The following is a 230,686-nucleotide window of genomic DNA, read 5'->3' as shown; positions in this document are numbered from 1 at the left end:
GCGGCGCTGTTTCGAGCGTTCCGGATTGCGGCGCGGATTGTAATAAGACGCACCTTTGACCAGCCCGACCAGCGTGGCAATTTCGGCAGTGCTCAGTTCCTGCACCTGCTTGCCGAAATAAAAGCGCGAGGCCAGACCAAAGCCATGAATCGCCCGGCGTCCGGCCTGCCCTAAATACACTTCATTTAAATAGGCCTGCAGAATCTGCTCTTTGCTGTAATGCAGCTCCAGCAGCAATGCCATTAAGGCTTCCTGAACTTTACGCGCCAGCGTGCGCTCGCTGGTTAAAAAGAAGTTCTTCACCAGCTGCTGAGTAAGAGTCGAGCCTCCCTGCACAAAACCACCGGCTTTGACGTTGGCCAGCATGGCGCGGGCAATACCGCGCAGCGATACACCCCAATGATCAAAGAAGGCTTTGTCTTCGGTAACGATCAGTGCAGCGACCAGAGCCGGCGGAATCTGCTCCAGCTTAACCAGTTCACGGTCTTCGTTATGGGCCGGGAAAATACCGCCGATATATTGTGGTTCCAGCCGCACCAGCGCCTGATCATCGCCGTCTTCAACAATATTGCTGACCCGTCCCTGAGCGAACTCCAGCCGCAGCTTGCGCGCCGGTTCCTGACCATCCCAGAACGGGAAAGCGCGGCGGTAAACCACCCAGTCATCGCCATCGCGGTAATAGCTGCCCGGACGTACCGCCCCGGCCTGCTCACGGTAATCGGCCCATTCCAGTTCGGCTTTTAATTGCTCCGGACTGAGCAGCAGCCCCGGATATACGGATAATGGCCGGGCGAATACCTTGGCAGGCAATGTCCATTTATTACCATCGAATTTGGCCCGCACCTGAGCATCCAGATACACCAGCCCGGCCAGCGTCAGCACCAGTCCCACCAGCATCAGGCGCAGCAGCCACACCAGCCAGCGCGGCCAGCCTTTCTTCTGTGCGGATGATTGTCGGGAAGCGGAACGCTTGGCAGAGGGGGAACGGGACGTCTTTTTACCGTTACGGGACACCATCAAAACCTTCACTTTTTATCGTTGGCGGCATGATAACAGGCCACTGTTTACACGCCTAACGACAACCTAAACTACAGGATTAACCACATAGGTAACCCCATCATTAACGACAAGAAGAGCGCTTGTTAACGCGCCATGATCTGCAGGCCGCTGGCCTGCGAAGCTGTCATTCTGAACAGCTAAGATGACGACAACGCGACATCTCACATCCTCCGACACATCCCACAACACGACAGCCCGATCAGACTGACTTCATCATAAATAACAATGAGGACAGTTAAGCGCCAGATCGCGGCGCCCGGGCCGGCATTTATGGTGCCTCAGCTGCAACCGCTGCAGGGCCTGCGGTTGCAGCTGCGGTGCGGGTTTTCGCCGCTGTTGGCAGGCATAAAGCAGCCATCCTTTAAACAAGAGATATTAATCGTGACAATCCAATCTATTGTCTGTATTTTTTGCGGAATATTGCCATTATGGCGCGCAGCAGCAGGGCGACGAATATGGCGATCTGTCTATGCAAACTGGCACTAAGAAATGGCGTACTCTTACCTCAGGCCCGGGCCTGCAGGTGGCATTAAGATACCCCTGAATTTCTTATGAGACCGGATAAACCGCCGAAGGTTTATCTGTTTTATTGGCTTCCCTCACGGGGAACGGAGCTGGAGAACTGGCTTAATGAAAATGCGTTTATTGGGTATTGGTTCCATGACAGCCGCACTGATGGCAACTGCTGTTACTGCATCTGCTCAGGAAGAACTGCATATTTATAACTGGTCTGATTATATCGCCGAAGACACCATCGCCAATTTTGAAAAGGCGTCCGGTATCAAGGTGACCTATGACGTATACGACTCCAACGAAGTTCTGGAAGCCAAACTGCTGGCTGGCCGCAGCGGCTATGATCTGGCCTTCCCGACCGCGCGCCCGTTTGCCGACCGTCTGATCCGCGCCAAGCTGTATCAGCCTTATGACAAGAGCAAGCTGAGCAACTACGACAATCTGGATAAAGTCATCCTGAAATCCCTGAGCGATATCGACCCGGGCAACCAGTATCTGGTGCCTTATATGTGGGGTACTACCGGTCTGGCTTATAACGTCGACAAAGTAAAAGCGATCCTCGGCGACGATATGCCACTGGACAGCTGGAAGCTGGTCTTCGACCCGGAAATCAGCAAGAAGCTGTCAGCCTGTGGCGTTGCCCTGATGGACGACCCGACTGAAGTATTCGTTGCGGCCCGCGCTTACCTGGGCAAACCAACCGACGACTTCAGCAAGAAAGCCATTCAGGAAGCGGCCGATGTAATCGCCGGAGTGCGCGCCAACATCCGTTACTTCCACAGCTCACAGACCATTAACGATATGGCCAACGGCGATATCTGTGTGGCCCACGGTTACTCCGGCGATATGCTGCAGGCTCAGGCCCGCGCTGCCGAAGCAGCCAACGGCGTCAACGTTGAATACATCGTACCAAGCGAAGGCGCTGTGGTATGGACCGACGTTGCTGTCATTCCGGTGGATGCACCAAACCCGGCTGCCGCACATAAGTTCATCAACTACCTGCTGCAGCCGGAAGTGATTGCACCGATTTCCAACTACGTGGCTTATGCCAACGCCAACGCTAAAGCCACTCCGCTGGTTGATGCCGAAGTGCGTAACAACCCGGGCATTTATCCGCCGGCTGCTACCCAGGAAAAACTGGTCGTGCTGAAAACGCCGACCGATAAAGAAGCACGTAATATGTCCCGTATGTGGACGCGGGCGAAAACCGGTAAATAATTCGCTGTTCACCGGATTACGCCGACCAGAACCTCGCAACGTTGGTTGCGGGGTTTTTTCATTTATCGGCAAACCTATTAACCGTTTCACTGGAGCGTCCGGAACGAGATGACACAGATTCGTCCAGCATCCTCTGAGCAGCCCTGGGCTGCGCCTGAAGAAGAGCCTATTGTCCGCATCGACAAGGTAACCAAGACCTTTGGTTCTACCTACGCCGTTGATGAAATCAGTCTGAATATTCACCGTGGCGAATTTTTCTCGCTGCTGGGTGCCTCTGGCTGCGGTAAAACCACCCTGCTGCGTATGCTCGGTGGTTTTGAAACCCCGACCTCCGGCCGCATTTATATCGACGGTCAGGACGTGACCGATGTGCCGCCGTATCTGCGTCCGATCAATATGATGTTTCAGAGTTATGCGCTGTTCCCGCATATGAATGTGGCGCAGAACATCGCCTTTGGCCTGAAACAGGAACGTATGCCGTCGGCCCTGATCCGCGAACGCGTGGCCGAGGTGATGTCGCTGGTACAGATCGAAAAACTGGCAACACGCAAACCGCATCAGTTATCCGGTGGTCAGCGTCAGCGTGTGGCACTGGCACGTGCTCTGGCCAAACAGCCAAAGATTCTGCTGCTCGACGAACCGCTGGGCGCACTGGATAAAAAACTGCGCGAACACACCCAGTTCGAGCTGGTGAATATTCAGGAACGTCTGGGCATCACCTTTATTATCGTGACCCACGATCAGGAAGAAGCCATGACCATGTCATCGCGTATCGCCCTGATGCACGATGGCCGTATCGAACAGGTCGACGCGCCGCGACGTATGTACGAATTTCCGGCCACCCGTTATGCCGCCAGCTTTATCGGCTCGGTTAACCTGTTTAACGGCCATGTGGTGTCCCATGAAAATGACATGGTGCTGATTCATTCGGAAGAAGCCGGCAGCGATCTGCTGGTGCATCACAGCCAGCCGCTGAATCCGGGCATGGAAGTGACCGTGGCTATCCGTCCGGAAAAAATCGCCGTGCGCGATCATCACGGCGACGACCCGAACAGCATTCACGGCATTATTCAGGAAATTGCTTACCTCGGTGACGTGTCCATTTACCACGTTGAACTGCCAAGCGGTAAGCGTGTGCAGTTCACCCAGTCAAACGTTCTGGCTCTGGCCGAACAACCACTGACCTGGGGACAGGAAGTCGCGCTCAACTGGAACGCTTACAGCTGTGGGGTGCTGACTCAATGAACGGCTGGCTGCTGCAATTAAACAACCGTATCCGTGCGCTGGTGCCGGGTAAGGGTCTGATTGTTGGCGCGCCCTGGTTCTGGCTGGCGCTGTTTTTTGTACTGCCTTTTCTGTTTGTACTGAAAATCAGCCTGGCCGAACCACAACTGGCACAACCGCCCTATCAGGACTGGATCCGCGAAATTGAAGACGGCCTGATCACCATTAAGCTGAATTTCGGCAACTACGCCATGCTGTGGGAAGACGAGCTCTACCGCGATGCATTGTGGGGTTCGTTTGAAATTGCTGCGATCTCGACCTTTTTCTGTCTGCTGATCGGTTATCCGATGGCCTATGCCATTGCCCTGGCACCGACGCACTGGCGCATGCCACTGCTGATGCTGGTGATTCTGCCGTTCTGGACGTCGTTCCTGATCCGCGTCTACGCCTGGATTGGTATTTTAAAAAATAACGGTCTGCTCAATCATTTTTTAATGAGTATCGGCCTGATCGATCAGCCACTGGAAATTCTGCATACGCCCACCGCGGTTTATATCGGCGTGGTGTACAGCTATTTACCGTTTTTAGTGTTGCCGTTGTACGCCACCTTAGTGCGGCTGGATAACACGCTGCTGGAAGCAGCGGCGGATCTCGGTGCGCGACCATGGAAACAGTTTTTAACCATTACCCTGCCACAGTCGGTGCCCGGCATTCTGGCCGGTTCGATGCTGGTATTTATTCCGGTGATGGGCGAGTTCGTGATTCCTGACCTGCTTGGTGGTCCCGACACCCTGATGATCGGTAAGCTGATGTGGACCGAGTTCTTCAGTAATAAAGACTGGCCATTAGCCTCGGCGCTGGCATCGGTATTACTGGTGGTACTGATTATTCCGTTCGTACTGATGCGTCATTACGAACAGAAAGCCGCCGAAGAACTGAAGTAGGGGAAGAGTCATATGTTAAAACGCTATCCACTGCTGTTTGGTCTGCTGTTTCTCGGCTACGCCTTTCTGTATCTGCCGATTTTCAGCCTGATTATTTATTCGTTTAACGAAAGCCGCCTGGTGACTGTGTGGGGCGGTTTCAGTACCAAATGGTACGGCGAATTAATCAACAACGGACCGCTGCTCGATGCCGCCTGGCTGAGTATTAAAATTGCGGCGTTAAACGCATCGCTTGCTGTGGTGCTGGGTACGCTGGCGGCGCTGACGCTGGTGCGTCTGCGCGGTATCCGCGGTCATAAAAGCCTTGGCGTCATGGTGACGGCACCGCTGGTGATGCCGGAGATTATTATCGGTTTATCGCTGCTGCTGTTGTTTGTGGCGATGGAAGATTTAATCGGCTGGCCCGCTGGCCGTGGTCAGACCACCATTCTGCTGGCGCACGTTACCTTCTCCATGGCTTATGTCACGGTGATTGTGCAGAGCCGTCTCGCGCATATGGATACTTCCATTGAAGAAGCGGCTCTCGATCTGGGCGCACGGCCGGTAAAAGTCTTTTTTGCCATTACCCTGCCGATGATCGCTCCGGCGCTGGCCGCCGGCTGGCTGCTGGCCTTTACCCTGTCGATGGATGATCTGGTGATCGCCAGCTTTGTCTCCGGTCCGGGTTCAACGACCCTGCCAATGGTGGTGTATTCCAGCGTGCGTCTGGGCGTCAGCCCGCAGATTAACGCGCTGGCGACCATTATTATCGCTGTGGTGTCCACCGCGGTATTAATTGCCGGTGTCACCATGTACCGCAAAGAGCTGAAGGCGCAACGTAAGAGCTGATAGCTCTGTGGGAGTGACTTTGTAGGAGTGACTTTCAGTCACGATTCTCATCGCGGCAAAAATGCCGCTCCCACAAAAATCATCGCGGCAGCAATGCCGCTCCCACTCCTCATCCCCTTATCCTTTATTAATTGCCCTGCCTCTGTTTTTTATCCCCGAAAACCCGCTAGAGTATTGGCTTCCTGTTCTGATCAATAACGGAGCCCGCCCTTTTATGCTGTCCGCCGCACTGCACGACCACTGGCAACAGGTTACCACCCGCCTGACCGATCACGGAGAACGCACCGGTTTCGACTGGCCCACGCTGTGGCAAAGCCTGAGTACCGAACAACAGGCACGGGCACAAAAGGTGCTGAGCATCAGCGATTATGTGGCCGACGCCCTGCCGCGCGAACCGCAGTGGTTTACCGCCGCTTTAGCAGAAGACCGGCTGTCGCAGCCGCTGCCGCGCGCCACCATCAGCCAGTGGCTGGATGAACTCAGCAGCGGTGCAGAAAGTGACGAAGACTGGCACAAGGCGGTGCGCGTATTACGCCGCCGGGCGATGGTGCAGATTATCTGGCGTGACCTGCTGCGTCTGGCGCCAACACTGGAAACCACCCGCGCACTGTCCGACCTGGCCGATGAGTGTGTGGTGCGTTCACTGGAATTTTTAAGCCGTTCATTATTTGAGCGCCATGGCCGGCCCATCGGTAAAGCCAGTGGTAACGAACAGCAGATGCTGGTGCTGGGCATGGGCAAGCTTGGCGCTTATGAGCTGAATTTAAGCTCCGATATCGACCTGATTTTTACCTACCCGGAAAGCGGCGAAACCAGCGGGCCGAAGGTGATTACCAATCAGGAATTTTTTGTAAAACTCGGGCAGAAGCTGATTCAGGCGCTGGATAAACACACCGCCGATGGCTTCGTTTTCCGCACCGATATGCGCCTGCGCCCTTACGGCCAGAGCGGTCCGCTGGTGATGAACTTTGCCTCGGTAGAAGAGTATTACCAGGATCAGGGCCGCGACTGGGAACGCTACGCCATGGTTAAGGCGCGCATTATGAACGGCGAGCAAAGTGCAGAAGCGAAAGAGCTGCTGAGCATTCTGCGTCCCTTTACCTACCGTGTGTATGTCGACTACAGCGCCTTTGCCTCGCTGCGTTCGATGAAGGCGATGATCAACGCCGAAGTGCGCCGCCGTGGTCTGGAAATGAACGTGAAACTCGGCGCCGGTGGCATCCGCGAAGTGGAATTTATCGTACAGGCCTTCCAGCTGATCCGTGGTGGTCAGGACAAAAGCCTGCAGACCCGCGAGCTGGTAAAAGTGCTGGGCATTCTGCAGGCCGAAGGCTATCTGCCCGCCGCCGCCTGCGACGAGCTGAAACAGGCGTATTTATTTCTGCGCGACAGCGAACACGCGCTGCAGGCATTAAACGACGAACAGACCCAGCTGCTGCCGGAAGATGACAGCCAGCGCGCACGGGTGGCTTTAGCGCTGGGCTTCAGCGACTGGGACAGCTACCTGAACGAGCTGGAACAGCACCGCAGCAAAGTGCGCCATCATTTCGCCCAGATCGTCGCCAGCGATGATGACAACGAAGAAACCGACGAGCTGCAGCAGGTGTGGACCGATCTCTGGCTCGGCGAGCTGGACGAGCAACAGGCAGCGACCTTTCTTGAGCAGCATCCCTGCGCTAACTCAACGGAAGTGCAACAGCAGCTGAGCAATTTCCGCGACTCCCGTACCGTGCTGAAAATGCAGCAGATTGGCCGCGAGCGTCTCGATGCCTTAATGCCGCTGCTGCTGCAACAATTGTGGCAACAGCCTGAGCCGGTGACCACGCTGGAGCGCATCGTACCGCTGCTCGAAGCCGTGGTACGGCGTACCGCCTATCTGGTGCTGCTGAAAGAAAACCCGCAGGCCTTAACCCAGCTGGTTAAGCTCTGCGGTGCTTCCAGCTGGGTGGCGGAATACATCACCCAGACGCCGCTGTTGCTGGACGAATTATTAAGCCCGGCCAGCCTCTACCGTTTGCCGGAGCGCAAAGAACTGGCGGAAGAATTACACCTGCGCCTGCTGCGCGTTGATCCGGAAGATCTGGAACAGCAGATGGAACAGCTGCGTCAGTTTGTGCGCGCACACAAACTGCGCGCCGCCGCCTGCGAAGTAATGGATGCCCTGCCGCTGATGAAAATCAGCGACTACCTGACCTGGCTGGCGGAAGTGACGCTGCAGACAGTGATGGAGCTGTCGTGGAGTCAGATGGTGGCCAAATACGGTTACCCGACCAATACCGCCGGCGAAGCGGTAAGCCAGCCGGAATTTGCCGTTATCGGCTATGGCAAAGTCGGCGGACTGGAGCTGAGCTACAGCTCCGACCTCGATCTGGTGTTACTGCACAACAGCGCCAGCGGCCGCTATACCGACGGCGAGCGCAGTCAGGACAACGGTGTGTTCTATACCCGCATGGGTCAGCGCATGATTCATATTCTGACCACCCAGACCCGCTCCGGCGATCTGTACGAAGTCGATATGCGCCTGCGTCCGTCCGGTAACTCCGGCATGATCGTCGCCTCGATGAAAGCCTTTGAGGAATATCAGCAGAAACACGCCTGGACCTGGGAACATCAGGCGCTGGTACGCGCCCGCGTATTGTGTGGCAGCCAGCAGGCGGCGGATGAATTTCAGGCCATCCGCAACGCCACCCTCAGCCAGCCACGCGACCTTGGTCGTCTGCGCGAAGAAGTGCGAGCCATGCGCCAGAAAATGGTGGATAATCTCGGCTCCAAAGATACAAGCGGCCAACAATTTCACCTGAAGCAGGACGCCGGGGGTATTGTTGACATCGAGTTTCTGGTTCAATACGGGGTTCTGGCCTGGTCACACCAATACCCAGAGCTGTTAGACGTTACCGACAACATGCGGTTGCTGGACGCGTTCGACACAGCCGGTCTGATGGATCCACAAGATTGTCAGACCCTGCAGGAAACCTACCTGTCCTACCGAGCCGAAACTCACCGGCGTGCATTGCAGAAACAAAAGCTGTTACTGGATTCAGACACCCTGTCCAAACTTGGCTTCAATGCGCGGCGCAACGATGTGACCCGACTGTGGAAACTCTGGTTGGAGACTGATACGGCCTCGTGATTACGCGTATCATCCCCGGAACACATATTTTTTACTGAATTTAGAGTGAGGTCCTTATGCTACCTTCCATGTCCGACCGCGATGGTCTGATCTGGCTAGACGGAGAGTTGGTTGACTGGCGCGAAGCGAAAGTCCACGTACTGACTCACACCCTGCACTACGGCATGGGCGTTTTTGAAGGGGTGCGGGCTTACGAAACAGCACAGGGCGCGGCGATTTTCCGCCTGCAGGAACACACCGACCGCCTGTTCAACTCGGCCCACATCCTGAACATGAAACTGCCTTTCAGCAAAGCCGAGATTAACGAAGCTCAGCGTGCTGCTGTGCGTGAGAACAACCTGAAAAGCGCCTATATCCGCCCGATGGCATTCTACGGTTCTGAAGGTATGGGCCTGCGCGCCGAAAACCTGAAAGTACACGTGATGGTTGCGGCCTGGGAATGGCCAGCCTACATGGGCGAAGAAGCCAAAACCCAGGGTATTAAAATCCGTACTTCAAGCTTTACCCGCCACCATGTGAACATCACCATGTGTAAGGCCAAAGCCAACGGTAACTACATGAACTCCATGCTCGCCCTGCGCGAAGCACTGGACAGTGGCTGTGAAGAAGCCCTGCTGCTGGATAACGAAGGCTACGTGGCCGAAGGTTCCGGCGAGAACTTCTTTATGGTGACCAACGGCGTGATGTACACCCCGGAACTGACTTCCTGCCTGGACGGTATTACCCGCCGCACCATTATGGAAATGGCCCGCGCCCGTGGTATCGAAGTGCGTGAAAAACGCATCACCCGCGACGAAGTATATATCGCTGATGAAGCCTTCTTTACCGGTACTGCCGCTGAAGTACTGCCAATCCGCTCACTGGATGGCCGTATCATTGGTGAAGGCCGTCGTGGCCCGGTAACCGAAATGCTGCAAACCATGTATTTCGATACCGTAACCGCTAAAGATCCGTTTAACGCTGAGTGGGTTACTCCGGTTAAATAAGCCGGCGTTTTAAGCGTTACCAATAAAAAACCCCGGCATGCCGGGGTTTTTTATATCTGACAAACGTCGTTACAACATTGTCGTCCTGTCAGGGTCATCTGATCACTATCAGCGCTTACAAAAGAACCTGTCCATTAAAGGTCAGATTCCAGGTACAGGTTATCGTCTCACCATCAACCTCGGTAGAGCTACCTGAACCTGTTCCGCTGATCACAGCAGTTTCAGGATTGACTGTCAGTGTAAAACTTTCCTGTGAGGTATAACTGTAGCCGTCTTCCGTTTCCTGGTCTGAGGTTTTAATAGTAAAACTGCTTCCCTCTGCAGCAGAAAAAGATTCTTTAAAATCGGAATTCAATGTACGGATATAGCCCTTTTTCCAGTTGATAACAGAATACGTATCATCATTTATAGAATAAGAACCATCACTGCAGTTGCCATTACCGGTTATCGAAAATTTAACCAGATTTTCACCACCGGACAGCTTCAGCGTTTCACGGTTAAGAGTTGTCAGTATCAGCTCAAAATTACCTGAACCCTCATAGCTTTCAACGCTGACGCTATAACTCATGTTATCTGCTGCATCAAAAATAATATATTCTTCGGAGGAAGATGTATCGGCATATTCACTCACCGAGTAGTCGCTCGCGCGTACAGTAAGATCCAGATCTTCCGCTCCGGAGGTAAGACGCACGAGAACATTATCAACATCTGCCTGAGCCAGATAATTGAAATCCAGAATTGCCCTATCACCGATGGTGCCTGTATTGCGACTGTGTAAAATGATACTGTCTGCATCATTCACCGTTGCAGAGGTCAGTGATGGCTGGCTCGGGGCGCTCAGCAAAGCACTCTCATTAATGCTGATATTCAGACCATTATTGCTGCTACTATCGTCACCACCACAAGCAGTTAGCAGCGCCGCTGACAATAAAATTCCACTTACTTTAACGTTCATAAGAATATGTCCTTAATATGTATATATCCCAGAGGCCAGATTCTAGCGTTATCCAACAATTGCTGCAGCTGTTAATATACGACAACCTGAACAGACAGATGGCCATTAGCCCACCGCTGGCTACAATGCTCTGATTGTTATTCTGATTATCCGAGGTTCAGCCAGATGTGCGAACTCCTTGGCATGAGTGCCAACACCCCGACCGATTTATGCTTCAGTTTTACCGGCCTGACCCAGCGCGGTGGTAATACCGGGCCGCATAAAGATGGCTGGGGCGTAGCCTTTTATGAAGGTAAGGGCGTGCGCCAGTTTCATGATCCGCAGCCCAGCTGCGAATCACCCATTGCCGGCTTGCTGCAGAACTATCCGATTAAAAGCAAAAACGCGATCTGCCATATCCGCCAGGCCAATGTCGGCGATATCTGCCTCGCCAACACCCACCCTTTTGTGCGTGAGTTGTGGGGACGTCATTGGGTGTTTGCCCATAATGGACAGGTGCCGGATTTTGTCCGTCATGTCGGTATGTATGAACCGGTGGGCGATACCGACAGCGAAAATATTTTCTGCGATTTAATGAACCGTGTGCGTCAGACATTACCGCGCGATGCCATGCCACAGCAGCTGGCCGAATGCCTGGTCAGCTTTGCCCATGAATATGCCCAGCAGGGTGTGTTTAATTGTCTGCTCAGCAATGGCGACTGGTTGTTTACCTACTGCAGCACCAAGCTGGCCTGCATCACCCGTCGTGCACCTTTTGGCCCGGCACAATTAAAAGATGCCGACGTTACCGTCGACTTTGCCGCCGAGACCACCCCCAACGATGTGGTCAGCATTATCGCCACCGAGCCATTAACCGCCGAGCAAGACTGGCATATTTATCAGCGCGGCGAGTGGAAATTATGGCAACTGGGCGAAGTGGTTGCTGAAGGTTTAACCTCGCTGCCGCCACGGGAAAGCAACTGATGCGCCTGCGTTTTTCAACACCGTTTTCTGCCTTATTTTTTGCTCTGTTGTTTGCCCTGCTGCTTGCTCTGTTTTCTGTTCTGAACCGCAGCGCGGATATACCGGCCGGGGAAAATAAACCTGCGGGCGTTCGCAATATTATTTTGTTAATCGGTGATGGCATGGGCCCGGCGCAGTTTGGTCTGCTGGAAAGTTATGCCCGCCGTGCACCCAACAGTATTTATCAGGGCCGGCCAACAGCAGTCAGCCAGTTAATGCAACAGGGGAAAGTGCTGCTGTCCGATACCGGGCCGCACGATGTACTGGTCACCGACTCGGCCTGCTCCGCCACACAGCTCGCCATTGGCGAAGCCAGTGGCAGTGAAATGATTGGCTTAAATGCCCGTGGCGATCGCGTTGAAACCATACTGCAAAAAGCCAAACGTGCCGGCATGCGTACCGGCCTGGTTTCCGATACCCGTATTACCCACGCCACCCCGGCTGCTTTTGCCGCACACCAGCCGCACCGCCGCTTTGAAAATGAGATCGCTGCCGATCTGTTAACCACCGCACCGGATTTAATGCTGTCCGGCGGACTGCGTTATTTTCTGCCGCAAGACGCAGAAAACATCAGTGCAGAGTTACAAAAGAATATCAGCGCAGCGCAATTAACCTTAAAGTCAAAACGCACGGATCAGCGTAATTTACTCAGCGAAGCGCAACAGCAGGGTTATGCATTGGCCTTCAGCCGCGAGCAATTAGCGCGACAACAGCATTTACCGCTGCTCGGTTTGTTTGCCAGCTCGGCCATGAATGATGCGATTTATGCCCGCCAGAATCCAGATTCTGCACAACCGGATTTAAACGAATTAACGCGCAAAGCGCTGCAGTTACTGGGCACTTCTGAGCACGGCTTTTTTCTGATGGTGGAAGGTGGCCAGATCGACTGGGCAGCACACAATAACGATGCCGGCGCCCTGCTGCATGAACTGTTGCGTTTTGACGCTGCGATTCAGGAAGTAGTGAACTGGGCAGCAGACCGCGATGATACTCTGGTGGTATTAACCGCCGACCATGAAACCGGCGGCTTTGGTTTTTCCTACAGCGCGCACGATGTTCCGGTGCCCAGAATGCTACCCGGTAATGGTATGCGCGGTCAGGCTTTTGCCCCCAACTATAATTTTGCGCCGCACAGCCTGCTTGATCGTTTATTCGCACAGAAAAAGGGCTATTACCGCCTCTGGGGCGATGCCAGCTCAGACGGCAAAAACGGTTTGCCCACAGCGGACTCGTTAATGGCCGAAGTGAATGCGGCCCTGGATTTTCCGTTTTCCCGCACACAGGCCGAACGGGTATTGCGCCGCGATCCCAATCCGCATTTTGATCCGCAGACCGATGACCCGGCAGGCGCAACTCAGCCGCATATCGAAGACTTCAGTGATTTTTACGTCTACCGCGAAGAGCGCTATCTGAATGCACTGGCGCGCGAGCTGGCCTCCGCACAAAGCGTGGTGTGGAGTACCGGCACTCATACCGCGGCGCCGGTGCCGGTGGTGATCAGCGGACCAGAGCCGATACTGCAGAATTTTCAGGGCTTTACCCGCCATGCCGAACTGGGACATCAGCTGAAAGCGCTGATTAAAACCGACTGAACCGGGCCAACGGAACTGGCCGACTGAAAAAATTGGCCGGAACCAGATAACCGGCACTAAAGCATCTTCTGCATCAGCCGGATTCCCCGGCGCTGATGCACAATAACCGCAGCAATATGGCCAAGCACCAACAGGGCCAGCAGCGCACAAGAGTAGTGATGCGCGACCGAGAAAGCTCTGGTCACCTCACCCGCCTTAAACAATGGGTCCAGCTGCGCTAAAGCAAACACCGATACCGGCCTTTCCATCATACAGACACCACTGACCAGCACCGTCAGCACAGTGGCATAAATCAGCCAGTGACCACAGGCGGCCAACCACAACTGTCGCCGGCTCAGCTCCAGGGTCTCAGGCTTTTTCTGTATGCATGCCAGCGTCAGCCTTAACAGAAAAAAGGGAATAAAAAGCAACGTCAGGGTTACATTAAAGTGCCCTAACCACCGTTCGACAGCTGGCGATAAAGAAAAAAATGCCAGACTGAATCCCGTGACGATGGCCCAGATAATAACCAGGGCGGACAACCAGTGCAGACTGCGGCGCACCCGGCAATAACGATATTTGTGTAATTGATCCATCCCTCCTTTATAACCAAAAAACATGTCTGGAAGATGAAATTATTACCCGTTATGGCAACTCTGGCGGGTTACTTCAGCCAGATAAGTGCTCTGCCACCTTAATCGATGAAAAACGCTGCAGCACGATAAGATGCAGCCTGCGCACTGTCTTTTGACGACAAGGCCAGCGCGGTATGGCTGCCAGTCCGGGCTGGCGCCCCGCTGTCCGTTCTGAGCGGAAGAAGATGACGGCAGATACACGGAAGCCGAAGATGAAGATGCCGTCTTCTGCCATTGACCGGATTCGAATAGCAGCTAAGTTTAATACGTTGGGAAACGTCGAAGGATCCGATGCCCGGAAGTGCTGTTCCTGTCACGGTTACCCGTAATCATGCAGTGTTGCAGCAGGTACCCGCCAGAAATTATGCCTGACAGTACCGCGCAGCGGACCAGCATCAATTCCAGGAGGATTGCTCCACTCTTCAGGGGCTAACACCACGTGCAGACTTCAGGTCTGCAGCAAGGATCCAACATGAGCAGCAGCACTAACCTGCCCACAATGCGCAGGTTTTTCCTTATCACTGGTCTGATTGCTTTATTGCTGTGCAGCATACTGATGGCATTGCTCGAAAGCCAAAGCCGTGATGATGCCTACAAGCAGGCTTTCTCTGAACTGAGTGAGCAGGCTGCATTACGCGCTAATTTTTTCCTGAAGACGCTGAATACCGACAAAGACAAAGTCCGTTTTATTCATAGTACTCCTCCTATCAGCGGTATTGTCCGTGCACTGGAAAACGGTGGTAAAGATCACCTCGACAACACCACAACGCAGCAGTGGAAACAGCGCCTGCAAACGATATTCACCGGCTTTATTGCTGCTAATGAAGAGATCCGTCAGATCCGCTTTGTTGGTAAGGCCAACAACGGGCGGGAACTTGTCCGGGTGGACCGTAAAAACGGTATGGTCCGGGTCACTGCTGAAGCAGATTTGCAGGAAAAGGGCAAAAGTGATTATTTTCTCGCGGCGGAAAAACTGAATAAAGACGAAATATATATTTCCGCTATCAACCTTAATCGTGAGCACAACAAGATAGAGCATCCAGCCTGGCCAACCTACCGGATTGTCGAATCTGTTTTCGATTCAGACAATAACTTCTTTGGTTTCATCATCATTAACTTTGATGCCGAAACATTACTCAAAAACCTGAAAAGCGATACTCCGGAGCACATGCAGATATTTCTTCTGAATGCCGCCGGCGGTTATCTTATCCATCCGGATCCTAAAGAGGAATTCCGTTACGAATATGATCCGGACAGTAACTGGAACCTCGATCAAGAAGCCACTTCCGTCGAAAATCATAAAAGCATTTTTAAGCAGAAGAATACGCTGAATGAAATTATGTATTTTTATTCCCGGCGCATTTTTCTGGATGGACCGGGAGGCAGCCATTACGTTGATCTGCACACCGCATTCACAAAAGACGACATCGAGATTCCACTGCAAAGTATGCGTCTTAAAATCCTGTCACTTATTGCCGTTCTGCTTATATTCGCTGCAGCTATTGCTTTACTTTATCAACGCCGGGTTGAGGCACGCGTCGCTCTGCTTACCGCCCGCTCAACAGCTCGGGCTATTATTAACTATTCAACCGATGCCATCATAGGAATCAACCCGGATGGAAAAATTGACAGCTGGAACAGTGGCGCAACCGTCATGTTCGGTCATCATGAGGAAACGGTTATAGGAAAAACATTATTTAATACAATCCTCGACAGCAATAACCAACAGATAACACCCGATATGATTTCTCAGGTTTTATCCGGCAAGGTATTTTCACAGTGTGAAACCCGGGCAAGAACTCAGAAAGGTGAAAAACTGCATATTTCGGCCAGTATTTACCCCATTATTATTGAACAAAAAACCATTGGCTGCGCCATCAGCATCCGCGATATTACCGAGCAGTATTTACTGAACGAAAAAATTTCCCAGATGAACATTAACCTGGAGGATCAGGTAAAAGAACGCACCCAGGAGCTGGAACAAGCGATTCAGGAAGCACAACAGGCCAGTCAGGCAAAAAGCCTGTTTATAGCAAATGTCAGCCATGAAATCCGCACGCCTATCAATGGCATTATGGGGATGCTGTCATTATTAAAGCGGGAATGCAGTAACGAGAAACAACTGCACTATATCCACATAGCAGAGAGCAGCGCCTCGGCTCTTACCGCACAGATTAACGATATTCTCGACTTTTCAAAAATGGGTGCCGGTAAACTGCAGCTGGAACAAACGGATTTCAGTCTGACGGCGTTGCTGAGTTCCATTGCTGCCAGTGCGTCAATTCCGGCGTTTGATTCCAGTATTGAGTTCATTCTGGATATTGCCGCGATAGAACACGACAGTGTGCAGGGTGACCCGGCCAGACTGCAGCAGATTATTTCCAACCTGACTTCTAATGCAGTGAAGTTCACTCCCGCCGGGGAAATTATTCTCAGGGCTTCCACTGCAGAAGAAGACAATGGCGATATCCGCCTGTTCTGCTCGCTGACGGATACCGGCATTGGTATTCCCGAAGATCATCAGCAGGCTCTTTTTGAGGCTTTTCATCAGGTTGATAACAGCACCACCCGGAAATTCGGCGGTACCGGTCTGGGCCTGTCTATCTGCAGACAGCTTTGCACCTTAATGCAGGGTCAGATCAGTGTGCAAAACAGCAGCGAAGAAGGCACAACCATCGCTTTTGATATTTTGCTCCGTGCAGGCTCCGAAAGCAGTCAGGATACTCCGGGCATATCACTGCATGGCCAGCACTGGCTGATTGCCTGTGATAATAAGGCACTGCAACAGGCTCTCGGCAATATTGTTCACAAGCGCGGCGGAGAGTTTCTTGCCGTATACAGTGCGGAGCAAACCGAGCTGGTTGTCGGTAATAATCCACCGGCGGATTATTTATTACTCGATATCAACTGGCTGCGTGGCTCCTTACTGACCACGCTGCAGCAAGGTAATTTTCATGGGCGGCTGATTCTTCTGTCACCTCCGGGCTACGACAATGAGCTGCCACAGTTACCTCCGGAGCTGCAGACCAAAACACTGACCCGCCCGGTTGCTCCACCCGATCTGGATGCGGCCTGTTACGGAATAACTCCGCAACACCAACCACAGGAGCCAATGACTGACAGCAACAGCCATTTTCCTTTATGCACACAAAGCGGACGCCCCTGTCATGTTCTGGTCGTGGATGACAATGCCATTAATCAGGAGGTTGCCTGCGGCCTGCTGGAAAGTATGGGGCTTACTGCCGACTGTGCTGACAACGGCATGGCGGCTCTGGAAAAACTGCAACAAAGCAGCGACGACGATCCTTTTGATCTGATTCTGATGGACTGCCAGATGCCGGTTCTTGATGGCTTTGCTGCAACGAAAAAAATCCGCGCAGGTAATGCCGGTGAACGCTACCGGTCAATCACCATTATCGCCATGACTGCAGGGGCAATGGCCGGTGACAAAGAGAGCTGTCTGCTGTCCGGAATGAATGATTATCTGAGCAAACCCATCGATATAAACAGTTTTCAGCATATTCTCAGAGCCTGGCTGACGCCCGGCGATAAAGCACAACCAACCACCAGGAAGGATGATATGGGACAGGCAGACAGTCTTATGCAAAATAACGACGGGCTTCCGTCTGAGGTTAGTAATCAGACCGTATGGGATCGGGCAGGTGCCTTACAGCGTCTGATGAACAGGGAGAGTATTCTGACGCGGGTCGTGGAGTTATTTATCTCGACATCCGGCGAAACGCTGCAGGCATTGCAGGATGCGCTGGCGGCACAGGACATCAGCAGTATTCAGGCACAGGCGCACACGCTGAAAGGCGTGGCCGGAAATATTGGTGGTATGCAGTTAATGGCACTCAGTGCCTTGCTGGAACAGGCTGCCCGCGAACAGGATAACAGCCGCCTGCAAAGCCTCAGCCAGCATCTGACACCTTGCTACAACACACTGATGGAATGCCTGCAGGAAAATCAGCCGGCATAAATGCTGCCAACTCAGAGACACGCGGTTAAAACACCTTAAGCCCCAGTAGTCTGTGTTTTTTTCCTGCTCCGGCCCGCTGTGCTTTTACTTTTCCCCGCAGTACCTGCCCTACTGGCGCTCTTTTTTCCCGTGCTGTATTTGCGCCTGCCTGCAGTGTTCGCGGCACTTCCCGCTAACCCCGAAAACTGCACACTATCGGCTGTCAGCGCCAGGCTAATGAGGTGCTGAAGCTGCTCAGTAAGCGGCTGCATAAAGGCCGTATAATTCAGACTTTTATGGGCAATATCCTGTAATTGCTTTTCCCACTGCGCCGTCATATCCGGCCTTGTGGCTGCTTCCGGCAGCGCATTAATCAGCGCTTTTCCCAGAGCCGTCGCGCGGATACTTTTACCCTCACGCTGCAGAAACCGGCGTTTAAATAACAACTCAATAATACCGGCGCGGGTTGCTTCTGTTCCCAATCCATCGGTTTCTTTCAGAATGCTTTTCAGCGCCTTGTCCTGCACAAAGCGGCCGATACCGGTCATCGCTGCCAGCAAAGAGGCATCGGTAAAATGTGCCGGTGGCTGGGTGTGTTTTTCCTGCAGCAAAGGTTCTCCGCTCCACAGCAGCTGCCCTGCTGTTAACGGCGGCAATGGTGCTTTAGCGTTTGCCTGATTCTCTTTTTGTGGCAGTAAGACTTTCCAGCCCGGCTTCAGGGTTTCACGCTCACTGGCGGTAAAATTTCCACCACTGATGGTCAGGCTGATTCTGGTATCGGCGTATTCATAGTGCGGAAAAAACTGCAGCAAATATTGGCGGGCGATCAGTGCATAAAGTTTTTGTTCTGTGTTGCTCAGCCGCGCGGCAGGCAGTGCTTTGGCTGTGGGAATAATCGCATGGTGTGCACCTACCTTGGCATCATTCCAGGCCTGACTGCGGATTGAACTGTCGGCCTGAGCGCAGGCCGACGCCAGTGCTTCGCTGTGCGCACTGATAGCGGTCAGAACCTGCTGGCGCTGGGCAAAATGTTCCTGTGGTAAGTAACGGCAGTCGGAGCGCGGGTAGGTAATTAACTGATGCTTTTCATACAGGCTCTGTGCTCCGTCCAGAACCTGCTGCGCACTCATGCCCAGCGCTTTGGCGGCATCAATCTGCAACGCCGATAAATTAAACGGCAGCGGCGGCGCCTGCTTTTTTTCTTTACGCTCAACCTGTTCAACCTGCGCCGGTTGCTGACGGATACGGGCAGCCACATTGGCGGCCAGCTTCGGATTCAGCACCCGGCCTTCCTCATCCTGATGCGCGGCACAGGCATCGCTCGGCTGCCAGCTGGCATAAAAACTCAGAGCGGACTCTGCCGTTAAATGAATGGCTGCCTGCACCTCGTAAAATGGTTTGCTGATGAAGTCAGCGATCTCCTCATCACGGCGCACCACCAGCCCCAGCACCGGCGTCTGTACCCGACCAACGGATAACACGCTGTTCACTCCTCCCTGGCGGCCTTTAATGGTGTACGCGCGGGTCAGGTTAATACCGTACAGCCAGTCGGCACGGGAGCGTGCCAGCGCCGAAACCGACAGCGGAATAAACTCCTGATTAGAGCGCAGTTGCTGCAATGCCCGGCTCACCGCCTGCGGGTTTAAATCACTGATTAACAGTCGCTGCATTGCCTGACGCTTGGCCGCGGGCACTTTCAGAAATTCAATAACCTCGTCCACCAGCAACTGGCCTTCACGGTCGGGATCGCCGGCATGTACCAGACTGCCGGCTTCTTTCACCAGCTTGCGCAGCACGGTTAACTGCTTACGGGTTTGCGCTTTGGCCTGCAGTTGCCACTGCGCAGGCACAATCGGCAGATGATCGAGCCGCCACTGTTTAAAGGCCGGATCGTAAGCATCCGGTTCTGCCTGCTCTAGCAGATGACCGATACACCAGCTCACTACGTCGCCGTTAGCGGCGCGGATAAAGCCCTCACCTTTGCTGTGCGGCTTGGGAAGTACAGCGGCAATGGCACGGCCCAGGCTGGGTTTTTCGGCAATAATCAGACGCATAACAAATAACTGTATTTTTATACAGCACTCATCATAGCCGAGCCCCTGTTTGCGTGCCAGCGCCGGCTTGCAATACAGGCGCTCTTTTAATAAATCGCTCAGTACAATATTTGATCTATGCTGAAAACAGCCCGCCTTTCAGGATAAATCCTATGCGCAACAGTATCCGTAAACAGATGATGCTCGCGGTCGGTGGCACCATTCTGGTGCTTCTGGCTCTTAGTGGCATTTTTACTTACGAACAGGCCCGCAACAGCCTTGAGCAAGCCATCAGTGATCGTATTCAGGTTACTGGTGAAAGCACCAGCCGTTATGTCAGCAGCTGGATCAGCAATAAAGGTCAGGTATTAAGCGGCACTGCAAAAGCTTTAGTTAATGGCGACCGCCTGGCGGTGATCGAACAGGGGCTGGCATCCGGTGACTATATGTTCCTCTACCTGGGCACCGATACCGGGGAAATGCTTATGCGCCCGGACGATGAATTACCAGCCGATTATGATCCGCGCACCCGCCCCTGGTATCAGCAGGCCATGGCGGAAAAACGTCAGCTTCTGACAGCGCCTTATGTTGACGTTACCACCAACGAATTAATCGTCACCTTTGCCGAGCCTCTGCGTGGCGGAGTAATAGGTGGCGATATTTCTCTCGAAGCCATCGTAAAAGAAGTGCTGGGAATCGAACTGGGGGACAGTGGCTATGCTGCCCTGCTCGACAGCAAAGGTGACTTCATGGTCCATCCGGATCAGAAACTGCTGGGTAAAAACATTTCATCGCTGCTCGATAACGGCACACAACTGCAACTGAATAAAATCCAGCAAACTCTTTTTAATCAGCGCAGCAGTCTGGCAGGGCTGTACTCTATCGCCGGTACGGACTGGCGTCTGCTACTGGTGATGGATAAGGCTGAAGCCTTTGCCAGCCTGGCGACCCTGCGCTGGTCAAGCATGCTGATCGGCATTCTGACGATCGTGGTGGTAACCCTGATTGCCGGCATGATTATCTCTTACCTGTTGCGACCCCTGGTGGTACTTAACAGTGCGATGTCAGACATTGCTCAGGGCGAAGCCGATTTAACCCGCCGCCTGCAGGTAGACCGCAACGATGAAGTCGGCGCACTGAGCAACTCATTTAACGTATTTGTTTCATCCATTCATGAGCTGGTTTCCCAGAGCCGCGACTCTTCCCGCGAACTGGATGGCATTGCCAAATCGGCGCGCGAAAATGCCGAAAACAATAATCAGGCGGTGCAGTTGCAGCAGAACGAAATCAGTCAGGTTGCAGTCGCCGTTAACGAGCTGTCTTCCACCTCATCCGAAGTTGCGACCAATGCTTCTGATACGGCCAATGCTGCGCAAAGTGCGACCACTGAAGGCAATAAAGGCATTCAGAATGCGCAGGAAAATAAGCGCCGCATGGATGGCTTATCGCAACAGATGGACAGCGCTACCGAGGTGATTAATCAGCTCGACAGTCAGGCACAGCAAATTACCGGTATTCTCGCGACGATTCAGGGCATTGCCGAACAAACCAACCTGCTCGCTCTGAATGCCGCCATTGAAGCGGCCCGTGCCGGTGAGCAGGGGCGTGGCTTTGCCGTGGTTGCCGATGAAGTTCGCACCCTGTCCCAGCGAACCCACGAAGCCACCGGCGAAATTCAGGAAATGATCGATAGCCTGAAGCATCACAGCCAGAATGCCGTGGGCATTATGGAAACCAGCAAACAACTGACCGCCGAAACCGCCAGCAGTGCTATTCAGGTGACCGACAGTCTGACCGCCATTGCCGATGCGCTGAACGATATTTCCAGCCGTTCTCAGAGCATCGCCAATGCCTCACGTGAGCAGCATGCCGCCACCGAAGAAATCAGTCGTATTGCCACCGCTATTCAATCGGCGTCGGATGATCTGGCGGCTAACGTTGAGCAGGCAACCGAGCAATCGCACCAGCTGCACACGCTCAGTCACGATATCAGCTCAAACCTGTCGCGTTTTCGCGTCTGAGGTTTTATAACAGGCCATTATCAATGGCCTTCAGCACCGCCCGGGTGCGGTCGCGCACATTCAGCTTGGCCAGAATAAAGGACACCTGATTGCGCACCGTACCCGTCGATTTATGCAGAGCACCGGCAATCTCCTGATTGGTGTACCCTGCCGCCACCAGCCGCAGCACCTGCAGCTCTATCGCTGTCAGTGGCTCGTCGGCCAGATTGCTACTGCTGTCAAACTCCAGCTCAAGGCGGTGTTCACTGATCTTACTCGTCACCGCCGGCTGTACCCATTGCCCGCCCTGATGCAGGGTTTCGATGGCGGCCAGCAACTCATCCAGCGCCACGTCTTTACGCAGATAACCACGTGCCCCCCGGCGCATACATTCCAGCACCAGTTCATGGTCATCAAAGGTGGTCAGCACCAGTACCGGTATTTTGCAGCGCCGCTGGTGCAGTTCTGCCAGTAATTCTGTGCCGCTCATATTCGGCATACGGATATCCAGCAGGATGACGTCCGGCTGATGCTCTTCAATTGCCACCAGTCCCTGCACACCGTCACTGGCTTCGGCCACCACCCGGCACAGCGGGCGCAGATGCAACAGCGTGCGGATGCCTTCACGCACCAGTTGCTGATCCTCAATCAACACCACATTGATCATACGAGCAGTCCATTATCCCAGGGCAGGGTCAGTGTGAGTTTTAAACCATGCAGGCCACATTCCCAGTCGCAGCGGCCACCGATATCCTGCGCCCTCTCCTGCATACCGCGCATGCCATTACCGGGCAGCGGCAGCTGCCGCAGCCCGCCGTTATCTTCTACCGTAAGCTGCAGGCTGGCGCCCTGTTGCCGCAACACGATAGCCGCACGACTGGCCTGACTGTGGCGCAGAATATTGGTCAGCGCTTCCTGCGCACAGCGCAGTATCACTTCGGCGCAGTGCACATCATCGATAATCAGCCCCGGCTGAATCTGCAGCCAGACCCGCGGACGCGGCACCGCCTCCAGCAGGGAGGCCAGCGCCTGGCGCAGGTCCAGACCGCGCCGTTCACGGAATTCAGACACCGCCTCGCGCATATCACTGAGCAACAGATGAGCAATAGTTCCGGCGCGGTCAATGGCGTGATCACGCGGTTGCGCTTCGGTATGGCGGGCAATCTCCAGCTGAATACTGAGTGCTGCCAGATGATGTCCCAGCAGGTCGTGCAATTCGCGCGCGATACGCAAACGCTCATCGCGCTTGCTGGCCGACGACAGCAGGCTTTGCGTGGCTTTCAGCTCACGCACCAGCTGCGAGGCATATTCCCGCGCCTGCTGTTCCGCCTGCAGGGTAAAACAGATATACAGAGCAAAAAGATTAAACAGCGCATAGAGCACGGTATTAATCAGCACAAAGTCCTGATCAAACAACAGCCCCTGATACAGGCCCACCAGCATTGGCACCAGTAACGCTGCCAGCAAACAACTGCGCCAGCTGAAATAACGCGGTAACTGCGCGATCACCAGAATCCACAGCACCGCACAGATGCCGCTGCCAAACAGCAACATCAGCAACAGAGCGCTGACCATTGCCAGCCACAACCAGACTGGCGGGCGCCGGGCCTCACGCCAGGGCTGCAGACGTGCCAGCACATTGGCAACCAGATTCAGCAGAAACAGCGTACTTGCCAGCGCGATCCAGGCCGGCGTCGCCGGCACCCGGGTAACGGCCTCCACCTGGCCCAGCCAGAGGAAGATCAGCGCCGTAGCCAGAAAGCCGATGGTCAGTGCCGCCAGAATAATATCGGCGGCAATAATGAGGTTGGGTTTGATTCTGTTCACGGCCGCAGTGTGCCAGAGGCGCTGCCGTTGCTGAATAGGGCAAATGTCATCTTCTGCCTGTCGGCCCGCTGCCGCCGCACGTCTGTCGTGACATTTGCCACAAGTCAGTAGCACCCCGCCGCTCTAGCATCAGTTACCACTGACCGGCGGAGCGACGTATGAATCAGGTTATTCATCTTTTATTTACTTCTGTCAGCTGCAGCCTGTGTATGGCGCCACTGACCCCGGCGCTGTACGCCAATGAAACAGCTCCGGCTGAATACTGGCAGCTGGAATATGGCGCCGGCACGCTGCAGCGCTCAATGCCCTGGCAGCAGGCGGAGAACCAACATTTTAATTTTCCGCTGCTGTCAGCGCGGCGCGGCAACTGGCGCTTAGGGGTAGACGGTGCCCTGCTGCAGTATCAGTGGCAGCAGAACAGCCTCAGCCTGAGTGGCGGTATCGGTTTGCGGGATGAGGTGTACGACAGCCGTTTATGGGGCAAAGCCGACAGCAATGACCCGGTATTTGATGGCTATCGCAGTGACGGTGGCGATACCACCTTGCAGCTGCGCGGCGGCTGGGGCTGGCTGAATGCCGGTGTTGAGCAGGATTTGTCTTCGCATTCCGGCGCACTGACCGCCGATGCCAGCATCACCCTGCCCCTGTTTTATCTGCAGGGCGGCGCTCGTGCCCAGCTGCTTGCCGGTACGCGCTGGCTGAGTGAATCCTACAGTCGCTATGTGTATGGCATCAGTCCGGAGCAAAGTAACGCGCTGCGACCCGAATACCAGCCGCAGCAGGCGTTTAATCCGCAACTGACGCTGCAGGCGCTGTGGCCAATCAGTCCGCAGTGGCTACTGCGCCTGCGCTGGCAGCAGGAGTGGCTGGACGACAGCCTGCAGGACAGCCCGCTGGTCGGCCAGCCGGTCAGCCGTCAGGCAATGCTGCTGCTGAGCTGGACCACGCCATAAACCTGCCTATTGTTCAGCCATACGGTGTACACATACCCGGTCACCGTAGTAGTTGTCGGCGTAGTTACAGATCTGAATCTTTGCGGTCTGTGCCACTGATGCCGGGGCCGCTTTCTGCCCATCCTGATGACTGCCAAAAACCTTACTGACCATATTTTTTACCTGTTTCATTGCGGTGGACCCTCCAGAGCCTGTTGTAATAGCCCCGAGAGTACGCACTCATAATAAATAGCTGAAATCGTATTTTAATAAGATTCTTATTATATTTTCCTATCAAACCCACCACCACGGCACAGATGCCTGAGATGAGCGGAAAATCTATATCAAAAAAAATTGATATAGATTTCCTGTGCGTCTACACTGCGCAGCATGAACACAGCGCCCTACTTACCTGAATTACCCGCAGCGACAGAAATGAGCCTGCAGCAACTGGCACAGGCAGCGAAAGCCGCCGGTGACCCGCTGCGGATGAGCATTCTGCAATTACTGGGTCAGGGCGCCTTTGGTGTGCTGGAGCTGTGTCAGGTGTTTGGCATCAAACAGTCCGCGATGAGTCACCACTTAAAGGTGCTGGCCCAGGCCGGACTGGTGAGCAGCCAGCGTGAAGGCAACAGTATTTTTTACCGCCGCCCGCTGCTGACCGCCGATGATCACTGGAGTCTGTGGTTAAAGTCGCTGTTCAGCGCTATCGATGCGGCAACGTCCGAGCTGGACAGCGACGCGGTTGACCAGGTGCTGAGCGAGCGCGCCGAAGCCTGCGCCGAGTTCTTTGCCCGCCATGCCGGTGATTTTAAAGAGCAGCAGGATCTGATCGCTTCATGGGATCAGTATGGTGATGCCCTGACGACCATTCTTGCCTCCCTGACCGGACAAGCAGGAAAAGCGGTGAGCACTGGCTACGCTCTGGAAATCGGCCCCGGTGAGGGTGCCTTTTTACCGCAGCTGGCACGCCGCTTCAGTGCCGTAACGGCGCTGGATATTTCGCCGGACATGCTCAGCAAGGCGCAGCAAACCGTCAGCCGCGAAGCACTGCAGAATGTGCACTGTGTACTGGGCGATACCAGCACATTGCGCGCACAGCAGGACGGCCAGTTTGATTTTGCCGTCGCTAATATGGTGCTGCACCACGTACCGGCACCGAAAACGATTTTCACCGATGTCGCACAACTGTTGCGCGATGGCGGTACTTTGCTGGTCACCGATCTGTGTCGTCACGATCAGGTCTGGGCCAGAGAATCCTGCGGCGATCTGTGGCTGGGATTCGAACCGGCGGATTTATCCGCATGGGCGCAGGAAGCTGGCCTGAGTGAAGGCCAGAGTCAGTTTTTAGGTTTAAGGAACGGGTTTCAGATCCAGTTCCGTTTGTTTTACCGCGCAGCAATTAATGGCCATAAGTAACGGCTGAAACCTGCGCGCTAACCATTATGAAGAGGGCTTACCATGAGCGAATATTCCATTTTCACCTCCGAGTCGGTGTCTGAAGGCCACCCGGATAAAGTTGCCGATCAGATTTCTGATGCCGTACTGGATGCGATTATTGCCCGCGACCCATACGCCCGTGTTGCGGTTGAGACTCTGGTAAAAACCGGTATGGCAGTGGTTGCCGGCGAAGTGACCACCTCCTGCTACGTTGACCTCGAAGACATCGTACGTGATGTAATTACCGGCATCGGTTACAACAGCTCCGACGTTGGCTTCGATGGCGCAACCTGCGCGGTACTGAACGGCATTGGTAAGCAGTCGGTGGACATCAATCAGGGCGTTGACCGTGCCAAGCCTGAAGATCAGGGCGCCGGTGACCAGGGCCTGATGTTCGGCTACGCCACCAACGAAACACCTAACCTGATGCCAGCACCTGTGTACTACGCGCACCTGCTGTGTCAGCGTCAGTCGGAACTGCGCCGTAACGGCACCCTGCCGTGGCTGCGTCCGGATGCAAAATCTCAGGTAACCATTAACTGGGAAGGTGATTCACCAAAAATTGATGCCGTGGTTCTGTCTACCCAGCACGACCCGAGCATCAGCCTCGACGACCTGCGTGCCGCGGTGATGGAAAACATCATTAAGCACGTTCTGCCTGCCGAATGGCTGCATGAAGGTACCCTGTACCACATCAACCCAACCGGTAACTTCGTTATCGGTGGCCCTGTGGGTGACGCCGGTCTGACCGGCCGTAAGATCATTGTTGATACCTACGGCGGTATGGCGCGTCACGGTGGTGGTGCATTCTCCGGTAAAGATCCATCCAAGGTAGACCGCTCTGCGGCTTACATGGGCCGCTATGTTGCCAAAAACATCGTTGCTACAGGTCTGGCCGACCGTTGTGAAATTCAGGTGTCTTACGCCATTGGTGTGGCTGAACCAACCTCTGTTTCAGTGAACAGCTTCGGCACCGGCAAGATCAGCGACATCGAGCTGGCACGCGTCATCCGCGAAGTGTTCGATCTGCGTCCGTACGCTATTCAGAACCAGCTGGAACTGCTGAACCCTATGTATCAGCTGACCGCTGCGTACGGCCACTTCGGTCGCGAGCCGTTCGAAGCCAGCTACACCTACAAAGACAATGGCGAAGAAAAAACCAAAACCTTTACCGCTTTCACCTGGGAACGTACTGACAAAGTCGACGCCCTGAAAGCAGCGGCTGGTTTGTAAGCAAGTCGGACGTCTGAAGGCTGATGTCTGACGTCATGCACAGGGAGGTCGCATGATGCCACGTAAATACAGACAACTAGTGGTATGGCAAAAAGCTATGCTGTTAGTCACTGATATTTATAACGTCAGCTCGGACTTTCCGGGCAATGAACAATTTGGATTAAGCAGCCAGATCAGGAGAGCAGCAGTAAGTGTTCCTTCCAATATTGCGGAAGGCAGCGCACGCGGAAGCGACAAAGAATTTACTCGCTTTCTATACATATCAAGGGGGTCTTTAATGGAAGTAGAGACACAATTGATGATTGCCGAGAATCTTGGCTACTGCCCTAACGGCTGTGATGAATTATATGAGTCTGTTGAGCAGATTTTTGCCATGCTCAACAAGCTCATCACTGTACTTAAAACTCAGCAGTAATACTGCATCAGACTTCCGACGTCTGACATCCGACAAGAGGATAAACATGAGCACATTCACCGATTATAAAGTTGCCGATATGGCGCTGGCCGACTGGGGCCGTAAAGAAATCAAAATCGCCGAAAGCGAAATGCCGGCGCTGATGGCGCTGCGCCGTAAATACAGCGAGTCAAAACCATTAGCCGGTGCGAAGATCATGGGGTGTATCCACATGACCATTCAAACCGCGGTGCTGATTGAAACTCTGGTCGACCTGGGTGCCGATGTGCGCTGGTCTTCGTGCAATATTTTCTCGACTCAGGATCACGCAGCCGCCGCGATTGCCGCAGCCGGTATTCCGGTTTTCGCCTGGAAAGGTGAAACCGAAGAAGAATTCCTGTGGTGTATCAAGCAGACCATTCTGGCGGAAAAAGACGGCGATAAAGTCTGGGATGCCAACATGATTCTGGACGACGGTGGTGACCTGACCGAAATGGTACACAACGATTTCCCGGAAATGCTGAACAGCATCCACGGTATTTCTGAAGAAACCACCACCGGTGTGCACCGTCTGCTGGAAATGATGAAAGCCGGTACCCTGAAAGTGCCTGCGATCAACGTTAACGACGCGGTAACCAAGTCGAAAAACGACAACAAATACGGCTGCCGTCACTCCCTGAACGACGCCATCAAGCGTGGTACTGACCACCTGCTGAGCGGTAAAAAAGCTCTGGTTATCGGTTACGGCGATGTGGGTAAAGGCTCTGCTGCTTCCCTGCGTCAGGAAGGCATGATCGTTAAAGTAACTGAGATCGATCCGATCTGCGCTATGCAGGCCTGCATGGACGGTTACGAAGTGGTTTCTCCGTACATCAACGGTGAAAATCTGGGCACGCTGGAATGTGTAGACGGTGACCTGTTGGGCAAAATCGATCTGCTGGTGACCACCACCGGTAACGTTAATGTGTGCGATAAGTTCATGCTGCAGAAACTGAAGAGCGGTGCCGTGGTATGTAACATCGGCCACTTCGATAACGAAATCGATACCGCCTTTATGCGCCAGAACTGGGAATGGGAAGAAGTGAAGCCACAGGTACATAAAGTGTACCGTGACAAAGCATCCGAAGATCATCTGCTGCTGCTGTCCGAAGGCCGCCTGGTGAATCTGGGCAACGCGACCGGCCACCCATCACGCATTATGGACGGCTCTTTCGCCAACCAGGTACTGGCACAGATTTATCTGTACGAGCGTAAGTTCGCCAACCTGATGGAAGCTGAAAAGAAAGAAAGCATCTACGTTAAGGTTCTGCCGAAGAAACTGGACGAAGAAGTGGCCAAAGACATGGTGGAAGGTTTTGGTGGCGTCATCACCAAGCTGACTCCCGCTCAGGCCAAATACATCGATGTCGATGTCGATGGTCCGTATAAGCCAGAAGCCTACAAGTATTAAGAGCTACTTGCGTCGGACGTCTGATGCCGGACGTCTGACTTTTATTTATAAACAGGAGCGTCTGACATCCGTCGTCAGGCGTCTGACTAAAGATGACTACCTTAAGTTTTGAATTTTTCCCGACCAAAACCGAGGAAGGGACAGAAAAACTGCTGACGGTACGCGACGAACTGGCCGCGTTTAATCCGGAGTTTTTCTCGGTGACTTACGGTGCCGGCGGTTCAACCCGCGACCGCACCTATGCCATCGTTAAAGCCATTCAGGAACGTGGTATCGCCGCAGCGCCACACCTGGCCTGTATCGGCGGCAGCAAAGAAGAAATCCGCGGTATCCTGAAGCAATATCAGGATCTGGGCATCGACCGTATTGTTGCCCTGCGTGGCGACCTGCCTTCAGGCTCCGGTCTGGCTGGCAGCGAACTGCGTTACGCCAACGATCTGGTGGAGTTTATCCGGGAAGAAACCGGCGACCATTTCACCCTGGAAGTGGCGGCGTATCCGGAAATGCATCCGCAGGCCAGCAACTTTGAAAAAGATCTGGAAAACTTTGTCCGCAAAGTAAAAGCCGGTGCCGACAGCGCCATTACCCAGTACTTTTTCAACGCCGACAGCTATTTCCATTTTGTTGATCGCGTACGCGCGATGGGTGTCGATACTCCGGTTATTCCGGGCATTATGCCGATCACCAACTACAGCAAACTGGCGCGCTTCTCGGACGGTTGTGGGGCAGAAATTCCGCGCTGGATCCGCAAGCAGCTGGAAGCCTACGGCGATGATTCAGAAAGCATCGTGAAATTCGGTGAAGAAGTGGTGACCGATATGTGCCGCCGTCTGCTTGATGGCGGCGCACCGGGCCTGCATTTCTATACCATGAACCAGTCTGAAGCCAGTCTGGCGGTATGGAAAAACCTGATCTGATGCTTAGCGCTCAGCCGTTTTACGGCTGAGCTTTTCCATTATTCGGTCAGTTATCACTAAACCTGCCCATCAGGAGTACTTTTCTCTGCGGGTATGGAGAAAAACTCCCCCACAACAGACTGGATTCCTTTAGTGTAAGCAGTCCCTGAGATACACTCTGCGGCTGATCTGAGGAGTCAGCATGAAAATCGCCTTCTTCGCCGCCCGGCGTATTCACCAGCAATATTTCGATCGCCTCTGCCACAGCCTGCAGGAACAGGATACCGATGCCTGCGTTATCTGGCATAAATCCCTTTGGCTTGATCTGCGCTGGCTTACCCAGATTCCCGCTTCCCACGCAGGTCTTGCTCAGGTCGTGGATGACCATCTGCGTGAGAAGAAGAACAGCCGTAAAGGACGCAGCCGCAGCGCCGGCTACTGGCGTAACTTCCGCCGGGTAAAGCTGGCCGAAGCACATCTGCTGTTTGCCATTTACCGCCAGGCACTGAAAAACAGTAAAGCCAGCCATATGGTGTTATGGAACGGTCTGAAATTCCGCCAGGGGGTTGTGATCGCCGCGGCAGAATCGCTTGGCATTAAAGTACTGGTCATGGAAAACGGTCTGCTGCCGGGCATGACCACCCTCGACCGTCAGGGCGTTAACTTCCTCAATTCGGTACCGCGCGATCCGGCGTTTTTTATTGCCCAGTCCGGCAACAGCAACCTGCCACATGAACCTGTTCCCGAGCGTCCGGATGACCTGCCTCAGCATTACATCTTTGTTCCCTTCCAGGTGAATACCGACAGTCAGGTTGTGCTGTTCTCCCCCTGGCTGAAAGACATGTTCGCGCTGACCGATGCCTTGCTTACTGCCGAAAACAAACTGGGTGAAAAAATGCCCTGTGTAGTGCTGAAAACCCATCCGGCCTGCGATCAGGATTACAGCGAACTGGCACAGCAATTAACTGCACAATCGCGCAAAATTCAGCTGCGCACCAGTGGCGATACCCGCGCGCTGATTGCCCATGCCGATGCCGTTGCCACGATTAATTCCACCGTGGGCGTCGAAGCCATTATTGCCAACATCAATACCCTGGTACTGGGTCAGGCATTTTATAATCTGCCCGGCCTGACACTCAGCGCACAAAGTCAGGACGAACTGGAACTGCAACTGCTGCAGCTGGAGCACTTCAGTCCTAACCCAACCATCCGCCAGGGCTTTCTGAGCTACCTGAAGAACCACTATCAGGTTCCGGGACGCTGGCAGGAAGCCGACGACGCGCATCTTCAGGCCGCCTGTGCGCACCTGTTGCGCGAGGTAAAAGCCCTTGGCTAAACACCTGTTTCTGGCCTCCACGCCCTTTAATGTATTGACCGCAGCCATGGTTGCCTTTGAGCTGCCTCAAGGCGATGTGGCCGAACTCGGCCTGATTGATCAGACCAGCACTACCGCCACCTTCCGTGAAGCATTACTCCGCTGGCAGAGCAGTCCGTTCGCGAATATCCGCCTGCTATCAGAAAAGGCTTCCGGTAAAGGCAAGCGCCGCCAGCGGCTGCAGGGCTTCCGGCGCATCCGTCAGTGCCTGCAGGAACTGCAGCCCGAGTGGATCTATACCGGCAACGACCGCCGCATTGAATTTCAGTTTTCTATGGCCCACAGCAACGCCCGTGGCGTGTATCTGGATGATGGCACTTACAGCTATCTGGGACGCAAGACGCACTGGCTGAAAGACCAGGTGCTCGATAATATGGCCAAGAAAGTGGCCTACGGACGCTGGTGGAAACAGCCTCCGGCCATCGGCGCCTCGGCCTGGATTGATCACTCGATACTGGCATTCCCGGATTCTGCCCTGCCGATTCTTAAGAACAAAACCTGCAAGCCTCTGCCAAATAATCTGCAACGCCCGGAGTTCGCACAACTGGCGCGGATCTGCCTCGGCGAACAGCCTCTGACTCTGGGCACGCTCGATGGCTTGCTGTTATTGCCGCACAGCTCGGTGATGTCAGATCAGCAGCAAGCACTTGGGCAATGGCTCGACCATTGTGGAGCGGAGATCGCTTACAAACACCATCCGCGTACCAGCAGCGAACTGCAAAGTGCGGAGATGGCCACCAGCCACTGGCAATTGCCCGCGCGGGCATGGGCGGTGCCTGCCGCCATTCCGATGGAAATGCTGTTACCTCTGCTGCCACAACACTGTAAAATCAGCGGCGACGTTTCCACCGCGCTGCTGACCGCCAAATGGCTCAGGCCCGAGCTGGATGTCAGCGCAGCGGGGCGGGAAGATACCGATGCCAGCTGGCAGCAACTGCTGACCACGCTGGGTATCCGGCTGATAACCTCCCCAACCTGAGTGACCGCGTTGCCAGCGCAGCGCCATTAACGGCTAACACGAAGACCATTATGTTGCATAAAACACTGCAGTACTGGACACACCGCCTGACCCGCAAAGGCCCGATCCGTTTGGCGATGACGCTGCTGGTGCGTAACGAAATCGATATTATTGAAGACAATATCCGTTTCCATGCGGCGCAGGGTGTCGATTGTTTTGCGGTAATGGATAACGGTTCGACCGATGGTACCCGCGAGCGGTTGGAAACACTGAAAAGCGAGTTTGACCTGCACGTTATCGACCAGCCGGCACAGAATTACCAGCAGGCTTTATGGATGACACAGCTGGCAGAGTACGCACGCACAGCGCTAAAAGCCGATCTGGTGATTTCCAACGATGCCGATGAGTTCTGGCTGGCCGCCGAAGGCACCACTTTAAAAGATCATCTGCGTGCCGATGATTCTGTGGTAACGCTCAAGCGCCGTAATATGGTGCTGACCGAAGAATGCCGGCAACCCGGTTACCATTACAGTCAGGCGCAGTACGCGGTAAAAAATCCGATTTTGTACAGCTCTGACACCCAGATCAACGACACGGCGGTTTCTATGTTGCTGGTGAAAATCAGCCCTAAAACCATCGTGAATCCGCACGGCCTGATTAAACTCAAGGGCGGCAATCACCGCGCCAAGCATGGCTGGCGCTGGGTGAATGCGCGCGAAGAAAGCGGCATTACGGTATACCACTACCCGATCCGCAATTATGCTCAGTTCGAAGCCAATATTATCAATCGCCAGCGTCTGTTGCGTGATACCAATGCGCGTATGGGCGACCATTACCGGCGCTGGGTAAAACTGTATGAGCAGGGCTTACTGGAACAGGAGTTCGGTAAATTTATTCTGTCGGCCAGTGATATTGAGACCACCAGCCGTATCGGTCTGACAGAAAAATGTCCTGCCATTGTTAACGCATTTGAACGCAGCCTGAACCGTCCTGCCTGAGGGTGGGACGCTTTGTCCTATATAAAATACTGATGTAACTCCCACGCTTGCGGCGAACCGCGTTAAAATAGCGTTTTATCCGGATTCGTCCATGGAGTGGAAACGATTATGACGCAGGGAGTGTCTGTGACCAACATCAGAGAAACCATGCTTAACCTGAAAATGCCCCGGGCACCATTGTTCTGGATTGCCCTGCTGCTGCTGCTGCCTCTTGCCCTTGAACTGACTTATTCAGACTTTGTCCGCGAAGGTGAATATAACTCGCGCATTGGCTGGTCGTTTATTCTGGCAACCCTGGCCTACCTGCTGCAGAAACGCCGTTTCATTGCCCTGATCCTTCTGCCCTTCGCCATTGGCGGAAGTCTGGATATTGGTTACGCAGTATCATTCGGCGGGGTCTTTACTACTGCTACTCTGGAGGCTGTTGCTTACACCGACAGCAGCGAAGTTTCTGAATTTGTTGCTGCCTATTCCTCCATGACCCTGACCTCCTGGCTGCTGCTGCACTGGAGTATTTTTTTCCTGGGCCTGCGCTTTATGCGCCCGGCGGAAGGGACTGGCAGCAGAACCCGGCGTATAACCATGGTGCTTGGTTGTATTCTGATTGCCGTTGTTGCTTATCGCACGACCGTAATGGGACGCTTTCACGATACGATTCCCGGCGTACTCGGCACTGTGCCTTCTTACCTGAGAGGCAGTGTATCCCTGCAGGAAGAATTCGAGCGGCGCCAGACCATGCTGCGTGAAAACGACATCAAAGCTGCGCTGAAAGACACCCAGCCACAGACCCATATCTTTATTGTTGGTGAATCCGCAAGCCGCAACCATATGGGTATTTATGGTTACCACCGCAATACAACGCCATTCTTAAGCAGCATTAAAGATGAACTGGTGGTGTTCGATAACGTCATCAGCAGTCATGCCCAGACTCAGGCTTCACTGCGCGCAGCCCTCACTGCAGCAAGTGCCGATCAGGGTGACCAGTACCGCGATGCCCTGAGTGTTATCGATATTGCCAATCTTGCCGGTTATGAAACCTGGTGGATTTCCAACCAGCAGCCGCTGCGCGCAACCATTGCTTCTATCGCCCATCAGGCCGATCACCCTTATTACATCAGCAACGACTTTAATGGCGTGGAAGTGAACCGCTATGACATCTTTATGCTGAACCGGATAACTGAAGCTCTGGCGAACCCGGCGCCATACAAAGCCATTTTTATTCATATGATGGGCAGCCATGCCCAGTATAAAAACCGTTATCCGGATGACTTTATGGTCTTTAAAGATGCCGAGGTCAACGCCTACACAGAAAACCCCAGCCAGAGTGTCATTGACGTGATTAACGAGTACGACAATTCCATTCTGTTTTCTGATTTCTTCCTGCAGCAGTTATTCTCGCTGGTTAAAGAAAAACAGAATAGCGCGCTGGCAACCATTACCTACTTCTCTGATCACGGTGAAGAGGTTTATCGGCAGGCCAATCTGAAAGGACACAGCCCGGATAACCTGACTGCGAATATGTTCGAAATTCCTTTTGTGTTCTGGTCGTCAGATTCGCTGCGAACAGCCAGCTACAGAGCGCATCAACACAGTCCTTTTATGCTGGACAGTTTCTATCATTATGCTTCTGAAGTGATGGCTATAGACTCCGCCAGCACCAATCCGGAAGCCGCACTGATTTCAGACCAGTATCAGCCGCCCGCTGTACGAATGGTCTATAAAACGCGCTATGATACGCAGCTCAGAAACAGCCAATAATCTGACCGAAATCACTGACTGCGGGGCACTATGACTACAGAGAATAAAACTTACCGGATTGGTGCCCTGCTTGGTTCGCTGAATGGCGCAGGGGCTGAAAAAACCATTCTGACTCTCTGTACCCGTTTTGCTGAACTGGGGCATAAAGTTGATCTTGTTACTCTGACAGCACATGCGGACTACCCGCTGCCCGACAACCTGAATCAGATTGTCCTCAGCACATCAGATAAAAAGAAAGCCAGGCCCGAACTTAAGCGCGTTACCCTGGAAGGTAATTATGATTTCTTCGTAACTTCTAAGCCTGAGTTTTATGATGCTATTCAGGCAAAAAAGAAAGTCTGCTCGGTACACATAACCCCGACCGCCTGGATCACCGATCCGAAATGGAAGTTTCTGAAACGCGCATCAAAAATCCTGCGCCTGCGCCGGCGCTTCCGCAACAAGCAACTGATTGCCCTTTCGCAGGGCATCAAAGACGATCTGGTGAATAATCTGGGTTGCAAGGCGGAAAACATTACCGTTATTCCAAATCCTTACCAGATCGAAGAAATCCGCTCACTCGCAAGTCAGGATGGTCCGTTACCGGATGGCGATTATATCGTCTATGTTGCATCACTGAACAAACGAAAACGCCAGCAGGATCTTATCCGTGCATTCCAGATGATGAAAAGACAGGATCTGAAACTGGTATTAGTTGGCAAAGGCAATGACGAACAGAGGTTACGTTCTTTCTGCGAGCAAAATGGCCTGCAGGATCAGGTACTGTTCTGGGGCTGGGATGCCAATCCATACCGCCTGATTCGTAACGCCAGCCTGTCTATGCTCACTTCCGAGGCTGAAGGGCTGCCGCGTGTGCTGGTAGAATCGTTGATTATTGGCACCCCGGTTGTTTCCACCGACTGTCCTTCCGGACCTAAAGAGGTTCTGACCGGCGATCTGCAACCCTATCTGGTGCCAGTGGGTGATGTCGCCGGACTGTGTCAGGCGATGTCCCGGGCATTGAACCAGTATCCCGAACTGTCCAGTCTGGATGTCAGCCGTTATGCGGTAGAGTCCGTTGCCAATCAATATTTAAAGCTGGTTTTCAGCAGCAGTACTGCCTGAACCATATACTGACGGAACCACTGCTGTTAGCTTATGCCAATATAAAGCCAGCATATAAACCGCGATCTGATATCGCAGGCATCAAGAATGGCCCAATAAAAAGTACAAAAGTGACGATCAGACTGCCATTTTTTTGTTCAGTACACTAACAGAGTCGGATACATACTTTCTCTATGCTGAAATGAAAATACCCTGACTCCGTACGTATAGTTCGGGTAAGAGTCCGAATATCTGCCGATAAATATTTGCCGCTCGACAGCCCTGACAGGTAGACTGCAGCGCTAACTGTACATGGACCCCGTATGGCTAACTCAGTCTACTTCGCATCAACAACTCTCCACCTCTATACCGCCGCAGCCATCGCTGCCGGGCGTCCCGATGAGAGCGCCCACCTGATATTTATTGATCAGCCTGAGAATAAGCCATATTCCTTGTACGATCTTGTCCGGAACTGGCCGGAATCTCCCTTTGCCTCAGTCAGCCTGTTCTATGGCCGCTTCCCCGGTCTCATGAACAAACTCAGGAAGCGCCGCCTGTTGTTTGCCGCTCTGCAGAACAAGCTGGCTGAGCTGCGCCCCCGGCATATATTCACCGGCAACGACCGCCGTATTGAGTTTCAGTTCTCCATGCACGCAGCGACGGTACTTGGCTGCCAGCCTGTTGGTCATTATATGGACGAGGGTGTATTCACCTACGTTGGCAGAAAGGCCTCGGCCTCATTCAGCGATATGGTGATTGATAATGGCATGAAGAAGATCAGCTATGGCCTGTGGTGGAAAAACCCTCCTACCGTCGGAGGTTCAGGCTGGATAAATTGCGTCCATCCCGCATTTCCTGAGCTGATACATCCCCTGCTGCGCAGCAAACAGATTGTTCCTCTTGAGGCGTCATCTTTCAGCAGTCAGGCCATGCTGAAGCTGTCTGAGATGATTATGCAGGAAAATGGTGTTCAGCCCGTCACGCTGGAAGGGGTAGATACATTTGTAACCCTGCCCCATGAGTCACTGTTTGAGCGGGACCCTACATATAAAGAGCGCATCCTGTCGATAGTCAGACAGCATAGTGCGCAGGGTAAGCGGGTTGCCGTGAAATATCATCCCCGCAACAAGCATCCGGATCCGCTCAGCCTTAATGCTGAAGGCGTTGATTTGCTCCCATCGAAGGTCAGTTTTGAAGCCTTACTGCCATACCTCTCGGATAACTGCGAGGTATGGGGGGATTTGTCTTCAACCATGATTATGGCACGCTGGCTCCGCCCCTCTCTGAAAGTAACAGCATTTACCTCCGGCAATGCAGATTTCAGCAAATTACTCAGTAAGATTGGTATCATCAGCGTTAAGCCCGGTACCTGAGCATAACCAGATTGACCCCGCACTCAGATAAAATTTAACCTGCGGCAGCCCCTTACCCTGTAAAGTTTCCGCAGTGATAGCAGGATTCAGATGACACACGCCATTACGCACATCAACACTCAGGCCAGAAAACTCTGGCGTGATATTTACTCTCAGCCGCTCTCTTATGCTGTCACTTTGTTGATTGCTGTATTCTTTATCGCACAGCCGATCAAGAAGTCCGTTGCTACTGACGTCAGCATCATGTTGTGGTTGCTGGGTTCAGTGCTGTTAATATCCGGCAAAGTGAAATTGTCTGCATTGCAGTCTTACCGTAAAACGATTATTGCCGGCTTTGCATTTTTCTTCGTGGCATTAATTTCATTACTGCTGTCGGACTATCCGGCGGATCTGCAGAAGCTGGAACCCGAATTCCGTTTAGTCCTGTTACCTCTTCTTATTGTCGGCGTTTACTATTCTGGCTTCAGCACCCGGCAACTGGTATTCGCCCTGCTTTTGGGCAGCATCAGCTATGCCTGGATAACATATGGCCAATCAGGCAGATTTGAATTCATGCGCCGTGCTTTTGGTGATGAAAATCCCGTCGGCTTCGGTAATGGCGCTTTCCTTCTGAGCGCAGTGTCAGCCTATTTTTGCTTGTCGTTCTGGAAAACAAGCAAGTCGATTTCTGCTGTGGCTTTGCTGGCCTCAACTCTCTATTTATATGCAGCGATAGCTTCCGGAACCCGCGGAAGTTTTCTGGCAATTCCACTGATTGCTGTTTTCTTCATCTTTCATGTCAGAAGTCTGAAAGTTGTTATAGCGAGCCTGACACTCAGCGCCATTTTGGCGGCCGCTATCTATCAGTCACCATTGCAGCATGGGATTGATCGCGCAATAAAAAACGTTACAAGCTATGTTAAAGGTGAAAGCAACAACCTGAACTCTTCAGTTGCCAGATTAATGCTCTGGGAGACTGCGATCTGCATGGCCAAAGAGAAACCGGTATTTGGTGTTGGAACACATCAATTCCGTCCCGCCAGTCAGGATCAAAGCCTTAACTGCAAATCCAATCTGCGTCCTTTTGTTCAGGCTCACAGCCTGTATTTTAATACCCTGGCTACCATGGGATTGACTGGCCTTGCCTGTTTGCTGCTGTTTGGCTTTTTCCTTTGCCGGGAAAGTCTGAATGTCCGGCCAGACTCTCCGCATAAATACGCAGTAGTGATAGCTACACTGACAATCGCCGGCTACTCCTTAACCGTCGATGCGTTCTTTATACGCTTTATTGCGGAAAAACACCTGACATTGCTTGGACTGATGCTCGCTATTATCTTGCATCAGCAGCAGAGGTCAGCGTCACAACAGTAATCCCGGACTCCCGCATAGCGCTCAGAAGGCTCTCCCGCTGGTGTTCATTCTGCGTGGGAGAATCTTCGGCGCCAACAGCATAACAGCGGATAGATGGATCAATAAGACGGGCAGTAAAAAGAGCGGTGCTGTTGCAGGAAATAACATAACGGCAGCCAAGCACAGCAATCATTTCTTCAATACAAAGGTATGAGCCGGAAACCGGTTCCATATCATCTGTTCTGAATTCTGCTGTTAAGGCACGTGGATGAGGAGCATAAAAAACACGCTCAGGCTTCAGCACACCAAGCAGGCTCTTTATCTCTGTAGTAACCGTGGCAACAAAGCGATGGTTAGCCTGCTGATAGGCAAGAAAATTCTGGCCGATAATAATTGCATTATCAGATTTCCCGGTCTCTGAGAATTGTACAGGGAACTGTATGTAACGCTCTTTATCCGCACAATAACCGGTATCCAGACCATTAAACGAATAAATAATATCAATCCACTCAGAATCTGCCCCAAGTTCGTCGCCGTCATACTGCAAAACGCTGTAGCCCGGCGCCAGAAGTCTCAGTTTCAGACTCCACTTCTTTAGCCCCTTACGGCAGGCAGCAGTGATATTGCTGCTGAAAATATTTAATGCACCATCCGGCAGAAGTGCAACCTTACCCAGCTTCTTTTTCCTGAACTGACCGACCAGAATATTGTTATAAATATCGTCTATCCGGGGAATGTATAAAACGCAGGAATCACTACCAACTGAAAGAGATTCAGCAACATTCAACACTGTGCGGGTATTTTCCTTAATAAAACGGATCTTACCCAGCAGGCCGCCGTGGTGATTACGGTCCAGCAATGTCAGATTTTCTCTTCCCCGTTCAGCCGCCGCATTCAGCAGCTTATCTGATGTCACGAAGTAGTGGGCACCATCACGGTCCACCGATAAATACTGATCTTCTATCGCCATAGCTGCCAAAAGTTGCAGTTCGGTTTCAACGATAAAAAGATGCCCTGTCATATCCTGACCATGTTCGGCATTCGTCCGTGAATCAGAGTTCATAATCTGTGAATATTTTTCCAGGTTTTCAGCACGCCATCATTAAATGACACCGCTTTGCGCGGTAAGCTGAGGAGATTCTGATCCGGCAATGCCAGGCCCTTCACCGTAGTGGTGCCGACGTGATATCCGGCTTTGGCTGCCTGCTGCCCAACCTCTTCGCTGAAACTGCCATAGGGGTAACAGATATGATCAACCGTATCACCAAGAAGCTCTTCAAGATCCTTTTTGCTCTGTTGTAATTCCTGCAGGCAGGCATCGCCACTCAGCTGCGCCAGTCTTGGATGGGTGACACTGTGGCTGCCGATTTCAATACCATTGGCATGCACCTCACGAATCTGTTCGCGACTCATTAATGGCTGCGGCTGATGACCATCTTCTTTCAGCCATTCTGAGCGTCCGGACAGCTCACCGGATACGATATAAACCATGGCAGGAAGCTGGTATTTTTTCAGTACCGGGTAGGCATACTGGTAAAAATTCTCGTAGCCGTCATCAAAGGTAATGGCGACACAACGCTCAGGGTATTCCCCTTCACCATTCAGAAAACGTGCCGCTTCACTCATCGGAATAACATGCTGGCCAGTCAGTTTCAGCATCAGCATCTGTCGGGTAAAACGTTTATAGTGGCAATAATTTGCCTTCAGCGTTTTTATGTTTCTGAAATCCCCCACCTGGTGATACATCAGGATGGCCAGCCTTCTTTTTCCTGTCATCTCTACAGCCCTCCCAGATAATAAAACAGACCATAAAGCGCAAAGTTCACCAACAGCAGAATCAGATTGCGGACTTTTTTCTGGCGCTTGCGGCTGACCGCTTTGTTGTCTTCATTGCGGCGACTGGCCTGAAAATGCTCGATATAGGATTTCACATTATCTTTGTCGAAAATTTTGACGTATTCGACCGGCAGGTTAAAGAATGTTGCGGAATGGGGCTCGTCGTAAGCCAGCTGAAAGCTATCCTGGTCACAGTAATGATCATTCAGCGCCTGCTTGGCAATCCACTTATCAAGAAAATCCAGCGTAGCCGGTGTATTGCGCAGAAAAATGGTTCCGGTGCGGATGCTGTGTGACGCGCGTTTACCGCCCTGCTCATTAAAGTGAATACCAATATCACCTTCAAAATCATCAAAGCCGGTAATTTCCCGCCGCACAAATGCATCGGCATCAATGTACAGAACATCACGCTCAGGGTTATCCAGTAAACACTGGCGCAGCACCTGTGGCTTAAGACCTGTGGTTGCTTCCCAGCAACTTTGTGGCTCAACCGGAGTGAACTGATAGTCCATCGAAAAACGTTTCAGAGATATTTCCAGACGTTCAATGTCGTCACGATAGCTCTCGGTGTAAAAACCACATACAAGCAGTTTACTCACAATGTTTACCTGCTAATTTCCTGACAGTATCCCTGACGCTGGTCGCATTTAACTCCGCATAACAGGGCGGTGATTCCTCATTCAAAGGACATGTTTTTTTCAGACAGGGAGAGCATGAATACGAAGAAGCCAGATTAATTACCCGCTTACCATGGGCAGCGGTTAAAGCCACGCTGGTGCTGCCAAATACAGAAACGGTAGGCACGCCACAGGCAGCGGCAATGTGCATTAAACCGGTATCAACGCCGACTGCTGCTGCACAACGACTGATAATTCCGGATAATTGCCACAGCGACAGTTTTGGCAGTACAACGCCCCACTGAGCTGCGGCGGTCAGGCGCTCTGCCCGCTGTCTTTCCTGCTCACTTCCCCAGGGGAGCAACACCATCTGCTGTTCCTGTTTTGCCAGGTTCAGAAGATCCATCCAGTTCGCTTCAGGCCAGTGTTTGGACGCCCAGGTTGTGCCGTGGAAACAGATCCAGGCACCGGTATATTCAGGAAAGGCATTATCCAGTGTGTGACTCTGAATACCAAAGTCGGGTTCCCCCTGATACTGGTATCCCAGCGCCTGAGCGAACAATTTACGCACCCGCTCCACGGCATTCATATCGCGCGGTACGTTATAGCCCTCGCGGTAAAATAAGCGTGTTTCAGAGTCTGTAGCTGAATTTTTGTCGAGTCCAACGACCGGACTGCCGCTGAGCCAGCCTACCCGTGCCGATTTAATCCGGCCCTGAGCATCAATCACCAGATCATACTTTTCGCGCCGCAGCGCTTTATAAAAAGCAAACTGTTCGCGCAGAGTCTGTATCGACCAGCGATTTTTTTTCCAGCGTAAGCGCGGATGTCCGATAACCTGTCTGACAGACGGATGCAAACGGGCAACATCCATAAAAGGCTGTTCACACAGCCAGTCAAAACAGATATCGGGATCGGCCTGCAGTGCGTCACTCACCGCCGGCAAGGTGTGCAAGATGTCGCCTAAAGCAGACATCTTAATGATAAGAATTCGTTTCATAGAACCGCGCGTTCGTAAGCTGCCGTTACGAATATAAAGAAATGGCGTAGGTCAGATATGACGCAACAAAGACTGCTCAACCAGCTCAAGATTAGGAATCATCGCAGCATCTTGGCCAATACTGACAGCCATCTGATCGAAGTCACCCATATGCATGGCTTCTACTTCCTGAATTTCGCTTTCGCGGATATGTACGAGACTCGGAATACCCTGCACCAGTACCGCATAAAACGGCATCTGCGGATGCGCACCAACACCATTTACAATAGCAAAACGGGCATTGGGATTTGGCGCAGGAGCCGACTGACGGTTGAGCATTTCATAGCACAGTACGGGGACCGGTGTGCCGCGCCAGTCGATTCGGCCGAGAATCCAGTCAACACTGGAGGCGGTGGTCAGCAAATGAGAAAAAGGCACAATTTCTGCCACTGATACGTTCGGCAACAGCAGGTTTTTATCTTTCAGTGGAATCAGCAGACAATCGACCTGATCCGGTGTATTGGTTTTAGTGATGGATTGGCTCATGAATATTTATCCAGCTGTGTTTAACGCAATTCACCAGCTGTAATGCCAGCTGATATGGGTCACCGATATAATTGACGCGACTGGTTTCAATCGCACTTTCCGGCATCGAAGCATTGGCACAGCTCTGCGGTGCCTGTGCCCAGACCGGCACTTTGCTGTCTTTCAGGCTCATCACGGCTTCTGAACCATCATTACCCATGCCACTGAACAGAATATACCCGGCCCGCTGGCCGAAGTATTCGTTCACATTCAGAATCACCTGATCAATAGACGGGCCATAAGGTCCGGGCCAGGAACGTTCCAGACTGCGCGGCAGGCCATCACCGTCAAAACGGAATTCATCACTGATCGGTGCCACCAGTACTTCTCCGCAGTTCAGTACTTCGCCGGCAACAAAGTTCTTAAGCTGATACTGGGCATGACGACCGATGGTTTTGCACAGGGTTTCTTCAAAACGCGGATCTATATGCTGGGCATAAATAAATGCCACAGGCAGCCCACCGGGCAAGGCATCGAGAAAATCTTTGACCGCCCCCGGACCGCCCAGAGAGGCACCCAGCACCCAGACCTGAACAGCGGCTTTACCGCTGAAATCCTGATTGGCAAATACACCAGGCAAAGGTATCCGGGGAGTTGTTGTTGGTGTATTCAGACGGTCCAGTACGGAGACATCTTCGGCCACCACCGGAGTGACTTTAATGATCTCCCGCATCTTGCCGTACAGACGTTTTTCCCACTTGGGATACGTAGCGCAGGTTTTTTGCGGCGCTTTTTCCAGCCCCAGCAAAACCGGCACATCGCCATCCAGCAGCTGTTCGAGCCACTGCATATTTTCTTCATCGTCTTCCTGACGCAGATCCACCAGCCAGGCATCCAGCTGCATTTCAGTATGATCCAGCAGCACGAAACGCTGCGGATCAGTATTGATCACCACATCAAACCCGAAATGAATCAAAGCGGATTTGAGCAGGTGTTGCTGCAGCCGGTCGTCGGCCAGGATGCCTACCCTGGGCAAGGCCATGTCAGTCTTCCTCGCGCCCCAGCAGACGGTTCATCGTGCCGAGCAGCAAATCTTCCTGGAACGGTTTACCCAGATATTCATTCACGCCAATCGACATCGCCCGCTCACGGTGTTTATCACCGGTACGCGAGGTGATCATAATGATCGGGATATCTTTCAGACGGGAATCGTGGCGCACCAGCGATGCAACCTCGAAACCGTCCATACGTGGCATTTCGATATCGAGCAGCATCAGATCCGGTTTGTGATCCTGCAGCGTCGCCATCGCATCCACACCGTCTTTGGCGGTGAATACTTCCATGCCGTTACGCTCCAGCAGACGGCTGGTTACCTTACGTACCGTCACCGAGTCATCCACCACCAGAATTCGCGGTAAACGGTTTTCCAGTTCGTGACGACGTTCGGCTGCCTGACTGTCGAGCAGTTTCGCCTGCTGATATTCCAGACTCGCCTGGGTACGGATCATCGCCGGCAGATCGAGAATGATAACCACGCTACCATCACCCAGAATGGTACCGCCGGACACACCCATCACGCTGGCAAACTGCGGGCCGAGGGTTTTTACCACGATCTCACGTGAGCCGAGCAGCGAGTCTACCTGCAGAGCAAAAGGTATCGCGCCGCGGATCAGCAGTACCGGCAACGGTATGTGCTGAGCACTGAATTTCGGCTGCGCTTCGTTTTCCAGCATCACGCCCAGGTATTCGATGCGGTAATCGGTGCCGGCGTAATGGTATTTGCGTTCGGCCTGCGGCTGTTCATAAAGCGACTGCAGCTGCGCCACCGGCGCCCGCACAATACCCTGAATGTTATTCAGCGGCACGGCGTACAGGTCGTCACCCACGCGCACCATCAGTGCACGGTTAACCGATACGGTGAACGGCAGACGGATAATAAAGCGGGTACCGGCACCGGCTTCCGACTGAATCTCAACGCTGCCGCCCATCTGTTTGATTTCGCTGGATACAACGTCCATACCCACACCACGACCGGAAATCTGGGTCACGGCTTCGGCGGTCGAGAAACCAGCCTGCAGAATAAACTGCATAATTTCCTGATCGGACAGCTGGGCATCCGGGTCCATCAGTCCGCGTTCGATCGCTTTGCGCTTAACCGCCTCGAGATTCACCCCGCGGCCGTCATCGCTCATGGTCAGAACCACGTCGCCGCCATCACGGCTGATATCCAGCTCGATATTACCGACATCCGGTTTACCGGCCGCCGCACGCTGGGCCGGATTCTCGATACCATGGTCAACCGCGTTACGCACCATGTGCTCCAGCGGTGAAATCATACGTTCGAGAATGGTACGATCCATCTCACCGTCGGCGTTGTGAACGCGCAGCTCAACCTGTTTATCCAGCTCCAGACTGACCTGACGCACAATACGGCGCAGACGCGGAACCAGACGCTGGAACGGCACCATGCGGGTCTTCATCAGACCTTCCTGCAGTTCCGTGTTAACCCGGCTCTGCTGCAGCAACAGGGTTTCTGCATCGCGGGTCTTGTGACTCAGCGTCTCTTTCAGGTCGAGCAAATCCGAAGCTGATTCAACCAGCGCACGCGACAGCTGCTGCATGGCCGAATAACGGTCCATTTCCAGCGGGTCGAAATCTTCGTAATCCGGGCCCTGACGTTCCTGACGGAAAATCACCTGAGCCTCGGTCTCCATATCCAGACGACGCAGCTGATCGCGCAGACGATCGAGTGTCATATCCATTTCGTCGAGGGTATGGGAGAAGTCGGTAACCTGCTGTTCCAGACGACCACGACCAATGGAAGTTTCACCGGCGAGGTTCACCAGGTTGTCGAGCAGATCGGCAGAGACTTTCACCAGCTCCTGCGGCGCCTTACGCGCAGCCTGCTGAGCGGCGGCCTTATCCTGTTTTGGTGCTTCCGGCGCACTACGGCGCAGCGGCACAACATTCGACGCCGGATCGGCTGCCGGCGCCGGATCAGCTTCCGCAACCGGAGTTACGTCTGCAGAGCTTACTTGAGCGGCTGTTTCATCCGGCAGGATTTCAGTGTCAGCGCTGTTTTCAGACTCGGCATCAATGGTCAGCGGTTCAACAACCAGGGATTTTTCACCCAGCACCACCAGACCGTCAGAAGCCAGCATGGCTTCGACTGCATCAATCTTATTGATCAGTTCATCCTGACGCTGGTAAGCAGACTGGAAGAACGCCGCTGAGCGCTCAATCTGCCCTTGTTGGGCTTTCAGGATATTGGCTTCAAAGTTGTGCGCCAGATCGCCGATCTCAGTCAGACCGGCAAGACGTGCACCACCTTTCAGAGTGTGCAGCACCCGCTGGGCTTCTTCAGCACCTTCGGTATTAGCCGGCTCCTGCTCCCAGCTGTGCAGCGCACGATCGAGAGATTCCTGCAGCTCGTGGGCTTCTTCGAGGAAGATCTCCAGAATTTCACGGTCTGACTCATCCAGCGTTTCTGACTGCACCACCGGCACAGGAGGCTGTTCGCTGAATTCCTCAGCATCGCTTTCTGCGCTGACCGAATCATCCAACTCTTCCGGCAATTCGCCAAAGGCTTCACCTTTCAGATACTGGCGAATAGCCACAATCATTTCATCTGCAGGCTGCGGGCGTACGCCTTCGCGCACAGCATCCAGCTGGCTTCCCAGCTCATCATGGGCACGGTCGAGCAGATCAAAAACCTGTAGCTGCACCGCCAGACGGCCATCGTTGATATTTTCGTACAGGGTTTCCAGCTCATGGCAAAGGTCGGCGACTTCCGACAACTCAGCCATACGTGCACCACCTTTCAGGGTGTGCAGCTCACGCTGCAGCTGGGCTACGTGCAGTAAATTATCCGGATGCTGACGCCAGCGCTGGAGAGCCGTTTCAACGGATTCGGTAATTTCCTGCGCTTCTTCGAGGAAAATTTCCAGAATCTCATCTTCGTCGCCATCTTCTACCGCCGGCAGCGGCAGCATTTCCATTTCGTTGCGCGTTTCGGTCTGCGCTATGGGCTGAACAGCAGGCTGTACTTCAGATTCCGCACGTGGCAAATCTTCTTCCTGCTGGTCTTGCTCTTGCTCTTGCGGCAGAGCAGACAGCAACTCGTCGTCGATTTCATCACTCAGGTCGAAGACATCACCGGCAGCTTCTTCAATACCGGTATCCGTGTCATCGCCGGCAGCGAAAACGTTATCGGTCAGAGTGATGTCGTCTGCGTCGATATCAATCGTCAGATCATCGGCATCAGTATCATCGTTAGCAATGTCATCGCTAACGATATCATCCAGCTGCAGTACCGGCAGATCATCATCAGCAACGTCCGGCAGCGGGAACTGCCAGTTACGGATGCGCATCAGCAACTCATCCGGGCTCTGGGTTTCCTGGCCCGCGGCCAGGCAATCCATCATTGCCAGTACCGCTTCATGAGCTTCAGCCGCCAGTGCCAGTAAATCTTCGGCTGGCTCTGCCTGCTCGTTCTGGATACGCAGATACAGATTATTCAGCGCATCGGCTAAGGCCTGAATATGCGGCACTTCGGCTTCGGCTGCACCTGCTGCAACTTCCTGCAGGTCCTGACCCAGTGCGCTGAGCACGCTGTCATCCTGATCTTTATGCCAGCGGTTCAGTAACCGGTCAGCGTCCAGCAGTGAATCCATGCCCTGCGCCAGGAACTGGGAAATCGCCTGTGGATTCGGTCCGCGGCGGGAAGAATCATCAACACGCAGAGGCTCCAGCAATTGTTTTTCCAACAACTGCAGGCGCTCAACATAAGCGTCAGCACCGTCGATGTATTCAGCCAGCAACAGCTCGCGGCTTTCCAGAGCCGAGGCAATCAGTGCCGAACCTGTGGCAATGAGTTCAACCACTTCGGCACTGTTGTTAATCTGATACGCGCGTAATTCTTTGATCAGGCGCTCCAGCGGCGAAGCCACATTGGCAATGGCGGTAATGCCGGCCATATGCGCGCTGCCTTTTAACGTATGCAGAGCACGCTGCAGCTGATCGCTGAGGGAGTTGATAAAGTCTTCTTCACGCGATTCCTGCACAAACTCATCCAGCGTTATCAGATGAGAACGGGCTTCGCCTTCGAACACTTCCAGCAGTGCATCGTCTTCATCATCGTCACTGCTGTCGTCTGCGCCGGCCTGTTGTACTTCCGGCTCAGGTGCTAAGTCTGGCGCCTGAGTATCAGCGGCATTTTCCGTTGGGGAAAAAGCGGCGACAGCATCACCATTAGCCAGTGCAGTGGCGTAATCCATCAGCGGTTGCGTGGCGATCGATGCCGCACGCTTATGGCGGAAATCATCAATCAGCAATGGCAGCTGACTGATCACATGATCAACCAGTGCAATCAGGTTGGCATCAATTTCGATGGTGTTGTCGAGTACACGGTTAAACATGTTCTCAACAGACCAGGCCAGCTCACCGATAAACTCGGCTTTAACCATGCGGCCGCTACCCTTAAGGGTATGGAACGCACGACGCACGGTGGTCAGCGCTTCTTTATCGCTCAGATCGGCGATCAGCTGTGGCCAGAATTCATTCAGGGTTTCTGTTACTTCCTCGGCTTCTTCGAGGAAGATTTCAATGATCTCATCATCAATCAGATCATCATCGTCTTCTTCAGCAACAGCCGGAGCTGGCGTAACCGCTTCCGCAGCAATTACTTCAGGCCCGGCAACGGTGGCTGACGTCTGTTCTTCTGCCTGTTCGTCTTCAGCCTGCTGCTCGCGCAGATGGTCAACCAGTTCATGCAGATCTGCAGAATCATCTGCCGTTGGTTGCTCATCAAAATCGAAACGGATGTCATCGCCGGCAATGCTGTCCAGGCTGATCACATTGTCATCGCTGACGTCTACCGGTGACTCGTCTGCCTCAGGCAGATCAATTTCAACCTCGTCCGGCTGCTCAGGCTCGGCATGCACGATTTCAGCATCATCATCTTCGTCGATGCTGAGCGCATCGCCGAAAGACGTAATGTCTGCTTCCGGCAGATTTTCGCTGCCATCAAACGAGATATCATCCAGCGCGTCGCCGAGTCCTTCTGTCGCCGGTAAATCCTGCAACGAGACTTCAGCTTTATCCAGCAACTCAGCACCGGCACTGCGCGGATTCTCGGAGTAACGTTCGATAAAGTATTCAACACCACTCAGGACGTCGGCCAGAATATCCAGCACCGACCATTGTGGCTTCAGACGTTCATCAATCAGCTGCGTTTGCACGAAAGCAGCGGCACGCGACAGGATACCTGCCACCCGTGGCAGCGGGATCATGTTCAGCGAACCTTCAATGGTGTGCAGCAGGCCCGGAACATCCTGCAGCTCGTCAACTGACCATTGTTTGGCGATGTATTCAACGATGGCGTCTTTTACCTGCTCCAGCACATTACGCGCTTCACGCAGCACGGCTTTCTGAGCATCAGACAGGGTACTTTCGCCCGCATGGGCGTTGAGGTCACCTTCACGCTGCATACCACTCAGCGTGGCTTCGACATACAACAAAGCTCCGGCCATATCGAGCAGGTGGCTGTCATCGATTGTGTCACTGTCGAGCAGACGGGCAACCAGACTCTGCTGTTCCTGCATCACCTTACGCGGCATGCCCAGACCGAGCATACCCATGGTATCGGCAACCTGTTTCAGGTTTGGCGCAATCGCTGCGAGAGAATCTTTACGGTCGTCATCGCTACGCACCAGCAGATCGAGACGATCTTTAATAGCCGCAATTTCTTCCACCAGTGCGCCCAGCACATGGCCTACGGTATCGCGGTCGGGGCCGGATAAGGCATCACGTTCCTGCTGGATTTCTGCTTCTGTCGGCAGCGCCTGACGCAGACCAAACTGTTCCTGCGCCTGACGGATAGCTTCACCGCTGACATCAGTACGGGCGACATAAAACAGCAGGTTCTTCAGCAGCTCATCCGATGGCGGCTGATTAATAGCCGCAGCACCTTCTTCAATGGCGGTTTTCAGCAAATGATCCAGCTGACGCAGCAGTTGTTTGGCACTGTTTGGCAAATGTTGCTGCTTGAGCAGCCATTCGCTGAATGCCAGCGCCGGCAACCACACCAGACCCTGCGGCGTTTTACCCAGCGCTTTGTGCAGGCGGGCAAAAGCTTTGTTCAGATATTGTTTGGCGACATCCGGCTGCTTGTTCTGCAGCAGCTGCAGGGTCGCAGTCTGCAGCATCTGACGGATTTTACGTGCCCAGTTACGGAAATCATCGCTGGCAAAAGCCTCTGCCTGAGCATCGCTCAGTGCAGCATTCTGCTGAATGTTCGGTGCAAACAGAGCCGTTTCAGACAAGAAGCTTTCGCCCCGTGCTGAACGCAGCTCGTTAAGAATTGGCAGCAGCACCACCGGCAGATCGCGGCGGCCAACTTTGACGTGTTCGAGATAATGCGGCAGCTGAATAATGGCCTGCATCAGCACTTCGAGACCGTCGCGCTCATTGCCCAGCGCAGATTCGGCCAGCGCTGACGCGATAGCCTCCATCTCTTCAGCCAGCAGAGCGGCACCATAGAATTCGACCATCTGCAGAGTACCGTGAATCTGATGCAGGTAACTCAGGCAGAATTTCAGCCGGCTTTTGTCCTGGGGATTCTCCACATAAGCTTCCAGCGCCTGCTGGGCCTGCTGCAGAGTCTCTTCGATTTCCCCTTTTACCCATTCCAGGGCGATGTAGTCCTGGCTCATCGCCTTGTGGTCTCCCCTGTCGAATTCGATTGCTTACGCACAAACGCGGATACCCGGCTGCTATGAACCTGTTCCAGTAACGGATGCTGCCAGTCCACCATTTCCCCAAGACCAATCACTAATATGCCACCGGGAGCGAGACGCTCGGCGAGGACATTAAGAATTTCACGGCGACGCCAGCGACGGAAATAAATCAGTACATTCTGGCAATAAATAACATGCTGCGACTGCAGCGGGCAGTTGGCCAGATTCAGGATATTAACCTGACTGAAACAACAGCGCTGACGCAGCGTGTCGGATACCTGCACCGGACTGCCCGGCTGCAGATCTTTGAACCCCAGCTGACGATATTCATCCGCGACCCAATCGAGGGCGCGTGGCTGATAACGTCCGGCACGGGCTTTACGTAATACGATGGTGGATATATCAGTACCGGTAACGGCATAGCGTTTACCCTGTGGAGTCAGGTAACGCTCTGCCACCATGGCCAGACTGTAGGCTTCTTCACCGGAAGAACAGCCGACACTCCAGAATTCCAGTGTGTCTTCATGACCGGCTTCTGCTGCTTTCTGCTGAACGTACTGTTCAACAAAAGCAAAAGCATCCGGGTCGCGGAAGAAACGGGTTTCCTGAACGGTCAGGCGATCGACCAGAGTGCTCCATTCAATTGCACCCGAGGCACCATTGACGATGCGCTCGTAATACTCCTGATAGCTGTCACAGCCGACCTCGCGCATCCGCAGACCAAGGCTGGTCTGCAGAAACGAGCGGCGTTGTGGCGCCAGACACATCCCGGTGCGTTCTTCCAGCAGAGCCTGCCAGCGAACGAACTGAGCATCGTCCATCTCCGGGACTGTGCTCAACCCTGTACGTAACTGATGGTTCATTAAAAGTCATCCAACCATCTGTCAGGTTACAGTACCTGTCGTTGATGAAGGTCCAGCTCTGCTTCCGGCAGTTTGAAGCCCGCTACCGATTCACGCAGTTTGTTGGCCATTTCTGCCAGGTTACCAATCGACTTCGCGGTCGCGGTTGTACCGGCAGAAGTCTGCGAAGTAATTTCCTGAATAACGTTCATCGTGTTGGAAATATGACCAGCAGACGACGCCTGCTGGCGGGCTGCGTTGGAAATGTTCTGAATCAGTTCCGCCAGGTTTTTCGATACGTTCTCAATTTCTTCCAGTGCCACACCCGCATCCTGTGCAAGTCGGGCACCACGCACCACCTCGGAAGTGGTGGTTTCCATCGAGATTACCGCCTCGTTGGTATCGTTCTGAATCGTTTTAACCAGTGCTTCAATCTGCTTGGTCGCAGCGGCTGAACGTTCTGCCAGACGCTGTACCTCGTCCGCAACCACCGCGAAGCCCCGGCCAGCGTCACCGGCCATGGATGCCTGAATCGCAGCGTTCAGGGAAAGAATGTTGGTCTGGTCAGCAATGTCGGTAATCAGGGAGATGATGTCACCAATCTCCTGTGAGGATTCACCCAGACGTTTAATACGCTTGGAGGTTTCCTGAATCTGCTCACGGATGTTATCCATGCCGTTAATGGTCGCCTGTACCACTTCCGCACCTTTGTTGGCGATCGCTACCGACCGCTCCGCAACCGCGGATGATTCCGAGGCGTTGGCCGATACCTGGTCAATGGACACCGCCATCTCGTTGATCGCCGCAGAAGCACCGGCAATTTCCTGCGCCTGGTGTTCAGATGCTTCCGCCAGGTGCATCGCCGTGGCCTGGGTTTCCTGGGCCGCCGAAGATACCTGTACCGCTGTTTCGTTAATCGCCGATACCAGAGAGCGCATCTGGTCGATCGCGTAGTTGATGGAGTCAGCAATCGCACCGGTAAAGTCTTCGGTTACCGTCGCAGAGGCTGTTAAGTCACCGTCCGCAAGGTCAGCAATTTCGTCCAGCAGACGCAGAATCGCCATCTGGTTCTGTTCGTTAGCGTTCGCTGTTTTCTCGAAGTCACGACGGGTATCACGGTAAGACCCGACACCAAAACCAATCATCATGATCAGCGCCAGTACCGCAGAAATATAACCAACCGCCTGCAGCACACCACGCTCCTGCGCACCGTTCTGAATGGTCGAGGTCAGATTGGAGGTCTGCTCCAGCAGCGTACGGGAGTCGTTAAAGATGGAGTCAGATGCTTCACGCACCTGGAACAGTTCAGGAGAGGTTTCCAGAATCTCGTCCACAGAACCGGATACGAATTCGAACAGTTCGGCAACTTCCGCCAGAGCGTAAATCGCTTCTTCGTCTTTTACCTGGGAGATGTTCATGGCAACGTTGCCCTGAATCATACCGTTCAGTACGCGACCGAACAGCGAGGCGTCACGACCGAAGGCATCCGCCGCCATTACCGCGTCTTCGCCACCGGCCAGTACTTTGTTAACGGAACGTACGATACGTTCTGCCAGCCACGACTGACGCTGTGCTACCGCGACCTGATCGGCCGGTGCACCATTATCCAGCAGGATTTCAACGATCTCATCGTATTCCACCTGCAGCTGCGGAATGGTTTCTGCCAGCGTCGCGGCAACTTCGTGGAGGGAGAGAATAATATCCTGAGCGCGGATAATCTGGTCAGCGTTACCCTGAACCTTGTTCCAGACGCCTTCTACGTTGGTCATGGTGGCAATTTCTGCTGCCGGCAGGCCGTTGGCCGCATCACCTTTGGTCAGATAGCCCCAACGGGTCGCAAAGTTGTCACGGGCAATTCTTAACTGACCGAATGCTTCCTGTTTACCACCCGCGGCTTCTACCGCGTTCTTTGCCAGTTCCTGCGACAGTACGCGCAGCTCACCGGCGTGATCAATGTATTGTTCGTCCTGGTTTGCCAAGCGGTTCACGTACACCGTAATACCGATAAACACCGCCAGAAACACGAACAACAGTCCCGCCAGAATACCGTTGGTACGGTTCCTGAAGACCGTCGACAAGACGTTTCCTGAATTTCCGCTCATGCCGTTCTCTCCACACTCACTGCATGTATTTTAATTATTATCTGCCTGACGGCAGATTCGATCAGATCACCAACCATACCCGCTGAGCAGGCATTGTTATACTGCAATCTGCAGGAACTCCGGCGCCTGGATCAGCTCACGTAACTGAAATACCGGCCATTGACGCCCATCCCGCTCGAAACCATGTTCTACAAATTTACGGAACGCCGGATCAAGCTGAAATGTTTCAGTCCGGCGATCAACTGCAAATTGCTGCATACCCAGCACTGCATCTACCAACAGGCCTGTCAGGTGATCGTCCTGTTCGACGACCAGAACCCGGCGACTGCGCCAGTTGGCTTTGGATGGCAGACCCAGAAGGCCCGCCAGATCCATGACCGGCACCATGCGCCCACGCACATTGGCCACACCCAGAACCCAACTGCGCACACCCGGCACCTTGGTCAGGCGCGGAGGCTGCAGAATTTCCGCAACGTCAATCATATCGGCGGCGAAGGTCTGACCGGCAAGCATAAAGCCTACGCCACGCCAGTAAGAAACTGCTTCCACCTGTTGCGGCAAAGCCGACGCGTTGCGTCGGCTACGTTCGGCTATGTCCAGCAGCTGTGCGTACGGATGCATATCAGCCAGCCATTACGGAAGCGATCTCGGACAGCAGAGTTGCTTCTGCAACCGGCTTCACCAGATAACCACTGGCGCCCTGACGCTTGCCCCATACCCGATCAGTTTCCTGATCTTTGGTGGTCACAATAATCACCGGAATATTCTGGGTTTCCGGGTCTTTGGTCAGCTGACGGGTTGCCTGAAAACCATTAAGGCCCGGCATCACAATATCCATCAACACTACATCCGGCTTTTCCTTGCGCGCCAGTGCCACGCCATCGGCACCGTTCTCTGCGGTCAGTACTTCGTGACCATTTTTCTCCAGCATGGAGCGGAATGCTTCAGTTTCTGTTGGAGAATCATCTACTACCAAAATGCGGGCCATGCCTGTTACCTCTTAAAACTCTTTCAGCTGTCGCTGGCTCAGGATTTTACATACTGACGGATTGAACCCAGCAGCTCTTCCTTACTGAAAGGCTTGGTCAAATATTCGTCAGATCCAACAATGCGCCCTTTAGCTTTATCGAACAAACCGTCTTTACTGGACAACATGATTACCGGAGTCGATTTGAATTTGGAGTTATTTTTGATCAGGGCGCAGGTCTGGTAACCATCCAGACGCGGCATCATGATATCGACAAAGATGATATCCGGGTGAGTATCGGCAATCTTGGCCAGCGCATCAAAACCGTCTGTCGCGGTAATGACTTCGCAGCCGACCTTTTTAAGCAAAGTCTCAGCCGTACGACGAATGGTTTTACTGTCGTCGATGACCATGACTTTAATATTCTGAAAGTTATCGTCCATAGGGAGGCCTTTAACCATCCGTTTCTTATGTTTTAGTGAGCGGTTGTGTTCAACAATCGCAGGAGACGCCATTGCGCAGTTTGTATCACAGATTGTGCAACAAAGGCTAGGGCGGCGCACTGCGCTGCGTCACACAATTAAGTTACGCCGCCGGGACAATGCATAGGTTACACTGGCGCCATCGTCGAACATCTGTATTCACGGAGCCTTTATATGAGCATTAAACTGGGTGTGGTGATGGACCCCATCGCCGACATCGCCTTTAAAAAGGACACATCACTGGCGCTGCTGCATGCCGCTCAGGAACGTGGCTGCGAACTCTTTTATATGGAGCAGAGCGACCTGTCGATTCAGAACGGCAAAGCCATGGGGCGTATGGCACCGTTAAAAGTCGCCATGAATCCGGAGCACTGGTTCGATCTCGGCGACTACCGCGAACAGCCACTGGCTGAGCTGAACATCATTCTGATGCGCAAAGACCCACCGTTCGACAGCGAGTTTATCTACAGCACCTATATCCTTGAGCGTGCCGAACAGGAAGGCGTTCTGGTTGCCAACAAACCGCAGAGCCTGCGCGACTGCAATGAGAAGGTATTCGCCACGGCATTCCCGGAGCTGATGAGCCCGACCATCGTTACCCGCCGCGCTGATCTGCTGAAGGCTTTCCATAAAGAACATGGCGATGTCATCTTCAAACCACTGGATGGCATGGGCGGCTCCTCTATATTCCGTCTGCGCGCCGACGACCCGAACGTCAGCGTCATCATTGAGACCCTGACCAACCACGGCAGCCAGCAAATCATGGCGCAGCGTTTTATCCCGGAGATCACCGCCGGCGACAAACGCATCCTGATGATTGATGGCGAGCCGGTACCCTTCTGCCTGGCACGCATTCCGGCGCAGGGCGAAACCCGCGGCAACCTGGCCGCCGGTGGCCAGGGCGTGACCCAGCCTCTGAGCGATGAAAACCGTGCTATCGCCGAAAAAATCGGACCAATCCTGAAAGAAAAAGGCCTGTACTTTGTTGGCCTAGACATTATCGGCAACAACCTGACCGAAATTAACGTCACCAGCCCAACCTGTGTGCGTGAAATCAGCCGCGACTCCGGCATTGACGTAGCCGGTCTGCTGATCGACTGCCTGCTGGCTAAGTTGAGTGCATCTGAAATCTGAGGTCTGAGGCCTGACGTCCAACATCCGGCGTCAGGCCTCCGTCATACAGCCGCAGATTATGGACAAATCCGCCCCGAAAGCGCAGACTTGCACCCGTTTTCCGGACTTTAAACAGGTACTTCCGCACGCATGTCAGCCACCGCCGTGACCAGCTCCGATCGCTTGTCCTTCGCCCTGTTTCTGGCTCTGCTGATTCATGCCGTTCTTATTCTCGGCATCAGCTTCACCGCCAGCGACCGCGATAACCTGTCCAAAACGCTGGAAGTCACCCTCGCGACCTACAAAAGCGACAAAGCGCCTGAACAGGCCGATTTTCTCGCTCAGGAGAATCAGGAAGGCAGCGGCACCTTAGATGAAGCGCGCATGCTGACCACCGATGTCGAAGCCACCTTCCACGCCAACGAAATCAACGAAACCTCGCCGCAGGAACAGCAGGCCAGTGCTCCGCGCCAGATACAGGGCAACCGCCAGTTAGTAACCACCAGCGGCAGCAGCCGTAATAAAGCGCCCAGTGAACAGGAACGCCGCGCCATGCAGGTTGACCTGCCCGACGGCCCGGAAAAAACCTTACTGGAACGCAGTCTGGAAATGGCCAGCCTTGAGGCCAAACTCGATTCCCTGCGTCAGACTTATGCCAAACAACCCCGCATTCAGCGCCTGACCGCCGCGTCCACCATGAAGGCCAACGATGCCTATTATGTGAACAGCTGGCGGCGCAAGATTGAACAGATGGGAGCGCTGAATTATCCCCGCGAAGCAGAAAGCTGCTTCGACAACTGCCGCCTGCGCCTGCTGGTTGCCATCAACCCGGATGGCACCATCAACGAGCTGCGTATTCTTGAGTCGTCCGGAAAAAAAGTGCTGGATGATGCCGCGCTGCGCATCGTGCGTCTGTCTGCCCCTTTCGCTCCGTTTACCGAAGAAATGCGCAAGCAGACCGATATTCTGGAAATTATCCGCACCTGGCAGTTCAAGGGTAACCGCTACATTTCGGACGCCAATTAATGCAACAGCTTAACAGCCTGAAAAACCATCTGCTGATTGCCATGCCGCAACTGGAAGACTCCTGGTTTGCCGGCACTGTCACCTATCTGTGTGAATACAACGCCGACGGCGCCATGGGCATCGTGCTGAACAAACCGCTGCCGGTTACCTTTCACGAGATCTGTGAACAGCTGGAAATCACCCGCCTGGCCGGTATCGATCCGGAGATTTACGCCGGCGGCCCGGTCAGCCAGGAACATGGCTTTATATTGCACCGTCAGCAGGGCAACTGGGGGGCGACGCTGAACGTCACCGAACAGGCGCATCTGACCTCGTCAAAAGATATTCTTAAAGCCATTGCCGCCGGCTCCGGCCCGCAGGATTACCGCCTGACGCTGGGTTACGCCGGTTGGGATGCGCAGCAGCTGGACGAAGAAATACTGGCCAACTCCTGGCTCACCATTGAAGCCACCGAACATCTGTTGTTTGAAGTGCCCCACGACGAGCTGTATCAGGCCGCGCTCAGCCAGCTTGGCGTCAGTGCCGAATTTCTGAGTTCCGATGCGGGGCATGCCTGATGAGCAGCCCGGCACCGTCAGCGCGGGTTAAAACCCTGCTGGCTTTTGATTTCGGCACCCAGCGTATCGGCATCGCCACCGGCCAGCGCATTACCGCCACCGCCCGCCCACTGAATCCGGTTAAAGCGCGCGACGGCGTACCCGACTGGGATGTACTGCAGCGCATTATTGATGAATGGCAGCCCGATGCCTTTGTCGTTGGCCTGCCGCTGAATATGGATGGCACAGCCAGCGATATGAGCCGCCGCGCGAAGAAGTTTGCCGGTCGTCTCGAAGGCCGTTTTCACCGCCCGTCGTTTACCCACGACGAGCGCCTGAGCAGTTACGAAGCCAAAGGCATGGTGATCGCCCAGGGTGGCAGCCGCGATTTTGGCGCCAACTCGGTGGACGGTATTGCCGCACAATTAATTCTCGAAAGCTGGATGGCGGCCTGGCCATTAACCGACACGCCGCCTGAATAAAGGACACCTATGCATCTGCCTGATATCGAACAAACCTGCACCGAGCTGGGCCAGCGTCTGGCGGCTTATCTGCAACAGAACAATATTGAACAACCGCTGCTGGTCGGTATCCGTACCGGTGGCGTATGGATTGCCGAACGCCTGCAACAACAACTGCAGACCGAAGACGGCGTCAGCACTCTCGACATCAGCTTCTACCGTGACGACTTCACCCGTCACGGTCTGCACCCGCAGGTCATGGGCTCCGAGCTGCCGGACAGCATCGAAGACCGCCATATTATTCTGATCGACGACGTCGTGATGAGCGGCCGCACCATCCGCGCCGCCATGAACGAGCTGTTCGATTATGGCCGCCCGGCCAGCATCAGTCTGGTCTGTTTGCTGGATATCGGCCGCCGCGAACTCCCTATCCAGCCAGACCTGTGCGGTGTCCGGCTGGAACTGGAAGAAGGCCAGCTGGTTAAGTTAAGTGGCCCGCAGCCACTGCAGCTGACCCTGTCCTGATCACCACCTGACTGACCAACATATTGTGAGTAGCAACAATGACCACTGACCCAAGCCAGGTGCAGCTGACCGCCGACGGGCGTCTGAAGCACTTCCTCACCACCGAGGGCCTGAGCCGTGAACTCCTGACCGAGATTCTCGACACCGCCGATTCTTTTATCAGCACTCAGGAGCGGGACGTGAAAAAAGTCCCGCTGCTGCGCGGCAAGACCGTGGTCAACCTGTTCTTCGAGAACAGTACCCGTACCCGTTCCACCTTCGAGCTGGCAGCCAAGCGCCTGTCGGCCGATATTCTTAACCTCGATATCGCCAAATCCGCGACCGCCAAGGGCGAAACCCTGATGGATACGCTGTGGAACCTCGAGGCCATGTATTCCGATATGTTCGTCGTGCGCCATGCCGATTCCGGTGCCGCCCACTTTATTGCCGAACACGTCACCCCCAACGTTGCCATCATCAACGCCGGCGACGGCCGCCACGCGCATCCGACCCAGGCGATGCTGGACATGCTCACCATCCGCCGCCATCAGGGTTCTATCGAAGGGAAAATCGTCGCCATCGTCGGCGATATCCTGCATTCCCGTGTGGCCCGTTCACAGATTCATGCGCTGCGTACACTGGGTGCGGCGGAAGTTCGTGTAATCGGCCCCGGTACTCTGCTGCCGCGCGATATCGAAGCGCTGGGCTGTAAGGCTTACTACCGCATGGAAGACGGCCTGAAAGACTGCGATGTGATCATCATGCTGCGCCTGCAGAAAGAACGTATGCAAAACGCCCTGCTGCCGAGCGAAGGCGAATTCTTCAAGCTCTACGGCCTGACCGAAGAGAAACTGACCTACGCCAAGCCCGATGCCATCGTTATGCATCCGGGGCCGATTAACCGCGGCGTCGAGATTGAATCCAACGTCGCCGACGGCCCGCAATCGGTGATCCTGAATCAGGTCAGCTACGGTATCGCCGTGCGTATGGCCGTCATGGCCATGGCCATGAGTGGTCAGCAGCAGGAGCGTAACGAACTCGCCGAACAACATAACGAACAACACATCGAGCAGAACAACGAGCACAATAACGAGCCGGATCAGGAGGAGGCATAAGCATGAGATACCTGCATATTGAAAACGCCCGCCTGATCGATCCGTCACAGAATCTCGATCAGGTCACCGATGTTTACGTCGCTGAAGGACGTATCCACGCCATTGGCCACAAACCTGCGACCGGCGGTATCGAACACAGCATCGACGCCAGCGGCCTGTTGCTGGTGCCTGGTCTGATCGATCTTGGTGCTCATCTGGCCGAGCCAGGCTTTACCCATAAAGGCTCCATCGCCAGCGAAACCCGCGCCGCCTGCGCCAGTGGTTTTACCCATGTGTGTGCGCTGCCGGACACCAAACCGGTGGCCGACAGCCCGGCGGTGATTCAGTTAATTCAGGAAAAAGCCGCCAAAGCCGGCTTTGCCAAAGTACTGCCGCTGGGCGCACTGACTCAGGGGCTGGCCGGTGAGCAGCTGGCCTCCATGTTCAGCCTGCGCGAAGCCGGTTGTGTGGCACTGAGCAACGCCCGCGCGCCGTTCAAAGACAGCTATGTACTGCGCCGGGTGATGGAGTACGCCGCGACTTACGATATTCCGGTATTCCTTAATCCCGATGACGCCGCGCTGTCGGATGGCGGCTGCATGCACGAAGGCCCGACCGCTACCCGTCTGGGCCTGACCGGTATTCCGCAAACTGCTGAAACCATCGCCCTGGCGCAGATGCTGTTACTGGTTGAGCAGACCGGCGTACGCGCCCATATCAGCCAGATCAGCTGTGCACGCAGTGTGCGTATGCTGGCACAGGCACGTGAGCAGGGTATCCGCGTCAGTGCCGACACCCCGCTGGCCAACCTGATTTATACCGACGAAGCCGTTACCGGCTACAACAGCCAGTTCAATGTGCAGCCACCGCTGCGCAGTGAAAGCGACCGTCAGGCCCTGCTTGCCGCCGTTAACGCCGGCGAACTGGCCATCAGCTCCAACCACCGTCCGCATGAAGTGGCCGCCAAGAAAGCACCTTTTGCCGATGCCGAACCGGGCATGAGTATTTTTGATGGTTTTCTGCCGCTGGCACTGCAACTGGTGGAGCGCGGTGAGCTGGAATTATCGGCCTTTATCCGCGCCACCAGCGCCTTGCCGGCACAGGTACTGGGCCAGAATCAGTCGCTGAGTGAAGGTAACTGGTTTAATGCGGTGCTGATTAATCCGGATGCTGAGCAAAGCTTCCGCCGTTCGACGCTGCTGTCCAAAGGACGTAACAGCCCGGTGGCCGGCAAGACCTTAAAAGGCGCGGTTAACGCCGTGTTTATTGATGGTCGTAAAGTGTTTGGCTGATCGTTAACAAACCCAAACGCTGAATAATAAAAAAGCCGCAGAATCTGCGGCTTTTTTATGTGTGGAAATCATTGCTCGCTCCCAAGCTCCGCGTGGGAGCCAGAGTGAGTGGGAACGGCTTTCAGCCGTGATCAAGGTGCGCTCATTAAACCGCTTCCGCTTCGCTATAAATCCCCTGCACCGAATTCAGCGTATGCCAGTACAACACCGGGCCGCTTGCCGTTGCCAGTTCATCGCGCAAGGCCGCCAGCGCTTTAGCGGTGTAAGTGCATTCTGACTGCACGGTTAAACCATCGGCCCAGCGCTGCTTACGGAACCATTGCTCAGCCTGATTACCGGCCGCCGAGGCAACGCCATAACCTTCACCATAATACTGGTCGAGCAGTACCGGTTGCGGAATATTGAATGGCGGAATGCCGCCCTGCAAACGCAGTAAATATTGCTGCGTCTGCTGCATTAATTGTTTCACCGTCGCCACGGTACAGGCGGGAAAAGGGCCAAGATACGTAGGCGCCACGCGCACACCTATAACCCGCGATGGCAGACCGGCAAGCGCCACGCCCAACGTCAGACCGGCTAAGGTCGCACTGGAGCCCACCGGGCAAATAATGGTTTCAGGCAGCGGGCATTCACCCCGTTCAATCTGCTCACGTAATTCAAACACAGCATCAATAAAAGCAATCACGCCCTGCAGCGACGAGCCTCCGGCAAATAAATATTCGGTCTGTTTGCGGCGTAATAGCCGGTCACGGATCTGCAGAGTATAAAAACGCAGCACGGTATTCAGCAGGCTGCCGCTATAACGCAGCGTCGCGCCATAGCGCTGCATCACCTGCCGGTTTTTCCTGACCGATTCACTCTCCGGCTGATCAAAAAGAAGGATTTCGCAATCAATGCCCAGCGCTTTACTGTGCACCGCACAGGCCACGCCGTGATTGGTACCGGTGCCGCCAAAGGTCAGCAGGCGGTTTTTTCCTTCTGCCTGCATTTTGCCGAAAATCAACGCCAGCTTGCGGCTTTTATTACCGCCATAAACCGCATTGGTTAAGTCATCGTGTTTCAGCCAGAGTTGCGGCGTATCGAGGCTATGGGTAACAGGTGTCGGAATCTGCTGGCCGGGAATATCCGCCAGCGGAATGCGCTTCTGCAGCGCAGGATAAGCATTGAATAAAGGAGATAAAGACACCAGCAGACTCCGGCCAAAAGTGCATTGTAAGACGATGGTGCAATCTTCCGCAGGTCTTACAATGCCAATGGTGCTGCTGCTCTGAAATTAAGCTCAGAAAATTAAGGCCAGGGATAATCCGCGACCGGCAGTCCCATCGCCTGCAGTTCCGCGACAACGATGCGGCGGTATTTCACCACATCGCCGACGTTCGTTTGTCTCAGTCTGGCCACTTCCTCTGCGCTGAACGGCTGGAAATTTGCCCGCAGGGAAGTCCCGCCCCAGCGCTGCATGATGTAATTCATCACCTCGGCAATTTCATTATCACTCAGACTGGCGCCCACCACGCCGGGTACGTGCATCAGATATTCACGACCGCGTTCGGTTTCGGCAAACGAGGCAACGTAATTATTAAAATCGGGAATACCGCCCACCGGAGAACCTGCGCCATCCGGACGATGACAGCCCAGACAACGCAGCACATAATTGGCCTGCGGGCTGAGTTCACCCTGCGGTGCCGGAGCTGGCTTTACCTGCGCAACATCATCGGCGGCCTGCGCATAAACGCAGGAACCGGCTGACAGTGCCAGCAGCAGGCTGCTGCGCAATAACCAGCCCGCTGCCATTTTTTTGCGCATTTTCCCGTCTTGTTTATTGTGCATTTTTCCGTACTCCGCGCAGCTGGCTGTGAGACTGAGGCGTGCTGCGGGCGTACTCCAACACCTCATCAGCCAGCACTGCATTCAGACCGTTAAGATCGCCCAGCACATAGGCCGCCAGTGCTTTCATTTGCGCGGCCGTTAAATCCGCCTGCGTCGGCATCACCAGGCCGTAATAACCGATGCCATCCACTTCGATAGTGCCGGACAAACCGTTATTTAATACGCCCCAGAAATACGCCGGAGCCTGTTCGGCCAGCGCCGGCCACAGCATGCTGTTCACCAGTGGCGGTGCCAGCCCCGGCGTACCAATACCACCCGGCTGGTGACAGGCCGCACAACGCTGATTAAACAGCGCTTCGCCATCATTCTCAGTTGCTCCGGCAGCAGACACCGGAGCCGCCAGCGCGGCTCCCAGTGCTGCCAGCGAGAGCAGAGATAAGGTGAATTTTTTCAGAACCATCATCTCAGCTCCCGCTTCAGGCGTCTGCCATACCAACCAGCACAGCAACGGTGCAGTGATAACCCTGCGACGCATTGGCCATACACCAGTTAATGTCGTTATGCAGACCCATGCGGTAACCCGGACGCTCCCGTTCGCTGGTAAAGCAGAAGGTGCCGTTGCACTCCACTTTGCCGCAGCAGTCGTTGTACGACACCAGATAGTCTTTATCGTCATTCGGGTTACGGCAGGTGCCGACCCAGGAGACTTTGGACGCTTCGGAACCCGGCGGACAGGTGGTTAATGTGCCGCCACAGTCGTTGCACAGGTTGCCGTCGAGCGCGCAGTAGCGCCAGTATTCACAGGCCGTCGGATCATTCGGATCGGCCGGGGCTTCGTCTTCCGCTTCTCCTGCCCAGGCTTTGCCGGCATTACGGTCAAAGGGCAGGACCGGCAGCATGGCACTGCCCAGCATCAGCATCCCGGCGCGGCTTAAAAAACTGCGGCGGCTGCTGCGCTGTGCGACTTTGCGGGTTAAATTTTCGGTGCCTTTATCCAGGCCGGTTAATACGCTGTCGAAAAATCGTTTCATAGTGATATCTCTTGTTGCCTAAAAATCGTTGCCTACTGAGTGATGCTCAGGAATTGCTTGTTCAGGAGTGGCTTGTTCAGGAATGCTGCTCAAGAAAACTCTGTACCGAGCCAACACCCATTTCCATGGCATTGAACAGGCTCTCAAGCTGCTCGCGGCTGTTGATCAGACCTTTCGAGCGGATCACGCCCTGCTTATCCATCAGCACCGCAAACGGCAGACGCGATACGCGGTAACCCAGCCCCAGTTCGGTCGACAGTACGTATGGAAAATCCTGCAGGCCGACGTGCTGAATAAAGCGCTGGTGTTTTTCTTCTTCACCATCGGAAGCCAGCACCACATCCAGCCAGTCTTTTTCACTGGCTTTTACCGAGCGCAGAATCGGCAGCAGTTTTTTACATACCGGACAGGTCGGCGACAGGAAAAACACCAGCATGGCTTTTTCTTTATCGCGGCCAATATGCACAGCACCACCGGTCAGGCTGTTAAGGGTAAAGGCCGGGGTTAAATCACCGACTTTCGGCCCGGAGTCATTCATCAATGCTCCCATCGGCGCGATACGTTCAAACAACACGCCGATCTGGCGGGCCAGCACAAAAAATGCGAGGGCCAGTGCCATTACGGCAACAAATAAAAGTGCGACAGCAAAATACAAAGCAGTCATAACGACCTCTTAAATTCGTTTCAGTGAGTTGGCCATTTCACGGATGGCCAGCAGGTTGGCGTTCACCTGCTCAAATAACAGGAAGGCGAGCCACATAAAGACAGCAGCAGCGATGGCCACCACGATTTCGGCGCTCTGCAGTGCTTCCGGCAAACCGAGCAATGGCAGCAGAGCGAAGACCATCAGCAGCGCATTGCGCAGCAGCAGGGTTTTGCTCAGCAGTTGCGGAGTACCGCCACAGCCACATTCGATGCGGGTATGACCGCGACGGATATTGATGCCCATAGCGATGGCATATCCCCCGAGCAACAGCGCCGCCAGCACCAGTCCGGCAGCACGGCTGGCACTGAATAACAGCATCAGCACCAGCGCGCCTTCGAGGGCCAGCAAGGCAGCAGCAGCGGGCTTAACCAAAGCTTCCGGCAGCAATTCGTAATCGGCGACAAAGCCCTGAAACTCGAGGAAATCCAGTGCTTTGTGCAGCGCCGCGCGCAGGAATACCAGCAGGGTAAACACCAGCAGCGTGAGGCTCGCCAGTGGCAGTAACTCAGTCATGAGACACCGCCAGCGAGGTGGTCCAACCGGCTTTTTCGTCGGCCGCCGCCTTCTCAAACATAAAGTCGCCATCGCCGCTCAGTACGTACTTGTCGATGGTTTCGTCTTCTTCATTGGAACCGAACAGCACCGGGGTTTTGCCCTCAGTCACACTCAGCGCCACCATATGCGGTGCCGGAGAACGACTGATAAGTTTTTTCTTCTTCAGGCTGTAAGCCCAGATTTCTTCAGAGCCGTTTTTATGGCTGCCGTCATAAGCGCCTGAATGCATCAGCATAAACACCATATCCAGCGTGCTGCTGTAAGCCGTGATGGCATAACCACCCGGAGCCCAGTCACCTTCGATGCCGGCATTCACCTGCAGTTTTTCTTTGATTTTTACGGTTTTGCCACTGTCATCGGCGAGGTACAGGGCACCGCCGAAGGTGGTCAGGATCAGCTCACCGTTTTTACGGCGTTCGCTGTGGATATAAATCGGGTCGGCATCCACATCGAATAATTTGCCCGATGCTTCAACACTGTATTCATTTCCCTTCAGGGTGAAGGTTTTCAGCTGGCCAGTACCGCAGGGCGTGCTGAAACTGGTGCCTTTCAGTGCCGGATAAACGCCGTAACATCCCGGGGTCGGCACTTCAGCAATCACTTCGCGGGCAGCAATATCAATGACCGAAACCGAGGTGGCCGGTGTGGCATTCTGCACATACAGCAGTTTTTCATCGGCGCTTAATTCCAGCAGCTGGGTCATACCAATGGCTTTTACGGCTTTATTAGGCACGATGATTTCTTTCTTGCGGCTCAGGGTTTCTACGTCGTACACCTGCACCACACTTTCTACCGGACCATAGGTAATGCGCTTGGCAAAGTCGGACAGCACGTAGACGGTTTTGCCGTCTTTCGAGACTTTCATCTGCGAAGTAATACCCGCCGGCATCGAGCCTTTATAGTGCAGGTCATCCTGAGCGAAGACGTGAATCTGACTGGCGCCCCCCCAGGCGGCTTCGTTCATAAACACATTCGGTCCGGGCTGAATGGTTTTCTCGACCGTGAAAACTTCCGGCTTAAAGGGTTCTGCCTGTGCCACAGGCATAACCGCCGACAACAGCAGGGTTGCGATGCAGGCCGCCAGCGGTGCCGGAGTGAATACGCGGCGGGAAAGGTTTCTGGTTTTACTTTCTTGCTTGGTTAACGTCATGGTTTACAGCTCTCGTTGTGAGTCTGCAATGCCAGAGCAGCGCTCATGCCAATGCCTGAGCTCAACGCTGAAACATAACCCCAGATGCATACTTCAAGAGGCGAATGCTGACAATTCAGTCAGAATTGTTACCGGCTGTTACCAGATCCGATTAACAATAAAACTATCAGCACCAGAAGGAGGCTGGCCATTTTGCAGGCGGCATCATTGTGGTGCGCTTATCTCTCTGCGCTTATTTCTGCCCGGATCGATAGCTGCCAGAGCCTTTGTCGCCGCCCTTCAGCTGATGGCGAAGCCCTACCCGAAACCCCGGGCATGGGGTATCCTGCGACCTCTGAACGCGGGGGATGTTATGAGTAACTGGCTTGATGCCGTAAAGTGGGACGCCGATGGTCTGGTACCGGCCATTGCGCAGGATTACAAGACCGGCCGTATCCTGATGATGGCCTGGATGAACCGGGAAGCACTGGCGCTGACGGTGCAGGAAAACCGCGCCATCTATTATTCCCGCTCGCGCCAGCAGCTGTGGCGTAAAGGCGAATCTTCCGGCCATGTGCAGCAGCTGCATGAAGTGCGCCTCGACTGTGATGCCGACGTTATCACCCTGCAGGTGGAACAGATTGGCGGTATCGCCTGTCATACCGGCCGCGAAAGCTGCTTCTACCGGGTCTATCAGGACGGCGAATGGGTCAGCGTTGATCCGGTGCTGAAAGATCCGAAAGACATTTATTGATTGCTACTTAACGAAACTGAAACAGCTATGAGCGATATACTTTCCGCCCTCGGCGATATCCTTGAAGAACGTAAGAGCGCGGCCGCCGATTCATCCTATGTGGCCAGCCTGTATCACAAGGGCCTGAACAAGATTCTGGAGAAGGTCGGCGAAGAAGCCACCGAAACCATTCTGGCCGCCAAAGACGCCGAAACCAGTGGCGATAACAGCGATGTTATCTACGAGACCGCCGACCTGTGGTTCCACACCCTGGTGGCACTGGCCAAACTGGGCGAGCGCCCGGAAGCCGTGGTTAACGAACTGGCACGGCGTTTTAATATGTCCGGCCTGGAAGAAAAGGCGTCACGTACGCCCAAGTAAACCGGTACAGACCAGAGAACTGAGAGATTGAGTATGCCGGACTGTCTGTTTTGCCAGATTGTCGCCGGAAAGATTCCGGCCAATGTCGTTTATGAAGATGAGTACCTGCTGGCGTTTCACGATATTGCGCCTAAAGCGGACACCCACCTGCTGGTCATTCCCAAGCGCCATATCGTTAACCTGAATGATCTGAGCGACGCTGATGCCAGCCTGATGAGCCATTTAATGCTCAGCCTGCCGGCCATTGCCCGCACACAAAACCTGACTGGCTTCCGCACCATTACCAATACCGGTAAAGAAGGTGGGCAGGAAGTTTTCCATATGCACTTTCATATACTGGGCGGCGATCAGCTGCCCGGTTTCTGATGTAATTTTTAAATTAAGAATAAGAGGATTTTCCTATGCTCGGCGGAATCAGTATCTGGCAATTATTAATCGTTCTGGCCATCGTCATTATGATTTTCGGTACCAAAAAACTGCGTAACCTGGGTGGCGACCTGGGCGGAGCAATCAAGAGCTTTAAAAAAGCTGTGAATGACGACAGCAGTGCAAAAGCCGATGAAGACGACAGCAAAGAGCCGGCAAAAACACTGGAGCATAAAGAAGGCGCAGCCAAAGACGCCGAATTCAAAAGCACCAACAAAGACCAAGATAAAATCTGATGTTCGATATCGGTTTTCTGGAATTAATGGTAGTAGCCATTCTGGGCCTGCTGGTGCTCGGCCCGGAACGACTGCCAAAAGCAGCCCGCACAGTAGGTCTGTTTCTTGGCCGTATGCGCCGCACCATGAGCAATATCCAGGATGATCTTGAGCGCCAGGTCCGCACCGAAGAATTACGCGAAAAGCTGAAAGACCCTTATGCCACGTTTCTCGATGACGATTCGCCATCGGCTAACAGCATTCAGCCCAAGCCGGACGCAGAGCAAACAGCAGAAAATAAAGCCGCGGAAAACAAAGCCTCTTTGGCACAGGCTCCGCAGCAGCAAGGTCCGCAGCAGCCTGCTGCCAATCCAAAACCTGATAATACCGATGCGTCATCATGACCGATCATGAACAACCCCTGATTGCCCACCTGATCGAACTGCGAAACCGTTTGCTGAAATCGGTACTGGTGGTATTGGTGCTGTTTCTTGGCATGTTTTACTTTGCCAACGACCTGTACCTGATTCTGGTAAAGCCACTGTCAGTATTGCTGCCCGACAGCGGCAATATGATCGCCACCGGTGTAGCCTCGCCTTTTCTGGTGCCGTTTAAACTGACATTGGTTCTGGCGGTGCTGCTGGCCGTGCCTTTTCTGCTGCATCAGGTATGGAGTTTTATTTCTCCGGGTCTGTATCAGCACGAAAAGAAATTCGGTATTCCGTTACTGGTATCCAGCGTTGTCCTGTTTTATACCGGCATCGCCTTTGCCTACTTTGTAGTGCTGCCGCTGGCATTCGGCTTCTTTACCGCCGCCGGGCCGGAAGGCATTTCCTTTATGCCGGACATCAGCAATATTCTCGATTTTATTCTTAAAATCTTTTTTGCTTTTGGCATCGCCTTTGAAATTCCGATCGCGACCTTCCTGATGGTACTCAGCGGTATAACCACCGTGGCTGCCCTGACTGAAAAACGTCCTTATATCTTCGTTGGCTGTTTTGTTGTCGGTATGCTGGTTACGCCACCGGACGTTATCTCCCAGACCATTCTGGCCGTACCTATGTGGCTGCTGTTTGAAGCCGGTGTGCTGGCCTCAAGGTTGATTAAAAAGCCGCAGGAAGATGGCGAAGAAGAGATTCAGGAAAGCTGATTATCCTGACTTTATCGAGCATAAAAAGCCCGGCAACTGCCGGGCTTTTTATTTATTCAGAATGAGGAATATCCTCAGGCCTTCTCCACCAGATAATCAATATACTCATCACGCAGCGTACGCTTCTGCAGCTTGCCCGTAGCCGTATGCGGCAGCTCCTCAACAAACAGGATGTCATCCGGCAGCCACCACTTGGCAACACGGCTTTCCAGATAGTGATAGATATCCTGTTTATCGATATCGCTTTCTTCACTTTTTACAATAAACAGCAACGGCCGCTCATCCCACTTCTGATGACGCACACCAATGACACAGGCTTCTTTTACGTCCGGGTGCCCTACTGCCGCGTTTTCCAGATCGATACTGGAAATCCACTCGCCGCCGGACTTCACAACATCTTTAGCGCGGTCAACAATCTGCAGATAACTGTTTTCATCAATCACGGCGATATCACCGGTATCGAACCATTGTTGACCATTGGCATCGATAAAAAATGAATCGGGTTTTTCATCTTTATAATACGCCGTTAACACCCAGGGGCCGCGTACACGTAAATAACCACGCGATGTTCCATCGTGTGGCAGCGGCTGATCATCTTCTCCAAAAATTTCCAGCTCGATACCAAACATTGGCCGGCCGGCGGTGGTCTGCAGGCGATAGCGTTCATCGTCGCTCATTTTCTGCATCGCTTTGGTTGGTGCACCGAGCGTCGCCAGTGGTGAGGTTTCGGTCATGCCCCAGATTGGTAATAAATACACGCCGTATTCTTTATCCAGTGTTTCCACCAACGATTTTGGTGAGGCTGAGCCACCAACGCCGACGGTTTTAACCGAGTCCATGCGTTTATTGTTACGTTTTAAATAATCGATCAGACCCAGCCAAACCGTTGGTACACCCAGCATTAAATCCACTTCGGCCAGCTCGATTAATTCATGCAGACTCTGGCCATCCATACCGTCACCAGGCAATACCAGCGTTGCACCGCTCATCGGCGCGATATAAGGCATACCCCAAGCGCAGACGTGGTACATAGGCACCACCGGCATCACTACCGAATCGGCAGAAACATTCAGTGCATCCGGATTACGGCTGGCATAGGCATGCAGCACCGTGGAGGCATGGGAATACAACACACCTTTAGGGTTGCCGGTAGTGCCCGAGGTGTAACACAGGCCGGAGGCGGTATCCTGCGGAAAACGCGGCCACACCAACTCATCACTCTGTGCTGTCATTAAATCTTCATAATTAATGGCATTTGGCAGGCTGGTTTGCGGCATCTGGTCGGCGTCGATCATAAAGATAAAGCCTTTGACCGAGGTTAATTTATCCGCCACCGGTTCCAGTAATTTTGCGAAGCAGGCATCCAGAAAGACATAACAGTCTTCGGCATGATTAATGATGTATTCCACCTGCTCAGTATAAAGCCGTGGATTAACGGTATGACAGATGGCACCGATACCGGAGATCGCGTAATAACATTCAAAATGGCGATAGCCGTTCCAGGCCAGTGTCGCCACCCGGTCACCGGGCTGAACGCCTAGAGCCAGCAATGCATTGGCCAGTTGCTTGCTGCGTTTTAACGCATCGCGGTAGGTATAGCGGTGGATATCACCTTCCAGCCGGCGACTGATAATTTCACGCGCACCATGATGCGCAGCAGCGTATTCCAGCAGGTCGGAAATAATCAGTGGCTGAGTCATCATCTGACCGCTTTGGGCAAGGGCGAAAGAAGAAGCAGTGAGTGTCATAATGCGTTCCATGGCAAGTTGTTTGTTCCAGCTTAAAAGCCTTAGCGCCCGTTAGCCAGAGGCAACGGCCGCTTTGTTAGCGTGTCTCCTCCCATAGAATGAGATGCCAGGTATTTTTCACAACGGCTAAGCCACCCACCATGATGCATTCATCATTTTGCAACAAAACGGGCAGCCGCGGCTGATCATTTTTTGTATGATGCTTTTTTGCTCCGGCATGCGCCCGGCAGACAACATGACCACTCTTACGGAAAGGATATTCCGATGCTTTTAATCTTTCAGATCATAACCACCATGATGCTGCTGTTCTGGCCAATGGTCATGATGATGTCGCCGATGGCATTTGATGCACCGGGTTCAGAAAATAACCGCGAACATATCATCGGGATGATGATTTTCCTGTGTTATCCCATTCCGTTATGCGCGCTGTACTGGATATTCGGTGCCGAGCTGTTCGGTATTTCCGGCCGTACCCTGACCCTGGGCGCCACCGTTATTATCGTGCTGGCAATGAGTGTATTCGGCTACGGCTCGCTGCTGAAAAACGCTTTAAACGGCATCGCCAGCAGTGGTTATTCCAACGTCAATAATCAGGTGTATTACAACGCCCGCCCGGTTGCCGGGGCCGACAGCGAAACCTTTGAGGTGCTGGGTAACAATTATTATTCCCAAGGTTATGCGCGCGACAATAAACAGGTGTATTTCCGCGGAGAGCTGCTGGCAGATGCCGACGTGGCCTCGTTCCGGCCGCTGGACAGTGACGAGGAATACTGGGTCGATAACCAAAAGATTTACCTCGGTGGCAAGGCCATTCCCGGTGCTGACCCGGCACAGTTCAAACGGGTGCCGGATGCCTGGGGCAGCCCGTCCGCCTATGCCCTGTCCGGCACCACGCTGTATTATGATGCCAGGCGCATTGGCGAAGTGAATCCGGATGAAATCAGTATTGTTACGCCGTTTCTGGCCAAAGACAGTCAGCGCATTTATTATCAGGAAACAACCATCCTGCCGATGGCCGATGCGCCGAGCTTTGCGCTGTTACCCGATACCGATCGTCATGCCCGCGACCGCTCAGTCGTGTACGACCTGATTGGCGACCGTTCAGCACCGATTGCCGGGGCTGATCCGGCAACGATAGAAGTACTGAACCGCGGCTATCTGAAAGACGCCAATCATATCTACCACTACAAGAGCTATGACCCGACGCAGATACTGCACGATGTCGATTACGACAGCTTTGTGGTCACCGACTGGGATGACGAAACCGAGTCCGAAGCCCGTGACCGCTATGCGTTATATATGAACGGCAAGGTTGTAAAACAACTCGCCGAAAAAGCTGCGCAATAATGCGCTGAATAAAAAAGGGCAGCTAAAGCTGCCCTTTTTTATGCGGTGATTGCCGGAAGCTTAAGCACGCTCTACCGCCAGAGCCACACCCATACCGCCACCGATACACAGGGTTGCCAGACCTTTTTTCGCATCACGACGCATCATTTCATGCAGCAGCGATACAAAAATACGGCAACCTGATGCACCAATCGGGTGACCCAGAGCGATAGCACCGCCATTAACGTTGATTTTGTCTGCATCCCAGCCCAGACCTTTATTAACCGACAGCGCCTGCACGGCAAATGCTTCGTTTGCTTCGACCAGATCCAGATCGGCCAGAGTCCAGCCGGCTTTTTCCAGACACTTTTTAGTTGCCGGAATCGGGCCGGTACCCATGATTTTCGGATCAACACCGGCATTGGCATAGGCTTTGATGGTGGCCAGAATCGGCAGGCCCAGCGCTTCGGCCTTCTCACGGCTGGCCAGCATCACAGCGGCGGCACCATCATTCAGCGAAGAGGCATTACCCGCAGTAACGCTGCCGTCTTTCTTAAAGGCCGGACGCATTTCAGCCAGCTTGGCAGCCGTGGTGCCAGCACGTGGGTTTTCGTCGGTATCGAATACCTTAGGGTCGCCTTTACGCTGTGGAATGACCACCGGAGTGATTTCATCTTTGAATTTACCAGCAGCAATTGCGGCCAGTGCTTTTTCCTGTGAAGCGGCGGCAAATGCGTCCTGCTCTTCACGGGAAATCTGATACTCATCAGCGATATTTTCGGCGGTGATACCCATGTGGTAATCGTTAAACGCATCCCACAGGCCATCCACAATCATGGTGTCGACCATGTTCCACGGCCCCATACGCTGACCGTTACGTGAATTTGGCAGAGCGTGGGGCGCATTGGACATAGATTCCTGACCACCGGCAATAATCAGATCTGCATCACCGGCTTTAATCGCCTGAGCCGCCAGATGCAGTGCCTTCAGACCGGAGCCACACACTTTGTTAATGGTCATTGCCGGCGTGGTATCGGCCAGACCACCTTTGATCGCCGCCTGACGTGCCGGGTTCTGGCCCGCTGCGGCGGTTAATACCTGGCCCATCAGCACTTCATCGACTTCGGCCGGATTGATGCCGGTTTTTTCCAGCAATGAACGGATTACCGTCGCACCCAGATCCACCGCCTGAACACTGGCCAGTGAGCCGGCAAATGAGCCGATAGCGGTACGGGTAGCGGCAACGATTACTACGTCAGTCATAGAAATTCTCCAGAATATGAGGGCCTGCATTGAGTAGCACAGCGAGGATGACGAATTCATGAACCTCAGCCGCTAATTCAGTCCAACGGCTGGCGCTTGTCCTCTTTGTCGGGTGCAGTAAAACCGGACGCCGGGCAGGTGCAGGCGCGCCATTATACCCGAAAGATGGCTTAACGCCGTCCGCCATTGGTGCAGGTCAGGAACAGGCCTTGTGCGCACGGGCCATAAATGACACGACTGGCACTGACGGCGTTTAAGAGTTATGGCGTTAAGAAAGACGGCGGATCAGGCGTCGCGGTCTACGCGGTCAAGGGCGCCCACATCCAGTACCGGCGAAGCGTCGATATGCTGGGCGTCCATCATATAGGCCACCCGCTCGAGCGAGCTGAGAATCATCGTCTGTTCCCAGTCGTGCAGATCCTGATACTGCTGCACAAAGCTTTCCTGCAGTGGTTTCGGGGCATTCAGCAACACCGCATCCGCCTCCGGCGTCAGATACACATAAACCTTGCGCTTGTCGGCGCTGCCGCGCTCGCGCTTAACAAAACCGCGTTTTTCCAAACGGTCGATAATGGTGGTTACCGTCGCCTGCGACAGGCTCACACGCTGGGCAACCTCACCCACCGTTAATTCGGTGTGCTGACGCAGCAACTGCAGAATCAATAACTGCGGCGCGGTCAGACCAGCAATCTTGCTCAGCTGGCGAGAGTGCAGATCGGTGGCGCGGATAATACGGCGCAGGGCAACCAGCACCTCATCGTAACGGTTCATGTCGTTGTCCGGATCATTCTGATAAGAGCCGATTCTAACATCGTTAGGGTTCAAAACATTCATTATCCATCGGCCTCCGGCAGTTTTCCCAGCTGATCGGCATTAAGAGCAACAAGCAACTCATCACCCTGCTGATAAGTCCCCAGAATCAGTGCCTGCGCCTGCGCTGGCGGCTCAATATCCGATTCATTGAGTTCTATGATTTCCTGCACCTGATCAATCACCATGCCGACCACTTCATGCTCCAGTTCCAGCGTCATGATACGGCTGTCATCCGTGGCTTCCTGAGCAGCCAGCCCCAGCAGCGCCCGGCCATCCAGTACTGTGACCACATCGCCGCGCTGATTAATGATGCCCGACACCACCGCCGGGGCACCGGGAACAGGCTCCGGCGGCTGAAAGTGTGCGACTTCACGCACCTGGCGCACCGGCAGGCAGTAACAGGTTTCATCCAGGCGGAATGTGAGCCATTTCTGAGCGTTCATCAGCTCACCTCATTTTATTTAGAGTTGTAAATAAATTACCACGATGCTAAATTGTTTAGGGTTCTAAGTAAATGGCAGTTGCCGTAATGATTAATTCTTAGCCAAACTGAATAAAATTCAGGCTGATTGATCGGTACGTGGCAACTGAAAGCAAGAAATGGATACTTTTTCGACAGAAACGTCAGAAAAAAACATTACAGATCAAAACAATATTACCTTCCGGAAGCCTGCAGCAACCGACGGCCATGCCGTTTTCTCCCTGGTTGAGCGCTGCAAGCCTTTAGATGTCAATTCAATGTACTGCAACCTGCTGCAGTGTTCGCACTTTGCCGACACGGCCATCGTGGCAGAACAGAACGGCGACATGGTCGGTTTTATCTCCGGCTATCGCCTGCCGCACCAGCCCGACACGCTGTTCGTCTGGCAGGTTGCGGTCGACAGCAAAGCCCGCGGTCAGGGTCTTGCCAGTCGCATGCTGCACGCGCTGCTTAAGCGCCATCAACACGTTGTGCATCACCTGCACACCAGTATCACACCGGGCAATGATGCCTCGTGGAATACCTTCCGTCGTCTGGCTCACAGCCTTGGCGCCCCTCTCCAGACCAGCGAACTGTTTGACCGCGAACAACACTTTGGCGGTGCTCACGACAGCGAAACGCTGGTTCATATTGGTCCCTTCATGCTTTTTGCACAGGAGTAAAAAACACCATGGATATCTATCACGAACTCGAATCCAACGTGCGTGGCTACTGCCGCTCTTTTCCGGTGACTTTCACCAAGGCACAGAACGCCATCCTCACTGACAACGAAGGCAATGAATACATCGACTTCCTCGGTGGCGCCGGCACGCTGAACTACGGGCACAACAACCCTGTATTTAAGAAAGCACTGCTGGAATACATCGAGTCGGACAGCATCACCCATGGTCTGGACATGCATACCGAGGCGAAAACAGCGTTCCTGCAGAGCTTCAACGAGCGCATCCTCAAGCCGCGTAAAATGAAGTACAAAGTGCAGTTTACCGGCCCGACCGGTACCAATGCGGTGGAAGCGGCACTGAAGATTGCGCGCAAAAATACCGGCCGTCAGACCATTGTGTCGTTCACCAATGGTTTCCACGGCGTGACTCAGGGCGCCGCCGCTGTGACTGCCAACAACTACTACAAAAACGCCATCGGCATGCCGCTGCCGGGTGTGCAGTTTATGCCGTACGACGGCTATCTCGGCGATTTCAATACGCTGCACTATTTTGAAAAAGCGCTGCAGGACGGCTCTTCAGGTCTGGGACACCCGGCCGCCGTGATCGTTGAATGTATTCAGGGCGAAGGTGGTCTGAACAGCGCTTCTGCCGCCTGGATGCTGGGCCTGCAGGCACTGTGTAAGCGTTACAACATGCTGCTGATTGTCGACGATATTCAGGCAGGTTGTGGCCGCAGCGGTACCTTCTTCAGCTTTGAAGAATTCGGTATCGAGCCGGACGTTATCACCCTGTCCAAATCCCTCAGCGGTTATGGCCTGCCAATGGCCATTGTGTTACTGAAAGAAAAACTCGATACCTGGAAGCCGGGCGAGCACAACGGTACCTTCCGCGGTAATAACCATGCCTTTATTACCGCGCGCATGGCGCTGGAAACCTACTGGGCAGATGATAGCTTCAGCCAGAGCGTGAAGAAAAAAGCGCAGCTGATCCGCAGCCGCCTGAAAGAAATTCAGGCCGAGCATGGTGGCCAGATGAAGCACAAAGGCCGCGGCATTATGCAGGGTCTGGAGTGTGTGAATGGCCAGGTTGCCAGCCGCATTACCGAACTGGCGTTCAAACGCGGTCTGGTTATTGAAACCAGCGGTTCCGACGGTCAGGTGGTAAAAATCCTGACACCACTGACCATCGAAGAAGACACCCTGAAAGCCGGTCTTGGCATTCTTGCCGAGTGCATCGGCGATGTGATGGCGGAGCAGATTTCCAAAGCCTCCTGAGCATCCCCTCCCGGGGCCGGTTAACACTGATTAAACAGGCCCTGACTGATACTGCCCATCAGAAAACCGCCAGCCGCCGGGAAACCCGGCTGGCGGTTTATCCAACCGATAACGAGTAATCACTATGATCGTAAGAACTCTGGAAGAATGCGAAAACTCCCCACGTAATATCAACGGCGGCAACTGGAAAAGTGTGCGTATGCTGCTGAAAGAAGACAACATGGGCTTCTCCTTCCACATCACCACCATTTTTGCCGGAACCGAAACCCCTATCTGGTATCAGAACCACCTTGAATCGGTGTACTGCATCAGCGGCGAAGGCGAAATCGAAACCACTGCCGACGGCAAGGTTTATCCGATCAAGCCCGGCACCCTGTACGTGCTCGACAAACACGATCAGCACCTGCTGCGCGGTTTCAGCGATATGCAGATGGCCTGTGTCTTTAATCCGCCATTAATCGGCAACGAAGTACACGACAAAGACGGCGTTTATGCACTGGATGCCGACCCTCTGAAAGCCTGGAAGGAGACCCCATGACTCTGCATACGGTAGAAAAAATCGGCGGCACGTCGATGAGTCAGTACCAGGATGTTCTGCACAATATCTGGCTGCGCCCGTACCAGCACCAGACGCAGGGCGAAACCCTGTATCAGCGCGTATTTGTCGTTTCTGCTTACGCTGGCATGACCAATGGTCTGCTCGAGCATAAAAAAAGCGGCGAGCCGGGCGTGTATGCCCTGTTTGCCGAAATGGATGAGAAGCGCCCGTGGCAGGACAAACTGCATGAAGTGCTGAACAACATGCTGGACGTTAATGCCGAAATGTTTGCCCCGGGCAGCATGATGCATAAACGCGCGGACCAGTTTATTCAGGAACGCATGCGTGATGTGCAGGAGTGTCTCGAACATCTCGAAGTGGTGTGCAGCTTCGGCCATTTCCAGCTGGATGATCACCTGCACCGTGTACGCGAAATGCTCAGTGCACTGGGTGAAGCGCACAGTGCGTTTAACTCCGTACAACTGCTGCGCAGCCACGATGTGAACGCGCGCTTTATCGACCTTACCAACTGGCGCTCCGACGAACAGCTGAGTCTGGATGACCATATTGCCCAGGCCTTCAGCGATGTCGATATGAGCACAGAAATGCCCATCGTCACCGGCTACACCCAGTGCCGCGAAGGGCTGATGCGCACCTTTGACCGTGGCTACAGCGAAATGACCTTCAGCAAAATCGCCACCATTACCGGCGCGCGCGAAGCCGTTATTCACAAGGAATACCACTTAAGCACCGCCGACCCTGTGCTGGTTGGTGATGGCAAAGTGCACCCGATCGGCCAGACCAACTACGACGTGGCCGACCAGCTGGCCAACCTCGGGATGGAAGCCATTCACCCGCGTGCCGCCGCCGGGCTGCGCAAACAGAATATTCTGCTGCGCATTAAAAACACCTTTGAGCCGGAACACAGTGGCACTGTGATTCACAGCGACTACTGTAGTAGTACCCCTAAAGTGGAAATTATTGCCGGAACACGTAATGTCTGGGCACTGGAGATTTTCGATCAGGATATGGTCGGCGATCCGTCCTACAGCCAGCGCATGAATGATCTGGTACTGGAATCCGGGGTGCGGGTACTGACCAAAGACTTTAACGCCAACACCGTTACCTTTTATTTAAAAGGTAATAAACGCCGGATTAACTGGCTGATGGAACGCGTACAGCAAGCCTATCAGCAGGCCGATATCCGTGTCGAAAAACTGGCCATGGTCAGCGCCATCGGCAGCGACATGAAAATTACCGGTCTGTTGCAAAAGGCCGCCGGAGCACTGTCCGATGCCGGGGTGAATATTCACTCGGTACACCAGGCCATGCGTCAGGTGGACATCATGTTCCTGGTCAGCGACAGCGACTACGCCAGTGCTGTAAAAGCACTTCATTCAAAACTGATTGAGCAATCCGATACATGGCCAGACCAAAAAACCGCCTGACCCTGACTTTATTGCTGAGCATCAGCACCTTCTGTGCAGCCCTGGCCATGCCAGCGGCTGCACAGTCCGTTGACAGCGACGATAAAAAACAGCAACAGAACGACCAGCAGGCAGAGCAGACGATCGAAGAATTACAGGCGCCGCTGTACAGCGCTTTTACCGAACGCTATCTGCTCGATGAGGTTAAAAATCTGCGTCAGCAGATTGCTGATGCGCGGGTTGAACTGACCGAAAAAATTGTCGATAAAGAAATTGATGTATCCAGTAAGGCGCTGACCTACGCCACCGATACCGTCACCTATTTTTTCTATCTGATTGCCGGCGCTTCCACACTGTTGGTATTAATTGGCTGGAATTCATTACGTGATATCAAAGAACGGGTTGGCGCTTTTGCCAACGACGAAATCCGCCGTATCACCGCCAGCTATGAAAAACGTCTGGATAAACTCGAAGACGAACTGCACCGAAAATCACGGCACATTGCCCAGGCGCAGGAAGAAATTGAGCTGACCAACGAAATTCATTCGCTGTGGCTGAAAGCCTCACAGGAAAATACACCGCAGAGCAAAATCGCCATTTACGATCAGATTCTGCAACTGCGCCCGGACGACGTAGAAGCCCTGACTTACAAAGCCGATGCCGCGTTATTACTGGGTCAGGCACAATGGGCAACCAGCCTTGCCAACCGCGCCCTGGAAGTCGACCCGGAAAACAGCCACGCGCTCTATCAGCGTGCCTGTGCCCATGCCGAAAGCGGTGCAACCGAAGAAGCCCTGCGCGACCTGCAGAACGCCATCGATAAAGCCGACTCACTGCGCTTACAGGCTGGCCGCGATATCAGCTTTGAAAGCCTGCTGCAGAATGAGCGTTTTCTGGAAATGGTGGTACTGCCGCCAGATGAAGACGATGAAGAGAACAGCTGAGTAAGCAGAGAAAAAGACTGCAGCAAAAACCGGAAAAATTCAGACCGGGCGGTCTGAACTTTACTCCGTCAAAAAAAGCGCCAGCAGTTCATTCAGATATTGCTGGCCTTTTTCGGTTGGATAAATACGTTTATCCACATTTAATAAACCCAGCTGCTGAGCTTTTGCCACAGGCTCTGCCACAGCATCCAGTGTCAGGCCGGTGCGGTATTCAAAATCCTCGACCAGCATACCTTCACGCAGGCGCAGGCCATTCATTAAACATTCCAGACCAATATCTTCCGGCTCAATGGTTTGCTTACCGGTCAGGAAGGTTTTATCCGGATTGAGATAATCCCGTGGCAGGCGGGTTTTCTGCGTGCGGTAAATTACGTTGGCATCGGCCAGAGTGATTTTGCCGTGCGCTCCGGCGCCAATGCCAAGGTAATCGCCAAACTGCCAGTAATTCAGATTATGTTTCGAGGCTTTGCCCGGCTGGCAATGCGCCGATATTTCGTAGTGGTCAAAACCGTGCTCCGCCAGTAATACCAGCCCCGCTTCCTGAATATCCCATAAGGCATCGTCTTCCGGTAACTGCGGCGGACGTTTATAAAATTCGGTATTGGGTTCGATGGTCAGCTGGTACCAGGATAAATGCGTCGGCTTAAACGCCAGTGCCTGTTGCAAATCGTCCAGCGCCTGTTCGACCGTTTGCCCCGGCAGACCATGCATTAAATCGAGGTTAAAATTATCAAAACCGGCTTTTTTCGCCAGTTTAATCGCCCGCAGTGCCTGCTCGCGGTCATGTACCCGACCAAGCTTCTGCAGATGTTCCGGCTGAAAGCTCTGAATGCCGATGGATAAACGGTTAATTCCCAGCTTGCGGTAAGCAGCGAATTTTTCAGCTTCAAAGGTACCCGGATTGGCTTCGAGGGTAATTTCAATATCTTTGGCAAAGGTCAGGCGCTGCTTCAGTCCTTTAAACAGCGCTTCGTAAGCCCTGGCCGACAACAGGCTGGGCGTGCCGCCGCCAAAGAAAATGCTGTGAATCTCACGCCCCTGCACCCAGCGCAGGTCTTCATCCAGATCGGCCAGTAAGGCACGGATATATTCCCGCTCCGGCAGGTCGCCGTCGGCCTGATGCGAATTGAAATCGCAGTACGGGCACTTACGGATACACCAGGGAACGTGGATATACAGACTCAGCGGCGGCAGATGCAGCATAGCGTGATTACTTCCTTAAATTCCGGCTCAGACTTCAGCCAGATCCAGAGCCTGCAGCAAGGTTTCTGCCTTGGCGGCCCATTCATTACTTTCGTGTGACAGACGGGTATTGTCTTTTTTCAGGCGCTCGTTGTCTTGCTGCATTTGTAGTATTTGCGCATTCAGTTGCTCAATCTGCTGTTGCTGAGCCAGAGCTGCAGCATCGCGTTCAACCAGTTGCGCAGCAGCTTCAGCCAGTTGCTGCCGGGTCTGTTGCTGTTCGTTGTTCAGTTTCTGCACATCTTCCTGCAGCTGCATATTATCCAGCTGCAGGGTTTCGATGCTGCTGATGGTACGTAACACTTTCTGTTCAAGCTGGTCGAAAATATCCACACATTACTCTTTGTAAAAAATAATAAAAAAGCCCGCACCATAAGCGCGGGCCAGACTTGCCATCCCTGAAGGGGAAATATCAGACGTGCCAGCGCGCCAGAAGCTGCTGAATCGCCTGACCACGGTGAGAAAGCTGATTTTTACGTTCTTTATTCAGACTGGCTGCAGCACAGCCTTCGCCCGGCACAAAGAACAGCGGATCATAGCCAAAGCCATCACTGCCTTCCGGTGCGGTTAAAATACGCCCTTCCCAGCACCCCTGAAACACCTGTGGCGTCGGGTCGGCGGCATGACGCATATACACCAGTACGCACTGGAAACGGGCAGTACGCTGCGCCTCAGGAACATCTTTAAGTGCCGCCAGCAGCTTGGCATTATTGGCACTGTCGCCCTGGCCGAAACCATCGCCGGCTGCGGCATAACGGGCACTGTAGATACCCGGTGCGCCCTGCAGGGCATCGACTTCCAGACCGGAGTCATCGGCCAGTGCCGGCAGACCGGTAGCGGCGCAGGCATTGCGTGCCTTAAGAATGGCATTTTCAACAAAACTGAGGCCGGTTTCTTCGGCCTCAATCACATTAAGCTGAGTTTGCGGAATCAGCTCAATATTCAGTCCGGCAAAATGGGTGTCGAACAGTGCGGAAAATTCCCGCAGTTTTCCGGCATTACCGCTGGCGAGTACTATTTTGTTCATTCTTCGTAAAACCGCTGGCTGAATTTCACATCAAAGGTGCGGCTCTGGCCTTCCGGCGTCGCTTTCAGGTTAACGTTATACATGTCTTCATCATCGAAACGGAAAGTGGTGATGTAATACACCGCGTTGGTTTCTTTGATTTCCTGAAATTCCAGCTCGCGGCTCTGGCCAATCAGATTACGGATAGTACCGGTCACTGTACCGCTGACCGCCACCGGCACATCGCTGCCATCTTCATTATGCAGAATCGATACACTGATATAGCCCAGCGCCCGTGAACGGGTGATGCCATAGGCTTCAGCCGCTTCCGGCGGCAGGAAGCTGGAGTTAAGGCCGATATAGTGAATTTCGTAGTCACCGAATACCTTTTTCTGTTCACCACGGTCGGCGGCCAGCAGCAACGGGCTGAAGGCGGCACACAGGGTGAATAAACATGCTGTAAAAACCTGAGTCAGTGCTTTCATGATCATTTCCTTGTGATGTGATAAACGGCAATTTCACCCAGCATGGACGGCCACAGGCGAATCGTCCAGTGTTCTTTATGCTGGTCATCGACCACGGTTTTATTAAGGATGCGGATGCCTTTTTCACGGCACAGCATCTCAAAATCGCGGAAGGTACACATATGAATGTTGGGCGTGTCGTACCAGTTATACGGCAGCGTTTCCGACATTGGCATACGGCCTTTCAGCAGCAGATAAAAACGCGTACGCCAGTAACCAAAGTTCGGGAAGGTAACAATGGCTTCCTCACCGATGCGCAGCATTTCATCGAGCAATAAATCCGGGCGCTGCACCGCTTGCAGCGCCTGGGTCATGATGACGGTATCAATGCTGTTATCTTCAAAATTACTCAGACCTTTATCCAGATCCTGTTCGATAACATTGACGCCATTGGCAATACAGGCAGTGATTTTTTCCGGATTAATTTCCAGACCATATCCGCGCACATTTTTATGACGCTTCAGGTAGCTCAGCAACGAGCCTTCGCCGCAACCAAGATCGAGTACCTGACTGTCGGGCTTAACCCATTGCTGGATAATGGCCAGATCATCGCGTAATACCGTCATGCTTTCCCCTCCACGCCAAGACCACTTGCCACACGTTGCATATAGGCTTTGAAAATATCCATATAACGCGGAATCGGCAGCAGGAAAGCATCATGGCCGTTTTCCGATTCGATGCAGGCATAACTGACGTTTTTATCGGCGTGCATCAGGGCATTCACAATTTCTTCCGAACGCGCCGGAGAGAAACGCCAGTCGGTAGTAAAAGAAACCACCAGATAGTCGCACTGCGAGCGGCTCAGACATTTCACCAGATCGTTATCAAAATCGGCGGCCGGATCAAAATAATCCAGTGCTTTGGTCATCAGCATGTAGGTATTGGCATCAAAGCGCGTACTGAATTTTTCGCCCTGATAATGCAGGTAGCTTTCCACCTCAAATTCCGGCGCAAAGCTGTAATTCAGTTTGCCTTCTTTCAGCTCACGGCCGAATTTCTGCCGCATCGCATCATCTGACAGATAGGTTAAGTGCCCCAGCATGCGCGCCTGCATCAGACCGGATTTCGGGATGGTGCCGAATTTGTGATACCAGCCGTCATGGAAATCCGGATCTTTGGCAATGGCCTGACGTGCGACTTCGTTAAAGGCAATATTCTGCGCCGATAATTTCGGTGCCGAAGCAATCACCACCGCATGGCGTACGCGCTCAGGAAACTGAATCGACCAGCGCAATACCTGCATGCCACCCAGCGAACCACCAACCACGGCGGCCCATTGCTGAATACCCAGCACATCGGCCAGCCGCGCCTGACTGTTTACCCAGTCACGCACCGCCATAATCGGAAAATCCGGGCCGTACACTTCACCGCTTTCCGGATTGATGCTGGTCGGGCCGGTCGAACCTGAGCAGCCGCCTAAATTATTCAGCGCCACCACAAAAAAGTGGTTGGTATCGATGGCTTTGCCGGGACCGATGGCGGTATCCCACCAGCCGGGCTTTTTATCGTCCATGCTGTGGTAACCGGCGGCGTGATGATCGCCACTCAGGGCGTGACAGATCAGCACCGCGTTGGATTTATCGGCGTTCAGGCTGCCATAGGTTTCGTACATCAGATCGTACTGCGGCAGAACCCGGCCACTGCGCAAAGTCAGTGGCTGATCAAAATGCTGTAACTGGGGAGTGACCAGACCGACGGAGTCGTCGGGAATAACATCCGGCATGAGCGTTCGTTTCCCGCGTTGGTGAAAGCTGACAATTAAGGCGCGGAGTTTATCAGGCTTGCCGCCAGAAGACAGCAGCGGCAGCAAGCCTGAACACGCCGTTGCTGTTACAGCACCAGCGTCTGGCTGATCCCGCAGCCCGCAGCAAAGTGCCCGTCATGGCTGACCAGAATCAGCGCCCCCGGATAAGCCCGTAAGGCCTGCGCCAGCTGTTCACGGCTGTGCCTGTCCAGATGATTATCCGGCTCGTCGAGCAGCAGCAACGCTCCGGGAGTTTGCTGGGTGACCAGTAACAACGCCAGCTTCATACGCTCACCACCGCTCAGGATGCCGGCCGGGCGCAGACAGGCCTCTGCATTTAACCCAACCCCGGCGAGCAAGGTGCGCGCACTGGTCGTATCCAGTGATGTTGCCCGCAGCAGGTTATCCAGTGCACTGAGATGGTTATGCAGCAGACTGCAGTGCTGATCGAGCAGACGTATTTCGGTGCGGCGCAGAATTGTTGGCCGCTGATCCGCTGTCGCAAGCAACTGCAGCAGGCTGCTTTTGCCGGAGCCGTTATCACCGCGCAACCACAGATGCTCGCCCTGCTGTACGGCAAAGGTCAGGCGCTGCTCAGGGCGGTACGGCAATGGCTGATCCGTTATCTGCAGAATCAGCCCACTGCGCAGTTTTCCGGTCGTGGGCAGATACCACTGGGCGAGCGGACTGTCTTCCTGCAACCACTGCTGCTGACGCTCTTTCAGCTGACCGGCAGCCTGCTCATGCTGACGGCTGCGTGCCCGGCTCTGCCGCCCCTGCTGCTGCTCCGCACTTTGCTGTTTGTTATCCAGCAGCAGTTTGCTCTGGCTGCCATCGCGGCGCTCACGCTTACCGCTTTGCGCCCGGCGGGCTGCTTTTTCCTGGCTGCGCTGGGTGGCGCGCTCTACCTGTTGCAGACGCTGGCGGCTGCCTTCCAGCTGCTGCAGCAATGCCTGCTGCTCCTGCTGACGCTGCAGCAAAAACTGCTCATAGTTGCCACCGTACTGATACAGATGGCCGCTGCGCAGCTCCAGAATATGCTCCATTGCCTGCAGCAGCTGCACATCATGACTGACCAGAATCAGCACGCCGCGAAAAGCCGCCATCTGCCCGATCAGCCACTGCCGGCCACTGCCATCCAGATGATTGCCCGGTTCGTCGAGTAACAGGACATCGGGCTTTGATGCAAACAGCAGCGCCAGTTGCAGGCGCATACGCTGACCACCACTCAGCACCTGCGCCGGACGTTGTAAACGCTGCATTAACTGCGCAGCCTTATGGTCTGATTCATACGCCAGACCATAAGGCAGCAGAATCTGCTGCAAACGCTGCGGCAGACTCCAGTCATCACCGATCAGCTCAAAATCGGCGGCGCTGGCCATGCCTTCTTCCACCCGCTGCAAAGCCTGTAACCGCTGACTGAGATTTAAGTAGTCCGCCAGGCTCTGAGCGTTACGGGGGCCATCAGCCTGCTGTTGCGGTAACCAGGCGCAACGCCCGCCGCAGCGGATATGGCCCTGCTGCGGCTGGCGCTGCCCGGCCAGTAATTCCAGCAACCATGATTTTCCACTGCCATTACGGCCGCACAAACCGTAACGGCCGGCCGTCAGCGACAGCTGAATATCCTGCAGAATATGCTCACCTGCAGCACTTTGCGCACACAGATGTGCGCACTCAAGAAGAACGGATTGGGACATAAGCGACTCCTGCGGCAGCAGGCGCATAGCGGGTACACAGAGGTAGTGTAAGAAGAGAGAGGTACTGCCAGACCCGACATACGCAGTCCTGCCCGCCGATTAAAACCAAAAGAAAAGGGTTAATGACGGAAGCAGGGCGTTTAAATCATGTCGGCGCGGACTCCGCAGAAGAATTCAGAAGTGGCAGGTTAAGAAAAAGCGGCATTGCTGACAAGATTATGACTGCGTTTTCCTGCGGTGTTTTCGCTTTGTTGACGCTTGCTGTGTCGTTACTCTCAGAATGAGCGGGGCATTTCGCGCTATACAGTGGTTTCACCTTTGGTCTAAAGTTGAAAGATCTCAGGAAAAGGAAGTCCGCTATGCAGCCCATTGCCACACCTGCCACGCTCAATACCGATGATCTGAAAGCCATGGTGTATGGAGCCTGTTTTCTTGCCTCAGGCGGCGGTGGCCCGATCAGCATGGCGCTCGATTTCCTGCAGCGCATGAGTGGTACCGTCAGCCTGCTGCCGGTCACGCAACTGCAACGGGATAAAACAGCGCTGATGGTGGTTGATCTGGGCTCTCCTGACGCCGCAGCCGAAGGCCATGGTTTCACTGCTCCGGTTAATGCTTTCAAAAGCCTCAGCGCTTACCTGAAAGAAAAAGAACAGAAAACCATCGCGTACCTGCTGCCCGGCGAAATCGGTGCGGTGAATACCCTGATCCCGTTTTATATCGCCTCCATGATGGATGGCAAAATCGCCGTGATCGACGCCGACCCCTCCGGCCGTGCCGACCCGCGCCTGACCGAAACCCTGCTGGCCGCAACCGACGCACCGAGCTGCCCGGCTATGATTGCTTCCGATACCCAAACCAACACTGACCTGCGCTGTAACTGGACCGCCGAGCCTTTTGCATCAAACCTGTTTCTCGATCTGAGCGCCGCCGAACTGGAAGAAATGGCCCGCGAAACCGTCAGTCAGCCGGAGTATCATCAGGTCGGTGGTATGGCCTGCTATCCACTCGACACCAATTTTTTGCAGAGTCCGGCCGCGAAAAATTCGCTGGTGTATAACTCCGTCGGCCGTGCGCTGATTATCGGCCGGCAAATCCTCAGCTCCCCATCTGTGCCGGCGTTATCAATGCTGCTTGATCTGCTGCATATCCATAACTACATATTTACCGAAGGTAAAATCAGCAAAATTATTAACCGTACCCACGGTGGTTTTGATGTCGGCAAGATTATTATCAGCGCACCGACAGGTGATTACTGGGTGTATTACAAAAACGAAAGCCTGCTGGCCTGGGATGTAAAACAAGGACGGCCACATGCTATTGCCCCGGACTGCATTAACATCATGCTGGCGACAGCCGACGGTACAACACCGGCCGGTACGCCACTGTCGACCGCTGATATCCGCGAAGGTCAGAGTTGTACCCTGTGGGGAACCGCCTGTCCGGAAGCTATACGCATCACGCCGGTGATCAGCCAGTTTATGGATGATCTGAACGATATTCTCAGCGCCTTCCCGGAAGACCACGTAGCGGTGTCCGCCTATATTCCGATTGAAGACCTGAATCCCACAATCTGCACCACGGAACAGGCGAAAAAATGAGCGCGGAGAACCGTTCTGACAGCGGCCTCGATCTTGAGACCCATCTGTTCTACGAAATCTGGCGAAACTCTCCCGATAACATGTTTATCCTGCGGGTGGGCGAAGATGATTTTTACTTTGTAAAAACCAATCTGTCACAGCAGCTGAGCCTGGAGCTGGTATCCGCCGCCCCCAAAGATATGGGCATCAAAGAACTGATGCCCCCTGATTTGTACGAACAGGTCAGCGCCAACTACAAGCGCTGTATGGAACGCAAAGAACCCATTCAGTACGAAGAAACCGAAGAACTGACCAGTCACGATGGCAGTACGCAATATTGGAGCACAACACTTTCTCCGATTTTTGGCTCCGCCGGTGAGGTGCAGTATATCTTTGGCATTTCGCGCAATATCACCCGCCTAAAACAGGCGCAGAAAGCGGCCGAAGCCGCCAACGAAGTAAAGACCTCATTTCTGGCTAATATGAGCCACGAAATGCGTACCCCATTAAATGGCATCCGTGGCGCTGCCGAGTTATTACTCAAGTGTGATGATCCGCAGGAAAAAGAAGAGCTGTGCCGGCTGGTTCTTAATGCTACCGAAGCCCTGACTCGTCAGACCTCCGATATTCTCGAATATGCCCGCATCGACAGCGGCAATATCCGGCTGGAAAATGCACCATTTTCTCTGCGCGAAGCCGTTAAAGATGTGCAGAGTCTGGTACAGCATGGAATACAGGAAAAGAACATCCGCTTCAGTGTGAATATCGACAGCCGCATCCCCGACCAGCTGCATGGCGATGGCGGCAGACTGAAACAGATTCTGCTGAATCTGGTCAGTAATGCGGTTAAGTTTACCCACGAGGGCAGCGTCTCCCTGACCATTGATCTGAGTAAACGTCTTGGCCAGGAACACCAGCTGCGTTTCCGCGTTGTTGATACCGGCATTGGCATCCACGCTGATGATATGGATAAATTATTCCGCCCGTTCAGTCAGGTCGATCAGTCCACCACCCGCCGTTATGAGGGCAGCGGTCTGGGTCTGACCATCTGTAAAGATCTGGTGAATGCCAAAGGCGGGAGCATTGAAGCCAGCAGCGTTCCCGGCAAAGGTTCTGTGTTCGAGTTTAACCTGAGTTATCCGGCACTCATGCAGGACAATCTGCTTACAGGAAAAATAGATCCGCTGCCCAGAATTCCTGATCTCAGCGTTCTTCTGGTTGAGGATAACCGAACCAATCAATTAGTGACCGGAAAAATTCTCTCCCATGCCGGTATTAAGGTGACCATTGCAGAGCATGGTATGGAAGCACTGGAATACTGCCAGAAGCAGCGCTTTGACCTTATTTTAATGGACTGGCATATGCCGGTTATGGATGGTTTAAGAGCAACCAGATTATTACGGGAAATGGATAATTATTATCGCTCCGTTCCCATTATTGGTCTGACAGCCAATGCTATGGAACAGGATCGCCAAACCTGCCTGAGCGCCGGCATGGATGACGTGGTGTTAAAGCCTCTCAGCGGAGAAAAACTGCTGCGCTGTATTGCCCGTTTGCATACCGGCCGGGAAGCACCGGCAGTACAAAACGCGCCCTGATATTCTGCGCATAAAAAAAGCGGCCGTTGTTTGTAGCAACGGCCGCTTTTTTTATTATCGGAAAACCTTCAGGCGTGTTTCTGCATAAAGGCTTTTACTTTAGGGGCGATGCTTTCGCGGAATTTACGGCCATTAAAGATACCGTAATGGCCAACCCCTTCTTCTTCCAGATGCTGTTTTTTACTCTTGGCAATACCGGCACATAAATCCAGCGCACATGAGGTTTGGCCGCGCCCGGTAATATCGTCAAGCTCACCTTCGATGGTCATCAGGGCCATCGTTTTTATCGCCTTAAGATCAATCTTTTCGCCACGGAATTCCAGCTCACCTTTCGGCAACTGATATTCAAGAAATACCCGGCGGATGGTGTCGAGATAATATTGCGCCGGCATATCCATAACGGCCAGATACTCGTTATAAAACTGACGATGTGCCTCTGCGCTGTCACCGTCCCCCTTCACCAGATCACTGAAAAATTTGAAGTGCTTACTGATGTGCGAGTCCATATTCATCGACATAAAACCGGTCAGCTGAATAAAACCCGGATACACCAGCTGCCCGCGACCTTTAAAACCCGGCGGCACACGGCAGATAACATTATCTTCAAACCATTCCAGATCACGACCGGAGGCATAATCATTCACATCGGTCGGATTAATACGTACATCCACCGGCCCGCCCATCAGACTCATGCTTTTCGGCAGATTCGGGTTGTTATGCATCGCCATATAACCGGCCGCTACCAGTGCCGGTACGCAGGGCTGACACACCGCCAGTACGTGGGTATCCGGGCCCAGCTTTTCCATAAACTCGATTAAGTACTCAACATAATCATCGAAACGGAAACCACCATCACTCATGGGCACATCACGGGCGTTACGCCAGTCGGTAATATACACCTCATGGTCCGGTAAAAATTCACGTACAGTGCCGCGCAGCAAGGTAGCGAAATGACCGGATAACGGTGCCAGCAGCAGCACCTTCGGCTGATCCAGACCGCGGGTACGACGACGGAAATGCAGCAGATTGCAGTAGGGTTTTTCAATCACGGTTTTATATTCAATACCGACAGTGCGGCCGTCAATTTCCGTAGTGTCCAGATCCCATTCCGGTTGTTCGTAATAATCAGTAAGACGTTCGGTCAGCTCCATTGTGGCGCGAACGGTACGAAAAAAGATGCCGTAATTCAGCGGATTCCACGGCTGGTAAAACATATTGCGCGTATGACGTGCGAGTACATGCACCGGGCGCATGGCATCCATAATCTGGGCATTCATTCTGTAGAGCATGATTCGTCCCTCCGTGACCACCACCGGCTGGCAGCAGTGAGAATTATCCGCTTGTGACTGCGCAGCGTAACCTGCGCCACAGGCCTTTTGTTATAACGCTAGCCTATCAGAAAACTTCCGCTGCCATGCAGCAACACAGATCAGCTTTTGTCCGCTTGGGAAGATGTATCGCGGCTGTATATCGCTATAGCAGCGGGCTGTTAAAGATGTGTGGCAACAGTGGCTTCGCGCTGAAAACCATACTTCTGCCTGAGCCGCCGGACAACATCACCGACTGATCATTTACTGACGCGCCTGCCCCGGCGTTTTACCAAACCAGCGTTTAAACGCGCGCTGAAAGTTGCTTTGCTCCTGATACCCCAGCCGCAGGGCGATTTCCGGCAGCGCCACGCCCTGCTGCAATAAGCGCTGCGCCTGCTCACGCCGGACCTCTTCCAGCAATTGCCTGAAGGTTACACCACGGGCACGCAGGCGCCGCTGCAGGGTACTGATGCTTAACCCAAGACAACCAGCCACCCAGGCGCGGTCAGGCTCACCCAGTACCAGCGACTGTTCAATCCAGTAGCGCACATGGGCCAGCGCCTGTTGCTCGTTCAGCTGTTGCAGCGCATGTCGCGCGGCCAGATCCTGCGCCGCCGCCTGCTGCGGATTAGCCCCGGCAACGGCAGTGGCCAGCAATTCATGGCTGAATTCGATACTGTTCTGTGGCGCCGCGAACTGCACCGGGCAGCCAAAGTAGTGCTGCCAGCGTTCGGGATGCTGCGGTGGATGACTGCGCAGGCTGACGTTCAGCGGCCTGACCGGCTGATGGGTAAGCCAGCGTGCCATGGCCACCAGCGCCACCATGGCGGTATGCAATGACAACAGCGGCACCGGCTGGCGGGCATGAAAGCTGATGCGTACGCCCTGTGCGGTTTCCTGCAGTGGTAAATCGATGGCTTCACCGATCAGACGGTGAAAACGCAGCAGCCGTTCCAGCGCTTCGCGCAGGTTACGGCTGGACTGCATGGCGAAGCTGATCACCGGCGCATGTTCGAGGCGGATATCGCGGCCAATGGCCAGAGCCAGATCATCATCCGGATAAGCCGCGACGATCGCACTCCACAACGCGGTTACCCGGGTCTGGGGAATCCGCCCCTGCGGCTCCTGCAGCAGCTCAGCGTCGATTCCGGACTGTTCACACAGCAGCGCACCGTTCAGACCAAAACCTTCGGCGCCCTGTAGCAGCAGACGCACCCAGGCGCTGGAGGTGGTCGCCAGAGGTGGCTGACCGGTCTGTAGCGGCGGTGACATAACGATCTTCCGGGTATAAATGACTCATTATGATAACAATATGACCCGAAAAGCCAATCTGCATTTACTCCCCTGACGTATGTTGAACACAGATCAGACAACTGATAACAACAACCACTAATAACAAGCCATCAGGCAAGGCAGGTAACCATGAGCAAGCAATCCACACAGCCCCAGACAGCCAAAGAATTCAGCAGCTTCGCGGAGTTTTATCCGTTTTACCTCGGTGAACATTCCAACCGCACCTGCCGGGTCCTGCACTACACCGGCACCCTGAGTGCCATCTGTATTATCAGTTATGCCATCTGGAGCAGTCAGTACTCACTGATCCCGCTGGCCTTTGTTGCCGCCTACGGTCAGGCCTGGATTGGTCACTTCTTTTTTGAGCACAACAAGCCGGCAACCTTCAAGTATCCGCTGTGGAGCTTTATGGGTGACTGGGTGATGATCAAAGACTTCCTCACCGGCCGCATCAAGCAGAAAATGCCACAGAAGTAAGCCACTGCCTCTCCTGTCGCGCCCTGAATCCGGGGCGCGCTGGCACCTCCCGCCACCAGCCCCCGATCCGTAGAACTACCTAGCCATTTATACCTATGTCGCATTCACACCCAGAAGGTGCGGGCTTTTAATGCCTGCCTTTCTCCGGCGCCGCATGCATCGCGTGCGCAACGCACAAGGGTGTGTCAGGCGCCGGTATTCATTGCTTATCCGGGGGCTGTATGCAGCACTACAACATTTATGAAATGGGTCTGGATGCCAATCAGGCCAACTACACCGCCTTATCGCCGATCAGCTATCTGCAGCGCGCGGCCTTTGTTTACCCGCACCGTACCGCCCAGATTCATCAGGACACCACCTATACCTGGGGTGAAACCTACGAGCGTTGTGTACGCCTGGCCTCCGGCCTGAAGTCGCTGGGTATCCAGCACGGTGAAACCGTTTCTTTCCTGTGTGCCAATATTCCCCCGATGTTTGAAGCACACTTTGGTGTGCCGATGTGTGGCGCGGTACTGAATGCCATCAACACCCGTCTGGATGCAGAAGCCGTAGCCTTTATTCTGCAGCACGCCGAAACCCGCATTCTGTTTGTCGACCGCGAATTCAGCGACGTGGCCAGCAAAGCTCTGAAACTGCTGGCGGTTAAGCCAATGGTGATTGCCGTTGATGACCCGTACTTTGACGGTGGCGAACTGCTGGGCGAACAGACCTACGAGCAGCTGCTGGAAAAATCTGATCCGGATTTCGTCTGGGAACTGCCGCAGGACGAATGGCAGGCCGTTACCCTGAACTACACCTCAGGCACCACCGGTAACCCGAAAGGCGTGGTCTATCACCACCGCGGCGCGTACCTGAACGCCGCTAACAATATTATTTCCTGGGACATGGGCAAGCACCCGGTGTACCTGTGGATTCTGCCGCTGTTCCACTGCAATGGCTGGTGTTTCCCGTGGACTATCGCCGCTGCAGCCGGTGTCAGTGTTTCCCTGCGCCATGTACGCGCCGACGCCATTTATGGCGCCATTAAAGATCACAAAGTCTCGCACTTCTGCGGCGCGCCGATTGTGCTGAACATGCTGAACAATGCACCAGCCGAGATGAAAGCCGGCATCGAGCATCAGGTTAACGCCATGGTGGCCGGTGCAGCGCCTCCGGCTGCCGTGATCGAAGGAATGGAAGCCATGGGCTTTAAAGTAACCCACGTTTACGGCCTGACCGAAACCTACGGCCCGTGTGTGGTGTGTGAATGGGATGAAGCCTGGAATGAGCGCACGCCGGGTGAACGCGCCGCGCTGAAAGCCCGCCAGGGTGTGAAGAGCCCGATGCAGCAGGATCTGATGGTTGCCGATCCGGATAACCTGCAGCCGGTTGCCCGTGATGGCGAAACCATTGGTGAGATTTTCATCCGCGGCAATATCGTGATGAAAGGCTACCTGAAAAACCCGCGCGCCAGCGAAGAGGCTTTTGCCGGTGACTGGTTCCACACCGGCGATCTGGCGGTATGGCACGAAGATGGTTATATCGAGATCAAAGACCGCTCGAAAGACATCATCATCTCCGGTGGCGAGAATATTTCCTCCATCGAAGTGGAAGATATTCTTTACCGTCACCCGGATGTGGAAGAAGCCGCCGTGGTCGCCAAGCCAGACGACAAATGGGGCGAAACACCTTGTGCTTTCGTTAAGCTGAAGCCGGGCGCTGAAGAAGACGCTGCTGCGATTATGGATTTCTGCCGTGCCAATATGGCGCACTTTAAAATCCCGCGTCACGTGGTGTTTGGCGAGCTGCCGAAAACCTCTACCGGTAAGATCCAGAAGTTTATTCTGCGCGCTCAGGCTAAAGAATCCTGATACCCGGGATTTAACCGCAAGCGTATAAAAACGGGCCTCAGCTGAGGCCCGTTTTTTTATTGCGGCAATATCACCTTACTGCGCACAAGTTACCGGCGACCAGACATCAAAGCTGTCTTCATCCAGCGCATCTTTTTCGCTGTAAAGAAAACAATGGTCACCTACACGCCGTTGCTGTGGCGCAAGACTGCCAGCCTCACCGGTTTCAATAAAATCACGTTGCGGCTCTGGCTGCTCACTGCGCACCGCATCCAGCTGACGACGCAAACGCGGATCGAAAGGCACAGCCTTTAATGACTGCGCGCCGGACGGTTCACTATGGGCATCCCATTCCGCATCCCATCTCACACCCCAGTCCTCCCCCATATTGCCAGCCGGCAGACGCAGTAACGGCGGCGAGGTCAATTGAGGTTCAGTTTTCGCTGAGGTTTCCCGCGCTTTATCCGGTACGGCAGGTGCTGCAGGGGTTTCTGTTGTCGGGTTTTCTGCTGCAGGAGTAGCGGGTTGTTCAGGCACGCGTTGAGGAGGCTGATTGTCGGATACAGTCTGCACAGGCAACGCAGGCTGCAATTGCAGACTCAGCACTGGCATAAGCTTTGTTGGCTGTACTGCCCGCTGCAGCGGCGCAGCCAACAGCAACAGGTGCAGCAGTAGCGATACACCTAAAGCCAGAACCAGAGGATTGTGCAGCAGATAAAACAAATGAGTGGCGTCCCGTCCTTCGCCGGAACAGACTCCGGCGGCGGGGATTAGACGCAACTATTGATATCAGGTTCAGCGCAGCAAATCAGCGCAATTGTTCAGAAGCCGCTCTGAGCCCATTGCAAACCCGCTCAGGCGCGTTCGTACACCACAAAACTGTAGTTGTACGGATTCGGGCCTTCGGCGGCGAAGTCTTCGCGTGCGACTTCCTGCCAGGCACTGCGTTCAAACTCAGGGAAGAAAGCATCGCCTTCTACCTCTGCATGTACTTCAGTCAGATACATACGATCCACCAGCGTCAGCGCCTGAGTATAAATTTCGGCACCGCCAATAATCATGGCTTCATCCTGACCGTTAATCAGCGCAATACTCTCTGCCAGTTCACGGGCCGCTTCGAGGGAGGCAACCACCTTCACGCTGTCGTTAGCGTTAGGCGCCTGATAACCGGCCTGACGGGTAATGACGATGTTGGTGCGGCCCGGCAGTGGCTTGCCAATGCTCTCATAGGTTTTACGCCCCATGATGATGGTTTTCCCCATCGTTACCTGTTTGAAATATTTCAGGTCGTTGGGCAGATACCAGGGCAGTTTGTTGTCGATGCCGATCACACGATTCTGTGCCAGGGCAACGATCAGAGATAACACCATGTGAGATCCTTCAGACGAAATAGCTAACGGGAACCAATTACGCCGGATACACCTGCTTTGGCCATCCGGGCCCGCGAGTATATAACCCTTAAGACTGACAGACTCCAATTCTTTACAATTTAACAGGTTGAGACCCCCTCCTGCTGCCAATACACTCAGGCCGCCTAATAACAAAACAGTCATGTGGCTCTCACCGCCAGAATGACCAGGATAATAATAATGACTCATACTCCCGCTCGTCTGGTGCTGGCCTGCGCCGGAATTCTATTGCTGCAGGGCTGCTTCGAAAGCGGCGCCGACGCCACGCATTCTTCTTATTCCGGTAATGGCTCAGGTTCTGCTACCGGCGATCAGAAACACCCGCCCGGGATTGAAGATCAGGTCCGTTCTGCCGTACGTGTAGCCTTTGATCCCGAAAATCAGGTCATCCCGTTTCCCAACAACCTGCTGTTTGAAGCCGGTGCCAGCACCACAGAAGAACTCGACGGCACACTCAATGTACCCATCGACGACCCTGAAGCCAGCTCAGCCGGCGTTGCGCTGGCGCTGAATGAACTGGACGGTTTCTCCACCACCGAAAGCTGGCGTGTCGCCTTTACCGGCGCCATTGATCCGGCCACGCTGGAAGTCGGCCGCACCGTGCGGGTCTTTGCCCTGAGCACCGACAGCGAACGCTACCCGGCGCGCATCCGCCCGCAGCAGGTCAGCCACGAACTGAGCGCCGACGATATCCAGCTGGATTACCAGAGTGACAGCCATGTGCTGATGCTGCGCCCACGCCGTCCGCTGGCGTACAACACCACTTACAGCATCATCATTACCCACGGCGTGACCGACCCGCAGGGCTTGTGGGTCGATGGCCCGCTGACCTCGGTGGTGGCCAAAGGCCAGACCGCGCTGGAACTCGATGAAAATAACCAGCCAACCGTGTGCGACGACCTCGATAAAAGCGATGTCGCGCTGTTGCAGTGCACCACGCACTTTGCCATTGATCCGGTGCTGCGCGACGAGCGCTTCGGCCTGAACCGCGAGCAGATCATGCTGGCCTGGGCCGTGACCACCCAGCGCGCCGACAGTACCTTTACCCGTCTGGCCGATGCCATCAGCAACCGTGAGCTGAACCCGTCGGTACCGGGTGGTACCAAATGCGACCAGCCGGTGTGCCTGCTGGATGTTGGCTCCCTGTCAGGGAAAACAGCGCCGGAATCACCGGGTGGCAAGACCCTGATCTGGCCGGGCAGCATTCGTCTGCCGGTGCTGAATCATGCGCCATCTGCGGCCACCAGCCTGAGTAATAACAACTACGGCTTCGGCCGCAGCACCAGCACGGACAGCGGCGTACTCTCCGCCCAATGGCAATGCAGCGGCACGTCCTGCAACAGCGATAACGCGATGCTGGGCACTGCCGACCTGAGCAGTCAGCCGCTGTTACCGGCGATCCGGAACTGGGTAACGCACCCGCTGGTGCTGGCCGCGCCGAATCCGTCCCGTGCCGGCGTGCCGGCCAAACCGGCCGGCGGTTATCCGCTGGTGATTTTCCAGCACGCCATTCAGCAGGACCGCACCAACGCCCTGGCTCTGGCCGATGCACTGGCGCAGAAAGGCTTTGCCGTGATTGCCATCGATATGCCACTGCACGGTCTGGTGAAAGGCGATTTACCGGCCGGGGATTCACGTCTGGCACTGTACGCCGGCGATCTCAACGATCAGCTGTACAACTCCACCCTGGCCGCCGCACGCAACATCATCCCGCTGATGGTGGAACGTACTTTTTATCTCGATCTGGTCGATACCGAAGGTAACGTCGCCAGTGACGGCGTGATCGACAGCTCTGGTGCGCATTTCCTTAATCCGTCAGCGCCACTGACCCAGCGCGATACCCTGCGTCAGGCTGGTATCGATCTGGTCACGCTGGTGCGTTATCTGCGTAACGGCGAGTTCCGTCAGTGCGGCATGGACGGCCTGCTGAAATCCTGCAATGCCAGCAAGTTCGACTTCAACCTGAGCAACCACATCAACTTCAGTCAGCTGCATTTTGTTGGCCACTCGGTGGGGAACCTTGTCGCCGCACCGTTCCTCGCCTATGACCAGAACATCCGCACCGTCAGCATGCTGGCACCGACCGGCGGCATTATGCGCTCGCTGGAAGGCTCAGCGGTCATTGGTCCGCGTCTGGCGGAAGGACTGGCAGCTAAAGACGTACTGCCAGGCAGTGAAAATTACTACCGTTTCTTTGCCTCCGTACAGGCCGCTATCGACAGCGTCGAGCCGCTGAACCATGCCGCCGCCATCGCCACCCGCCAGAATGGTGAGGAAAGCGAGCCGCGTCCGGTGTATATGGCGCAGCTGCTGGGGGATAACGACAATCCGGCCGATCAGGTGTTACCGGTGGCCCTGACCCGCTATCCGCTCGCCGGCAGCTCACCACTGGCACAGGCCATGGGGCTTCAGCGCAGCGCCGAGCTGGCGCAACAGGGTGACAATGCCGGTCTGGACATCATCACGCTCGAAGGTCCGCTGCAGGACAATGGCGACCCCGGCGCCTTACAGGTGGCGATGGGCTTCCGCCGGGGCGACCATGCATCTTTCCTGCTGTCCGCGACGGACATTGAGGATCTGAGCCTGAATGGTGATGACCCGCATGCCGAAATGCAGCGTCAGGTTGCCAACTTCCTCAGCCATCAGGGTGTACGGGTGGACTCCATAAACCGTACCAACTGGTTGCGCTGACCGACAGGCGCTGAGCTCAGCGCCTTCTCTCTTATACTAATAAAAACAGGATTAGGGATATGCTCCTTCACTCCCGCTGGCTGCCGCTTGCGCTGGCCATCACCACAATTAATACCGTTCAGGCCGCCGGTCTGGAACTGACCCAGCACGGTGCTAAAGAAATGGCCCATGGTTACGCCGGTACTGCCACGCTGCTGGAAGATGCTTCGGTTATCGCCCATAACCCTGCAGGCCTGATGCGCCTCCAGGGCCGCCAGTTCAGCGGCGGCTTGTCTTTTGTGCACGCCGAAATTGATTACGAAGCACGTTTTATCAGCGAACGTGTGGAGTCGCTGTATGGCCTGCCGGCGCGTGAAGTCAACGGCCCGGGCGCTGGCAACAGCAAGCAACTGACCGTAGTACCACACATCTATTACAGCCAGCGCCTGAATGAAGATGCTGCCATTGGTATTGGTCTGTATGCCCCTTTTGGCTCCGGCACCGAATTCCCGACAGGCTGGGCCGGCCGCTATCACTCAGAAGAAACCCAGCAGACTGCGGTCAATATCAACCCGACCTTTGCGTTCCGCGCCAGCGACACGTTATCGCTTGGCCTCGGCGTGGTGATTCAGTCGTACAGCGCCCGCCTCACCAACCAGATTGATCTTGGCTATCTGGTGGCCGAGGCCGTGCTCGAGCGTGTTGAAGAGCAAAGTGGTGCCTCTGCCGCGCAGGCGGTAGCGCCAACGCTGCTGAATAACTACGGCTCAAAACCGGAATATCAGGTGCTTAATGAAATTGAGATTGCCAGTGTGGCCTATGGCTTCAGTGCCGGTATGTTGTGGCAACCACTGGATGCTCTGCGCCTGGGCCTGAACTACCGCAGCCAGATTTCGCATATTGCCGAGGGCGAAGCGAAACGGACGACGCTGGAGCAGGCTGGGTTCAAGGATAATTTTATTACCCAGATTTCGGCCGATTCTGGCCTGACCCAGCAGGAAGCGGCCGAGACACTGGAAAAAGCCTTCGATGAGCGTGGCTCACTCGGTGGCGATATTGTCTCGCGCATTCATCTGCCGCAATTACTGACACTGAGCGCCCATTACGATCTCAGCGATCGCATCGCTCTGATGGGCAGCGTTACCTACACCAACTGGTCGGTATTTAAGGAAATCCGCCTGGAATATGAAGACACCAGCAGCCGTGGAGGCTCGGACATCACCGGCTCAGGTGATGATGTACGCCGCCGTGATCTGGTACAGCCACTGAATTTTTCCGACACCTGGCGCGCGGGTATTGCCCTGCGTTATCAGGCAACGCCTGAACTGGTGCTGCGCACCGGCTACAGCCAGGATGAATCACCGGTAAAAGACGCCGATTACCGCACACCGCGCGGCCCTGATGCAGACCGCCATATTTTCGGTTTCGGACTGAGCTATAAGCCAGCAGCAGAGTGGGATGTCGATCTGGCCTACAGCCTGATCACTATCGCCCGTGCCGATATCAATGCCCGCGAAAACCCGGCCGGTACCCAGCACCGCGCCGAAGGTCATTCAGAAGGCATACTCAATAATCTGGGGGTGCAGGTAAATTACCGTTTCTGACAGGAGCAACCCTGACCGCTACTGGCGGTCAGGGCGCTTTTCACACCGCAACCGGTGCTTTGATATGAGGGTGGGATTCGTAACCTTCGATCACGAAATCTTCAAACTTATAATCGAACAGGCTGTCGGGCTTACGCTGAATCACCAGCTTTGGCAGCGCCATAGGCTCACGGCTGAGCTGTAAGTCGGTCTGCTCCAGGTGGTTGGCGTACAGATGCACATCACCGCCGGTCCAGACAAAATCACCCACCTGCAGATCACACTGCTGCGCCACCATATACACCAGCAGTGCATAGCTGGCGATGTTGAACGGTACGCCAAGGAAAATATCGGCGCTGCGCTGATACAGCTGGCACGACAGCTTGCCGTCAGCCACATAAAACTGGAAAAACGCATGGCAAGGCGGCAGGGCCATGTTTTCAATTTCGCCGACGTTCCAGGCCGACACAATCAGACGGCGCGAGTCAGGATTGTTTTTGATCTGATTCACCACCTGCGTGATCTGATCAATATGGCGGCCATCTGCGGTCGGCCAGCTGCGCCACTGCGAGCCATACACCGGCCCCAGATTACCGTCTTCATCCGCCCACTCATCCCAGATCGAAACGCCGTTTTCTTTCAGATAGCGGATATTGGTATCACCACTTAAAAACCACAACAGCTCATGAATAATCGAGCGCAGGTGCAGCTTTTTAGTGGTCACCAGCGGAAAACCTTCACTGAGATCGAAGCGCATCTGATAGCCAAAACAGCTGTACGTGCCGGTACCGGTACGATCCTCTTTAAAGGTGCCGTTTTCGCGCACATGACGCATCAGATCCAGATATTGTTTCATGATTCACTCTCTGTCGATTAAGCAGTTTTATGCGGAGCTTTGGCACCCCGGTAAGCCCAGATCATAAAGGCGATACCGATAAGAATCATCGGCAGACTGAGCAATTGTCCGCGACTCATCCAGCCAAACAGATCAAAGCCGATGTGCGCATCCGGCTCACGGAAGAACTCAGCGATGCTGCGGAACAGGCCGTATCCTATCAGAAAAGCGGCGCCAACGGCCTTTTGTGGCCGTGGCCGGCTGGAGAACCACCACAGAATCACAAACAGCAGAAAGCCTTCAAGTGCGGCCTGATACAGCTGCGATGGGTGACGCGGCAGATCACCGGCACGAGGAAATACCATCGCCCAGGGCACATGCGCAGGATCAGCGACCCGGCCCCAGAGCTCACCACCAATAAAGTTACCGATACGGCCGAACATCAGACCCAGCGGTACGAAGGGCGCGACAAAGTCACCGACATCAAAGAAATTCTTTTTGTACTTATGGCCAAACCAGGCCAGCGCCAGCAAAACACCCAGCAGGCCACCATGGAATGACATTCCACCTTCCCAGACACGCAGCAACCACAACGGGTCTTCCAGAAACTGCGGGAAGTTGTAAAACAGCACGTAACCACAACGGCCACCAAGGATAACGCCCATAGCGCCATAAAAAATCAGATCGGACACCTGCTGTGGTGTCCAGCCTGAACCCGGACGCTTGGCGCGCATGTTGGCCAGCCACCAGCTGGTACCGAAAGCCAGCAGATACATCAGGCCGTACCAGTGAATTTTCAGCGGGCCAATGGCCACCGCAACAGGATCAATATCAGGGTAGGTCAGCATACGGACTTCCTTGCAACAACAGTCAGACTCAAGCAAAACATCCTATTTTTAACTCCTTATGAAATGCGCTTAAAACAACAGAAACTTAATACCGACGGCACAGAGTAACAGAGCAAAACCTTTTTTCAGCAGAGCCTGATCCAGACGGTGAGCCAGCTTCGCACCGACTTTGGCAAAAGGTACGCTGGTCAGCACAATACCGATAATGGCCGGCCAGTACAGAAATCCGGTACTCCATTCAGGCAGGTCGGCATGATTCCAGCCCGCCGCCACATTACTGATGGCACCGGTCAGGGCAATCGGCAAACCACAGGCCGCTGAAGTCGCTACCGCCTGACGCATAGGGATTTTCATCCAGCTCAGATAAGGCACAGTAAAGGTGCCGCCGCCGATACCAAACCAGGACGAACCAAAGCCCACCACCGAGCCGGCCATAATCAGCCCGCGGTTACCTGGACGCTTACCAGCACCTTTTGGTTCCAGCCCGAAGAACATTTTTGCCGCCAGCAGCAGGGCAAAGACACCGATAATTTTCTGCAACAGCGGGCCCGGCACTGCGGTAATTAAAGACACGCCCAGCATAGTGCCCAGCACAATGCCGATACTCATCACCCCCACCAGCGTCCAGTCCACAGCCCCCTGACGATGGTGTTCACGTACCGAACTGAGGGAAGTAAACACGATAGTTGCCAGCGAAGTCGCTACGGCCATGTGAGTGAGTACAGCTTCGCTCACTCCCTGTGCAGCAAAGGTGATGACCAGCACAGGTACAATCACCATACCGCCGCCAATGCCAAACAAACCTGCTAACAGACCAGCAACGGAGCCAACCGCCAGGAACAGCAGAAAAGTCATCATAGCTATGAAAATTCCGGTTTAAGGGGGCGGCATTATGACCTAAAGTGCGGGCAAAGTCGGCAGCGCCTGTGCAACAGAGCATGCCTGCGGTAACCATTATCAGGAAATACCTATGTGTCTGATCGTACTGAACTGGCAACCACAGGACAGTCAGTGGCTGACTCTGAGTGCCAACCGTGATGAATTCTATGCCCGCCCGGCCAGTGCTCTGGAAGAATGGCGCGAATACCCGGGGCTGTTTGCCGGACGAGATCTGCAACAGGGCGGCACCTGGCTTGGTATCACCAAAGAAGGACGTTTTGCCGCACTGACCAATATCCGCGCTCCCGGCGCCGGACCTGCCGAGCCGCAGTCACGCGGCCATCTGGTACTGGATTACCTGCGCGAGCCACGCAACCCGGAAAAATACCTGCGCGCGGTGCTGGAAAAAGGCGATACCTACGCGCCGTTTAATCTGCTGTGCGGTAACCGCAACCAGCTCTGGTACGCCAGCAACTACCCCGAGCCGCGGCTGGAACGGCTGGAACCCGGTATTCACACGCTGAGTAATGCCTGGCTGAATACTCCCTGGCCGAAAACCGAACGGGCACGGACGCAGCTACAGCAATGGCTGCAACAGCCCGGAGGCAGCGCTAGCCTGGCGGCACTGCTTGATCATTACTCCCCTTTCCCCGACGATCAGTTGCCACAAACCGGGGTTCCTCTGGAATGGGAGCGCTTACTCTCGGCTCAGTTTATCCATGCTCCGGGTTATGGCACCCGCTGCTCCAGTGGCATTCTGGCGCAGCAGGAACGGGTTGAAATAACCGAACTCAGCTGGGACAGTAACGGCAGAATTGCCGGCCGGGTGACCTGGCCGGTCGATCTTGAATAAGTGGGCAATTGCCCACTTTAAGAACAAAGAATTAGCCGCCAGAAATCCGTTAAACAGCCCTCCTGTTACAAAAGAAAAACCTAAGTTGTTGTTTCTTTTGACACATAGCAAACCAATCGAACGACCGTTTGCAGTCGCTTACAAAATTCTGCGAACGGTAGCGCGATTCCCGTCACATTTTGCTTATCTGGCGTCCATACTTCGTGCATGAACAGCATGAACACACCCCGGAAACCGCAACGCGTCGTCGCACTGACAGGCCTTATCGCCCTGCTGTGTATCGGTCTGTTGTTTGCGGCTCTGGCAGCCAGCATCAATACCAAGCCCTATATGCCACCGAAAGTGGCGCAGAAGTATATGGAGCACTGGTTAATCGAATCCGCGCGCAACGTGGCGGGAGAGGTGCGGCTGAAACATGTGCAGAGCATTGAGCCTTTTTACCTGCGCCGCGATTACCAGCCGGTGTGGATGAACAGCTTTGAGCTGACCGAAGCCGGTCGCGAACTGCTGCAGGTACTGCGTGAAACCGCTGCCGACGACTGGCGCAACTATGGCTACGAACTGGCCACCCTCGAACGCGAAACCAGCCGTCTGTCGAATATTCCCAAGCAGGCTACTGCCGTTGAAGTGCTGCTCACCGATGCCTTTATCACCTATGCCCAGCAGGCACTGAATGCTGAACTGCTGCCCGATACCGGTGAAGGCGATCATCCGTCGATCCGCAAAGTATCCGCCGCAGGCAGCTCCATACAGTTCAGTGAAGAGCAGATTATCGATCTGCTGAATGACTCCATCCGCCGCAACGAACTGGATGCACTGGTTGAAACCCTGACGCCATCCCACCCCGGCTACCTCCGTCTGCGCAAAGAGCTGAACCGCTATTTAGCCATTGCCAACTCCGGTAGCTGGTATCCGCTGCCCGACAACCTGCAGCTGAAAAACGATGAGCGTCACCGTCTGGTGCCACATTTGCGCTGGATGCTTGGACAATATGGTGACCTGCAGAAAGGTGCCCTGTCCTGGCTGTTTAAAGATGCCGAAGAACGCACCCGCGCACCCGCCGAAGATGAGCCACATGATCTGAGCCGCCCCGAATTCGTATTCGACAGCGCCCTGGCCGACGCACTGCGCCATTTTCAGAAGCGCCATCACTTACCGGAGAGCGGCGAACTGGATGCGAGCACGCTGAAATGGCTTAACACCCCGCCCTATCAGGTCGCCCAGAAAATTGCCCTGAATATGAAGCGCTGGCGCCACCTGCCACGGGATCTTGGCCAGCGTCATGTGATGGTTAACATGGCTGACTACAGCCTGCAGTTGATGAACGGCGGCTCGGTTGAGCTGGATATGAAAGTCATTATCGGTAACCTGCAGCGCCGCACTCCGGTTATGGCTCAGAAAATCAGTACGCTGGAGCTGGCACCAACCTGGTCGGTGCCCAAACGTATTGCAGTCAGCAGCCTGCTGCCGAAAATCCGCCGTAATCCGGGCTATCTGGAAGAGAAAGGCTACCAGGTGATCGGCCGGGTCGATGGTGTTGACCAGTTTATTTCGCCGTATGCCATTAACTGGAATAAGGTCAGCGCCAGTCATTTCCCTTACCGCCTGGTACAGAAAGCCGGGGATGATAATGCGCTGGGCTCTATCAAATTCCTGTTCCCCAACGATAAAGACATCTACCTGCACGATACGTCACAGCCACAGCTGTTTAACCTCGACAACCGTGCCTTAAGCTCCGGTTGTGTGCGGGTAGAAAAACCGCGCCTGCTGGCCGAAAAACTGCTGCGCGGTCAGCAGGGCTGGAACCGCCACAATATCGATTCCGCTATCGATCAGAACCGTACCACACGCATCCGCCTGCAGGATGATGTTCCGGTCTATCTGATGTACTGGACTACCTGGGTTGATCAGGACGGTACTCTGCAGGTACGTGATGATGTTTATAATCGCGACCTGATCGCCGGTCTGCCACCGACAAATCCAGCCGTCAGTCTGTAACAGATAAGACACAGAGTCAGCCGGTTACATTATTCAGTATGACAAATGTAGCGTTATGTATTTTTGTCTAAGGATGCCCGTTTATTTTGGCAGGTGTTTGGCATACTCCGTTCAATAAACGCTGAAACCAGATGTAGCGGAGATTATTCACTATGCAACGACGTCACTTTCTGAAACAGGCAGCTTGCCTTGGCGCGGCAGGTATTACCGGCCTGAGCAGTACCCGCGTATTCGCCGGGCAACAGGAAGAACGTACTCTGCGTCTCTACAATATCCACACCGGTGAATTTACCAACAGTACGTTCTGGGCGAACGGTCGTTATATCGATGATGGCGTGGCAGAACTGGATCTTCTTGTACGCGATCACCGCCGCGATCAGGTCATGGCCATGCAGCGTGAGCTGTACCAAAACATGTATCAGCTGCAGCAACTGTTCGCCAGCCATGAACCGCTGTACATCATCTCCGGTTATCGTGCACCGGAATCAAACGCCAGTCTGCGCTATGCCAACGCGGGTGTCGCCGAGCACAGCCTGCACATGCAGGGCCGGGCGATCGACATCCGTATTCCCGGAGTTTCACACCGTCATCTGCACCGCGCCGCACTGGCCATGGGCAATGGTGGTGTTGGTTATTATCCGAAGAGTGGCTTTATTCATATCGACACCGGTCGTACCCGGCACTGGACAGCCTGATCAGGCTTGAGAAATGGGCGTATCAGTTACGCCCTGGCCCGATAATACGGCCGAAACCGGCCTTCTCCAGCGATAACTGCAGCGTCGCGGTAATCACCGGCGCACTCTCTATCTGCAGTACTTCCGCCAGTAACTGATCGGCCCATTCGCGGCTGATACCGCGGATGACTGACTTTACCTTCGGCAAATTCGTCGCGTTCATCGACATCATGTCGTAACCCATCGCCATCAGCAGCACGGCTCCCAGCGGATTACCGGCTAACTCGCCACAGACACTCACCGGCTTGCCAATTTCGTGCGCCATATCGGCAATCATCTTCAGCGCCGTCAGTACCGCAGGGTGAAAGGCCTGATAAAGATCAGCAACCCGTGGATTATTGCGGTCCACAGCCAGCAGATACTGGGTCAGATCGTTACTGCCAACGGAGAGAAAATCAACACGCTGGCCAAGTTCACGAATCTGATAAACCGCAGCCGGAACTTCAATCATCACCCCGACCTGAGGCATCTCAACATCAAAGCCTTCCTCCAGAACTTCCGCATGAGCACGGTAGATCAGGTGTAATGCTTCATCGACTTCGCTGACGCTGGTAATCATCGGCAGCATAATGCGCAGATTGTTCAGCCCTTCGCTGGCTTTCAGCATGGCACGGATCTGTACCAGAAAAATTTCCGGATGATCCAGCGTTACACGAATACCACGCCAGCCAAGAAACGGGTTGGCTTCATTAATCGGAAAGTAAGTCAGCGCTTTGTCGCCACCGATATCCAGAGTACGCATGGTTACCGGGTTCGGTGCAAAGGTCTCCAACTGCTGACGGTAGATCTTTTGTTGCTCGCTTTCGCTGGGAAAGCGGTCCTTCATCATAAACGGCACTTCGGTGCGGTACAGGCCAACACCTTCAGCGCCACGCTCCAGGCTGCGCACAGCATCGGTAATCAGGCCGGTATTTACCCACAGCGGAATACGGTGACCATCCAGCGTCTCAGCCGGCTCATCGCGCAGCACCTGCAGATCTTTCTGCAGTGCCTGCTCTTCATCAAAAATCGCCTGATACTGCTCACGCAGTTCATCGTTGGGGCTGGAGAAAATCTGCCCGCGGTACCCATCCACGATCAGCTCGAGTCCATGCAGCTGGGCATAAGGCACATCAACCACGCCCATAACCGTCGGAATGCCCATTGCCCGGGCCAAAATCGCCACATGCGAGTTGGATGAGCCTTTAACCGAGACCAGACCGCGCAACTTACCCGGCGGAACTTCACCCAGCATTGCCGGTGTCAGCTCTTCGCTGACCAGAATGGTGTCATCCGGGAATTCGTATTCCTGCGCATGAGCATCACTGCCCTGCAGGTGGGCCAGAATACGGGTTCCCAGATCGATAATATCGGTAGCGCGCTCGCGCAGGTAAACATCTTCCATCAGCTGGAAATGACCGACGTATTGCATGACCACCTGACGCAAAGCTCCCTGAGCCCAGCTGCCTTCACGGATGCGGGCCTTTACTTCGGCACCCAGCGCGTGATCATCCAGCATGTTCAGGTAGACATCGAACAGTGCCATTTCTTCGGGGCGCAGTTCGCTGCTGAGCTTCTCGCCTAATATACGGATTTCTTCACGGGCCGCTTCCAGTGCAAGATCAAAACGCCCAATCTCGTCATCAACCGACTCTGCTTCTTTATCCACAACCCCGCTGAGGTCGGCCGCGGGAGACAATACAAAGGCCTGGCCGAGCCCAACTCCGGGGGCGCCGGGCGCGCCGTTAAAGCGGGTGCTTTTCTTGCGCTCATTGGTCGCAGAGGGAATATCCAGAATATTGCCGGTCGCTTCGGCATGGGCAATAACGCCAGCCAGCTGCGCCGACATAGTGACCAGAAAAGCTTCTTCGCTTTCGTCAAACTGGCGGCTGTCACGCTGCTGCACCACCATCACGCCCATCAGGCGTTTATGATGAATAATCGGCACCCCGAGAAAAGACAGGAAAGGATCTTCACCAGTCTCGGATAAAAAGTGAAAGCGCGGGTGAGTCGGTGCATTATCGACGTTGATGGGCTCCTCTCGCGAACCAACCAGGCCGACAAGACCCTGCGAAGAGCTGAGGCTGACCCGGCCAACCGCTTCCTGCTTCAGACCTTCAGTGGCCATCAGCACATAGCGTTTACTTTCCGGGTCAAACAGATATACGGAGCATACTTCGGTATTCATAGCCGCACGGATGCGTGCCACAACCACCTTCAGAGCGTCGCTCAGATCGGTTGCGGAACTGACTTCCTGAACAATGCGTCTCAGAATATCAAGCATAAACCCTCAGCCGGTTTTCCGTTGCAGCTTGGCAATGCGTGGTGCCAGTTCCGTCATGGCACGACGATACACATCACGTTTGAATGCAACCACGCCCCCCAGCGGGAACCAGTAACTGACCCAGCTCCAGCCATCAAATTCCGGCTTGTCGGTGGCGCTGACATTGATCCGCGAATCGTCGCCCACCAGTTTAAGCAGAAACCATTTCTGTTTTTGTCCGACACAGACAGGCCGGCTGTCATGGCGCACCATGCGCCGCGGCAAACGGTAGCGTAACCAGCCGCGGGTACAGCCAAGTATCTGTACATCCTGTGCACTCAGGCCGACTTCTTCCATTAATTCACGATAGAGTGCCTTTTCAGGCGATTCCCCTTCCTTGATTCCCCCCTGGGGAAACTGCCAGGCATCCTGGCCAATACGTCTTGCCCAGAGGACCTGTCCTTTGTCATTACAAAGGATAATACCGACATTCGGGCGGTAACCATGTTCGTCAATCACAATGCCGTCCAATAAAGTCTGATGGTTCAAAACTTGCCGATTTCAACACAAAGGTCAAGCAGTTGAAGATAAGGCGGATGACAACAGGCGTAATGACAGGCAGGAACAGACGGATAAGACCAGCTGATTCAAACCGGACCGACAGGCCGAATTACCCGGAAGTTGCCACTATCCACGTACTGGCAGCCGGCATTATTTAGAACCAATATGTTCGATTATTTCTTCGTTTGAAACTCAGAATTATAAGGAAAGTATGCGCTGTTGCCCTTAGAATAGCGACTAATTTTCTAACCGGCACCGGAAAAAGGCTGACTCTCGTGGCACTGGCTATTTTCGATCTCGACCACACCCTGCTGGATGGCGACAGCGACCATGCCTGGGGACAATACTTGGTCGATCAGGGGCTTGCAGACCCTGAACAACACAAGCTCCGTAACGATTACTTTTACGAACAGTACAAAGCCGGCACACTGGATATCAACGAGTATCTGGCATTTGCCCTGAAGCCGCTGACCCAGTATCCGTTGCAGCATATGCTGGATACCCGCGCCGCATTCCTCAAGGCGCGCATAATGCCGCTTATCTCGCAAAAAAGCCGTGATCTGATCGCCCACCACAAACGTCTCGGTGATACCCTGCTGATTATTACGGCAACCAATGGTTTTGTGACCTATCCGATAGCCGAACTGCTGGGCATTGAGCATATTATCGCCCCGCATCCGGAGATGCAGGATGAACGCTATACCGGCAATATTGTCGGCATACCAAGCTTCCAGCAGGGTAAAGTGGTTCGTTTGCAGGAGTGGCTGCAGCAACAGGGGTTTGAACTGGCCGGCAGCTACTTTTACAGTGACTCTCATAATGATCTGCCACTGCTGGAAATTGTGGATAATCCGGTAGCGGTTGACCCGGATGACCGACTGGCCGCCATCGCCACACAGAAAGGCTGGCCTATTATCAGCCTCAGGGATCAGGAGTAAGCCTGTGAAGTACGCAAAGCCGGTGCTGGTCAGCGCCCTGTTATTAAGTGGTTTACTGACCGGCTGCGATCAACCTGCACTGCAGCAGGATACCCCTGCAGAACAGGCCGCAGGTACGGCTAACGAACAGGACAGCACCTTAGACAGCAGCGCTTTTGCTGCTCATCTGGGGCTTAGCGCCTACACCGATATGTCGATGGCGGCACAGACCGCGCAGGAACTCGACAGCCGACTGGCCTCCTTTCTTTATCACCCAAATCCTATGACTCTGGCCGAGGTTCGTCAGGCCTGGCGTAATGCGTACAGCGCCTACCTGCAGACGCTGATCTACGCCAAGCTGCCAATCAACGATCCGCCAGACTGGCACAAAAAAGGCATCGACTATCAGCATACCCTGAGCCTGCTCGACAGCTGGCCAATCGAAGGTGGCTATATCGACCATGTGCCCGGCTATCCGTTCAGCGGCATTGTTAACGACCTGACCCTTGAACTGAATGAAGACAGCCTGCTGGCACAGCACGGTTTCTCCGATCCGAGTTATGCCAGTCTGGGCTATCACGCGTTTGAATTTATGCTGTGGGGCGCCGATGGCCAGCGCTCACCACGCGACTTCTTCCCGCAGGAAAATACTGCACCCGTTGTTGTAGCCAGCGAAGGTGGCAGCAACAGCGAAGCGGAAACCGGTGATGTGGTTCATCACGAAGATGCAGCCAGCAGTGCTGATGAAGAGCCGCTGGATATCGATGTACAGAACCACAACCGCCGTCGCCAGTATGTGCAATTGCTGAGTGAGCAGCTGCAGAAACATCTGCACCGGCTGCAACGCCGCTGGGAGCCGAGCAACGGCTACTATGCAAACCTGCTGCAGCGTTCTGAGCCGGACCTGGTATTAAAAGCGGCCTTCAGTGCGACGCAGAAATTACTGTCGGATGAATTACTGGGCAAACGCCTGAGTGGTACCAGCAGTGAATTCAGCCAGACCACCTGGGCAGATACCGGCGCTGTCGTAGCGGGTATCCGCAACCTGTACTTCCCGCTGAGTGAAACCGAAGCCGGCACCGGCTTACCGGCTTTACTTGGTCAGCGTAATGAAGCGCTGAGTCTGGAGTGGCAGCAGCAGTTACAGCTGCTCGATGACAGTGTTGAAAACTGGAAACAGCAGGGTGTGGCTGATGCCGAAGCCCGTCAGCAATGCCGCCAGCGTATTATTGAGCTGATGTCACTGCTGCAACGCACTGCCAGCGCGCTGAATGTCCCGCTCGCCAGCGCCAACTGACGCGAACAATCACACAAAAAAAGGGAGCTCAGGCTCCCTTTTTTATTGCGTGTCTGTGCAGCACTGCCTCAGCGGGTCGGCAGCACGCGGGCAAACACCGCTTTCAGATAACGGGTTTCGGCGATGGCCGGTAATACCGGATGGTCGGCCCCCTGACTGCCGACATGCTGAATCATCACTTCACGATCCAGCTCACGCCCCATAACACGCAACATATCCGGCAGACGCTCTTCCGCCAGATGCATGGAACAGGATGCCGCCACCAGCAAACCGTCTTTACTCAGCAAGCGCATCGCCAGCTGGTTCAGGCGGTGATAAGCCTGCTCACCGGCTTTAATGTCTTTGCGGCGCGGGATCAGTGCCGGCGGGTCCATTACCACCACATCAAAGCGCTCACCGTTATCCTTCAGCTGGCGCAGCGCGGCAAAGGCATCGCCTTCCCAGCAATGTACTTTTTCTGCCACGCCATTCAGCGCTGCGTTCTGCTCTACCCAGTCGAGCGCCTGAGCCGAAGCGTCAACGCAATGTACTTCCGCCGCACCATGATTGGCCGCCTGCACACCCCAGCCGCCAACGTAGCTGAATACATCCAGCACGCGCTTGCCTTTAACCAGACGGTTCAGCTGTGCGCGGTTTTCACGGTGATCATAGAACCAACCGGTTTTCTGACCGTGAATCACCGGCGCCATAAAGCGGGTATCGTTTTCTACCAGCGGCGCACAATCGTCTTCCAGCGCGCCCTGAATCACTTCCACGTACTCTGGCAAACCTTCGACCGCGCGCAGCTTGCCATCGTTTTTCAGCACGATGCACTGTGGTTTGGCGACTTTATTGACGGCATCAATAATGGCCTGACGACGCAGCTCCATTGCCACACTGGAAATCTGGATCACCACCACATCGCCAAAACGGTCAATCACCAGCCCCGGCAGACCATCGCTGTCACCAAACACCCAGCGGTAACAGGACTGCGGATACCACAGTTCACGGCCACTCTGTGCGACCTGCAGGCGGTGCACGATCAGAGAGGTATCCAGCGTCTGCTTGCTGTCGCGGCTGAACAGCCGTGCACAGATCAGTTGTTCCGGACTGACCACAGCAACTCCCAGCGCTTTGCCGTTGGCGGCTTCGACCACAACCTCAGTACCGGCGGTCATGTTTTTCAGTGGCGTAACAGCGATATCCACTTCATTGCTGTATACCCACAGGTGACCGCCTTTCAGACGGCGTTCAGCCTTGGCTTTGAGTCGCAGTGTCGGGAGCATGGTTCACCTCTGAGGCCGGTTACAAAAAGGAGCGCATTATACGCATGCTCTGACAAACTTCCCCAGAAAGCGGTGCTATTCTTGATGACATTCTTCTCCCCCCGTGGACTGGCTATGCCTCAGGAACTTTCAGAAGAGCAGATACTGCACATCATGCAGGGCATTAAAATCCCGCCGCAGCCACAGATTCTGGTTGATCTGCAGATGGAACAGTTTATGCCCGACCCCGATCTTGGCCGTATTTCCAAACTGATCAGCCAGGATGTCGGTCTGTCCGGTACGGTTCTTAAAGTAGTGAATTCGCCTTTTTACGGCCTGAAAAACCGTATTACTTCCGTTGCTCAGGCGGTCAGCCTGATTGGTCTCAACAGTGTGGTGAATATCATCAATGGCTTATCCATCAAGAGTCAGATGAGCGACGAAACCATCGTTAATATGAACCGCTTCTGGGACACCGCCAACGATATTGCTCAGGTATCGACTTCCATTGCCAAGCAGGTGGGTTACCCAAATCCGGATATGGCCTATCTGCTCGGCCTGTTTCATAACTGTGGTATTCCGCTGCTGATGGCCCGCTTCGATAATTATCTGCAGGTGATGGAAGAGTCTTACGCCCACCCGGAACTGCGGGTAGTGGATGTCGAAAATCAGCATCTGAACACTAACCACGCGGTGATCGGTTATTACACCGCCAAGTCGTGGAATCTGCCTAAACTACTCTGTGATGTTATTGCCGAACACCACAGCGCTTCGCGTTTTTTTGCCGCCAACAACTACAAAGATTCGGAAGGAAAAACATTGCTCGCCATTCTCAAACTGGCTGAACATATCTGCGGAAATTACCGCATACTTGGCCGGCAGTCAGAAGACCTGGAGTGGCAGAATATCGGTAGCGAGGTGTTAACCTATCTCGGTTTGGGTGAATACGATATCGAGCAGATGGAAGCGAATTTTGAAGAGCTGGGAATTGGCTATAAGAATTATCGATACTAGTCGGAAGCTGAGCGTCTGACGCCAGACCTCCGGCGTCAGACTTGCACTATCAATCCCGCGCGTTGATATAGGCCTGCTCGCTCACCGCATGGTAAGCCTTCACCTGATCACGGTAGTTTTTGTACGAGTTATAAACCTTCTGCGCCAGCGGATCAGCCGCCGACACTTCAGCCACTACCTGCTCCGATAACACCTGCAGCTTACTCAGCACATCATCCGGAAATGCGCGCACATCCACGCCGTGCTTTTCTTTCAGCTCGGTCAGCGCGGCCTGATTACGCGTGGTGTATTCGGCCAGCATATCTTCGTTAATGGCTTTGGTTGCCACACGCACAATGGCCTGCAGATCTTTCGGCAGTTTTTCAAAGGCGGTCTTATTAATCACAAATTCCATCATCGAACCCGGCTCGTGCCAGCCCGGATAGTAATAATGTTTAGCGACTTTATATAAGCCAAATGCCAGATCGTTATATGGGCCAACCCACTCGGTGGCGTCGATGGCACCGGTCTGCAGTGAGGTGAAAATTTCACCACCCGGCAAGGTCACCGGCGTACCACCGGCACGGGCCAGCACTTCACCGCCCAGACCCGGAATACGCATTTTCAGACCTTCAAGATCGGAGACGCTGTTAATTTCTTTATTAAACCAGCCGCCCATCTGCACACCGGTATTACCACCCGGCAGCGGTAATAAATTAAACGGCGCGTAAACCTCTTCCCATAATTGCTGACCACCACCGTACTGAATCCAGCCATTCATTTCCTGCGCTGTCAGACCGAAAGGTACCGAGGTAAAAAACTGTGCCGCAGCGGCTTTGCCCTTCCAGTAATACGCACCACTGTGACCCATTTCGGCCGTGCCCTGAGATACCGCATCGAACACCTGCAGTGCGGGAACCAGCTCGCCGGCACCGTAGACTTTAATCTGCAGACGGCCGGCCGACATATCGTTCACCATTGTCGCGAAACGCTCTGGCGCCGTGCCAAGACCGGGGAAATTTTTCGGCCAGGACGTTACCAGCTTCCATTTAAAGGTTTGCTGCGGTGCAGCCACAGCGGCTTGTTCTGCATCTTTCTGGCAGCCACTGAGTCCGGCGATAGCCACTACGGACAGCAGCAGGGTCGTCAGGCGTTTCATATTCCGTTTGCTCCTTGTTATTGTTTCAACCGTATTGTGTTCTGAATTAAAGTGCATCCAGTTTGGCAAAGCTGGCCACCAGCCATTTGCTGCCGGCGTCATCAAAATTAACCTGTACCCGCAGACCGCTGCCCTGCCCTTCAAATTGCAGCACGGTGCCTTCTCCGAACATTTCATGATAAACACGCTGACCCAAAGAATAAGGCAGATTACCGTGGACAAAAGACGGCTGCTTCATTCTTGTTGAAGGATCACGGGCCGTCAGCGGCCGGCTGACACTGTTTTTCAGCCGTACTTCGGCAATCAGTTCGGATGGAATTTCGCGGATAAAACGCGATGGCGTGCTGTAATTTTCCTGGCCGTGTAAACGCCGGCTTTCAGCATGGGTAATAATCAGTTTTTCCATTGCCCGGGTAATGCCGACATAGGCCAGACGGCGTTCTTCTTCGAGGCCTTCGGCTTCGTCCATCGACATTTTATGCGGGAATAAACCTTCTTCCAGACCGGCCAGAACCACCTGCGGAAATTCCAGACCTTTAGCCGAATGCAGCGTCATTAACTGCACAGCATCTTCGTATTCATCGGCCTGACCATCACCGGCATCCAGCGCGGCACGATCAAGGAATAATGCCAGCTCATTCGCTTCGGCATCATCGTTGTCGTCGGCATTAAAACCATCGTCGCTTTCAAACTGGCGTGCGGCATTAATTAATTCTTCAAGGTTATCGAGGCGCGCCTGGCCCTTTTCACCTTTTTCTTTTTTATGGTGTTCAATCAGACCACTCTGATTAATGACCTGATCGACAATTTCATGCAGCTCCAGCTCGTCGATACCGACGCTCATTTCCTCGACCAGATCGAGAAAACTCTGCACCGCCGCACTGGCACGTTTCGGCAGCATGCCATGCTGTACCGCCGCTTCTGCCGCCGCCCATAACGAGCTGCCCTGGTCGCGGGCATAGCTGCGCAGAATATCCACGGTTTTTTCGCCAATCGCACGCGCCGGAACATTAATAACACGCTCAACCGATGCGTCATCCTGACGGTTCAGTAATAAACGCAGATAAGCGAGGGCATTTTTAATTTCCAGACGTTCATAGAAACGCTGACCGCCATAAATACGGTAAGGAATACCGGCACGCAGCAAGGCTTCTTCCAGCGTACGCGACTGTGCATTGGAACGGTACAGCACCGCCATTTCGGCACGCTGACGGCCACTGCGCGCCCACTCATCAACCTGATCGGCGATATAACGCGCTTCATCCTGCTCGTTAAAAGCGCTGTACAGCTGGATGGTTTCGCCTTCTTCACCTTCGGTGTGCAGGCTCTTGCCCAGACGCCCGGTATTGTTGGCGATTACCGCGTTAGCCGCTTCCAGAATGGTTTTGGTCGAGCGGTAATTCTGTTCCAGCTTAATGAGTTCGGCGCCGGGAAAATCGTGCTGGAAATTACGGATATTATCGATGTTGGCGCCGCGCCAGCCGTAAATAGACTGATCGTCATCGCCCACTGCCATCACCGATACACGGTCACCGGCCAGCATGCGGATCCAGGCGTACTGGATATTGTTGGTATCCTGAAACTCGTCGACCAGAATATTGCGGAAGCGCTGCTGATAATGCTCCAGTAAATCCGGGTGATGTAACCACAGCTCATGCGCACGCAGCAGAATCTCACCGAAATCCACCAGTCCGTTCTGCTGGCAGTTATCTTCATACAGCTGATAGACCTGCTGCATGGTGCGCGAAAACGGATCGGCCGATGGCATCACATGCGCCGCACGGCGACCTTCATCTTTCTGTTCGTTGATAAACCACTGAATCTGCTTCGGCGGATAGCGGCTGTCATCGATATTGTTGGCTTTCATCAGGCGCTTGATCAGCCGCTGCTGATCGTCGCTGTCGAGAATCTGAAAGTGCTGCGGCAGCCGTGCTTCGCGCCAGTGCAGCTTCAGCAGGCGGTGCGCCAGACCGTGGAAGGTTCCGACCCACAGACCATTCGCCGGTATCTGCAGCAACTGCTCCAGACGGCCTTTCATCTCTTTGGCGGCCTTGTTGGTAAAGGTCACCGCCATCACTGAAAACGGCGAGACATTTTCCACCTGCAGCAGCCAGGCAATGCGATGCACCAGCACGCGGGTTTTACCCGAGCCGGCGCCGGCCAGTACCAGCTGATGGCGTGAACTTGCAGCCACCGCGTTGCGCTGGCCGTCGTTTAACTGATCGAGAAGTAATGAAATATCCATGGCGTGCGAGTCTATCAGATGCCGGGGTAAAAATGCTGCTGTTTTATACAGTATCCTGCCGTATTCGCCGCCGTGATAACGCCACCACTGCGGCCAGATTCTGTCTGCGGCCAGTATTCCATAGGCTTCACTGCAAAAAGCCCTTTATAATTCCCCACTTACCAGCCGACACCAGGAAATCCTGTTGTGAGAAACAGCCCGATTCTGGCCGAAATCGCCGCCGCCATCCCCAGCCTGCGCAAGTCTGAGGTAAAGGTTGCCGAGTACGTGCTGCGTGCCCCGCAACAGGTGATGCATATGCGCATCGTCGATCTGGCGCAGGAAGCACAGGTCAGCGAGCCGACCATTGTGCGTTTCTGCCGTGGTATTGGCTGCAATGGCTTTCAGGAGTTTAAGGTGCGTATCGCGCAGGAAATGGCGATCACCAACAATATCGGCCAGTTCGCCATCATCGAAGACGACAGTATCGAAGATATCTGCGACAAGATCGCCGACACCACCATTCAGCGTCTGCATCAGGTTAAGACCCAGCTGCAAAGCACTCAGGTGGCTGCCGCGGCCAATGCTATCAGTAATGCCCGACGGGTAGAGTTTTACGGTTTTGGCGCTTCCGGCGCGGTGGCTATTGATGCCCAGCACAAGTTCTTCCGCCTGCAGGTGGCCACGGCGGCCTACAGTGATCCGCATATGCAGTCGATGTCGGCAGTTACGCTGAGCGAGCAGGATGTGGTGGTGGCAATTTCCCAGAGTGGCCGCACCAAAGATCTGCTGCACTCGGTACAGCTGGCCCAGCAACACGGCGCGATGGTAGTCAGTCTGGCACCTGCCAACACCGCTCTGAGTGCGGCCGCCGATCTGCCAATCAATATCAATATTGAAGAAGACACCGAACAATTCACACCGATGACCTCGCGCATCGCCCACCTGATGGTGATCGATATGCTGGCCGTTGCGGTAACCCAGCGCCGCGGACCTGAGTTTGCCGCCCACCTGAATGCCATCAAACGCAGCATCAAATCTTTACGGCTGGAATCTGACTAGTCAGTCAGGTTCCAGATTTTACGATCAGACGTTTTACGCCACTTCTTATAAATGCCGCTGACTTTTTGCTCAGTACATTTCCCTGTAAATCCCTCTCAAGAAACAGCTGCGGATGCTATGCCACGATTTCTGCGGGCTGAGCGCTATACAGGGTACTTTCGTACCGCCTGAGTGCCGCTGAACAGAATTTGGCCTGACCAGCGATTACTGTCATTCTTTTGCAACCAATAAAAAGAAAAATCACAGCAGGATTTACTGTGATCAACCAGAGGGAAAGATAATGGAAGCAGCAATGAAATTCGAAGCCCACGAAGAAGTTGTCTCCTTTGATCAGGAAGGCAAAGTCGTTGTTAATAAAGACTCCCAGATGTCGAAAAAACTGATGGCACGCCGTGCCATTGAAGCCCACCTGGAACGTAAGCGTCTGGAACGCGACCTTGAAGATTTCTACGCCGAAGAAATCTGACTAAACAAAATCCAATAAAAAAAGCCGGTCAGTTTCCTGACCGGCTTTTTTTATTTCAGCTGTCGCTGAGCAACCAATTATTTATTGGTGAACTCAGGGTAAGCTTCCATACCGCACTCAGACAGATCAACGCCTTCGTACTCTTCTTCTTCAGTCACACGCAGACCCATGATGACTTTCAGCAGCATCCAGGTGATGAAAGAAGCCGCGAATACCCATACAAAGATCGTTGCCGCACCCATCAGCTGACCGCCGAAGGTAGTGCCGTCTGCAGTAGCCGGTACAACCAGCAGACCGTACAGACCAACCACACCGTGTACAGAGATAGCACCAACCGGATCGTCGATTTTCATTTTATCCAGAGTCAGGATAGACAGAACCACGATCACACCACCGATCAGACCAATAACAGTCGCAATGAAAGGAGTTGGAGTATCAGGGCTTGCAGTGATAGCAACCAGACCAGCCAGAGCACCGTTCAGAGCCATAGTCAGATCCGCTTTGCGGAACAGAACGTAAGCCAGAACCAGAGCACCGATCAGACCACCAGCAGCCGCTGCGTTGGTGTTCATAAACACTACCGCTACTGCGTGAGCGTTACCGATATCACCCAGTTTCAGTACAGAACCACCGTTGAAGCCGAACCAGCCCATCCACAGGATGAAAGTACCCAGAGTAGCCAGTGGCAGGTTAGCGCCAGGGATCGCACGGATTTCACCATTAGGACCGTACTTACCTTTACGGGCACCCAGCAGGATCACACCAGCCAGCGCTGCAGCAGCACCTGCCATGTGTACGATGCCGGAACCTGCGAAGTCTTTGAAACCAAAGTCATCAGCCAGGCTGTACATACCGAATACAGAAGCACCACCCCAGGTCCACGCGCCTTCCATCGGGTAAATAACCGCAGTCATCACTACCGCGAAAGCCAGGAAAGCCCACAGTTTCATACGCTCAGCAACAGCACCGGATACGATGGACATTGCAGTCGCTACGAACACAACCTGGAAGAAGAAGTCTGAAGCGCCGGAGTAGATAGAACCACCCTGGAAGCCATCTTCACGCGCCGCGAAATCAGCCAGTACTGCAGCAGAATCCACTTCGGTGATACCAGACAGGAAGTAACCGCCGCCGTACATAATCTGATAACCGCACACCAGGTACATGGTGCAGGCAATCGCAAACAGCGCGACGTTTTTAGTCAGAATTTCAGTGGTATTTTTAGAGCGGACCAGACCCGCTTCCAGCATGGCGAAACCTGCCGCCATCCACATTACTAACGCACCGCATACCAGGAAATAAAAGGTATCCAACGCGTACTGGAGTTCGAAAATATTATTTTCCATTCTAAGCCCCCCGCATAAGGCTCTGATTCATTTAATGAGGAAGGATCAGATCGCGTCTGCGCCGGTTTCACCGGTACGGATACGAATGACTTGTTCCAGGTTGGTAACGAAGATTTTTCCGTCGCCAATCTTGCCGGTGTTCGCCGCTTTGGTAATGGCTTCGATGACTTTTTCAGTCAGGTCGTCAGCTACCGCTACGTCAATTTTTACCTTAGGCAGAAAATCCACCACATATTCAGCACCACGATACAATTCAGTGTGACCTTTCTGACGGCCGAAACCTTTTACTTCGGTCACTGTGATGCCCTGAACGCCAATCTCTGACAGTGCTTCACGCACATCGTCGAGTTTGAATGGCTTAACCACAGCTGTAATGAGTTTCATAGAAAACCCCTTTGTTAAACGCTACGAGTTTAAGTGTTGTTAATGGCCCATGCGGGGGCACGGGCCATTGTATGCTTTTTACATGGAGATAGGCAGGCTGTAAGAAACAACCACTTTCAGATCTTCATCCACGCCGGCTTCGCCTTTATCCAGATCGGCTTCCTGAGAAACCACTTTGCTCAGAGTGAAAGCAATGTTGTCGTTATAGGCGTAGCTCAGATCCAGGTGAGTGTATTTGCTGGCATCGTCATCGCTGTCAGCCATACCCAGAGTGGCAGACAAGGCATCCATTTCGTAACCCAGCGTCATGTAGCTGTAGTCATTCGGATTGCTTGAAATCGGGTAGTAGTAAGTAAAAGAAGCGCCTTTATAGCCCAGGCTTACGATGGCGTCAGAGGCATCAAAAGTATTGCCACGGTCTGCTGTTGTTACAGCATAAGCACTTTCAACGGTATCATCGGTATCCGGGTCGTCACCTGCAACATAAGAGGTTTCTGCAGCGCTTGGATAAACATAAGTCCACAGGCTTACGTCGTAGCTGAAATCACCCATTTCAGCGCCGTAACCAATAAACAGATCGTATTCCTGACCCAGTACAGCGTCACCACTGGAAGCCCATACACCGGCGTAAGCACCGGATGTACTGATGGTCAGATCGCCGGACACAGCAGGTACACCACTGGAGGCGCTCAGATCCTGACCGCGCCACAGATACATATTGGCAATAGAAGCCGATGCAGAAACTTCAACTTCAGCCTGCGCAGTAGAAACAGCGGCCAGACCTGCAGTCATAACACCAGCCAGAGCGATTGCTTGAGACAGTTTTTTCATGGTTCTTTCCTTCATCAGTTATTCAAAGCTTTTATTAAGTAAATCGGTGAACGCACCGTTTTCTTTCTGTACTTACCTTGTACATGTCCTATAGCAGCGGCTGTGCCAACTTTTAAAAAATGCGGTTTTTCAGGGAGTTAGCAGCAACCATCAACTAAAAAGCTCTCATAGTGGTTCAAAGGCGGTGCGCAGGGCTGTTTTTCAGCCCCTTTTGGTGCACCTGAAAATCAGCATAGGCACTAAATTGATGCACAAAGGGATCAGGGGAAATAAAACAGGGCAAAGGCCCGGATAGACATAAAGTAAAAGCAAGGCGGCAGTTCTGGTCACGCCCGATGCTGGGGCCATGTTATGGGGCGTGATAAACTCCTGCAGGAATATAAGGAAGCCCTATGATGAACAGCGAACAAATCCGTAACCGTGTAGAACAACTGTTGCAACAAAGTCCACTGGCCGGCCTGTCAGCCGATGTACGCTTAATGCTGCAAAGCCAGTTGCAGAGCCTGCTGAACAGCGCCAATCTGATCAGCCGCGAAGAGTTTGAGGTACAGGCCGAAGCGCTGCGCCGTACTCAGGCCAAACTGGCAGAGCTGGAAAACAAGCTCAGCCAGCTGGAGCAGCAACAGAATCAGCCGCAGTAGTAGCAGCCCATAAAAAAGCCGGAGCATGCTCCGGCTTTTCTTTGTTAGTACATCTGGTGCATCCGCACTAAATCGCCAGCAGTTCTTTTGCCTGCTGCGAGCTGGCCAACTCACTGCCAGCGCCGGCTGCCACCACCCGCCCCCGTTCCAGAATAATAAATTCATCCGCCAGTTCGGCGGCAAAATCGAGATACTGCTCAACCAGCACAATGGCCATTTCGCCACGGTCACGCAGCAGCTTAATCACACTGCCGATGTCTTTAATAATGGATGGCTGAATTCCTTCGGTCGGTTCATCCAGAATCAGCAGTTTGGGTTTAAGCAATAACGCCCGGGCAATCGCCAGCTGTTGCTGTTGCCCGCCGGATAAATCGCCACCGCGGCGTTTCAGCATTTGCTGCAGCACCGGAAATAACGAATAGATTTCCGGGTCAATACGGCGCTGGCTTTTCGGCAATGCAGAAAATGCGGTTTGCAGATTCTCTTCCACCGTCAGCTGAGCAAAAATATCGCGCCCTTGTGGTACATAGGCAATGCCCTGACGCGCGCGATCGAAAGGGGCTATACCGTTCAGCGATTTTCCCTGCCACTGAATCCCCCCTTTACCGGCAGACAGATGCCCGGACAGCGCTTTCATTAATGTAGTTTTACCCACACCGTTACGACCCAGCACACAGGTGACCTTGCCAACCTCGGCACTCATGCAGACGTTATACAGCGCCTGGCTGGCACCATAGGAAACATCCAGTTGGTTTACATTTAACATCCCATCATCCTCCGTACCGGATCAGCGTCCCAGATAGACTTCGATCACCTGTGGGTTAGCTTTCACCGTGGCCAGCGATCCTTCCGCCAGCACATGACCTTCATGCAGCACAGTCACTTTGCAGTCCAGCGCTTCGATAAAGTCCATATCGTGTTCTACTACCATTAATGAATGTTTCTGCGCTAGGCGCTTAAACAGTTCGGCGGTCTTCATGGTTTCTTCATCGGTCATACCGGCGGCCGGTTCATCGATCAGCAACAGCTGTGGCTCCTGTCCGAGCAGCATGCCGATTTCCAGCCACTGCTTCTGGCCATGGGATAAATTACCGGCCAGTTCTTCGCGTTTATCTGCCAGATCAATCATGTCCAGAATATCATCCAGCTTCTGTGCTTTTTCGGCGGTCAGCTTATGCAGCAACGCCTGCCAGATACTGCGCCCGCCTTTCAGCGACATTTCCAGATTCTCAAACACCGTCAGGCTTTCAATCACACTGGGTTTCTGAAATTTACGGCCGACACCAAGATTGGCGACATCCGCTTCATCAAAGCGGGTCAGGTCGTGCTGACTGTTGGCATTATCGGTAAAGATAATGGTGCCGGTATCAGGGCGGGTTTTACCGGTAATCACATCCATCATGGTGGTTTTACCGGCGCCGTTCGGGCCGATAATGGCGCGCATTTCACCCGGAGCGATCACCATGGATAACGAATTCAGCGCTTTAAAACCATCGAAGCTGACGCTGACACCATCCATATACAGCACCGCCGGGTTATCAATATGCTTTGGCGTTTGCAGGCTCATACTTTTTCTCCCTGCACAAAGTTCAGTTTATCCTGCTGCTCAGGTGCAGCCTTGCTTTGCGTTTCAGTATTCAACGCCGGCGGATTGTCTTCAGCTTCTCGCTGATGTTTTTTCTGCTGATATTTTTCTTTCAGATGTGCCCATAAGCCCACCACGCCTTTCGGCAGATACAGTGTGGTTAGCACAAACAAGCCACCCAGCATAAACAGCCAGAGTTCAGCAAAGGCACCGGTGAAATAGGTCTTGGCATAATTCACCAGCATGGCACCAATCACCGCACCAAACAGTGTGCCGCGGCCACCAACAGCCACCCAGATAATAATTTCAATGGAATTAATTGGTGCAAACTCACCCGGGTTAATAATGCCGACCTGAGGCACATATAAGGCTCCGGCCACACCCGCCAGCATTGACGACACTACAAAGACAAACAGTTTGTAATGCTCAACCCGGTAACCGAGAAAACGTGCACGGGATTCCGAATCACGGATAGCCACCAGCACCCTTCCGAGTTTTGAGGTGACAATAAAGCGGCTGATTAAATAACCCAGTATTAACGCCAGCACCGAGGCCACAAAGAGCACTGCACGGGTATTATCCGACTGCAGGCTGTAACCGAGAATATCTTTAAAGTCGGTTAAACCATTATTGCCACCAAAGCCCATATCATTGCGGAAAAAGGCCAGCAACAAGGCATAAGTCAGCGCCTGGGTAATAATCGACAGATACACCCCGGTTACCCGCGAACGGAACGCCAGCGCACCGAACACAAACGCCAGAATGCCAGGCGCCAGCAGCACCATCAGCATGGCAAACCAGAACTGGTCAAAACCAAGCCAGTACCATGGCAGCTCCGTCCAGTTAAGGAACACCATAAAGTCAGGCAGTTCCGGATTACCGTACACACCGCGGTCGCCAATCTGACGCATCAGATACATGCCCATGGCATAACCACCCAGCGCAAAAAACGCACCGTGGCCCAGACTTAAAATACCGCAGTAGCCCCAGATTAAATCCACCGCAATCGCCAGCAGGGCATAACACAGGTATTTGCCCAGCAGAGTCATGGTGTACGTAGAAACATGGAAGAATGAGCCTTCCGGTAATAGCAGATTACTGAGCGGAATAAACACCGCCATTACGGCCAGCACCAGCAGTAGTTTACGACCGGCGGCATCGTTCATCAGTAAACGGGTCAGCGGGCCAAATTGTTTTGTCTGTGTCATATCCCTGCCCCTTAACCGTTATCCACAGCACGGCCTTTCAGCGCGAATAATCCACGCGGCCGTTTCTGGATAAACAGAATGATAAATACCAGTACCATAATTTTTGCCAGAACTGCACCGGCTAATGGTTCGAATATTTTATTGGCCACACCCAGCGTCATAGCACCGACCAGCGTGCCCCATAAATTGCCGACGCCACCAAATACCACCACCATAAAGGAGTCGATAATATACGCCTGCCCCAGATTCGGACCGACGTTAGTCAGCTGTGATAACGCCACACCGGCAATACCGGCAATCCCGGAACCCAGACCAAAAGTCAGCGCATCCACCCAGCCGGTTTTAATACCCATTGAGCTGGCCATTGGCCGGTTCATGGTGACCGCGCGCATCTGCAGGCCGAACAGCGTACGCTTTAAAACCAGCGCCAGCAGTGCCAATACCATCAGGCTGAAAATAATGATGTACAGGCGGTTCCAGGTCAGTTCCAGTGCCGGGTTAATCATAAAGGTACCGGCCATCCACTCAGGCGTGGCGACTTCACGGTTTAACGGGCTGAAGATCGAACGCACCGCCTGTTGCAGGATCAGACTGATACCAAAGGTCGCCAATAAGGTTTCCAGCGGGCGGCCATATAAATGGCGGATCACACCACGCTCAATCAAGACACCAACCAGACCGCTGACCAGAAAGGCTGCAGGTACAGCAACCACCAGAGATAAACCGATATGCTCCGGCATCAGCAACTGCACCACATAGGTGGTATAGGCACCGAGCATGATCATTTCGCCGTGGGCCATATTAATAACGCCCATCACCCCGAAGGTAATGGCCAGACCAATCGCCGCCAGCAGCAATACCGCGCCCAGCGCCAGGCCAAAATACAGGTTTTCGATATAGCCATTAATGCTGACCAGCTTCTCGATATCGGTCAGGGTGGTTTGTGCCAGCTGATATTCGTTTTTACGCGACAGTTTTTCTTCATCGCTGAAATTACGGATAAATTCACCCAGTCCGGCACGAACCTCCGGATACAGAGCGCCATCCAGCGCGGTAAGCCCGTTAATCCGTTCATTTGTCTGGTCGGATTTCAGTTGCATCAGCGCGCGTACCAGTTGCAGTACTTCCGCTACATCGCGATCCGTTTCGCGTTCCAGAGCCTGATCAATAAAAGCCCGGTCGATATCATCACTGCTTTTCAGCAGGTTCTGTGCAGCTGCCATGCGTTGTGATTTATGTTTTGACGAAATCTGCGCACGGGAAATCAGGCTGCGCAAGGCAACCCGTAATGAATTATTAACGCCAATTTTTTTAATATCACGCTTACCCAACCCAGCGACGGCCTGCAGGGTAAAGGCATCCTGAGCAGTGTCCGACTCACCGGAACTGTCTACCAGTAATAATTGCTCATTGTTTTTGACGTAATACAGGCGGCTGTCGAGCAATGCCTGCAGAATAACAATGGCCTGATCATCTTCAATAAGCGCAATCTGTTCGGCCAGCTGCGCTTTTTCTTTATAGTTCGCACTGATTAATTTCTGGCTGAGCTCTGCCAGAGAAGGCTGAGTATCAGCATTGTTTGCCAGTATATTATGGCTGGCAGAAAGTAATAAGACGGCGAAAAAAACACGTCTGAATAATGTGAACATGGGAACATCCTGTTGGGAAGGAACTGCACGCCTGCGCAGCGTTATAACAACGCCAGCAAACGTGCAGCAGGTCAGGCTTACTCGGCTGCTACCGCACCGCCACAGGTTTTAGTGGCGGTGTTATAGTTGCCGCAGTTGATTGGAGCAGTCCAGTCAGAGATCAGGTTTTTGCTTTCAGGCAGGAAGTCAGTCCAGGCATCACCCGGAACAACACCATCTGTTTGCCAAACGATATCAAACTGGCCATCTTCCTGAATTTCGCCAATCAGAACCGGCTTGGACAAATGGTGGTTCTTATTCATCACCGCCATACCACCGGTCAGGTTAGGCACAGAAATACCGATCATGGCATCCTGTACTTTACTGACATCCGCAGTACCGGCTTTTTCCACCGCTTTGGTCCACATATTGAAACCGATATAGGTTGCTTCCATTGGATCGTTGGTTACACGTTTATCGTCTTTGGTGAAGCTGTGCCATTGTTTGATAAAGGCATCGTTCTCTTTACCATCTGCGCTCATAAAGTAGTTCCAGGCGGCCAGATGACCAACCAGAGGCTTGGTATCAAAACCAGACAGTTCTTCTTCACCTACCGAGAAGGCAACCACCGGAATGTCTTCCGCGCTTACGCCCTGGTTTGCCAGTTCTTTATAGAAAGGTACGTTGGCATCACCGTTAATGGTGGAAACCACAGCGGTTTTAACACCGGCGCTGCCGAATTTTTTAATGTCAGAGACAATGGTCTGCCAGTCAGAATGACCGAACGGTGTGTAATTAATCATGATGTCTTTAGCAGCAACGCCTTTCGACTTCAGATAGCTTTCCAGAATTTTATTGGTGGTACGTGGATAAACGTAGTCGGTACCGGCCAGAACCCAGCGCTTAACGCCAACGTCATTCATCAGGTAATCAACGGCCGGGATAGCCTGCTGGTTAGGCGCCGCACCGGTATAGAAAACATTTTTCGAAGACTCTTCACCTTCATACTGAACCGGGTAGAACAGCAGACCGTTCAGCTCTTCTACAACAGGTAAAACAGACTTGCGGGAAACAGAAGTCCAGCAACCGAAAATCACATCGACCTTATCTTTCTCCAGCAGCTCACGGGTTTTTTCCGCAAATAAAGGCCAGTTAGACGCCGGGTCGACCACAACAGCTTCCAGTTGCTTACCCAGCAGACCGCCTTTTTTATTCTGCTCTTCAACCATCATCAGCACGGTATCTTTCAGCGTGGTTTCAGAAATCGCCATGGTGCCGGACAACGAATGCAGAACACCGACTTTAATAGTGTCTGCTGCATTAGCGAGACTGATACCGGCGGCCAGAGTGGTCATCGCCAGAACTTTGGTCGCTTTTGTCAGCGTGTTTAATCCCAGTTTTTTCATCTTGAGTCCGTCCTTAATGTACTTTGATTTTATCCGGAGTCCGATTACTGCTGATCAGCTCCATTTATGAGTTAGCATTTCCTGTAGAGCAAAGCCTGTACCAACTTATAACTAATTGTTTTTTAAGAGTTTTCAGCCAGCAAGGTGCCGTATGCAGGAATAAACCCGCATTACTGAAAATTCACGCACCGTTATTGCTCAGCTGCTTTTAAATATTCACCGCATTGGTGCAGACCGGATAAATCATTAATCTGCTCTGATATTAATGTTGTAGCGGCTCTTGGCTGACTGAATGCGATGCAGGGTAATATGACGAACGGTATTTTTGCTGATCTCAATATGGCGGCTGAGGAAGTTCGCTGCGTCTTCTGCGTTGCCATTCAGCATTAAATTCAGAATATGAGAGTGCTCATCATAAGTCGCTGCGATTCGTCCTTCCTGGGTAAAATCCAGCCGGCGGATAATACGCAAACGTTCACATACCATACGGTGAATCGCCGCCATCTCCTGGTTGCCACTGAGCTCCAGCAGAGAAAAATGAAAGTCTTCATCCATCTCTGCCAGTAGCGTGCTGTCATTCAGTCGCTGGCTTTCCTGGCAGCACCAAAGAGTAATCAAACCGGCCAGTTGCTCTTTAATATTCATATGTCCACACAAGCGTTTTACCGCAGCCACTTCGAGCAGGGTGCGAACGTCGTATAAGTCTTCAAAATAACGGAAATCAAAGGGCCGCACCTGCCAGCCACTGCGGAAATGCACCTGCACAAACCCATCGCGCTCCAGCCGGTACAGTGCTTCACGTACCGGAGTACGACTGGCCTGCATACGCCGGGCAATTTCGTTCTCACTGAAGCGATCACCGGGCAGCAACTGGAAATCGAAGATATCGTTTTTCAGTTGCTGATAAATGCGTTCGGCAAGGTTCAGTGGCCGTTTATTCTCACTGGCCTCAGACTTATACGACGAGCCATGCACGCTTATTTTCCCGCCTGAGATTTTAAATAAGCGATATATGCACGCCAGCCACCGAACTCACTGATATGGGTTGCACTGGCTACCGCTTCCGGTTCACAGATAAAACCTTTAACCAACCGGCCATCGGCCAGCTCGAGGGTACCGATGCCTAATGGCTGAGGAATTTCTTCAACAAAACTGCCGAAAGCAGCAACGTCCATACGCCATAATTCAACAATAATTTTATGCCCTGTTTCAGAGCCACTATTCAGCAATGCATCATTAATGCGCACCAGGCCTGGCTTGGGTGGCACTGTATTGGCAAGGGCATAAAGCTGGTATTTTTCGGCGCTCAGTGTTTGCTCCAGCAATACTGCATTACGGCTGGTGAGCTGATGATTCAGCGGCATGCCGGTTAAATGGGCGCCGACCACCGCAACCACCACCGATTCGTCATCGCGTGCGCCAAGCAATACCGGCGCTTGTGGTAAACGCAGGGCCGCCTGCCAGTGCCCAGCAAAAGTCAGTAATGCATTCTCACTGAAGGCTGGTGCAATAACCGTAATACCGAAAGGCAGCCCATCGCTGCGTAAATCAGCCGGTAAAGCGATGGCACATAAATCGGCCAGATTAACAAAATTGGTATAAGTACCCAGTTGGCTGTTGACCTTAACCGGCTCGGCCTCCACCTCAGCAAGGGTCGGAAAGCAGGGTGCTGTAGGAACAAACAGTGCATCAAAGTCCTGAAATAACTGCTGAATTTCCCGCAGCAGTTCCATACGCCGGTACTCAGCATTAAAGGCCTGAACCGCTGTACCGCTGTTACCACCGGCAATAATACTTTTCACCACCGGATTAATGCCGGGTAAATCCTGCCGGATAAATTCGCCCACGGCAGCATAACGCTCAGCCACCCAGGGGCCCTGATACAACAGGGCAGCCAGTTCAGATAACGGCGAAAAATCGATGGTGATTAATTCAAAGCCAAGGCTTTCAGCGTTTGCCAAAGCCGCCGTGAATGCAGCCTGCTGTACGTCATCACCAAACCATGGCATCCCGGCCGGTACTGCCAGCCGGCGGATGGTTTTTAATGGCGGGTTGCCCACTGGGCGGGAATACGCATCCTGCGCATCAAACTGTGCGGCCAATGCAAAAATGCGCTCGGCATCGAGGGTGTTTAACGCAAAAACAGAAACACAATCCAGACTGCGGCAGGCCGGTACAACACCCTGGGTACTGAGCACTCCCTTACTGGCTTTCAACCCGACGATATGATTAAAGCCTGCCGGAATACGACCGGAGCCTGCCGTGTCGGTCCCCAATGAAAAAGGCACATAACCGCGCGCAACCGCAACGGCTGAACCAGAGCTGGAACCACCGCTGATATATTCTTCATTAAATGGATTGGCTACCGCACCATAAGGTGAGCGGGTGCCCACCAGCCCGGTCGCAAACTGATCGAGATTGGTTTTGCCTAATACAATGGCACCGGCGTTACGCAACAGGCGCACCACGGTTGCATCTGCCTGCGGCTCATAGGCAAATTCCGGACAGGCTGCGGTTGTCGCAAATCCGGCGACGTCGATATTGTCTTTAACCGCAAATGGAACGCCGTATAACGGCAGTGCCTGCATATCACCATCGGCGGCATCCAGTAATTGCTGCAGCTGAATTAACTGCGCGCCCAGTTGTTGCTCGCTGGCCAGCTCAATCCAGACGCTGCCTTTTTTTAACACGCCGTTGCAGCTTTCCTGCTGATGCACTTCTGCCCGTAATGCATTCAGTAATTCGCTGGCATTACCGCCATTGCGATAAGCCTTTGCCCAATCGTTCAGGCTCAGCCCGAGTAATGATTTTCCTGAGGTTTCTGATGTGATGTCGCTCATAGCACTGCCAATGTGTTCAACCTTGTATACAAGATACAGAGCGACACTCGTGCCAGTTTTTACTAGGTCGGCGTAATGCCACCCTCAAGCCACGGTATTGGCGGGTTTCCTGTAATCAGCTGCTGAAAAAATCAGAAATAAGGCAGAAAATATACGCGCTGTTTAAGCGCAGAAAAGAGAATAACGTGCATCAGAACAGGGCAACTTAATTATTACCCGCTTATTATTTTACTGCCGGAATAATGGTTCTGCTAATCACCGGGGACTGCTGAAGCCCATCACAACTCCGATGAATGCGGCAACTCCTGATGACTGTTATGAGTATTCAGCCATTCTGTCAATTCATGCTCGGGCAGTGCCTGCGACCAGAAATAGCCCTGAGCTTCATCACACCCCAGTTGTTTTAACAGACGCAGCGTTGCTTCGTCTTCCACGCCTTCGGCAACCGACTGCAACCCCAGACTGGCGGCCATCTGGATAATAGCCCTCACCAGAGGCTCATCGCGCTGGGAAACCCCCAGACCCGTTATAAAGGACTTATCAATTTTCAGCCGCGAGGCCTTAAAGCGGCGCAGATACCCCAGATTGGAATAACCGGTACCAAAATCATCGATGGCAAAAGACACACCCATTGTGTAAATGCCATCCAGCTGACGACTGATATCATCGCCTTCGCCTATTAACATCGATTCAGTTAACTCCAGCTCCAGCGCCGTTGCCGGTAAACCGGATTGACGCAGCACATGCTGAACATTCCGCTCCAGCAAACCATCGCGGAACTGTACATAAGACAGATTTACCGCAACCCCCACGTTGCTATGTCCCTGTTTACGCCAGCGCATACAGGCGGCACAGGCCTCCTGTAAGACCCAATGCCCTATATCTGCAATAACCCCACTGCTTTCGGCCAGAGGAATAAATTCATCGGGCGTAATATAAGAACCATCCTCCTGTGGCCAGCGGATTAATGCTTCAACGCCACAGACCCGGCCGTTGCTGATATCAATTTTAGGCTGATAAAACAGACGGAATTGTTTGTCTTTTAATGCCTGACGGATTTGCGTCATCAGATTAAATTTATCGATATTGGCGCGGCCCATATCGTCGTTATATATGCGGAAAACACTGCGGCCTTCATGCTTGGCCTGATACATCGCCAGATCTGCATATTTGCACAGGATGTTAAATTCCGTGCCATGCTCCGGTGCCAGCGCAATGCCGACCGAACCGGAGATTTCAATCTGGGTCTGCATAATAAAAAACGGTGTGGTCGCCGCTGCAGTCATACTTTGCGCCAGCCGGGTCAGCTGGTCTTCATCGCCATCCAGTGCCGCCATCAACAGAAACTCATCACCGCCAAAACGGCACAGCACATCATCAGGACGACTGAGGGCCTGTAAGCGCCCGGCAAGCTGCTGCAGTAATAAATCACCCGCCGCGTGTCCGAGTGAATCATTCACCGGTTTAAAGTTATCCAGATCGAGGAAAAAAACAGCCAGCGGCTGCTCGTCACGCAGGCAACGCTGATACAGGCGGGCATAAGATTCCTCAGCAAAGCGCCGGTTAGATAAACCGGTCAGCTGATCCTGACTGGCAAGCCGCGCAATGGTCTTCTGGCTGTTGCGTACCCGCTGGTTTTCTTCCTTCAGACCTTGCATAAGACGCCGCTGGTCACGCAATAACAGATAAGCGCTGAAGCCGGTAATAAGCAGAATCACATCGGTAAAAATCAGATGTTTGAATTCAACTTCCGGCAAAAAAGGATGAAAGTAACCGGTAATCGTCAGCCCGGCCATCAGCGAGCAATAACTGACAATAAAGAACAATAACCCGGAAAACAGCCGCACATTGCCCAGGATGGCGGCAAAGATCAGCACACCGGGATAACCCAGCACCGCCATATCGCGCACACCTCCGGAGTGCCAGGCCAGCACCGACAGCATAGCCGTCAGCGCCCAAAGAAGAATATTGGCAGCGATACCGGGCTGCTGCTGATGAGCAAACCAACCGGCCAGCACCAACACGGCACAGCCACCCAGTACGGTCATTTGTGTGTGCCCCGTCGCTACAAATGCCGCCAGCAGCAGCCCCATCAGCGTCAGGCTGGTGATCTGCAACAAACGCTTTGAGCGCAGAACACTGGCATCATGGCCCAGCAGCGGAACCTTGTTCTGATCCGGAGAAATAGCGGCATCCCCATAATGTTGTCTGTCTATCACTTTAGCCGCTGGCATGGGTTACGCTGTTTCCGTCTGCCGGAAATTTGTAACCAGTTATATCCTGAATCACACGATGTGACCGTAAACGCCTATCCTTTATGCGCGAGGGCCTGTTAACACTCATTAAGCAGGCCCTAATGAACAGGATATAACATGAACCTTCGCCCCCGGTTTTTACTGCTGACCACAGTTCTGATCGCGCTGATTGGTGCCGGCCTGTGGCTGCTCAGCCAACAGATTACATTGAGTGTCATGCAGGAATGGGCACTGCGCCACTTTGAAACCCAGGTAAAACTGGAGAAAACCCGCACCCTGCAACCCATCATCCGCGAAGTTACCCTTGCCCGGCAGTTTGCCGATTCACAGGTATTACGCGCCTGGGCCCGCCAGCCGGACAACGCACAGTTAAAGGCTCAGGCTCTGACAGAGATGGAGACCTTCCGTCATAACTTTGCCGACCAGAGCTATTTTGTTGCCCTGCGCGAATCCGGCGATTATTACCATAACAACGCCGCCAACGAGTTTGCCGGGGCCGAATACCGTTACACCCTGCGCGCCGATAATCCCAACGATCGCTGGTTTTACAGCATCATTGAGCAAAACCGCGATATTCATCTGAATGTGAATCCGGATATCCCACTGGGCGTCACCAAGCTGTGGATCGATGTATTACTGCGTGACGGCGATAACATCATAGGCGTGGTCGGTACCGGACTGGACCTCACCACCTTTATCGAGCAGGTTGTAAACCAGACCGAGCCCGGCATCAGCAACCTGTTTTTTGACCATGAAGGTGCAATACAGGTATCCCGTGACCCCAGCCAGATTAATTTTGCCAGCATCACCAAGCAGGCCAGTGAAAAGAAAACCGTGCAGCAGCTGCTGAATCATCCGGCCGAGCGCCGGCAATTAGAGCAGTTATTACCGCAGGTTATGCACAACCCCGGACAGGTCGGCAGCCTGTATCTCACCATAGACCAGCAGCGTTATCTGGCCGGAGTAATCTATCTGCCCGAGATCGACTGGTATGAAATGATCCTGCTCGACCTCAACACCCTGCTGCCACTCAGCACCTTCAATAATCTCTTTATTGCCGCCGCTCTTAGCCTGATCCTCGCACTGCTGCTGTTTCATCTGGCTCTGAACCGCTACATCCTCAGACCACTGGCCCTGCTCGAAGATGCAGTCCAGCAGTTACGCTCCGGCCAGCACACCGTCCCCCTGCTGCCACGCCACCGCGCCGGTGAAGTCGGCCGGCTGCTGCGTCATTTTCAGGAAATGGCTGCCAGTACTCTGCTGGCGCGCAGCGAACTGGAACAGAAAGTACGGGAAAGAACCGAAGCGCTCGAACGCCTGACCCAGACCGATACCCTTACCGGCCTGCTCAACCGTCGTGGCATGACCCGGCAACTCAGCCTCGAATATGAACGCCTGCAACGCGAAGGTGAGCCCTTTGGCCTGATCTGGCTGGATCTTGATCACTTCAAAAGCATTAATGACCATTACGGTCACGCCTGCGGTGATCAGGCGCTGATAACCACGGCCAGTATTATTACCGACCAGCTGCGCCCGTATGACCATGCCGCCCGCTGGGGGGGCGATGAATTCCTGATTCTGATCCGCACCGATGATCAGCAATTGCTTGATCAGCTGGGCGAACGCCTGTGCCAGGCCATCGCCGCACAGCAGCAGGTGCTCGACAATCAGCAACGGCCTATCCCTCTTACCCTCAGTGCCGGCAGCTACCTGGCACGCACTCACGACCGTCTTGAGCACATCCTGTCAGCCGCCGACAAGGCGCTGTATCAGGCCAAGCAGAATGGCCGCAACCACTACTGCAGAGCCTGAAAGGTATAAGTGGCATAAATACCGACTGATTCAGATTATTCAGTTCATAGATAAATTATCCCGCCGTAGACTGGCTTGTATTGATCATCCACTCTACGGAGCATCCCTATGGATTTTGAACATTCAGCCAAAGCGCAGGACTACATCAAACGCGTCAAAGAGTTCATGAAAAATGAAATCGAACCGGTTGAAGAGAACTACCTGCGCGAGCTGCACAGCCTCGATAACAAGTGGGTGGTTCTGCCCATCATCGAAGAACTGAAAGCCAAGGCCCGCGCCGCTGGTCTGTGGAATATGTTCCTGCCAGACGAACACTATGGTGCCGGCCTGAGCACTCAGGAATACGCCGCTGTGGCCGAGCTGACCGGCCGTTCTTTTATCGCTCCGGAAATTTTTAACTGCAACGCGCCTGACACCGGCAATATGGAAGTGCTGGAAAAATACGGCACTAAAGAGCAGCAGGAGCAATGGCTGAAGCCGCTGCTGGCCGGTGAAATCCGCTCCGCCTTCTGTATGACCGAGCCGGGTGTCGCCTCCTCTGACGCCACCAATATGGAAGCCACGGCCACCGTTGAAGGTGATGAAGTGGTACTGAACGGCCGCAAATGGTGGAGTACAGGCATCGGCCATCCGAACTGCAAAGTCGGTATTTTTATGGGCCTGACCAACCCCGATGCACCGCGCCATCAGCAGCACTCTATGGTGCTGTTCCCGTTCGATGCGCCGGGCGTAAAAATCGAACGTATGCTGCCGGTGTTCGGTTTCTACGATGAGCCTTATGGCCACGGCGAAGTCAGCTTCGATAACGTGCGCGTACCACTGAGCAATATGATCGCCGGCCCCGGCCGTGGTTTCGAAATTGCCCAGGGCCGCCTTGGACCTGGCCGTATCCACCACTGCATGCGCCTGATCGGCATGGCGGAAAAAGCGCTGGAACTGATGTGTATCCGCGCCGCCAGCCGTACCGCATTCCACAAACCACTGATGAACCTGGGTGGTAACCGCGACATCATCGCCAACGCCCGAATGAACATCGAGCAGGCACGTCTGCTGGTCATGAAAGCCGCCTGGATGATCGACAAGGTCGGTGCCATGGGAGCGATGAGTGAAATCTCCCAGATCAAAGTGATTGCGCCGAGCATGGCCCAGCAGATCATTGATGCCGCCATGCAGATGCACGGTGGTGGCGGCCTGTCCGAAGACCTGCCGCTGGCGGGTCTGTACACCGCAGCCCGCGCCCTGCGTCTGGCCGATGGTCCGGACGAAGTACACCGTGGCCTGATCGCCAAGATCGAAATGATGAAATACAAAAAATATATGAAAGAAGCCTGAGGCTGCCTGCGGCCGTCTGACGTCTGACGGCCGCGCTTATGTCACAAACGCCCCTTAACAGGCCATTAAGCACACAACACAATCAGAATCATTCCAGCGGCGCCTTCAGCCGCTGCTGCATTTGAGGATACGGGATGAAAAAGGTACTGATCACCGGCGCCGCCAGCGGACTGGGCCGGGCACTGGCTCTGCGGTTTGCTAAAACAGGCGCAGACATCTGCATCGCAGATATCAATATGGGCGGTGCAGCCGAAACGCTGAACATGGTCGAACAGGCCGGCGGTAAAGGCTGGATCTACGAACTGAACGTCACCGTCCCGGAACAGTGGGCCCTGCTCGAACAGGAAGTGAAAAAACGCTGGGGCGGAATCGACGTTGTGATTAACAACGCCGGGGTAGCGACCGGTGACCGTATCGAAGCCGGTGAATGGGCCTGGTGGGATTGGGTGATCGACATCAACCTGAAAGGCGTTGCCCTTGGCTGCCGTACCTTCACGCCGATGATGAAAGAACAGGGCAGCGGTTATTTTATTAACGTCGCCTCTCTGGCCGGCCTGATGAAAGCGCCGTCGATGGCCTCTTACAACGCCACCAAAGCGGCCGTGGTTGCCATCTCCGAAACCATGCATTTCGAGCTTAAGCCTTACGGCATCGGCACCACCGCCCTGTGTCCGGGCTTCTTCCGCACCAACCTCAATCACGGCATGAAAACCTCCGACCCGGATATGCTGAAGTTTGTCGATAAAGTGTTCGCCGCTTCCGCACTGGATGCCGAAGACATTGCCGACGCGGCTTACCAGGCAATGGTGAAAAAGCAGATGATCTGCAATCCGCATCCGGTTGGCCGTCGCGCCTATTTCATCAAGCAATACCTGCCATTCCTCTACCGTCGCGAGATGGACAAAATGGCGCTGGGCCTGAAGAAGCGCGAAGATCAGCGCAAAGCCTTTAAAGAGGGAAAGGACGCCTGATATGAGTGAACAGTTTATCGATGAAGCCAGGGCACTGCGTGACAGCGATGCCTTTGATATTCAGGCCGTGCACAACTGGCTGAAAGTGCAGGGCCATGACTATGGTGACGAACTACCTGCCGTTAAGCAGTTTTCCGGTGGCGCATCGAACCTGACCTATCACCTCAAATACGCCGACCAGTACAGCAATAACGATCTGATTCTGCGTCGCCCACCGGCCGGCCACAAAGCCGCCGGGGCGCACGATATGAAACGTGAGTACAGCGTGATGGATCGTCTTAAACCTGTGTACCCCTTCGTGCCGAAAATGATCGCCTTCTGCGAAGACGACAGCGTACTGGGCAGCGACTTCTACGTGATGGAACGGATGCGCGGCATTATTCCGCGCGGCAATCTGCCACGCGGTATGAACCTCAGCAAAGAACAGGCGCGCGCACTCTGTATTTCGGTATTCGACAAACTGATCGACCTGCATCAGGTCGATTATCAGGCCAATCGCCTGGACGATCTGGGCAAAGGCGCAGGCTATGTGCAGCGTCAGGTTGAAGGCTGGAGTGGTCGTTTTGTTAAATCCAAAACCTGGAATGTCCCCAGCTTTAACAAAACCATGCAATGGCTGAAGGCCAATATGCCGGCGGATGTAAAAACCTGCATCATTCATAACGATTACCGTATGGATAACGTCGTGCTTAATCCGGATAACCCCGGCGAAATTATCGGCGTGCTGGACTGGGAAATGGCCACCCTCGGTGATCCGTTAATGGATCTCGGCGGCGCTCTGGCGTATTGGGTTCAGGCCGACGACGACTTTTTAATGCGTGCAATCCGCCGTCAGCCAAGCCATTTACCCGGCATGCTGACACGGCAGGAAATTGTCGACTATTACTGCGAAAAAATGGGACTGGATGCGAAGCTCTGGCCATTTTACGAAGTATTCGGATTATTCCGTCTGGCCGTCATCGTGCAGCAGATTTATTACCGCTATCACCATAAGCAAACCGATAACCCGGCCTTTAAAAATTTCTGGTTATTTGTCCATTACCTGAACTGGCGTTGTAACCGCATTATGAAAAAAGCCCGTAAGGCTGGTTTTAAATAATGGCCGGTATTTATCTGGTACGTCACGGTCAGGCCGGATTCGGTAAGCTGAATTACGATCAGTTGTCTGACACCGGTCACCTGCAGGGCGAATTAGTCGGTAAATCCCTGGCGCTGCGCGGTATTGAGGCCGGCATGGTTGTGCATGGCGCGATGCAGCGCCACCGCGAAACCATGCAGGGTGCGCAAAAGCACTGGCATACCTTTGGCCCGGTCAGCGAGATGGCCGGATTCAATGAGTTTGATTCCGACGATGTGATCGCCTGTGCTTACCCGCAATTTAAAAATAAAGCGGTGCTGGGCGCCTGGATTCTGGCTCAGCCCAATAAACGTAAAGCCTTTCAGGAATTATTTGCCAACGCGGTTGAGCGCTGGACCAGCGGCAATCACGACAGCGATTATCTGGAGTCCTGGGCGGCATTTACCGGACGGGTAACAGCCGCCTTAGAGGAATTACTGACCCGGGCTGAGGGCAAGCATGTGGTGGTATTTACCTCCGGCGGCCCTATTACCGCCATTGCCCAGCAGTGCCTTGGTTTAAGCCACGATAAAGCTTTTGATATGAACTGGACGCTGCTGAATGGTGGCATTACCCAATTGCTGTATAACAGTAAAGGGAAAGTCAGCCTGGCATCGTTTAACGAACAACAACATCTGGCTCAGGCCGGAAAACATTTTCTGACGTATCGCTGAGAAGCATAAAAAGGGAGTCCATTATGAACCCACAAGAACTGTTTAACCTGTCTGGCCGTGTTGCTCTGGTTACCGGCGCCAGCCGTGGTATCGGCGAAAGCATTGCCAAACTGCTGGCCGCAAGCGGCGCACACGTTATTGTTTCCAGCCGTAAAATCGACGGTTGCCAGCGTGTTGCTGACGAAATTAAAGAAGCCGGCGGCAGCGCTGAAGCACTGGCCTGCCATATAGGTGAAATGGATCAGATTGAAGCCTGCTTCAAAGCTATTGAAGAAAAACACGGCAAGCTAAACATTCTGATTAACAACGCGGCCGCCAACCCATACTTCGGCCACGTGCTGGATACCGGTCTGGACGCTTTCCAGAAAACCGTTGATGTGAATATCCGTGGTTACTTCTTTATGTCGTCGATGGGCGCAAAATTAATGAAGAAAAACGGCGGTGGCTCCATCGTTAACGTTGCTTCTGTTAACGGCGTGATTCCGGGTGATATGCAGGGTATTTACTCCATTACCAAAGCATCCGTTATTGCCATGACCAAAACCTTCGCCAAAGAATGTGCGCAACTGGGCATCCGTGTAAATGCCCTGCTGCCAGGTCTGACCGATACCAAATTCGCCAGCACCCTGACCAGCAACGACGCCATCCTGAAAATGGCGATGATGCATATTCCGATGAAGCGCGTGGCTATGCCGGAAGAGATGGCAGGTACTGTGTTGTATCTGGCCTCTGATGCTTCCAGCTACACCACCGGTGCTGCCATTAACGTCGATGGTGGTTATCTGTTGGTGTAAACCGCAGTCTTCAGCATAAAGAAAAAAAGCGGGCTTTAAGCCCGCTTTTTTTTGCTTTTTACACTTAACCGCTCAGCTATTCAGATCCTCCAGAATATGTCCGGCCGCCTGAAATGCCAGAGCAGCAATGGTCAGGGTCGGATTACCTGTGGCAATGGTCGGGAAGACACCACTGCCCACCATATACAGGTTATCGTGATCCCAGGATTGCTGACGGGAATTCAGCACAGATGTCGCTTTGTTATCCCCCATCCGGTAAGTACCAACGATATGACCTGCACCATAAAATCTGAAATTATGGGTCACACCTTTATCGTCTTTATACTGGAAATTAGTCGCTGTCAGCTCCTCAGGCTTACCACTGAATACCGGCGCACCAGGATCTTTGGTGTATTCGGTTGCGCCTACTTTGGCAAACAGTTCCGTCGTCAGTTCTTTCGCTGAGACAAACGCTTTGCGCTCGTAGTCAGAAGCCAGACGATAGGTAACATGCGGACGCGGCAAGCCCAGATTATCTTTCAGCGTTGTTGATAACTGCACGCGGTTTTCCGGATCGGGAAGCTGCTCAATCAGATACCCCAGACGTAACTGCCGGGTATAAACACCGTTAAGGGTATTCACCAGTTGCTTACCAAACAGTTTGCTGAAAGCCGGTAACTGCGGATTAAAACGCAGCTCCTCACCCTGCTGATTTTTCGAATTACCATTCAGCTGGGAATTGTTCTGACCGAAAACAAAATCAGCCAGCGTTGTACCCGGATCATCAGCCGCCCATTGCCAGCCTTCGTTGCCAATTTCAATACGATACGCTGAACGATCCTTACGGAATGCGCCATCACGCAAGGATTCGATACCGGATGTCGACAGCGGCCCACGGTAGGGGAAAATCGGATCTTTCGCCAATCCCCAGCCGAGATACATAACGTGATCCATCAGATTGCGTCCAACCTGATCACTGCTGTTGGCCACGCCGTTTTCAAAACCCGGATTTTTATTCGACATTAATAGCAGTTTTGGCGTTTCAATCGCATGAGCTGCCAGTACATAGCGTTCGGCAACAGCGGTACCTGAACCAGTAGCAATACCATTCGGCTGGTCATACGTCAGATAATCAATGCCACAGACCTGTTGTTTATCATCGAGACGGATATTACAGGCCACATGCTGGTACCTGATCTCGACATTATCGGTTTGTTCTGCCCGTGCCAGAGTTACCGTAGCATCGTACTTCGCCTGAATCGGACAGATAGGAATACAGTTAGTGTTACCGGCACACTGACGCCGCTCATCCGGACGTGAATTCCGGCCCTGCGGGGTTGGTGTAACGTAAACCGGATTCCCTTCGTAGGTCATATCGGTTATGCCAGCGTACAGTTCATCCTGCAGTGTCTGATCAATACCCGGCATAGGAAAATTATAATCACTGCCATAAATGCCTTCCGGATTCACATAAAACTGGCGATACAGTTTTTCCATCGCGGCTTTGTCACCGGAAACGCCGATCTCTTTTGCCGCCGTTTCATAAAACGGCACCAGAGACTGATAAAAGGCATCACCACCCGGCCAGTCTTCGCCCTGCCCGTACAGGGTTTTCATTTTAAAATCTTCCGGAAAAAGGCGCAGACAGGTGCCGAGCCAGTGCCAGGTTGTTCCGCCACCCAAACGTTCGTAGGAACTGGCAAAAGCAAAATTAGCATTCAGACTGGTGCCGTCGATACCTTCAACCTGAGAAGGATAGTCAAAATAACACTGGTCTTTTTTCTGCCAGGCGCCGACCTGAAGTACGGTATAGCGCGGAATATTTTCTCCGGCCGGATTGGGCAAACCCAGCGGATTATTCGCACTTGAAGGCACAGCCCCCTGTGTTGCCGGTGGGTACGGTGATTCCGGTGTTTTGGCATTGGCTTTGTAAAAGGTTTCCATATAACCGGAGCGGTCGGCCGGAACGGTCGGGCCGCTTTCCAGTATCAGTACTTTTTTACCGGCCAGACCGAGCTGATACGCCACTATTGCACCGGAAATTCCGGAGCCGACAATCACCACATCGTATTTGCTTGTATTCGTCATGATTTCTTCTCCTTAATTACCGGTATAGTCGCTGAGTGCAGGTGGTTGCTCTGCCCAATAACCGTAACGGTAATTGGAATCCCCCATCGGGTGAGCCTGCATAACCTGCCATACCAGACCTGAGGTGTAAGACTCGGCAGATAAAAGAGAAGACGTTGTAACGCCTCCGGTTTCAGTCCCTGGCTGGGCATTCACATCCGGCCAGGCCCCCATGTACCAGAGGAATATCAGTTTCTGACAGGCGAGAACAAAGGCGGATGAATTATTGCCATTCATTAATTGTTCACCAATTTCTTCATCGCTTTTTCCGGCAGCCTGAAGTTCGGCATATTGCTGAAGAATGGTATTGACCAGATTGGCATCGCCTGTTTCCTGAGCAATATTTTCTGTCCAGCTTTGCAGGTACAGGTTTTTAATATTGGTGGTATCCAGCCGGGGAGCCAGAATGTCTTGTGCAAAGCCGGTAAGAACCGAGCTTAAGCCAACAAATGTGCTCATAATATCCATATGCTTTCTCCTTATTGGGCGCGCTGCAGCAGGTAGGTAAAGTCAGAAAATTTGCCACTGGTCATGGTGGCATTGTTGTGACACTGAATGCAGCTTGAAGAGGTCTGCCGTACAGTCCCCTGAATATAGGTTTCCAGTGTTGTATTCGCGAGGAAGGCCGGAGCCGGTGCACCGGTAGGATCGGTTTTGCTGCCAGCCTTCGTTGGCCACTGAGTACTGATAAGCTCGTAATTAACCCACACAGAACCGGGCACCAGTTTTTCCAGCGCTGCCTGATAACTGGCATTCAGTTCTTTGGTTGGTTTATCCAGAGCAATAACCCGCATCACCTGACTTGGCTGAGTATAAGGATTACCAGGGTTCCATGGCCGTGGCGGCGGAGTATTGACCGCTGCACAATCCGTGCAATTAGGTTTGTAATAGTTGTAGTGCTTTTTATTGATTGCTTCGCCCTGAGTAGGAGCGTTATCCACATGCTCAAATGTGGACCAGATCCACTGCGGGTTACCTTTCAGCTTGGTGCCGATATGAAAACCAACCAGACCAACTGTCTGTAATTTACAGGCCGCTTTTACCCCGGCATGTTCATCCGGGTTATCGTAAACATAGGCTCTGGTTGTGTGGAATTTTTCAGGATTGTCATTTTTACCAAGAACCTTCCACGAGGCTTTAAGCATAATTGAACCCACCTGAGAGTCGGTTCCGAAAGGAAAATCTGCTTTTTTACCAAAGGCTTCCTGACCCGATTTTGAATACAGATTTTTTTCTGCAATGTAGTTAAACATCACGTCATTGGTCAGAATCTCAAAGCGTGTGTACTGGCCATTCTGATCAACCAGCGGGCCTGTCTGAAACGGTTCTGCACTTTCATCCAGAACGTTATTCGGTACTTTGGCAATCTGATTCAGAACAGGTAAATCCTGATCGCCGCATACCGATGGTGGCGGTAAATCTTTTCCCCATGGCGGCGGAGTCGCACCATCCGGCAAAAATATATCGCGGCTTTCTTTATAGGTTTGCCAGACAGTTACGGCACCCGGCTTCTGACCGATGTTGACACTGGTATCGGCGACACCAACCGAAGCTGCCGGCCAGTTAAGTGCGACAAACGATTCCCACGAAAATACATCAAAATCGTGCTGCAGGGATTCCAGAGAAAAAGGCTCATGAAACTGAGCGTCTGCTGGTAATACCGGGCTGATCACCGGAAGTGGAGTTGCGGCAAGCTGACCGGCAGCGGCCGGTTTACTTTCGGTTGCAGTGGTGTTGCAGGCACTGAGCAGCAGGGCTGCGGGCAGTGCACTAAACAACAGCGTTGAGTTCTTCATAGCTAAGTCCTTTGCTGAAGTGTCGGTCGTCTGTTCTCTGCCTGCAGATAACTCTGCAAAAACACAGCAAAAATCAGATCAGTGATGTCCGGTGAAGAGCACCGGAAAGAAGATGTATTTATTATTATTTTTAGCGGCCAGCGGGTGCTCACCTGCTGACCGAATTTTTATTGAACCGAAGGTTTCTGCATGGTTTTGCCAAGCACTGTTTTCAGCGCCTGCCAGCGTTCATTTGCTTTTTTCTGATAGGCCGCACTCATAGGCCCGGCAGTAAGGGCCTCTTTATGCTTTTGCAGATGAGTATAGTGAATGGCTTTTACGTTGTATTTCGTACTGTTTTTAAACGCGGCATAAACGTCTTTAACATTTTCCAGAGTGTCATCGATAAACAGGATATTGCGGATGGGGCGTTGCGTGTTCGCCTTACTCAGCAGGCATTGCAACATCAAGCCTTTATTCTGTCCGGCAACATACATAACGCCCTGCCGGTAACTTACAGGTCTTACATTACGGTCGGCACAGGGCATAAAAGGGCTGGCCAGTGATGGCTGTCCTTCAGGCATTATTAATGTATTAGCAGCAATCAATGCCAGTAACGGTTGGCTTAAAGAAGATTTAGTCTGCAGATAACTCAGTTGATTTTCTGTTGCCGAAATATCGCCACCACCACGCGCAGTTTCTACCAGCAGACGCACACCCGAATTGGTCAGCTGCTGAAGCACAAGCGGTAAATCGGCTTCGGTATAATCCATAAAATTCACCGCAAACAGAGCCGAGCCAATGGCAAACAGCTCATCGTCACTGGAAGCAACGCGGTATGGAGAGGGAGTGCCAATCAGTGTCTGCTGCCAACTGCTCCAGGCCGGGCCTCCCAGATACTGACACTTATCCGTATCTTTGCTGTCGCTGCAGGGCATCATCGTCAGCGTGTCATCATCATCCATCACCAGCAGCGTTTCCTGTGGCACACCAAGATTGCTGATAACCGCAGCAACCATGCGGAAGCTGTCTGCGCTCAGCACCTCTGCGGCGCTCCATGCCTGAACTGGCAACAGTGCCAGGCAAAGCACTAACGTAGTAATCCGTTTACTCATCGTCCGTCCTCCATGGATAAACCTGCATCTGTCCCGGCTAAGGGCATAAAGCAGTCTTCAATAAAGAACCGGGGATTTCAATTGCAATCCGATGAATCCTGCCGATACCGGAAAACATCATGATGAAAGAAGCAACTAACTAATAAAAATGCATTAGCTGCTTTCCTCTGTCTGCGTTAGAGCACAAAAAACGGAAAACGAAATATCAAATTCCGGAGTCAAACGCAGACCCTTAAGTACAATTTCTCCGAAGCAGAGAGGTACATTAAGTGGTAGCGAAAATTCGATTATCCTGACAGCCATTCTGAACATGGCGATACCAGATAAAAAGATGGAGGATTATTTACTGCCGGAACGACAGTTAAACAGCAACTAAAATATGGCGATAACGGCGGCCTGTTACAGGACGCCGTTATTTTTTAGCTTCAGATTACACCCTGCGCCAGCATGGCATCGGCAACTTTCACAAAACCAGCGATATTCGCACCATCAACATAGCTTACCGTTCCATCATCACGGCAACCGTATTTGAGACAGGCACGGTGAATACCCTGCATAATTTCCAGCAAACGGGCATCAACCTCTTCGCTGCTCCAGCACAGGCGCATTGCGTTCTGGCTCATCTCCAGACCTGAGGTTGCAACACCACCGGCATTGCTCGCCTTACCCGGTGCAAAAAGCACAGAGTGTTGCTCAAACACACTGATGGCTTCTGCGGTACAGGGCATGTTGGCGCCTTCAGCAATGCACTGCACGCCGTTTTTAACCAGTGCCTGCGCATCGTCCTCATTCAGTTCATTCTGGGTTGCGCATGGCAGCGCCACATCCACCGGAATATGCCACGGCGTACGGCCGGCCATATAAGGCAGACCCGCGGCTTTGGCATAGTCTTCCACCCGGCCATAGCGTTCATTTTTGATGGTCATCAGCAGTGCCAGTTTTTCTGCATCAAAACCTTCTTCGTCGTAGACCGTACCGCTGCTGTCCGAGACGCAGACAACAATCGCGCCCAGCTGCATGGCTTTTTCTGCGGCGTACTGCGCAACATTACCGGAACCTGAGATACCAACACGCATTCCCTCCAGAGAGCGGCCGGCATGCAACAGCATTTCCTGAGCAAAATAAACAGTGCCATAACCTGTTGCCTGCGGACGGATTAAAGAGCCGCCAAAACTCAGGCCTTTACCGGTAAATACACAATCAGAACGGTTGGTCAGCTTGCGCAACATGCCAGCCATGTAGCCGATTTCACGCGCTCCAACACCGATGTCCCCCGCCGGCACATCGGTATCGGAACCGATATGACGGTACAGTTCGCTGATAAAGGCCTGACAGAAACGCATGATCTCACCCTGGCTTTTACCCTTTGGATTAAAGTCAGAGCCGCCTTTACCTGCACCCATTGGCAGAGTGGTCAGGGCATTCTTGAACATCTGCTCAAAGGCCAGAAACTTCAGTACAGACTGATTCACCGACGGGTGAAAACGCAGGCCGCCTTTATAAGGCCCGATCGCAGCACTGTGCTGCACACGGTAGCCACGGTTAACCTGCACGTCGCCGTTGTCGTCCACCCAGGACACACGGAACTGAATGATACGCTCAGCCTCAATCAGTCGTTCCAGCAGCCCCTGTTCGGCGTAATGAGGATGAGTGGTAATAAAAGGCCACAGACTCTCCATCACCTCAGCAACGGCCTGCAGATATTCAGGCTGACCAGGGTTTCGCTGAGCAACAACATCAAGAAAATCTTTTACTGACTCGTAACGCATAACAGCTCTCGTATAACGCGTGAATGGCACACCACCAACGCGCATAACGCCCTGCTATGGTGCAAAGGCGTTATTTTTGCCAAACATGGCTTAAAAAGCATCTGATTTCTTAATATTTTTAACATTAATATGCCTGACAGGTCGTACAGCACTGAATATCCCTGTTACGGCTATGGCAATATTGCCCCTGTGCAACCCGCGTTCAGCCCAACATAATCAAATAAAAAAGGACATTCAGATGCTGAAAAAACTGCTGTTGATCACCGGACTGGCGCTGGCCGGCGCTGTTTTGTGGCCCTCTCCTATCGACTCTGTTGCGGTTAACGCCTCACGTCCTCTGGCCTTCGCCGGTGTTCTGGCGACGAACGATATGCTGCAAAGCACACAGATAACCAAACTGCCGGCCGGCAAAGCCGGTGGTGAAGATATTGCCAAAGATAAGCTCGGTTGCTTATACACAGGCACGCTCGACGGCAGCATTCTGCGCAAGTGCCCGTACAGTGATTGGGAAACGCTGACCAACACAGGTGGCCGGCCACTGGGGCTGCATTTTGACAGCGAGCAGAATCTGATTATTGCCGACGCAGAAAAAGGCCTGCTGAGCATGAGCCCGACCGCCAAAATCAGTGTGCTGGCCGACCGCTATAACAATGAAAAACTGGGCGTTGTCGACGATGTGGATATCGGCGCCGACGGCACCATTTATTTCTCCGATGCCAGTAACCGTTATGCACTGAAAGATATCGTGCTCGACATTCTTGATGGCCGCCCGTCCGGGCGTTTATTTGCGTTTAATCCACAGAATAAAAGCCTGACGTTATTGGCCGATGGTTTTGCCTTTGCCAATGGCGTGGCGGTGTCGGCCGATCAGAGCTATGTACTGATTAACGAAACCTTTACCTATCAGATCAGTAAGGTCTGGTTAACCGGCCCTAAAGCCGGACAGAAAGAAATCCTGCTGGATAAATTGCCCGGCCTGCCGGATGGCATTGCCCGCGCCGCTGATGGCACTTACTGGGTTGCCATGTACGGCCTGCGGCCAAAACTGGTGGATAAATTCCACGCTAACCCATGGGTAAAAAATCAGCTGGCTAAATTGCCCAAATCGTTAGCACCAGTACCCAAACCTTACGGCCTGATTCTGCAGATTAGTGCTCAGGGTGAAATATTGCAGAGCCTGCACGACCAGGCAGCGGTTGCGATTGGCGAAGTAACCTCAGTTCAGCCGGAAGATGACGGGCTGTATCTGGGGACATTGCATATGGACCGGATTGGTAAGTGGGCTTTCTGAAGATTGTTATATCTGGTGGGCATTGCCCACCAGACAAACCATCAGACAAAAAATCAGTGCGCCTGCTCCCAGTTATCACCAATTCCGGCTTCCACCACTAACGGCACTTTTAATTCTGCCGCCTGTTCCATTTGCTGTTTAAGTTCTGCCGCAAAGGCTTCCGCCTGATCTTCTTTCACTTCAAGAATCAGTTCATCGTGTACCTGCATCAGCATACGTGCATCAAAACCGCTGCCGGGTAACCAGCCGGCAACGCGGATCATGGCGCGTTTGATAATGTCGGCGGCGGAACCCTGCATCGGCGCGTTAATCGCGGTACGCTCGGCATGCTGGCGACGTGGTGCATTTTTCGCGCGGATTTCCGGCAGGTATAAACGGCGACCGAAAATGGTTTCGACAAAGCCCTGTTCTTTGGCGTGTTCGCGGGTGTTATCCATATAATCGCGCACGCCCGGATAACGCTGGAAATACAGGTTCACGTAATCCTGTGCTTCGCCACGGCCAACGCCAATCTGTTTCGCCAGACCAAAAGCCGACATACCATAAATCAAACCAAAGTTAATGGCTTTGGCGGCACGGCGCTGGTTATCGCTGACGTTTTCTTCTGTTTCACCAAACACTTCCGCTGCGGTTGCACGGTGAATATCGCGGCCATCGGCAAAGGCCTTCAGCAGACTCGGATCATCAGAAAGATGCGCCATAATGCGCAGTTCAATCTGACTGTAATCCGCTGCCACCAGTTTATAACCGGCTGGCGCAATAAAAGCCTGACGGATTTTACGGCCTTCTTCCGAACGGATCGGAATATTCTGCAGGTTAGGGTCGGTAGAGGATAAACGTCCGGTTGCCGCCACCGCCTGATGGTAAGAGGTATGTACGCGGCCGGATTCCGGCGCAATCATTAATGGCAGCTTATCAGTATAAGTGCTTTTTAATTTCGCCAGACCGCGATGTTCCATCAGCAGCTTTGGCAGCTCGTAACCGTCGTCGGCCAGTTCCTGCAGCACTTCTTCGGCGGTGGAGGGCGCACCTTTGGGCGTTTTCTTTTTCACCGGCAGCTGTTGTTTCTCAAACAGGATTTCGCCCAGCTGTTTTGGCGAGCTTAAATTAAATACCTGACCGGCGGCGTTATGGGCTTCCTGCTCCAGTTGTTGCAGACGCTGTTCGATCTGCTGGCTTTGTTCGTGCAGTAAATCGGCATCAATTAATGCACCGGTTTCTTCCATACCACACAGCACTGGCATAACCGGCATTTCTATTTCTTCAAAAACTTTTTGCAGGCTTGGTACGGCCTGTAATTCCGGCCATAAACGCTGGTGCAGACGCAGGGTAATATCGGCGTCTTCGGCGGCATAAGGCCCGGCCTTATCGGTATGAATCTGATTAAAGGTCAGCTGCTTGACGCCCTTACCGGCAATTTCTTCAAAGCTGATATTTTTATGGCCCAGATATTTCAGCGCCAGGCTGTCCATATCGTGACGGGTCGCGACCGAATCGAGAATATAGGACTCCAGCATGGTGTCGAACTGCACACCGCGCAGCTGAATACCGTGGTTCGCCAGTACGTGCATATCGTATTTCATATGCTGGCCGACTTTTTTATGCGTCTCGCTTTCCAGTATCGGCTGCAGCTGCGCTAAAACCTCTTCGCGATTAAGCTGGGTTTTGCCTTCCGGAATACATTCCGCATCGTGTGCCAGCGGCACATAGGCGGCCTTGCCGGCTTCCACCGCAAAGGAGACACCGACAATGCGGGCTTCTTTATAATTAAGCGAGGTGGTTTCGGTATCGAAGGCAAAGAGTTCTGCGTTTTTAAGCTTCTCCAGCCAGGCATCAAGTTCTGTCTGGGTAAAAATAATATCGTACTGAGTGTCACCACTGAATGCTGCGGCCATGGCCTGTTCGGCGGCCTGCTGCTGACCGGAAACCGAACCGGCCGAGGCGGTTAATTCAAACGCCGGAATAGCATCGGCCGAATTACTCAGCTCGGCAATCCAGGCTTTAAATTCCATCTCGCGGAATAATTCCAGCAGCTGAGCATTATCGGCCTCGCTGCTTTTAATTTCAGGCAGGCTGAATTCCAGATCGACATCACATTTAATGGTGGCCAGTACTTTCGATAACAGCGCCTGCTCTTTATGTTCTTCCAGACGGGCGGCCATGGTTTTTGCACCGCGGAATTCCAGCGTTGCAACCTTATCGAGATTATCGTAAATCGTTTCCAGACTGCCTAAGCCAGCGACTAATCCGACAGCCGTTTTTTCACCAACTTTAGGTACACCAGGAATGTTATCAACCTTGTCGCCCATTAAGGCGAGGTAGTCGATGATATGCTCGGGCGGTACGCCGAATTTTTCTTTAACGCCATCCACATCGAGGAAGGTATCGGTCATGGTATTAATCAATGACACATGGCTGTTGACCAGCTGCGCCATATCTTTATCGCCGGTGGAAATCACCACATCCTGATTATGCTCAATAGCCTGCGATGCCAGCGTGCCGATCACGTCATCCGCTTCAACCCCGTCAATGATCAGCAGCGGTAAACCCATTGCGCGGATAATGTTATGAATAGGCTCAATCTGCTCACGCAGCTCGTCCGGCATCGGCGGACGATGGGCTTTGTAGTCGGCATAAATATCGTTGCGGAAAGTTTTGCCTTTGGCATCAAACACCACCACCAGCTGTGAACCGGCGTAATCTTTCTGCAGACGTTTGATCATGCTGATCACGCCCTTGATGGCATTGGTGTGCAGACCTTTGGAGTTGGTCAAAAGCGGAATCGCATGGAAGGCGCGGAACAGATAGGACGAACCATCGACGAGAATCACTGGCTTAGACATGATATTGGTCAAATCCTTGGCTGGGGTTTCGGTGGCGGGCGGCGTACAATGCCACCAGAAGAATCATTATTGAGGCGCAGTTTACCATGAAGATTCAGCAACTTCTGGCGACAATCCTGTTTGTTCCGGCTCTGCTGGCCAGCGGCAGCGCCCTTGCGGCCGAGCCTGTCGGCGAGACCGTCACCATCCGCAACGATGGCGATAATACCTATTACGAATTCCGCATTAACGGCGAAATCAGCGAGATCAAAGTTGTGCCTAAAGTCGGCCCGGCCTACTACCTGATTCCTTCCGAGCAGGAAACCAACGAGTTTGTACGCAAAGATAACCCGCAGATGCGCGTACCGAAATGGGTTATCTTCCGCTGGTAATAAGCCCATATTTTAAGCCTGTCGGGCGATTAACCCCGACGGGCATGAATGCCAGTATGGCCCCGCCTGTGGCGCCAGCGGCAATCAGGCCCGCAACACGACCAAAATCAACCAGCCTGCTGACCTCCGGATACTTCCCATGTCTGTTTATACCTCGCTGAGCCAGAGCGACACCGAAGCCTTTCTTGCCCGATTTGAATTGGGTACGTTAGTTTCATATAAAGGCATCGCCGCCGGTATCGAGAACACCAACTACTTCGTTACCTGCCAGCAGCAAGGCCGGCAGAGTGAGTATGTGCTCACCCTGTTTGAGCACCATAACAGCAGTGAAGTGCGTGAGTTTGTCCGTCTGGCGCATCATCTGGGGCAACAGGGACTGCAGGTTCCGGCACCACTGGCAGCACGTGATGGCGAATGGCTGCACAGCCTGAAAGACAAACCGGCGATTATTTGTCCGCGCCTGCCCGGCGAACATATCCATGATCCGCAACCGCAACACTGCGCAGCCATTGGCCGCGCGCTGGCGGAACTGCATCTGGCCGCCCTGCCGCTGCATAACCGCCGCAATGACAGCCGTGGTTTTGACTGGTGGATTACGATCAGCCCGGAGCTGAGCAGCGATTTAACCCGCGAAGAACAGACGCTGCTTGAAGACGAACTGCACTTTCAGACACAACAGCGCGCCCAATGGCTGAGCCTGCCGCAGGGCTGGATTCACGGCGACCTGTTTCATGACAACGCCCTCTTCACCGCTGATGGCCAGGTTGGCGCCATTCTCGATTTATACAACGCCTGCGATGGTGCCCTGCTCTACGATCTGGCGATCATCGCCAACGACTGGTGCTGCGATATTAACGGCGACTGGAAAGCCGGTTGTACAGAAGCCTTATTAAACGGCTACGAAAGCGTACGGCCATTAAACGATGCAGAAAAAGCCAACTGGAATTTAGTGTTAAGAGGCGCAGCCCTGCGCTTCTGGCTGAGCCGTTTACTAACCCGCCGCATTCAGCAGCAACAGGCGGGGGAAATGGCACTGCAGAAAGATCCGGCGGAGTTTTTAAATAAATTAAACAAGCGCCGGACAGTCACTCTGCCAACGCTTTAAGGCCATTTAAATAAGCAATCAGCTCACGATCACTCCACAGCCCCTGCGCCCGGTACCAGAGTGCGGCCAGATAGCTCATCTGTGTTTTGGCAAATTCCCAGCCACGATAATGTTTTAAACCATAGGCCTGCAGCAGGGCCTGCTCATCGTCGGCGGATAAATCCACGCCCTGTAATAAAGCAGCCAGATCCCATAACGGGTGACCGATAGCCGCGTATTCCCAGTCAAGCAATACCAGTTTGTTCTCAGCAGTCTGTATCCAGTTGGGGGCGGTCGGGTCCATATGGCACAGACAACGCTGATTATCGGGAGCACCGCTCAACAGACTTTGCAGCGGACCGCGCAAAGCCAGTAATTCTTCGGCTGCCGCCGTCATACGATCCATCACGGCAAAATGTGCAGTAATGGTGTCCCAGTAATGGCCGGCTTTTTCACTGATGCTGAGCTTTGGTATTCCGGCAGGTGGGCGTAACTGATGCAACTGCTGTAATTGCTGCGCCATGGTCAGCAGCAGCGGCAGATTAAGTTGCTGATTGGTTAATGGCGTGCCCGGCACATAATCGCGTATCCAGTAATGGCCGCTTGATGAACGGAAGCGAATGGTGGGCGTCAGCCCCTGTGCCGCCACCAGATGATGCACCTGCAGCTCGGCCGCGCGGTTAATATCCAGCGCTCTGGAATTCCGCCCTTCTACCCGCAACACATAATCGCCTTCCGGCAAACGCAGCAGATAACAATGATTGGTAAGCCCACCGGGCAATGGGCTGATATTATCCAGCGTTGGCGCTTCGCTGCACAATTGCCAGTGTGGCCAGTCATCTAAAATCTGCTGCAGCATAGGTATCGCCTTATTGTTGTTATTCGGCTATTTTCCACGCCGACGGAGTGGTCAGCACAGTATTATCATCGCGGTTTTGTTGTGCTTTAACTTGTGCCTTAAATTGTGGCAACCAGTTAAACCAGCCAATAATGACCAGCACCACGTACACCGCCATCAGCAGTGCCGTTAAATACAGCTCACGGTCGATATATAAAAAGATCGCAACACTGTCGACAACGATCCAGTAGAGCCAGTTTTCCAATACTTTCTTCGCCACCATCCAGGTGGTAATCACCGCCCCCCAGGTGGTGAATGAATCAAGATAAGGCAATACCGCCGAGGTGTTTTCGCTGAGCAGATAACCGCTGATACAACTCAGAACAATCACACTGCCAATCGCCAGCAGATGCTGTTTTAATCCCCAGGACTGTATTGGTAACTCAGCAGCCGAAGCCTGTGAGTTCTCATGTTTATTATCTGCCCTTTTATTGGCGCGCCACAGCCACCAGCCATAGACCGCCATAATCAGGTAATACACATTCAGCGCCGATTCCATCAGCAGGCTGACATCCCAGAACAGCCCGATAAAAATAGCCGTACTGCCAAAGGCCGCGTACCAGCACCAGATGCTCTGCTTCATGGCCAGCACTAAATAGGCAATACCCAGAATAACGGCGACCAGTTCCCAGCCGCTCATGGCCTGCGCCGCCTGTTCAATACTGTTCCAGATGTCGGTCATGCAGGAGTCCTTGGTTTAAGGGCAAAGTCGGACGTATTATCCGTGTGGATTAAGTGCCGGATCGAGATTGGTACCGATAAATTTGCAGACAAAAATGCTCTTGCCGAATTGCTCCCAGCTCAGACGCATTTCTTCTTTTAAGGTATCCATCACCAGATCATAGTCACCAAACACCTGTGTACTCATGGTATTGGTCACGATGGTTAACCCTTCAACCTGATTCAGACGGTCGATAAACGATTTAATCGCCGGAATATAATCATCGGCTAATGGGTATTTGCTGATTTCGACGGAAATTTCCATTTGGATCTCCAGTTAATAAGCCGGACGCCTGACGTCCGGCTGCATTTATCAGAATGAATATTTGGCTTCCAGCATCACAAGGCGCGGCTCGCCCAGCTGACGATAAGCATTTTCGGCATAGCCATTACGAGGGTCGTTACCAAAACCACCAAAACCACGAACATCGGTTTCACGGTTGGTCAGGTTACGGCCGGCCAGTGCAAGATCCAACGGACCCTGCTGATAGCTCAGGCGGGCATGCCAGAGTACCGAGGCACGGGCTTTTTCATCGTGGCTGTCAGAAAAATAGAATTCATCTTTAGCTTCACTTTCTGCGCGCAACGATAATGTATCGGTCAGCGCATAGGTCAGCGCAGTAGCCAGACTGTATTCCGGTGCATGTGCCTGAGCTCGGCCGGATTTATCCACTGTAGTACTGCCCACAACATTTCCACTTGCGTCATACTCATTCTGCTCATAGCTGTAATCACTGAATTCGGCATGCAGATAACCAAGACTCAGATCCCACAGTAATGCATCAGACAGCTGCCACTCGCTTTCCAGTTCCAGTCCGTAATTTTCCCCTTCAGCAGCATTAGCTAAATAGTCCTGAAAGGTGATGCTATTATCCGGCTTTTGTACCGCATATGAGCTTTTAACCTGCTGGTTTTTACGCTGAATATAAAATACCGCGAGGCGGGTTTTCAGTGCATCCTCAGCCAGAGACGACTTAAGACCCAGCTCAACCGTATTATTAAACTCGGTATCGAACGTGCGGTTAGCTTCGGAAATATCCGGATCAGTATTCACGCCACCGGCTTTATAACCACGGGCCAGAGAGATGTAGCCCAGATGGTCAACACCCAGCAGTGTTTCCAGCGTAACTTTTCCGCCCCATAAGGTTTCGTTGGTATCGCTGACCACATCATTTTTTGCAGCATCCAGCGTATTGGCATTATCACTGAAATCATTTTTCCAGTTTTCCGCACGTACGCCGTAAGTCAGAGTTGTGGATGGAGTAAAGGCTGTGCTTAGTTCTGCATAGGCCGATACCGAATCCACGGTCAGATCGCTCTGATACTGTCCGTTGTTATAGGTGTAGTTGCGTTTCAGTGTTTCTTCCCGCTGCATCATATAGATGCCCGCAACCCAGTCGGTTGAATCAGAAAATAATCGGCCATCGGTGCCAGATAGAAAGCGCAGGCCAATACTGTTGCGATCAAAATTACGCAGGTATTGATCAAAAGAGCTGTAACCATCAACAGGAGCCAAACAAGGCCCTTGAGTTGTATCACATGGGTCTGGCTGGTACACAGGATCATCGCTCAGCCAGATATATTCACCGTACGCCCAGTCTTCGTCGTAACTGTATTCCGCTTTATTCCAGCTGCCGGTAATTTCACTTTCAAAGCGGACTGCGGAATTCAGTTCGTGGTTATACGCCAGCGCAAAAGCGTTGGTATCCTGTGTATCTTTACCCGGACGGTTCGACAATGTTGTGCGGTTATTATCAAGGCTGTAAGCATCGTAACCGTTATCAATATCGGCGTATAAATAGGTCAGATTTAATTCGCTGCGTTCAGACAGTTGCCAGTGCAGTTTCGCGCGGGCGATTTTTTCGTCCTGGTTATTGGTGTCGTCACGGTTTAAAAATTCGTTGTCGATATAACCATCGGATTCAAAACCATGCATGGCAATACGCCCCTGCAGGTTATCACTCAGCGAACCGGATAGCGCCGCCCCCAGACCATAGCTGCTGTAGTTGCCGGCTTTGGCACTGATATAACCTTCATTATTTTGTGTCGGGTCATTACTGCGGATATTGATCATGCCGGCCAGTGCGTTAGCACCAAAACGGGTGCCCTGCGGGCCGCGCAGAATTTCCACCTGCTGTACATCAAACAGGGTCGCGGCAGCACCTAAACCGGTCATATCAATACCGTCGATGACCAGGCCCACAGATGGATTCACCGGATCAACAAACTGGCTGCGCTCGCCGATACCGCGAATCTGAAAATAGCGCCCGCGGGAAGTACCGGAAGCAAAGTTCACGTTGGGGGCAAAGCTTAAGATCTGGTCCAGATGCTGCGCCGAACGGGCTTCAATCTGCTCGCTGCCAACTAAGGTGACGGCTTCGGGAATCTGCTGCACATCGGTTTTACGGAAATCGGCCTGCACGGTTTGCGTGCTGAGGGTAACGTCATCAGCCGCAAAAACCGACAGCGGGGTCAGTGGTGCCAGTAAAACTAACAGGGAAAGCGGTGTTTTTTTCATTCAGGGTCATTCCTCAAAATACAAGAAAGACCCGGGTAGTGCGTAGGGGCCGGTTGCGTTTAACGCCAACCTCCCGGTTGTGATGCGAGCCGCCGCAGACTGTGCGTACTCACCCCATTCCTACGCCGGTACTAACCGGATCAGGTTCTAGGGGTTTGCCGTTTACACAGGTAAACCTATGGCATCTCAGGCCGGATTCAGACAATCGGGCCACCCCCTGGGACAGGGGCATCATAAGGGATTCACGCCGGGGAACCAATGGCGGCTTTGGGCTAATAACTATTTATGCAGAGCAGCCTTTGTTACGTCAGCGCTGCCACGGCTGCGGTATGCGGCTGCCGAGCAGATCATCCAGCAACTGCTGTTGCTGTTCGCGCTCAGCCAGAATCGCGGCTTCGGTAAAGTCGGTTATGTCCTGATTTTTATCGCCTTCGCTGACATCACTGTCGAGGCTGCCCAGCACGTAGGTTCGCCGCCGCTCATGCCATTCATTCTGACTTTGCTGCGAAGCATGCTGCAGGGTGAAATCTTCGTAGCGCAGGCTGGTTACCTCGGTGGCACGGGCTTCGGTCTCGATGTACTGGTAGTTCTGCTTGCTGAAATCCACCAGTTCCAGCCAGGGCAAAGGCTCATAGAAGCTGGCCTTAAACTGATACGCCTGGGTTTGCTCTACGGCGAGGCTGCCGGCATCTCCGGTTTCGCCTCTGGTATCCTGCGCGAAATTAAGCCCAAAGCTGATCTTTTCATTATTGCGCTGTGCATCAGGGTTGGGTTTGCTGACCTGCGCCTGAAATGAAAAGCTGAAATCCGCCAGACCACTCAGCGCCGTAAGTCCGCTGCGGGCAAAACCCACGTCGATTCCGGTTGGCGTTTGCGGTGGCTGCTCCTGTTCCTGCCGCGCCAGATCCTGCGGATGCTGCTCCGGTTTATGCAGCAGGGCGAAGGCATCGAGCATTAAATCCAGCTGCTGTTTATCGGCATTGCCGCGTTCGCCGCTCTGTTCGATCAGCGTCAGATATTCCTTCAGGCTGTCCTGCCGCTGTGCTTCCGTGCCCAACTGCGCCCAACCGGCTTTGCTCAGATCCAGCTTCAGTTTGTCTTCATGCAGCAGCACATTCAGGCTGCGCTGCTCATCATCGTTGCGGTATTCAATACGCAGCAGATCGCTGCTCTCATTGCCTGCGCCTTTAAGATCGAGTGATACCGCCGAGAATTGCTGCAGTTTATCCAGCCCCAGATTTTCCAGATCAAGATGGCCACTAGCCAGATAGCGCCGTGCCAGTTTATCCAGTGATGAGGCCAGTTGCAGCGCTTCTTCCTGCTCTTCTTTACTCAGCGATTCATCCAGGGTAAAGCCCACCAGCCACTGATCTACTTCCAGTGCACGGCCATCGTCACCCTGACCCCAGCCGCTCTGATGGGTCAGATTCAGCGTTAATTCCTTACCCGAATTGGTGGTCAGTTTCAGGCTGAATTTTTCTTCCTGATAACCGTATTTCAGACTGACCTTGCCGATTTCTGTCAGCGCCGGACGGGTACCGTCATCGGCATAAGCATAACGTCCGCTGGTGCTGCTGAACTGTGATACGCCGCGCTCCAGCAGATCGGTCAACACAGCTCCGGGGCGAAAGTCCTTAGGTATATTCAGGGAGTCGGAGGCAGAGACCAGCTGCTCCCGCCCCTCAGGGCTCACGCCATTAATTACTTCGGTATCGTTCAGTGAGCCGGCAAAACGCGTCCAGGACTGATCGCTTTGCCACAGAGTGCGGTTAACCGGCTCGCGGTAAGTCGAATCTGCGACGGGCTGCGAGTGCAGTGACTGACCTTTTGCCGCCGCTTTCAGTTCGCTGCCGCCGGTACGCGCCAGCTGATCCGTCAGCGGCTCATCGCTGTTCCGGCCCGGCCTGATAAACTGGAAACTGCCAACTTCGCTGATGCGTGGTGTAATTGCCATGGTCTGATCCCTGACCCGTGATAATGAGTAATAGATTGATCATTTATCGGCCAGTCACAGCATTAATTAAGACAACTATCATTTAAGTGCGGCACTTTTAATAACAGTGCAAAAGAATAACCGTCATAATTACCCTTCCTGACAATAATCCCGCTTGAAAACTGCGGAAAAATCACCATTCTTGCTGTCATAAATCCGTGCTCAAATCTGTTCTGTTGAGCGCCTGCGGACAACTGAGAACAACCCTTATAGGAGTCGCACATGTTGCGCATAATTCTGTTTCTGGCCACCAACTTAGCCGTTGTTCTGGTGGCGAGCGTTACCCTGTCACTGCTCGGCGTGGGCAGTTACCTGGAACGCAGCGGCAATGGCCTGAACCTCGGCAACCTGCTGGTGTTCTGTCTGGTGTTCGGTATGGTCGGCTCAGTGATCTCGCTGCTGCTGTCCAAGTGGATGGCAAAACGCAGCATGGGTGTGCAGATCATCGATCAGCCACAGAATGCCGGTGAACAGTGGCTGCTGAGCACCGTTAAAGAACTGGCTGACAAAGCCGGTATCGGTATGCCGGAAGTGGGTATCTTCGGTTCGGCGGCGCCTAACGCCTTTGCTACCGGCTGGAACCGTAACAATGCCCTGGTCGCAGTATCGACCGGCCTGCTGCAGCGTATGGATAAAGAGCAGATCAAAGCGGTACTGGGCCACGAAATCGGCCACGTTGCCAACGGCGATATGATTACCCTGACCCTGATTCAGGGCGTGGTGAACGCCTTTGTGATGTTCTTCGCCCGTATTATCGGTAACTTCGTCGACCGTGCGGTATTCAAGAACGAAGACGGTCCGGGCATCGCATTCTATGTAACGACCTTTATCGCCGAGATCGTACTGGGCATTCTGGCTTCGACCATTGTTGCCTGGTTCAGCCGTCGCCGTGAATTCCGTGCCGACCAGGCCGGTGCCGAACTGGTCAGCCCTGCAGCGATGATCAGCGCACTGGCGGCCCTGCAGCAAACCTACGACCAGCCAAGTGAACTGAACGGTGAACTGGTGGCTTTTGGTATCGGTGGTGAAGGTAAGATGTCTGCCCTGTTCTCCACTCACCCGCCGCTGGAACGTCGTATCCAGGCGCTGCGTGAGCAGTACGGCCGTTAATTCTGCCTGCAGGAAAACCAACGAAAACGAGCCTCAATTGAGGCTCGTTTTTTTATATCGGCTATCAGACCAACTCATCACGACAGTCTTATCAATCCAGCCCCGATTAATCCAGTCCCATCGCTTTCATCATTACGTGCTGCTTAACCGGCAACAGTTTGTCGAACAGGCGCATCCCTTCGTTGCGTAATAAACGCAGCAATGGCTGATCGGCGGCGAACAGCTGTTTAAAGCCTTCCATCGCCGCCATGGTGCTGAGGTTGTCGGCCTGACGGCGGCGCTGATAACGGCTGAGCACCAGCTCACCACCAAGATCCAACCCTTTGCTGTGCGCGCGCAGAATTTCTTCCGCCAGGGTTTCAGCATCTTTAAAGCCCAGATTCACACCCTGTCCGGCCAGCGGATGAATGGTATGCGCGGCATCACCGGCCAGCACTACGCCTTCACACCAGTAATTCCGCGCATGGCGCTGGCGCAGCGGAAAGCGGGCCTTGGCCGAGCTGGCCAGCACCTGCCCCAAACGTCCTTCAAATGCCTGGGTCAGCGCGGCGTTAAAGCCGGCTTCATCCATCGCCAGTACCGCATCGGCTTCCGCCGGCGAAGTCGACCAGACGATAGACGCCAGATGTTCATCACCCGGCAGCGGCAGTAACGCCAGTGGCCCTTCAGGACGGAAGCGCTGCCAGGCCGTCGCCTGCAGCGGTTGTTCCAGCCGTACCGTGGCAACAATGGCGTGATGACCATAATCCCACTCGGTGGTTGGCAGGCCAGCCCACTGGCGCACCCGTGACAGCGCACCATCGGCACCAATCACCAGTCTGGCCAGCAGCCTGTCATCGTTTTCCAAAACCACCGGGGTGTAACCTTCGGCGTCACGGTTATCGAGGTAGCGAACTTTCTGCGTCAGTACATCCACGCACTGCGTTTCCTGCAGGCACTGCTGGATCGCCCACAGCGTTTGCCGGTTTTCAACTATATGACCCAGACAGGGAGCATGCAGATCGGCGGCATCGAAGGTCACAGAACCTGTGCCTTCAGCATCCCAGACGTGCATGCCGGTGTAAGGGCTGAGACGCTGCGGCGGAATTTTCTGCCAGGCGCCCAGACGGGTTAAGAAAGCCTGGGTTTTGGCGGTTAACGCTGACACGCGCAGATCATAGTCAGCCAGTTCGCTGCCGCTGGCCGGAGCCTGTGTGCGGAACGCCGGATCAATCAGGGCAATGCGCAAAGGCTTTTGCTGTGCCCCCTGCACCAGCGCGCTGGCAATCGCCTGACCCACCAGTCCGGCGCCAACAATCACTACGTCATAGTTCATGCAGATTCTCCTGAAAGCGGCGTGGCCGGAAGCTTCGCCGCCCGCTGCCCTAACCCCATCGCATGACGGGTAAAGAGTTTGCGCGCGGTTGGCAGGGCCGACATGCCGAGCAGACCGGCGTCGCGCAGCAGCGCCATACCCGGCAGCTTTGAACCAAACAGGCGTGGCAGCAGATCGCTGGCCATGATGGTGTTGCGCTGGTCGGCCTGCTGCTGTTGCTCGTAAGCCTGTAATAACGCCAGATCGCCCAGCGGCTGATTCTGCTGCCAGGCGCGGTTGAGGTATTCGGCCAGTACGGCGGCATCGCGCAGTGCGAGGTTAAAGCCCTGTCCGGCCACCGGATGCAGACTGTGCGCAGCGTTGCCGAGCAGCACCAGCGAACGCCGCACCTGCTCTTTACTCTGCACCAGTGCCAGCGGGTAGCTGGCGCGTTCGCCGACACGCATTAAACGTCCCAGACGATATCCGATCTGTTGCTGCAGACGGGCAAGGAATTCGGCTTCGGGCAAGGCTTTGACCTGTTCGATCTGGTCGTCGGCCAGCGTCCACACCACGGCGAAGTCTTTTTTATTCAGCGGCAGAAAGGCAATCGGGCCGTCTTCACTGAAGCGCTCATACGCCCAGTGACCGTGTTCACGGTCAACTTCAACCTGAGTCACCAGCGCATGGGTGCCATAAGAACGACGTTCATGCTGAATACCCAGCTGCTGCGCCAGCGCCGAACGCGCACCATCGGCCAGCACCAGCAGACTGGTCTGCAGTTGTTCGCCGTTATCGAAGGTCAGCAGCGCGCCGTCAGCGTTCATCTGTACGCCCTGCACCTGGGCCGGGGCTTTAATGCTGACGCCTGGCTGTTCCAGTCCACTCAAAAGGCCCTGACCAATCACGGCGTTTTCAACGATATAACCCAGAGCCTCAGTATTCTGTTCACTGGCGTGCAGCTGGGTCTGGCCAAAGCGGCCCTGATCGGAGACCTGAATATGCCCGATAGCACAGGCGCGCTCAGCCATCAGATCCCACACACCCAGCTGACTGAGAATCTGCTGTGTACCGTAGGACAACGCCGTCGCCCGGCCATCAAAGCTGGGCGGACGGCTGGCAATATCACCATCCCAGTTCAGCGCCTGACGGTCGATTAAGGTCAGGCTCATCCCGCGCGCCAGCGCCGGTTTTAACAGATGCACCAGACTGGCGCCGACCATGCCGGCGCCCAGTACCACAATGTCAGACTGCGGGATGTGCTTGCTCATGCTGTTCCTCAGCCCGCCATCAGGGCTTCAATATCATCAATCTCTTTCACAACGGCAGCGGTCAGGACTTTGCAGCCGCTTTTGGTCACCACCACATCGTCTTCGATGCGGATGCCGATGCCGCGCCATTTGGCGTCCACCGTTTCATCGTCCGGCGAGATATACAAACCCGGCTCAACGGTCATCACCATGCCTTCTTCGAGAATGCGCCACTCACCACCGATGCGGTATTCGCCGACATCGTGCACATCCATACCCAGCCAGTGACCGGTTTTATGCATGTAGAACTGGCGGTATTCCTGATTCTCAATCAGCTCGTCGACATCACCGCTGAGCAGGCCATGCTGCACGAGCCCTTCGACCAGCACCCGCACTGCCGCTTCGTGTGGTTGATTCCAGTGATTACCGGCTTTGATCTGCTCAATCGCGGCATACTGCGCATCCAGCACCAGCTGGTACATCGCCTTCTGCTCGGCGCTGAATTTACCGTTAGCCGGGAAGGTGCGGGTAATATCGGCGGCGTAGTAGTCCAGCTCACAACCGGCGTCGATCAGAATCAGGTCGCCGTCTTTAATCGCCATATTGTTGTGGGTGTAATGCAGAATGCAGGCGTTATCACCGGCGCCCACAATCGACGGATACGCCGGCCAGCGGCTGCCAGCGGCCATAAAGGTGCGCATGATCTCGGCTTCCAGCTCAAACTCGAACATGCCCGGCTTGACCATCTGCATGGCGCGGGTGTGCGCTTCGGCGCTGATGTCGGCGGCCTTCTGCATAACCTTAATTTCTGCAGGGGATTTAATCAGACGCTGATCGTGTAATAAATGATCCAGCGCACTGAACTCGTGCGGCGGTGTGGCGCCATTACGCACCTGAGTTTTGATATGGTTAACCCACTGCATCAGCTGGTTATCAAAGTTCGGGCTGACACCCAGGCTGGCGTAGATGCGGTCTTTGCCTTCGATCAGGCCGGGCAGGATGTCGTCGATATCGCTGATCGGGAAAGCATCATCACAGCCCAGCACCTCAGGTGCGGCTTCCGGGCCGACACGGCGGCCGGTCCAGATTTCCTGCTCTTTGATCTTTTCCTGACAGAACAGCACGTATTCGCCATGCTCACGGCCGGGAATCAGCACCAATACAGCATGCTCTTCGGCAAAGCCGGACAGATAATAGAAGTCACTGTCCTGACGGAAGGGATGCTCCACATCGCGGTTACGCACCGTGACCGGCGCTGATGGCACAATGGCAATGCTGTTCGGGCTCATCAGCTCCATCAGCTGACGGCGGCGTTTGGCGTATTCGCGGACATCGAGTTTCATCATCACCTCGTCAATGCGTAGAGATCAGTGCAGGGTTTTAGGGGCCGGAGCGGTTTTGTTCATACCGTAAAAGACGGTCAGCGCAGCAACGCGGGCATGCTCAGCCAGTTCCAGATACAGCATTTCGTTCTGCGGGTCCTGCGGGTCATCCAGTGACGCCTGCGAGAAGGCATCCAGATCCTGCAGTACTTCCAGCACGTCTTCCGGCACTTTGCCCTGAATCTGGCCCGATGCACCAAAGCCATCGAGGAAGCCTTTACTCCACTGCGCCAGGCATTCAACCTGCTCGTCGATATCGGCATCTTCATCGGCTGGCAGCAGCACACTGAATTCCATCGACTCGCCGCTCAGGCCAAGCAGCACGTCATCGTAAAAAGTCTGCAGAAACGCCTGCAGCGGTGCTTCCGGAGCTTCTTCCAGCTCCAGATATTCCTGCGCTTCCACTAACCAGTCGGCCGGCTTAAGGCGGGCGCCGGAAGCGAGATAGCCGGTCAGCCAGCCATGCAGGGCGGATGGAGTCTGGTAGCAGCGTGATTCCAGCCACAGATCAGCGGCTGCGGAAAATTCGATCGTCATAACGTCCTCAATGGGAGGGAAAGCGGTCATTCTATCATTGCTGCCGCGAAAGTATGCGCAAATGCCGGAAGCGGCGGGAATAAAGCAGCAAAGGCACCGTCGCCGATTGACCCCGCCGCCAGCGGCCTCTTATAGTTAGCCTGTTCTCACTAACCACTATGATGGCAATGCAAAATCCTGAACTCCAGAGCCTGCAGCGTAAGATCGAAAAACTGCTGACCGTGCACCAGGAACTGCGCGAGCAGAATAAAGCCATGCGCGCCGCCGAAGCGAGCTGGCAGGCCGAGCGTGCAAAACTGATGCAGCAGAACGAAATTGCCCGTCGCAAGGTCAATGAAATGATTACCCGTCTGCAAACGCTGGAGCGCAATAGTGGCTAACCCGTCCAAAACCCTGGAATTACTGATTCTCGACCGCGAGTACCGCATCAACTGTCCCGATGGCGCAGAAGAAAAACTGCGCGATGCAGCGCGTTATCTCAACGAGAAAATGTCCGAAATAAAGAACGCCGGTTCCTCCGCCGGTAAAGTGCTGGGCACCGATCGTGTGGCGGTTATCGCCGCGCTGAATATCGCCCACCAGCTGCGTGAACTGGAGGCCGAAAACCTGCAGATGAAGCGCGACCTGAGCAAAATGAACGCCGCCATCGACGAAGCCCTGGAACAGGATCTGCAGCTCGAGCTGTAATTCTGTGGCGCAGTATTCATTACAAAATCCTCATTTTTTCATAATGATCTCTGATATACTTCGCCTGCTCCCTGGGGTGTTTGCCAGTCGATAAAGTCCTGAGCCGATGCACTTTTTTATGGAAGGTTTCACTCGCTGATGTGCGCATGTCCGCCCGACGGAAAGCCTGATTCAGTGTCTGGCCTGCCACCTTGGACCACAGGGTTCAAGGCCTTTATTTACGACAGCGGCACAGTGGGGAGCCCTTCCGATTTCTGCGTTTAATTCCGATGAATAAAACCGAACTCCGCCGGCATATGCGCCGCCAGCGCCGCGCGCTTAACCGCCGCCAGCGTCAGCAGGCCGCACAGCAGCTACTGCACTCTCTGCGTCAGTCCACGCACTTTCAGCATTCGCGTCATATTGCCGTGTATTTAACCAATGATGGCGAGATTGATACCTCGGTCTTTATCCGCGACTTACAGCGCCGTGGCAAAACCCTCTACCTGCCGGTGCTGCACCCGCTGCGCAAAGGACACCTGAGCTTTCTGCCCTTTAACCGCCAAAGCCGCATGGTGAAAAACCGTTTTGGTATCAGCGAGCCAGACTTTGCCAGCCACCGGGCGATGCCGGCACGTTTTATCAATCTGATCTGTATGCCGTTGGTTGCCTTCGATGAGAGTGGCAACCGGCTGGGAATGGGTGGCGGCTTTTACGACCGCACACTGGCCTTCAGCCGCCAGCCCGGAAACAAACCCCGGCTGATTGGCTGTGCCTATGAACTGCAAAAGGTCGGGGATTTACCCGCTGAAGACTGGGATATTCCCCTCGCGGCGATTGCCACTGATGCAGGGCTGCATCGCTTCCGCCAATCCTAGCGGATACTGTTTTCCATCGTCATCAGTGACGCCGGACGCTTGACCTCGCTGGTCATACCGGTCACCGCTGCACCTAACAGTACAATCACGCTGAGAAGAATCAGAATATCGGGTTTTTTCATTGCTGTTTGTTCCTACTGCATTCCGGCTTGCGGATTAGAACCTGTGTTCATTGGATGCTACTCTGACCGCTCACTGCTCTGTAAGCGCGCATTTGGCATGAGCAATACTCAGACCACTTTATAGTCAGAAAATATGAATCACTGGTTACTGAAATCTGAACCGGACGTTTTTAGTTATTATCATCTTGAGGCCGCACCAGGCAGGCGCACAGTATGGGACGGCGTGCGCAATTATCAAGCGCGAAACATACTGCGGGATGAGATCCAGGTCGCAGATCTGGTGTTTTTCTACCATTCCAGCTGCAAAGAGCCGGCCATTGTCGGCGTCTGCCGGGTAACCCGCACCGGTCTCGCCGATCCGTCGCAGTTTGATCCGGCCTCGGATTATTTTGATGCGAAATCGGACCCGACCAACCCGCGCTGGATCACCATTGAGGTCGAAGCCCTGCGCGCCCTCAAACATCCCATTACGCTGAAAGATATGCGCAAAGACAGTGCACTGCAGGAAATGGCACTGCTCAACCGCTCACGCCTCTCCGTCCAGCCGATACGGGCAGAAGAGTGGTCGCATATTCTGCATCTGGCCGCAGACGACGGACATTTCCATGAATGAAATAACGCCCCACGTGGTCACGCTGAATGCGGATCAGAGCTATCAGATCTGTCAGTGCGGACGCTGCAGCAGCGCGCCGTTTGCCGCCGACAACTGTCCCCGGCCGCTGAGCCTGCACAGCGATCAGAAGCAACTGGTGTGGTTGTGCAGCTGCGGACGCAGTGAGGCCATGCCCTACTGCGATGGCAGTCATAATCCGCGCAATACAATGAGTATCCGCGAGGCGATCAGGGAAATGGCGCAGGACTTACTCAGCCACTTCCGTAAATAGCTCAGAACGCCGCCGCGGCATTGGGTGTCATGATTTTACGCACCTGATGAAACAGGTCAGCGGTGTCGAGCAAAGAGTTACCCGACTGAATCATGCCGTGGCGCACCTGCCAGAAGGTAGCTGCATGCAGGGCAATGACCTTATCCACAGGCTCAAAGCCCATCAGCGGACGCACCAGCGTGCCACTGAAGGTCGATTGGGTGACCACCAGATTGCCCTCACACACCACCTCTTCAACCCCGATGGAAAAATCGTCCATAGAGTTGCGGATGGTCTGGATCAGGGTCTCCATGCCATCCAGGTTAAGTGGCATATTGACCATGCTCGCATAATAGGTGAAATCGCGGGCAACCAGCGAACGTGCCAGATTAAAGCGTCCCTGATTCCAGGTCAGCTCAACAAAGTTGTGCACCAGCTTTTTATTACTGTCCAGACGCGTGTCCATGTCATTCTCCTGCTGTACAGGCTTCCTTGCCTGAGGAATCACAGCCATTGGCCTTTTGCGCGATAGTACGCAGCGGAGAGTTATACACTTAGGACAATTCAGGTCAATCTGGCAAAAGTCGGAAATCAGGCCGGGTTCTTATCGGACAGCAACCATTCCGCCAGCTGACGATAGATCTGCTCTCTGTGCTGCGGCGACTCATTCACCAGATGGTGCTGACCACCGGGCAACATCATCAGACGCTGATGGGGAAACTTCTGCGCCAGCAGCTTCAGGTTATGGCGCCAGGCGACGGTGTTGTCGTTGTCACCCTGCACGATATTCACTTCCAGCTCAGAAGCAGGCAGCGCTTCAATATAAGGAACCCACTGCTTCAGTGCTCCGACCCAGCGCACACTGAGATGATGAGGCTGCAGCGGATCGCTCTCGGCGATAAAACGCAGAAATTCAGCGTCGGCAGAGTTCGGATTAAACTTGCGCCGTACCTGACGCAGAAACAGACTGACAAAGGAATGCACCAGCCGCCCTCTGTACCAGCCTTTCGGGCGCACCAGAGGAGCCATCAGGGTAATACCGGCAAAAGGAGATTGTGCTTTGCTCAGCTGACGCTTAAGCAGATAGTTAATAATGATGGCGCCTCCGGTACTCTGACCGAAGACATACAACGGGCCACCAAGACCACCACGGGTACGCTGCAGAATCAGGCTGAACACTTCGTCGTATTCCTGGAAACTGCCGATGGATGCGCTCTCGCCGCTGGATAATCCGTGCCCGGGCAAATCATAGGCCACCACATTCAGCCCCTGCTGCAGACAGAAACCGATCAGTGACCCGTACAAACCAACATGGTCGTAGTAGCCATGGACAACGATCGCTGTACCGCGCGGGTTCTGCGGACGCCATACCTGTACGGCAATCTGATAGTCCGCCGCCTGCATCAGCCCGGCAAAATGACGCACGCCACTCAGCTCTGGAAAGTCCAGCCGGTACATCTGCAGATAAGCATCCATTTGCGCACCAGAGGCCGGCTCACGAAACTGCCAGTCCATTGGTTTAAGGGCAGAAACCAGACCGTTCTTACTCCAGCTCAGACTCACATTCAGTTCTCCGGGAAATAACACCGACATACTAGGCGCTGACAGCAACGATGCCTAGCCACCCTTGCCGTTAGAGACTAAATAACCCACAACAACAGCTTAACCAGCCGCAAAACAGCAATAAAAAAGGGCTCCGAAGAGCCCTTTTTCCGATCTGACTAAAGCGTATTACACGCTGTAGTACATATCGTATTCAACCGGGTGAGTGGTGTGCTCAACGCGGTAAACTTCTTCCATCTTCAGGTCGATGTAAGCTTCGATCATATCCTTGCTGAATACGCCGCCTGCAGTCAGGTACTCATGGTCAGCTTTCAGGCTGTCCAGAGCTTCACGCAGAGAGCCACAAACCTGTGGAATCTTGGCTGCTTCTTCAGCTGGCAGATCGTACAGATCTTTGTCAGCTGCATCGCCAGGGTGGATCTTGTTCTTAACGCCGTCCAGACCAGCCATCAGCAGAGCTGCGAAAGCCAGGTATGGGTTAGCAATCGGATCCGGGAAACGTGCTTCGATACGCTTGCCTTTTGGAGACGCAACGTAAGGAATACGGATAGAAGCAGAACGGTTACGGGCAGAGTAAGCCAGCATTACCGGAGCTTCGAAGCCTGGGATCAGACGCTTGTAAGAGTTAGTACCTGGGTTGGTGAACGCGTTCAGGGACTTAGCGTGCTTGATGATACCGCCGATGTAGAACAGGGCAGTTTCAGACAGGCCGGCATAGCCGTCACCAGCGAACTGGTTTACGCCGTCTTTCCAGTAAGACATGTGAACGTGCATACCGGAACCGTTATCACCACAGATTGGCTTAGGCATGAAGGTAGCAGTTTTGCCGTAAGCTGCTGCAACGTTATGGATAACGTATTTCAGCATCTGCACTTCGTCAGCTTTCTTAACCAGAGTGTTGAACTTAACACCGATTTCGTTCTGACCGGCGTTCGCCACTTCGTGGTGGTGAACTTCAACGTCCAGACCGATCGCTTCCAGAGTGTTACACATGGCCGCACGGATATCGTGGTGGCTGTCTACCGGAGGAACCGGGAAGTAACCGCCTTTAACGCGTGGACGGTGACCCAGGTTGCCGCCTTCCATCACAGTCTCAGTGTTCCAGGCTGCTTCGGAAGAGTTGATTTTGCAGAAGCTGCCGGACATGTCAGAGCCCCAGCGAACGTCGTCAAACATGAAGAATTCTGGCTCTGGACCGAAGAATGCAGTATCACCCAGACCAGTAGACTTCAGGTACTCTTCAGCGCGCAGTGCTACAGAGCGTGGGTCACGGTCATAACCCTGCATAGTGGCAGGCTCGATGATGTCGCAACGCAGTACCAGAGTGGCGTCTTCGGTGAATGGGTCCAGGAAGCTGGTGCTGTCATCCGGACGCAGGATCATGTCGGATTCGTTAATGCCTTTCCAGCCGGAAATAGAAGAACCGTCGAACATCTGTCCGGTTTCGAAGAAATCTTCGTCTACATAACGCGCAGGAATAGTAACGTGCTGTTCTTTGCCCTTGAAATCGGTAAAGCGCAGATCAACCCACTTTACATCGTTTTCTTTGATTAAATTCAGAGTGTTCTCTGACATCTTACTGTCTCCAGATGCTGGTTCAACTTGATACGGGGTTTAGCCCCGGCTTGCCATGCTCAGTATTGGAGCAAGTAGTGTGCCATTTTATCTTATGGCGAAGCCCGCATGAAATCAGGGCTGCAAAACAACAAACAGGCACTCACTGCACCAAAATAAATCACAACCTGAACCAAGTGCACCATTTTAGCGCGATGGCATGAGGTGAATACGCTAGTCAGTACAAGCCTGCACATTATAGGTTCACTTGAACGCCGCAGTACATGGGATTCGGCACAAAAACAGCGCTTTCATTTATACCCTGATTAACGCTGGCAGAAATGTCCGCAGAATATGCTTACCGCTGCGAAATTGATGTCACGCTGACGACCCGTTTCAGGTATAATCGCGCCTCATTTTTTGTACAAACTTTCACCAAGGCCATTCTTGTGATCGACAACCTCAGAAACATCGCCATCATCGCGCACGTTGACCATGGCAAAACCACCCTGGTCGACAAACTGCTCGAGCAGTCCGGCACTCTGGACCGCAAAGATCAGGGCGGCGAGCGGGTCATGGACTCCAACGACCAGGAAAAAGAGCGTGGTATTACCATTCTGGCGAAGAATACCGCTATTAAATGGAACGACTACCGCATCAACATCGTTGACACCCCAGGACACGCCGACTTCGGTGGTGAAGTGGAACGGGTTATGTCGATGGTTGACTCCGTCTGCCTGCTGGTAGACGCCGTTGACGGTCCGATGCCGCAGACCCGCTTCGTAACCCAGAAAGCCTTCGAACGTGGCCTGCGCCCGATCGTGGTTATTAACAAAATCGACCGCCCGGGCGCCCGTCCTGACTGGGTAATGGACGAAATCTTCGACCTGTTCGACCGCCTCGGCGCAACCGAAGAACAGCTCGACTTCCCGGTCGTATATGCCTCTGCCCTGAATGGTATCGCTGGTCTGGATCCTGACAATATGGCAGACGACATGTCTCCCCTGTTCCAGATGATCGTTGATCACGTATCTCCGCCACCGGTTGACCTTGACGGTCCGTTCCAGATGCAGATTTCCGCTCTGGATTACGACAGCTACGTCGGCGTTATCGGTGTTGGCCGTATCGCCCGCGGCAAACTGAAGCCAGGGACCGATGTACAGATCATCTCTGCCGAAGGTAAAACCCGCAAGGGCCGCGTACTGGAAGTTAAAGGCTTCCATGGCCTGCAGCGCGTACCGGTTACCGAAGCCAATGCCGGCGACATCGTCTGTATTTCCGGTATCGACGGCCTGAGCATCTCCGACACTCTGTGTGATCCTTCTAAAGTAGAAGCATTACCAGCACTGACCGTGGATGAGCCAACCGTATCCATGACCTTCCAGGTGAACGACTCTCCGTTCGCTGGCCGTGAAGGTAAGTTCGTCACCAGCCGTAATATCAAAGACCGTCTGGAAAAAGAACTGATCCACAACGTGGCGCTGCGTGTTGAGCCAGGCGACACTCCGGAAAAATTCAAAGTATCCGGTCGTGGTGAACTGCATCTGTCCGTTCTGATTGAAACCATGCGCCGCGAAGGCTTCGAGATGGGTATCTCCAAGCCGGAAGTTGTGCAGAAAGAAATCGACGGTGAGATCCAGGAGCCTTACGAACAGGTTGTGATCGATATCGAAGAAGACCATCAGGGTTCCATCATGGAAGAGATGGGTAACCGTCGCGCCGAGATGACCAACATGGTTCCGGATGGCAAAGGCCGTGTGCGTCTTGAGTTCATCATGCCAGCCCGTGGCCTGATCGGTTTCCGTGGTCTGTTTATGACCATGACTTCCGGTACCGGCATCCTGACCAACATCTTCGACCATTACGGTCCGGTTCAGACCGGTCTGACCTCTACCCGTCACAACGGCGTACTGGTATCGATGGTTCCGGGTAAGATTCTGGGCTATGCCCTGTTCACCCTGCAGGAACGTGGCCGTCTGTTCGTATCTCCGGGTCTGGAAGTGTACGAAGGCATGATCGTTGGTCTGCACAGCCGTGACAACGACCTGGTGGTAAACCCAACCAAGGCCAAGCAGCTGACTAACGTGCGTGCATCAGGTACCGATGAAGCCATCAACCTGACACCGCCGGTTAAGCACACGCTGGAACAGGCTCTGGAATTTATCGAAGACGACGAACTGGTGGAAGTAACCCCAACCAGCATCCGTCTGCGTAAGAAGTTCCTGACCGAAAACGAACGTAAGCGCGCCAAAAAAGGCTGATGCCCGTTCTGCCGGCTCTGCTTCAGGGCCGGCATCTCCTTCCTTCTGTTTTATCCTCAGGCACTACGTGCAAATCGTATAAATCCGGTTATCCTGAAGCTGTTGTCGGACAGGGTTGACTGATTATGTTGTTTGTTTTGCGCTTATTTTCACACGCACTGCCAGTCCTGATGGTCAGTATGCTGACTTTTTTCAGCATTCCGGCTTACAGTGCTGAATCTGTGCGCGTCGGCTGTGGCGACTCCATTCCCCCGTACGTTATCCGCCAGAATGAACGCGGCATTGTGCTCGATATCCTGCGCCGGGCACTGCAGACACAGAATAAAACCATCAACGTCAGCTATAACAGTAACGCCAATAACATTGCCGCCTTTAATAAAGGCGAGCTGGATATCGCCTGCATTACCAGCTCTTCCGCCTCTCCCGGCGCACTGTTTTCCCGCCAGCCATTAATCGTGTTCCAGAATGTGGCCATCAGCCTGAGTAAACGCAACCTGTCCCTGACCGATATCCCCAGCCTGGGAGACTACCGTATTACTGCCTTCAATCTGGCCAGTCAGCTGTTGCCGGATAATTTTGCCGCAGAGGCTGCACGCAGCCCGGCCTATCAGGAGCTGGCCGAGCAGCAGAAACAGGTTGAGGCGCTGTTTAGTGGTGAGACCGACGTGATTATTCTGGAGCAGACCATCTTCCGTTATTACCTCAGCCAGCTGCGCCGCAACCACCCGAACAGCCCTGTTTATCAGCAGCAATACCAATACCACGACCTGTTTGAACCAACCTATTACTATGCCGCGTTCCACAGCAAGCAGCTGCGCGACGCCTTTGATATCGGTATGGAAATCCTGATCGACAGCGGCGAGCAGGATAAAATTCTGCAACGCTATGAACGCCTGCTGGCTGATTATCTGATCCGCTGACCTGCCCGCTGCCGATATTCCGGTAAGAGGCAAAACGCAGACATAAAAAAACCCGGCATGGCCGGGTTTTTTTATGAGCAGATATCTCAGATATCAGCCAGAGTCTTCAGCGGGTAGTTAGCCGGGAATGGCTTACGTGCCACACCGGTATCAACCGCAGCCTGAGCCACTGCTGAAGATACTGCGCCCAGCAGACGGGTATCAACGGCTTTAGGAATGATGTACTCACGACCGAATTCCAGAGATTCCAGACCGTAGGCATCCAGAACTTCCTGAGTTACAGGCTCTTTTGCCAGGCCAGCCAGTGCTTTGGCAGCAGCCAGCTTCATTTCTTCGTTGATGCGCTTAGCACGTACGTCCAGAGCACCACGGAAGATGAATGGGAAGCCCAGTACGTTGTTTACCTGGTTAGGGTAGTCAGAACGGCCGGTTGCCATGATGGCATCAGGGCGGACTTCTTTAACGATTTCCGGCATGATTTCCGGAACCGGGTTAGCACAGGCGAAGATGATTGGGTTTTCAGCCATCAGCTTGATCTGTTCGCCGGTTACCATGTTAGGACCAGACAGACCCAGGAAGATGTCTGCGCCATTCAGGGCATCATCCACGGTGCGCTTGTCGGTCTCAACAGCGAACGCCTGCTTGTACTGGTTCAGGTCGGTACGACCGGAGTGGATCACACCATTACGGTCACACATAAAGATGTTTTCTGGCTTCATACCTGCCAGGATCAGCAGCTTGGTGCAGGAGATAGCTGCAGCGCCGGCACCCAGCACACACATAGTGGCGTCTTCGACTTTCTTGCCAACAATTTCCAGAGCATTCAGAGCACCGGCAACGGTTACGATCGCAGTACCGTGCTGGTCATCGTGGAATACCGGAATATCGCACTGCTCGATCAGAGTGCGTTCAATTTCAAAACACTCTGGTGCTTTGATGTCTTCCAGGTTGATGCCACCGAAAGTGATCGCGATGCGACGGACGGTATCAATAAAGGCCTGTGGGCTTTCAGACTCAACTTCGATGTCGATGGAGTCTACGCCGGCAAAGCGCTTGAACAGCAGGCTTTTACCTTCCATAACCGGCTTGGAAGCCAGAGGACCCAGATCACCCAGACCCAGAATTGCAGTACCGTCGGAAATCACAGCTACCAGATTCCCTTTGGCGGTGTACTTGTAAGCGTTTTCAGGATCAGCAGCGATTTCCTTAACGGGCTCGGCCACACCAGGGCTGTACGCCAGTGACAGATCACGCGAGGTCTGAGCAGGCTTGGTCAGCTCAACACTGATTTTGCCCGGCTTAGGGAACTGATGGTAATCCAGAGCTGCTTGCTTGAAATCTTGTGACATAGTACTTGTCCAGTCTCTTCACTTTATTTAAAAGCCAGCTGTGCCGCATCGTCCAGAACACAGGGGGCATAAGGGTCGTACTTTCTACCAAAAACCTATTGCTTTTTCCAGCTAATCCGGCGCTTCCCTCTTTTTAACTGAGCCAGATCAGGTTTGAGGCTGCACAGGCAGCCTCATGGTTACACGCAGACCGGGAGAACGGTTTTCGGCGCGAACGCTGCCGTCATGCAGCTCAACGATACGCTTTACCAGCGCCAGACCGATACCATAGCCTCCGGCAGCATGATCACGGGCGGAATCAACTTGGGTAAAAGGATCAAAAATCCGCAGCAATTCTTCCTCAGGAACGCCCGGTCCCTGATCCTGCACCCACAATTCTGCATATTCGGCGCGGACATCAACGCCGACAAACAGCTCTGAGCCCTGTGGTGCAAAACGGATGGCGTTACGCAGCAGGTTGTCGAAAGCACGCTCAACCAGCATCCAGTCCCAGTCACATGTCAGGGCAGCGGTGGGTTCTTTGAACACCAATTGCAGGTGTTTTTCTTCAAGCTCAACGTCGGCATTCTGCAGCCAGATCCGCAACTGTGCGCCAAGACCTGAGCGGCTTGTCTGCAGCTGCTGGCTGTCGGTTTGCTGCAGGCGCGCCAGATCGAGAATCTGCCCAACCAGGCCATCGACCTGACCAACGGCGCGTTCGATCCGGTCATGTTCTGCTGCCAGAATCTGCTGCTGATCTTTTTTGCGGGCAATACCAAGAGCAATCTGCAGGCGGGTTAATGGCGAACGTAATTCGTGGGATACATCGCGCAGCAGTTGCTGGTGACTGTGCAGCAGGCGCTGCAGAGCATCGGCCATATCCACCACTTCACTGGCCAGCATGCCGATTTCATCATGGCGGTGCAGATCCTGACGCAGCCCGGAGACATCGAAGTTGCCCTGCGCCAGCTGACGTACCGTACGCTGCAGACGACGGATAGGCCGGGTCAGACTCCACACCAGCACAAAGCACAGTAGGGTAACCACGACCACAATCGCCAGCGGTACCAGCCAGCGGTCTTCATTGTTCAGCACACTCTGCCATTCTTTACGGGCTACAGCGATATAGAGATAGCCCTGGCGCTGCAACGGCCCGATCATCAGCCAGCCGTCATTTTGTCCCCACAGAATCTGATCCGCTTCCCCCGCTTCATCGGCAAACTCTTCCAGATCGTGGGGCAGCTGGCTGATCATATCCACCGGCACAGCCACCAGATTCCAGCCAGGGCGCATCTTGCGCCACAGCTTACGGCTTTCAGCCACGATCGGCCGCTCGCGATCCATCATATGCACCAGGTGCATCGCTTCCGGCTGAGTTGCCGGGCGGAAGTAATCATCCTCAATCCACTCATTGGTCAGCACCGCTGCCCACATAGAAAGGAAAATCACCCCCCAGAACCAGAGGAAAATTTTAAAGAATAACGAGCGGTACCAGCGCATGCGCGAGCCTGTATTAGAAGGGATAATTATTCCGGACTGACCAGCATATAGCCACGCGAACGTACCGTTTTAATCCAGTCGGAATCATCGGCACGGCGGCCCAGTTTTTTACGCAGATTACTGACGTGCATATCAATCGAGCGGTCATAAGCCATCAGCGGACGACCCAGTGCGGCCAGTGACAGCGTGTCTTTATCCACCAGTTCACCAACGTGCTCCATCATGCAATGCAGTACGCCGAATTCGGCACCGGTAAGCGCCAGCTCGACACCATCCAGAGTTACGACCCGGCGCGTGGTGTTCAGCTGCAGCTCACCCACATTCAGCGTGGTGACCGTACCTTTGCCCGGCGGCTCGGCCGACAGGTCAATACGGCGAAACAGAGCCTTAATCCGCGCCACCAGTTCATGGTGGTGGTAGGGCTTGGGAATATAATCATCAGCACCATGCTCAAGACCGAGCACGCGGTCGACACTTTCGCCACGCGCGGTCAGCATAATCACCGGCAGGGAAGACTCGGTGCGCAGCTTTTTCAGCACTTCAAAGCCGTTCATTTTCGGCAGCATTACATCCAGCAACACCAGATCGTAATCGCCGCTTAAAGCCCGCTGCAGACCGGTTTCTCCGTCCTGCACGGCGGTCAGGGCAAAACCTTCCATCGACAGGTATTCCTGCAACAGCTCGCCCAGTTCGTAATCATCATCAACCAGCAGAATCGATTTCATCGCCATCCTCCGTTGCGCCCAGTCTAGCGCCGCCAGCCCGATGGCCGGCAGTGTTTTTACCCTTCTTTGCTCATGTACTCACTGCACCGCTCAGTGATCAAGCAGGGTCGCGATCCAGCGTGACTGCGGCCGGGTTTCCAGCGCGATTTTCACCACCATGGTCAGAGGTATGGACAGCAGCATACCTACCGGCCCGAGAATCCAGCCCCAGAACACCAGCGACAGAAACACCACCAGCGTCGACAACCCCAGCGAGCGCCCCATCAACCGCGGCTCAATCACATTGCCGAACAATGTATTCACCAGCACATAAACCCCGGCGGTCAGAAGAGCAGCACCTGGCCCGATCTGAATCAAGGCAATCAGCACCGCCGGAATGGCGGCAATAATAGAACCGATATTGGGGATGTAATTCAGCAGAAAAGCGACCAGCGCCCACAGCGCCCAGTAATCGACACCGATAAGCGCCAGTAACAGACCGACGGTCAGACCGGTACCGAAACTGACCACGGTTTTAATCATCAGATACTGCTGCACCGCTTCGGAAAAACGCTCAAAGTGGGCAAAGGCCTGAGTCTCTTCACCAAAAGCGCGCTTCACCTTGGCCGGAAAGCTGGACGCTTCAAGCAGAATAAAGATCACCGTGAACAGGATCAGGAAGGTGTTGGTCAGTACGCCGCCAAGACCATTAAACACCGAGGCCACCGTGCGCATCACGACGCCGGGGTTAACGTATTCGCGGATCACATTGTCGGCCACTTCCACGCCCAGACTGCGCAGCCAGGTCACACCATGACTGGTCAGCGTCTGTAACTTCTGCTCGTACAGCGGCATGTCTTTATAAAATGCCGTCAGCGTACCGCCGACAAAAGACGCCAGCATAGTGCCGAGCAGCAGGAAGCCAACCACCAGCAACAGAACCGCCAGAACTTCAGGCACTTTATGCCGGATCAGCCAGCGCAACAGCGGCGCACTGAGCACCGCGATAAATACCGCCAGTAAGAAAGGAACCAGCATCGCCGCCGCACTTTTAATGCCGGCAATTACAATCACCACGGCGGCAGCGCTCAGCAGGATACTGCTGGCCAGTCGGTTATCAGAAGGCATCGCCATTCCCTGTGTGCAAAAAAAGGCACCATACACGAGCGCCCCCCTGCAGCACCAGTACGACAATTTCCGTACCGCAAGCCGGGGAGCAGCCCTTGGCAAGTGCATCTGAGTTGTATAATATCCGCGCCCTGAATCGCGGAAGTGGTGAAATTGGTAGACACACTGGATTTAGGTTCCAGCGCTTCACGGCGTGAGAGTTCGAGTCTCTCCTTCCGCACCAACTTTTCAGGAGCAGACGCATGTCCGGCCTCCTTACCCTGCTGATCTTTCTGCTGCTGGGGTCTCTGTTACAAACACTGCTGCATCTTCCTGTTCCGGCATCCATTGTTGGTATGCTGCTGTTATTGCTGGCGCTGATTCTGCGCGGCAAAACACCGGATAATCTGCAGCGCATCACCCAGACGTTGTCCCCCTTACTGCCACTGTTTCTGATTCCTGTCAGTGTTGGCATCATCACCCAGAAACAATTGCTGGCCGAACATGGCCCGGCCCTGCTGATCATTCTTGCCGTCAGTCTTATTCCCGGTGCACTGGTCTGTGCGCTGATTATGCGCAAGGGAGGTAAATCAGGCTCATGACCCAACTGCTCAGCCTGCCATTATTCTGGGCCGCACTGACGATAGCGGCTTTCCTGGCCGGCCAACAACTCTATCGCCGCACAGGTAACAATGCCTTTATCCCACCGATTCTGACCGGGATTGTTCTGGTCGTTTCCTGTCTGGAATTAAGCGGCGTCTCTTACGTTACCTACATGCAGGGTGGCGATTACCTGCATCAGATGCTGGGACCGGTGGTGGTTATGCTGGCGGTGCCGCTGTATCAGTTTATTCATACCATGCGTAAACAATGGCTGCGTATCGCACTGGCCGTTACTCTGGGCAGTGGCACCACCGTAGCCTGTGCGGTGTTGCTGGCACACTTCTGGATTGGCGATGACGCCATCACCCGCACAATCAGTGCGAAATCCATTACCACGCCGGTTGCCGTCGCCATCAGTGAGCAGGTTGGTGGTATCAGTGCACTGGCCTCTGCTTTTGTTATCGTTACCGGTATTCTCGGAGCACTGATGATTCCACCCCTGCTGAAACTGCTGCGCATGGATGAACCCCAGACACTGGGTCTGACACTGGGCATCTGTGCCCACGCAATTGGCACCAGTCGTGCATTGGAGTTAGGGCCACAACAATCGGCTTATGCGGCAATGGCCATGACGCTCACGGCAACGCTGCATGCGCTGGTATTGCCTTGGATTGTCTGACCACAAGCATCTATTGTTAAGGGACTTCGGCAAAGGACGCACTATGAGCCGCCACATTAAATACCTCTGGATGCTCGCGCTGGCGTCAACGCTGATGATCACTGTTGTTACCGGCCTGATGCTGTATCTGTCTGAGGTAAAACACCAGCAGAATGAATTGCAGCGTCTGGCGGGCAATCTGCGGCAACAGTGGCAACTCAATCCCGGCAGTCTTCCCACAGCAGCAGAGCTCGGTTATCTGCGCAGTCAGGGACTGTCACTGCAAACCGGCACCCTGAGTGGCGATAACGTCAGTCTCCTGTTACCGCCACAGCCAGGTATCACTGACGCAGCGGTAATACAGGCCGCTCGCGGAATAGCCGGCCTGCAACAGACCACAGAGAAGCACCTCCCCTACCTGCTCTACCTGCAGCCGCTGACTGACAATCAGGGCATGGTTCTCAGTAAATCCCTCTCTCAGCTGCGCCAGCACTACCTGCGGGGCTGGATTGGCGCGGCTCTGGCAAATCTGGCCGTGATTATCGTTCTGTTCGCCGGTTTTCATCATATTGTCAGACCCTTGCGCGACCAGCTCGATCGTCAGAATCTGCAGCACAGCCTGAGCTGGGAGCATATGAGTGGCATTGCCGTACGCCTCAGTGCCCAGCAACTGATTCTTGATGCCAATCCGCGTTTTATGGAGTTGTTTGACAGCGACCGCGAGCAACGCTTATCGGCAATTCAGCCCGAAGAGGAACGTCCCCAGATCGCCCGCTATCTGCAGCAGGCACTGGAGAGCCGGACTCTGATCGATTTTGAATGCACACTGATCGGCCGCGACGGCGAAGAAAGCCGCTGGGCCCTGCATGCCCAACCCTGGCATCTGGGTGGACGTGACTACATCCTGCTGACCGGTGACGACATCACCAAGCGCCATCATATGGAAGGCAAGCTGCGCGCCGAACAACAGCGGGTAAGAGCCTATTTCGATTCCATGCAGACCCTGCTGCTGGTGTGCGATCAGCAGGGCAATATTCTGCGCATCAACCAGCCGGTGCAGGATCTGCTGCAGATGGACAGAAAGCAGCTGTCCAAACAACCGCTCAGTTATCTGCTGCCAAAAACCCATGCCGCACGCCTGAGCCATGACTGGCAGCAATTGCTGGGCAGTCACGCCGGCAGCCTGGCCTCAGAATTTCCGCTGGTGTCCGCCAGCGGCAAAGAATCAATCATCAGCTGGCGCCTGACCCGCATCAGCAACGGCAGTCATCAGGAAGTATTACTCGCTGGTCTCGACATTACCGAAGCCGTCGCCAACCAGCGCGCGCTGGAAGCGGCCAACGAGCGAATCCGCGAGGCGCTGGAGCAGGCAGAAAGCGCGAACCGCAGTAAATCGATTTTCCTGGCCAATATGAGCCATGAAATCCGCACGCCAATGAACGGCATTCTCGGCGCCAGCGAACTGCTGCTCGACTCAGCGCTGTCAGAAGATCAGCGTCATTATCTGGATATTATTCATAACTCATCCCATGCCCTGCTCGATATCATTAACGACATTCTCGATCTGTCGAAGATTGAGTCCGGCAACCTTGAGATCGAACAGATTGATTTCGACCTTAACCGCCTGATTACCGACATCTATCAGTTGTTTAACGAGCCTGTGCGGCGTAAAGGTTTATCGCTGGTCTATTACTACGACTCTGGCCTGCCCGCCAACTGGCGCGGCGATCCTAAACGGGTGCGCCAGATCATCACCAACCTGCTCAGCAATGCGCTGAAGTTTACCGAGAAAGGCCGCATTGAAATCCGCGTCAGCGGCCAACAGCAGGAAGACTTCCGCTATCTGCTGAGCATTGAGGTACGCGACAGTGGTATTGGCATTGCGCCCGATAAAACCGATCAGATTTTCTCGGCCTTCAAGCAGGCCGATACCAGCACCAGCCGCAAATATGGGGGGACTGGTCTGGGTCTGACCATCAGCCGCCATCTGGCCAGGGCCATGGACGGTGATATCAGCCTCAGCTCAGAAATCGGCCACGGCAGTACTTTTGTGCTGCAGTTATCGCTGCATGAAGGGCATATGCCGGAAGCCGTGAAGCAACCACCCGCTATAAAACAGGAACGCCGGCTGCTGGGGCGGGTACTGCTGGCAGAAGACAACAGCGTGAACCAGAGAATTGCTGAGCGCATGCTGAGCCGCTTAGGGCTGCAATGCACTACGGTGGCCAACGGCGAGCAGGCCATCACCGAAGTGCTGAGCCACGATTACGACCTGGTACTGATGGATGTAAACATGCCGGTGATGGATGGCATTACCGCGACGGAGCGTATCCGTGACCTCAGCAGCCATAAAAACCACATTCCGATCATCGCGCTGACCGCCAACGCCATGCTGGAAGACAAAGAGCGCTGCCTGGCCGCCGGCATGAACGGTTTTATCAGCAAGCCCATTAAACTCGACACCCTGGGCAAAGTGATTGCCGACTTCCTGCCTGCCAGTCATCACGCCTGAGCAGTCTCAGGCCAGCACTTCACCGTCAAAACGCCCGGCCAGAAATTCCTGCGCCAGTGCCAGCGCAGCAATCGCCCGGCCTTCGGTGCAGTCTTCGCGACTGTACAGTTCGTGCAGATTGTTCAGCTTCCACGGCACCAGTTCCAGCGGCTCCGGTTCATCACCTTCGAGCTTCGACTCGTACAGGTCGCGGGCCACCACCACATCGATACCACCACTCATATAGCTGGGTGACAGGCTGAGTTTTTTCAGGTGAATAAACTCCCGCGCGCCATAGCCGATTTCTTCCTGCAGCTCACGGTTGCAGGCATCACGCAGACTCTCGCCCAGATCAATGGCACCTTTTGGCAACGTGAGGGTGTAATCTTCAATTCCGCCCCCATATTCCCGGATCAGGGCAATCGTATCGTTATCCAGCAGTGCGACCAGCATCACTGCGCCGCTTCCTCCGGGCATCAGACGCTCATAGGTCCGCTCAACACCATTGCTGAAGCGCAGATCAAAAGATTCCACCCGGAACAAACGGCTCTGCGCCACCAGATGACGCTGCAAAATCTGTGGTTTTTTATGCATAACAGCCCTGTTTTAATAGACATTCCGATTGCGAGTATAACCCTATGAGCCTGACCAACTGGCAACAAATTGATACCGTGCTGCTGGACATGGATGGCACTCTGCTGGATCTGCATTTCGACAATTATTTCTGGCTCGACCACCTGCCGGCGGTCTACGCCCAGCAGCACGGTCTGAGCGAGGAAGAAGCACTGGCCGAGCTGAACAAAAGCTTTGTCGGCCTGCGCGGCACCCTCGACTGGTATTGCCTCGATTACTGGACCGAACTCACCGGCCTGCCGATCGCCGAGCTGAAGCGCGACGTACAGCATAAGATCGGTTTCCGCCCGCACGTACAGGATTTCCTCGCCCGCCTGAAACAGCTGGGCAAGCGCACCGTGATCGTCACCAACGCCCACCGTGACAGCGTAAACCTGAAAATGGAGCGAACCGGCCTTGATCAGCTGGTCGACCGCGTCATCAGCTCCCACGATTACCGCGAGCCGAAAGAAAGTCAGGCATTTTGGGATCACCTGCACCGTGATGAATGCTTCGATCCGGCCCGCACCCTGCTGATTGATGACAGCCAGCCTGTGCTAGAATCCGCCGCCCGCTGGGGCATCGCTTTCCTGCTGGCGATTTTCCATCCCGACAGCCAGAAAGAACCCAATACCGACAGCCGCTTCCCCGGCATTCATCATTTTGATGAGCTGGATTTTTAAGATATGACTGACAACAAAGAAAAGATCCGTCTCGACAAATGGCTCTGGGCCGCACGCTTTTTTAAAACCCGCGCACTGGCCAAGGCCGCCATTGAAGGCGGCAAGGTGCATGTCGACGGCCAGCGCTGCAAGGTCAGCAAAACCGCCGAACTGGGTGCCCGCCTCAATATCCGTCAGGGCTTCGACCAGAAAGAAGTGCTGATCACCGCGCTGTCCGATCAGCGCCGTGGCGCACCGGAAGCCCGGTTGTTGTACGAAGAAACCCCGGAAAGCATTAAACAGCGCATGGATGAAAGCGAACGGCGGCGCATTATGAAAGCCTCCATGCAGGTGCCCGACCACAAACCCAACAAGAAAGAGCGCCGCGATATGCGCCGCTTTGAGCACAACCAGGATTACTGATATGAGCAATACCAGCCGCGATACACTGCAGCGTTTCAGCTTCGACAACACCGACATCCGCGGTGAGATTACCCACCTGCAGGACAGCTACCGCGAAGTGCTGCGCCGCCACCAGTACCCGCCGCGCATTGCCATTGCCGTCGGTGAACTGATGGCCGCGACCGCTCTGCTCAGCGCCAGCCTGAAATTTGCCGGGCGCCTGACCCTGCAGATGCGCCTGCCGGGCAACGTCACCTTACTGCAGGCTGAAACCAACGAAAAAGGCCAGCTGCGCGCCATCGCCCGTTACGATGAGAGCGCCGGCGACAGCGAACTGCGCTTTGACGATGGTCAGCTGGTGATCACCATTGAACCGGAACAGGGCCAGCGCTATCAGGGCATTGTCAGCATTAATGGCGGCAATATCGCCCAGGCGCTGGAAGAGTACTTCACTCAGTCTGAACAGCTCGGCAGCCACTTCTGGCTGGCCTGTGACGGTCAGACCGCCGCCGCGCTGATGCTGCAGAAAATGCCGACGCCCGCCGGTCAGGTCACCGATACCGATGCCTGGGACAGGGTCAGCCACCTGGCCTCCACCATCCGTAACGACGAACTGCTGGGACTGGATGCCGCCACCGTACTGCACCGCCTGTTCCACGAGGAGCAGACCCGTATTTACCCGACCTCAGAGCTGAGCTTCTTCTGCACCTGCTCCAAGCCACGCATCGCCAACGCCCTGCATCAGATGGGTTACGACGAGCTGAACAGCATGATTGAAGAAAACGGCAAGATCGATATCACCTGTGAGTTTTGCCAGCAGAACTACGTCTTCGACCGGCCGCAGGTCGAGGAACTGTTTCCGGAACGCAAACCACACTGAGGCAGACACGGGGTCCCCGTCAGGGGACTTTTCGGGACAGCCATTTCACCGCAAAAGACAGGGCTTAGCGTTTAACCAATTTTCTGGCATAATCACGCGCCTTCAACTTTGGGTTCGCCCGTGTACCCTCAGGGCGGTATAGAGAACATCAGAGTATGGCCACAAGCCGTGCGCTAATTATGAGGACCCGTTTGGGCACCGATATATGACCACTGTTTACACCGATTTATCGACACCGTTACTGGTAGAACAAGCAATCCTGCGTGGCGAAGGCCAGCTGCAGGACAACGGCGCACTGGTTGTTGAAACCGGTATCCGTACCGGCCGTTCTCCGATGGACCGCTTCATCGTCGAAGAGCCAAGCAGCAAAGACGCCATCGACTGGGGTAACATCAACCGCCCATTCGACGCCGACAAGTTCGATGCTCTGTGGGAACGCGTGGAAGAGTATCTGGCCCAGCACGACAGCTTCGTGTCACACGTACACGTGGGTTCTGATCCGCAGCATTACCTGCCGGTTAAAATGACCACTCAGACTGCCTGGCAGAACCTGTTTGGCCGCAACCTGTTTATCCGTCCGGAAAGCTACAACCCTTCTGACAAAGAAGAGTGGCAGATCCTGAACGTACCGGGTTTCGAATGTGTTCCTGAGCGTGACGGCACCAACTCCGACGGCGCAGTTATCCTGAACTTCGCCCAGCGCAAAGTACTGCTGGCCGGTATGCGTTACGCCGGTGAAATGAAGAAAGCCATGTTCGGCGTGCAGAACTTCCTGCTGCCGGAAAAAGACGTGCTGCCAATGCACTGCTCCGCCAACGTTGGCGATGACGGCGACACCTGTCTGTTCTTCGGTCTGTCCGGTACCGGTAAGACCACCCTGTCTGCTGACCCTGAGCGTTTCCTGATTGGTGACGACGAGCACGGCTGGGGCAAAGGCACCGTATTCAACATCGAAGGCGGCTGCTACGCGAAAACCATCGATCTGTCTCAGAAAAACGAGCCGATCATCTGGAACGCCATCAAATTCGGCGCCATCGTTGAAAACGTTGTGATCGATCCGGTTACCCGTGTTGCCGATTACACCGACGTTTCCAAAACCGAAAACACCCGTTGCGCCTACCCGCTGGAGCACGTTGAAAAACGCGTTCTGGAAAACATGGCCGGCGAACCTAAAGCGGTTATCTTCCTGACCTGTGATATGACCGGTGTACTGCCACCTGTTTCTATCCTGACCAAAGAACAGGCGGCTTACCACTTCCTGTCCGGTTACACCGCACTGGTTGGTTCTACCGAGATGGGCGGCAGCAAAGGTCTGAAGTCTACTTTCTCTACCTGCTTCGGCGCGCCATTCTTCCCACGTCCGGCTGGCGAATACGCGGAACTGCTGATCAAGCGCGTTACCGAATTCGACTCTCAGGTTTATCTGGTTAACACCGGCTGGACTGGCGGCGCTAACGGTGCCGGCGGTGAGCGTTTCAGCATCCCGACGACCCGTGCAGTGATCTCTGCAATCCAGAACGGCAAACTGCGCGGCGTTGAAACCGAGACTGTCCCTGTGTTCAACCTGCTGGTTCCTAAGACTCTGGAAGGCGTTGACAGCAAACTGCTGAACCCACGCAACACCTGGGCCGATGCCGACAAGTACGACGAAGCTGCCCGCAATCTGGCTGCCCAGTTTGTGGAAAACTTCAAAAAGTACGATGTCTCTGACGCCATCGTTGCTGCTGGCCCGCAGCTGGATTAATTCCTGCTTAGCGGCCAATAAAAAACGGGAGCTTCGGCTCCCGTTTTTTATTGTTTTTATGCCGGCATTAACCGCCCGGTTGATATTCCTGCGCGCCGCCAGTCAGCGGCATCATGGTCTGAATAATAATCCGGATAACATCCTGCTGCGTATTCACCCCCAGCTTGTAAAACACCGACTTCAGCTGGCTGCGGACGGTTTCCAGCGCAGTACCATTATGTTCTGCAATATCTGCCAGCTTAAGTCCGTTCACCAGGCATAACGTCACCTGAGCTTCAGCATTGGTCAGAGCAAAAACATCCGCTATCTGTGCCGCCGAAATATTCATCTGCCCGCCGGGATCACTGATATATACCCTGGCACAACGCTCTTCATCCGGCACAGTAAAATGACTTCCCGGCTCCTGCACCGAAGAAATAAACAATACTAACGGGAAGGAGGCATGCGGATGAGAAAATGAAACGGTTCTCACCGCAGCGGCTGACTCAGAGCGATGATGCAAAGCATCCAGCACATCCTGCAGAGCTGAATCCAGCTGCTTCTGACTTTCGCGGCTATGTGCCTGTAATTTATCTTCGGCCAACGACAATCCTTTATGTCTGCCGAGCACATGTTGCGCCACTGAATTGCAGAATTTTACCGTGCCATCCTGACCCACCAGCAACATGCCCATCGGAATTTTAGATACCAGCGACATCATATTACGGGCTTCACTGCGGGCATTGCCTAACTCGCGCTGAATCAGAACCGCACGGCAGATATGCGGAGAAATCAGCCGCAGAATATTGGTTTCGTTGTTGCTGTAACCCGGCGCATTCAGCGATCGGTGCACTGCCATACCAATACGGATATCACTGTCTTTGTGTAAATCAACAACCGAGATATGGCCAATATCGGCAGGCTTCAGAATAAACTGATAATACGAAGGGTTATTCTGTTTAAGCTCCTGCGAGGGCAAAATAGTGACATCATTAATTTTGGTTTTTACCAGTGAAAACGTATTGTCGTAGCGCCCAAGCCCGGCATTATAAGCAACAGCAAGAATCCGGCTGATGCCATAAATACTGATAATCTGCCGGTTACCGGACTTCTGATTTTCGATGATGAGAACACTGGATTTTGACCCGGTAAGCTGACAGAGTTTTGCCATCACCACTTCCCAGTGCCCGGGCTTATACGAGGCTTCATAAATATCCCCGACAAAATCCAGTAAATCTTCCTGCATAACAACTCCAGACAACGGGCAAGGCCAGATAGCAGACGTATTCCGGTTAAGCCCTGATAAATTTCCTGACATTGCTGCAGCAGAATATATTCATACGGCTATCGCTATCAGATTTCATAAATATCAGTCATAAAAGAATACCCGCTCACATCGTCCTGTCCACCCATATCCCCCATATGGGGGATGCCGGTTCAGACTATGCGGGTAATGATATCGGCAGAACGGCTGTTGGCAGATGATCTGCCAATGTTGATATCGAATAAATAAGGAATTCGGCCATGAAATTATTACCTCTTATATTTGTCTCCGGCTGCAGCCTTCTCACCGCCTGTGGTGGCGGTGGCGGCGGTAGTGGTGACAGTGACAACGATGATGACAACAGCACGCCGGTGAATACCGCATTATTCGTTGATTCAGGCGTAGCCGGGCTGAATTACAGTTCGCCCAGCTATCAGGGCACGACCAATACGCTGGGCGCTTTCCCGTATGAACCGGGCGAAACCACCACCTTCAGTTTTGAAGGCCTGACTCTCGGCAGCATCACTATTCCTGCAGGCACCGGCACCCTGACACCACTGGATTTATTCAACACCACCGATATGAATGATCAGCGGGTGAAAAATACGCTGGTGCTGTTACAAAACCTCGATAGCGATGGCAACCCGCAAAACGGTATTACATTGCAGCCATTTCCTCAGGGCAGCGAAGCGGATATTTCCGGGTTGGATTTAGCCGCTGATTCGGCCGATTTCAGCAGCGCGTTACTCAGTGCCGCTTTTCCTTATACACCCGAACTTGAGCTGATCTCCGAAGAAGATGCTCTGGCTCACTTCGAACAAAGCCTCATCGCTATTAATGCCGGACTGCAACTGACCGGCACCTGGCTGGAGCGTAATGACAACGGTGAAATCCGCTACAAATATACCTACGAAAGTAATGGCAATATGACTGCGGTCAGTTATTCAAACTGCACTGACGACGACTTTTACCGTGCACCAACTGAAGCATCCGTAAAACGTAATTGTCGTGTTTCCAGCGCCTCCTACACCTATGAGTTTTCTGAGCGGGTGCTTACCATCTACAGCAATGGTGAATTCGCCGATCGCTGCACCGTGCTGCGCTCCAGTGAGTACGCCTACGATGCCACCTGTACCACCGATGAGTTTATCCACCTGGAACGCGTCATTACTGAACTGAGCGACAACCTGATTGCCGACAACTACCGGCTGGTCACGGTTGGCAGCAGCAGTTTCGGTGAACTTAAATTCGACAAGGTAAACGGCACCGGCTCCTACCAGAGCTATACAGATGGCATCGCCGGCAGTGGCAACACCGATTCCGGTACTTTTACCTGGTCTGCATCAGGCAACACACTGACCTACTCTGGTACTCACAAAGACGGCGTTACCACCTTCTCCGACACCCTGACCCTGAAAAGCAATAACGCCGGAATCCGTGGTGCACTGGTGACTACCTCTGCCGCAGAGGAAGGTACAACCCAGCTGTTGATTCCTTACTTTGACAGCAGTCTCGCCGCTAACTTTTTTAGTCAATCGTTATATGGGATTTACGATGCTGTCAGTGGCGTCTGTCTGGCGGTTTACAGCGGTGGAGCAAAACTGGACAACGCTGGCAACAACGATATCTGCAAATACGATCCGGATGACCTCGGCGACACCCCAGCCTCCATTAACTTCACCGAGCGTCATGGCTCACTGGTACTGAGCGAAGACGGTGAAGCTGATATTTGCTGGCCTGTTTCGCGCATTATCACCTCCGAAAATGGCAGCTACACCCTGATGGCCTGCTCACCGGATAATGGCGGCCCGGACAGTTTTAACTACCAGCTCTGGTACACGCTGTAATTGTCAGATAACTGAAAAAACGGGAGCTTCGGCTCCCGTTTTTTATTGCTTTTGACAAGCGTCACAACTGCATCTTCTGCGCATTGAGCTGACAGGCATCCGCCGTTAGACTCCGCCTTCCAAAATTCTGACAACTCTGAAAACAAGGAACTGTTATGGCCTTCTGGGGCATTCTTACTGGCATACTCTGTATTGCCGCTATTATCGCATTGGGTTTTTTCCGTGCTGCCCAGCACATGAAAGTTGAGCGTATGCGCAGTGAGCTGGAGTCTCAGGGCGTGGATGCTGAAGATATCAGCAGCCGACTTGACTCCATCACTTACGATATTCCCCAGCAGGTTGCGCCGTCGCTGGTAATTGCTGCGGTTATTTCTTTTGCGTTTGGCATGTTCAATCAGGTGTTTTTCTACGCTGAGCCCGGTTTTGTCTACCACGTGCGCACCATCACCGGTGAAGAAAAAGTAGTCTCAGACGTGGGCTACAACACTTACCTGTTCGGCCGTTATAACGCCTGGAAACGCTCGATGACGGTACAGGCCGTTGTCGGCAAACGCGAAGAACTGACAGCCGAGCGTGACGATGCCTTTGCCAGTGCGCTGCTGCCACCACTGAACATTATGTTCCTTGATCAGGTGGATGCTGATGCCGAAGCCACCGTGCGTTTTTCCATCCCGCAGGATCAGGAGAACTTCCTCAAACTCGCCCACGAATACCGTTCTCCGGAAAATCTGCTGCGCACCGCGCTGATTCCGGCCTTTAAAGAAACGCTGCAGTCCACCGCATCGCTGATGGGTGCTGAAGAATATTATTCCGGTGGCCGTTCCGGCTTTAACTCTGAATTTGAAAATCAGATGGCTAACGGGATTTATATCGTCAAACGGGAAGAGCAACTCAGCCGCAGCAACCGTAAACAAAAATCCTCTGCCAATGCCGCACTGGGCGAAGAGCAACAGGATTACGGCGACGAAACCAAAATCGAATTTGTGGTTATGAAACAAGTCGACGAAAACGGCATTCCAAAGCGCAAAGTGCAGAAGTTCACCAACTTCGGCATTACCGTACTGGATGCCCGCGTCACCGATATGCGCCCTAACAAGAAATTCGTTGAACGTATGCAGCTGAAGCAGAAAGCATCCGCCGACCGTGCGATTGCCCGCGAGCAGCGTATTCAGGAAGAAGAACAGCGCCTGCTGGCCATCGCTAAAGGTGAGCGCGAAGTGGCCGAGCGTCAGGCCAAAGCCAAGGTAGAACAGATTCAGCACACCACCGAAGCGGAAACTGAAAAACAGCTGGCCATTACCGGTGCCGAAAAGCTGAAAGAGCAGGCTGAAATTGCCAAAGAAACGGCCCAGATCGAACTGGAAAAAGCGCGCATCGAAGCCGAAACCCAGCGTACTCTGGCGGACGCTGAAGCTTATCAGAAGAAAGTGATTCTGCAGGCCGATAACGCCCTCGCACAGAAGCTGCAGGCCGAAGTTGAAATTCAGAAACTCTGGGCCGAAGCCTTTGCCAAACGTCAGGTGCCAACCAACGTCTTTGGTGGCAATGGCAGCGGCGGCGCACCGGTTGGCTCCGATGCCGAAACCAAAGCCTTTATGCAGATGCTGACCCTCGATGCCGCCAAGCGTCTGAATTACGACCGCGACATCACCAAAGCCAAGAAGTAAGTCATACTTTTTGCCGGGCTCAGCACATGAGCCCGGCCCACAAGTCCGTTATACTCCCCCCCGGTTTTATCGTTTCCCCTGAGAGTGTTATGAGTCACGAATCCATCGGTTCCCGTATTGCAGAAGAACTGGGCATCCGCCCACAACAGGTTGCAGCCGCAGTCGCGCTGCTGGATGAAGGTGCCACCGTGCCCTTTATTTCCCGTTACCGTAAAGAAGTCACCGGCTCGCTGGATGACACTCAGCTGCGTACGCTGGAAGAGCGCCTGCGCTACCTGCGCGAGATGGAAGACCGCCGCGCCTCAATCCTGAAAAGCATCGAAGAGCAGGGCAAACTGAGCGACGAGCTGAAAGGTGAGATCCTTAAAGCCGACACCAAAACCCGCCTCGAAGACCTGTATCTGCCGTACAAACCCAAGCGCCGCACCAAAGGCCAGATCGCCATCGAAGCCGGTCTGCAGCCACTGGCCGAATCTCTGCTGGCCGACCCGAACCTGGATCCGGAAGCGGAAGCCGCAAAATTCCTCAACAGCGAACAAGGCGTGGCCGACACCAAAGCCGCCTTAGACGGCGCCAAATACATTCTCATGGAGCGTTTCGCTGAAGACGCCAACCTGTTGGCCAGACTGCGCGACTTTATGCAGAAAGAAGCCACCCTGTCCGTGCGTGTTGTTCCTGGTCAGGAAGGTGCGGGTGCCAAATTCGCCGACTATTTCGAACACGACGAAGCACTGAAAAACGTACCCAGCCACCGTGCACTCGCCATTCTGCGTGGCCGCAACGAAGGCGTGCTGAGCTTCTCGCTGGTGACCGGCGACCCTGAAGACAAACTGGCCGCCAGCCCGTGCGAAGCCATGATCGCCGAACAGTTCGGCATCACAAATGAAAACCGCGCCGCCGACCGCTGGCTGGCCGAAGTGGTGAAATGGACCTGGCGCATTAAGCTGCTGACCCATCTCGAAACCGAACTGGTTGGTGATGTGCGTGAGCGCGCAGAAGAAGCGGCCATTAAGGTGTTCGCCGATAACCTCAAAGATCTGCTGCTGGCGGCACCGGCCGGGCGCAAAGCCACCATGGGCCTCGATCCGGGTCTGCGTACCGGGGTAAAAGTCGCCGTGGTCGATAACACCGGTAAAGTGGTGGATCACGCCACTATTTATCCGACGCCACCGCAGAATCGTCTGGCCGAATCGGCGGCGGTACTGAGCGCGCTGATTGCCAAACACAATGTCGAACTGATCTCCATCGGTAACGGTACCGGCTCACGTGAAACCGACAAGTTTGTGGGTGATATGATCAAAGCCCAGCCGGCACTGAAGCACGTGCAGAAAGTGATGGTGAACGAAGCCGGTGCTTCCGTTTACTCGGCGTCTGAACTGGCGGCGAAAGAATTCCCCGATCTGGATGTAACCATTCGTGGAGCGGTATCCATTGCCCGTCGTCTGCAGGACCCGCTGGCCGAGCTGGTGAAAATCGAACCGAAATCCATCGGTGTCGGTCAATATCAGCACGACGTCAACCAGAGCCAGCTGGCGCGCTCGCTGGACGCGGTAGTGGAAGACTGTGTGAACTCGGTCGGCGTCGATCTGAACACCGCTTCCGTACCGCTGCTGACCCGGGTATCCGGTCTGAACCCGACGCTGGCGTCCAACATCGTCGCCTTCCGCGATGCCAACGGTGCTTTCCAGTCGCGTAAAGACCTGCTGAAAGTACCGCGTCTGGGTGACAAAACCTTCGAACAGGCGGCCGGCTTCCTGCGTATTATGAACGGCAAAAACCCGCTCGACGCCTCCGCGGTGCACCCGGAGTCTTATCCGGTGGTGGAGAAAATCGCACACCAGTTCTCGCGTGATGTTGCCAGCCTGGTCGGCGATGGCGCGCTGCTGAAGTCGGTTAATGCTGCGCAATTTACCGACGATAAAGTCGGTGAGATTACCGTTAAAGATATTCTCAGCGAACTGCAGAAACCGGGCCGCGATCCGCGTCCGGAATTCAAATTCGCCGAATTCAAAGAGGGCGTGGAAGAGATCAAAGACCTGAAGCCGAACATGGTGCTCGAAGGGGTGATCACCAACGTCGCCGCCTTCGGTGCCTTCGTCGATATCGGCGTGCATCAGGATGGTCTGGTTCACATCTCGGCGCTGTCCGACACCTTCGTCAAAGACCCGCGCGATGTGGTGAAAGCCGGTGATATCGTCAAGGTTAAAGTGATGGAAGTGGACGTCGCGCGCAAGCGTATCGGTCTGTCCATGCGTATGAGCGACGATGCCAACGAACAGGCGGCGGGCCGTGTGGCGGGAGAGAAACCGCAACGCAACGGTCAACGGGCGAACGGTGCGCCAAACCGCAACAGCTTCGGCGATAAAGCCCAGGCTCAGGGGGCTATGGCCGGTGCCTTAGCCGCCGCCTTTGCCAAGGCGAAGAAGTAACACGGGTGTCAGGCCTCGGACTCAGCCTGCAACACTCTTAACCACCGGCAACAACAGCGTGATTGTATCGTTGTTGTTGCTTTTCCCCCTATAATCCGGCGATCTCCGTTTCTGCCCCGAGGCGACTTTGGCTAACTATCAACAAGCCCTGAATCTGTTCAGCGATCCGCAGCATCTTTCATTGCTGGCACGTTTACAGCGCGGTATCGAAAAAGAAGGCTTACGCTGCTCATCTCAGGGCATCATCAGCCAGAAACCGCATCCGCAAGGTCTGGGTTCGGCACTGACCCATCCGAGCATCACCACCGATTATTCGGAAGCCCTGCTGGAATTTATTACCCCGGTTTTCGCAAGCGCTCACGAAGCCCATGCTTATCTGAGCATTGCCCACCGTTTTGCTTACAAACAGCTGGACGGCGAGCTGATCTGGCCAAGCTCCATGCCCTGTATTCTGCAGGGTGAGATGAGCATTCCGATTGCCCATTACGGCAGTTCTAACCTCGGCCAGCTCAAGCATGTTTACCGCCATGGTCTGTGGCACCGTTACGGCCGCACCATGCAGACCATTTCCGGTATTCACTACAATTTCTCGCTGCCGGCGGAAATCTGGCCGCTGCTGCAGGCCAATGATGAACGCGGCGATCAATACAGCCCGCAGAGTTATATCTCGGCGCGTTATTTTGGTCTGATCCGTAATTTCCGTCGCTATTCATGGCTGCTGATGTACCTGTTCGGCGCCTCCCCGGCGGTGTGCGCCAGCTTCCTCGCCGGACGTGATCACAAGCTCGACCGCCTCAATGAGCACAGCCTGTATGCGCCTTATGCAACATCATTGCGCATGAGCGATCTGGGTTATCAGAACAATGCCCAGTCAGATCTGATGGTGTGCCACAACACCGTCGACAGCTATATCAAAACCCTTGGCAAAGCGATCGGCGCACCGGTTCAGGCTTACGAAGAGATTGGCCTGCAGGATGAGCACGGTCACTATAAGCAGCTGAACACCAACCTGCTGCAGATCGAAAATGAGTACTACAGCGATATCCGTCCGAAGCGCGTTGCCCGCCATGGTGAAAAACCGCTGCAGGCGCTGGATAAATACGGCGTTGAATACATCGAAGTGCGCTGCACCGATGTGAACCCTTTTATGCCGCTGGGTATCGATGTGCCGCAGATGCAGTTTATGGATCTGTTCCTGACCTGGTGTCTGCTGCAGCCAAGTCCGGATATCGACGAAGACGAATACTGGCGCATCAAACGCAACCAGCAAAAAACCGTGATGGAAGGCCGTCGTCCGGGCCTGATGCTGGAACAGGGCAACAACGATATCAGCCTGCAGCAATGGGGCATGACCATACTCGACGAGATGAAAGAGCTGGCCACTATGATGGACCGCGCCAGCGGTGAAACTTTCCATATCGACACCCTCGGACAACAGCGTCTTAAGCTGGCCGACAGCCGCCTGACGCCGTCAGCGCAGGTGCTGCTGCAATTGCAGGAAAGTGGTCTGGAGTTTGCCGAGCTGACCCTGCAGCAGGCCGAACGTCACCGCAAAACCCTGAGCGAAAACCTTGGCCCACAGGTCTACCAGCAATGGCAACAAATGGCGCGCGACTCGCTGACGGCACAGGAAGAACTGGAGCAGTCAGACAACCAGCCGTTTGCCGAATATTTAGCGCATTACCTGCAGCGCTGAGCTGAGCAGCGGACAATAAAAAGGGAGGCATTGCCTCCCTTTTTAATTTTTACGGTGAATTCTGCACCGTTAATTCGTGCTCTTAATTCTGTACGACGAAATTACTGAAATATAAATCGTCGATCAGTGGTGTGCCTTCCAGTTTAACCATCAGCGCCCGCACTTCATCCAGTGCAACTTTACGCAATGACTCGCGCCCCTGTGAGCTGTTCATGGTTTCTGATTCCTGCGCACTCAGCAGCATCACCAGATTATTGCGGATATAAGGCTTATGCTGGCTGACCGCCGCTGCCGCTTCGTTACCGGAAACCTTCAGTGCAATTTCAGTACGCAGATATTTCATCCGCCCGGTACTGCCATAATTCACCACAAATGCCGGTTCCAGATGAATATATTTGGTTTGATTGGCTATCGGCGCGTCTTCGGCCTGAGCAACCATGCTCGCACCTGCTGTCGCCACCAGCAGACTCAGCATCAGTCCCGTTGCTGACATTAACTTCCAAAACCTGCGGAACATACCGCCACTCCTCCTGACTAATTTGAGCCCGTTAATTCTGATTTAACAGCCCCTGATCCGGCCGCTTCGGCTGCCGCCCTATTGATCTTAGACCAGATCCTCCGGATTGTGGCTGTGTTAGACTGCAACCAAACCAGGCGAGAAGCGCCGGATCGTGGAATTTTTATGAAAACATTTCTTAAATCTCTGTCATTACATCACGGCTATCTGGCCGGTTTTCTGTCCTGCGCTGCACTGCTCGCCGCGGCTTATTACTTTGAATACGCGCTCTATCTTGAGCCCTGCCCGCTGTGCATGGTGCAGCGACTGGCAACGCTCGCGATCGGGCTGGGTTTTCTCGCTGCTTTTATTGCCCGTCAGCGGGGCGACAGGCCAGCCAGCTGGGCATTACGTGCTGCATTAATATTCACGCTCCTGTCGGCTATCGGCGGGGTCTGGATCGCCGATCACCACGTCTGGCTGCAGAACCTGCCACCGGAAGAAGTTCCGGCCTGTGGTCCGGGCTTCGACTATCTGATCGAAACCCTGCCACTGAGCGAACTTATCGGTGTCATGCTGCGCGGTAACGGTAACTGCGCCGATGTGTCCTGGAGTTTTATCGGCCTGAGCATGCCGGAGTGGACCCGTTTGTGGTTCCTGGGCTACGCCCTTGCCGCCGCTTTTGCCCTGTTCCGGGTCTGGCCCCGCCAGCGCTGAGTCGCATCGCCGAAGGCAAGCAGAAAACCTTGATTTCACAAGGCGCAAAAGCGAAAAAAGCTGCTTGCCTCGCCCTTTTTGCCCGGCCTATAGTGTCTGCATACCTTCAGAACAATAATGCTGCGACCCGGAACACCAACGCAGGGTCGCCAAGGAGAAGAAGATGCTGGAAGGCTGCAAAACTGCACAGGAACGCTGGGGCGGCGTTCACAAACTGATTGATGGCTGGCTTAACAGTCGTCAGGAACTCATCGTTCTGTTCTGCAATCTGTCAGCCAGCAAACCGCTGTCAGCGGAACAACCGCTGGGGCCGGGCATTCAGCGCTTCTGTCAGAGCATGATGGATTACTGCTCTGCCGGTCATTTTGAAATTTACGAACAGCTGATCAACGAAGCGAAAGAATACGATGATGGTGGCCTGGAGCTGGCTTCCACCCTGGTTCCCAAACTCGATGAACTGACCGGACGCTGTGTCGATTTTAATGATACCTACGACCAGCATTGCACCTTTGAAGAACTGGCCCAGCTGCCAAAAGATTTATCGGCAATCGGTGAAATTCTGGAAGAACGCTTTGAACTGGAAGATCAGTTAATCGAACGCCTGCACACCATTCACCGCGAACTCGTTACCGGTTAGCCAATACCCCCTCAGCGTCGGCTCCTGCTCCCGCAGGAGCCACACAATTCTGCCAGAGCAACTACACTGATACAGAATTTATCTGCAACGGATTTGTCATGGCTCTGTCTGTACAGCATTTTTCTGCTGTTTTATTCCTCCCCCTGACCCTGCTGCTGAGCGCCTGTGACAGTGGCGACACACCTGCCGATATTCGCGAAGTTGCCCGGCAAGGTGCTTACTCCATGAACTTTTCTGCCAGCGGAGACGAATTGCTGGTCGGCAGTCTGCATCATGGTGGCAGCCTGTGGAGCACCAGTCCGGCCGAACGTCTGATCGACTGGAATCACAAAGCCGAAGGCTACAGCAATATCACCAACGGTGCGTTCTCACCGGAAGGTAACTTTGTTGCCACCACCGATAACCGCACCATCGTGCTCTGGGCACGCGACAGCGGCGAAGCCGTGTGGTTCTGGAACTCTCCCGGCGATATCGCCGACATCGCCCTGACCAGTAATGGCGGCTATGCACTGCTGGCGATGAATGATTACACCGCCACATTATTTGATATTAAAAACGGAGGGATCCGTCTGCGTCTCGCGCATGACGGCACGGTGTACGATGTCAGTATCAGCGACAACAGCCTGCTCGCTGCCAGCGCCAGCGACGACCTGAACGCCCGTATCTGGAATCTGGAGAACGGTAAATTACTGCACCAGCTTAAACACAATAATCAGGTAAAAACCGCTCAGCTCTCAGCCGATGGTCGCTTATTGTTTACCTCGGCCTTAAACGAGAGCGGAAAAATATGGGATGCGGCTTCCGGACGTCTGCTGCAACAGATTGGCCGCACCCGTGGGCATTACAGTGCCGCGCGTTTTTCTGCCAATAACAGCCAACTGTTAACCGGTAACAGCTCAGGCCAGATCGAGCTGTGGGATACCGCCTCAGGCGAACGCAGCAGAATCTGGCGCGCCAGTCCGCGTGATACCTGGGTAAGCAATAATGTGCTGGTTGAAGACGTCGCTTTTCACAACGGCGAATGGCTGGCCGCAGGCTCGAATGGCCTGCTGTATTTTCTGCGCTGACGCTCTTTCCTTTGCGCTGAATATTCTGAGCAACCTGTTCAGCGCGCCTGATCAATCTCTTTTTTATGCTGGTCGACCAGCGACTGAACATTGCTGGCATCCTCCAGCAGTTTGGGAATATCCGCCGGATTCACTGTCATCGGCAAGCCGGGCAGCGTTAACGCAGGCTCCTGCTGTGTTTTATTCTCCGTACTGTCTGCGCCCTCTTTGCCAGTCAGCTTAACGCTCTGAACCACATTAGCCGCGGTATCAATATCCACAGCCTGCGCCGTTACCCCCTCGGGAATGTCATCACCAAAATGCCAGACGCCACTCTTATCCTGCCATTTATAGTATGTCTGCCGGGTATCTTCGCTGGAAAGTAGTCCATCTGTCTGTTCAAACGACAACAGTGGTTTGCCATCCGGCCCCTTAATAAAATAAGGTGCTGCAATGGCCAGCAGCAGAAACACGAGTGCAAATGCTATTTTGCTTTTCATTTTTTCATCCTTGTGATTCATTCCTCGGCCAGAGATTATAACCTATGCTACAAATGCGCTGGGCAAAGAGCGCCCGAATCACGATCGGCACACCCGGAATAGTCTGAGTTCCATTGCATCATAATCCGGGAAAACAGGGATATTTAAGTGACAGAAACACTAACGCCACAAGATGCTCCGGCAACCGTCCGGGTTGTCAGTCGTGCAGCTCCTGTTCGCATTATGGTTGCGAACGCCAAGGGCGGCTGTGGCAAAACCACCATGGCAACCAATCTGGCCAGCTACTTTTCCCGTTTGGGCGAAGTCACGGCATTGATTGATTACGACCCGCAGGGGTCTTCCATGGACTGGTTGCAGGCACGCGACCAGCACTTGCCGAGAATCAGCGGTGTTGCAGCCTATCAGCGACATACCCCCAGTGCTTCGACCCGTACCTGGAGTCTGCGCGTGCCATCGGATACCAGCCGTATCGTTCTTGATACTCCGGCGGGGCTTGCCGGCAACGAATTATCCGATCTTATTCAGCAATCTGACATGATCGTAATTCCTGTGATCCCATCGGCTATCGATATCCGTGCTGCTACCGGTTTTATCCGCGATGTTCTTCTCTCCCGTGCCTATCGTATTAACCCCAAGCCTATTGCTGTGGTCGCCAACCGGGTACGGAAAAATACGCTGATTTATGCCAAGCTCGAACGTTTTCTTAACAGCCTGCAAATTCCATTTATCGCCGCTCTGCGTGATACGCAGTTTTATGTCCGTGCCAGTGAGCATGGACTGGGACTGGTCGACTTTGATCAGCAGGATTCAAAAGACGAAAAAGAATGGCAGCCTTTGCTGCAATGGTTGAGTAATACCATTGAAAATATTCGTCCCCAGAGCGATAAATAAAAATAAATTCATCTAAAATAAATAGATGAATTTATTTCATTTCGTATAATGCACCGACGATCAAACTCCAACGAGGAATTGCATATGGCCGCCCGCAAAAAAGCACCAGCTAAAAAAGCCGCTCAACCCAAAGCAAAAACTGCAGTAAAAACAGCAGCTAAAGCTGTTGTTAAGAAAGCAGCAGTTAAAAAACCTGTTGCCAAAAAAGTTGTAGCGAAGAAGCCGGTAGCGAAAAAAGCGGCGGTTAAAAAAGTCGTTGCGAAAGCAACCGCTCTGAGCGCAGTACAGCAACTGGAAAAAGATATCGCTGCGCTGCAGGCCAAACTGGCCACTGCCCGCGCCAAAGAACTGAGCGATGCAGAGAAGGCAGTAGCCAAAGCAACAGCCACTCAGACCAAAGCCAATGAAAAACTGGCCAAAGCTAATGCAGCACGCAAAACTGTTGCTGAGAAAGTAAAAGCCAAGAAAACCCCTGCCGGTGTGCGCCAGCTGGAAACTGCGCGCGGCCGTGTAGAAGCTGCTAAAACTGAAGCTGCAGCTGCCAAAGAAGCAGCGGTTGCTGCTAAAGCAGCACTGGCCACCCTGACTCTGGAAGCAAAATCACGCGCGGCTCTGGACAAAGTGATCGCTGATTTTGAAAAAGCTCAGGCCAAACTGGCAACCAAGGCACCGGCCAAAAAGAAAGCCGTCGCCCGTAAGCCTGCCGTGAAAAAAGCCGTTGCTGCTCAGCCAGCTGCTCCTGCTGCTGCCGAAAAACCAGCGGCTGCCAAAAAAGCTCCGGCTAAGAAAGCCGCTGCCAAGCCTGCCGCCAAGAAAACAACTGCTGCTAAACCTGCAACCAAAGCCGCTGCTAAACCTGCAGCCGCCAAACCAGCGGTTAAGAAAGCGGCCGCCAAGCCTGCTGCTAAAAAACCTGTTGCGAAAAAGCCAGCCGCTAAACCAGCAGCTCCTGTCGCCGCTGCTGCTGAAGCAGAAGTGAAAGACGTTGCCGTTGAAGCCGCAAAGGTTGAAGCACCGGTTGTTGCAGCGCCTGTTGTTGAAAAAGCTGAAACACCCGTCGTTGAAAACGCAAAGGCTGAAGCACCTGTAGCAGAAGCACCAGCAGCACCAGTAGCCGAAGCTCCTGCTACTGAAACTCCGGCTGAAGACAGCGACAAGTCCAGCCTGTTCGGTAATAACTAAGCCGCGGCATTGTCATTATCTGGCGGAGTTACTCCGCCAGTAATAACAGCTGTTGTAAAAGAGGCCCACGGGCCTCTTTTTTTTGCGCTGTCACTGCGCCGTTATTGGCCACTGTAATGCTCTGCAGCAACGCCAGATTAGCCGCGCAACAATCTTCCTGTTCTGTCTGTGCCTGCTGTTGCAGCCAGGTGAATATCAGCCGTATACCTTCCTGTTCCGCCTGCAATTCACTTTGCAGTAATTGCTTACGTAATACTGCCTGCTGCGAGCGCAGCGGTTCGGCATTTAAGTGTGAACGTGCCTGCCGTATTGGCAGAATCACCTGCTGACGCCAGCTGAAATAGGTACCAGCACCACTCAGATCCGGCGGTAGCAGACGCCGCTGTTTCCCCAGCCAAACAGCCGTCAGCAGCAACAGCACATCCATACCGGTATCGTTCTGCAGGCTCAGCAACGTCTGTTGCACTCCGGGGCGTGCATAAAATGTCAGGGCAAACTCCCACAGTGGGTTATCGCCGCTTTCTGTGGCAAACTGCGCCGCCATTGCCGTCACCTTTAATTAGCCAAGTTATGATCGAATTTAATCAGGTTTCCCTGCAGCGCGGAACGCAAACTCTGCTCAAAGACTGCCAGCTGCGTATTCATGATGGGCAGAAAATGGCGTTGATCGGTCCTAATGGTGCCGGTAAATCCAGTCTGTTCGCCCTGCTGAACGGTGAGCTGCAGGTGGACGGTGGCGATCTGTACATTCCGCCAAAGTGGCGCATTGCCCATATGCGTCAGGAAGTGGAAGCCAGCGAGCGCAGTGCGCTGGATTACGCGATGGACGGCGATGCCATTTACCGCCGCATCGAGCACGGCATTGCCAACGCTCAGAACGATAACGATCTGACCCACTGGCTGGATCAGATGGATCAGCACCAGGGTTACAGCGTGCCGGTAAAAGCCGAGCAGCTGCTGCACGGCCTGGGCTTCAGCAAAGAAGAATTACAGCGTCCGGTTAAAAGCTTTTCCGGTGGCTGGCGTATCCGCCTGAATCTGGCGCAGGCGCTGATGATGCCGTCCGATTTACTGCTGCTCGACGAACCAACCAACCACCTGGATCTCGAAGCAACCCTGTGGCTTGAGCAGTGGCTGAAAAATTATCCCGGCACACTGTTATTTATTTCCCATGACCGCGATTTTATCGACGGTGTGGCCAACAATATTGTTCACCTGCATCAGCAGACGCTGACGCTCTATCCGGGCAATTACAGCGCCTACGAACGTATTCGTGCGGAAAAACTCGCGCAGCAGCAAACGCTGTTTGAAAAACAACAGGTACGCGTGGCCGAGATCGAACAGTTCGTTGCCCGCTTCCGCGCCAAGGCCAGTAAGGCCAAACAGGCACAGAGCCGCTTAAAAGAATTACAGCGTATGGAGCTGATTGCGCCGGCGCATGTGGATTCACCTTTCCGCTTTGAATTTCCGTGCTACGAAAAAATGTCGGCACCACTGCTGGCCATTGATCATGCTGCACTGGGTTATGCTGGCAAAACCATTCTGCCCGATGTGCGCCTGTCGATTGTACCGGGTCATCGCGTCGGTCTGCTCGGCCCTAACGGCGCGGGTAAATCAACGCTGCTGAAAACCCTGTGTAACGAAATTGCCATGCTCAGCGGTGAACGCTCCGAAGGGGAACATCTGCGCATTGGTTACTACGCTCAGCACCAGCTGGAATCGCTGGATGTAAAAGCCTCCGGCGCACTAATATTGCAGCGTTTAAAACCGAAAGCATCCGACCAGGAGATCCGTAATTTCCTCGGCGGTTTTGGTTTTCATGGTGATAAAGCTCTGGAAGTGATCGAGCCCTTTTCCGGTGGTGAAAAAGCCCGCATGGCGCTGGCCTGTGTCGCCTGGATGAAACCCAACCTGCTGATTCTGGATGAGCCGACCAACCATCTGGATATCGAAATGCGCGAAGCCTTAACGCTGGCGCTGCAGAATTTCCCCGGTGCAATTTTAATTGTCAGCCACGACCGTCACTTATTAAAAGCAACCGTCGATGAATACTGGCTGGTCGATAACGGCAAAGTGCAGGAGTTTGATGGCGACCTCGACGATTACCATCACTATCTGCAACAGCGGGAAGAAATGCCTGCCGATGGTAGCGACGGTACAGTGACACCTGCAGCCAGCGCTGTGGCCAACGTGCCACAGGCAGATCGCAAAGAGCAGAAACGTCTCGATGCCGAAAAACGCCAGCGCCTGGCTCCCCTGCGCAAGCAACAGCAGGCAGCGGAAAAGCAGATGGAGAAATTCCAGACCCAGCTCAGTGCGGTCGAAGAAAAATTATCCGACACAGGTCTGTACGATGCCGGGCGCAAAGCAGAGCTTAATCAGTTACTGCAGGAGCAGGGCAAACTGAAAAGTGCGCTGGAAGACATTGAAATGGAATGGATGGAATTAACCGAACAGCTGGAGCAGGCGGAATAATATCCGCCTGCCATGCCCGCATTAATACAAATATACAGCACCGGCATTTGTCAGCGTGTTATCACTCTGATCACCACCAATTCCCCTGGATGCTGATTTTTCTCTTTTGGCCCCAACCGCCAGCATTGAGCCGTCAGCACTCAGCGCTATTCCTGAGCCAAACTCATCCCACTCATCCGTATTGGACGCTTTAACATAAGCCTGCTGTAACCACTCGCCATCATTCCAGTGAAAGAGATAAACAGCACCACTGCGTTCAGCATTATTATCACTTTGATCACCGTTAATTCCTGTCGCACCGCTATCTTCTCTCGCCTGGACAGCGATGGTTCGTCCATCTGAGGATATTTGACCTACGGCGCCTAAGGAGTCAAAGCCTTCAGGGTTCGATGCTTTCAGATAAGCCTGTTGCGCCCAATCAGTCCCTGTGCGCACAAAGACATAAGCTGCACCAGAGTTCAGTACCGAATTATCCGATTCAACGCCATTAACACCGCTCACTCCGCCATCTTCACGAAGCGCCGTTGCCAACAGAGTATTGCCGTCTGCTGATAACGATACCGCTTCCCCTATATCGTCACCACTATCAGTATAAGCCCCTTTTATATACGCCTGTTGCGCCCAATTATTATCACTGAACGCATACACATAGACTGCGCCGGCAGAATAATATTGATCTGAATGGGGGCTCTGGTCACCATTAATTCCAACCGAACCACCACTTTCATTAGGAGCACCGATTGCGATGGTTAATGCATCGGCAGAAATACTGACTGACGTGCCATACTGATCGCCGTTACCGGTATTCGATGCTTTTAAATAAGCCTGTTGCTGCCAACCGTTATTCCCGCGACTGAATACATAAGCCGCTCCCGAAGACTGCACGTCATTGTTCGCACCATCACCGTTAATGCCCATTGCGTTGCTGTCTTCGCCAGGCGCACCAACCACCAGTACGTTACCAGCAGCAGACAACTCCAGCGACTGACCAAAGTGATCGTATTCACCAACATCAGCTGCTTTCAGATAGCCCTGTTGCTGCCAACCGCTGTCGTTACGGGTGAAAATATACACAGCACCTGAATAAGGCATATCATTGTTATTCTGATCACCATTAACTCCTGTGCTACTGCTGCTTTCTCCAGGAGCCCCAACAGCCAGCGTATTGCCATCGGCAGACAGTCCCAGCGAAGAACCAAAGTAATCACTTATGTCACTGTTCGAGGATTTAATGTAAGCCTTCTGAACCCAGCGACCAGACTCCTGACCAAAGATATAAACCGCCCCCGATCTTATGCTATCGGTATTATTCTGATCACCGTTAATACCGCGGGCGCTGCTGCTTTCACTGTCAGCAGCAACGACTAAAGTCGTCCCATCTGCTGACAGCGCAAGCACAGCCCCGAATTCATGCTTCGTATCGGTGTTTGATGCTTTGATGTAGCCGATAGCCTGGTTTACATCAGGAAATGACAGGGCAGACATTGTGCATCCTCCGCCATTACAGGCCTCCAGCAGATAGCTGGCCCCCATCCGCTGATGCAAAGAGACAGTGTGCTCAAAATGAGTGTCGGTAATCTCAGCCCCAACCTGCACATAACCGGATTGCTCATCAACGCTTTCATAAAGGCGGTAATAGCTGGCATTTGCCACCGGCTGCCAGTTGTACCTGAAAGTTTTCTGACCATATTCAAGAGTGAGTTCAGGCACTGTGTCTGGTTTAACGTCCGTACAACTGACCAGAACCGGTACGCTGTCAGCACCAATCACACCACTGCCATTACTGACCTGGCAGTTCTGCTGTAACTGCTGCGGCTGCTGCAGGACCGTCACGCTATAGCTACTGCCAATGTTATGCATTGTGGCAAAGCGGAAATTACCATCCGCGCTAATCGCAAGGTCATCACCATTATTATTCTGCAAAATCAGGCCAGTGCCATTCAGTCCTGCGACAATACCGGTAATTGGCAGCCGATCGGTGCCCCCCGAACCTCCACTGCCACCACAGGCAGCCAGTAAAGAAACCAATAAAAATACCGCTGCCTTACGGTAATGAGACAGTGATAAAAGCGATAAATCATTCATTACAAACCCCTTTTCGACGAATATTCGATAGGGTGATATCTGCTTGCTCAGGCCATAAAATTCATAACGCCTGATCCAAAAAAAATGTCAGCCCAGCAAATAACGATACGGATCAAAGATGCCGGGAGCATTACCCAAAAGAGTAGATTTCACAGTGATAAGCGCAAAAAGCGCTCTGCCGTACCGATACTGATCACCGCGCAGAAATATAAGGCGGACAGTATCCGCTAAGAAAAAGTGGGGATTAAGAAAAGAAACTGAGCAAGCGGAGTAATGCTCCGCCTGCGTTTTAACCACAAAGACTCTTCAGCCAAGCACCGCTTTAAAACGCTTCAGCCGCAGCGCATTACTCAGCACAAATACGCTCGACATCGCCATTGCCCCCGCCGCCAGCATCGGCGACAGCAGCACACCATAAGCCGGATACAACGCACCGGCTGCCAGTGGAATCAGCAGGGCGTTATAGGCAAATGCCCAGAACAGGTTCTGGCGGATATTACGCAGTGTCGCCTGACTGATGGCCAGTGCATTCGGCACCGCCCGCAAATCGCCGTTCATCAGCACCACATCGGCCGCTTCAATGGCGATATCGGTACCCGTGCCAATGGCTAAGCCAACATCTGCTTCGGCCAGTGCCGGCGCATCGTTAATACCGTCACCGACAAAAGCCAGTGCACCGTAACGGGCGCGCAACGTTTTCAGCGCTTCTACTTTGCCTTCCGGCATTACACCGGCAACCACTTCATCGATACCGAGCTGAGCAGCAATCGCCTGCGCGGTGCGTTCGTTATCGCCGGTAATCATCGCCACTTTTAAGCCCAAATCATGCAGAGCATTAATCGCCGCGGGGGTGGTGTCTTTAACAGGATCAGCCACCGCAATGACTGCCGCTAATTGCCCGTCGATGGCAGCGTACAACGGGCTCTTACCCGCCGCGGCCAGCGCCGCACTCTGCGCCGCTAGAGGCCGTAATTCTGCGCTCATTAAATCCAGCCCGAGCTGCTGCATAAAGCGGTCGGCGCCTATTTCAACACGCTTGCCATCGACCAGCGCACGGATACCCAGACCGGGAAGCGCGCTGAATTCCTGCGGCTCACTCAGTGTCAGCGAACGCTCTCTGGCGGCGCGTACAATAGCTTCGGCCAGCGGATGTTCAGAATGCTGTTCGGCGGCGGCGACTAATGCCAGCAGACTGTCTTCTTCAAAACCCGGCTGACAGATCAAATTGGTCAGCTCCGGCTGGCCTTTGGTTAACGTACCGGTTTTATCCAGCGCAACGATTTTGCTGTCACGCAGGCTCTGCAGCGCATCGCCACGGCGGAACAGAATACCCAGTGCCGCAGCCCGCCCGGTGCCGACCATGATGGAGGTTGGCGTCGCCAGCCCCATGGCGCAGGGGCAGGCAATAATCAGCACGGCAACGGCATTAATCAGGGCAAAACTCAGCGCCGGTTGCGGGCCGAACAGCAGCCAGACCACAAAGGTCAGTGCGGCAATGGCCATCACCAGCGGTACAAAGATGGCGGTGACTTTATCGACCAGTGCCTGAATCGGCAGCTTCGCGCCCTGCGCCTGCTCCACCATGCGGATAATCTGTGACAACAATGTATCGCCACCCACTTTTGCCGCGCGGAACGTCAGCGCGCCATTTTTATTCACCGTGCCGCCTACGACTTCATCTCCGGGAGCTTTCGCCACTGGTAACGGCTCACCAGTGAGCATGGATTCATCGACATAGGATTCGCCTTCCAGCACCTCGCCATCGGTGGCAATACGTTCACCGGGACGCACCACCAGCACATCACCCACCTGAATATCCGCCAGTTCAACATCCACCAGCTCTGTTCCGCGTTTGACCCGTGCAGTTTTTACCTGCAGACCCAGCAGGTGCTGAATAGCTTCGCCGGTACGGCCTTTGGCGCGCGCTTCGAGTAAGCGCCCCAGCAGAATCAGGGTAACGATCACCGCCGCCGCCTCAAAATACACATGGCGCGTACCTTGCGGCAGCCACTGTCCGGCAAAGGTCGCCACCAGCGAAAAGCCCCAGGCTGACAAACTGCCCAGCGCCACCAGCGAGTTCATATCCGGTGCGCGACGCCATAACGCCGGCAGACCCTTACTGAGAAAACGCCGGCCGGGGCCAAACAACACCAGCGTGGTCAGCACTAACTGGATGCCCCAGTTCATTGACTGGCCCAGAGTCTCTGCCAGCCACTGCTGCATGCCCGGTATAATGTGTGCGCCCATTTCCAACACAAACACCGGCAATGTCAGCCCGGCGGCCAGCCAGAAATCACGCTGTAACTGCTGCTGTTCCTGTTCGCGCCGGGCGTTGTCATCATCACGCTCGGCCGCCAGAGGTGCGGCATCGTAACCTGTGCTGCGGACTGCTTTGATTAGCGCTGCCGCATCCAGATTACCGGCCAGTACTTCCACCGTGGCGGTTTCTGCAGCCAGATTCACCTGCGCGCTGAGCACACCGGGCAAACCGAGCAGGGCTTTTTCTACTTTACCGACACAGGATGCGCAGCTCATACCGATCACCGACAGCTGATACTGCTCAGTGCGGGTTTCATAGCCGCAGTTTTTAACGGTTTGCAGCAGCGCCTGTATTTGCCCATCGGCTGCCAGAGTCACTTCGGCTTTTTCACTGGCCAGATTGACACTGGCGGCGCTGACACCCGGCGTCGCCAGTAAGGCCTGTTCGACACGGCGCACACAGGAGGCGCAGCTCATGCCGATCACCGGCAATTGCAGCACGGCAGCAGAATCATCAGGGATGGGAATAGAAGTAGATTGAGTCATCGTTCTGTCCTGTCAGGGAAGCAATGACTGCATTGTGAACCTTACCATGGCGGTAAGGTCAAGCTGCGCTACCGACACGGAAGAGCAGCTATAAAAAAGCAGACCGAAGTCTGCTTTTTTATTCGTTCACTGTTCAGTGCAGCCGGTGACCTTCAGCGCGCTGCTGCTTGCCCCGCAACTGCCCCGACAACAGTGACGTAAACACTAAAGGTAACAGCAGCAGATTCAGCCACCAGAAACTGCCGCCGGACGAACCACCCGATGAGCTGCCGCCTGATGGATTTTCAGTCGGCACTTCTGGAGTTTCCGGCTCTCCGCTATCAATGGTCGCGACACCATAACGATAATATTTGTTCCCATCTCTCCACGACAGGCCACCCTGCTCACGGAAGCTATTATTACCGGCCAGCGCCATAAAACGCGTATCTCTGCTGTCCAGTCCTTCCAGCCGGAAGCTGGCAAAGTCGGTAGTTGATACATCGGCGTAGCCCAGAATATAGAAGGAACCTGAAGATAAGCCCGAAGGAATAAGGAATGAAAACCTGATATAGAACCTGTCTCCGGCAACGCTGATATATTCCGGTTCGATCACAACACCCTCTGGCATATTCCAGTCACCATCAAACAATAAACTACTGCTTACAGTGCTCCAGTTTTCCCCACCATCGCGCGACAGATAAAATTCCTGAGTCTCAATTGAAGAAACCAACAGCACAGAATCATTGATCAGCACTTCACCAACTTCTTCGTAGGTGTCCAACCACTCTCCCGGAACCGTTTTCCATGTCCAGTCCACGCCATTGTCGGTATAACCATAAATCACTTCGTCCCAGTAGTAATCATACTCACCGCTATAACCATACAGGCCTGCGACATGCAGTCTTCCGTTGCTGCTCTGATGATATTCATACAATAAAAATCCTGCGGTTTCGCCTGTTGGCGGAGTATCCACCGGGAAAGGGGCTATTTCCGTCCAGCTTGCCTCACCGACGGCTTTAATAAAAAACTCGGTGTCATAAAGTTCACCATCGGCCATATACAGCATGTTGCCATTGGCAAATGAAACATATCTGGCATAAAAATCTTCAGGACCAGCTCCGCTGTAAGACCAGCTCTGAAAATCTGACGATGAATAAAAATCGCTGGTACTGAAATCACCACTGACGGCCAGATATTCGCCGGTGACGGCATTATGATAAAGACCGGTCAGTTCCATATCCCCGGATAACACGATGTTTGCACCAGCCTGCCAGGTTTGCAGATCCGTGGAATAGCTGATGTATACCGTTCCCTGTTCAGGACTGCCCTCTTCGGCCTGAGTAAGCGAGATATATTTACCGTTCAGGTAATAGAGTTCATGGGTATAGGGTGCATCGGTAATCGGGGTGATGCCGTTTTCATCCATACGCAATATCGCTGCAGCAGAAGACTCCGCATCAGGCTCCCGGCGTAAAAAGTAATACGCGTCTCCGACCAGCACAGGTTCAGAATACGTGGCGTTCTCCGGCAAATCTTCCAGCGGCATCCAGTGGTCTGCCACATAAGCATCCTGCAGCAAACGGTGTGTGCTGATTTGCCTTGGATAAGGCATACCAAGGTAATCGCTGTCATTGAAACCCAGCGTGGTAAAAACCTGCATATCAGCAACGTCCGGACTGAATGTAAAACTGATATTTGCTGCTTCGTTTGCAATATACGTGCGCTCGGTATCGCTGAAGCATGTCCAGTCAAAACCGCTATAACTCCAGTTATTGTTCATTGCCGCAGTGGCATCGGTATCGACGCTTAATGACTCAGAAAAAATAGCCTCACTCGCTGTGCCGGATGCGAGTGTATTAAGTTCGTTATCCCATGTTACGGGTAAAGCAATACAGGCGGATATTGCCTGGGTACCAGCGGAATAAATTTTTATATCGCGCTCGACGGTTACGCTGCCATCTTCTGCATGATAATAGGTATAGGAGTTTGCATGCCCCTGAGCTGCCGCTGTCAGCGCTATCGCGGCGACAATGATTTTTGCCTTCATATTTTCTCCCTGAGCAACACGGGCATAGGCCCTGCCGTAATTCAAAGAAGAATTGTGAAGTCAAAAGCGGCGTGCCTTCTATCCTGCAAAAGATTGAAGCTGATACCTTATCGCGTTAAGCCGTGGCACTTTTATAAGAAAAGCCGGCATGAAATAACCTGCCGGCACGGGGTTCAGCCGGCGGACCCACCCGCATCATCTGCCGCCAGCCTGTCGAGAATCGCGCAGTGCGACTGATCATCGCCGGAACAGGCGGCCACCATATCCTGCAAGGTGCTGCGCATGGCATGCAGCTCCTGAATTTTATGTTCCACTTCCTGCAGATGCTGCCCGGCCAGTGCCTTAACCTCACGCGCAGAGCGCTGCGGATCGGCCCATAGCGTCAGCAGCTCACCGATTTGCGGCAGTGAAAACCCCAGCAGCCGTGAACGGCGGATAAACCTCAGCATTTCCACATCCTGTGCAGAATACTGGCGATAACCCGCCGCAGTACGCGCTACCTCAGGCAGCAGCCCACTGCTTTCATAGTGGCGGATCATCTTTGCCGATACACCGGCCTGCGCGGCCGCTTCACCAATGTTCATGACGACTCCGGTTACTTAATACCGTCATCATGGTACAGAAAAACTTAAGCAGGAAAGAAATAAGATGGGAAAAACCAGCGGACAATTCCGCTGGTTTTTGATGCAGCAAGATATCAGGGCAGCAGATCAAGCACGACCTGACCGGAAGCACCCAATCCATTACTGGCAGTCACGGAGTAGTTATAACGCCAGACATCCGGGCCTTCTTGCGAGAACTGAACGCTCTGTTCACCCAGAGTAAAACTGTTAACAATTTCACCGGCATGGCCATTCTGTCCGACATAGGCTTCCAGATAAGGTGGTATTACGGCTTCGGCCACATAAAGTTGCAGATCGTTTTCATGACTCAGGGCCACCGTACGATACCCTCCGGTTTTGTTTTCAATAAAAGCACAGTGAATAGCAGAGGTACTGTCACCTTCGGTATCTGACCAGTTAAGCGAAACAGAGCCAACGCTGTCGGTACGATCACTGACTTTATAAAAATCCAGTTCAATCGTAACGTTTTCCTTATAGTAGGAAGCGGAGCTAAACCTCACCGTTCTGGACCCACTGGCTTTATAAGTCAGGTGACGGGTTGTCTCAATTAAGAATTCGCGTCCGGCTTTTTCGCGTTCGGTCACAATCTTACCAATGGTGATATTCATAGGGTCAAAACCACCATTGCAGTTCGCCATTTCCCAACCACCACCTGCCTCCGCGCTTCTGTTACGGATAATCAGGGTTTCAAGACGACTTGATTCAGCAATATTACTGATCTCGACGTTCACCATTTCTGTGCGTTCCTGGCGAATATTCACAACACCGACCCAACTTCCGGCGTAACCACTACCGTTCAATTGTTCTGAAGCTGCAATATAAGGTGCCGGATTAAAGCGCTCTACGCCGGAAGAATCAGAACTATCACCCGCGCCACCACAAGCGGTCAGTAATGAGACAGAGACGATAGCAAGGGAGAGGTATTTCACAATCTATTCCATTAGTTATTTATTGTTTTCACGATAATAACGATGAGCTCTGATCAAGCCAAGTTTTCATTAGAAATCTGCAGATTTTCAGCAGCCATATGCTATAGAACAACAATTCATGAACAGCTATTTATCAATACGTTAATCATCTTAATGTTATCAACAGCACGGCCGAAATCCTGTGCATAACCCGCCAAAAGGAAACGGCCATGAAGATTGTTCAGTCGCAGGTTCAGCTCAGTGCTCAGCAAAAAGATCTGTTATTAAGCGCACGCCTTACGGGCATGTCGGTGAGTGTTCCGGCAGGTGATGGCGAGCATGACGGCAGCAATCCCGCCAGCGGCAGCAGTGCCAGTGCCGGCATTCAGCTGTCGCTGAGCACCCGTACCGAAAGCAGCCAGGCAGTGAGTCGCAGCAGCAGTGTGACCCATGCCGATGGCCGTCAGCAGCAATCGTCTTCAGCCTACCTGGCACAACAGCTGACCGAGCAGACCACCCAGCTGAATGTCGTCGTCAGTGCTGTGAATGCCCGGCCGGGCAGCGCTGGCCTTGGCATACAGGTCGAGGTACAGAGCGTATTGCAGGTTGAACGCGAAGAGTCGCTGGTCTTTGAAGCGCTGGGTCAGGTACAGACCGAAGACGGCCGTCAGATTGATTTTATGCTGGCGCTGGATTTCAGCCGTTATACCCGCGCCGAGCAGACCAACCTGTTTCAGGGTCAGCTCAACCTGATCGATCCGTTAATGATTAATCTGAACGGCGGTGCGGTCGAGCTTTCCGACCAGAGCTTCAGTTTTGACCTGAACGCCGATGGCCAGAATGAGAACATCGCCCGTACCGCCGCCGGCAGCGGTTATCTGGTATTCGATAAAAACAACAACGGCATTATTGATGACGGCAGCGAAATGTTCGGCCCGCAGAGTGGCAACGGCTTTGCCGATCTGGCGCAGTACGATGACGACGGCAACGGCTGGATTGACGAAAACGATGCCATCTTCAGCCAGCTCAGCCTGATGGAATTTGATGACGAAGGGCCAACCCTGCGCTCCGCCGCGGAAGCCGGTTTAGGCGCATTTTTTCTTGGTTCTGCCGCGTCCGATTACGAGCTGAAAAACGACGCGGGCCAGGTGCGCGGAGTGATTGCCCGCTCCGGTGTTGCGCTGAATGAAAATGGCGAAGCGCTGTTGCTGCAGGAAGTGCATCTGAATACTCCGCCTGAGCTGCCGCAATACGCCATTAGCCGCGGCAACCTCGCCCTGAGCAGCGAACAGGGCACAGTTAATCTGCAGTCGCCGCTGAGTTTTTTTCAGTTCGATAACGAACTGCTGAACCGCCGCGATGAACAGACGCGGGTACAGCTGCACTTTGAACCCGATCAGGATGCACAACTGGTGGCCGCAGGCCCCCTGCCGGGAACAGCCGCCGCTGGTCATCATGCCAGTAACGGCACTCACGACAACACCCTCAGCAACAACACCCTCAGCAACAACACCCACAGCAACAACACCCACAGCAACAACACCCACAGTAATAACAACGGCAACGCCGGCAACAACACCGGCAACAACGCCATTCAGGGTCATGCACCCCGCCCGAATGCGCCCCTTTACGATGATATGCAGCCGCGCCGCATGAATATGCGCCAGTGGGCCGCCGATGCCATTAACCGCTACCACAGTGAAGAGCAGCGCAAACCCAGTGGTAAAGATGCCCATGTGTATGTCGATATTCCCGACCCGGTGCAGGCCACCCCGCTTAACCTGCGCGACGAAGTCGGTGCCGGCAGCAAAGATATGGACAACAAACTGAAAGCCCTGCGCGCCACCATTGAAGAATTAAAACAGATGCGCGAGCAACAGCAGCAAAGTCAGAAACCACTGGCGCTGTATCAGGCCATTGGTCATTTGCAGGGATAAAAACCGAACTGAAAATCTGCACAAAAGCGGCGGCCTGCTACCGCTCTGGCGGACAGCCCCTGCCGCTTTTTTTCCTTTAAGGCCGCAGTGCAGAGCAAGACCGCAGCCTGCAGCGCCATGGCATACATACTGCTTTCTGACATAACCATCAGAAAAGGAGGCAGGGTATGAACATTAACCGCACGGAGGCATTTGCCGCCATCAGTCAGAACCCGGGTACAAAAAAGGAAAAAAACAGCAATACGGTATTTGCCGATCTGTTGCGCGCACAACAACAGGCTCAGCCTGCGACAGAACCTGTCCGTGCAGTAACAGCCACATCGCCTGTTGCCGCTGCGGCACAGAAACCGGCAACGTCCGCATCCGTAGCAGAACCAGAAGCCAGTTCAGAAAAAAGCGCCGTACAGGAATTCCGCGACTACATGGCAATGAGCGATGCCGAAAAAATGCGCGCCGCCGTGCTGAAAGAAATGGGCCTGACCGAGGAAGAGTTTGAACAGCTGCCACCGGAAGAACAGCTGGCCATCGAACAGAAAATTATCGAGCGACTGAAGCAGGAAACCGGCGTCAGCGATACCGGCTTTAATACCAAAGCCATCAGCCTGTTACTGCAGGAAGTACCGCAGCCAGGCTGAGCTTATATTGCTTATTCAGCACCCGCCACACGCAGTGCCGCAGCATACTCTTCGCCTTTGCTGTGGCTGGCGATGGTTTGCAGAATGGTTACGCCTTCGGCATTTTTCGCATTCAGGTTATGGCCTTCGGCTTTAAACAGCTCCACGTATTCGGCAAACACTTCCGGCACCATATGACGGTAAGCGCGGATGGCGGCAACGTAATCAGCATCGCTGCCGTCATAGCTGTTGGCGCTCAGAAATTCACGCAGCTGCGCTTCTGACCACTCACCACCAAATACTTTTTCTTTATCTTTCTTCTGCATGATTTGTTTCCTTATTTAAAGTCGGATGTCGGTGTCGTCGGACGTCCGACGTCAGTCTGTTTTTCTGAACATCATATCCCACACCCCATGCCCCAGCTTCTCACCACGGTTTTCAAACTTGGTCAGCGGGCGGTGCTCCGGACGCGGCACGCAATTGCCCTTACCGGCAACGTTTTCATAACCTTCGGCTACATCCATTACTTCCAGCATATGCTCCATATAGGGTTCCCAGTCGGTCGCCATATGGAATACGCCACCCGGCTTTAAAATACGGCGGATGGTCTGGGCAAACTCAGCCTGCACAATGCGGCGCTTATGGTGCTTTTTCTTGTGCCACGGGTCAGGGAAAAACAGCTGCACGGTATCGATGCTGTTATCCGGCAGCAGCTTCAGCACTTCGATTGCATCTTCTTTATAGCTGCGCAGGTTAGTGATGCCGGCTTCTTCCGCCAGATACAGCAGCGAACCAACACCCGGCAGATGCACTTCCACACCGATAAAATCTTTTTCCGGCGCGGCGGCGGCCATCTGCACCAGCGACTGGCCCATGCCATAGCCGATTTCCAACACCACGTGGCCGTCACGGCCAAACACCTCAACCGGATTAATCGCACCCTGCGCCAGTTCGAGACCCATCACCGGCCACTGCCGTTCGAGAGCGCCTTCCTGACCTTTGGTTAAACGCCCGGCACGGATAACAAAGCTTTTGATACCGCGGCGGTAAACCGGTTTGTCGCCTTCCGCAGCCGCAGCTGCCGGATTTTCATCATGTTCGCTCACGATAACCTGCCTGAATAATTACAAAGAGTGTGAAGGGATTTTCAGCTTAACGGCAGCCACCAGCAACGCCGACCAGCCCAGCAACCAGCTGACGCCGCCCAGCGGTGTGATCATGCCCAGCGGCCGCACACCGCTCAGCGCCAGCAGATACAGACTGCCGCTGAACAGAATCAGACCCAGCAACATCAGCCGCGCCGACCAGCTCAGCCAGCGCGATGGCTGCACCTGCAGCCACAGCGATAAGGCCAGCAGAACCACAGCATGAATCAGGTGATACTGCACCGCGGTCTGGTACACCGTCAGCATATCAGCGCTCAGTACGCCCTTCAGACCATGCGCTCCGAACGCGCCCAGTGCGACACCGCTGAAGCCTGCGACGGCAGCCGCTGCCAGTGTATTTTTTGCCTGCATAAAAAACCCCCTGCGGTTTTGGCCGGCGATTATAAAGGAGCCGGGCGGTCAGGTCATATCTGCGGCACCTCTGAATAATTCTGCACAGCTTCCCGTGAGTGCAGCAGAGTACTTTGGACAAGACGTCGAGTGCAGTGAATGATGGCTCCTTCGTGAGATCGACAACACCATTAAAACGCTTTGCAGCCCACGTATTGGGAAGCTCTGGTATGATGCCGGCAGTTGAAAAGCCTGTGGAAGTGCCTGTGAAATACACCGACCTGCGCGACTTTATTAAATCGCTGGAAAAACGTGGCGAACTGAAACGCATCCGTTATCCGGTTGATCCGCATCTGGAAATGACCGAAATCGCCGACCGTGTGCTGCGTGCCGGTGGTCCGGCGCTGCTGTTTGAAAATCCCAAGGGTTATGACATGCCGGTTCTGGCCAACCTGTTCGGTACCCCGAAACGGGTGGCGCTGGGCATGGGTGAAGAGTCGGTGGAAGCGCTGCGTGATATCGGTCAGCTGCTGGCGTTCTTAAAAGAACCTGAGCCACCCAAGGGCATGAAAGACGCCTGGGAAAAACTGCCGATCTTCAAAAAAGTGCTGTCGATGGGGCCGAAAGAAGTGCGCAAGGCGCCCTGTCAGGATGTGGTGCTCGAAGGTGATGACGTAGATCTGAGCAAGATTCCGGTACAGCACTGCTGGCCCGGCGACGCCGGTCCGTTAATTACCTGGCCACTGGTGATTACCAAAGGGCCGCATAAAGAACGTCACAATTTAGGTATTTATCGTCAGCAGGTGATCGCTAAAAACAAAGTGATTATGCGCTGGCTCAGCCATCGCGGCGGCGCGCTGGATTTTCTTGAGTGGCAGAAGGCCCATCCGGGCGAACCTTTCCCGGTGACTGTCGCGCTGGGCGCCGACCCGGCCACCATTCTCGGTGCAGTCACGCCGGTGCCGGATACCCTGAGCGAATATGCCTTTGCCGGCCTGCTGCGCGACAGCAAGACCGAGCTGGTAAAAAGCATCGGCAACGATCTGCTGGTGCCGGCCTCGGCTGAAATCGTGCTTGAAGGGGTGATTCATCCGGGCGAGATGGCGCCTGAAGGGCCATTCGGTGACCACACCGGCTATTACAACGAGGTCGATGAGTTCCCGGTATTTACCGTCGAGCGCATTACCCACCGCAAAGACCCTATTTACCACAGCACCTACACCGGCCGCCCGCCGGATGAGCCGGCCATTCTCGGAGTGGCGCTGAACGAAGTCTTTGTGCCGATTCTGCAGAAGCAGTTTCCGGAAATCGTCGATTTCTATCTGCCGCCGGAAGGCTGCTCCTACCGCATGGCGGTGGTGAGCATGAAGAAACAATACCCGGGTCATGCCAAGCGCGTGATGATGGGCGTGTGGTCTTTCCTGCGCCAGTTTATGTACACCAAGTTTGTGATTGTGGTGGACGACGACGTGAACACCCGCAACTGGGAAGACGTGATCTGGGCCATCACCACCCGTATGGACCCGGCGCGCGATACCACTTTGATTGAAAACACGCCGATTGATTACCTCGACTTTGCCTCACCGGTATCGGGCCTGGGCTCGAAGATGGGTCTGGATGCCACCAACAAATGGCCGGGTGAAACCAGCCGTGAATGGGGCACGCCAATCGTGATGGATCAGGACGTGAAAAATAAGGTCGACGAAATCTGGGATCAGCTGGGGTTATGACGCTCTATACCGTCACCTTCCGGCCATCCGGGGCGCGCATCCGCTGTGCCCCGGATCAGACCATCGCCGAGGCCGCGCTGCAGCAGGGCGTGATCGTGCCGGTCAGCTGCGAAAACGCGATCTGCCAGATCTGTCAGGGGGAAAGGCTTGCCGGAGCGTTCAGCTTTCGCAACTCTCTGGGTCAGACCATACTTGAGCAAGACAATCAGGTATTATGCTGCGTCGCCCAACCCCAGACCGATGTTGAGATATATATGGCCGATGTTTACGCCCCCAATCACAAGCCACAGGTCAGCCTGGCCTGTCAGATTCCTGCCGTGGAACTACTGGGCGATGATATCTGGCGCATAGAATTACTTACCCCGGCCGGCAAGAGCGCCGATTTCTGGCCCGGCCAGTACCTGCTGCTGCACGTGCGCGACGAACAGGGTAACGAAGAGCAGGTGCCGTTCTCCATCGCCTGTGCACCGGGCAGCATGAACAACACCGACCCGCGTAAGATAGAACTGCACATCGCTAACAGCAGCGACAACGCCCTGCGCATTATTAACTTCCTGCGCGACGCCGTCGTAGCACGCGTCACACTGCCGGCGGGCGATTGCTTTATCAGCAAACTCTTTATTCAGCAGCACAAAGATCAGCCACTGGTGATGGTGGCGGCCGGCAGTGGTTTCTCACAGATCAAAGCCCTGATCGAAGGCGCGCTGGCGCTGAACCCACAGCAGGAAATTCACCTCTACTGGTCCAACCGCAACAGTGCCGGTTTTTATCTGGCCGATCTGCCCCTGCAGTGGGCACAACAGCATGCGAACTTTCATTACCACCCGATTATCGAACAGCACAGCGAAGGCTGGCATGGCCGCGCCGGCTGGATTTATCAGGTGATTCACGAAGACTTTGCCGATCTGAGCCAGGTACAGATGTTCGCCTGCGGCTCACCGAATATGGTGTACGGCACCCTCGATCAGCTGGCACCGCTGGGTCTGACCCGTGGCAATATGCACTCCGATGTCTTTGCCTATGCACCGCGCGACTGACGTTTTTATTTTTACCTGACAACCAGGAGCTTCTATGAACTGGACCTTCACCGTTAATCCGCAGCAATTGTGGGAAACCTATATTCTGCCCTGGGGTACGCAGATCGTACTGGCGCTGCTGATTTTTATTATCGGCCGCATGCTGGCCGGTTTTGTTACCCGCGCCACGACCAAAGGGCTTGAGCGCGCCCGCCTCGATCCGATTCTGGTCAGCTTTCTGGCCACGGTGATGAACAGCACACTGGTGCTGCTGGTTATTGTCTTTGCCCTGTCACAACTCGGGCTCGACACCACCTCGCTGGTTGCCCTGCTCGGTGCCGCCGGTCTGGCCGTTGGTCTGGCGCTGAAAGATTCGCTGTCGCACTTTGCGGCCGGCGTCATGCTGATCGTGTTCCGGCCGTTCAAGCTGGGTGATTATGTTGAAGTAGGTGGTGTGGCTGGCTCGGTGGATAAAATCACCATTTTCAGCACCCGCCTGAAAACTCCGGATAACAAAGTCGTCACCGTGCCAAACGGCAATGTGTTCGGCAACACCATGGTGAACTACTCCGAAGAAGCGACACGCCGTATCGATATGGTGATCGGTATCAGCTATGGCTCCGACCTGCTGAAAGCGAAAAGCATTCTGGAAGAACTGGTCAAAGACCACGACAAAGTGCTGAAAGATCCGGCTTATAAAATCGCCGTCTCCGAGCTGGCCGACTCTTCGGTGAACTTTATCGTGCGCCCCTGGGTAAAAGCCGAGGACTACTGGGATGTGCGCTTCCAGCTGACCGAAAGCATCAAGCTGCGTTTTGACGCCGAAGGCATTGAGATTCCGTTCCCGCAGATGGACGTGCATTGGCATAAAGACGTCGCCTGATCTGAAAACTGGCCCGAGTGGCACAATTTGCCACCGACCTTTGTCTATCCGACGAATAGATAAAAGTCATTTGTGCCATGCGGGAGGATGATAGCGGGCTGACTTTCAGGAGAGAGCCCTATGCCCGCTGCATTCATCCGCACCACCATCTGCCTGCTGCTGGCACTGCCATTTGCCATGCCGCAGGCTATTCAGGCCGCCCCCGCCGGGGAAAGCATCAAACTTGGTCTCAACTATCCTTCCAGCGGACGCTACAAAGAACAGGGGCTGGCTCAGGCACGCGGGGCCCTGCTGGCCATCGAAGAGATCAATGCCGGTAAAGGTATTCTGGGGCGTCCGGTCGAGCTGCTGACCGCCAACTCTGCTTCCAAACCCGATAAAGCCGTCGAAAACGTCGATGCCCTCGCCGCCCAGAACGTCGCCATGCTGTTTGGCGGTTCATCCAGCGCGGTAGCCATCGCCGCCGGTAAGCAAGCCGCCAAACACGATCTTCTGTATTTCGGTACCCTGACTTATGCCAACGAAACCACCGGTGCCGAAGGGCATAAACACATGTTCCGCGAAACTTATAATGCGCACATGGCGGCCAAGGCGCTGGCGTCTTATCTGAATGACAGCCTGCAGGGCAAGAAACTGTTTTATCTGACGGCTGATTACAGCTGGGGCTGGTCGACCGAAGAATCACTGCGCACCTTTACCAAAACCACCGACACCAGTGCTCATCCGGGCGTACGCGTTACTTATCCGCGTCCGCGCGACAGCGATATGCGTACCGCACTGGAAGCGGCGCGCGACTCTGGCGCCGATGTGCTGATGCTGGTGCAGTTTGGTGATGATATGGCGCTGGCGCTGCATGCAGCACAGCAGATGGGACTGAAAGACAAAATGACCATCATCGTACCCAACCTGACTCTGGGTATGGCCAAGTCCGCCGGCTCCGGCATTATGGAAGGCGTTATCGGTGCGGTGCCCTGGTGCTGGCAGGTGCCTTACCGCTACGACTTCCCTCGCGGCAAAGCCTTTGTTGAGGCTTTTGTGAAAAAATACGGCGCTTATCCGTCCAGCTCTGCGGCATCCGCATACAACATCGTTTATCAGTTTAAGGATGCCGCCGAACGTGCAGGCTCAGTGAACACCGGCAAGCTGATCAAGGCGCTGGAAGGCCATCGCTACAGCAGCCTGAAAGACGAACAGGAATGGCGTGCCTTTGATCATCAGAACGTACAGAGCGTCTATGTGGTTCGCAGCCGTCCGCGCAACGAGATTCTGCAGAGCCATCTGCATGAGGATTTCTTTGAGATTCTGGCTCATCTGCCGGGCAATGAAGTTGCGCAAAGCCTGAGCGAGTGGCATGCCGAGCGTCGTGCAGCAGGCCGCGCCCTGGCGCTGGAATAACGGGCGATATTCCTGTTGATCGCGGGCATGGCCCGCTCCTACCGGACTGATGCCCCCCGATATGACGGCACTTATACAATCAGCGCCGCATGTAGGGCGGGCACTGCCCGCGAGACTGCAAGAGCGACGGTCTGTTGTGGGAGCGGGATTTTACCGCGATGGCTGTGATCGTGACTGAAAGTCACTCCTACAAAAAACCGTTCCTGCACAAAACCGTTCCTGCACAAAACGGTTCCTACAGCAGAAACCTCTCCGACCTGTGTTAACGCAGCGCCAGCTGAAAGTGCTCACAGGCGCGGGACTCATTCCCTTCGGCCAGCAACACCTTACCCATTTCCGCATGCAACTCCGGCAGGCCTTTAATACGCAGACCGGTCTGCAGGTATTCCTGTGCCTTGTCGAGGTCATTAAGGCGCAATGCCAGACGACCCAGAATCAGCAGCAATTGCGGATCGTTCGGCCGCTCCTGCAACTGCTGCTCAGCAAACAACAGCTGGCGGCTGGCGTCTTCGCCTTTCAGCGTGCCGTACAGGCTGATCAGCTCATCGTGCCAGACGTATTTCAGTGCATTGCGCAGCTCATGCTCGGCCAGCGTTTCTTCGTTCTGTTCGATCAGCAGCTCAATATAGCGACGGGTGATCGGCAGCGAATAACGCAGCTGGCGGGGGATATCGTGATACAGGCGCTTCAGCTCCGCCACGCCCTGCCCCGGACGCTGGCTATGGCCGCGCACCGCCCGTTCCAGCAATTGCAGATGAACGTTCTCTTCCAACTCTTTGATCTTGTCGGCCGGAATTTTGGTGGCTTTGCGCAGCAGCGGCAGCAGCTCATGCAGCGCCACCCAGTCCTGCAGGTCGAGATAGGTTTTGACCAGCAGTTTCAGCAGATAAGCATGTTTCGGATGTTTCTGACGCAGGCGTAACAGCACCGCCAGCGCCTGTTCTTTCTGGCCGCGCGAATTCAGCAGCTCAGCCTGGGTCAGGCCAACGGCCAGCTCGGCGCCTTTGGTGCTCTGACTGGCGGCTTTCAGCCATTCATCGGCGGCTTCCATTTTGCCCTGCTCGTAAGCCGCGCGGGCAGCGGCCAGATAGTTGATTAACGGCGTATCTGAATCGTCGGCGCTCAGGGTCAGCAAGCGTTCTGCACGGCGCCACTGACCCTGCGCCAGACTCAGCAGGCCGCGAGTGGTCTGCCGGCGGGCACGCTGGTTACGGCGCTGGCGGCGCCATTCGTTAAAACGCCAGTCGCTGCCCAGCAACAACAGGCTGAAGCGCAGCAGGGCGTACATCGCGATCATGGCCAGCAGCGTCAGGCCAATATAAACCCAGATATTGGTTTCCAGCGTGTAATTATTCCAGCTGAGCAAGACATAGCCGGTGTCCATTCTTACCAGGGTGCCGATCATCAGGCCCAGCCCCAGTGTAATAATCAGCAACAGCAGCCATACCCTCATGCCGCATCCTCCGCTGCAGGCATTACCGTACCACGGCGCTGCTGTTCAACCAGGCTCTGCAGTTGCTGCAGCGAGCGGCTGATATCCGGCAACGCCGGGGCAACGTTCCACTGCTGCAACTCCTTCAGCGCAGCATGAGCGGCACGGGTACGTTCATCATCGATAATCAGGTAATCCTGCAGCCAACCGGCAACACGCTTAAGGCTGTGCTGGTACAGGTCAGCCTGCTGACGCAGAAGTGCTACCTGCGCCTGCTCCAGCATCAGGTGCATATTCTGCTGCAGGTAATACTGCTGATCCGGCGTCAGTGGCGCCGCTACCGGTGCACTGCGTTCACGGATACGGATAACGCCCTGCAGCGTGCTGGTGATTCCCTGCCACCATTTGTCAGTCGCGCTGTCTGTAGTGTTGGCAGATTCATCGGCTGCAGAGGCCGTTTCTGCAACAGGCTGATCGGCAATCAGGCGGTCAGGAATCCACGGCAGCTGAGTAATCTGTTCCTGCAGCGCCTGCACCCGCAGTACGGCGCCGGTCAGGTCGATGGCCGGTGCCGTACGCAGCGCCAGCATTTCTTTTGCCAGCGTGGCGCGTACCGGGCTAAGACGTGGATTACGGGTTTCGGTCAGGACATTGTCGGCCGCCTGCAACATGCTCAGCGCACCATCCCAGTCACGCTCAAGCTGTAAGCGCTGATTGGCCATACGCAGCAGATATTCGGCTTCCGCCAGCAGCCAGTCCTGACGCTCAGCGCCCGGCAGCTTACCCAGACGGTCGGTATTATGTGCAACCTGTTCCTGCAGCTGTGCCGACTGTTCATTCAGGGCTTTGGCCTGCGCCAGCAGTTCGGCTTCTTTGGCGCTCAGAGCTGCCGCGTTGTTCTGCGCCTGATCCACCCGGTCACGCAGTACTGCCAGCTCTGCGGCAGTATTCTGCTGCTGCGCCCAGCTCAGCCAGCCGGCATAGGCGGCAAGGGCAAACAGACCCAGCATCAGTACCAGATTGATCCATGACAGAGGGTGCGGACCATTGCGCTGCGCGCTGCTGGCAGGAGCCTTTTCCTTCGCGGCTCTGGCCTTTACTGGCTTGGCAACCGGGGCGTCTGCGGCAGACTGATTATCCGTTCCCTTCTGTTCTGTGGTCACTGTCGGAATCCTTTGCTGTATCAATGGTTAATGTTTTTATTGTCTGCCGGACGGTTGCCCTGACGCCCTTTTAATTACTGCGCTGACACTTGCCACTGCTGCAGGCAAGCCAGCATATCTTCATCACGGGCACTGGCAGCCACCAGCACTTCGCGGTAACCGCGGCTGCGGGCCAGATCGGCAAGACGTTCACCGGGCAACATAATGGCACTGACGCGCTGAGCCAGATCGGGCACCTGTTGCTCAACAATATCCAGCGCCTGATTGCTGCTCAGCAGCAGCACCGGCTCACCGGCCAGCGTGTCGGCCCATTGCTGTGCGCTCCAGGCGATTTCACGGCGCTCATACAGCTCCGCGTAATCGACTTCGGCACCACGGGCAGTCAGCTCTGACGCCAGTTTTTCGCGCCCGCCGACACCACGCCAGAGCAACACTTTACGGCCAGCAATCACATCGCTCTGCATCACCGGCAGCTCCAGCAGGCCTTCGCTGTCGTAGGTTGTCACGGGTGAATGCACACTGAAACCTTCCCGCTGCAGTACTTCGGCGGTACTTGGCCCAACCGCACACCAATGTATACCCAGTGGCGGCTGCGGCCAATAACGGTCGAGCCAATCCAGACCAATAGCAGCGGCATTCATACTGATGGCGATCACCGCGGTGTAGTGGTCAATATCCAGAATACGCTGGCGCAAACCACTGGCCACCGCCTGTTCGTCGTCGGCCAGCGGCACTATGTTAATCAGCGGATGGTGGCGTACCGGAAAACCGCGGGCACTCAGCTCAGCGATCAGCCCACCCGCCTGACCGTCCGGGCGGGTAACAACGATGGGGACAGCAGCGGCCACGGTCATTACTTCACGTCATGGCCGTAAACGGCGGACAGGATAGCACCGGCGCCCTGAGCTAACAGGTCTTCAGCCGCCGCAATTCCCATGGCTTCGGCATCTGCGGCCAGTCCGCTCTGCGCCGTACGCAGCATGGTTTTGCCATCCACACTGCCGACCAGTCCGCGCAGGCTGAGCGCATTTCCATCCAGCTCGGCGTAAGCGGCAATCGGCACCTGACAGCCACCCTGCAGGCGACGATTAAGGGCGCGCTCGGCCAGCACACAGGCGGCGGTTTTATCATCGTGCAGAGGTTTTAACAGCTCATGGATGGCGCTGTCATTGGCCCGCCATTCGATGCCCAGGGCACCCTGGCCACCAGCTGGCAGCGATTGTTCGGCAGGAATAAAGGAGGCAATGCGGTCGTGCATTTCCATACGCAGCAGACCCGCGGCGGCGAGGATGATGGCATCGAACTCACCGGCATCGAGCTTGCTCAGACGGGTCTGCACGTTACCGCGCAGGCTTTTGATAATCAGATCCGGACGCTGCTGCTGAATCTGACACTGACGGCGCAGGCTGGACGTACCGACCACCGCGCCCTGCGGCAGTTCATCGATGGTTTTGTAGTGGTTAGAAACAAAGGCATCGTGCGGGTTTTCGCGCTCGCAGATAATGCCCAGCTCCAGACCTTCGGGAAATTCCATCGGCACGTCTTTCATCGAGTGCACAGCGATATCGGCACGGCCGTCGAGCATCGCAACTTCGAGTTCTTTCACGAACAGGCCCTTGCCGCCGATTTTGGCCAGCGGCACATCGAGGATTTTGTCGCCCTGAGTGGTAAAGGTCACCAGCTCAACCACCAGCCCCGGATGCAGCGCTTCCAGACGGGCCTTGATATGTTCGGCCTGCCACATGGCAAGCGGGCTTTTACGGGTAGCAATGCGGAGCGTGGTTACGGCAGACATGACATTCCTTAACGCGGGTCAGGCCGGGCCTGACAATGAATTCAGAAAGTAATGCCGCATCATACCAGCGGGTGGCAGTCTGCCCAATGACACAAAGCAGCCCCTTGTTATCTATCTACCTGATGTCAGGGTTTCTGCTGCAATCTGTTCCTTATAGTGCTCAGCAAACCGCAGACCATCAGGGAAAATCTGCACGGTTTTACCATCATCAGATACAACGGGACGCTCGACCGTATTCAACCACTGTAATCCTCCGGAACCGGAGACCTTTTCAAAATGCTCCGATTTATAGAACTGCGGAAACATGTACTTCAGCGGCTGAACGTCACATAAGCGATATACGAACAGGCTTTTGCCATCGTAGTGAAAAGTGTCCAGCTCACAGGCAGCTGAAAGTCTGGACGAATCAGACTGGTGCTTCTGATAATACATATTGCCAAGCGATAAGGCATACAACATAACCCCGATGCAGACGCTGTATCCGATGACACGCGTCTTGGTTACAGACAAGTCATGTATAAAACTGAAAGTCAGCAGACATAGCGGAATAAAGATCGGTATGAAGTAATGGTAATACCCCCGCCCGGTTATCTGCGACTGCACAAAAGACAACACTGCCCATATCAACAAGCCGGCGGTAAAACGAACATCAATATCCGGCCTACCTTCTTTCATGCGCACCCCACAGAGCAGGATAAGCACGACTAACAGCGTCCAGAATTTAGACGGTACTTTCAGCAGATTCCGCTCCCCCCCCGAGTGCTGCAGGTTACGCAGAATCGTCTCGTACAGGACATCAACACCATAACCATTGAAGTACATGTACAGCAATGCATGTACAAGCAGAAAAACGGAAGCAGACACAACGGCAAACAGCAGCACCGGCTGCCAGCGTTTCTGCATCAACCAGACGGTGACTGCAACACCGAGAATGTCCAGTGCAGCTGTATATTTGACTCCCACAACCAGCGCAGCAGCCAGAGAAGCAGCCAGCCATTGGCCACGTAACAGGAAAACAAATGCAAACAGGATGAAGGGGATATAAATGAGTTCTGAATTCGTTCCGGTCAGTCCCTTGGCAGAAAAAAGAGCAAGCATAACCGGTACAAACAGGATACTCAGACGTTCGCGAAAATGATTCCAAGTGTACATCAGGGCATAAAGCAGCAGCAGCGCCTGCAGAATACGCAGCAAAGCAAATGAGCTGCCAAAGCCGGAAAACAGAGAATAATAAACGTATAGCAGCGGAGGCTTATGATCGAAAATATCCCGGTACGGAACCAGACCATCAGACCAGCCTTTGGCAATCTGGAAATACAGCTCCTCATCCCAATCAATCTGATAATCGGCGACAAAAATCCGCAATGCGACAATGATAAAAGACGCCAGCATTGCCCAATAAAAAAGCGTCTTGTCATGCTGGTGCGGCAGCAATTTTGCCAATGCTTTCATCTTCCTTTTTTCTCCGCGAATTCTACTTAATGCGAATAAACGCCTTGCCACGCCATAACCAACCTTCATCAGCGAAGTTCAGTAAAGGCAAATCACCACTGGTATCACCGTATGCATAAATACGCTCCGGCGTACGTCCATTCAGCCAGTTTTTAACCTGGACTACTTTTTCCGGCCCATAACAGTTATTTCCATCCAGTCGGCCTGATACGCACCCCTCAGCATCTACTGCCAGTTTCGAGCAAAGAAGCCCCATTCCCTGAGAATCAGTCCACGCGCGCAGGTAAATATCCAGCGATGCACTGACCAATACGCATTCATGTCCCTGCCCCTGATGCCATGCAAGCTTTTCCATTCCTTCCGGACGCAGCAGTGCCGGAATACCCGTCCTGGCAAAGGAACAACCCTCGGCATATAAAGCATCCTGACGATGCTCAGCAAGATAGCGTCTAAGAACCTTCTGCTTCGCCACATCATTCGGAATAAGTTTCGCCACATAACCCAGTAATACCGGACTGAGCAGCAACAAATCAGAGAAAAACCGCCAGTTACCCACGTACTGACGCAGGAAAGGCAGCATTGTGTCACGACGGGTCAGGGTCCCGTCAAAGTCAAAAAACGCAACTGGCGTGTTATTCATTACAGGGAAAGCCGTTTAAAAATACGTTCGGGAATGCTACGAATGATGAGCATAATGCCAGCCCAGAACCAGGGCAGATAAACTTCATCCTTGCCCTTCTGCATACTTTTAATAATCCCTCTGGCGATGGTTTCCGGCTTAGCCCAGAGCGGGCCGCCTTTATCAAAGCCGGCCGTCATCGGGGTATCAACAAAACCTGGTTTGATGGTCACCACACTGACACCGCTTTTAGACAGGCGATTACGCAAACCCTGCATAAACAGAGTCACCATGCCTTTCGCCGCACCATAAACATAATTACTCTGTCGTCCCCGGTCACCGGCAACCGAGCTGATTACCGCCAGAACACCCTGCTGCTGCTTTTCGAAACGATTTGCCAAAATGGTAAGCAGGCTGATAACACTCAGAGCGTTTAACTCAATTTCCTGCAGCGTAAGAGCGACTGATTGCTCGCACGCCGCCTGATCCGGCAAGCTGCCATGAGCAATAAGTACAGCATCCAGCCCTCCTAACTCCCGCTCAGCTTCAGCGATTAGGTTTTCATGTCCACTGCTGTCTGTCAGATCAGAGCTGATACCTGCAACCTTCTGATCACCGCCACAGCGAACCTGAAGATCGGCCAGTATCGCCTGCAGTTTCTGTTCGTTACGGCCAATGCAATAGAGAGAAGCTCCCTGAGCAGTTAATTGCCGTGCTGTCTGTTCGGCAATTGCCGAAGTTGCCCCAAGAATCAGGACGCGTTTTAGTCGGTTCATAACGTAACCCGTTGCCAGAAATGAGATGAAAAAGCCGGATCGATATATTCTGAAAACCGCTCCCATTGCGGAAATCCCGAGCGGAACAATGACGCAGGCATACGCGCATCCTTTGCCGGATATAAAGCACCACCAGCAGAGGTCACAATGGCATCCAGTTCGGTAAACAGACGCAATGTCCGCTCACCTTTATCGGGGAAGTCCAGTGCTAGTGTTGCTCCCGGACGCGGAAAGGACAGCATGCCTGCTGCCGGCCGGTCGCCAAAGGTTTTCAGCACCGCCAGAAATGATCCTTGCCCGCTGCGTGCAATTGCATTCAGTAACTCCGCGATTGCAGTCGCAGAAGCCTCTGGCGGAATAACGCACTGATACTGATAAAAACCACGCCGGCCATATATCCGGTTCCAGTCACCAATTGCATCAAGCGGATAAAAATAAGGCACATAATGCATCAGCCCGCCCTGAGGCTTGGTTGGCTGGCGGTAATACAAAGCATTAAAAGCGGTAAGACTCAGGCGGTTAACGAGAGAAAGTGGTGGATCGAAAGGCACTCTTTTGGTTTTCTCACGAAAGACAGGGAGATCCGTACGCATTCCGGCGTGATCGGCGGTTAAAAGAATCCCACGTCCCTGACTATTACCCTTCGACAGGCAATCAATCCAGGCGACCGCATAAGGACTATTAGCTTCGGCAGCCGCATTAAGCTCCCAGAACTCGTCCAGATTACGGAAGCGGACCGATTCCGCCCACATCCATTCATTACGGATAGGCATCAGCTGTAATTCAACCCAGCTGATCAGACCGGTAAGGCCCAGACCTCCGATCGTAGCAGCAAAGAAGGCTTCGTTTTGATCAGGGCGGCACTCCAGTCTGCTGCCATCCGAGCGAACAAGCTCAAAAGCCCTGACATGGTGGCCGAAGCTACCTTCTACATGGTGGTTTTTGCCATGTACATCGTTAGCCAGTGCACCACCGACTGTTGCGTAACGGGTACCGGGGGTACTGGGTAAAAACCATCCCTGCGGTGCGGTAAGCGCCAGAACCTCGGCCAGAGTCACCCCGGCTTCGCAACATAAGACACCATTTTGCCTGTCAAACCGGATAAAACGATCCAGCCCCCTGCACATCAGCTGCGAGCCCTCCGTCAGGCAAACATCGCCATAACTGCGACCATTACCGTAGGCAAGTGCAGCACCAGACTGATCACTCAGAACCGCCGCAAGCTCAGATCGAGAAGACAACCAGAGTCGCTGTTGTGGCTGGATACTGGGGATACGGTTCCATGATTGCCCGGTCATAACACTTCCCCGTTATTCTCATCCGGGAGAGCTTCGCCATGACGACTGCGGATCAGGGCAACAAGACCGATAAATACGGCAAACCATAATGTTGCCAGACGAATAAACACCGTCGCAGCAATCGCTACCGGCATCGTCATACCCTTAAGTACCAGTAAGGAAATCATCACGGCTTCCGCGCTCCCCAAACCGCCAGGCAGAAAACTGATGGCACCGGCAAGAACCGACAATGCATAAATAAAGACGGCAAACGACAGCGATATATCACTGCCTAACCATTGCAATACCCAGTAAAAGGCCAGAGCTTCGCCTCCCCAGGCTACAACACTCAACAGGGTTGCAATACATAACAGCCATGGCGAATGACAGTTGTGCGCATCTTTAAGCAAAGCGACACCGGCCCTGAATGCACCCTCAAAGCGTCCGCTATAGGTTTCGCTGCGCTTCAGCAACAGAGAATGAAAACGACGGCTGGACAGGGCCACAAGCATGGCGAGAATTGCGACAATGCCAATCAGCACAAGATTCTGAGCCTGGGGGTACTGACTCAGTCCCAGCAAAGTCAGCAGCACAATGGCAATAAGATCAGACAACCGCTCACTGACAAAAGCTGCCAGCGTTGCAGGCAGCGGCACTCCGCGCTGCTTGAGCAAAACGCCACGAAAAGCTTCTCCGGCCTTGCCAGGAGTGGTGGTTAAAGCAAAGCCACTGAGATAAATACGCAGACTGGGGCGCCAGGCAACCTTATGCCCCATGGATTCAAGATACATTTGCCAGCGGATAAAACGCAGGCCGTAATTCAACAGGGACAGTGCCAGCGCGATCAGGGTTCCGGGAAGGCCGATTTTCCAGAAAGCCTCCACAACATCCTGCCATCCCGAATACAGTGAGATAACAAGATAGCCACCAACAGCCACAACCACTGAGATAATTAATGCGCGGAAACGCCATCCGGCAAAGTAACCCGCGGTCACGACAACACCCACAAAGTAACGCCAATCCAGGAAAACACGGTCAGGAGCAAATGTCCGTCCGTCAGCAGATCTTTTGCCGTGTCCGTTCCTTTGGCCTGATGATGCAGCAGGAACAGATAACGGAAAATGCCATAAATAACAAAAGGCAGAGTCCAGATCAGACTGTCACTGCCATGCAGTGCCGTTGTCTGCGGAGACACCGTATAAAGTCCGTAGGACAGTACCGTGCAGGCAGCCGTCACCGCGATAAACTGCTCCAGCATCGCCGGACTGTAGTCATCCAGCACCCGGCGGGTCTGATTACCATCGGCGCCACTGTTCTCCAGCATCAGTAACTCTGCGCGGCGCTTGGCAAAACCGAGAAACAGCGTGACCATCAAGCCGCAGAGCAATAGCCAGGCTGAAGGAGTAATCCCAAGACCCAGAGTACCGGCCAGAATCCGCAACATAAAACCCGCAGAAATAATGAAAACATCGAGAATAACAACGTGCTTCAGGCGCCATGAATAGAGCACATTAAGCAGCAGATAAATCGCGGTGAAACACTGTGCTTCCAAACTGACGAAGGCAGCCGTTACCAGAGAACTGGCAACCAGTAATACAAACAGGCCCTTAGCCATTGCAGGCGACACTTTTCCGCTTGGTAATGGCCGGCTGCGTTTAACCGGGTGCGCACGGTCAGCCTCGATATCCATCAGATCATTGAGCACGTACACGGCACTGGCCATAAAACAGAAGGCGACAAACGCCAATAATGCGCTGCTGAGTGTCGGAATATCCCACTGGTGGGCGAATAAAGGTCCAACCAGAACAAAGCCATTTTTTATATATTGATGAGGCCGCAAAAGTTTAATGATTGCTTGCATCGGTATTCCATAAATAGATGGGGGTCAGCTATCCGGTGAGAAGATTAACTAACTGCTCAGCAAAAGTTGGCGCAGCTTAACACAGCGGGATCAGCGGCTAAAACTTAAGCCTCTACAGCTCCTTCATCACCCGCCGCACATCCGGCAGATGCCGGCGACTGACCGGAACGCCGTCAGCCAGGCCGCGCAAATACACCTTGTGACCGCCGCTGTTCAGGGCTTCAAGGCGTTCGATGCGGTTAAGTGCGACCAGTGCGCTGCGGTGTACGCGCACAAACAGGCCGGGGAATTCGTCTTCGAGCTGACGCAGGGAATCGTCGATCAGGGTTTCACCGCCTTCGTGATGGACGTTGACGTATTTCTGATCGGCGTAGAAATAAAACACTTCCTCCAGCGGAATCAGCTGCAGGCCATTGTGCGTCCGCGCGCTCAGATGGGTGCGGCTGCCGGCGGGACGGGCGGCGGTCGCGGTGGCTTCGCTATCCGCCTGCACACCATTCTGCGCCAGCCATTCGCTGGCACGCTGCAACGCGCGGCATAGGTCTTCTTTGCGCACCGGCTTCAGCAGATAGTCGATGGCTTTCACGGCGAAGGCCTGCAGCGCGTGTTCGTCATAAGCGGTGCAGAACACCACCAGCGGTGGTTGCGGCAATTCCTGTATCGCGGCGGCGGTATCCAGGCCGTTGCGGCCGGGCATCTGAATATCAAGCAGCACCAGATCGGCCCGATGCATACGCAGCCATGCCAGCGCTTCATCGCCGTTGCCGGCTTCTCCGGCACAGACAAAATCGTGGTGTTCCAGTAACAAGCGCTTCATGCGCTCCCGCGCCAGAGGCTCATCATCCACCAGCAGAACACGATAGGTCATACACTTCCCTTAACGGTTGTTACACCATCTGCCGCGGCCTGCGGCAAACGCAGACGGGCAATATATTCCCCGCCCAGATCGTCAACTTCCAGCCGCGCCTGTTCATCCAGTGCGGCCAGCCGGGCGCGGATATTATTATGCGCCAGACGGTTACCCGCTTCACCACTGCCCTCGGGTTTGCTGTTGCGGATGGTCAGCCACCAGGCGCCGTTATCTTCCGCCTGGCCTTCCTGTGCCAGCTCAACCTCAATCCAGCCGCCGCTGATACTCGGCTGAATACCATGGTAAACCGCGTTTTCCAGCAGTGGCTGCAGTAGCAACTGCGGTACTTTCAGCGCCGCCGGTAACGGCTGCGGCAATTTCCAGTTCACCTGCAGGCGCTCATTGCCCAGCCGCACCTGCTCAATACCCAGATAACGGCGACCCAGTTCGATTTCCTGTGCCAGCGGGATCTGTGCATCATCGTTATTCAGCACCGCGCGGAACAGCTGCGCCAGATCAAGCAGCAGGTGTTCGGCTTTATCCGGATCAACGCTGATCAGCGAGGTTACGGTATTCAGGGTGTTAAAAAAGAAATGCGGGCGGAT

Annotated in this window: 205 protein-coding genes, 1 tRNA gene, 1 other RNA gene and 1 riboswitch (2 of these 208 only partly in view); of the genes, 99 read left to right on the top strand and 108 right to left on the bottom strand. The window is 53.9% G+C overall.

From position 1 onward, the window contains the following. Nucleotides 1-1,017, bottom strand: partial view of a penicillin-binding protein 1B gene (mrcB, locus tag HUF19_RS01290; RefSeq protein WP_260998145.1) — the 5' end (the start) only. The gene continues 1,326 nt to the left of window position 1, outside the view; the window shows 1,017 of its 2,343 coding nt (coding positions 1-1,017); the start codon lies at nucleotides 1,015-1,017; the stop codon falls past the left edge of the window. A gap of 678 nt (nucleotides 1,018-1,695) precedes the next feature. Here mrcB and HUF19_RS01285 point away from each other — a divergent pair. The 6 genes from HUF19_RS01285 (at nucleotide 1,696) to HUF19_RS01260 (ending at nucleotide 9,902) form a co-directional block, all read left to right on the top strand. Then, entirely contained in the window at nucleotides 1,696-2,790 is a 1,095-nt protein-coding gene (locus HUF19_RS01285; RefSeq protein ID WP_260999453.1) for a polyamine ABC transporter substrate-binding protein, read from the top strand. Nucleotides 2,791-2,898: 108 nt separating this feature from the next. Then, nucleotides 2,899-4,035 (top strand): ABC transporter ATP-binding protein, encoded by a 1,137-nt coding sequence (locus HUF19_RS01280; RefSeq protein ID WP_260998144.1) that lies wholly within the window; start codon nucleotides 2,899-2,901, stop codon nucleotides 4,033-4,035. After that, entirely contained in the window at nucleotides 4,032-4,958 is a 927-nt protein-coding gene (locus tag HUF19_RS01275; protein WP_225691474.1) for an ABC transporter permease subunit, read from the top strand. The genes HUF19_RS01280 and HUF19_RS01275 overlap by 4 nt, the downstream gene beginning before the upstream one ends. A 12-nt stretch (nucleotides 4,959-4,970) precedes the next feature. Then, nucleotides 4,971-5,786, top strand: coding sequence for an ABC transporter permease subunit (locus HUF19_RS01270; RefSeq protein ID WP_145466841.1), 816 nt, complete (start codon nucleotides 4,971-4,973; stop codon nucleotides 5,784-5,786). A gap of 214 nt (nucleotides 5,787-6,000) precedes the next feature. Continuing rightward, on the top strand, nucleotides 6,001-8,916 hold the full coding sequence (gene glnE / locus HUF19_RS01265; protein WP_260998143.1) for a bifunctional [glutamate--ammonia ligase]-adenylyl-L-tyrosine phosphorylase/[glutamate--ammonia-ligase] adenylyltransferase: 2,916 nt from the start codon (nucleotides 6,001-6,003) through the stop codon (nucleotides 8,914-8,916). Nucleotides 8,917-8,972: 56 nt separating this feature from the next. Then, complete coding sequence (locus HUF19_RS01260; RefSeq protein WP_145466845.1) at nucleotides 8,973-9,902, top strand: branched-chain amino acid transaminase; 930 nt, start codon at nucleotides 8,973-8,975, stop codon at nucleotides 9,900-9,902. Nucleotides 9,903-10,017: 115 nt separating this feature from the next. On the opposite strand, the gene HUF19_RS01255 is transcribed toward HUF19_RS01260, so the two are convergent. Beyond that, nucleotides 10,018-10,857, bottom strand: coding sequence for a hypothetical protein (locus HUF19_RS01255; protein ID WP_260998142.1), 840 nt, complete (start codon nucleotides 10,855-10,857; stop codon nucleotides 10,018-10,020). A gap of 165 nt (nucleotides 10,858-11,022) precedes the next feature. Between HUF19_RS01255 and HUF19_RS01250 the strand changes: the two genes are divergently transcribed. Then, a complete protein-coding gene (locus tag HUF19_RS01250) occupies nucleotides 11,023-11,820 on the top strand; it encodes a class II glutamine amidotransferase (RefSeq protein WP_225691470.1) in 798 nt (265 codons plus the stop codon). Continuing rightward, nucleotides 11,820-13,451: an alkaline phosphatase gene (locus tag HUF19_RS01245; RefSeq protein ID WP_260998141.1), complete on the top strand. Its 1,632-nt coding sequence runs from the start codon at nucleotides 11,820-11,822 to the stop codon at nucleotides 13,449-13,451. Before HUF19_RS01250 ends, HUF19_RS01245 begins: the two co-directional genes overlap by 1 nt. Nucleotides 13,452-13,507: 56 nt before the next feature. Here HUF19_RS01245 and HUF19_RS01240 read toward each other — a convergent pair whose 3' ends face one another. Beyond that, a complete protein-coding gene (locus HUF19_RS01240) occupies nucleotides 13,508-14,026 on the bottom strand; it encodes a cytochrome b/b6 domain-containing protein (RefSeq protein WP_260998140.1) in 519 nt (172 codons plus the stop codon). A 511-nt stretch (nucleotides 14,027-14,537) separates the two neighbouring features. Between HUF19_RS01240 and HUF19_RS01235 the strand changes: the two genes are divergently transcribed. Beyond that, entirely contained in the window at nucleotides 14,538-18,044 is a 3,507-nt protein-coding gene (locus HUF19_RS01235; protein WP_260998139.1) for an ATP-binding protein, read from the top strand. Between the two features lie 35 nt (nucleotides 18,045-18,079). Here the strand turns inward: HUF19_RS01235 and HUF19_RS01230 are convergent, their stop codons facing one another. After that, on the bottom strand, nucleotides 18,080-20,077 hold the full coding sequence (locus HUF19_RS01230) for a DNA topoisomerase III (protein WP_260998138.1): 1,998 nt from the start codon (nucleotides 20,075-20,077) through the stop codon (nucleotides 18,080-18,082). A 152-nt stretch (nucleotides 20,078-20,229) separates the two neighbouring features. Between HUF19_RS01230 and HUF19_RS01225 the strand changes: the two genes are divergently transcribed. Further along, a complete protein-coding gene (locus HUF19_RS01225; RefSeq protein WP_260998137.1) occupies nucleotides 20,230-22,077 on the top strand; it encodes a methyl-accepting chemotaxis protein in 1,848 nt (615 codons plus the stop codon). A 4-nt stretch (nucleotides 22,078-22,081) separates the two neighbouring features. On the opposite strand, the gene HUF19_RS01220 is transcribed toward HUF19_RS01225, so the two are convergent. Beyond that, nucleotides 22,082-22,723: a response regulator transcription factor gene (locus tag HUF19_RS01220; RefSeq protein WP_260998136.1), complete on the bottom strand. Its 642-nt coding sequence runs from the start codon at nucleotides 22,721-22,723 to the stop codon at nucleotides 22,082-22,084. After that, nucleotides 22,720-23,883 carry a sensor histidine kinase gene (locus HUF19_RS01215; protein WP_260998135.1) on the bottom strand — a complete coding sequence of 388 codons (1,164 nt, stop codon included), beginning with the start codon at nucleotides 23,881-23,883 and terminating at the stop codon, nucleotides 22,720-22,722. The genes HUF19_RS01220 and HUF19_RS01215 overlap by 4 nt, the downstream gene beginning before the upstream one ends. A 158-nt stretch (nucleotides 23,884-24,041) precedes the next feature. Here HUF19_RS01215 and HUF19_RS01210 point away from each other — a divergent pair, with 158 nt between their 5' ends. Next, nucleotides 24,042-24,836 carry a MipA/OmpV family protein gene (locus HUF19_RS01210; protein WP_260998134.1) on the top strand — a complete coding sequence of 265 codons (795 nt, stop codon included), beginning with the start codon at nucleotides 24,042-24,044 and terminating at the stop codon, nucleotides 24,834-24,836. A 6-nt stretch (nucleotides 24,837-24,842) separates the two neighbouring features. On the opposite strand, the gene HUF19_RS01205 is transcribed toward HUF19_RS01210, so the two are convergent. Beyond that, nucleotides 24,843-25,007, bottom strand: coding sequence for a hypothetical protein (locus tag HUF19_RS01205; protein WP_260998133.1), 165 nt, complete (start codon nucleotides 25,005-25,007; stop codon nucleotides 24,843-24,845). A 198-nt stretch (nucleotides 25,008-25,205) separates the two neighbouring features. Between HUF19_RS01205 and HUF19_RS01200 the strand changes: the two genes are divergently transcribed. The 12 genes from HUF19_RS01200 (at nucleotide 25,206) to HUF19_RS01145 (ending at nucleotide 39,123) form a co-directional block, all read left to right on the top strand. After that, nucleotides 25,206-26,234, top strand: coding sequence for an ArsR/SmtB family transcription factor (locus tag HUF19_RS01200; protein WP_260998132.1), 1,029 nt, complete (start codon nucleotides 25,206-25,208; stop codon nucleotides 26,232-26,234). Between the two features lie 42 nt (nucleotides 26,235-26,276). Further along, the gene (gene metK, locus HUF19_RS01195) at nucleotides 26,277-27,488 is read left to right on the top strand and encodes a methionine adenosyltransferase (RefSeq protein WP_260998131.1); all 1,212 of its coding nucleotides are present in this window, start codon (nucleotides 26,277-26,279) and stop codon (nucleotides 27,486-27,488) included. Nucleotides 27,489-27,540: 52 nt separating this feature from the next. Then, nucleotides 27,541-27,903 (top strand): four helix bundle protein, encoded by a 363-nt coding sequence (locus HUF19_RS01190; RefSeq protein ID WP_260998130.1) that lies wholly within the window; start codon nucleotides 27,541-27,543, stop codon nucleotides 27,901-27,903. A 46-nt stretch (nucleotides 27,904-27,949) separates the two neighbouring features. Continuing rightward, complete coding sequence (ahcY, locus tag HUF19_RS01185; RefSeq protein WP_260998129.1) at nucleotides 27,950-29,332, top strand: adenosylhomocysteinase; 1,383 nt, start codon at nucleotides 27,950-27,952, stop codon at nucleotides 29,330-29,332. A 92-nt stretch (nucleotides 29,333-29,424) separates the two neighbouring features. Next, complete coding sequence (gene metF, locus HUF19_RS01180; protein ID WP_260998128.1) at nucleotides 29,425-30,249, top strand: methylenetetrahydrofolate reductase [NAD(P)H]; 825 nt, start codon at nucleotides 29,425-29,427, stop codon at nucleotides 30,247-30,249. A gap of 181 nt (nucleotides 30,250-30,430) precedes the next feature. Next, a complete protein-coding gene (locus tag HUF19_RS01175; RefSeq protein WP_260998127.1) occupies nucleotides 30,431-31,564 on the top strand; it encodes a capsular polysaccharide export protein, LipB/KpsS family in 1,134 nt (377 codons plus the stop codon). Next, nucleotides 31,557-32,582 (top strand): hypothetical protein, encoded by a 1,026-nt coding sequence (locus tag HUF19_RS01170; RefSeq protein WP_260998126.1) that lies wholly within the window; start codon nucleotides 31,557-31,559, stop codon nucleotides 32,580-32,582. The genes HUF19_RS01175 and HUF19_RS01170 overlap by 8 nt, the downstream gene beginning before the upstream one ends. A 50-nt stretch (nucleotides 32,583-32,632) precedes the next feature. After that, nucleotides 32,633-33,559, top strand: a complete 927-nt coding sequence (locus HUF19_RS01165; protein ID WP_260998125.1) for a glycosyltransferase family 2 protein — start codon at nucleotides 32,633-32,635, stop codon at nucleotides 33,557-33,559. A gap of 126 nt (nucleotides 33,560-33,685) precedes the next feature. Beyond that, entirely contained in the window at nucleotides 33,686-35,317 is a 1,632-nt protein-coding gene (locus HUF19_RS01160; protein WP_260998124.1) for a phosphoethanolamine transferase, read from the top strand. Between the two features lie 30 nt (nucleotides 35,318-35,347). Beyond that, nucleotides 35,348-36,421 (top strand): glycosyltransferase, encoded by a 1,074-nt coding sequence (locus HUF19_RS01155; protein ID WP_260998123.1) that lies wholly within the window; start codon nucleotides 35,348-35,350, stop codon nucleotides 36,419-36,421. Nucleotides 36,422-36,723: 302 nt separating this feature from the next. Next, the gene (locus tag HUF19_RS01150) at nucleotides 36,724-37,773 is read left to right on the top strand and encodes a polysialyltransferase family glycosyltransferase (RefSeq protein WP_260998122.1); all 1,050 of its coding nucleotides are present in this window, start codon (nucleotides 36,724-36,726) and stop codon (nucleotides 37,771-37,773) included. A 90-nt stretch (nucleotides 37,774-37,863) separates the two neighbouring features. After that, complete coding sequence (locus HUF19_RS01145) at nucleotides 37,864-39,123, top strand: O-antigen ligase family protein (RefSeq protein ID WP_260998121.1); 1,260 nt, start codon at nucleotides 37,864-37,866, stop codon at nucleotides 39,121-39,123. Here HUF19_RS01145 and HUF19_RS01140 read toward each other — a convergent pair. The 12 genes from HUF19_RS01140 to pilG form a co-directional block, all read right to left on the bottom strand. Then, a complete protein-coding gene (locus tag HUF19_RS01140) occupies nucleotides 39,083-40,123 on the bottom strand; it encodes an alpha-2,8-polysialyltransferase family protein (RefSeq protein WP_260998120.1) in 1,041 nt (346 codons plus the stop codon). The two genes, HUF19_RS01145 and HUF19_RS01140, sit on opposite strands and share 41 nt — an antisense overlap. A gap of 38 nt (nucleotides 40,124-40,161) precedes the next feature. Beyond that, the gene (locus HUF19_RS01135; protein WP_260998119.1) at nucleotides 40,162-40,761 is read right to left on the bottom strand and encodes a polysaccharide deacetylase family protein; all 600 of its coding nucleotides are present in this window, start codon (nucleotides 40,759-40,761) and stop codon (nucleotides 40,162-40,164) included. Between the two features lie 119 nt (nucleotides 40,762-40,880). Beyond that, nucleotides 40,881-41,537: a glycosyltransferase family 77 protein gene (locus HUF19_RS01130; RefSeq protein ID WP_260998118.1), complete on the bottom strand. Its 657-nt coding sequence runs from the start codon at nucleotides 41,535-41,537 to the stop codon at nucleotides 40,881-40,883. Beyond that, on the bottom strand, nucleotides 41,530-42,555 hold the full coding sequence (gene waaC, locus HUF19_RS01125) for a lipopolysaccharide heptosyltransferase I (protein ID WP_260998117.1): 1,026 nt from the start codon (nucleotides 42,553-42,555) through the stop codon (nucleotides 41,530-41,532). The genes HUF19_RS01130 and waaC overlap by 8 nt, the downstream gene beginning before the upstream one ends. A gap of 51 nt (nucleotides 42,556-42,606) precedes the next feature. Continuing rightward, nucleotides 42,607-43,080 carry a chemotaxis protein CheW gene (locus tag HUF19_RS01120; RefSeq protein ID WP_260998116.1) on the bottom strand — a complete coding sequence of 158 codons (474 nt, stop codon included), beginning with the start codon at nucleotides 43,078-43,080 and terminating at the stop codon, nucleotides 42,607-42,609. Next, nucleotides 43,061-44,101, bottom strand: a complete 1,041-nt coding sequence (locus tag HUF19_RS01115) for a chemotaxis protein CheB (protein WP_260998115.1) — start codon at nucleotides 44,099-44,101, stop codon at nucleotides 43,061-43,063. Before HUF19_RS01115 ends, HUF19_RS01120 begins: the two co-directional genes overlap by 20 nt. A gap of 1 nt (nucleotide 44,102) precedes the next feature. Then, nucleotides 44,103-50,771 (bottom strand): Hpt domain-containing protein, encoded by a 6,669-nt coding sequence (locus tag HUF19_RS01110; RefSeq protein WP_260998114.1) that lies wholly within the window; start codon nucleotides 50,769-50,771, stop codon nucleotides 44,103-44,105. Then, entirely contained in the window at nucleotides 50,768-51,658 is an 891-nt protein-coding gene (locus HUF19_RS01105; protein WP_260998113.1) for a CheR family methyltransferase, read from the bottom strand. The genes HUF19_RS01110 and HUF19_RS01105 overlap by 4 nt, the downstream gene beginning before the upstream one ends. Before the next feature lie 26 nt (nucleotides 51,659-51,684). Next, on the bottom strand, nucleotides 51,685-53,739 hold the full coding sequence (locus tag HUF19_RS01100) for a methyl-accepting chemotaxis protein (RefSeq protein ID WP_260998112.1): 2,055 nt from the start codon (nucleotides 53,737-53,739) through the stop codon (nucleotides 51,685-51,687). Nucleotides 53,740-53,835: 96 nt separating this feature from the next. Continuing rightward, nucleotides 53,836-54,360 carry a chemotaxis protein CheW gene (locus tag HUF19_RS01095; protein WP_260998111.1) on the bottom strand — a complete coding sequence of 175 codons (525 nt, stop codon included), beginning with the start codon at nucleotides 54,358-54,360 and terminating at the stop codon, nucleotides 53,836-53,838. 1 nt (nucleotide 54,361) lies between these two features. Further along, a complete protein-coding gene (gene pilH, locus HUF19_RS01090; protein ID WP_260998110.1) occupies nucleotides 54,362-54,727 on the bottom strand; it encodes a twitching motility response regulator PilH in 366 nt (121 codons plus the stop codon). Nucleotides 54,728-54,765: 38 nt separating this feature from the next. Next, the gene (gene pilG, locus HUF19_RS01085) at nucleotides 54,766-55,149 is read right to left on the bottom strand and encodes a twitching motility response regulator PilG (protein ID WP_145466915.1); all 384 of its coding nucleotides are present in this window, start codon (nucleotides 55,147-55,149) and stop codon (nucleotides 54,766-54,768) included. Between the two features lie 213 nt (nucleotides 55,150-55,362). Between pilG and gshB the strand changes: the two genes are divergently transcribed. The 7 genes from gshB (at nucleotide 55,363) to HUF19_RS01050 (ending at nucleotide 61,214) form a co-directional block, all read left to right on the top strand. Further along, a complete protein-coding gene (gene gshB, locus HUF19_RS01080; RefSeq protein WP_260998109.1) occupies nucleotides 55,363-56,322 on the top strand; it encodes a glutathione synthase in 960 nt (319 codons plus the stop codon). 129 nt (nucleotides 56,323-56,451) lie between these two features. Continuing rightward, nucleotides 56,452-57,327, top strand: coding sequence for an energy transducer TonB (locus tag HUF19_RS01075; protein WP_260998108.1), 876 nt, complete (start codon nucleotides 56,452-56,454; stop codon nucleotides 57,325-57,327). After that, nucleotides 57,327-57,884, top strand: a complete 558-nt coding sequence (locus tag HUF19_RS01070; RefSeq protein WP_260998107.1) for a YqgE/AlgH family protein — start codon at nucleotides 57,327-57,329, stop codon at nucleotides 57,882-57,884. Before HUF19_RS01075 ends, HUF19_RS01070 begins: the two co-directional genes overlap by 1 nt. Then, nucleotides 57,884-58,345: a Holliday junction resolvase RuvX gene (gene ruvX, locus HUF19_RS01065; RefSeq protein ID WP_145466923.1), complete on the top strand. Its 462-nt coding sequence runs from the start codon at nucleotides 57,884-57,886 to the stop codon at nucleotides 58,343-58,345. Before HUF19_RS01070 ends, ruvX begins: the two co-directional genes overlap by 1 nt. 9 nt (nucleotides 58,346-58,354) lie before the next feature. Beyond that, nucleotides 58,355-58,849, top strand: coding sequence for a bifunctional pyr operon transcriptional regulator/uracil phosphoribosyltransferase PyrR (pyrR, locus tag HUF19_RS01060; RefSeq protein WP_145466925.1), 495 nt, complete (start codon nucleotides 58,355-58,357; stop codon nucleotides 58,847-58,849). Nucleotides 58,850-58,887: 38 nt separating this feature from the next. Then, entirely contained in the window at nucleotides 58,888-59,943 is a 1,056-nt protein-coding gene (locus HUF19_RS01055; RefSeq protein WP_260998106.1) for an aspartate carbamoyltransferase catalytic subunit, read from the top strand. 2 nt (nucleotides 59,944-59,945) lie between these two features. After that, nucleotides 59,946-61,214 (top strand): dihydroorotase, encoded by a 1,269-nt coding sequence (locus HUF19_RS01050; protein ID WP_260998105.1) that lies wholly within the window; start codon nucleotides 59,946-59,948, stop codon nucleotides 61,212-61,214. A 145-nt stretch (nucleotides 61,215-61,359) separates the two neighbouring features. Here HUF19_RS01050 and HUF19_RS01045 read toward each other — a convergent pair whose 3' ends face one another. The 7 genes from HUF19_RS01045 to HUF19_RS01015 form a co-directional block, all read right to left on the bottom strand. Then, on the bottom strand, nucleotides 61,360-62,400 hold the full coding sequence (locus tag HUF19_RS01045; protein ID WP_260998104.1) for a 1-aminocyclopropane-1-carboxylate deaminase/D-cysteine desulfhydrase: 1,041 nt from the start codon (nucleotides 62,398-62,400) through the stop codon (nucleotides 61,360-61,362). Nucleotides 62,401-62,501: 101 nt separating this feature from the next. After that, the gene (locus HUF19_RS01040; RefSeq protein WP_260998103.1) at nucleotides 62,502-63,017 is read right to left on the bottom strand and encodes a c-type cytochrome; all 516 of its coding nucleotides are present in this window, start codon (nucleotides 63,015-63,017) and stop codon (nucleotides 62,502-62,504) included. 13 nt (nucleotides 63,018-63,030) lie between these two features. Next, nucleotides 63,031-63,504: a c-type cytochrome gene (locus tag HUF19_RS01035; protein ID WP_260998102.1), complete on the bottom strand. Its 474-nt coding sequence runs from the start codon at nucleotides 63,502-63,504 to the stop codon at nucleotides 63,031-63,033. 13 nt (nucleotides 63,505-63,517) lie between these two features. Further along, complete coding sequence (locus tag HUF19_RS01030; RefSeq protein ID WP_260974686.1) at nucleotides 63,518-64,072, bottom strand: methylamine dehydrogenase light chain; 555 nt, start codon at nucleotides 64,070-64,072, stop codon at nucleotides 63,518-63,520. A gap of 76 nt (nucleotides 64,073-64,148) precedes the next feature. Further along, nucleotides 64,149-64,736, bottom strand: coding sequence for a methylamine dehydrogenase accessory protein MauD (gene mauD / locus HUF19_RS01025; RefSeq protein WP_260998101.1), 588 nt, complete (start codon nucleotides 64,734-64,736; stop codon nucleotides 64,149-64,151). Between the two features lie 9 nt (nucleotides 64,737-64,745). Beyond that, entirely contained in the window at nucleotides 64,746-65,291 is a 546-nt protein-coding gene (locus HUF19_RS01020; RefSeq protein ID WP_260974688.1) for a MauE/DoxX family redox-associated membrane protein, read from the bottom strand. Then, nucleotides 65,284-66,483, bottom strand: a complete 1,200-nt coding sequence (locus HUF19_RS01015) for an amine dehydrogenase large subunit (protein WP_260998100.1) — start codon at nucleotides 66,481-66,483, stop codon at nucleotides 65,284-65,286. The genes HUF19_RS01020 and HUF19_RS01015 overlap by 8 nt, the downstream gene beginning before the upstream one ends. A 352-nt stretch (nucleotides 66,484-66,835) precedes the next feature. Here HUF19_RS01015 and hisI point away from each other — a divergent pair, with 352 nt between their 5' ends. Genes hisI through tatC form a run of 6 tightly spaced genes read left to right on the top strand, consistent with a single transcriptional unit; the run spans nucleotide 66,836 to nucleotide 69,367 of the window. Continuing rightward, the gene (gene hisI / locus HUF19_RS01010) at nucleotides 66,836-67,216 is read left to right on the top strand and encodes a phosphoribosyl-AMP cyclohydrolase (RefSeq protein ID WP_145466946.1); all 381 of its coding nucleotides are present in this window, start codon (nucleotides 66,836-66,838) and stop codon (nucleotides 67,214-67,216) included. 27 nt (nucleotides 67,217-67,243) lie between these two features. Then, complete coding sequence (locus HUF19_RS01005; protein WP_145466948.1) at nucleotides 67,244-67,576, top strand: phosphoribosyl-ATP diphosphatase; 333 nt, start codon at nucleotides 67,244-67,246, stop codon at nucleotides 67,574-67,576. Nucleotides 67,577-67,609: 33 nt separating this feature from the next. Continuing rightward, nucleotides 67,610-67,942 carry a histidine triad nucleotide-binding protein gene (locus HUF19_RS01000; protein WP_260998099.1) on the top strand — a complete coding sequence of 111 codons (333 nt, stop codon included), beginning with the start codon at nucleotides 67,610-67,612 and terminating at the stop codon, nucleotides 67,940-67,942. 35 nt (nucleotides 67,943-67,977) lie between these two features. Beyond that, nucleotides 67,978-68,238 (top strand): Sec-independent protein translocase subunit TatA, encoded by a 261-nt coding sequence (gene tatA, locus HUF19_RS00995; RefSeq protein ID WP_145466952.1) that lies wholly within the window; start codon nucleotides 67,978-67,980, stop codon nucleotides 68,236-68,238. Continuing rightward, nucleotides 68,238-68,621, top strand: coding sequence for a Sec-independent protein translocase protein TatB (gene tatB / locus HUF19_RS00990; protein WP_260998098.1), 384 nt, complete (start codon nucleotides 68,238-68,240; stop codon nucleotides 68,619-68,621). The genes tatA and tatB overlap by 1 nt, the downstream gene beginning before the upstream one ends. Continuing rightward, nucleotides 68,618-69,367, top strand: coding sequence for a twin-arginine translocase subunit TatC (gene tatC, locus HUF19_RS00985; protein WP_225691432.1), 750 nt, complete (start codon nucleotides 68,618-68,620; stop codon nucleotides 69,365-69,367). The genes tatB and tatC overlap by 4 nt, the downstream gene beginning before the upstream one ends. Before the next feature lie 74 nt (nucleotides 69,368-69,441). Here the strand turns inward: tatC and HUF19_RS00980 are convergent, their stop codons facing one another. Continuing rightward, the gene (locus HUF19_RS00980; RefSeq protein ID WP_260998097.1) at nucleotides 69,442-71,115 is read right to left on the bottom strand and encodes a long-chain-fatty-acid--CoA ligase; all 1,674 of its coding nucleotides are present in this window, start codon (nucleotides 71,113-71,115) and stop codon (nucleotides 69,442-69,444) included. Nucleotides 71,116-71,379: 264 nt separating this feature from the next. Between HUF19_RS00980 and HUF19_RS00975 the strand changes: the two genes are divergently transcribed. Further along, nucleotides 71,380-72,462 carry a DKNYY domain-containing protein gene (locus tag HUF19_RS00975; RefSeq protein ID WP_260998096.1) on the top strand — a complete coding sequence of 361 codons (1,083 nt, stop codon included), beginning with the start codon at nucleotides 71,380-71,382 and terminating at the stop codon, nucleotides 72,460-72,462. Between the two features lie 60 nt (nucleotides 72,463-72,522). Here HUF19_RS00975 and HUF19_RS00970 read toward each other — a convergent pair whose 3' ends face one another. The 3 genes from HUF19_RS00970 to HUF19_RS00960 form a co-directional block, all read right to left on the bottom strand. After that, nucleotides 72,523-73,704 (bottom strand): acetyl-CoA C-acetyltransferase, encoded by a 1,182-nt coding sequence (locus HUF19_RS00970; protein WP_225691426.1) that lies wholly within the window; start codon nucleotides 73,702-73,704, stop codon nucleotides 72,523-72,525. 285 nt (nucleotides 73,705-73,989) lie between these two features. Next, entirely contained in the window at nucleotides 73,990-74,538 is a 549-nt protein-coding gene (locus tag HUF19_RS00965) for a MarR family winged helix-turn-helix transcriptional regulator (protein WP_328296342.1), read from the bottom strand. Next, nucleotides 74,538-74,960 (bottom strand): chemotaxis protein CheW, encoded by a 423-nt coding sequence (locus HUF19_RS00960; protein ID WP_260998095.1) that lies wholly within the window; start codon nucleotides 74,958-74,960, stop codon nucleotides 74,538-74,540. The genes HUF19_RS00965 and HUF19_RS00960 overlap by 1 nt, the downstream gene beginning before the upstream one ends. A gap of 157 nt (nucleotides 74,961-75,117) precedes the next feature. On the opposite strand from HUF19_RS00960, the gene ectA reads away from it, so the two are divergent. From ectA to HUF19_RS00935, 5 genes are all read left to right on the top strand, one after another. Continuing rightward, nucleotides 75,118-75,660, top strand: coding sequence for a diaminobutyrate acetyltransferase (gene ectA, locus HUF19_RS00955; protein ID WP_145466974.1), 543 nt, complete (start codon nucleotides 75,118-75,120; stop codon nucleotides 75,658-75,660). An 8-nt stretch (nucleotides 75,661-75,668) separates the two neighbouring features. Continuing rightward, nucleotides 75,669-76,934, top strand: a complete 1,266-nt coding sequence (ectB, locus tag HUF19_RS00950; RefSeq protein WP_230331374.1) for a diaminobutyrate--2-oxoglutarate transaminase — start codon at nucleotides 75,669-75,671, stop codon at nucleotides 76,932-76,934. A gap of 124 nt (nucleotides 76,935-77,058) precedes the next feature. Further along, the gene (locus HUF19_RS00945) at nucleotides 77,059-77,472 is read left to right on the top strand and encodes an ectoine synthase (protein ID WP_260998094.1); all 414 of its coding nucleotides are present in this window, start codon (nucleotides 77,059-77,061) and stop codon (nucleotides 77,470-77,472) included. Further along, nucleotides 77,469-78,920: an aspartate kinase gene (locus tag HUF19_RS00940; protein WP_260998093.1), complete on the top strand. Its 1,452-nt coding sequence runs from the start codon at nucleotides 77,469-77,471 to the stop codon at nucleotides 78,918-78,920. Before HUF19_RS00945 ends, HUF19_RS00940 begins: the two co-directional genes overlap by 4 nt. Then, entirely contained in the window at nucleotides 78,896-79,843 is a 948-nt protein-coding gene (locus tag HUF19_RS00935) for a tetratricopeptide repeat protein (protein WP_260998092.1), read from the top strand. Before HUF19_RS00940 ends, HUF19_RS00935 begins: the two co-directional genes overlap by 25 nt. 60 nt (nucleotides 79,844-79,903) lie before the next feature. On the opposite strand, the gene hemW is transcribed toward HUF19_RS00935, so the two are convergent. From hemW to HUF19_RS00900, 7 genes are all read right to left on the bottom strand, one after another. Continuing rightward, nucleotides 79,904-81,046 (bottom strand): radical SAM family heme chaperone HemW, encoded by a 1,143-nt coding sequence (gene hemW / locus HUF19_RS00930; protein WP_260998091.1) that lies wholly within the window; start codon nucleotides 81,044-81,046, stop codon nucleotides 79,904-79,906. Nucleotides 81,047-81,073: 27 nt separating this feature from the next. Next, on the bottom strand, nucleotides 81,074-81,418 hold the full coding sequence (locus tag HUF19_RS00925) for a hypothetical protein (protein WP_260998090.1): 345 nt from the start codon (nucleotides 81,416-81,418) through the stop codon (nucleotides 81,074-81,076). A gap of 79 nt (nucleotides 81,419-81,497) precedes the next feature. Further along, nucleotides 81,498-82,112: an RdgB/HAM1 family non-canonical purine NTP pyrophosphatase gene (rdgB, locus tag HUF19_RS00920; RefSeq protein ID WP_260998089.1), complete on the bottom strand. Its 615-nt coding sequence runs from the start codon at nucleotides 82,110-82,112 to the stop codon at nucleotides 81,498-81,500. Next, complete coding sequence (locus tag HUF19_RS00915) at nucleotides 82,109-82,576, bottom strand: DUF4426 domain-containing protein (protein ID WP_260998088.1); 468 nt, start codon at nucleotides 82,574-82,576, stop codon at nucleotides 82,109-82,111. The genes rdgB and HUF19_RS00915 overlap by 4 nt, the downstream gene beginning before the upstream one ends. A 2-nt stretch (nucleotides 82,577-82,578) precedes the next feature. Further along, complete coding sequence (metW, locus tag HUF19_RS00910; RefSeq protein ID WP_260998087.1) at nucleotides 82,579-83,181, bottom strand: methionine biosynthesis protein MetW; 603 nt, start codon at nucleotides 83,179-83,181, stop codon at nucleotides 82,579-82,581. After that, nucleotides 83,178-84,338, bottom strand: a complete 1,161-nt coding sequence (metX, locus tag HUF19_RS00905; protein WP_260998086.1) for a homoserine O-succinyltransferase MetX — start codon at nucleotides 84,336-84,338, stop codon at nucleotides 83,178-83,180. The genes metW and metX overlap by 4 nt, the downstream gene beginning before the upstream one ends. Nucleotides 84,339-84,445: 107 nt before the next feature. Further along, entirely contained in the window at nucleotides 84,446-86,056 is a 1,611-nt protein-coding gene (locus HUF19_RS00900) for an ATP-binding cassette domain-containing protein (protein WP_260998085.1), read from the bottom strand. 359 nt (nucleotides 86,057-86,415) lie between these two features. Between HUF19_RS00900 and HUF19_RS00895 the strand changes: the two genes are divergently transcribed. Both HUF19_RS00895 and HUF19_RS00890 read left to right on the top strand, forming a co-directional pair. Further along, a complete protein-coding gene (locus HUF19_RS00895) occupies nucleotides 86,416-87,654 on the top strand; it encodes an S-methyl thiohydantoin desulfurase family protein (RefSeq protein ID WP_260998084.1) in 1,239 nt (412 codons plus the stop codon). Beyond that, the gene (locus HUF19_RS00890; RefSeq protein ID WP_260998083.1) at nucleotides 87,651-89,231 is read left to right on the top strand and encodes a PAS domain-containing sensor histidine kinase; all 1,581 of its coding nucleotides are present in this window, start codon (nucleotides 87,651-87,653) and stop codon (nucleotides 89,229-89,231) included. The genes HUF19_RS00895 and HUF19_RS00890 overlap by 4 nt, the downstream gene beginning before the upstream one ends. A 68-nt stretch (nucleotides 89,232-89,299) precedes the next feature. Here HUF19_RS00890 and HUF19_RS00885 read toward each other — a convergent pair whose 3' ends face one another. Next, the gene (locus tag HUF19_RS00885; protein WP_260998082.1) at nucleotides 89,300-90,520 is read right to left on the bottom strand and encodes a polyhydroxyalkanoate depolymerase; all 1,221 of its coding nucleotides are present in this window, start codon (nucleotides 90,518-90,520) and stop codon (nucleotides 89,300-89,302) included. A 282-nt stretch (nucleotides 90,521-90,802) separates the two neighbouring features. Further along, entirely contained in the window at nucleotides 90,803-91,813 is a 1,011-nt protein-coding gene (locus tag HUF19_RS00880; RefSeq protein ID WP_260998081.1) for an AraC family transcriptional regulator, read from the bottom strand. A 150-nt stretch (nucleotides 91,814-91,963) separates the two neighbouring features. On the opposite strand from HUF19_RS00880, the gene HUF19_RS00875 reads away from it, so the two are divergent. Continuing rightward, on the top strand, nucleotides 91,964-92,311 hold the full coding sequence (locus tag HUF19_RS00875) for an Mpo1-like protein (RefSeq protein WP_260998080.1): 348 nt from the start codon (nucleotides 91,964-91,966) through the stop codon (nucleotides 92,309-92,311). A gap of 221 nt (nucleotides 92,312-92,532) precedes the next feature. After that, nucleotides 92,533-94,161: an acyl-CoA synthetase gene (locus HUF19_RS00870; RefSeq protein ID WP_260998079.1), complete on the top strand. Its 1,629-nt coding sequence runs from the start codon at nucleotides 92,533-92,535 to the stop codon at nucleotides 94,159-94,161. A 75-nt stretch (nucleotides 94,162-94,236) separates the two neighbouring features. Here HUF19_RS00870 and HUF19_RS00865 read toward each other — a convergent pair whose 3' ends face one another. Further along, entirely contained in the window at nucleotides 94,237-94,920 is a 684-nt protein-coding gene (locus HUF19_RS00865) for a hypothetical protein (protein WP_260998078.1), read from the bottom strand. 74 nt (nucleotides 94,921-94,994) lie between these two features. After that, nucleotides 94,995-95,510 (bottom strand): dihydrofolate reductase, encoded by a 516-nt coding sequence (locus HUF19_RS00860; protein ID WP_270049432.1) that lies wholly within the window; start codon nucleotides 95,508-95,510, stop codon nucleotides 94,995-94,997. Between the two features lie 219 nt (nucleotides 95,511-95,729). Here HUF19_RS00860 and HUF19_RS00855 point away from each other — a divergent pair, with 219 nt between their 5' ends. Further along, nucleotides 95,730-98,240 carry an Ig-like domain-containing protein gene (locus HUF19_RS00855; RefSeq protein ID WP_260998077.1) on the top strand — a complete coding sequence of 837 codons (2,511 nt, stop codon included), beginning with the start codon at nucleotides 95,730-95,732 and terminating at the stop codon, nucleotides 98,238-98,240. A 59-nt stretch (nucleotides 98,241-98,299) separates the two neighbouring features. Next, a complete protein-coding gene (locus HUF19_RS00850) occupies nucleotides 98,300-99,823 on the top strand; it encodes an OmpP1/FadL family transporter (RefSeq protein ID WP_260998076.1) in 1,524 nt (507 codons plus the stop codon). 40 nt (nucleotides 99,824-99,863) lie between these two features. Here HUF19_RS00850 and thyA read toward each other — a convergent pair whose 3' ends face one another. The 3 genes from thyA to HUF19_RS00835 all read right to left on the bottom strand — a co-directional run bounded on the left by thyA (nucleotide 99,864) and on the right by HUF19_RS00835 (nucleotide 102,343). After that, a complete protein-coding gene (gene thyA, locus HUF19_RS00845; RefSeq protein WP_260998075.1) occupies nucleotides 99,864-100,658 on the bottom strand; it encodes a thymidylate synthase in 795 nt (264 codons plus the stop codon). A gap of 17 nt (nucleotides 100,659-100,675) precedes the next feature. Next, on the bottom strand, nucleotides 100,676-101,485 hold the full coding sequence (lgt, locus tag HUF19_RS00840) for a prolipoprotein diacylglyceryl transferase (protein WP_260998074.1): 810 nt from the start codon (nucleotides 101,483-101,485) through the stop codon (nucleotides 100,676-100,678). Between the two features lie 69 nt (nucleotides 101,486-101,554). After that, nucleotides 101,555-102,343 (bottom strand): sulfite exporter TauE/SafE family protein, encoded by a 789-nt coding sequence (locus HUF19_RS00835; protein WP_366516524.1) that lies wholly within the window; start codon nucleotides 102,341-102,343, stop codon nucleotides 101,555-101,557. Nucleotides 102,344-102,455: 112 nt separating this feature from the next. Between HUF19_RS00835 and HUF19_RS00830 the strand changes: the two genes are divergently transcribed. From HUF19_RS00830 to mepK, 3 genes are all read left to right on the top strand, one after another. Next, complete coding sequence (locus HUF19_RS00830; protein ID WP_260998073.1) at nucleotides 102,456-103,217, top strand: NRDE family protein; 762 nt, start codon at nucleotides 102,456-102,458, stop codon at nucleotides 103,215-103,217. Between the two features lie 216 nt (nucleotides 103,218-103,433). Continuing rightward, a complete protein-coding gene (locus tag HUF19_RS00825) occupies nucleotides 103,434-105,215 on the top strand; it encodes a L,D-transpeptidase family protein (protein ID WP_260998072.1) in 1,782 nt (593 codons plus the stop codon). 152 nt (nucleotides 105,216-105,367) lie between these two features. Continuing rightward, nucleotides 105,368-105,910: a peptidoglycan L,D-endopeptidase MepK gene (mepK, locus tag HUF19_RS00820; RefSeq protein WP_260998071.1), complete on the top strand. Its 543-nt coding sequence runs from the start codon at nucleotides 105,368-105,370 to the stop codon at nucleotides 105,908-105,910. Nucleotides 105,911-105,932: 22 nt separating this feature from the next. Here the strand turns inward: mepK and ptsP are convergent, their stop codons facing one another. Both ptsP and rppH read right to left on the bottom strand, forming a co-directional pair. After that, nucleotides 105,933-108,212, bottom strand: a complete 2,280-nt coding sequence (gene ptsP / locus HUF19_RS00815; protein ID WP_260998070.1) for a phosphoenolpyruvate--protein phosphotransferase — start codon at nucleotides 108,210-108,212, stop codon at nucleotides 105,933-105,935. A 6-nt stretch (nucleotides 108,213-108,218) separates the two neighbouring features. Beyond that, a complete protein-coding gene (gene rppH / locus HUF19_RS00810) occupies nucleotides 108,219-108,710 on the bottom strand; it encodes an RNA pyrophosphohydrolase (protein ID WP_260998069.1) in 492 nt (163 codons plus the stop codon). A gap of 317 nt (nucleotides 108,711-109,027) precedes the next feature. On the opposite strand from rppH, the gene HUF19_RS00805 reads away from it, so the two are divergent. Both HUF19_RS00805 and HUF19_RS00800 read left to right on the top strand, forming a co-directional pair. Next, a complete protein-coding gene (locus tag HUF19_RS00805) occupies nucleotides 109,028-109,690 on the top strand; it encodes a histidinol-phosphatase (protein ID WP_260998068.1) in 663 nt (220 codons plus the stop codon). A 4-nt stretch (nucleotides 109,691-109,694) separates the two neighbouring features. After that, nucleotides 109,695-110,966 (top strand): imelysin family protein, encoded by a 1,272-nt coding sequence (locus HUF19_RS00800; protein WP_260998067.1) that lies wholly within the window; start codon nucleotides 109,695-109,697, stop codon nucleotides 110,964-110,966. Nucleotides 110,967-111,034: 68 nt separating this feature from the next. On the opposite strand, the gene HUF19_RS00795 is transcribed toward HUF19_RS00800, so the two are convergent. Next, nucleotides 111,035-112,231 (bottom strand): class I SAM-dependent rRNA methyltransferase, encoded by a 1,197-nt coding sequence (locus tag HUF19_RS00795; RefSeq protein WP_260998066.1) that lies wholly within the window; start codon nucleotides 112,229-112,231, stop codon nucleotides 111,035-111,037. A gap of 114 nt (nucleotides 112,232-112,345) precedes the next feature. Here HUF19_RS00795 and HUF19_RS00790 point away from each other — a divergent pair, with 114 nt between their 5' ends. After that, on the top strand, nucleotides 112,346-113,224 hold the full coding sequence (locus HUF19_RS00790; RefSeq protein WP_260998065.1) for an HDOD domain-containing protein: 879 nt from the start codon (nucleotides 112,346-112,348) through the stop codon (nucleotides 113,222-113,224). 49 nt (nucleotides 113,225-113,273) lie between these two features. On the opposite strand, the gene HUF19_RS00785 is transcribed toward HUF19_RS00790, so the two are convergent. Together HUF19_RS00785 and uvrD are read right to left on the bottom strand one after the other, a co-directional pair. After that, nucleotides 113,274-114,362, bottom strand: coding sequence for a TRAP transporter substrate-binding protein (locus HUF19_RS00785; protein WP_260998064.1), 1,089 nt, complete (start codon nucleotides 114,360-114,362; stop codon nucleotides 113,274-113,276). Nucleotides 114,363-114,408: 46 nt separating this feature from the next. Then, on the bottom strand, nucleotides 114,409-116,607 hold the full coding sequence (gene uvrD / locus HUF19_RS00780; RefSeq protein ID WP_260998063.1) for a DNA helicase II: 2,199 nt from the start codon (nucleotides 116,605-116,607) through the stop codon (nucleotides 114,409-114,411). A 186-nt stretch (nucleotides 116,608-116,793) separates the two neighbouring features. Between uvrD and HUF19_RS00775 the strand changes: the two genes are divergently transcribed. Both HUF19_RS00775 and HUF19_RS00770 read left to right on the top strand, forming a co-directional pair. Further along, nucleotides 116,794-117,648, top strand: a complete 855-nt coding sequence (locus HUF19_RS00775) for an SIS domain-containing protein (protein WP_145467045.1) — start codon at nucleotides 116,794-116,796, stop codon at nucleotides 117,646-117,648. Between the two features lie 280 nt (nucleotides 117,649-117,928). Continuing rightward, a complete protein-coding gene (locus HUF19_RS00770) occupies nucleotides 117,929-118,114 on the top strand; it encodes a PA3496 family putative envelope integrity protein (protein WP_145467047.1) in 186 nt (61 codons plus the stop codon). Nucleotides 118,115-118,191: 77 nt separating this feature from the next. Here HUF19_RS00770 and HUF19_RS00765 read toward each other — a convergent pair whose 3' ends face one another. From HUF19_RS00765 to HUF19_RS00755, 3 genes are all read right to left on the bottom strand, one after another. Further along, a complete protein-coding gene (locus tag HUF19_RS00765; RefSeq protein WP_260998062.1) occupies nucleotides 118,192-119,460 on the bottom strand; it encodes an ammonium transporter in 1,269 nt (422 codons plus the stop codon). Nucleotides 119,461-119,505: 45 nt separating this feature from the next. After that, entirely contained in the window at nucleotides 119,506-119,844 is a 339-nt protein-coding gene (glnK, locus tag HUF19_RS00760) for a P-II family nitrogen regulator (RefSeq protein WP_145467055.1), read from the bottom strand. 78 nt (nucleotides 119,845-119,922) lie between these two features. Then, nucleotides 119,923-120,675: a TorF family putative porin gene (locus tag HUF19_RS00755; RefSeq protein ID WP_260998061.1), complete on the bottom strand. Its 753-nt coding sequence runs from the start codon at nucleotides 120,673-120,675 to the stop codon at nucleotides 119,923-119,925. Between the two features lie 392 nt (nucleotides 120,676-121,067). Between HUF19_RS00755 and HUF19_RS00750 the strand changes: the two genes are divergently transcribed. After that, nucleotides 121,068-121,316 (top strand): accessory factor UbiK family protein, encoded by a 249-nt coding sequence (locus HUF19_RS00750; protein WP_260998060.1) that lies wholly within the window; start codon nucleotides 121,068-121,070, stop codon nucleotides 121,314-121,316. A 67-nt stretch (nucleotides 121,317-121,383) separates the two neighbouring features. Here HUF19_RS00750 and urtE read toward each other — a convergent pair whose 3' ends face one another. The 8 genes from urtE to HUF19_RS00710 all read right to left on the bottom strand — a co-directional run bounded on the left by urtE (nucleotide 121,384) and on the right by HUF19_RS00710 (nucleotide 132,202). Next, on the bottom strand, nucleotides 121,384-122,082 hold the full coding sequence (gene urtE, locus HUF19_RS00745) for an urea ABC transporter ATP-binding subunit UrtE (protein WP_260998059.1): 699 nt from the start codon (nucleotides 122,080-122,082) through the stop codon (nucleotides 121,384-121,386). Between the two features lie 21 nt (nucleotides 122,083-122,103). Then, the gene (gene urtD / locus HUF19_RS00740) at nucleotides 122,104-122,883 is read right to left on the bottom strand and encodes an urea ABC transporter ATP-binding protein UrtD (RefSeq protein ID WP_260998058.1); all 780 of its coding nucleotides are present in this window, start codon (nucleotides 122,881-122,883) and stop codon (nucleotides 122,104-122,106) included. After that, on the bottom strand, nucleotides 122,880-124,109 hold the full coding sequence (gene urtC / locus HUF19_RS00735) for an urea ABC transporter permease subunit UrtC (RefSeq protein ID WP_260998057.1): 1,230 nt from the start codon (nucleotides 124,107-124,109) through the stop codon (nucleotides 122,880-122,882). Before urtC ends, urtD begins: the two co-directional genes overlap by 4 nt. A gap of 11 nt (nucleotides 124,110-124,120) precedes the next feature. Further along, nucleotides 124,121-125,758, bottom strand: a complete 1,638-nt coding sequence (urtB, locus tag HUF19_RS00730; protein WP_260998056.1) for an urea ABC transporter permease subunit UrtB — start codon at nucleotides 125,756-125,758, stop codon at nucleotides 124,121-124,123. Between the two features lie 77 nt (nucleotides 125,759-125,835). Next, nucleotides 125,836-127,092, bottom strand: coding sequence for an urea ABC transporter substrate-binding protein (urtA, locus tag HUF19_RS00725; RefSeq protein ID WP_260999450.1), 1,257 nt, complete (start codon nucleotides 127,090-127,092; stop codon nucleotides 125,836-125,838). Between the two features lie 297 nt (nucleotides 127,093-127,389). Then, on the bottom strand, nucleotides 127,390-128,118 hold the full coding sequence (locus HUF19_RS00720; protein ID WP_260998055.1) for a GntR family transcriptional regulator: 729 nt from the start codon (nucleotides 128,116-128,118) through the stop codon (nucleotides 127,390-127,392). Nucleotides 128,119-128,120: 2 nt separating this feature from the next. Then, nucleotides 128,121-129,983 carry an allophanate hydrolase gene (gene atzF, locus HUF19_RS00715; protein ID WP_260998054.1) on the bottom strand — a complete coding sequence of 621 codons (1,863 nt, stop codon included), beginning with the start codon at nucleotides 129,981-129,983 and terminating at the stop codon, nucleotides 128,121-128,123. 278 nt (nucleotides 129,984-130,261) lie between these two features. Further along, the gene (locus HUF19_RS00710) at nucleotides 130,262-132,202 is read right to left on the bottom strand and encodes a putative bifunctional diguanylate cyclase/phosphodiesterase (RefSeq protein WP_260998053.1); all 1,941 of its coding nucleotides are present in this window, start codon (nucleotides 132,200-132,202) and stop codon (nucleotides 130,262-130,264) included. 153 nt (nucleotides 132,203-132,355) lie between these two features. On the opposite strand from HUF19_RS00710, the gene HUF19_RS00705 reads away from it, so the two are divergent. The 6 genes from HUF19_RS00705 to HUF19_RS00680 all read left to right on the top strand — a co-directional run bounded on the left by HUF19_RS00705 (nucleotide 132,356) and on the right by HUF19_RS00680 (nucleotide 138,938). Next, nucleotides 132,356-134,050, top strand: a complete 1,695-nt coding sequence (locus HUF19_RS00705) for a sensor domain-containing diguanylate cyclase (protein ID WP_260998052.1) — start codon at nucleotides 132,356-132,358, stop codon at nucleotides 134,048-134,050. 108 nt (nucleotides 134,051-134,158) lie between these two features. Next, the gene (locus HUF19_RS00700; protein ID WP_260998051.1) at nucleotides 134,159-135,382 is read left to right on the top strand and encodes an acyl-CoA dehydrogenase family protein; all 1,224 of its coding nucleotides are present in this window, start codon (nucleotides 134,159-134,161) and stop codon (nucleotides 135,380-135,382) included. Between the two features lie 134 nt (nucleotides 135,383-135,516). Continuing rightward, on the top strand, nucleotides 135,517-136,353 hold the full coding sequence (locus HUF19_RS00695) for an SDR family oxidoreductase (RefSeq protein WP_145467077.1): 837 nt from the start codon (nucleotides 135,517-135,519) through the stop codon (nucleotides 136,351-136,353). Nucleotide 136,354: 1 nt separating this feature from the next. Further along, nucleotides 136,355-137,452: a phosphotransferase family protein gene (locus tag HUF19_RS00690; RefSeq protein WP_260998050.1), complete on the top strand. Its 1,098-nt coding sequence runs from the start codon at nucleotides 136,355-136,357 to the stop codon at nucleotides 137,450-137,452. Next, nucleotides 137,452-138,144, top strand: a complete 693-nt coding sequence (locus HUF19_RS00685; RefSeq protein ID WP_260998049.1) for a histidine phosphatase family protein — start codon at nucleotides 137,452-137,454, stop codon at nucleotides 138,142-138,144. Before HUF19_RS00690 ends, HUF19_RS00685 begins: the two co-directional genes overlap by 1 nt. Nucleotides 138,145-138,167: 23 nt before the next feature. Continuing rightward, the gene (locus HUF19_RS00680) at nucleotides 138,168-138,938 is read left to right on the top strand and encodes an SDR family oxidoreductase (RefSeq protein WP_230331342.1); all 771 of its coding nucleotides are present in this window, start codon (nucleotides 138,168-138,170) and stop codon (nucleotides 138,936-138,938) included. Between the two features lie 72 nt (nucleotides 138,939-139,010). On the opposite strand, the gene HUF19_RS00675 is transcribed toward HUF19_RS00680, so the two are convergent. The 5 genes from HUF19_RS00675 to gdhA all read right to left on the bottom strand — a co-directional run bounded on the left by HUF19_RS00675 (nucleotide 139,011) and on the right by gdhA (nucleotide 145,703). Further along, on the bottom strand, nucleotides 139,011-141,005 hold the full coding sequence (locus HUF19_RS00675; protein WP_260998048.1) for a GMC family oxidoreductase: 1,995 nt from the start codon (nucleotides 141,003-141,005) through the stop codon (nucleotides 139,011-139,013). A gap of 12 nt (nucleotides 141,006-141,017) precedes the next feature. Continuing rightward, entirely contained in the window at nucleotides 141,018-141,512 is a 495-nt protein-coding gene (locus HUF19_RS00670; RefSeq protein ID WP_260998047.1) for a hypothetical protein, read from the bottom strand. Nucleotides 141,513-141,523: 11 nt separating this feature from the next. Continuing rightward, nucleotides 141,524-142,840 carry a hypothetical protein gene (locus tag HUF19_RS00665; protein ID WP_260998046.1) on the bottom strand — a complete coding sequence of 439 codons (1,317 nt, stop codon included), beginning with the start codon at nucleotides 142,838-142,840 and terminating at the stop codon, nucleotides 141,524-141,526. 167 nt (nucleotides 142,841-143,007) lie between these two features. After that, the gene (locus HUF19_RS00660; protein WP_260998045.1) at nucleotides 143,008-143,934 is read right to left on the bottom strand and encodes a DUF2608 domain-containing protein; all 927 of its coding nucleotides are present in this window, start codon (nucleotides 143,932-143,934) and stop codon (nucleotides 143,008-143,010) included. A 425-nt stretch (nucleotides 143,935-144,359) separates the two neighbouring features. After that, on the bottom strand, nucleotides 144,360-145,703 hold the full coding sequence (gene gdhA / locus HUF19_RS00655) for an NADP-specific glutamate dehydrogenase (RefSeq protein ID WP_260998044.1): 1,344 nt from the start codon (nucleotides 145,701-145,703) through the stop codon (nucleotides 144,360-144,362). Nucleotides 145,704-145,941: 238 nt separating this feature from the next. Here gdhA and HUF19_RS00650 point away from each other — a divergent pair, with 238 nt between their 5' ends. Next, nucleotides 145,942-146,994: an SMP-30/gluconolactonase/LRE family protein gene (locus HUF19_RS00650; RefSeq protein WP_260998043.1), complete on the top strand. Its 1,053-nt coding sequence runs from the start codon at nucleotides 145,942-145,944 to the stop codon at nucleotides 146,992-146,994. Nucleotides 146,995-147,047: 53 nt separating this feature from the next. Here HUF19_RS00650 and polA read toward each other — a convergent pair whose 3' ends face one another. Further along, entirely contained in the window at nucleotides 147,048-149,837 is a 2,790-nt protein-coding gene (gene polA / locus HUF19_RS00645) for a DNA polymerase I (RefSeq protein ID WP_260998042.1), read from the bottom strand. 86 nt (nucleotides 149,838-149,923) lie between these two features. On the opposite strand from polA, the gene HUF19_RS00640 reads away from it, so the two are divergent. Together HUF19_RS00640 and HUF19_RS00635 are read left to right on the top strand one after the other, a co-directional pair. After that, on the top strand, nucleotides 149,924-150,208 hold the full coding sequence (locus HUF19_RS00640) for a DUF2782 domain-containing protein (protein WP_145467093.1): 285 nt from the start codon (nucleotides 149,924-149,926) through the stop codon (nucleotides 150,206-150,208). Between the two features lie 139 nt (nucleotides 150,209-150,347). After that, on the top strand, nucleotides 150,348-151,313 hold the full coding sequence (locus HUF19_RS00635) for a homoserine kinase (protein ID WP_260998041.1): 966 nt from the start codon (nucleotides 150,348-150,350) through the stop codon (nucleotides 151,311-151,313). Here the strand turns inward: HUF19_RS00635 and HUF19_RS00630 are convergent. The 5 genes from HUF19_RS00630 to HUF19_RS00610 form a co-directional block, all read right to left on the bottom strand. After that, nucleotides 151,294-152,151, bottom strand: coding sequence for a phosphotransferase (locus HUF19_RS00630; RefSeq protein ID WP_260998040.1), 858 nt, complete (start codon nucleotides 152,149-152,151; stop codon nucleotides 151,294-151,296). The two genes, HUF19_RS00635 and HUF19_RS00630, sit on opposite strands and share 20 nt — an antisense overlap. A gap of 19 nt (nucleotides 152,152-152,170) precedes the next feature. Then, a complete protein-coding gene (gene pnuC / locus HUF19_RS00625) occupies nucleotides 152,171-152,872 on the bottom strand; it encodes a nicotinamide riboside transporter PnuC (protein ID WP_260998039.1) in 702 nt (233 codons plus the stop codon). A 36-nt stretch (nucleotides 152,873-152,908) separates the two neighbouring features. Then, nucleotides 152,909-153,175 carry a YkoF family thiamine/hydroxymethylpyrimidine-binding protein gene (locus HUF19_RS00620; RefSeq protein ID WP_145467106.1) on the bottom strand — a complete coding sequence of 89 codons (267 nt, stop codon included), beginning with the start codon at nucleotides 153,173-153,175 and terminating at the stop codon, nucleotides 152,909-152,911. Nucleotides 153,176-153,223: 48 nt separating this feature from the next. Then, nucleotides 153,224-155,428 carry a TonB-dependent receptor gene (locus tag HUF19_RS00615; protein ID WP_260998038.1) on the bottom strand — a complete coding sequence of 735 codons (2,205 nt, stop codon included), beginning with the start codon at nucleotides 155,426-155,428 and terminating at the stop codon, nucleotides 153,224-153,226. Between the two features lie 100 nt (nucleotides 155,429-155,528). Next, a riboswitch (TPP riboswitch) is annotated at nucleotides 155,529-155,656 on the bottom strand. A gap of 79 nt (nucleotides 155,657-155,735) precedes the next feature. Further along, entirely contained in the window at nucleotides 155,736-157,382 is a 1,647-nt protein-coding gene (locus tag HUF19_RS00610) for a hypothetical protein (RefSeq protein ID WP_260998037.1), read from the bottom strand. A gap of 261 nt (nucleotides 157,383-157,643) precedes the next feature. Here HUF19_RS00610 and htpX point away from each other — a divergent pair, with 261 nt between their 5' ends. After that, a complete protein-coding gene (gene htpX / locus HUF19_RS00605; RefSeq protein WP_145467112.1) occupies nucleotides 157,644-158,531 on the top strand; it encodes a protease HtpX in 888 nt (295 codons plus the stop codon). A gap of 106 nt (nucleotides 158,532-158,637) precedes the next feature. Here htpX and HUF19_RS00600 read toward each other — a convergent pair whose 3' ends face one another. From HUF19_RS00600 to HUF19_RS00585, 4 genes are read right to left on the bottom strand one after another with little or no spacing between them, the layout of a single operon-like run. Then, entirely contained in the window at nucleotides 158,638-159,846 is a 1,209-nt protein-coding gene (locus HUF19_RS00600; RefSeq protein ID WP_260998036.1) for a UbiH/UbiF/VisC/COQ6 family ubiquinone biosynthesis hydroxylase, read from the bottom strand. Next, on the bottom strand, nucleotides 159,843-161,096 hold the full coding sequence (gene ubiH / locus HUF19_RS00595) for a 2-octaprenyl-6-methoxyphenyl hydroxylase (protein ID WP_260998035.1): 1,254 nt from the start codon (nucleotides 161,094-161,096) through the stop codon (nucleotides 159,843-159,845). The genes HUF19_RS00600 and ubiH overlap by 4 nt, the downstream gene beginning before the upstream one ends. Nucleotides 161,097-161,104: 8 nt before the next feature. Continuing rightward, entirely contained in the window at nucleotides 161,105-162,418 is a 1,314-nt protein-coding gene (gene pepP / locus HUF19_RS00590) for a Xaa-Pro aminopeptidase (RefSeq protein ID WP_260976281.1), read from the bottom strand. Nucleotides 162,419-162,442: 24 nt separating this feature from the next. Beyond that, nucleotides 162,443-162,994, bottom strand: coding sequence for a UPF0149 family protein (locus tag HUF19_RS00585; RefSeq protein ID WP_260998034.1), 552 nt, complete (start codon nucleotides 162,992-162,994; stop codon nucleotides 162,443-162,445). 158 nt (nucleotides 162,995-163,152) lie between these two features. On the opposite strand from HUF19_RS00585, the gene HUF19_RS00580 reads away from it, so the two are divergent. From HUF19_RS00580 to HUF19_RS00565, 4 genes are all read left to right on the top strand, one after another. Continuing rightward, nucleotides 163,153-163,374 (top strand): TIGR02449 family protein, encoded by a 222-nt coding sequence (locus HUF19_RS00580; protein WP_145467122.1) that lies wholly within the window; start codon nucleotides 163,153-163,155, stop codon nucleotides 163,372-163,374. Continuing rightward, entirely contained in the window at nucleotides 163,367-163,681 is a 315-nt protein-coding gene (locus HUF19_RS00575; protein WP_260998033.1) for a cell division protein ZapA, read from the top strand. Before HUF19_RS00580 ends, HUF19_RS00575 begins: the two co-directional genes overlap by 8 nt. A 65-nt stretch (nucleotides 163,682-163,746) precedes the next feature. Continuing rightward, nucleotides 163,747-163,926, top strand: a non-coding RNA gene (ssrS, locus tag HUF19_RS00570) — 6S RNA. A 24-nt stretch (nucleotides 163,927-163,950) separates the two neighbouring features. Then, entirely contained in the window at nucleotides 163,951-164,538 is a 588-nt protein-coding gene (locus HUF19_RS00565) for a 5-formyltetrahydrofolate cyclo-ligase (RefSeq protein ID WP_260998032.1), read from the top strand. Here the strand turns inward: HUF19_RS00565 and HUF19_RS00560 are convergent. Next, complete coding sequence (locus tag HUF19_RS00560) at nucleotides 164,535-164,660, bottom strand: hypothetical protein (protein WP_255449004.1); 126 nt, start codon at nucleotides 164,658-164,660, stop codon at nucleotides 164,535-164,537. The genes HUF19_RS00565 and HUF19_RS00560 overlap by 4 nt on opposite strands. A gap of 133 nt (nucleotides 164,661-164,793) precedes the next feature. Between HUF19_RS00560 and HUF19_RS00555 the strand changes: the two genes are divergently transcribed. Together HUF19_RS00555 and HUF19_RS00550 are read left to right on the top strand one after the other, a co-directional pair. Further along, the gene (locus HUF19_RS00555; RefSeq protein ID WP_260998031.1) at nucleotides 164,794-165,273 is read left to right on the top strand and encodes an EVE domain-containing protein; all 480 of its coding nucleotides are present in this window, start codon (nucleotides 164,794-164,796) and stop codon (nucleotides 165,271-165,273) included. Continuing rightward, complete coding sequence (locus tag HUF19_RS00550) at nucleotides 165,266-165,544, top strand: CDGSH iron-sulfur domain-containing protein (protein WP_260998030.1); 279 nt, start codon at nucleotides 165,266-165,268, stop codon at nucleotides 165,542-165,544. The genes HUF19_RS00555 and HUF19_RS00550 overlap by 8 nt, the downstream gene beginning before the upstream one ends. A gap of 1 nt (nucleotide 165,545) precedes the next feature. On the opposite strand, the gene HUF19_RS00545 is transcribed toward HUF19_RS00550, so the two are convergent. The 3 genes from HUF19_RS00545 to glnA all read right to left on the bottom strand — a co-directional run bounded on the left by HUF19_RS00545 (nucleotide 165,546) and on the right by glnA (nucleotide 168,661). Next, complete coding sequence (locus tag HUF19_RS00545) at nucleotides 165,546-165,989, bottom strand: ester cyclase (protein WP_260998029.1); 444 nt, start codon at nucleotides 165,987-165,989, stop codon at nucleotides 165,546-165,548. A 125-nt stretch (nucleotides 165,990-166,114) separates the two neighbouring features. Continuing rightward, nucleotides 166,115-167,086 carry an alpha/beta hydrolase gene (locus HUF19_RS00540; RefSeq protein ID WP_260998028.1) on the bottom strand — a complete coding sequence of 324 codons (972 nt, stop codon included), beginning with the start codon at nucleotides 167,084-167,086 and terminating at the stop codon, nucleotides 166,115-166,117. Nucleotides 167,087-167,254: 168 nt separating this feature from the next. Then, complete coding sequence (gene glnA, locus HUF19_RS00535) at nucleotides 167,255-168,661, bottom strand: glutamate--ammonia ligase (RefSeq protein WP_260998027.1); 1,407 nt, start codon at nucleotides 168,659-168,661, stop codon at nucleotides 167,255-167,257. Nucleotides 168,662-169,089: 428 nt separating this feature from the next. On the opposite strand from glnA, the gene typA reads away from it, so the two are divergent. Then, complete coding sequence (gene typA / locus HUF19_RS00530; protein WP_260998026.1) at nucleotides 169,090-170,901, top strand: translational GTPase TypA; 1,812 nt, start codon at nucleotides 169,090-169,092, stop codon at nucleotides 170,899-170,901. 179 nt (nucleotides 170,902-171,080) lie between these two features. Further along, nucleotides 171,081-171,821, top strand: a complete 741-nt coding sequence (locus HUF19_RS00525; RefSeq protein ID WP_260998025.1) for a substrate-binding periplasmic protein — start codon at nucleotides 171,081-171,083, stop codon at nucleotides 171,819-171,821. Nucleotides 171,822-171,907: 86 nt separating this feature from the next. Here the strand turns inward: HUF19_RS00525 and HUF19_RS00520 are convergent, their stop codons facing one another. The 4 genes from HUF19_RS00520 to HUF19_RS00505 form a co-directional block, all read right to left on the bottom strand. Further along, nucleotides 171,908-173,170 carry a malic enzyme-like NAD(P)-binding protein gene (locus tag HUF19_RS00520; protein WP_260998024.1) on the bottom strand — a complete coding sequence of 421 codons (1,263 nt, stop codon included), beginning with the start codon at nucleotides 173,168-173,170 and terminating at the stop codon, nucleotides 171,908-171,910. Nucleotides 173,171-173,317: 147 nt separating this feature from the next. Next, nucleotides 173,318-174,649: a HAMP domain-containing sensor histidine kinase gene (locus HUF19_RS00515; RefSeq protein WP_260998023.1), complete on the bottom strand. Its 1,332-nt coding sequence runs from the start codon at nucleotides 174,647-174,649 to the stop codon at nucleotides 173,318-173,320. A 26-nt stretch (nucleotides 174,650-174,675) separates the two neighbouring features. Continuing rightward, nucleotides 174,676-175,374 carry a response regulator gene (locus tag HUF19_RS00510; protein ID WP_260998022.1) on the bottom strand — a complete coding sequence of 233 codons (699 nt, stop codon included), beginning with the start codon at nucleotides 175,372-175,374 and terminating at the stop codon, nucleotides 174,676-174,678. 90 nt (nucleotides 175,375-175,464) lie between these two features. Further along, nucleotides 175,465-176,481 carry an AI-2E family transporter gene (locus HUF19_RS00505; RefSeq protein WP_260998021.1) on the bottom strand — a complete coding sequence of 339 codons (1,017 nt, stop codon included), beginning with the start codon at nucleotides 176,479-176,481 and terminating at the stop codon, nucleotides 175,465-175,467. Nucleotides 176,482-176,619: 138 nt separating this feature from the next. Between HUF19_RS00505 and HUF19_RS00500 the strand changes: the two genes are divergently transcribed. The 4 genes from HUF19_RS00500 to HUF19_RS00485 all read left to right on the top strand — a co-directional run bounded on the left by HUF19_RS00500 (nucleotide 176,620) and on the right by HUF19_RS00485 (nucleotide 180,233). Then, nucleotides 176,620-176,704: transfer RNA gene (locus tag HUF19_RS00500), tRNA-Leu, on the top strand. Between the two features lie 19 nt (nucleotides 176,705-176,723). After that, complete coding sequence (locus HUF19_RS00495) at nucleotides 176,724-177,062, top strand: CidA/LrgA family protein (protein WP_260998020.1); 339 nt, start codon at nucleotides 176,724-176,726, stop codon at nucleotides 177,060-177,062. After that, nucleotides 177,059-177,742, top strand: coding sequence for an LrgB family protein (locus tag HUF19_RS00490; RefSeq protein WP_260998019.1), 684 nt, complete (start codon nucleotides 177,059-177,061; stop codon nucleotides 177,740-177,742). The genes HUF19_RS00495 and HUF19_RS00490 overlap by 4 nt, the downstream gene beginning before the upstream one ends. A gap of 43 nt (nucleotides 177,743-177,785) precedes the next feature. Continuing rightward, nucleotides 177,786-180,233 (top strand): PAS domain-containing hybrid sensor histidine kinase/response regulator, encoded by a 2,448-nt coding sequence (locus HUF19_RS00485; protein ID WP_260998018.1) that lies wholly within the window; start codon nucleotides 177,786-177,788, stop codon nucleotides 180,231-180,233. Between the two features lie 6 nt (nucleotides 180,234-180,239). Here the strand turns inward: HUF19_RS00485 and nudE are convergent, their stop codons facing one another. Then, complete coding sequence (gene nudE, locus HUF19_RS00480; RefSeq protein ID WP_260998017.1) at nucleotides 180,240-180,806, bottom strand: ADP compounds hydrolase NudE; 567 nt, start codon at nucleotides 180,804-180,806, stop codon at nucleotides 180,240-180,242. A gap of 44 nt (nucleotides 180,807-180,850) precedes the next feature. Between nudE and yrfG the strand changes: the two genes are divergently transcribed. The 4 genes from yrfG to HUF19_RS00460 all read left to right on the top strand — a co-directional run bounded on the left by yrfG (nucleotide 180,851) and on the right by HUF19_RS00460 (nucleotide 184,512). After that, nucleotides 180,851-181,507, top strand: coding sequence for a GMP/IMP nucleotidase (yrfG, locus tag HUF19_RS00475; protein WP_260998016.1), 657 nt, complete (start codon nucleotides 180,851-180,853; stop codon nucleotides 181,505-181,507). Between the two features lie 3 nt (nucleotides 181,508-181,510). Next, entirely contained in the window at nucleotides 181,511-181,909 is a 399-nt protein-coding gene (gene hslR / locus HUF19_RS00470; RefSeq protein ID WP_260998015.1) for a ribosome-associated heat shock protein Hsp15, read from the top strand. Between the two features lies 1 nt (nucleotide 181,910). Further along, the gene (gene hslO, locus HUF19_RS00465; RefSeq protein WP_260998014.1) at nucleotides 181,911-182,768 is read left to right on the top strand and encodes an Hsp33 family molecular chaperone HslO; all 858 of its coding nucleotides are present in this window, start codon (nucleotides 181,911-181,913) and stop codon (nucleotides 182,766-182,768) included. Between the two features lie 205 nt (nucleotides 182,769-182,973). Continuing rightward, entirely contained in the window at nucleotides 182,974-184,512 is a 1,539-nt protein-coding gene (locus HUF19_RS00460; protein WP_260998013.1) for a phosphoenolpyruvate carboxykinase, read from the top strand. A gap of 67 nt (nucleotides 184,513-184,579) precedes the next feature. On the opposite strand, the gene HUF19_RS00455 is transcribed toward HUF19_RS00460, so the two are convergent. Then, nucleotides 184,580-185,737 (bottom strand): helix-turn-helix transcriptional regulator, encoded by a 1,158-nt coding sequence (locus HUF19_RS00455; RefSeq protein WP_260998012.1) that lies wholly within the window; start codon nucleotides 185,735-185,737, stop codon nucleotides 184,580-184,582. Between the two features lie 278 nt (nucleotides 185,738-186,015). Between HUF19_RS00455 and HUF19_RS00450 the strand changes: the two genes are divergently transcribed. The 4 genes from HUF19_RS00450 to gshA all read left to right on the top strand — a co-directional run bounded on the left by HUF19_RS00450 (nucleotide 186,016) and on the right by gshA (nucleotide 193,394). Further along, nucleotides 186,016-187,602 (top strand): hypothetical protein, encoded by a 1,587-nt coding sequence (locus HUF19_RS00450; RefSeq protein WP_260998011.1) that lies wholly within the window; start codon nucleotides 186,016-186,018, stop codon nucleotides 187,600-187,602. Between the two features lie 155 nt (nucleotides 187,603-187,757). Then, nucleotides 187,758-189,269: an SPFH domain-containing protein gene (locus HUF19_RS00445; protein ID WP_260998010.1), complete on the top strand. Its 1,512-nt coding sequence runs from the start codon at nucleotides 187,758-187,760 to the stop codon at nucleotides 189,267-189,269. 89 nt (nucleotides 189,270-189,358) lie between these two features. Continuing rightward, on the top strand, nucleotides 189,359-191,698 hold the full coding sequence (locus HUF19_RS00440) for a Tex family protein (RefSeq protein WP_260998009.1): 2,340 nt from the start codon (nucleotides 189,359-189,361) through the stop codon (nucleotides 191,696-191,698). Nucleotides 191,699-191,825: 127 nt separating this feature from the next. Next, nucleotides 191,826-193,394, top strand: a complete 1,569-nt coding sequence (gene gshA / locus HUF19_RS00435; RefSeq protein ID WP_260998008.1) for a glutamate--cysteine ligase — start codon at nucleotides 191,826-191,828, stop codon at nucleotides 193,392-193,394. An 82-nt stretch (nucleotides 193,395-193,476) separates the two neighbouring features. On the opposite strand, the gene HUF19_RS00430 is transcribed toward gshA, so the two are convergent. Next, nucleotides 193,477-193,911: a flagellar basal body-associated FliL family protein gene (locus HUF19_RS00430; RefSeq protein WP_260998007.1), complete on the bottom strand. Its 435-nt coding sequence runs from the start codon at nucleotides 193,909-193,911 to the stop codon at nucleotides 193,477-193,479. 165 nt (nucleotides 193,912-194,076) lie between these two features. Here HUF19_RS00430 and HUF19_RS00425 point away from each other — a divergent pair, with 165 nt between their 5' ends. From HUF19_RS00425 to HUF19_RS00415, 3 genes are all read left to right on the top strand, one after another. Beyond that, a complete protein-coding gene (locus HUF19_RS00425) occupies nucleotides 194,077-194,607 on the top strand; it encodes a disulfide bond formation protein B (RefSeq protein ID WP_260998006.1) in 531 nt (176 codons plus the stop codon). 163 nt (nucleotides 194,608-194,770) lie between these two features. After that, entirely contained in the window at nucleotides 194,771-195,244 is a 474-nt protein-coding gene (gene rsd / locus HUF19_RS00420) for a sigma D regulator (RefSeq protein WP_260998005.1), read from the top strand. 98 nt (nucleotides 195,245-195,342) lie between these two features. Then, entirely contained in the window at nucleotides 195,343-196,311 is a 969-nt protein-coding gene (locus tag HUF19_RS00415; protein ID WP_260998004.1) for a WD40 repeat domain-containing protein, read from the top strand. A gap of 38 nt (nucleotides 196,312-196,349) precedes the next feature. Here the strand turns inward: HUF19_RS00415 and HUF19_RS00410 are convergent, their stop codons facing one another. Further along, nucleotides 196,350-196,790 carry a DUF4124 domain-containing protein gene (locus HUF19_RS00410; protein ID WP_260998003.1) on the bottom strand — a complete coding sequence of 147 codons (441 nt, stop codon included), beginning with the start codon at nucleotides 196,788-196,790 and terminating at the stop codon, nucleotides 196,350-196,352. 147 nt (nucleotides 196,791-196,937) lie between these two features. On the opposite strand from HUF19_RS00410, the gene HUF19_RS00405 reads away from it, so the two are divergent. Both HUF19_RS00405 and HUF19_RS00400 read left to right on the top strand, forming a co-directional pair. Further along, nucleotides 196,938-197,681, top strand: a complete 744-nt coding sequence (locus tag HUF19_RS00405) for a nucleotide-binding protein (protein WP_260998002.1) — start codon at nucleotides 196,938-196,940, stop codon at nucleotides 197,679-197,681. An 84-nt stretch (nucleotides 197,682-197,765) separates the two neighbouring features. Further along, nucleotides 197,766-198,863, top strand: a complete 1,098-nt coding sequence (locus HUF19_RS00400) for a hypothetical protein (protein ID WP_260998001.1) — start codon at nucleotides 197,766-197,768, stop codon at nucleotides 198,861-198,863. A gap of 28 nt (nucleotides 198,864-198,891) precedes the next feature. On the opposite strand, the gene HUF19_RS00395 is transcribed toward HUF19_RS00400, so the two are convergent. Beyond that, nucleotides 198,892-199,407, bottom strand: a complete 516-nt coding sequence (locus HUF19_RS00395; RefSeq protein ID WP_260998000.1) for a TIGR02444 family protein — start codon at nucleotides 199,405-199,407, stop codon at nucleotides 198,892-198,894. A gap of 26 nt (nucleotides 199,408-199,433) precedes the next feature. On the opposite strand from HUF19_RS00395, the gene HUF19_RS00390 reads away from it, so the two are divergent. Next, a complete protein-coding gene (locus tag HUF19_RS00390) occupies nucleotides 199,434-201,338 on the top strand; it encodes an ATP-binding cassette domain-containing protein (protein ID WP_260997999.1) in 1,905 nt (634 codons plus the stop codon). A 21-nt stretch (nucleotides 201,339-201,359) separates the two neighbouring features. Here HUF19_RS00390 and HUF19_RS00385 read toward each other — a convergent pair whose 3' ends face one another. The 5 genes from HUF19_RS00385 to HUF19_RS00365 all read right to left on the bottom strand — a co-directional run bounded on the left by HUF19_RS00385 (nucleotide 201,360) and on the right by HUF19_RS00365 (nucleotide 209,806). Next, a complete protein-coding gene (locus HUF19_RS00385) occupies nucleotides 201,360-203,423 on the bottom strand; it encodes an FG-GAP repeat protein (RefSeq protein ID WP_260997998.1) in 2,064 nt (687 codons plus the stop codon). 306 nt (nucleotides 203,424-203,729) lie between these two features. Continuing rightward, nucleotides 203,730-206,228: a heavy metal translocating P-type ATPase gene (locus HUF19_RS00380; RefSeq protein ID WP_260997997.1), complete on the bottom strand. Its 2,499-nt coding sequence runs from the start codon at nucleotides 206,226-206,228 to the stop codon at nucleotides 203,730-203,732. A 133-nt stretch (nucleotides 206,229-206,361) separates the two neighbouring features. Then, nucleotides 206,362-208,254 carry a hypothetical protein gene (locus HUF19_RS00375; RefSeq protein WP_260997996.1) on the bottom strand — a complete coding sequence of 631 codons (1,893 nt, stop codon included), beginning with the start codon at nucleotides 208,252-208,254 and terminating at the stop codon, nucleotides 206,362-206,364. 173 nt (nucleotides 208,255-208,427) lie between these two features. Continuing rightward, nucleotides 208,428-208,838, bottom strand: coding sequence for a Cu(I)-responsive transcriptional regulator (gene cueR, locus HUF19_RS00370; protein ID WP_260997995.1), 411 nt, complete (start codon nucleotides 208,836-208,838; stop codon nucleotides 208,428-208,430). Nucleotides 208,839-208,951: 113 nt separating this feature from the next. Next, the gene (locus tag HUF19_RS00365; protein ID WP_260997994.1) at nucleotides 208,952-209,806 is read right to left on the bottom strand and encodes a hypothetical protein; all 855 of its coding nucleotides are present in this window, start codon (nucleotides 209,804-209,806) and stop codon (nucleotides 208,952-208,954) included. Between the two features lie 209 nt (nucleotides 209,807-210,015). Here HUF19_RS00365 and HUF19_RS00360 point away from each other — a divergent pair, with 209 nt between their 5' ends. Together HUF19_RS00360 and HUF19_RS00355 are read left to right on the top strand one after the other, a co-directional pair. Continuing rightward, nucleotides 210,016-211,722, top strand: coding sequence for an SPM autocatalytic domain-containing protein (locus tag HUF19_RS00360; RefSeq protein WP_260997993.1), 1,707 nt, complete (start codon nucleotides 210,016-210,018; stop codon nucleotides 211,720-211,722). 167 nt (nucleotides 211,723-211,889) lie between these two features. Further along, on the top strand, nucleotides 211,890-212,357 hold the full coding sequence (locus HUF19_RS00355) for a hypothetical protein (protein ID WP_260997992.1): 468 nt from the start codon (nucleotides 211,890-211,892) through the stop codon (nucleotides 212,355-212,357). An 11-nt stretch (nucleotides 212,358-212,368) separates the two neighbouring features. On the opposite strand, the gene HUF19_RS00350 is transcribed toward HUF19_RS00355, so the two are convergent. The 3 genes from HUF19_RS00350 to HUF19_RS00340 are packed head-to-tail and all read right to left on the bottom strand — an operon-like array spanning nucleotide 212,369 to nucleotide 213,853. Further along, the gene (locus tag HUF19_RS00350; RefSeq protein ID WP_260997991.1) at nucleotides 212,369-212,662 is read right to left on the bottom strand and encodes a PA4642 family protein; all 294 of its coding nucleotides are present in this window, start codon (nucleotides 212,660-212,662) and stop codon (nucleotides 212,369-212,371) included. 51 nt (nucleotides 212,663-212,713) lie between these two features. After that, complete coding sequence (gene trmB, locus HUF19_RS00345) at nucleotides 212,714-213,442, bottom strand: tRNA (guanosine(46)-N7)-methyltransferase TrmB (protein WP_260997990.1); 729 nt, start codon at nucleotides 213,440-213,442, stop codon at nucleotides 212,714-212,716. Nucleotides 213,443-213,460: 18 nt separating this feature from the next. After that, nucleotides 213,461-213,853, bottom strand: a complete 393-nt coding sequence (locus HUF19_RS00340; RefSeq protein ID WP_260997989.1) for a DUF423 domain-containing protein — start codon at nucleotides 213,851-213,853, stop codon at nucleotides 213,461-213,463. 212 nt (nucleotides 213,854-214,065) lie between these two features. Between HUF19_RS00340 and ubiD the strand changes: the two genes are divergently transcribed. The 4 genes from ubiD (at nucleotide 214,066) to HUF19_RS00320 (ending at nucleotide 218,856) form a co-directional block, all read left to right on the top strand. Beyond that, a complete protein-coding gene (ubiD, locus tag HUF19_RS00335; protein ID WP_260999527.1) occupies nucleotides 214,066-215,562 on the top strand; it encodes a 4-hydroxy-3-polyprenylbenzoate decarboxylase in 1,497 nt (498 codons plus the stop codon). After that, complete coding sequence (locus HUF19_RS00330; protein WP_260997988.1) at nucleotides 215,559-216,599, top strand: 2Fe-2S iron-sulfur cluster-binding protein; 1,041 nt, start codon at nucleotides 215,559-215,561, stop codon at nucleotides 216,597-216,599. Before ubiD ends, HUF19_RS00330 begins: the two co-directional genes overlap by 4 nt. A gap of 34 nt (nucleotides 216,600-216,633) precedes the next feature. Further along, nucleotides 216,634-217,461 carry a mechanosensitive ion channel family protein gene (locus HUF19_RS00325; protein WP_260997987.1) on the top strand — a complete coding sequence of 276 codons (828 nt, stop codon included), beginning with the start codon at nucleotides 216,634-216,636 and terminating at the stop codon, nucleotides 217,459-217,461. A 120-nt stretch (nucleotides 217,462-217,581) separates the two neighbouring features. Next, nucleotides 217,582-218,856, top strand: a complete 1,275-nt coding sequence (locus tag HUF19_RS00320) for a substrate-binding protein (RefSeq protein ID WP_260997986.1) — start codon at nucleotides 217,582-217,584, stop codon at nucleotides 218,854-218,856. Nucleotides 218,857-219,118: 262 nt separating this feature from the next. Here the strand turns inward: HUF19_RS00320 and HUF19_RS00315 are convergent, their stop codons facing one another. The 12 genes from HUF19_RS00315 to HUF19_RS00260 all read right to left on the bottom strand — a co-directional run. Further along, nucleotides 219,119-220,309, bottom strand: a complete 1,191-nt coding sequence (locus HUF19_RS00315; protein WP_260997985.1) for a heme biosynthesis HemY N-terminal domain-containing protein — start codon at nucleotides 220,307-220,309, stop codon at nucleotides 219,119-219,121. Beyond that, entirely contained in the window at nucleotides 220,306-221,451 is a 1,146-nt protein-coding gene (locus HUF19_RS00310; RefSeq protein WP_260997984.1) for a uroporphyrinogen-III C-methyltransferase, read from the bottom strand. The genes HUF19_RS00315 and HUF19_RS00310 overlap by 4 nt, the downstream gene beginning before the upstream one ends. Before the next feature lie 74 nt (nucleotides 221,452-221,525). Then, nucleotides 221,526-222,299 carry a uroporphyrinogen-III synthase gene (locus tag HUF19_RS00305; RefSeq protein ID WP_260997983.1) on the bottom strand — a complete coding sequence of 258 codons (774 nt, stop codon included), beginning with the start codon at nucleotides 222,297-222,299 and terminating at the stop codon, nucleotides 221,526-221,528. A 5-nt stretch (nucleotides 222,300-222,304) separates the two neighbouring features. Then, nucleotides 222,305-223,246, bottom strand: coding sequence for a hydroxymethylbilane synthase (hemC, locus tag HUF19_RS00300; RefSeq protein WP_260997982.1), 942 nt, complete (start codon nucleotides 223,244-223,246; stop codon nucleotides 222,305-222,307). A gap of 111 nt (nucleotides 223,247-223,357) precedes the next feature. Further along, nucleotides 223,358-224,698 (bottom strand): hypothetical protein, encoded by a 1,341-nt coding sequence (locus HUF19_RS00295; protein WP_260997981.1) that lies wholly within the window; start codon nucleotides 224,696-224,698, stop codon nucleotides 223,358-223,360. Between the two features lie 22 nt (nucleotides 224,699-224,720). Beyond that, entirely contained in the window at nucleotides 224,721-225,338 is a 618-nt protein-coding gene (locus HUF19_RS00290; protein WP_260997980.1) for an HAD-IB family hydrolase, read from the bottom strand. Beyond that, the gene (locus HUF19_RS00285; RefSeq protein ID WP_260997979.1) at nucleotides 225,338-226,093 is read right to left on the bottom strand and encodes an SDR family oxidoreductase; all 756 of its coding nucleotides are present in this window, start codon (nucleotides 226,091-226,093) and stop codon (nucleotides 225,338-225,340) included. Before HUF19_RS00285 ends, HUF19_RS00290 begins: the two co-directional genes overlap by 1 nt. Next, nucleotides 226,090-227,391 carry an FAD-binding oxidoreductase gene (locus HUF19_RS00280; RefSeq protein WP_260997978.1) on the bottom strand — a complete coding sequence of 434 codons (1,302 nt, stop codon included), beginning with the start codon at nucleotides 227,389-227,391 and terminating at the stop codon, nucleotides 226,090-226,092. The genes HUF19_RS00285 and HUF19_RS00280 overlap by 4 nt, the downstream gene beginning before the upstream one ends. Further along, the gene (locus HUF19_RS00275) at nucleotides 227,388-228,377 is read right to left on the bottom strand and encodes a lysylphosphatidylglycerol synthase transmembrane domain-containing protein (protein WP_260997977.1); all 990 of its coding nucleotides are present in this window, start codon (nucleotides 228,375-228,377) and stop codon (nucleotides 227,388-227,390) included. The genes HUF19_RS00280 and HUF19_RS00275 overlap by 4 nt, the downstream gene beginning before the upstream one ends. Continuing rightward, nucleotides 228,362-229,231, bottom strand: a complete 870-nt coding sequence (locus HUF19_RS00270; protein WP_260997976.1) for a decaprenyl-phosphate phosphoribosyltransferase — start codon at nucleotides 229,229-229,231, stop codon at nucleotides 228,362-228,364. The genes HUF19_RS00275 and HUF19_RS00270 overlap by 16 nt, the downstream gene beginning before the upstream one ends. Nucleotides 229,232-229,343: 112 nt before the next feature. Beyond that, nucleotides 229,344-230,099, bottom strand: a complete 756-nt coding sequence (locus HUF19_RS00265) for a LytR/AlgR family response regulator transcription factor (RefSeq protein WP_260997975.1) — start codon at nucleotides 230,097-230,099, stop codon at nucleotides 229,344-229,346. Beyond that, nucleotides 230,096-230,686, bottom strand: the 3' portion of a protein-coding gene (locus tag HUF19_RS00260; RefSeq protein WP_260997974.1) for a sensor histidine kinase. 513 nt of this gene lie beyond the right edge of the window; only the last 591 of its 1,104 coding nucleotides appear in the window; the start codon falls outside the window, past its right edge; it ends in the stop codon at nucleotides 230,096-230,098. Before HUF19_RS00260 ends, HUF19_RS00265 begins: the two co-directional genes overlap by 4 nt.

It is taken from the genome of Thalassolituus hydrocarboniclasticus (assembly GCF_025345565.1).
Lineage (GTDB): Bacteria > Pseudomonadota > Gammaproteobacteria > Pseudomonadales > Oceanobacteraceae > Venatoribacter > Venatoribacter hydrocarboniclasticus.
Note: the sequence above shows the minus strand (reverse complement) of the source record. Positions and strands in the feature narration are given on the sequence as shown.

What these genes read in the sequence shown, in the direction of transcription:
- polA (WP_260998042.1), bottom strand. Translation starts at nt 149,837, where the DNA reads ATGTCTAAGCCAGTGATTCTCGTCGATGGTTCGTCCTATCTGTTCCGC.
- HUF19_RS00325 (WP_260997987.1), top strand. Translation starts at nt 216,634, where the DNA reads ATGAACTGGACCTTCACCGTTAATCCGCAGCAATTGTGGGAAACCTAT.
- HUF19_RS00670 (WP_260998047.1), bottom strand. Translation starts at nt 141,512, where the DNA reads ATGGATATTATGAGCACATTTGTTGGCTTAAGCTCGGTTCTTACCGGC.
- pilG (WP_145466915.1), bottom strand. Translation starts at nt 55,149, where the DNA reads ATGGACGATAACTTTCAGAATATTAAAGTCATGGTCATCGACGACAGT.
- HUF19_RS00555 (WP_260998031.1), top strand. Translation starts at nt 164,794, where the DNA reads ATGAATCACTGGTTACTGAAATCTGAACCGGACGTTTTTAGTTATTAT.
- HUF19_RS00565 (WP_260998032.1), top strand. Translation starts at nt 163,951, where the DNA reads ATGAATAAAACCGAACTCCGCCGGCATATGCGCCGCCAGCGCCGCGCG.
- glnE (WP_260998143.1), top strand. Translation starts at nt 6,001, where the DNA reads ATGCTGTCCGCCGCACTGCACGACCACTGGCAACAGGTTACCACCCGC.
- HUF19_RS01275 (WP_225691474.1), top strand. Translation starts at nt 4,032, where the DNA reads ATGAACGGCTGGCTGCTGCAATTAAACAACCGTATCCGTGCGCTGGTG.
- HUF19_RS00690 (WP_260998050.1), top strand. Translation starts at nt 136,355, where the DNA reads ATGAGTGAACAGTTTATCGATGAAGCCAGGGCACTGCGTGACAGCGAT.
- HUF19_RS01230 (WP_260998138.1), bottom strand. Translation starts at nt 20,077, where the DNA reads ATGCGTCTGATTATTGCCGAAAAACCCAGCCTGGGCCGTGCCATTGCC.
- HUF19_RS01030 (WP_260974686.1), bottom strand. Translation starts at nt 64,072, where the DNA reads ATGAAACGATTTTTCGACAGCGTATTAACCGGCCTGGATAAAGGCACC.
- HUF19_RS00560 (WP_255449004.1), bottom strand. Translation starts at nt 164,660, where the DNA reads ATGAAAAAACCCGATATTCTGATTCTTCTCAGCGTGATTGTACTGTTA.
- HUF19_RS01000 (WP_260998099.1), top strand. Translation starts at nt 67,610, where the DNA reads ATGCCGGACTGTCTGTTTTGCCAGATTGTCGCCGGAAAGATTCCGGCC.
- hslR (WP_260998015.1), top strand. Translation starts at nt 181,511, where the DNA reads ATGACTGACAACAAAGAAAAGATCCGTCTCGACAAATGGCTCTGGGCC.
- hemW (WP_260998091.1), bottom strand. Translation starts at nt 81,046, where the DNA reads ATGCTGCATCTGCCGCCGCTGAGTCTGTATATCCACGTTCCCTGGTGT.
- urtD (WP_260998058.1), bottom strand. Translation starts at nt 122,883, where the DNA reads ATGAGCCTGCAAACGCCAAAGCATATTGATAACCCGGCGGTGCTGTAT.
- HUF19_RS00885 (WP_260998082.1), bottom strand. Translation starts at nt 90,520, where the DNA reads ATGCTCTACAGAATGAATGCCCAGATTATGGATGCCATGCGCCCGGTG.
- HUF19_RS00695 (WP_145467077.1), top strand. Translation starts at nt 135,517, where the DNA reads ATGAAAAAGGTACTGATCACCGGCGCCGCCAGCGGACTGGGCCGGGCA.
- HUF19_RS00830 (WP_260998073.1), top strand. Translation starts at nt 102,456, where the DNA reads ATGTGTCTGATCGTACTGAACTGGCAACCACAGGACAGTCAGTGGCTG.
- ruvX (WP_145466923.1), top strand. Translation starts at nt 57,884, where the DNA reads ATGAGCAGCCCGGCACCGTCAGCGCGGGTTAAAACCCTGCTGGCTTTT.
- HUF19_RS01245 (WP_260998141.1), top strand. Translation starts at nt 11,820, where the DNA reads ATGCGCCTGCGTTTTTCAACACCGTTTTCTGCCTTATTTTTTGCTCTG.
- HUF19_RS00675 (WP_260998048.1), bottom strand. Translation starts at nt 141,005, where the DNA reads ATGACGAATACAAGCAAATACGATGTGGTGATTGTCGGCTCCGGAATT.
- HUF19_RS00505 (WP_260998021.1), bottom strand. Translation starts at nt 176,481, where the DNA reads ATGCCTTCTGATAACCGACTGGCCAGCAGTATCCTGCTGAGCGCTGCC.
- HUF19_RS00265 (WP_260997975.1), bottom strand. Translation starts at nt 230,099, where the DNA reads ATGACCTATCGTGTTCTGCTGGTGGATGATGAGCCTCTGGCGCGGGAG.
- HUF19_RS00855 (WP_260998077.1), top strand. Translation starts at nt 95,730, where the DNA reads ATGACTCATACTCCCGCTCGTCTGGTGCTGGCCTGCGCCGGAATTCTA.
- HUF19_RS00785 (WP_260998064.1), bottom strand. Translation starts at nt 114,362, where the DNA reads ATGAAACGCCTGACGACCCTGCTGCTGTCCGTAGTGGCTATCGCCGGA.
- HUF19_RS00270 (WP_260997976.1), bottom strand. Translation starts at nt 229,231, where the DNA reads ATGCAAGCAATCATTAAACTTTTGCGGCCTCATCAATATATAAAAAAT.
- HUF19_RS00515 (WP_260998023.1), bottom strand. Translation starts at nt 174,649, where the DNA reads ATGCGCTGGTACCGCTCGTTATTCTTTAAAATTTTCCTCTGGTTCTGG.
- HUF19_RS00545 (WP_260998029.1), bottom strand. Translation starts at nt 165,989, where the DNA reads ATGGACACGCGTCTGGACAGTAATAAAAAGCTGGTGCACAACTTTGTT.
- HUF19_RS01260 (WP_145466845.1), top strand. Translation starts at nt 8,973, where the DNA reads ATGCTACCTTCCATGTCCGACCGCGATGGTCTGATCTGGCTAGACGGA.
- HUF19_RS01205 (WP_260998133.1), bottom strand. Translation starts at nt 25,007, where the DNA reads ATGAAACAGGTAAAAAATATGGTCAGTAAGGTTTTTGGCAGTCATCAG.
- HUF19_RS00440 (WP_260998009.1), top strand. Translation starts at nt 189,359, where the DNA reads ATGAGTCACGAATCCATCGGTTCCCGTATTGCAGAAGAACTGGGCATC.
- HUF19_RS01270 (WP_145466841.1), top strand. Translation starts at nt 4,971, where the DNA reads ATGTTAAAACGCTATCCACTGCTGTTTGGTCTGCTGTTTCTCGGCTAC.
- metF (WP_260998128.1), top strand. Translation starts at nt 29,425, where the DNA reads ATGACTACCTTAAGTTTTGAATTTTTCCCGACCAAAACCGAGGAAGGG.
- mauD (WP_260998101.1), bottom strand. Translation starts at nt 64,736, where the DNA reads ATGACTGCTTTGTATTTTGCTGTCGCACTTTTATTTGTTGCCGTAATG.
- HUF19_RS01020 (WP_260974688.1), bottom strand. Translation starts at nt 65,291, where the DNA reads ATGACTGAGTTACTGCCACTGGCGAGCCTCACGCTGCTGGTGTTTACC.
- HUF19_RS00790 (WP_260998065.1), top strand. Translation starts at nt 112,346, where the DNA reads ATGCCTCAGGAACTTTCAGAAGAGCAGATACTGCACATCATGCAGGGC.
- ectB (WP_230331374.1), top strand. Translation starts at nt 75,669, where the DNA reads ATGGATATCTATCACGAACTCGAATCCAACGTGCGTGGCTACTGCCGC.
- HUF19_RS00870 (WP_260998079.1), top strand. Translation starts at nt 92,533, where the DNA reads ATGCAGCACTACAACATTTATGAAATGGGTCTGGATGCCAATCAGGCC.
- HUF19_RS00430 (WP_260998007.1), bottom strand. Translation starts at nt 193,911, where the DNA reads ATGTTCCGCAGGTTTTGGAAGTTAATGTCAGCAACGGGACTGATGCTG.
- urtE (WP_260998059.1), bottom strand. Translation starts at nt 122,082, where the DNA reads ATGTTAAATGTAAACCAACTGGATGTTTCCTATGGTGCCAGCCAGGCG.
- HUF19_RS00940 (WP_260998093.1), top strand. Translation starts at nt 77,469, where the DNA reads ATGACTCTGCATACGGTAGAAAAAATCGGCGGCACGTCGATGAGTCAG.
- HUF19_RS00635 (WP_260998041.1), top strand. Translation starts at nt 150,348, where the DNA reads ATGTCTGTTTATACCTCGCTGAGCCAGAGCGACACCGAAGCCTTTCTT.
- HUF19_RS01225 (WP_260998137.1), top strand. Translation starts at nt 20,230, where the DNA reads ATGCGCAACAGTATCCGTAAACAGATGATGCTCGCGGTCGGTGGCACC.
- HUF19_RS00410 (WP_260998003.1), bottom strand. Translation starts at nt 196,790, where the DNA reads ATGAAAAGCAAAATAGCATTTGCACTCGTGTTTCTGCTGCTGGCCATT.
- HUF19_RS01285 (WP_260999453.1), top strand. Translation starts at nt 1,696, where the DNA reads ATGCGTTTATTGGGTATTGGTTCCATGACAGCCGCACTGATGGCAACT.
- HUF19_RS00705 (WP_260998052.1), top strand. Translation starts at nt 132,356, where the DNA reads ATGAACCTTCGCCCCCGGTTTTTACTGCTGACCACAGTTCTGATCGCG.
- HUF19_RS00770 (WP_145467047.1), top strand. Translation starts at nt 117,929, where the DNA reads ATGGAAGCAGCAATGAAATTCGAAGCCCACGAAGAAGTTGTCTCCTTT.
- metK (WP_260998131.1), top strand. Translation starts at nt 26,277, where the DNA reads ATGAGCGAATATTCCATTTTCACCTCCGAGTCGGTGTCTGAAGGCCAC.
- HUF19_RS01140 (WP_260998120.1), bottom strand. Translation starts at nt 40,123, where the DNA reads ATGACAGGGCATCTTTTTATCGTTGAAACCGAACTGCAACTTTTGGCA.
- HUF19_RS01105 (WP_260998113.1), bottom strand. Translation starts at nt 51,658, where the DNA reads ATGAACCATCAGTTACGTACAGGGTTGAGCACAGTCCCGGAGATGGAC.
- nudE (WP_260998017.1), bottom strand. Translation starts at nt 180,806, where the DNA reads ATGCATAAAAAACCACAGATTTTGCAGCGTCATCTGGTGGCGCAGAGC.
- HUF19_RS00400 (WP_260998001.1), top strand. Translation starts at nt 197,766, where the DNA reads ATGGCCGCCCGCAAAAAAGCACCAGCTAAAAAAGCCGCTCAACCCAAA.
- HUF19_RS00380 (WP_260997997.1), bottom strand. Translation starts at nt 206,228, where the DNA reads ATGACTCAATCTACTTCTATTCCCATCCCTGATGATTCTGCTGCCGTG.
- rsd (WP_260998005.1), top strand. Translation starts at nt 194,771, where the DNA reads ATGCTGGAAGGCTGCAAAACTGCACAGGAACGCTGGGGCGGCGTTCAC.
- rdgB (WP_260998089.1), bottom strand. Translation starts at nt 82,112, where the DNA reads ATGAACAAAATAGTACTCGCCAGCGGTAATGCCGGAAAACTGCGGGAA.
- HUF19_RS00915 (WP_260998088.1), bottom strand. Translation starts at nt 82,576, where the DNA reads ATGAAAGCACTGACTCAGGTTTTTACAGCATGTTTATTCACCCTGTGT.
- HUF19_RS01200 (WP_260998132.1), top strand. Translation starts at nt 25,206, where the DNA reads ATGAACACAGCGCCCTACTTACCTGAATTACCCGCAGCGACAGAAATG.
- HUF19_RS01115 (WP_260998115.1), bottom strand. Translation starts at nt 44,101, where the DNA reads ATGGCCTTGCCCAGGGTAGGCATCCTGGCCGACGACCGGCTGCAGCAA.
- HUF19_RS01015 (WP_260998100.1), bottom strand. Translation starts at nt 66,483, where the DNA reads ATGACGTTAACCAAGCAAGAAAGTAAAACCAGAAACCTTTCCCGCCGC.
- waaC (WP_260998117.1), bottom strand. Translation starts at nt 42,555, where the DNA reads ATGAAACGAATTCTTATCATTAAGATGTCTGCTTTAGGCGACATCTTG.
- ahcY (WP_260998129.1), top strand. Translation starts at nt 27,950, where the DNA reads ATGAGCACATTCACCGATTATAAAGTTGCCGATATGGCGCTGGCCGAC.
- HUF19_RS01220 (WP_260998136.1), bottom strand. Translation starts at nt 22,723, where the DNA reads ATGATCAATGTGGTGTTGATTGAGGATCAGCAACTGGTGCGTGAAGGC.
- HUF19_RS00455 (WP_260998012.1), bottom strand. Translation starts at nt 185,737, where the DNA reads ATGCAGGAAGATTTACTGGATTTTGTCGGGGATATTTATGAAGCCTCG.
- HUF19_RS00755 (WP_260998061.1), bottom strand. Translation starts at nt 120,675, where the DNA reads ATGAAAAAACTGTCTCAAGCAATCGCTCTGGCTGGTGTTATGACTGCA.
- HUF19_RS00895 (WP_260998084.1), top strand. Translation starts at nt 86,416, where the DNA reads ATGCAGCCCATTGCCACACCTGCCACGCTCAATACCGATGATCTGAAA.
- yrfG (WP_260998016.1), top strand. Translation starts at nt 180,851, where the DNA reads ATGAGCCTGACCAACTGGCAACAAATTGATACCGTGCTGCTGGACATG.
- HUF19_RS00415 (WP_260998004.1), top strand. Translation starts at nt 195,343, where the DNA reads ATGGCTCTGTCTGTACAGCATTTTTCTGCTGTTTTATTCCTCCCCCTG.
- HUF19_RS00880 (WP_260998081.1), bottom strand. Translation starts at nt 91,813, where the DNA reads ATGTCACCGCCGCTACAGACCGGTCAGCCACCTCTGGCGACCACCTCC.
- HUF19_RS00685 (WP_260998049.1), top strand. Translation starts at nt 137,452, where the DNA reads ATGGCCGGTATTTATCTGGTACGTCACGGTCAGGCCGGATTCGGTAAG.
- HUF19_RS00680 (WP_230331342.1), top strand. Translation starts at nt 138,168, where the DNA reads ATGAACCCACAAGAACTGTTTAACCTGTCTGGCCGTGTTGCTCTGGTT.
- thyA (WP_260998075.1), bottom strand. Translation starts at nt 100,658, where the DNA reads ATGAAACAATATCTGGATCTGATGCGTCATGTGCGCGAAAACGGCACC.
- urtA (WP_260999450.1), bottom strand. Translation starts at nt 127,092, where the DNA reads ATGACCACTCTGGCCGCCGGTATCAGTCTCGCTAATGCAGCAGACACT.
- HUF19_RS01255 (WP_260998142.1), bottom strand. Translation starts at nt 10,857, where the DNA reads ATGAACGTTAAAGTAAGTGGAATTTTATTGTCAGCGGCGCTGCTAACT.
- HUF19_RS00975 (WP_260998096.1), top strand. Translation starts at nt 71,380, where the DNA reads ATGCTTTTAATCTTTCAGATCATAACCACCATGATGCTGCTGTTCTGG.
- HUF19_RS00295 (WP_260997981.1), bottom strand. Translation starts at nt 224,698, where the DNA reads ATGAAAGCATTGGCAAAATTGCTGCCGCACCAGCATGACAAGACGCTT.
- HUF19_RS00290 (WP_260997980.1), bottom strand. Translation starts at nt 225,338, where the DNA reads ATGAATAACACGCCAGTTGCGTTTTTTGACTTTGACGGGACCCTGACC.
- HUF19_RS00385 (WP_260997998.1), bottom strand. Translation starts at nt 203,423, where the DNA reads ATGAATGATTTATCGCTTTTATCACTGTCTCATTACCGTAAGGCAGCG.
- HUF19_RS00525 (WP_260998025.1), top strand. Translation starts at nt 171,081, where the DNA reads ATGCTGACTTTTTTCAGCATTCCGGCTTACAGTGCTGAATCTGTGCGC.
- htpX (WP_145467112.1), top strand. Translation starts at nt 157,644, where the DNA reads ATGTTGCGCATAATTCTGTTTCTGGCCACCAACTTAGCCGTTGTTCTG.
- HUF19_RS00585 (WP_260998034.1), bottom strand. Translation starts at nt 162,994, where the DNA reads ATGACGATCGAATTTTCCGCAGCCGCTGATCTGTGGCTGGAATCACGC.
- ubiH (WP_260998035.1), bottom strand. Translation starts at nt 161,096, where the DNA reads ATGAGCAAGCACATCCCGCAGTCTGACATTGTGGTACTGGGCGCCGGC.
- HUF19_RS01210 (WP_260998134.1), top strand. Translation starts at nt 24,042, where the DNA reads ATGAATCAGGTTATTCATCTTTTATTTACTTCTGTCAGCTGCAGCCTG.
- HUF19_RS00700 (WP_260998051.1), top strand. Translation starts at nt 134,159, where the DNA reads ATGGATTTTGAACATTCAGCCAAAGCGCAGGACTACATCAAACGCGTC.
- HUF19_RS00875 (WP_260998080.1), top strand. Translation starts at nt 91,964, where the DNA reads ATGAGCAAGCAATCCACACAGCCCCAGACAGCCAAAGAATTCAGCAGC.
- HUF19_RS00520 (WP_260998024.1), bottom strand. Translation starts at nt 173,170, where the DNA reads ATGTCACAAGATTTCAAGCAAGCAGCTCTGGATTACCATCAGTTCCCT.
- HUF19_RS01050 (WP_260998105.1), top strand. Translation starts at nt 59,946, where the DNA reads ATGAGATACCTGCATATTGAAAACGCCCGCCTGATCGATCCGTCACAG.
- HUF19_RS01155 (WP_260998123.1), top strand. Translation starts at nt 35,348, where the DNA reads ATGACTACAGAGAATAAAACTTACCGGATTGGTGCCCTGCTTGGTTCG.
- HUF19_RS01075 (WP_260998108.1), top strand. Translation starts at nt 56,452, where the DNA reads ATGTCAGCCACCGCCGTGACCAGCTCCGATCGCTTGTCCTTCGCCCTG.
- HUF19_RS00960 (WP_260998095.1), bottom strand. Translation starts at nt 74,960, where the DNA reads ATGAACGCTCAGAAATGGCTCACATTCCGCCTGGATGAAACCTGTTAC.
- HUF19_RS00935 (WP_260998092.1), top strand. Translation starts at nt 78,896, where the DNA reads ATGGCCAGACCAAAAAACCGCCTGACCCTGACTTTATTGCTGAGCATC.
- HUF19_RS01250 (WP_225691470.1), top strand. Translation starts at nt 11,023, where the DNA reads ATGTGCGAACTCCTTGGCATGAGTGCCAACACCCCGACCGATTTATGC.
- HUF19_RS00945 (WP_260998094.1), top strand. Translation starts at nt 77,059, where the DNA reads ATGATCGTAAGAACTCTGGAAGAATGCGAAAACTCCCCACGTAATATC.
- HUF19_RS00640 (WP_145467093.1), top strand. Translation starts at nt 149,924, where the DNA reads ATGAAGATTCAGCAACTTCTGGCGACAATCCTGTTTGTTCCGGCTCTG.
- metW (WP_260998087.1), bottom strand. Translation starts at nt 83,181, where the DNA reads ATGACGGTATTACGCGATGATCTGGCCATTATCCAGCAATGGGTTAAG.
- HUF19_RS00825 (WP_260998072.1), top strand. Translation starts at nt 103,434, where the DNA reads ATGAACACACCCCGGAAACCGCAACGCGTCGTCGCACTGACAGGCCTT.
- HUF19_RS01150 (WP_260998122.1), top strand. Translation starts at nt 36,724, where the DNA reads ATGGCTAACTCAGTCTACTTCGCATCAACAACTCTCCACCTCTATACC.
- HUF19_RS01095 (WP_260998111.1), bottom strand. Translation starts at nt 54,360, where the DNA reads ATGCATCCGTACGCACAGCTGCTGGACATAGCCGAACGTAGCCGACGC.
- HUF19_RS00980 (WP_260998097.1), bottom strand. Translation starts at nt 71,115, where the DNA reads ATGACACTCACTGCTTCTTCTTTCGCCCTTGCCCAAAGCGGTCAGATG.
- HUF19_RS00510 (WP_260998022.1), bottom strand. Translation starts at nt 175,374, where the DNA reads ATGAAATCGATTCTGCTGGTTGATGATGATTACGAACTGGGCGAGCTG.
- HUF19_RS00280 (WP_260997978.1), bottom strand. Translation starts at nt 227,391, where the DNA reads ATGACCGGGCAATCATGGAACCGTATCCCCAGTATCCAGCCACAACAG.
- ptsP (WP_260998070.1), bottom strand. Translation starts at nt 108,212, where the DNA reads ATGCTTGATATTCTGAGACGCATTGTTCAGGAAGTCAGTTCCGCAACC.
- HUF19_RS00350 (WP_260997991.1), bottom strand. Translation starts at nt 212,662, where the DNA reads ATGCAGAAGAAAGATAAAGAAAAAGTATTTGGTGGTGAGTGGTCAGAA.
- uvrD (WP_260998063.1), bottom strand. Translation starts at nt 116,607, where the DNA reads ATGGATATTTCATTACTTCTCGATCAGTTAAACGACGGCCAGCGCAAC.
- HUF19_RS01110 (WP_260998114.1), bottom strand. Translation starts at nt 50,771, where the DNA reads ATGAGCCAGGACTACATCGCCCTGGAATGGGTAAAAGGGGAAATCGAA.
- pilH (WP_260998110.1), bottom strand. Translation starts at nt 54,727, where the DNA reads ATGGCCCGCATTTTGGTAGTAGATGATTCTCCAACAGAAACTGAAGCA.
- gshB (WP_260998109.1), top strand. Translation starts at nt 55,363, where the DNA reads ATGAGCATTAAACTGGGTGTGGTGATGGACCCCATCGCCGACATCGCC.
- HUF19_RS00650 (WP_260998043.1), top strand. Translation starts at nt 145,942, where the DNA reads ATGCTGAAAAAACTGCTGTTGATCACCGGACTGGCGCTGGCCGGCGCT.
- hisI (WP_145466946.1), top strand. Translation starts at nt 66,836, where the DNA reads ATGAGTAACTGGCTTGATGCCGTAAAGTGGGACGCCGATGGTCTGGTA.
- HUF19_RS01070 (WP_260998107.1), top strand. Translation starts at nt 57,327, where the DNA reads ATGCAACAGCTTAACAGCCTGAAAAACCATCTGCTGATTGCCATGCCG.
- tatA (WP_145466952.1), top strand. Translation starts at nt 67,978, where the DNA reads ATGCTCGGCGGAATCAGTATCTGGCAATTATTAATCGTTCTGGCCATC.
- urtB (WP_260998056.1), bottom strand. Translation starts at nt 125,758, where the DNA reads ATGTTCACATTATTCAGACGTGTTTTTTTCGCCGTCTTATTACTTTCT.
- HUF19_RS01005 (WP_145466948.1), top strand. Translation starts at nt 67,244, where the DNA reads ATGAGCGATATACTTTCCGCCCTCGGCGATATCCTTGAAGAACGTAAG.
- pnuC (WP_260998039.1), bottom strand. Translation starts at nt 152,872, where the DNA reads ATGACCGACATCTGGAACAGTATTGAACAGGCGGCGCAGGCCATGAGC.
- HUF19_RS00495 (WP_260998020.1), top strand. Translation starts at nt 176,724, where the DNA reads ATGTCCGGCCTCCTTACCCTGCTGATCTTTCTGCTGCTGGGGTCTCTG.
- HUF19_RS01040 (WP_260998103.1), bottom strand. Translation starts at nt 63,017, where the DNA reads ATGCGCAAAAAAATGGCAGCGGGCTGGTTATTGCGCAGCAGCCTGCTG.
- HUF19_RS01175 (WP_260998127.1), top strand. Translation starts at nt 30,431, where the DNA reads ATGAAAATCGCCTTCTTCGCCGCCCGGCGTATTCACCAGCAATATTTC.
- HUF19_RS00615 (WP_260998038.1), bottom strand. Translation starts at nt 155,428, where the DNA reads ATGAAAAAAACACCGCTTTCCCTGTTAGTTTTACTGGCACCACTGACC.
- HUF19_RS00750 (WP_260998060.1), top strand. Translation starts at nt 121,068, where the DNA reads ATGATGAACAGCGAACAAATCCGTAACCGTGTAGAACAACTGTTGCAA.
- HUF19_RS00765 (WP_260998062.1), bottom strand. Translation starts at nt 119,460, where the DNA reads ATGGAAAATAATATTTTCGAACTCCAGTACGCGTTGGATACCTTTTAT.
- HUF19_RS00610 (WP_260998037.1), bottom strand. Translation starts at nt 157,382, where the DNA reads ATGGCAATTACACCACGCATCAGCGAAGTTGGCAGTTTCCAGTTTATC.
- hemC (WP_260997982.1), bottom strand. Translation starts at nt 223,246, where the DNA reads ATGTCTGCCGTAACCACGCTCCGCATTGCTACCCGTAAAAGCCCGCTT.
- HUF19_RS00970 (WP_225691426.1), bottom strand. Translation starts at nt 73,704, where the DNA reads ATGACTGACGTAGTAATCGTTGCCGCTACCCGTACCGCTATCGGCTCA.
- HUF19_RS00900 (WP_260998085.1), bottom strand. Translation starts at nt 86,056, where the DNA reads ATGTCCCAATCCGTTCTTCTTGAGTGCGCACATCTGTGTGCGCAAAGT.
- lgt (WP_260998074.1), bottom strand. Translation starts at nt 101,485, where the DNA reads ATGCTGACCTACCCTGATATTGATCCTGTTGCGGTGGCCATTGGCCCG.
- pepP (WP_260976281.1), bottom strand. Translation starts at nt 162,418, where the DNA reads ATGAAACTCGATGTCCGCGAATACGCCAAACGCCGCCGTCAGCTGATG.
- HUF19_RS00485 (WP_260998018.1), top strand. Translation starts at nt 177,786, where the DNA reads ATGAGCCGCCACATTAAATACCTCTGGATGCTCGCGCTGGCGTCAACG.
- HUF19_RS00425 (WP_260998006.1), top strand. Translation starts at nt 194,077, where the DNA reads ATGAAAACATTTCTTAAATCTCTGTCATTACATCACGGCTATCTGGCC.
- urtC (WP_260998057.1), bottom strand. Translation starts at nt 124,109, where the DNA reads ATGACACAGACAAAACAATTTGGCCCGCTGACCCGTTTACTGATGAAC.
- HUF19_RS00375 (WP_260997996.1), bottom strand. Translation starts at nt 208,254, where the DNA reads ATGAAGGCAAAAATCATTGTCGCCGCGATAGCGCTGACAGCGGCAGCT.
- hslO (WP_260998014.1), top strand. Translation starts at nt 181,911, where the DNA reads ATGAGCAATACCAGCCGCGATACACTGCAGCGTTTCAGCTTCGACAAC.
- glnA (WP_260998027.1), bottom strand. Translation starts at nt 168,661, where the DNA reads ATGTCAGAGAACACTCTGAATTTAATCAAAGAAAACGATGTAAAGTGG.
- cueR (WP_260997995.1), bottom strand. Translation starts at nt 208,838, where the DNA reads ATGAACATTGGTGAAGCGGCCGCGCAGGCCGGTGTATCGGCAAAGATG.
- HUF19_RS01100 (WP_260998112.1), bottom strand. Translation starts at nt 53,739, where the DNA reads ATGAGCGGAAATTCAGGAAACGTCTTGTCGACGGTCTTCAGGAACCGT.
- HUF19_RS00390 (WP_260997999.1), top strand. Translation starts at nt 199,434, where the DNA reads ATGATCGAATTTAATCAGGTTTCCCTGCAGCGCGGAACGCAAACTCTG.
- HUF19_RS00285 (WP_260997979.1), bottom strand. Translation starts at nt 226,093, where the DNA reads ATGAACCGACTAAAACGCGTCCTGATTCTTGGGGCAACTTCGGCAATT.
- HUF19_RS01135 (WP_260998119.1), bottom strand. Translation starts at nt 40,761, where the DNA reads ATGCTGAAACTGACTGGCCAGCATGTTATTCCGATGAGTGAAGCGGCA.
- ectA (WP_145466974.1), top strand. Translation starts at nt 75,118, where the DNA reads ATGGATACTTTTTCGACAGAAACGTCAGAAAAAAACATTACAGATCAA.
- HUF19_RS01055 (WP_260998106.1), top strand. Translation starts at nt 58,888, where the DNA reads ATGACCACTGACCCAAGCCAGGTGCAGCTGACCGCCGACGGGCGTCTG.
- HUF19_RS00580 (WP_145467122.1), top strand. Translation starts at nt 163,153, where the DNA reads ATGATGGCAATGCAAAATCCTGAACTCCAGAGCCTGCAGCGTAAGATC.
- HUF19_RS00445 (WP_260998010.1), top strand. Translation starts at nt 187,758, where the DNA reads ATGGCCTTCTGGGGCATTCTTACTGGCATACTCTGTATTGCCGCTATT.
- HUF19_RS00330 (WP_260997988.1), top strand. Translation starts at nt 215,559, where the DNA reads ATGACGCTCTATACCGTCACCTTCCGGCCATCCGGGGCGCGCATCCGC.
- HUF19_RS01190 (WP_260998130.1), top strand. Translation starts at nt 27,541, where the DNA reads ATGATGCCACGTAAATACAGACAACTAGTGGTATGGCAAAAAGCTATG.
- HUF19_RS00490 (WP_260998019.1), top strand. Translation starts at nt 177,059, where the DNA reads ATGACCCAACTGCTCAGCCTGCCATTATTCTGGGCCGCACTGACGATA.
- tatC (WP_225691432.1), top strand. Translation starts at nt 68,618, where the DNA reads ATGACCGATCATGAACAACCCCTGATTGCCCACCTGATCGAACTGCGA.
- HUF19_RS00355 (WP_260997992.1), top strand. Translation starts at nt 211,890, where the DNA reads ATGAACATTAACCGCACGGAGGCATTTGCCGCCATCAGTCAGAACCCG.
- HUF19_RS01145 (WP_260998121.1), top strand. Translation starts at nt 37,864, where the DNA reads ATGACACACGCCATTACGCACATCAACACTCAGGCCAGAAAACTCTGG.
- ubiD (WP_260999527.1), top strand. Translation starts at nt 214,066, where the DNA reads ATGCCGGCAGTTGAAAAGCCTGTGGAAGTGCCTGTGAAATACACCGAC.
- gdhA (WP_260998044.1), bottom strand. Translation starts at nt 145,703, where the DNA reads ATGCGTTACGAGTCAGTAAAAGATTTTCTTGATGTTGTTGCTCAGCGA.
- HUF19_RS00965 (WP_328296342.1), bottom strand. Translation starts at nt 74,538, where the DNA reads ATGAATGTTTTGAACCCTAACGATGTTAGAATCGGCTCTTATCAGAAT.
- HUF19_RS00360 (WP_260997993.1), top strand. Translation starts at nt 210,016, where the DNA reads ATGAAGATTGTTCAGTCGCAGGTTCAGCTCAGTGCTCAGCAAAAAGAT.
- HUF19_RS00860 (WP_270049432.1), bottom strand. Translation starts at nt 95,510, where the DNA reads ATGGTGTTATCTCTGATCGTTGCCCTGGCACAGAATCGTGTGATCGGC.
- pyrR (WP_145466925.1), top strand. Translation starts at nt 58,355, where the DNA reads ATGCATCTGCCTGATATCGAACAAACCTGCACCGAGCTGGGCCAGCGT.
- HUF19_RS00660 (WP_260998045.1), bottom strand. Translation starts at nt 143,934, where the DNA reads ATGAGTAAACGGATTACTACGTTAGTGCTTTGCCTGGCACTGTTGCCA.
- HUF19_RS00395 (WP_260998000.1), bottom strand. Translation starts at nt 199,407, where the DNA reads ATGGCGGCGCAGTTTGCCACAGAAAGCGGCGATAACCCACTGTGGGAG.
- HUF19_RS00665 (WP_260998046.1), bottom strand. Translation starts at nt 142,840, where the DNA reads ATGAAGAACTCAACGCTGTTGTTTAGTGCACTGCCCGCAGCCCTGCTG.
- metX (WP_260998086.1), bottom strand. Translation starts at nt 84,338, where the DNA reads ATGCCGGATGTTATTCCCGACGACTCCGTCGGTCTGGTCACTCCCCAG.
- HUF19_RS00460 (WP_260998013.1), top strand. Translation starts at nt 182,974, where the DNA reads ATGACCACTGTTTACACCGATTTATCGACACCGTTACTGGTAGAACAA.
- glnK (WP_145467055.1), bottom strand. Translation starts at nt 119,844, where the DNA reads ATGAAACTCATTACAGCTGTGGTTAAGCCATTCAAACTCGACGATGTG.
- HUF19_RS00890 (WP_260998083.1), top strand. Translation starts at nt 87,651, where the DNA reads ATGAGCGCGGAGAACCGTTCTGACAGCGGCCTCGATCTTGAGACCCAT.
- HUF19_RS01280 (WP_260998144.1), top strand. Translation starts at nt 2,899, where the DNA reads ATGACACAGATTCGTCCAGCATCCTCTGAGCAGCCCTGGGCTGCGCCT.
- HUF19_RS00320 (WP_260997986.1), top strand. Translation starts at nt 217,582, where the DNA reads ATGCCCGCTGCATTCATCCGCACCACCATCTGCCTGCTGCTGGCACTG.
- HUF19_RS00600 (WP_260998036.1), bottom strand. Translation starts at nt 159,846, where the DNA reads ATGAACTATGACGTAGTGATTGTTGGCGCCGGACTGGTGGGTCAGGCG.
- HUF19_RS01035 (WP_260998102.1), bottom strand. Translation starts at nt 63,504, where the DNA reads ATGATGGTTCTGAAAAAATTCACCTTATCTCTGCTCTCGCTGGCAGCA.
- HUF19_RS00315 (WP_260997985.1), bottom strand. Translation starts at nt 220,309, where the DNA reads ATGAGGGTATGGCTGCTGTTGCTGATTATTACACTGGGGCTGGGCCTG.
- HUF19_RS01240 (WP_260998140.1), bottom strand. Translation starts at nt 14,026, where the DNA reads ATGGATCAATTACACAAATATCGTTATTGCCGGGTGCGCCGCAGTCTG.
- HUF19_RS01235 (WP_260998139.1), top strand. Translation starts at nt 14,538, where the DNA reads ATGAGCAGCAGCACTAACCTGCCCACAATGCGCAGGTTTTTCCTTATC.
- HUF19_RS00795 (WP_260998066.1), bottom strand. Translation starts at nt 112,231, where the DNA reads ATGCTCCCGACACTGCGACTCAAAGCCAAGGCTGAACGCCGTCTGAAA.
- tatB (WP_260998098.1), top strand. Translation starts at nt 68,238, where the DNA reads ATGTTCGATATCGGTTTTCTGGAATTAATGGTAGTAGCCATTCTGGGC.
- HUF19_RS01120 (WP_260998116.1), bottom strand. Translation starts at nt 43,080, where the DNA reads ATGAGCCAATCCATCACTAAAACCAATACACCGGATCAGGTCGATTGT.
- HUF19_RS00850 (WP_260998076.1), top strand. Translation starts at nt 98,300, where the DNA reads ATGCTCCTTCACTCCCGCTGGCTGCCGCTTGCGCTGGCCATCACCACA.
- HUF19_RS00620 (WP_145467106.1), bottom strand. Translation starts at nt 153,175, where the DNA reads ATGGAAATTTCCGTCGAAATCAGCAAATACCCATTAGCCGATGATTAT.
- HUF19_RS00550 (WP_260998030.1), top strand. Translation starts at nt 165,266, where the DNA reads ATGAATGAAATAACGCCCCACGTGGTCACGCTGAATGCGGATCAGAGC.
- HUF19_RS00450 (WP_260998011.1), top strand. Translation starts at nt 186,016, where the DNA reads ATGAAATTATTACCTCTTATATTTGTCTCCGGCTGCAGCCTTCTCACC.
- HUF19_RS00340 (WP_260997989.1), bottom strand. Translation starts at nt 213,853, where the DNA reads ATGCAGGCAAAAAATACACTGGCAGCGGCTGCCGTCGCAGGCTTCAGC.
- HUF19_RS00630 (WP_260998040.1), bottom strand. Translation starts at nt 152,151, where the DNA reads ATGCTGCAGCAGATTTTAGATGACTGGCCACACTGGCAATTGTGCAGC.
- HUF19_RS00835 (WP_366516524.1), bottom strand. Translation starts at nt 102,343, where the DNA reads ATGATGACTTTTCTGCTGTTCCTGGCGGTTGGCTCCGTTGCTGGTCTG.
- HUF19_RS01165 (WP_260998125.1), top strand. Translation starts at nt 32,633, where the DNA reads ATGTTGCATAAAACACTGCAGTACTGGACACACCGCCTGACCCGCAAA.
- atzF (WP_260998054.1), bottom strand. Translation starts at nt 129,983, where the DNA reads ATGAGCGACATCACATCAGAAACCTCAGGAAAATCATTACTCGGGCTG.
- mepK (WP_260998071.1), top strand. Translation starts at nt 105,368, where the DNA reads ATGCAACGACGTCACTTTCTGAAACAGGCAGCTTGCCTTGGCGCGGCA.